The 226,318-nt window shown below is 63.3% G+C and carries 211 protein-coding genes, 2 tRNA genes, 1 other RNA gene, 4 pseudogenes and 1 riboswitch (2 of these 219 cut by a window edge); of the genes and pseudogenes, 89 read left to right on the top strand and 129 right to left on the bottom strand.

The window, feature by feature from the left end:
• From ACO07C_RS19950 to thiB, 4 genes are all read right to left on the bottom strand, one after another.
• Nucleotides 1–429, bottom strand: the 5' portion of a protein-coding gene (locus tag ACO07C_RS19950; protein ID WP_421917572.1) for a M48 family metalloprotease. The gene continues 1,041 nt to the left of window position 1, outside the view; the window shows 429 of its 1,470 coding nt (coding positions 1–429); its start codon is at nucleotides 427–429; the stop codon falls past the left edge of the window.
• A 240-nt stretch (nucleotides 430–669) separates the two neighbouring features.
• Nucleotides 670–1,461, bottom strand: coding sequence for a thiamine ABC transporter ATP-binding protein (gene thiQ, locus ACO07C_RS19945; RefSeq protein ID WP_421915879.1), 792 nt, complete (start codon nucleotides 1,459–1,461; stop codon nucleotides 670–672).
• Nucleotides 1,458–3,077, bottom strand: a complete 1,620-nt coding sequence (thiP, locus tag ACO07C_RS19940; protein WP_421915878.1) for a thiamine/thiamine pyrophosphate ABC transporter permease — start codon at nucleotides 3,075–3,077, stop codon at nucleotides 1,458–1,460. Before thiP ends, thiQ begins: the two co-directional genes overlap by 4 nt.
• A gap of 7 nt (nucleotides 3,078–3,084) precedes the next feature.
• Nucleotides 3,085–4,083: a thiamine ABC transporter substrate binding subunit gene (gene thiB, locus ACO07C_RS19935; protein ID WP_421915877.1), complete on the bottom strand. Its 999-nt coding sequence runs from the start codon at nucleotides 4,081–4,083 to the stop codon at nucleotides 3,085–3,087.
• Between the two features lie 43 nt (nucleotides 4,084–4,126).
• Nucleotides 4,127–4,241: riboswitch (TPP riboswitch) on the bottom strand.
• Between the two features lie 85 nt (nucleotides 4,242–4,326).
• Here thiB and ACO07C_RS19930 point away from each other — a divergent pair.
• The 4 genes and pseudogenes from ACO07C_RS19930 (at nucleotide 4,327) to ACO07C_RS19915 (ending at nucleotide 7,298) form a co-directional block, all read left to right on the top strand.
• Nucleotides 4,327–4,971, top strand: a complete 645-nt coding sequence (locus ACO07C_RS19930; protein WP_421915876.1) for a thiamine diphosphokinase — start codon at nucleotides 4,327–4,329, stop codon at nucleotides 4,969–4,971.
• A 1-nt stretch (nucleotide 4,972) separates the two neighbouring features.
• Nucleotides 4,973–6,793, top strand: coding sequence for an ABC-F family ATP-binding cassette domain-containing protein (locus ACO07C_RS19925; protein WP_421915875.1), 1,821 nt, complete (start codon nucleotides 4,973–4,975; stop codon nucleotides 6,791–6,793).
• Between the two features lie 93 nt (nucleotides 6,794–6,886).
• Nucleotides 6,887–7,000 carry a type II toxin-antitoxin system CcdA family antitoxin gene (locus tag ACO07C_RS19920; RefSeq protein ID WP_421915874.1) on the top strand — a complete coding sequence of 38 codons (114 nt, stop codon included), beginning with the start codon at nucleotides 6,887–6,889 and terminating at the stop codon, nucleotides 6,998–7,000.
• A pseudogene (locus tag ACO07C_RS19915) lies at nucleotides 7,000–7,298 on the top strand (CcdB family protein). Before ACO07C_RS19920 ends, ACO07C_RS19915 begins: the two are co-directional and overlap by 1 nt.
• Nucleotides 7,299–7,329: 31 nt before the next feature.
• Here the strand turns inward: ACO07C_RS19915 and ACO07C_RS19910 are convergent.
• On the bottom strand, nucleotides 7,330–9,141 hold the full coding sequence (locus tag ACO07C_RS19910) for a hypothetical protein (protein ID WP_421915873.1): 1,812 nt from the start codon (nucleotides 9,139–9,141) through the stop codon (nucleotides 7,330–7,332).
• A gap of 75 nt (nucleotides 9,142–9,216) precedes the next feature.
• Nucleotides 9,217–10,515, bottom strand: coding sequence for an adenylosuccinate synthase (locus ACO07C_RS19905; protein WP_421915872.1), 1,299 nt, complete (start codon nucleotides 10,513–10,515; stop codon nucleotides 9,217–9,219).
• Nucleotides 10,516–10,728: 213 nt separating this feature from the next.
• Here ACO07C_RS19905 and ACO07C_RS19900 point away from each other — a divergent pair, with 213 nt between their 5' ends.
• Complete coding sequence (locus tag ACO07C_RS19900; protein WP_421915871.1) at nucleotides 10,729–11,637, top strand: DMT family transporter; 909 nt, start codon at nucleotides 10,729–10,731, stop codon at nucleotides 11,635–11,637.
• Between the two features lie 54 nt (nucleotides 11,638–11,691).
• On the opposite strand, the gene serA is transcribed toward ACO07C_RS19900, so the two are convergent.
• From serA to glmM, 5 genes are all read right to left on the bottom strand, one after another.
• A complete protein-coding gene (serA, locus tag ACO07C_RS19895; protein ID WP_421915870.1) occupies nucleotides 11,692–13,293 on the bottom strand; it encodes a phosphoglycerate dehydrogenase in 1,602 nt (533 codons plus the stop codon).
• Nucleotides 13,294–13,358: 65 nt separating this feature from the next.
• Nucleotides 13,359–14,534: a phosphoserine transaminase gene (locus ACO07C_RS19890; RefSeq protein WP_421915869.1), complete on the bottom strand. Its 1,176-nt coding sequence runs from the start codon at nucleotides 14,532–14,534 to the stop codon at nucleotides 13,359–13,361.
• 218 nt (nucleotides 14,535–14,752) lie between these two features.
• Complete coding sequence (locus tag ACO07C_RS19885) at nucleotides 14,753–15,625, bottom strand: outer membrane protein (protein WP_421915868.1); 873 nt, start codon at nucleotides 15,623–15,625, stop codon at nucleotides 14,753–14,755.
• 197 nt (nucleotides 15,626–15,822) lie between these two features.
• Nucleotides 15,823–16,671 (bottom strand): outer membrane beta-barrel protein, encoded by an 849-nt coding sequence (locus ACO07C_RS19880; RefSeq protein WP_421915867.1) that lies wholly within the window; start codon nucleotides 16,669–16,671, stop codon nucleotides 15,823–15,825.
• A 253-nt stretch (nucleotides 16,672–16,924) separates the two neighbouring features.
• Nucleotides 16,925–18,277: a phosphoglucosamine mutase gene (gene glmM, locus ACO07C_RS19875; RefSeq protein WP_421915866.1), complete on the bottom strand. Its 1,353-nt coding sequence runs from the start codon at nucleotides 18,275–18,277 to the stop codon at nucleotides 16,925–16,927.
• 366 nt (nucleotides 18,278–18,643) lie between these two features.
• On the opposite strand from glmM, the gene ACO07C_RS19870 reads away from it, so the two are divergent.
• Nucleotides 18,644–19,474, top strand: a complete 831-nt coding sequence (locus tag ACO07C_RS19870; RefSeq protein ID WP_421915864.1) for a hypothetical protein — start codon at nucleotides 18,644–18,646, stop codon at nucleotides 19,472–19,474.
• A gap of 554 nt (nucleotides 19,475–20,028) precedes the next feature.
• Here ACO07C_RS19870 and ftsH read toward each other — a convergent pair.
• The 9 genes from ftsH to ybgC all read right to left on the bottom strand — a co-directional run bounded on the left by ftsH (nucleotide 20,029) and on the right by ybgC (nucleotide 30,067).
• A complete protein-coding gene (gene ftsH, locus ACO07C_RS19865; protein WP_421915863.1) occupies nucleotides 20,029–21,957 on the bottom strand; it encodes an ATP-dependent zinc metalloprotease FtsH in 1,929 nt (642 codons plus the stop codon).
• Nucleotides 21,958–22,062: 105 nt separating this feature from the next.
• On the bottom strand, nucleotides 22,063–23,475 hold the full coding sequence (gene tilS, locus ACO07C_RS19860) for a tRNA lysidine(34) synthetase TilS (protein WP_421915862.1): 1,413 nt from the start codon (nucleotides 23,473–23,475) through the stop codon (nucleotides 22,063–22,065).
• A gap of 51 nt (nucleotides 23,476–23,526) precedes the next feature.
• Nucleotides 23,527–24,621: a tol-pal system protein YbgF gene (gene ybgF, locus ACO07C_RS19855; RefSeq protein ID WP_421915861.1), complete on the bottom strand. Its 1,095-nt coding sequence runs from the start codon at nucleotides 24,619–24,621 to the stop codon at nucleotides 23,527–23,529.
• A 224-nt stretch (nucleotides 24,622–24,845) separates the two neighbouring features.
• Entirely contained in the window at nucleotides 24,846–25,352 is a 507-nt protein-coding gene (gene pal / locus ACO07C_RS19850) for a peptidoglycan-associated lipoprotein Pal (protein WP_421915860.1), read from the bottom strand.
• Between the two features lie 233 nt (nucleotides 25,353–25,585).
• Complete coding sequence (tolB, locus tag ACO07C_RS19845) at nucleotides 25,586–26,878, bottom strand: Tol-Pal system beta propeller repeat protein TolB (protein WP_421917571.1); 1,293 nt, start codon at nucleotides 26,876–26,878, stop codon at nucleotides 25,586–25,588.
• A gap of 67 nt (nucleotides 26,879–26,945) precedes the next feature.
• A complete protein-coding gene (locus ACO07C_RS19840) occupies nucleotides 26,946–28,103 on the bottom strand; it encodes a TonB family protein (RefSeq protein ID WP_421915859.1) in 1,158 nt (385 codons plus the stop codon).
• Nucleotides 28,104–28,110: 7 nt separating this feature from the next.
• Nucleotides 28,111–28,566: a protein TolR gene (gene tolR, locus ACO07C_RS19835; protein WP_421915858.1), complete on the bottom strand. Its 456-nt coding sequence runs from the start codon at nucleotides 28,564–28,566 to the stop codon at nucleotides 28,111–28,113.
• Between the two features lie 9 nt (nucleotides 28,567–28,575).
• Entirely contained in the window at nucleotides 28,576–29,286 is a 711-nt protein-coding gene (gene tolQ / locus ACO07C_RS19830) for a protein TolQ (RefSeq protein WP_091578781.1), read from the bottom strand.
• Nucleotides 29,287–29,593: 307 nt separating this feature from the next.
• The gene (gene ybgC, locus ACO07C_RS19825) at nucleotides 29,594–30,067 is read right to left on the bottom strand and encodes a tol-pal system-associated acyl-CoA thioesterase (protein ID WP_421915857.1); all 474 of its coding nucleotides are present in this window, start codon (nucleotides 30,065–30,067) and stop codon (nucleotides 29,594–29,596) included.
• A 133-nt stretch (nucleotides 30,068–30,200) separates the two neighbouring features.
• On the opposite strand from ybgC, the gene ACO07C_RS19820 reads away from it, so the two are divergent.
• Nucleotides 30,201–31,451, top strand: a complete 1,251-nt coding sequence (locus tag ACO07C_RS19820) for a glycoside hydrolase family 5 protein (RefSeq protein WP_421915856.1) — start codon at nucleotides 30,201–30,203, stop codon at nucleotides 31,449–31,451.
• Between the two features lie 21 nt (nucleotides 31,452–31,472).
• Here ACO07C_RS19820 and ACO07C_RS19815 read toward each other — a convergent pair whose 3' ends face one another.
• From ACO07C_RS19815 to ACO07C_RS19780, 8 genes are all read right to left on the bottom strand, one after another.
• Complete coding sequence (locus ACO07C_RS19815) at nucleotides 31,473–32,369, bottom strand: metallophosphoesterase (RefSeq protein ID WP_421915855.1); 897 nt, start codon at nucleotides 32,367–32,369, stop codon at nucleotides 31,473–31,475.
• 156 nt (nucleotides 32,370–32,525) lie between these two features.
• Nucleotides 32,526–33,563: a Holliday junction branch migration DNA helicase RuvB gene (gene ruvB, locus ACO07C_RS19810; RefSeq protein ID WP_421915854.1), complete on the bottom strand. Its 1,038-nt coding sequence runs from the start codon at nucleotides 33,561–33,563 to the stop codon at nucleotides 32,526–32,528.
• On the bottom strand, nucleotides 33,560–33,964 hold the full coding sequence (locus tag ACO07C_RS19805; RefSeq protein ID WP_421915853.1) for a PIN domain-containing protein: 405 nt from the start codon (nucleotides 33,962–33,964) through the stop codon (nucleotides 33,560–33,562). The genes ruvB and ACO07C_RS19805 overlap by 4 nt, the downstream gene beginning before the upstream one ends.
• Entirely contained in the window at nucleotides 33,961–34,245 is a 285-nt protein-coding gene (locus ACO07C_RS19800; RefSeq protein ID WP_421915852.1) for an AbrB/MazE/SpoVT family DNA-binding domain-containing protein, read from the bottom strand. The genes ACO07C_RS19805 and ACO07C_RS19800 overlap by 4 nt, the downstream gene beginning before the upstream one ends.
• A 68-nt stretch (nucleotides 34,246–34,313) precedes the next feature.
• A complete protein-coding gene (gene ruvA, locus ACO07C_RS19795) occupies nucleotides 34,314–34,931 on the bottom strand; it encodes a Holliday junction branch migration protein RuvA (protein ID WP_421915851.1) in 618 nt (205 codons plus the stop codon).
• Between the two features lie 10 nt (nucleotides 34,932–34,941).
• A complete protein-coding gene (gene ruvC / locus ACO07C_RS19790) occupies nucleotides 34,942–35,454 on the bottom strand; it encodes a crossover junction endodeoxyribonuclease RuvC (protein WP_421915850.1) in 513 nt (170 codons plus the stop codon).
• Between the two features lie 74 nt (nucleotides 35,455–35,528).
• Complete coding sequence (locus tag ACO07C_RS19785) at nucleotides 35,529–36,059, bottom strand: DUF1465 family protein (protein WP_421915849.1); 531 nt, start codon at nucleotides 36,057–36,059, stop codon at nucleotides 35,529–35,531.
• A 387-nt stretch (nucleotides 36,060–36,446) separates the two neighbouring features.
• A complete protein-coding gene (locus ACO07C_RS19780; RefSeq protein WP_421915848.1) occupies nucleotides 36,447–36,824 on the bottom strand; it encodes a hypothetical protein in 378 nt (125 codons plus the stop codon).
• A gap of 333 nt (nucleotides 36,825–37,157) precedes the next feature.
• Here ACO07C_RS19780 and ACO07C_RS19775 point away from each other — a divergent pair, with 333 nt between their 5' ends.
• Entirely contained in the window at nucleotides 37,158–37,715 is a 558-nt protein-coding gene (locus ACO07C_RS19775) for a DUF2269 family protein (RefSeq protein WP_421915847.1), read from the top strand.
• A 4-nt stretch (nucleotides 37,716–37,719) separates the two neighbouring features.
• Here ACO07C_RS19775 and ACO07C_RS19770 read toward each other — a convergent pair whose 3' ends face one another.
• Nucleotides 37,720–38,490: a sulfite exporter TauE/SafE family protein gene (locus tag ACO07C_RS19770; RefSeq protein ID WP_421915846.1), complete on the bottom strand. Its 771-nt coding sequence runs from the start codon at nucleotides 38,488–38,490 to the stop codon at nucleotides 37,720–37,722.
• 130 nt (nucleotides 38,491–38,620) lie between these two features.
• On the opposite strand from ACO07C_RS19770, the gene ACO07C_RS19765 reads away from it, so the two are divergent.
• The 9 genes from ACO07C_RS19765 (at nucleotide 38,621) to ACO07C_RS19725 (ending at nucleotide 46,350) form a co-directional block, all read left to right on the top strand.
• Nucleotides 38,621–39,406, top strand: coding sequence for a hypothetical protein (locus ACO07C_RS19765; protein ID WP_421915845.1), 786 nt, complete (start codon nucleotides 38,621–38,623; stop codon nucleotides 39,404–39,406).
• A gap of 23 nt (nucleotides 39,407–39,429) precedes the next feature.
• Nucleotides 39,430–40,077 (top strand): thiamine phosphate synthase, encoded by a 648-nt coding sequence (locus tag ACO07C_RS19760; RefSeq protein WP_421915844.1) that lies wholly within the window; start codon nucleotides 39,430–39,432, stop codon nucleotides 40,075–40,077.
• A 1-nt stretch (nucleotide 40,078) separates the two neighbouring features.
• Nucleotides 40,079–41,122: a tetratricopeptide repeat protein gene (locus ACO07C_RS19755; protein WP_421915843.1), complete on the top strand. Its 1,044-nt coding sequence runs from the start codon at nucleotides 40,079–40,081 to the stop codon at nucleotides 41,120–41,122.
• 104 nt (nucleotides 41,123–41,226) lie between these two features.
• The gene (gene efp, locus ACO07C_RS19750; RefSeq protein ID WP_027031631.1) at nucleotides 41,227–41,793 is read left to right on the top strand and encodes an elongation factor P; all 567 of its coding nucleotides are present in this window, start codon (nucleotides 41,227–41,229) and stop codon (nucleotides 41,791–41,793) included.
• 86 nt (nucleotides 41,794–41,879) lie between these two features.
• Nucleotides 41,880–42,680, top strand: coding sequence for an inositol monophosphatase family protein (locus tag ACO07C_RS19745; protein ID WP_421915842.1), 801 nt, complete (start codon nucleotides 41,880–41,882; stop codon nucleotides 42,678–42,680).
• Nucleotides 42,681–42,765: 85 nt separating this feature from the next.
• Nucleotides 42,766–43,458 (top strand): PAQR family membrane homeostasis protein TrhA, encoded by a 693-nt coding sequence (trhA, locus tag ACO07C_RS19740; protein ID WP_421915841.1) that lies wholly within the window; start codon nucleotides 42,766–42,768, stop codon nucleotides 43,456–43,458.
• A gap of 159 nt (nucleotides 43,459–43,617) precedes the next feature.
• Nucleotides 43,618–44,643, top strand: a complete 1,026-nt coding sequence (locus tag ACO07C_RS19735; protein WP_421915840.1) for a MotA/TolQ/ExbB proton channel family protein — start codon at nucleotides 43,618–43,620, stop codon at nucleotides 44,641–44,643.
• Nucleotide 44,644: 1 nt separating this feature from the next.
• Nucleotides 44,645–45,676, top strand: coding sequence for a peptidoglycan -binding protein (locus ACO07C_RS19730; RefSeq protein WP_421915839.1), 1,032 nt, complete (start codon nucleotides 44,645–44,647; stop codon nucleotides 45,674–45,676).
• Nucleotides 45,677–45,915: 239 nt separating this feature from the next.
• Complete coding sequence (locus tag ACO07C_RS19725) at nucleotides 45,916–46,350, top strand: hypothetical protein (RefSeq protein ID WP_421915838.1); 435 nt, start codon at nucleotides 45,916–45,918, stop codon at nucleotides 46,348–46,350.
• A gap of 168 nt (nucleotides 46,351–46,518) precedes the next feature.
• Here the strand turns inward: ACO07C_RS19725 and ACO07C_RS19720 are convergent, their stop codons facing one another.
• Complete coding sequence (locus ACO07C_RS19720; RefSeq protein ID WP_421915837.1) at nucleotides 46,519–46,872, bottom strand: DUF1304 domain-containing protein; 354 nt, start codon at nucleotides 46,870–46,872, stop codon at nucleotides 46,519–46,521.
• 185 nt (nucleotides 46,873–47,057) lie between these two features.
• On the opposite strand from ACO07C_RS19720, the gene ACO07C_RS19715 reads away from it, so the two are divergent.
• Together ACO07C_RS19715 and ACO07C_RS19710 are read left to right on the top strand one after the other, a co-directional pair.
• Nucleotides 47,058–48,545 (top strand): carboxypeptidase M32, encoded by a 1,488-nt coding sequence (locus ACO07C_RS19715; RefSeq protein WP_421915836.1) that lies wholly within the window; start codon nucleotides 47,058–47,060, stop codon nucleotides 48,543–48,545.
• Between the two features lie 272 nt (nucleotides 48,546–48,817).
• Nucleotides 48,818–51,331 carry a DUF3857 domain-containing transglutaminase family protein gene (locus ACO07C_RS19710; RefSeq protein WP_421915835.1) on the top strand — a complete coding sequence of 838 codons (2,514 nt, stop codon included), beginning with the start codon at nucleotides 48,818–48,820 and terminating at the stop codon, nucleotides 51,329–51,331.
• A 30-nt stretch (nucleotides 51,332–51,361) separates the two neighbouring features.
• Here ACO07C_RS19710 and ACO07C_RS19705 read toward each other — a convergent pair whose 3' ends face one another.
• Nucleotides 51,362–53,161: an ABC transporter transmembrane domain-containing protein gene (locus ACO07C_RS19705; RefSeq protein ID WP_421915834.1), complete on the bottom strand. Its 1,800-nt coding sequence runs from the start codon at nucleotides 53,159–53,161 to the stop codon at nucleotides 51,362–51,364.
• A 204-nt stretch (nucleotides 53,162–53,365) separates the two neighbouring features.
• Here ACO07C_RS19705 and rpmE point away from each other — a divergent pair, with 204 nt between their 5' ends.
• Nucleotides 53,366–53,587 carry a 50S ribosomal protein L31 gene (rpmE, locus tag ACO07C_RS19700; protein WP_421915833.1) on the top strand — a complete coding sequence of 74 codons (222 nt, stop codon included), beginning with the start codon at nucleotides 53,366–53,368 and terminating at the stop codon, nucleotides 53,585–53,587.
• 52 nt (nucleotides 53,588–53,639) lie between these two features.
• Here the strand turns inward: rpmE and ACO07C_RS19695 are convergent, their stop codons facing one another.
• Nucleotides 53,640–54,347, bottom strand: a complete 708-nt coding sequence (locus ACO07C_RS19695) for a hypothetical protein (RefSeq protein WP_421915832.1) — start codon at nucleotides 54,345–54,347, stop codon at nucleotides 53,640–53,642.
• Between the two features lie 51 nt (nucleotides 54,348–54,398).
• On the opposite strand from ACO07C_RS19695, the gene ACO07C_RS19690 reads away from it, so the two are divergent.
• On the top strand, nucleotides 54,399–55,604 hold the full coding sequence (locus ACO07C_RS19690) for a helix-turn-helix domain-containing protein (protein ID WP_421915831.1): 1,206 nt from the start codon (nucleotides 54,399–54,401) through the stop codon (nucleotides 55,602–55,604).
• Here ACO07C_RS19690 and ACO07C_RS19685 read toward each other — a convergent pair.
• The gene (locus ACO07C_RS19685) at nucleotides 55,582–56,223 is read right to left on the bottom strand and encodes a TetR/AcrR family transcriptional regulator (RefSeq protein ID WP_421915830.1); all 642 of its coding nucleotides are present in this window, start codon (nucleotides 56,221–56,223) and stop codon (nucleotides 55,582–55,584) included. The genes ACO07C_RS19690 and ACO07C_RS19685 overlap by 23 nt on opposite strands.
• A 113-nt stretch (nucleotides 56,224–56,336) precedes the next feature.
• Between ACO07C_RS19685 and ACO07C_RS19680 the strand changes: the two genes are divergently transcribed.
• Together ACO07C_RS19680 and ACO07C_RS19675 are read left to right on the top strand one after the other, a co-directional pair.
• Nucleotides 56,337–57,170 carry an NAD(P)H-binding protein gene (locus ACO07C_RS19680; protein ID WP_421915829.1) on the top strand — a complete coding sequence of 278 codons (834 nt, stop codon included), beginning with the start codon at nucleotides 56,337–56,339 and terminating at the stop codon, nucleotides 57,168–57,170.
• A 1-nt stretch (nucleotide 57,171) separates the two neighbouring features.
• Nucleotides 57,172–57,651, top strand: a complete 480-nt coding sequence (locus ACO07C_RS19675) for a DUF1772 domain-containing protein (protein ID WP_421915828.1) — start codon at nucleotides 57,172–57,174, stop codon at nucleotides 57,649–57,651.
• Between the two features lie 8 nt (nucleotides 57,652–57,659).
• Here the strand turns inward: ACO07C_RS19675 and ACO07C_RS19670 are convergent, their stop codons facing one another.
• The 7 genes from ACO07C_RS19670 to ACO07C_RS19640 all read right to left on the bottom strand — a co-directional run bounded on the left by ACO07C_RS19670 (nucleotide 57,660) and on the right by ACO07C_RS19640 (nucleotide 62,196).
• Nucleotides 57,660–57,992, bottom strand: a complete 333-nt coding sequence (locus ACO07C_RS19670; RefSeq protein ID WP_421915827.1) for a SelT/SelW/SelH family protein — start codon at nucleotides 57,990–57,992, stop codon at nucleotides 57,660–57,662.
• Nucleotides 57,989–58,738 carry a YebC/PmpR family DNA-binding transcriptional regulator gene (locus tag ACO07C_RS19665; protein WP_421915826.1) on the bottom strand — a complete coding sequence of 250 codons (750 nt, stop codon included), beginning with the start codon at nucleotides 58,736–58,738 and terminating at the stop codon, nucleotides 57,989–57,991. Before ACO07C_RS19665 ends, ACO07C_RS19670 begins: the two co-directional genes overlap by 4 nt.
• 437 nt (nucleotides 58,739–59,175) lie before the next feature.
• On the bottom strand, nucleotides 59,176–59,937 hold the full coding sequence (locus ACO07C_RS19660) for a TerC family protein (protein ID WP_421915825.1): 762 nt from the start codon (nucleotides 59,935–59,937) through the stop codon (nucleotides 59,176–59,178).
• 78 nt (nucleotides 59,938–60,015) lie between these two features.
• Nucleotides 60,016–60,840, bottom strand: a complete 825-nt coding sequence (locus ACO07C_RS19655; RefSeq protein WP_421915824.1) for a TIGR00282 family metallophosphoesterase — start codon at nucleotides 60,838–60,840, stop codon at nucleotides 60,016–60,018.
• 63 nt (nucleotides 60,841–60,903) lie between these two features.
• A complete protein-coding gene (locus tag ACO07C_RS19650; RefSeq protein ID WP_421915823.1) occupies nucleotides 60,904–61,491 on the bottom strand; it encodes a 5-formyltetrahydrofolate cyclo-ligase in 588 nt (195 codons plus the stop codon).
• A 98-nt stretch (nucleotides 61,492–61,589) separates the two neighbouring features.
• A non-coding RNA gene (ssrS, locus tag ACO07C_RS19645) (6S RNA) lies at nucleotides 61,590–61,745 on the bottom strand.
• A 25-nt stretch (nucleotides 61,746–61,770) separates the two neighbouring features.
• The gene (locus ACO07C_RS19640) at nucleotides 61,771–62,196 is read right to left on the bottom strand and encodes a DUF4345 domain-containing protein (protein WP_421915822.1); all 426 of its coding nucleotides are present in this window, start codon (nucleotides 62,194–62,196) and stop codon (nucleotides 61,771–61,773) included.
• Nucleotides 62,197–62,335: 139 nt separating this feature from the next.
• Between ACO07C_RS19640 and ACO07C_RS19635 the strand changes: the two genes are divergently transcribed.
• On the top strand, nucleotides 62,336–63,175 hold the full coding sequence (locus ACO07C_RS19635; protein WP_421915821.1) for an AAA family ATPase: 840 nt from the start codon (nucleotides 62,336–62,338) through the stop codon (nucleotides 63,173–63,175).
• On the opposite strand, the gene ACO07C_RS19630 is transcribed toward ACO07C_RS19635, so the two are convergent.
• A complete protein-coding gene (locus ACO07C_RS19630; protein WP_421915819.1) occupies nucleotides 63,153–64,685 on the bottom strand; it encodes an MFS transporter in 1,533 nt (510 codons plus the stop codon). The genes ACO07C_RS19635 and ACO07C_RS19630 overlap by 23 nt on opposite strands.
• Before the next feature lie 142 nt (nucleotides 64,686–64,827).
• Between ACO07C_RS19630 and ACO07C_RS19625 the strand changes: the two genes are divergently transcribed.
• The 4 genes from ACO07C_RS19625 (at nucleotide 64,828) to msrB (ending at nucleotide 67,910) form a co-directional block, all read left to right on the top strand.
• A complete protein-coding gene (locus ACO07C_RS19625) occupies nucleotides 64,828–65,691 on the top strand; it encodes a LysR family transcriptional regulator (protein WP_421915818.1) in 864 nt (287 codons plus the stop codon).
• Between the two features lie 66 nt (nucleotides 65,692–65,757).
• Entirely contained in the window at nucleotides 65,758–66,204 is a 447-nt protein-coding gene (locus ACO07C_RS19620; protein ID WP_421915817.1) for a GNAT family N-acetyltransferase, read from the top strand.
• Between the two features lie 7 nt (nucleotides 66,205–66,211).
• Nucleotides 66,212–67,402: a vWA domain-containing protein gene (locus tag ACO07C_RS19615; protein WP_421915816.1), complete on the top strand. Its 1,191-nt coding sequence runs from the start codon at nucleotides 66,212–66,214 to the stop codon at nucleotides 67,400–67,402.
• A gap of 103 nt (nucleotides 67,403–67,505) precedes the next feature.
• The gene (gene msrB, locus ACO07C_RS19610) at nucleotides 67,506–67,910 is read left to right on the top strand and encodes a peptide-methionine (R)-S-oxide reductase MsrB (protein WP_421915815.1); all 405 of its coding nucleotides are present in this window, start codon (nucleotides 67,506–67,508) and stop codon (nucleotides 67,908–67,910) included.
• A gap of 91 nt (nucleotides 67,911–68,001) precedes the next feature.
• Here the strand turns inward: msrB and ACO07C_RS19605 are convergent, their stop codons facing one another.
• From ACO07C_RS19605 to ACO07C_RS19595, 3 genes are read right to left on the bottom strand one after another with little or no spacing between them, the layout of a single operon-like run.
• On the bottom strand, nucleotides 68,002–68,307 hold the full coding sequence (locus ACO07C_RS19605) for a hypothetical protein (RefSeq protein ID WP_421915814.1): 306 nt from the start codon (nucleotides 68,305–68,307) through the stop codon (nucleotides 68,002–68,004).
• Nucleotides 68,308–68,314: 7 nt separating this feature from the next.
• Nucleotides 68,315–68,755 carry a hypothetical protein gene (locus ACO07C_RS19600; protein WP_421915813.1) on the bottom strand — a complete coding sequence of 147 codons (441 nt, stop codon included), beginning with the start codon at nucleotides 68,753–68,755 and terminating at the stop codon, nucleotides 68,315–68,317.
• A gap of 4 nt (nucleotides 68,756–68,759) precedes the next feature.
• Nucleotides 68,760–69,086: a hypothetical protein gene (locus ACO07C_RS19595; protein WP_421915812.1), complete on the bottom strand. Its 327-nt coding sequence runs from the start codon at nucleotides 69,084–69,086 to the stop codon at nucleotides 68,760–68,762.
• Between the two features lie 86 nt (nucleotides 69,087–69,172).
• Between ACO07C_RS19595 and tal the strand changes: the two genes are divergently transcribed.
• A complete protein-coding gene (gene tal / locus ACO07C_RS19590; protein WP_421915811.1) occupies nucleotides 69,173–70,138 on the top strand; it encodes a transaldolase in 966 nt (321 codons plus the stop codon).
• 216 nt (nucleotides 70,139–70,354) lie between these two features.
• On the opposite strand, the gene ACO07C_RS19585 is transcribed toward tal, so the two are convergent.
• The 12 genes and pseudogenes from ACO07C_RS19585 to ACO07C_RS19530 form a co-directional block, all read right to left on the bottom strand.
• Entirely contained in the window at nucleotides 70,355–70,615 is a 261-nt protein-coding gene (locus ACO07C_RS19585; RefSeq protein WP_421915810.1) for a DUF2312 domain-containing protein, read from the bottom strand.
• A 158-nt stretch (nucleotides 70,616–70,773) separates the two neighbouring features.
• Nucleotides 70,774–74,232 (bottom strand): pyruvate carboxylase, encoded by a 3,459-nt coding sequence (gene pyc / locus ACO07C_RS19580; RefSeq protein WP_421915809.1) that lies wholly within the window; start codon nucleotides 74,230–74,232, stop codon nucleotides 70,774–70,776.
• A 341-nt stretch (nucleotides 74,233–74,573) separates the two neighbouring features.
• Complete coding sequence (locus ACO07C_RS19575) at nucleotides 74,574–75,689, bottom strand: branched-chain amino acid ABC transporter substrate-binding protein (RefSeq protein ID WP_421915808.1); 1,116 nt, start codon at nucleotides 75,687–75,689, stop codon at nucleotides 74,574–74,576.
• A gap of 137 nt (nucleotides 75,690–75,826) precedes the next feature.
• Entirely contained in the window at nucleotides 75,827–76,174 is a 348-nt protein-coding gene (locus ACO07C_RS19570) for a DUF6867 family protein (RefSeq protein WP_421915807.1), read from the bottom strand.
• 111 nt (nucleotides 76,175–76,285) lie between these two features.
• Nucleotides 76,286–77,014, bottom strand: a complete 729-nt coding sequence (locus ACO07C_RS19565) for an ABC transporter ATP-binding protein (protein WP_421917570.1) — start codon at nucleotides 77,012–77,014, stop codon at nucleotides 76,286–76,288.
• Nucleotides 77,014–78,489 (bottom strand): ATP-binding cassette domain-containing protein, encoded by a 1,476-nt coding sequence (locus ACO07C_RS19560; protein ID WP_421915806.1) that lies wholly within the window; start codon nucleotides 78,487–78,489, stop codon nucleotides 77,014–77,016. Before ACO07C_RS19560 ends, ACO07C_RS19565 begins: the two co-directional genes overlap by 1 nt.
• Nucleotides 78,489–79,643: a high-affinity branched-chain amino acid ABC transporter permease LivM gene (livM, locus tag ACO07C_RS19555; RefSeq protein WP_421917569.1), complete on the bottom strand. Its 1,155-nt coding sequence runs from the start codon at nucleotides 79,641–79,643 to the stop codon at nucleotides 78,489–78,491. The genes ACO07C_RS19560 and livM overlap by 1 nt, the downstream gene beginning before the upstream one ends.
• A 159-nt stretch (nucleotides 79,644–79,802) precedes the next feature.
• Nucleotides 79,803–80,084 (bottom strand): annotated as a pseudogene (locus ACO07C_RS19550) (DUF3382 domain-containing protein); the annotation flags it as partial.
• A 4-nt stretch (nucleotides 80,085–80,088) separates the two neighbouring features.
• On the bottom strand, nucleotides 80,089–80,991 hold the full coding sequence (locus tag ACO07C_RS19545; RefSeq protein WP_421915804.1) for a branched-chain amino acid ABC transporter permease: 903 nt from the start codon (nucleotides 80,989–80,991) through the stop codon (nucleotides 80,089–80,091).
• A 336-nt stretch (nucleotides 80,992–81,327) separates the two neighbouring features.
• Nucleotides 81,328–82,329, bottom strand: coding sequence for a 4-hydroxyproline epimerase (locus ACO07C_RS19540; RefSeq protein WP_421915803.1), 1,002 nt, complete (start codon nucleotides 82,327–82,329; stop codon nucleotides 81,328–81,330).
• Between the two features lie 14 nt (nucleotides 82,330–82,343).
• Nucleotides 82,344–83,681: an NAD(P)/FAD-dependent oxidoreductase gene (locus tag ACO07C_RS19535; protein ID WP_421915802.1), complete on the bottom strand. Its 1,338-nt coding sequence runs from the start codon at nucleotides 83,679–83,681 to the stop codon at nucleotides 82,344–82,346.
• 45 nt (nucleotides 83,682–83,726) lie between these two features.
• On the bottom strand, nucleotides 83,727–84,620 hold the full coding sequence (locus tag ACO07C_RS19530; protein ID WP_421915801.1) for a dihydrodipicolinate synthase family protein: 894 nt from the start codon (nucleotides 84,618–84,620) through the stop codon (nucleotides 83,727–83,729).
• Between the two features lie 69 nt (nucleotides 84,621–84,689).
• Here ACO07C_RS19530 and ACO07C_RS19525 point away from each other — a divergent pair, with 69 nt between their 5' ends.
• A complete protein-coding gene (locus ACO07C_RS19525; RefSeq protein ID WP_421915800.1) occupies nucleotides 84,690–85,382 on the top strand; it encodes a GntR family transcriptional regulator in 693 nt (230 codons plus the stop codon).
• A gap of 234 nt (nucleotides 85,383–85,616) precedes the next feature.
• Here ACO07C_RS19525 and ACO07C_RS19520 read toward each other — a convergent pair whose 3' ends face one another.
• The gene (locus ACO07C_RS19520; RefSeq protein ID WP_421915799.1) at nucleotides 85,617–87,113 is read right to left on the bottom strand and encodes a CoA-acylating methylmalonate-semialdehyde dehydrogenase; all 1,497 of its coding nucleotides are present in this window, start codon (nucleotides 87,111–87,113) and stop codon (nucleotides 85,617–85,619) included.
• Between the two features lie 171 nt (nucleotides 87,114–87,284).
• Between ACO07C_RS19520 and ACO07C_RS19515 the strand changes: the two genes are divergently transcribed.
• From ACO07C_RS19515 to ACO07C_RS19505, 3 genes are all read left to right on the top strand, one after another.
• Nucleotides 87,285–88,166, top strand: coding sequence for a LysR family transcriptional regulator (locus ACO07C_RS19515; protein WP_421915798.1), 882 nt, complete (start codon nucleotides 87,285–87,287; stop codon nucleotides 88,164–88,166).
• A 231-nt stretch (nucleotides 88,167–88,397) separates the two neighbouring features.
• The gene (locus ACO07C_RS19510; RefSeq protein WP_421915797.1) at nucleotides 88,398–88,889 is read left to right on the top strand and encodes a hypothetical protein; all 492 of its coding nucleotides are present in this window, start codon (nucleotides 88,398–88,400) and stop codon (nucleotides 88,887–88,889) included.
• Entirely contained in the window at nucleotides 88,886–91,051 is a 2,166-nt protein-coding gene (locus ACO07C_RS19505; protein ID WP_421915796.1) for a phospholipase D-like domain-containing protein, read from the top strand. Before ACO07C_RS19510 ends, ACO07C_RS19505 begins: the two co-directional genes overlap by 4 nt.
• Nucleotides 91,052–91,124: 73 nt before the next feature.
• Here the strand turns inward: ACO07C_RS19505 and ACO07C_RS19500 are convergent, their stop codons facing one another.
• The 11 genes from ACO07C_RS19500 to rsfS all read right to left on the bottom strand — a co-directional run bounded on the left by ACO07C_RS19500 (nucleotide 91,125) and on the right by rsfS (nucleotide 101,933).
• Nucleotides 91,125–92,381, bottom strand: a complete 1,257-nt coding sequence (locus ACO07C_RS19500; protein WP_421915795.1) for a D-amino acid dehydrogenase — start codon at nucleotides 92,379–92,381, stop codon at nucleotides 91,125–91,127.
• A 123-nt stretch (nucleotides 92,382–92,504) separates the two neighbouring features.
• Nucleotides 92,505–93,023 (bottom strand): nucleoside-diphosphate kinase, encoded by a 519-nt coding sequence (locus ACO07C_RS19495; protein ID WP_421915794.1) that lies wholly within the window; start codon nucleotides 93,021–93,023, stop codon nucleotides 92,505–92,507.
• Nucleotides 93,024–93,058: 35 nt separating this feature from the next.
• The gene (rnk, locus tag ACO07C_RS19490; RefSeq protein WP_421915793.1) at nucleotides 93,059–93,478 is read right to left on the bottom strand and encodes a nucleoside diphosphate kinase regulator; all 420 of its coding nucleotides are present in this window, start codon (nucleotides 93,476–93,478) and stop codon (nucleotides 93,059–93,061) included.
• 326 nt (nucleotides 93,479–93,804) lie between these two features.
• The gene (gene alr / locus ACO07C_RS19485) at nucleotides 93,805–94,935 is read right to left on the bottom strand and encodes an alanine racemase (RefSeq protein WP_421915792.1); all 1,131 of its coding nucleotides are present in this window, start codon (nucleotides 94,933–94,935) and stop codon (nucleotides 93,805–93,807) included.
• A gap of 150 nt (nucleotides 94,936–95,085) precedes the next feature.
• Nucleotides 95,086–95,958, bottom strand: coding sequence for an alpha/beta hydrolase (locus ACO07C_RS19480; RefSeq protein ID WP_421915791.1), 873 nt, complete (start codon nucleotides 95,956–95,958; stop codon nucleotides 95,086–95,088).
• 124 nt (nucleotides 95,959–96,082) lie between these two features.
• On the bottom strand, nucleotides 96,083–96,598 hold the full coding sequence (locus ACO07C_RS19475; RefSeq protein WP_421915790.1) for an RNA pyrophosphohydrolase: 516 nt from the start codon (nucleotides 96,596–96,598) through the stop codon (nucleotides 96,083–96,085).
• 155 nt (nucleotides 96,599–96,753) lie between these two features.
• On the bottom strand, nucleotides 96,754–97,935 hold the full coding sequence (locus tag ACO07C_RS19470) for a divergent polysaccharide deacetylase family protein (RefSeq protein WP_421915789.1): 1,182 nt from the start codon (nucleotides 97,933–97,935) through the stop codon (nucleotides 96,754–96,756).
• A gap of 234 nt (nucleotides 97,936–98,169) precedes the next feature.
• The gene (locus ACO07C_RS19465; protein WP_421915788.1) at nucleotides 98,170–99,501 is read right to left on the bottom strand and encodes a S41 family peptidase; all 1,332 of its coding nucleotides are present in this window, start codon (nucleotides 99,499–99,501) and stop codon (nucleotides 98,170–98,172) included.
• Nucleotide 99,502: 1 nt separating this feature from the next.
• Entirely contained in the window at nucleotides 99,503–100,870 is a 1,368-nt protein-coding gene (locus ACO07C_RS19460; protein WP_421915787.1) for a murein hydrolase activator EnvC family protein, read from the bottom strand.
• A gap of 183 nt (nucleotides 100,871–101,053) precedes the next feature.
• Complete coding sequence (rlmH, locus tag ACO07C_RS19455) at nucleotides 101,054–101,536, bottom strand: 23S rRNA (pseudouridine(1915)-N(3))-methyltransferase RlmH (protein ID WP_421915786.1); 483 nt, start codon at nucleotides 101,534–101,536, stop codon at nucleotides 101,054–101,056.
• A 19-nt stretch (nucleotides 101,537–101,555) separates the two neighbouring features.
• A complete protein-coding gene (gene rsfS, locus ACO07C_RS19450) occupies nucleotides 101,556–101,933 on the bottom strand; it encodes a ribosome silencing factor (protein ID WP_354464183.1) in 378 nt (125 codons plus the stop codon).
• A gap of 242 nt (nucleotides 101,934–102,175) precedes the next feature.
• Here rsfS and ACO07C_RS19445 point away from each other — a divergent pair, with 242 nt between their 5' ends.
• Nucleotides 102,176–103,027: a mechanosensitive ion channel family protein gene (locus ACO07C_RS19445; RefSeq protein WP_421915785.1), complete on the top strand. Its 852-nt coding sequence runs from the start codon at nucleotides 102,176–102,178 to the stop codon at nucleotides 103,025–103,027.
• 13 nt (nucleotides 103,028–103,040) lie between these two features.
• Here ACO07C_RS19445 and ACO07C_RS19440 read toward each other — a convergent pair whose 3' ends face one another.
• From ACO07C_RS19440 to obgE, 5 genes are all read right to left on the bottom strand, one after another.
• The gene (locus ACO07C_RS19440; RefSeq protein ID WP_421915784.1) at nucleotides 103,041–104,339 is read right to left on the bottom strand and encodes an MFS transporter; all 1,299 of its coding nucleotides are present in this window, start codon (nucleotides 104,337–104,339) and stop codon (nucleotides 103,041–103,043) included.
• Between the two features lie 67 nt (nucleotides 104,340–104,406).
• Nucleotides 104,407–104,994 (bottom strand): nicotinate-nucleotide adenylyltransferase, encoded by a 588-nt coding sequence (locus ACO07C_RS19435; RefSeq protein ID WP_421917568.1) that lies wholly within the window; start codon nucleotides 104,992–104,994, stop codon nucleotides 104,407–104,409.
• Nucleotides 104,995–105,041: 47 nt separating this feature from the next.
• A complete protein-coding gene (locus tag ACO07C_RS19430) occupies nucleotides 105,042–106,328 on the bottom strand; it encodes a glutamate-5-semialdehyde dehydrogenase (RefSeq protein ID WP_421915783.1) in 1,287 nt (428 codons plus the stop codon).
• A 3-nt stretch (nucleotides 106,329–106,331) separates the two neighbouring features.
• Nucleotides 106,332–107,468, bottom strand: coding sequence for a glutamate 5-kinase (gene proB / locus ACO07C_RS19425; protein ID WP_421915782.1), 1,137 nt, complete (start codon nucleotides 107,466–107,468; stop codon nucleotides 106,332–106,334).
• Between the two features lie 4 nt (nucleotides 107,469–107,472).
• Entirely contained in the window at nucleotides 107,473–108,504 is a 1,032-nt protein-coding gene (obgE, locus tag ACO07C_RS19420) for a GTPase ObgE (protein ID WP_421915781.1), read from the bottom strand.
• 101 nt (nucleotides 108,505–108,605) lie between these two features.
• Between obgE and ACO07C_RS19415 the strand changes: the two genes are divergently transcribed.
• A complete protein-coding gene (locus tag ACO07C_RS19415) occupies nucleotides 108,606–109,475 on the top strand; it encodes an endonuclease/exonuclease/phosphatase family protein (RefSeq protein ID WP_421915780.1) in 870 nt (289 codons plus the stop codon).
• Nucleotides 109,476–109,657: 182 nt separating this feature from the next.
• Here the strand turns inward: ACO07C_RS19415 and ACO07C_RS19410 are convergent, their stop codons facing one another.
• The 3 genes from ACO07C_RS19410 to rplU all read right to left on the bottom strand — a co-directional run bounded on the left by ACO07C_RS19410 (nucleotide 109,658) and on the right by rplU (nucleotide 111,349).
• Nucleotides 109,658–110,245 carry a GNAT family N-acetyltransferase gene (locus tag ACO07C_RS19410; RefSeq protein ID WP_421915779.1) on the bottom strand — a complete coding sequence of 196 codons (588 nt, stop codon included), beginning with the start codon at nucleotides 110,243–110,245 and terminating at the stop codon, nucleotides 109,658–109,660.
• Between the two features lie 118 nt (nucleotides 110,246–110,363).
• Nucleotides 110,364–110,633 carry a 50S ribosomal protein L27 gene (gene rpmA / locus ACO07C_RS19405; protein WP_010912120.1) on the bottom strand — a complete coding sequence of 90 codons (270 nt, stop codon included), beginning with the start codon at nucleotides 110,631–110,633 and terminating at the stop codon, nucleotides 110,364–110,366.
• 98 nt (nucleotides 110,634–110,731) lie between these two features.
• A complete protein-coding gene (gene rplU / locus ACO07C_RS19400; protein WP_421915778.1) occupies nucleotides 110,732–111,349 on the bottom strand; it encodes a 50S ribosomal protein L21 in 618 nt (205 codons plus the stop codon).
• Nucleotides 111,350–111,797: 448 nt separating this feature from the next.
• Here rplU and ACO07C_RS19395 point away from each other — a divergent pair.
• The 4 genes from ACO07C_RS19395 (at nucleotide 111,798) to ACO07C_RS19380 (ending at nucleotide 116,233) form a co-directional block, all read left to right on the top strand.
• Nucleotides 111,798–111,887: transfer RNA gene (locus tag ACO07C_RS19395), tRNA-Ser, on the top strand.
• A 227-nt stretch (nucleotides 111,888–112,114) separates the two neighbouring features.
• The gene (locus tag ACO07C_RS19390; RefSeq protein WP_421915777.1) at nucleotides 112,115–112,405 is read left to right on the top strand and encodes an XRE family transcriptional regulator; all 291 of its coding nucleotides are present in this window, start codon (nucleotides 112,115–112,117) and stop codon (nucleotides 112,403–112,405) included.
• A 70-nt stretch (nucleotides 112,406–112,475) separates the two neighbouring features.
• Nucleotides 112,476–115,526, top strand: a complete 3,051-nt coding sequence (locus ACO07C_RS19385) for an HsdM family class I SAM-dependent methyltransferase (protein ID WP_421915776.1) — start codon at nucleotides 112,476–112,478, stop codon at nucleotides 115,524–115,526.
• Entirely contained in the window at nucleotides 115,523–116,233 is a 711-nt protein-coding gene (locus ACO07C_RS19380; RefSeq protein WP_421915775.1) for a hypothetical protein, read from the top strand. The genes ACO07C_RS19385 and ACO07C_RS19380 overlap by 4 nt, the downstream gene beginning before the upstream one ends.
• Nucleotides 116,234–116,383: 150 nt before the next feature.
• Here ACO07C_RS19380 and ACO07C_RS19375 read toward each other — a convergent pair whose 3' ends face one another.
• The 3 genes from ACO07C_RS19375 to recQ all read right to left on the bottom strand — a co-directional run bounded on the left by ACO07C_RS19375 (nucleotide 116,384) and on the right by recQ (nucleotide 119,213).
• On the bottom strand, nucleotides 116,384–116,764 hold the full coding sequence (locus ACO07C_RS19375) for a hypothetical protein (RefSeq protein ID WP_421915774.1): 381 nt from the start codon (nucleotides 116,762–116,764) through the stop codon (nucleotides 116,384–116,386).
• Between the two features lie 100 nt (nucleotides 116,765–116,864).
• A complete protein-coding gene (locus tag ACO07C_RS19370) occupies nucleotides 116,865–117,125 on the bottom strand; it encodes a DUF982 domain-containing protein (RefSeq protein WP_421915773.1) in 261 nt (86 codons plus the stop codon).
• A gap of 255 nt (nucleotides 117,126–117,380) precedes the next feature.
• Nucleotides 117,381–119,213, bottom strand: coding sequence for a DNA helicase RecQ (gene recQ / locus ACO07C_RS19365; RefSeq protein WP_421915772.1), 1,833 nt, complete (start codon nucleotides 119,211–119,213; stop codon nucleotides 117,381–117,383).
• A 549-nt stretch (nucleotides 119,214–119,762) separates the two neighbouring features.
• Between recQ and ACO07C_RS19360 the strand changes: the two genes are divergently transcribed.
• Nucleotides 119,763–121,184: a coniferyl aldehyde dehydrogenase gene (locus ACO07C_RS19360; RefSeq protein WP_421915771.1), complete on the top strand. Its 1,422-nt coding sequence runs from the start codon at nucleotides 119,763–119,765 to the stop codon at nucleotides 121,182–121,184.
• A 42-nt stretch (nucleotides 121,185–121,226) separates the two neighbouring features.
• Here ACO07C_RS19360 and ACO07C_RS19355 read toward each other — a convergent pair whose 3' ends face one another.
• Genes ACO07C_RS19355 through ACO07C_RS19335 form a run of 5 tightly spaced genes read right to left on the bottom strand, consistent with a single transcriptional unit; the run spans nucleotide 121,227 to nucleotide 125,670 of the window.
• Nucleotides 121,227–122,267, bottom strand: a complete 1,041-nt coding sequence (locus ACO07C_RS19355) for a LacI family DNA-binding transcriptional regulator (protein ID WP_421915770.1) — start codon at nucleotides 122,265–122,267, stop codon at nucleotides 121,227–121,229.
• Nucleotides 122,268–122,295: 28 nt separating this feature from the next.
• Nucleotides 122,296–123,114, bottom strand: coding sequence for an ABC transporter permease (locus tag ACO07C_RS19350; RefSeq protein WP_421915769.1), 819 nt, complete (start codon nucleotides 123,112–123,114; stop codon nucleotides 122,296–122,298).
• Nucleotides 123,104–123,907: an ABC transporter ATP-binding protein gene (locus ACO07C_RS19345; protein WP_421915768.1), complete on the bottom strand. Its 804-nt coding sequence runs from the start codon at nucleotides 123,905–123,907 to the stop codon at nucleotides 123,104–123,106. Before ACO07C_RS19345 ends, ACO07C_RS19350 begins: the two co-directional genes overlap by 11 nt.
• Nucleotides 123,908–123,927: 20 nt before the next feature.
• Nucleotides 123,928–124,644: a M24 family metallopeptidase gene (locus ACO07C_RS19340; protein WP_421915767.1), complete on the bottom strand. Its 717-nt coding sequence runs from the start codon at nucleotides 124,642–124,644 to the stop codon at nucleotides 123,928–123,930.
• Between the two features lie 36 nt (nucleotides 124,645–124,680).
• On the bottom strand, nucleotides 124,681–125,670 hold the full coding sequence (locus ACO07C_RS19335) for an ABC transporter substrate-binding protein (RefSeq protein WP_421915766.1): 990 nt from the start codon (nucleotides 125,668–125,670) through the stop codon (nucleotides 124,681–124,683).
• A 209-nt stretch (nucleotides 125,671–125,879) separates the two neighbouring features.
• Here ACO07C_RS19335 and ACO07C_RS19330 point away from each other — a divergent pair, with 209 nt between their 5' ends.
• The 5 genes from ACO07C_RS19330 to ACO07C_RS19310 all read left to right on the top strand — a co-directional run bounded on the left by ACO07C_RS19330 (nucleotide 125,880) and on the right by ACO07C_RS19310 (nucleotide 130,995).
• On the top strand, nucleotides 125,880–126,659 hold the full coding sequence (locus ACO07C_RS19330; protein ID WP_421915765.1) for a glutamine amidotransferase: 780 nt from the start codon (nucleotides 125,880–125,882) through the stop codon (nucleotides 126,657–126,659).
• A 26-nt stretch (nucleotides 126,660–126,685) separates the two neighbouring features.
• A complete protein-coding gene (locus tag ACO07C_RS19325; RefSeq protein WP_421915764.1) occupies nucleotides 126,686–127,564 on the top strand; it encodes a nitrilase family protein in 879 nt (292 codons plus the stop codon).
• Nucleotides 127,565–127,574: 10 nt separating this feature from the next.
• Nucleotides 127,575–128,717: a M20 family metallopeptidase gene (locus tag ACO07C_RS19320; protein WP_421915763.1), complete on the top strand. Its 1,143-nt coding sequence runs from the start codon at nucleotides 127,575–127,577 to the stop codon at nucleotides 128,715–128,717.
• A gap of 224 nt (nucleotides 128,718–128,941) precedes the next feature.
• Complete coding sequence (locus ACO07C_RS19315) at nucleotides 128,942–129,814, top strand: creatininase family protein (protein WP_421915762.1); 873 nt, start codon at nucleotides 128,942–128,944, stop codon at nucleotides 129,812–129,814.
• Nucleotides 129,811–130,995: a hypothetical protein gene (locus ACO07C_RS19310; protein ID WP_421915761.1), complete on the top strand. Its 1,185-nt coding sequence runs from the start codon at nucleotides 129,811–129,813 to the stop codon at nucleotides 130,993–130,995. The genes ACO07C_RS19315 and ACO07C_RS19310 overlap by 4 nt, the downstream gene beginning before the upstream one ends.
• 70 nt (nucleotides 130,996–131,065) lie before the next feature.
• On the opposite strand, the gene ACO07C_RS19305 is transcribed toward ACO07C_RS19310, so the two are convergent.
• Nucleotides 131,066–131,998 carry a dimethylarginine dimethylaminohydrolase family protein gene (locus tag ACO07C_RS19305; RefSeq protein WP_421915760.1) on the bottom strand — a complete coding sequence of 311 codons (933 nt, stop codon included), beginning with the start codon at nucleotides 131,996–131,998 and terminating at the stop codon, nucleotides 131,066–131,068.
• Nucleotides 131,999–132,028: 30 nt separating this feature from the next.
• Complete coding sequence (locus ACO07C_RS19300) at nucleotides 132,029–133,618, bottom strand: amidohydrolase (protein ID WP_421915759.1); 1,590 nt, start codon at nucleotides 133,616–133,618, stop codon at nucleotides 132,029–132,031.
• Nucleotides 133,619–133,702: 84 nt separating this feature from the next.
• Between ACO07C_RS19300 and ACO07C_RS19295 the strand changes: the two genes are divergently transcribed.
• From ACO07C_RS19295 to ACO07C_RS19275, 5 genes are all read left to right on the top strand, one after another.
• Nucleotides 133,703–134,599, top strand: coding sequence for a LysR substrate-binding domain-containing protein (locus ACO07C_RS19295; protein WP_421915758.1), 897 nt, complete (start codon nucleotides 133,703–133,705; stop codon nucleotides 134,597–134,599).
• Between the two features lie 231 nt (nucleotides 134,600–134,830).
• Entirely contained in the window at nucleotides 134,831–135,925 is a 1,095-nt protein-coding gene (locus tag ACO07C_RS19290; protein ID WP_421915757.1) for an ABC transporter ATP-binding protein, read from the top strand.
• Nucleotides 135,926–135,994: 69 nt separating this feature from the next.
• A complete protein-coding gene (locus tag ACO07C_RS19285; protein WP_421915756.1) occupies nucleotides 135,995–137,110 on the top strand; it encodes an ABC transporter substrate-binding protein in 1,116 nt (371 codons plus the stop codon).
• Between the two features lie 11 nt (nucleotides 137,111–137,121).
• On the top strand, nucleotides 137,122–137,955 hold the full coding sequence (locus tag ACO07C_RS19280) for an ABC transporter permease (RefSeq protein ID WP_421915755.1): 834 nt from the start codon (nucleotides 137,122–137,124) through the stop codon (nucleotides 137,953–137,955).
• A gap of 5 nt (nucleotides 137,956–137,960) precedes the next feature.
• Nucleotides 137,961–138,767, top strand: a complete 807-nt coding sequence (locus ACO07C_RS19275; protein WP_421915754.1) for an ABC transporter permease — start codon at nucleotides 137,961–137,963, stop codon at nucleotides 138,765–138,767.
• Nucleotides 138,768–138,856: 89 nt separating this feature from the next.
• Here ACO07C_RS19275 and ACO07C_RS19270 read toward each other — a convergent pair whose 3' ends face one another.
• Complete coding sequence (locus ACO07C_RS19270; RefSeq protein ID WP_421915753.1) at nucleotides 138,857–140,188, bottom strand: dicarboxylate/amino acid:cation symporter; 1,332 nt, start codon at nucleotides 140,186–140,188, stop codon at nucleotides 138,857–138,859.
• Between the two features lie 238 nt (nucleotides 140,189–140,426).
• Here ACO07C_RS19270 and ACO07C_RS19265 point away from each other — a divergent pair, with 238 nt between their 5' ends.
• Both ACO07C_RS19265 and ACO07C_RS19260 read left to right on the top strand, forming a co-directional pair.
• Nucleotides 140,427–142,286: a sensor histidine kinase gene (locus ACO07C_RS19265; RefSeq protein ID WP_421915752.1), complete on the top strand. Its 1,860-nt coding sequence runs from the start codon at nucleotides 140,427–140,429 to the stop codon at nucleotides 142,284–142,286.
• Nucleotides 142,283–143,632 carry a sigma-54-dependent transcriptional regulator gene (locus ACO07C_RS19260; RefSeq protein WP_421915751.1) on the top strand — a complete coding sequence of 450 codons (1,350 nt, stop codon included), beginning with the start codon at nucleotides 142,283–142,285 and terminating at the stop codon, nucleotides 143,630–143,632. Before ACO07C_RS19265 ends, ACO07C_RS19260 begins: the two co-directional genes overlap by 4 nt.
• A 180-nt stretch (nucleotides 143,633–143,812) precedes the next feature.
• Here the strand turns inward: ACO07C_RS19260 and ACO07C_RS19255 are convergent, their stop codons facing one another.
• On the bottom strand, nucleotides 143,813–144,160 hold the full coding sequence (locus ACO07C_RS19255) for a cupin domain-containing protein (RefSeq protein WP_421915750.1): 348 nt from the start codon (nucleotides 144,158–144,160) through the stop codon (nucleotides 143,813–143,815).
• 50 nt (nucleotides 144,161–144,210) lie between these two features.
• Nucleotides 144,211–145,620 carry a glucuronate isomerase gene (gene uxaC / locus ACO07C_RS19250; RefSeq protein ID WP_421915749.1) on the bottom strand — a complete coding sequence of 470 codons (1,410 nt, stop codon included), beginning with the start codon at nucleotides 145,618–145,620 and terminating at the stop codon, nucleotides 144,211–144,213.
• Nucleotides 145,621–145,757: 137 nt separating this feature from the next.
• On the opposite strand from uxaC, the gene ACO07C_RS19245 reads away from it, so the two are divergent.
• Together ACO07C_RS19245 and ACO07C_RS19240 are read left to right on the top strand one after the other, a co-directional pair.
• Nucleotides 145,758–147,242 (top strand): mannitol dehydrogenase family protein, encoded by a 1,485-nt coding sequence (locus ACO07C_RS19245; RefSeq protein WP_421915748.1) that lies wholly within the window; start codon nucleotides 145,758–145,760, stop codon nucleotides 147,240–147,242.
• Nucleotides 147,243–147,405: 163 nt separating this feature from the next.
• The gene (locus tag ACO07C_RS19240; RefSeq protein WP_421915747.1) at nucleotides 147,406–148,092 is read left to right on the top strand and encodes an endonuclease III domain-containing protein; all 687 of its coding nucleotides are present in this window, start codon (nucleotides 147,406–147,408) and stop codon (nucleotides 148,090–148,092) included.
• 15 nt (nucleotides 148,093–148,107) lie between these two features.
• On the opposite strand, the gene lepB is transcribed toward ACO07C_RS19240, so the two are convergent.
• From lepB to ACO07C_RS19200, 8 genes are all read right to left on the bottom strand, one after another.
• Entirely contained in the window at nucleotides 148,108–149,067 is a 960-nt protein-coding gene (gene lepB, locus ACO07C_RS19235) for a signal peptidase I (RefSeq protein ID WP_421915746.1), read from the bottom strand.
• A gap of 111 nt (nucleotides 149,068–149,178) precedes the next feature.
• Nucleotides 149,179–149,586 (bottom strand): F0F1 ATP synthase subunit epsilon, encoded by a 408-nt coding sequence (locus ACO07C_RS19230; protein WP_421915745.1) that lies wholly within the window; start codon nucleotides 149,584–149,586, stop codon nucleotides 149,179–149,181.
• Nucleotides 149,587–149,646: 60 nt separating this feature from the next.
• Nucleotides 149,647–151,218 carry a F0F1 ATP synthase subunit beta gene (gene atpD, locus ACO07C_RS19225; RefSeq protein WP_421915744.1) on the bottom strand — a complete coding sequence of 524 codons (1,572 nt, stop codon included), beginning with the start codon at nucleotides 151,216–151,218 and terminating at the stop codon, nucleotides 149,647–149,649.
• A gap of 72 nt (nucleotides 151,219–151,290) precedes the next feature.
• Nucleotides 151,291–152,175, bottom strand: coding sequence for a F0F1 ATP synthase subunit gamma (locus ACO07C_RS19220; protein WP_421915743.1), 885 nt, complete (start codon nucleotides 152,173–152,175; stop codon nucleotides 151,291–151,293).
• Nucleotides 152,176–152,221: 46 nt separating this feature from the next.
• Nucleotides 152,222–153,751, bottom strand: a complete 1,530-nt coding sequence (gene atpA, locus ACO07C_RS19215) for a F0F1 ATP synthase subunit alpha (RefSeq protein WP_421915742.1) — start codon at nucleotides 153,749–153,751, stop codon at nucleotides 152,222–152,224.
• Nucleotides 153,751–154,311, bottom strand: a complete 561-nt coding sequence (locus ACO07C_RS19210; protein ID WP_421915741.1) for a F0F1 ATP synthase subunit delta — start codon at nucleotides 154,309–154,311, stop codon at nucleotides 153,751–153,753. Before ACO07C_RS19210 ends, atpA begins: the two co-directional genes overlap by 1 nt.
• A 245-nt stretch (nucleotides 154,312–154,556) precedes the next feature.
• A complete protein-coding gene (locus tag ACO07C_RS19205) occupies nucleotides 154,557–154,952 on the bottom strand; it encodes a DUF4345 family protein (RefSeq protein ID WP_421915740.1) in 396 nt (131 codons plus the stop codon).
• A gap of 83 nt (nucleotides 154,953–155,035) precedes the next feature.
• Nucleotides 155,036–157,219 carry a primosomal protein N' gene (locus ACO07C_RS19200; RefSeq protein WP_421915739.1) on the bottom strand — a complete coding sequence of 728 codons (2,184 nt, stop codon included), beginning with the start codon at nucleotides 157,217–157,219 and terminating at the stop codon, nucleotides 155,036–155,038.
• Nucleotides 157,220–157,309: 90 nt separating this feature from the next.
• Here ACO07C_RS19200 and fsa point away from each other — a divergent pair, with 90 nt between their 5' ends.
• Entirely contained in the window at nucleotides 157,310–157,966 is a 657-nt protein-coding gene (gene fsa / locus ACO07C_RS19195) for a fructose-6-phosphate aldolase (protein WP_421915738.1), read from the top strand.
• A gap of 90 nt (nucleotides 157,967–158,056) precedes the next feature.
• On the opposite strand, the gene ACO07C_RS19190 is transcribed toward fsa, so the two are convergent.
• Together ACO07C_RS19190 and leuS are read right to left on the bottom strand one after the other, a co-directional pair.
• Complete coding sequence (locus ACO07C_RS19190) at nucleotides 158,057–158,641, bottom strand: hypothetical protein (protein ID WP_421915737.1); 585 nt, start codon at nucleotides 158,639–158,641, stop codon at nucleotides 158,057–158,059.
• Nucleotides 158,628–161,252, bottom strand: coding sequence for a leucine--tRNA ligase (leuS, locus tag ACO07C_RS19185; protein ID WP_421915736.1), 2,625 nt, complete (start codon nucleotides 161,250–161,252; stop codon nucleotides 158,628–158,630). The genes ACO07C_RS19190 and leuS overlap by 14 nt, the downstream gene beginning before the upstream one ends.
• Nucleotides 161,253–161,408: 156 nt before the next feature.
• Between leuS and ACO07C_RS19180 the strand changes: the two genes are divergently transcribed.
• The 4 genes and pseudogenes from ACO07C_RS19180 to ACO07C_RS19165 all read left to right on the top strand — a co-directional run bounded on the left by ACO07C_RS19180 (nucleotide 161,409) and on the right by ACO07C_RS19165 (nucleotide 164,025).
• The gene (locus ACO07C_RS19180) at nucleotides 161,409–162,071 is read left to right on the top strand and encodes a YggS family pyridoxal phosphate-dependent enzyme (RefSeq protein WP_421915735.1); all 663 of its coding nucleotides are present in this window, start codon (nucleotides 161,409–161,411) and stop codon (nucleotides 162,069–162,071) included.
• A 97-nt stretch (nucleotides 162,072–162,168) separates the two neighbouring features.
• On the top strand, nucleotides 162,169–162,423 hold the full coding sequence (locus tag ACO07C_RS19175; RefSeq protein WP_421915734.1) for a type II toxin-antitoxin system Phd/YefM family antitoxin: 255 nt from the start codon (nucleotides 162,169–162,171) through the stop codon (nucleotides 162,421–162,423).
• Nucleotides 162,423–162,824, top strand: a pseudogene (locus tag ACO07C_RS19170) (type II toxin-antitoxin system VapC family toxin). Before ACO07C_RS19175 ends, ACO07C_RS19170 begins: the two are co-directional and overlap by 1 nt.
• A gap of 151 nt (nucleotides 162,825–162,975) precedes the next feature.
• Nucleotides 162,976–164,025: an aldo/keto reductase gene (locus tag ACO07C_RS19165; RefSeq protein ID WP_421915733.1), complete on the top strand. Its 1,050-nt coding sequence runs from the start codon at nucleotides 162,976–162,978 to the stop codon at nucleotides 164,023–164,025.
• A gap of 53 nt (nucleotides 164,026–164,078) precedes the next feature.
• Here the strand turns inward: ACO07C_RS19165 and ACO07C_RS19160 are convergent, their stop codons facing one another.
• A complete protein-coding gene (locus tag ACO07C_RS19160) occupies nucleotides 164,079–164,984 on the bottom strand; it encodes a LysR substrate-binding domain-containing protein (RefSeq protein WP_421915732.1) in 906 nt (301 codons plus the stop codon).
• A gap of 119 nt (nucleotides 164,985–165,103) precedes the next feature.
• On the opposite strand from ACO07C_RS19160, the gene ACO07C_RS19155 reads away from it, so the two are divergent.
• Together ACO07C_RS19155 and ACO07C_RS19150 are read left to right on the top strand one after the other, a co-directional pair.
• Nucleotides 165,104–166,285 (top strand): MFS transporter, encoded by a 1,182-nt coding sequence (locus ACO07C_RS19155; protein ID WP_421915731.1) that lies wholly within the window; start codon nucleotides 165,104–165,106, stop codon nucleotides 166,283–166,285.
• A gap of 58 nt (nucleotides 166,286–166,343) precedes the next feature.
• Complete coding sequence (locus ACO07C_RS19150) at nucleotides 166,344–167,378, top strand: aldo/keto reductase (protein WP_421915730.1); 1,035 nt, start codon at nucleotides 166,344–166,346, stop codon at nucleotides 167,376–167,378.
• A 181-nt stretch (nucleotides 167,379–167,559) separates the two neighbouring features.
• Here ACO07C_RS19150 and ACO07C_RS19145 read toward each other — a convergent pair whose 3' ends face one another.
• Complete coding sequence (locus ACO07C_RS19145; RefSeq protein ID WP_421915729.1) at nucleotides 167,560–167,832, bottom strand: usg protein; 273 nt, start codon at nucleotides 167,830–167,832, stop codon at nucleotides 167,560–167,562.
• Between the two features lie 304 nt (nucleotides 167,833–168,136).
• On the opposite strand from ACO07C_RS19145, the gene acs reads away from it, so the two are divergent.
• From acs to ACO07C_RS19125, 4 genes are all read left to right on the top strand, one after another.
• Nucleotides 168,137–170,092: an acetate--CoA ligase gene (acs, locus tag ACO07C_RS19140; protein WP_421915728.1), complete on the top strand. Its 1,956-nt coding sequence runs from the start codon at nucleotides 168,137–168,139 to the stop codon at nucleotides 170,090–170,092.
• A gap of 8 nt (nucleotides 170,093–170,100) precedes the next feature.
• A complete protein-coding gene (locus ACO07C_RS19135) occupies nucleotides 170,101–170,841 on the top strand; it encodes an MOSC domain-containing protein (RefSeq protein WP_421915727.1) in 741 nt (246 codons plus the stop codon).
• 159 nt (nucleotides 170,842–171,000) lie between these two features.
• Nucleotides 171,001–171,552, top strand: coding sequence for a YbhB/YbcL family Raf kinase inhibitor-like protein (locus ACO07C_RS19130; protein ID WP_421915726.1), 552 nt, complete (start codon nucleotides 171,001–171,003; stop codon nucleotides 171,550–171,552).
• A gap of 1 nt (nucleotide 171,553) precedes the next feature.
• Nucleotides 171,554–172,408, top strand: a complete 855-nt coding sequence (locus ACO07C_RS19125) for a helix-turn-helix transcriptional regulator (RefSeq protein ID WP_421915725.1) — start codon at nucleotides 171,554–171,556, stop codon at nucleotides 172,406–172,408.
• A 32-nt stretch (nucleotides 172,409–172,440) separates the two neighbouring features.
• On the opposite strand, the gene ACO07C_RS19120 is transcribed toward ACO07C_RS19125, so the two are convergent.
• From ACO07C_RS19120 to ACO07C_RS19105, 4 genes are all read right to left on the bottom strand, one after another.
• Nucleotides 172,441–173,265 carry a glycoside hydrolase family 16 protein gene (locus ACO07C_RS19120; RefSeq protein WP_421915724.1) on the bottom strand — a complete coding sequence of 275 codons (825 nt, stop codon included), beginning with the start codon at nucleotides 173,263–173,265 and terminating at the stop codon, nucleotides 172,441–172,443.
• Nucleotides 173,266–173,408: 143 nt separating this feature from the next.
• On the bottom strand, nucleotides 173,409–174,677 hold the full coding sequence (locus ACO07C_RS19115) for a class I SAM-dependent methyltransferase (RefSeq protein WP_421915723.1): 1,269 nt from the start codon (nucleotides 174,675–174,677) through the stop codon (nucleotides 173,409–173,411).
• Between the two features lie 352 nt (nucleotides 174,678–175,029).
• Nucleotides 175,030–176,391 carry a pilus assembly protein TadG-related protein gene (locus ACO07C_RS19110; protein ID WP_421915722.1) on the bottom strand — a complete coding sequence of 454 codons (1,362 nt, stop codon included), beginning with the start codon at nucleotides 176,389–176,391 and terminating at the stop codon, nucleotides 175,030–175,032.
• A gap of 392 nt (nucleotides 176,392–176,783) precedes the next feature.
• A complete protein-coding gene (locus tag ACO07C_RS19105) occupies nucleotides 176,784–177,653 on the bottom strand; it encodes a transglutaminase-like domain-containing protein (protein ID WP_421915721.1) in 870 nt (289 codons plus the stop codon).
• Between the two features lie 162 nt (nucleotides 177,654–177,815).
• Between ACO07C_RS19105 and ACO07C_RS19100 the strand changes: the two genes are divergently transcribed.
• Nucleotides 177,816–178,487 carry an HAD-IA family hydrolase gene (locus ACO07C_RS19100; RefSeq protein ID WP_421915720.1) on the top strand — a complete coding sequence of 224 codons (672 nt, stop codon included), beginning with the start codon at nucleotides 177,816–177,818 and terminating at the stop codon, nucleotides 178,485–178,487.
• A gap of 47 nt (nucleotides 178,488–178,534) precedes the next feature.
• On the opposite strand, the gene ACO07C_RS19095 is transcribed toward ACO07C_RS19100, so the two are convergent.
• Nucleotides 178,535–178,753, bottom strand: a complete 219-nt coding sequence (locus ACO07C_RS19095) for a DUF1674 domain-containing protein (protein WP_421915719.1) — start codon at nucleotides 178,751–178,753, stop codon at nucleotides 178,535–178,537.
• Between the two features lie 105 nt (nucleotides 178,754–178,858).
• Between ACO07C_RS19095 and htpX the strand changes: the two genes are divergently transcribed.
• From htpX to purH, 4 genes are all read left to right on the top strand, one after another.
• Entirely contained in the window at nucleotides 178,859–179,893 is a 1,035-nt protein-coding gene (gene htpX / locus ACO07C_RS19090) for a zinc metalloprotease HtpX (protein WP_421915718.1), read from the top strand.
• Nucleotides 179,884–181,269, top strand: a complete 1,386-nt coding sequence (locus ACO07C_RS19085; protein ID WP_421915717.1) for an RsmB/NOP family class I SAM-dependent RNA methyltransferase — start codon at nucleotides 179,884–179,886, stop codon at nucleotides 181,267–181,269. Before htpX ends, ACO07C_RS19085 begins: the two co-directional genes overlap by 10 nt.
• A gap of 146 nt (nucleotides 181,270–181,415) precedes the next feature.
• The gene (locus ACO07C_RS19080) at nucleotides 181,416–183,140 is read left to right on the top strand and encodes a heparinase II/III family protein (protein WP_421915716.1); all 1,725 of its coding nucleotides are present in this window, start codon (nucleotides 181,416–181,418) and stop codon (nucleotides 183,138–183,140) included.
• Nucleotides 183,141–183,232: 92 nt separating this feature from the next.
• Nucleotides 183,233–184,849, top strand: a complete 1,617-nt coding sequence (purH, locus tag ACO07C_RS19075) for a bifunctional phosphoribosylaminoimidazolecarboxamide formyltransferase/IMP cyclohydrolase (protein WP_421915715.1) — start codon at nucleotides 183,233–183,235, stop codon at nucleotides 184,847–184,849.
• 33 nt (nucleotides 184,850–184,882) lie between these two features.
• Here purH and ACO07C_RS19070 read toward each other — a convergent pair whose 3' ends face one another.
• Together ACO07C_RS19070 and ACO07C_RS19065 are read right to left on the bottom strand one after the other, a co-directional pair.
• A complete protein-coding gene (locus ACO07C_RS19070) occupies nucleotides 184,883–186,262 on the bottom strand; it encodes an MFS transporter (protein WP_421915714.1) in 1,380 nt (459 codons plus the stop codon).
• A 307-nt stretch (nucleotides 186,263–186,569) separates the two neighbouring features.
• Nucleotides 186,570–191,384, bottom strand: coding sequence for an NAD-glutamate dehydrogenase (locus ACO07C_RS19065; RefSeq protein ID WP_421915713.1), 4,815 nt, complete (start codon nucleotides 191,382–191,384; stop codon nucleotides 186,570–186,572).
• Between the two features lie 137 nt (nucleotides 191,385–191,521).
• On the opposite strand from ACO07C_RS19065, the gene ACO07C_RS19060 reads away from it, so the two are divergent.
• Complete coding sequence (locus ACO07C_RS19060; protein ID WP_421915711.1) at nucleotides 191,522–192,085, top strand: peroxidase-related enzyme; 564 nt, start codon at nucleotides 191,522–191,524, stop codon at nucleotides 192,083–192,085.
• A gap of 145 nt (nucleotides 192,086–192,230) precedes the next feature.
• Here ACO07C_RS19060 and ACO07C_RS19055 read toward each other — a convergent pair whose 3' ends face one another.
• Entirely contained in the window at nucleotides 192,231–192,842 is a 612-nt protein-coding gene (locus ACO07C_RS19055) for a LysE family translocator (protein ID WP_421915710.1), read from the bottom strand.
• Nucleotides 192,843–193,236: 394 nt separating this feature from the next.
• Here ACO07C_RS19055 and ACO07C_RS19050 point away from each other — a divergent pair, with 394 nt between their 5' ends.
• On the top strand, nucleotides 193,237–193,863 hold the full coding sequence (locus tag ACO07C_RS19050; protein ID WP_421915708.1) for a DUF1062 domain-containing protein: 627 nt from the start codon (nucleotides 193,237–193,239) through the stop codon (nucleotides 193,861–193,863).
• Nucleotides 193,864–193,924: 61 nt separating this feature from the next.
• Here the strand turns inward: ACO07C_RS19050 and typA are convergent, their stop codons facing one another.
• The gene (typA, locus tag ACO07C_RS19045; RefSeq protein ID WP_421915707.1) at nucleotides 193,925–195,754 is read right to left on the bottom strand and encodes a translational GTPase TypA; all 1,830 of its coding nucleotides are present in this window, start codon (nucleotides 195,752–195,754) and stop codon (nucleotides 193,925–193,927) included.
• 196 nt (nucleotides 195,755–195,950) lie between these two features.
• On the opposite strand from typA, the gene ACO07C_RS19040 reads away from it, so the two are divergent.
• Complete coding sequence (locus ACO07C_RS19040; protein ID WP_421915706.1) at nucleotides 195,951–196,232, top strand: hypothetical protein; 282 nt, start codon at nucleotides 195,951–195,953, stop codon at nucleotides 196,230–196,232.
• A 49-nt stretch (nucleotides 196,233–196,281) separates the two neighbouring features.
• Here the strand turns inward: ACO07C_RS19040 and ACO07C_RS19035 are convergent, their stop codons facing one another.
• Nucleotides 196,282–197,565, bottom strand: coding sequence for an MFS transporter (locus tag ACO07C_RS19035; protein ID WP_421915705.1), 1,284 nt, complete (start codon nucleotides 197,563–197,565; stop codon nucleotides 196,282–196,284).
• 73 nt (nucleotides 197,566–197,638) lie between these two features.
• On the opposite strand from ACO07C_RS19035, the gene ACO07C_RS19030 reads away from it, so the two are divergent.
• Nucleotides 197,639–198,256 carry a TetR/AcrR family transcriptional regulator gene (locus ACO07C_RS19030; RefSeq protein WP_421915704.1) on the top strand — a complete coding sequence of 206 codons (618 nt, stop codon included), beginning with the start codon at nucleotides 197,639–197,641 and terminating at the stop codon, nucleotides 198,254–198,256.
• 43 nt (nucleotides 198,257–198,299) lie between these two features.
• Complete coding sequence (locus tag ACO07C_RS19025; RefSeq protein WP_421915703.1) at nucleotides 198,300–198,890, top strand: hypothetical protein; 591 nt, start codon at nucleotides 198,300–198,302, stop codon at nucleotides 198,888–198,890.
• A 98-nt stretch (nucleotides 198,891–198,988) separates the two neighbouring features.
• Here ACO07C_RS19025 and ppa read toward each other — a convergent pair whose 3' ends face one another.
• From ppa to ACO07C_RS19000, 5 genes are all read right to left on the bottom strand, one after another.
• Nucleotides 198,989–199,522 carry an inorganic diphosphatase gene (ppa, locus tag ACO07C_RS19020; RefSeq protein ID WP_421915702.1) on the bottom strand — a complete coding sequence of 178 codons (534 nt, stop codon included), beginning with the start codon at nucleotides 199,520–199,522 and terminating at the stop codon, nucleotides 198,989–198,991.
• Between the two features lie 201 nt (nucleotides 199,523–199,723).
• Nucleotides 199,724–200,230 carry a GNAT family N-acetyltransferase gene (locus tag ACO07C_RS19015; RefSeq protein ID WP_421915701.1) on the bottom strand — a complete coding sequence of 169 codons (507 nt, stop codon included), beginning with the start codon at nucleotides 200,228–200,230 and terminating at the stop codon, nucleotides 199,724–199,726.
• A gap of 117 nt (nucleotides 200,231–200,347) precedes the next feature.
• On the bottom strand, nucleotides 200,348–200,986 hold the full coding sequence (locus tag ACO07C_RS19010) for a TPM domain-containing protein (protein WP_421915700.1): 639 nt from the start codon (nucleotides 200,984–200,986) through the stop codon (nucleotides 200,348–200,350).
• Between the two features lie 4 nt (nucleotides 200,987–200,990).
• Entirely contained in the window at nucleotides 200,991–201,818 is an 828-nt protein-coding gene (locus ACO07C_RS19005) for a TPM domain-containing protein (RefSeq protein ID WP_421915699.1), read from the bottom strand.
• An 18-nt stretch (nucleotides 201,819–201,836) separates the two neighbouring features.
• A complete protein-coding gene (locus ACO07C_RS19000) occupies nucleotides 201,837–202,481 on the bottom strand; it encodes a LemA family protein (protein WP_421915698.1) in 645 nt (214 codons plus the stop codon).
• Nucleotides 202,482–202,713: 232 nt separating this feature from the next.
• Here ACO07C_RS19000 and ACO07C_RS18995 point away from each other — a divergent pair, with 232 nt between their 5' ends.
• The 6 genes from ACO07C_RS18995 to ACO07C_RS18970 all read left to right on the top strand — a co-directional run bounded on the left by ACO07C_RS18995 (nucleotide 202,714) and on the right by ACO07C_RS18970 (nucleotide 208,179).
• Nucleotides 202,714–202,965 (top strand): hypothetical protein, encoded by a 252-nt coding sequence (locus ACO07C_RS18995; protein WP_421915697.1) that lies wholly within the window; start codon nucleotides 202,714–202,716, stop codon nucleotides 202,963–202,965.
• A 12-nt stretch (nucleotides 202,966–202,977) separates the two neighbouring features.
• Nucleotides 202,978–203,862, top strand: coding sequence for a pyridoxal kinase PdxY (gene pdxY, locus ACO07C_RS18990; RefSeq protein WP_421915696.1), 885 nt, complete (start codon nucleotides 202,978–202,980; stop codon nucleotides 203,860–203,862).
• On the top strand, nucleotides 203,859–204,689 hold the full coding sequence (locus ACO07C_RS18985; protein WP_421915695.1) for a DUF429 domain-containing protein: 831 nt from the start codon (nucleotides 203,859–203,861) through the stop codon (nucleotides 204,687–204,689). The genes pdxY and ACO07C_RS18985 overlap by 4 nt, the downstream gene beginning before the upstream one ends.
• Before the next feature lie 146 nt (nucleotides 204,690–204,835).
• Nucleotides 204,836–205,480, top strand: a complete 645-nt coding sequence (locus ACO07C_RS18980) for a carbonic anhydrase (protein ID WP_421915694.1) — start codon at nucleotides 204,836–204,838, stop codon at nucleotides 205,478–205,480.
• A gap of 128 nt (nucleotides 205,481–205,608) precedes the next feature.
• On the top strand, nucleotides 205,609–206,025 hold the full coding sequence (locus ACO07C_RS18975; RefSeq protein WP_421915693.1) for a nuclear transport factor 2 family protein: 417 nt from the start codon (nucleotides 205,609–205,611) through the stop codon (nucleotides 206,023–206,025).
• Between the two features lie 99 nt (nucleotides 206,026–206,124).
• Nucleotides 206,125–208,179 (top strand): M3 family metallopeptidase, encoded by a 2,055-nt coding sequence (locus ACO07C_RS18970; protein ID WP_421915692.1) that lies wholly within the window; start codon nucleotides 206,125–206,127, stop codon nucleotides 208,177–208,179.
• A 194-nt stretch (nucleotides 208,180–208,373) separates the two neighbouring features.
• Here the strand turns inward: ACO07C_RS18970 and ACO07C_RS18965 are convergent, their stop codons facing one another.
• From ACO07C_RS18965 to ACO07C_RS18950, 4 genes are all read right to left on the bottom strand, one after another.
• The gene (locus tag ACO07C_RS18965) at nucleotides 208,374–209,849 is read right to left on the bottom strand and encodes a M81 family metallopeptidase (RefSeq protein ID WP_421915691.1); all 1,476 of its coding nucleotides are present in this window, start codon (nucleotides 209,847–209,849) and stop codon (nucleotides 208,374–208,376) included.
• 139 nt (nucleotides 209,850–209,988) lie between these two features.
• Entirely contained in the window at nucleotides 209,989–210,816 is an 828-nt protein-coding gene (locus ACO07C_RS18960) for a carbohydrate ABC transporter permease (RefSeq protein ID WP_421915690.1), read from the bottom strand.
• Nucleotides 210,813–211,682, bottom strand: a complete 870-nt coding sequence (locus ACO07C_RS18955) for a carbohydrate ABC transporter permease (RefSeq protein WP_421915689.1) — start codon at nucleotides 211,680–211,682, stop codon at nucleotides 210,813–210,815. The genes ACO07C_RS18960 and ACO07C_RS18955 overlap by 4 nt, the downstream gene beginning before the upstream one ends.
• Nucleotides 211,683–212,095: 413 nt before the next feature.
• On the bottom strand, nucleotides 212,096–213,328 hold the full coding sequence (locus ACO07C_RS18950; protein ID WP_421915688.1) for an ABC transporter substrate-binding protein: 1,233 nt from the start codon (nucleotides 213,326–213,328) through the stop codon (nucleotides 212,096–212,098).
• Nucleotides 213,329–213,509: 181 nt separating this feature from the next.
• Here ACO07C_RS18950 and ACO07C_RS18945 point away from each other — a divergent pair, with 181 nt between their 5' ends.
• Genes ACO07C_RS18945 through ACO07C_RS18935 form a run of 3 tightly spaced genes read left to right on the top strand, consistent with a single transcriptional unit; the run spans nucleotide 213,510 to nucleotide 216,242 of the window.
• Nucleotides 213,510–214,280 (top strand): SDR family oxidoreductase, encoded by a 771-nt coding sequence (locus tag ACO07C_RS18945; RefSeq protein ID WP_421915686.1) that lies wholly within the window; start codon nucleotides 213,510–213,512, stop codon nucleotides 214,278–214,280.
• Nucleotides 214,281–214,282: 2 nt separating this feature from the next.
• A complete protein-coding gene (locus ACO07C_RS18940; protein WP_421915685.1) occupies nucleotides 214,283–215,350 on the top strand; it encodes an ABC transporter ATP-binding protein in 1,068 nt (355 codons plus the stop codon).
• A gap of 10 nt (nucleotides 215,351–215,360) precedes the next feature.
• The gene (locus ACO07C_RS18935; protein ID WP_421915684.1) at nucleotides 215,361–216,242 is read left to right on the top strand and encodes a MurR/RpiR family transcriptional regulator; all 882 of its coding nucleotides are present in this window, start codon (nucleotides 215,361–215,363) and stop codon (nucleotides 216,240–216,242) included.
• Nucleotides 216,243–216,277: 35 nt separating this feature from the next.
• Here the strand turns inward: ACO07C_RS18935 and ACO07C_RS18930 are convergent.
• Nucleotides 216,278–216,588, bottom strand: a pseudogene (locus ACO07C_RS18930) (DUF167 family protein).
• 12 nt (nucleotides 216,589–216,600) lie between these two features.
• Nucleotides 216,601–216,891: a YggT family protein gene (locus tag ACO07C_RS18925; RefSeq protein WP_421915683.1), complete on the bottom strand. Its 291-nt coding sequence runs from the start codon at nucleotides 216,889–216,891 to the stop codon at nucleotides 216,601–216,603.
• A gap of 160 nt (nucleotides 216,892–217,051) precedes the next feature.
• Here ACO07C_RS18925 and ACO07C_RS18920 point away from each other — a divergent pair.
• Nucleotides 217,052–217,127 (top strand) — tRNA-Ala (locus ACO07C_RS18920).
• A gap of 208 nt (nucleotides 217,128–217,335) precedes the next feature.
• Here ACO07C_RS18920 and ACO07C_RS18915 read toward each other — a convergent pair.
• Nucleotides 217,336–217,662 carry a hypothetical protein gene (locus ACO07C_RS18915; protein ID WP_421915682.1) on the bottom strand — a complete coding sequence of 109 codons (327 nt, stop codon included), beginning with the start codon at nucleotides 217,660–217,662 and terminating at the stop codon, nucleotides 217,336–217,338.
• Nucleotides 217,663–218,693: 1,031 nt separating this feature from the next.
• Here ACO07C_RS18915 and ACO07C_RS18910 point away from each other — a divergent pair.
• From ACO07C_RS18910 to ACO07C_RS18895, 4 genes are all read left to right on the top strand, one after another.
• Entirely contained in the window at nucleotides 218,694–219,443 is a 750-nt protein-coding gene (locus ACO07C_RS18910; RefSeq protein ID WP_421915681.1) for an XRE family transcriptional regulator, read from the top strand.
• A gap of 408 nt (nucleotides 219,444–219,851) precedes the next feature.
• On the top strand, nucleotides 219,852–220,910 hold the full coding sequence (locus tag ACO07C_RS18905) for a SagB/ThcOx family dehydrogenase (protein ID WP_421915680.1): 1,059 nt from the start codon (nucleotides 219,852–219,854) through the stop codon (nucleotides 220,908–220,910).
• 148 nt (nucleotides 220,911–221,058) lie between these two features.
• The gene (locus ACO07C_RS18900) at nucleotides 221,059–221,310 is read left to right on the top strand and encodes a hypothetical protein (protein ID WP_421915679.1); all 252 of its coding nucleotides are present in this window, start codon (nucleotides 221,059–221,061) and stop codon (nucleotides 221,308–221,310) included.
• Between the two features lie 280 nt (nucleotides 221,311–221,590).
• Entirely contained in the window at nucleotides 221,591–221,911 is a 321-nt protein-coding gene (locus ACO07C_RS18895) for a hypothetical protein (protein ID WP_421915678.1), read from the top strand.
• A gap of 106 nt (nucleotides 221,912–222,017) precedes the next feature.
• On the opposite strand, the gene ACO07C_RS18890 is transcribed toward ACO07C_RS18895, so the two are convergent.
• The 6 genes from ACO07C_RS18890 to exbB all read right to left on the bottom strand — a co-directional run.
• Nucleotides 222,018–222,260 carry a DUF1127 domain-containing protein gene (locus ACO07C_RS18890; protein WP_421915677.1) on the bottom strand — a complete coding sequence of 81 codons (243 nt, stop codon included), beginning with the start codon at nucleotides 222,258–222,260 and terminating at the stop codon, nucleotides 222,018–222,020.
• Between the two features lie 157 nt (nucleotides 222,261–222,417).
• Nucleotides 222,418–222,810 (bottom strand): GFA family protein, encoded by a 393-nt coding sequence (locus tag ACO07C_RS18885; protein WP_421915676.1) that lies wholly within the window; start codon nucleotides 222,808–222,810, stop codon nucleotides 222,418–222,420.
• A gap of 210 nt (nucleotides 222,811–223,020) precedes the next feature.
• Nucleotides 223,021–223,704 (bottom strand): Stf0 family sulfotransferase, encoded by a 684-nt coding sequence (locus ACO07C_RS18880; protein WP_421915675.1) that lies wholly within the window; start codon nucleotides 223,702–223,704, stop codon nucleotides 223,021–223,023.
• A 238-nt stretch (nucleotides 223,705–223,942) separates the two neighbouring features.
• Nucleotides 223,943–224,896: a TonB family protein gene (locus tag ACO07C_RS18875; RefSeq protein WP_421915674.1), complete on the bottom strand. Its 954-nt coding sequence runs from the start codon at nucleotides 224,894–224,896 to the stop codon at nucleotides 223,943–223,945.
• Complete coding sequence (exbD, locus tag ACO07C_RS18870; protein ID WP_421915673.1) at nucleotides 224,893–225,360, bottom strand: TonB system transport protein ExbD; 468 nt, start codon at nucleotides 225,358–225,360, stop codon at nucleotides 224,893–224,895. The genes ACO07C_RS18875 and exbD overlap by 4 nt, the downstream gene beginning before the upstream one ends.
• Nucleotides 225,361–225,372: 12 nt before the next feature.
• Nucleotides 225,373–226,318, bottom strand: the 3' portion of a protein-coding gene (gene exbB, locus ACO07C_RS18865; RefSeq protein ID WP_421915672.1) for a tonB-system energizer ExbB. 32 nt of this gene lie beyond the right edge of the window; the window shows 946 of its 978 coding nt (coding positions 33–978); its start codon lies beyond the right edge, outside the window; it ends in the stop codon at nucleotides 225,373–225,375.

Below are 226,318 nucleotides of genomic sequence, written 5' to 3'. Positions count from 1 at the left end.
GTGGCCCATTTCATGCGCGATGACCGCGGCCAGCTCGGACGAATCATTGGCCAGCGCGAGCAGGCCGCGTGTGATGTAGAGATAACCGCCCGGCAATGCGAAGGCGTTGACGTTGGGCGAGTTCAGGATGGTGATGCGATAGGTCTGGGTCGGGTTTGCCGACACGACTGTCAGATTGCCGACGACCTTGGCAACCATGCGTTCGAGCTTGGGATCGGAATATTCGCCGCCATAGGTGGCAAGGATGCGCGGATGCTGCGCCTTGGCCATTTCGGCGAGCTTGCTGTTGGCGGCGACGTTGTCGACCGTGATCGGTTTGTCGGAAGGCTGGAAACCTGATTCCTGGACTTCCGGAGGCGTGAACATCTGGCAGCTCGCCAGCGCCACGGCAAAGCCGGCCAGCGCGAGAAAACGCGCCAGCGGGTTCATCCGTACTCTTTGCATGCGGGTCGACAGAACCGCTTCCTTCCAGGTCTGGCCCATGATCTCGAAAACTCGTGGAGATCACGCGCGAAATCAACATCTTGCAACGTCTTATGGCGTGCGGGATCACGCCCGGCGTTTCCGGCAAATCACGGCCATGCCGCACCAACGCAGGGTGGACCTAGCCATACTACCCTGATCATGGCAAGCAAGCGCCGCGTCGCCCTTGGCCGGTTTGACCGTAAATTATGTCGGCTTCCGGGCAATATCTCGTGATCCGACGCCAACCGGGCCTGACCCGATATAGCGTTGGAAGACTTCCGGACCAGCCCCGGCAAAAAAGTCAGCCGCCGCGCCTGTCGCGGCAACCGCGCCATTGTCCAGGAACACCACATTCTGGCAGATGCGGCGCGCGTCTTCAGGCTGATGCGTGACGAACAGCACCGTCATCGGACGATCGGCATGCACGCCGGCTACAAGGTCGAGCATGTCGTCACGCAAGGCTGGGCCCAGTGAGGCAAAGGGCTCGTCCAGCAGAAGCACCGGGCGGTCGCGCACCAGGACCCGGGCGAGCGCGACGCGCTGACGTTCGCCGCCGGAGAGTTCGCGCGGCAATCGCCTCTCCTTGCCGGCTAGGCCGGTGCGATCGATCGCCATGGCGATCGCAACCCGGTCCGCCTCGCTCAACCGCAATGAAGGCGATCGACCGAGCCCGACATTCTGTTCAACTGAAAGATGGGCAAAGAGATTGTTCTCCTGGAACACCATCGACACCGGCCGCGCCGAAGGTGGCTCCATGCCGACATCGATACCGCCGATCAGCACGCGGCCGGAGCGCGGTGACTCGAACCCCGCGACCAGATTGAGCAGGGTCGATTTCCCCGAACCGCTCGGGCCCATGATGGCGGTGATCTTCGCCGCGGCGAAACTGACATCGAAAACGAGCGTTGCCTCGCCATAGCTGAACGAGACATTCTCGAGCCGCACGGCGGCTCCACCTGCGTTCCCGTCCCCTCCCTGCGCCTTTGCGAGCGTCATGCCTTCCGTCCCCTCCCCAGCTGGTCCGAGGCCAGGACAAGCGCCAGGCAGACAAGGCCAAGCAGCAGCGCCAGTCCGGCCGCGTCCTCGGTGCGATAGCTGCCCATGCGCGCCAGCAGCAGATAGGGCAATGTCTGCACGGAATCACTGCCGAACAGGGCGATGACGCCGAGATCGCCCAGCGACAGCGCCATCGCGAAGGCGAAGGCCGTGGCGAGCGGGCGCCGCAGTGATGGCCAATCGACCAGTATCAGCCGGTTCCAGCCTGAAATACCGAGCTGCGCACAAAGCCGTTCGTGCCGCTCGCTTGCCGCGTCATGGGCGGGACGTACGGCCCGGATAGCGAAGGGCATCGCCATCACCGCGTTGACGGTGACGACCATGATCGGCGCGATGGCGAAGACGTCGCTGACATTGCGCAACAGCAGGAACCAGCCTGCGCCGATGACGATCGGCGGCACGACGAGGACGAAGCCGGCGCCGGTATCCGTGGCGTGTTCGAGCAATGTCCTCGAACCGCGCTTCCGGTTCAGGGACAACGCCCGGCGCGCCATGACCAGGGACAGCGACAGCATCACCGAGAGCAGTGCCGACAGGAAGGCGAGCACGGCACTGGTCAGCGTCGCCTGCCGCACCGCGCTCTCGCCGGCCAGGCGGCCGAGATCGGCTCCAAGCCCGGCCATCACCGTCGCCGCCATCGGGCCCGCGACGAACAGCAGCGCGAGAACGATCAGCGCGGCGTTGAGCCAGGTCTCGGCCCTGCCAGCCGAAAGATAACGGCGCGGCGCCACGGGCAGATTGGCATCGCCGACCACGTTGACGCCAAGCCGCGTCAGGGCCAGCACCACGATGAAGGTCAAGGCGATCTGCAGCGCTGTCAGCGCCACCGCGAGCGCGGGATCGAAATCAAAGCGCAGCGCCTGATAGATCGCGACCTCCAGCGTCGTCGCGCGCGGACCACCGCCCAGCGTCAGCACGATTGTGAAGGACGTGATGCAAAGCATGAACACCAGCCCGGCAACGCCGGGAATGGCGGCGCGCAGCGTGGGCCACTCGATCAACCGAAAGGCCGGCCTGGCGCCCATGCCAAGCTGGCTCGCCAGCCGCCACTGGTCGGCGGGCACCGTCTGCAACGCTTCAAGAAACAACCTGACGCTGAGCGGCAGGTTGAAGAAGACATGCGCAACGAGGATGCCCGACAGGCCGTAGATGCCCGGCCAGCTTCCGTTGCCGAGCGCGGTGAAAACGCCGGCGAAATAACCGGCACGGCCGTAGAGCGCCAGGATGCCGAGCGCGGCGACGATGGCCGGCAGCGCCAGCGGCACGGCGAACAGTTGCAGGATGAAGCTTCGTCCGAAGAAGCGTGGATGCCGAGACAAAGCGCGCGCGACGAACAACGCCGGCACGACCGAGAGCAGCGTTGACAGCGCCGCCTGCCACAAGGTGAAGCGGACGACGCGGAAGAGGTAGGGATTGAAGGCCGCCCACGCACCCGAGGGATCCCTGACGCCTTCGTGGAGGAGGCCGGCGATCGCACCGCCGATCAGCAGCGCGATCGCGGCAAGCGCGACGATGCCGGCGGTGACGCGGGGGTCGGTCGAACGCGCCGGCATCATTGCCCGTCTACTTGCTCATCACAGCCAGCCATTCATCCACCCAGACCTTGCGGTTGGCGGCGACTTCCTCAGGGCTGAACAGCAAGGTCTTGGTCGGCTTGACCAGTTTGTCGAAGGCCGGATTGAGCGGCGCATCGGTCTTGCCGGCGGGGAACATCCAGTTGGTCTCGGGGATGACATCCTGGAACTTCGGCCCGGTCATGAAGGCCAGGAACTTTTCCGCCAGCGGATTCTTGGCTCCGGTGGTGGTGATCCCGGCGACCTCGATCTGCAGGTATTCGCCCTCTTCGAAGGACGCTGCCTGATAGCGATCGGTCTTCTCCGCGACCATGTGATAGGCTGGCGACGTCGTGTAGGACAGCACCATTGGCGCCTCGCCCTTGGTGAACAGGCCGTAGGCCTCGCTCCAGCCTGGCGTCACGGTCAGCACCTTGGTCTTGAGCTTGGCCCAGGCTTCGGGCGCCTTGTCGCCATAGACGGACTTGACCCAGAGCAGCAGGCCGAGGCCGGGTGTGGAGGTGCGCGGGTCCTGGATGACGATCTTGTCGTCGGCGCTGCCCTCGACCAGATCCTTGAGGCTCTTTGGCGGCGTCTTCAGCTTCTGCGTGTCATAGACTACGGCGAAATAGCCATAGTCGAACGGGACAAACGTATCGTCAGTCCAGCCGCCGGGCACTTTGACGTCCGAAACCGGGCCGTGCGGGGCAAACAAGCCAGTGGCCTTGGCCTCGGCGGTGAGATTGGTGTCGAGGCCGAGCACGATATCAGCTTTGGTCGAGGCGCCTTCCAGCTTGACGCGGTTGAGCAGGGCCACACCGTCGGCGACCGAGACGAAGTCGACATCGCAGCCGCATTCGGCCTCGAATTCCTTCTTCACGGCGGGACCGGGACCCCAGTCGGCGGTGAAGCTCTCATAGGTGTAGATGGTGAGCTTGTCCTTGGCGAAGGCCGGACCGGACAGGGCAACAACCATGGCTGAGACAACAGAGTATAAAAGCGTGCGCATCGGCGCCTCCTTCGTTCGAATTGAAAGGAATTGAGGCGTCGGACTGTCCGAAACGTCTAATCCCTCCGCCGGTACAAACCGGATCAGGTTCAGCGGGTTGGCAAGGTTGCCTCTCAGCCGGTCCGCGAAGATCGCGTCCGGCACCCCGTTAGAGCGTTTCGACACATAGGCCCGGTCGACGAACCACGCAAGTGGAGTTTGCCGCCTTCCGTTTCCCGTGCCGGGCTGGTAAGGGCGACGCGCATGAGCACATTCACCATCCTGCTTGGCGGCGAACTCATCCGCACGCCGCGGCTCGACCGCCAGGTCGAGGGCTCCCGGATTATCGCCGCCGATGCCGGCATCGGCCATGCGCGGCTGTTGGGCCTTGTCCCGGAACTGTGGGTCGGCGACTTCGATTCCATACCAGCCAATCTGCCCGATGATCTGGCCACCGTGCCGCGCCGCACTTTCCCCGCGGAGAAGGACAAGACCGATGGGGAACTGGCCATTGGCGCCGCACTCGAGCGTGGCGCGACGCGCCTGATCCTGGTTGGAGCCTTCGGCGGCAGGCGTGCGGACCACGCCTTCCTGCATCTGGCGCTCGGTCTGCGGCTGGCCGAGGCCGGGACGGAAGTGCTGTTGACCAGCGGCGCGCAGGAAGCCATCCCCTTGCTGCCGGGACAAGCCGGCTTCGACTACGCCGACACCACCTTGTTTTCAGTCCTTGGTTTCTCGGACCTCTCCGGCCTCACGGTCAAAGGCGCCAAATGGCCGCTGGATCATGTCGAGGTCGCATTCGGCTCGTCGCTGACCATTTCCAACGAGGTCAGGGGCCGGCTTGAAATCGCTCTGGGCGGCGGTCGCGCGCTGCTGCTGGCTCACCCTTATCCTCTTCCAGAAAGCTGACATGGCCCCGCCGCTTCTCAATCTCGACGGCATAAAACTCACCTTCGGCGGCACGCCGCTGCTCGACGGTGCCGCATTGGCCGCTTCGGCCGGCGACAAGATCGCGCTTGTCGGCCGCAACGGCTCGGGCAAGTCGACGCTGCTGAAGATCGCGGCTGGCCTGATCGAGCCACAGGACGGCGAAGTCTTTCGCCAACCTTCGGCAACTGTGCGCTATCTGCCGCAAATGCCCGATATGGATGGCTTCACCAACATCCGCGCCTATGTCGAGGCAGGGCTTGGACCGGCGGATGATCCCTATCGCGCCACCTATCTGATGGAGCATCTCGGCCTGTCCGGCGACGAGCGGCCGAGCGACCTGTCCGGCGGAGAGGCACGGCGCGCCGCACTTGCCCGCGTCATGGCGCCGGAGCCCGATATTCTGCTGCTTGACGAGCCGACTAACCATCTTGACCTGTCGGTGATCGAGTGGCTGGAAGAGGAACTTGCCCGCACGTCTTCCGCGCTCATCGTGATTTCGCACGACCGCCGCTTTCTCGAGCGCGTCTCGCGCGCAACCGTCTGGCTCGATCGTGGCCAGACCCGCAGGCTGGACAAGGGTTTCGGCCATTTCGAGGAATGGCGCGACCTGGTGCTGGAAGAGGAAGAGCGCGAACAGCACAAGCTCGGCCGGCAGATCGTGCGCGAGGAGCACTGGCTGCGCTATGGCGTGACGGCGCGGCGCAAGCGCAACATGCGCAGGCTCGGCGAATTACAGACCATGCGCCAGCGCTTTCGCGGCCATCGCGGTGCCGAAGGCTCGGCCACCATGGTGGCCAGCGACGCCGCGGAATCCGGCAAGCTCGTGATCGAGGCCAAGAACATCGAGAAGAGCTTTGGCGACCTCACCGTGGTCAAGGAATTCTCCACCCGCATCCAGCGTGGCGACCGTATCGGCCTGGTCGGACCCAACGGTGCTGGCAAGACGACCCTCCTGAAGATGCTGACCGGCGAGATGAAGCCTGACGCCGGCTCGGTGCGGCTCGGCACCAATCTGGAAATCGCCACGCTCGACCAGAAACGCGAGGCGGTCGACCCGGCCGAAACGCTGGCGCAATATCTCACCGACGGACGCGGCGAGAACCTCGTCATCAATGGCGAGCAGCGCCATGTCGTCTCCTACATGAAGGACTTCCTGTTCAAGCCGGAACAGGCGCGCACGCCGGTGCGCGAGCTTTCGGGCGGCGAGCGGGCGCGCCTGCTGCTGGCGCGCGTGCTGGCGCGGCCGGCAAACCTCCTGGTGCTCGACGAGCCGACCAACGATCTCGACATGGAGACGCTGGAACTGCTGCAGGAACTGGTCGCCGGTTTTGCCGGCACGGTGATCCTGGTCAGCCACGACCGCGATTTCCTCGATCGCACCGTCACCAGCATCATCGCGCCGGATGGCGGCGGCCGCTGGATCGAATATGCCGGCGGCTATTCGGACATGCTGGCACAACGTGGCGGCACCCGGCTCGACGACCGCAAATCGCGGGCGAAGGTCGAGAATGGCGAACCGACCGGAGCAAGCAAGGCCGAGGTATCAGCCCCGAAAAGCCCGGCGAAGAAGCTGTCGTTCAAGCAGAAATTCGCGCTTGAATCTCTACCCAAGAAGATAGAGGCGGTTACCGCGTCGATCTCCCGGCTGGAAAACAACATCGCCGACCCCGCCTATTACGAGCGCGATCCGGCTTCGTTCCAGAAGACGATCGCAGCCCTCGACAAGGAGCGCGCGACACTGGCGGCGCTCGAGGAGGAATGGCTGGAGCTTGAGATGCTGCGGGAGGAGATGGAGGGCTGAAGAAGCGTTTCGCCGCGGCCAAATCAATCGACAACACTTTGTCGATTGAAGCGACCAACGGTGAATGCCCGGTTCGCCTTCTGAATCGAGGCGGTGGCTGCCGGAAAAGCCAGGCTTTGGAAACTTGAAAACCGCGCCACCATGGACGCGTGGAATGACTATGTGGAACAACACCGTGTTCCACTGAAAGAGCACCGGCAATTCTGATGGCTCGTTACGATGTCTTCGCTGGAGGCATCGAAGGCAGCTATCTGCTCGACGTTCAATCGGACATGCTCGACCATTTCAAAGCGCGTGTCGTTGTTCCGCTGCTGCCGATCGCCGCGGTACCTCCCCCGATGCGGAGCTCCATCCGGTCGTCGAGATCAACGGCCGAAAACTCGTCATGGCCACTCATCTGATTGCGACGATGCCAATCCATGAACTGGGCGAAAGTCGTCTTAATATCGCAAAGCAGAACGACCACGTCGTCGCCGCGCTCGATATGCTTTTCCAGGGCTTCTGAACGGCGGCCCCACCGAGCGAGACGTCCTTCCTCAGCCCGCCGTCTTCGCTTGCCAGGCCTTGATCGCTTCGTCGAACACCTTCTCGCCCGGAATGCCCTTTTCCATGGTCAGCAGCGCCCGCCGTCCGGTCTTGTAGACGACCGGCACGTCGATCCAGTCCTGGCCCCTGAGCAGGGTCAGATTGGCATCTTCGTCCGCCTTGGTGTCGTTGAGCGCGACCAGGAAGAAGCCGTCGGCGATCTTGGCGGGGATGCCGATCAGCGGGCTGCCGGCGTCCTGTTCCGAACTCTTCATGGCAACGCGCAGGATGTTGTCGACGCCACCGCCCTCAAAACCCTCGGGCGTCAGGAAGATCATCTCGATGATGTGGCTGGCCGGCAGCGTCCGGTCGGTATTGCGGCGAATGGTCATGCGCAGCTGGATATCCTTGCCGGGAATGGTCGCCTCGGCGCGGATCGCCGGTTCCGGCGGAAGGTCACCGCCAGGCGATTCCTGGACCAGGGACCAGACGATGCTGCCGGGCTCGGCCGAACCTTGAGATGTGCTGGTGCGCTCCTCGTAGAAGATCGCCTTCTGGCCCACGGCCACTGTCGGCTCGGCGGATGCCGGTGCCGGCGTGGTGCCTGCTGGTGCGGGTGTTGTCCCTGGCGCCACCGGCGTGGCGACGGCGGCTGGCGCGGCGGGAGCGGTTCCGCCGACCGGAGGTGTTGCCGGTGCCGCGGCGGGCGCCGATGGGGTGGTTGCGGCCGCGGGCGCGTTCGCCGGAGGCGTTGCCGCGGCCTGTGCATCACCCGCAGGCGGCGTGGTGGTCGGATGCGTGGGCGGTGGGGTGGTCAGCGTGGCGACGGATTCACCCTCGCCAATACCGGTTTGCCCGCCGGCCGGGCCGGGATCCGTCTCGCTGCCCTGGGGCGTCAGGCGCTGGGTGAATTTGGTTCCCCCAGCGGCGTCCGTTGTGCTGGTCGCGGCAGCCGGCGGCGATGCGGCGGCGTTGGCCGCTGGGTTGGCCACAGGGTTGGCGGGCGCGGCTTTCAGAGGCTCGGTCTTCACCACCTTGCTGTCACCCGAACCGAACATCTTGCCGAATGCACCCTTGTTCAGCCAGATGCCATAGGCGCCGCCGCCAATGATGGCCAATGCAACCACGGCGGCGATCAGCCCGCCATAACTACGCCTGCGCCGAGCCGGGCGCAGGCGCTCGAACGTGTCGCCGGCCGGCCTCTCGTCATTGGCGAAAATGTCGCCCTTCTCGTCGGACTCGCCCTCGTCCATGCCCGGCAGAACGGAATCGTCGGAATCCTGCCCGGCGCGATCCGGAAAGGACGGAGCCGTTGGGGCCGGCCGCTGCCAGCTAGGCTCCACCCGCGCGGCGGGAGGCGTCGGCTTGGCGACGAATGGCGGCGGTGCCGGCCTGACTGTCTCGGGCCTCGCCGGCTCAGACCTCGCGGTCTCATGCCTTACGGGCTCGGGTCTGGCAGACTCAGGTCTGGCAGACTGGGGCCTGGTGGGCTCGGGCCTGGGCGGCGGCGGAGCGGCAACCGGCTGCCGGACATGACTTGACTGGTTCTTGTTGCGGTCGATGGAAGAAAATATGTTTTCCAGCTCCGCGAGCGGGTCGGTCTCCGGCACGGTCTTGGCATAGTCCCGCTCGACGCTCGCGATGGCGTCTTCCAGCGAGCGCTTCTCCTTGGCTATAGCCTCGCTAGCCAGTGGCGGCGAAATTTCCGCAAGCTTCTTCGCCAGCATGGTGCGGACGCTACCATAGATACGCGTGCGCTTTTCGGGCGTCTCGTCGCCGTGCTTGTCGAGCGCCCTTTTCAGAATAGCAACGAAATCTGCCATGCTTCAGTCGACCTGTATTTTATTTCTGGGCCGGCCTTCGCAAATCAGCCGCGATGCCCGGAAAGCCTTGAGAAACTAGTCTTGAAACGGATCGGTCACAAGTATCGTGTCGTCCCGTTCCGGGCTGGTGGAGAGCAGTGCGACCGGTGCGCCAATCAACTCCTCGATATAGCGGACATATTTGACGGCCTGGGCCGGCAGGTCGTTCCAGCTGCGCGCGCCGGCGGTGGTGCCTTTCCACCCCTCCAGCGTCTCGTAGACCGGCTCGACACGCGCCTGCGCGCCCTGGCTCGCCGGCAGGTAGTCGATCATCTCGCCATCGAGGCGGTAGCCGGTGCAGACCTTGATCTCGTCCAGCCCGTCGAGCACGTCGAGCTTGGTCAGCGCGATGCCCTTGATGCCGTTCACGGCGACGGCCTGCCGCACAAGCACCGCATCGAACCAGCCGCAGCGGCGCTTGCGTCCGGTGACGACGCCGAATTCATGGCCGCGCGTGCCGAGGAACTCGCCGACCTCGTTCTTCTGCTCGGTCGGGAATGGGCCTTCGCCGACGCGGGTCGTGTAAGCCTTGGTGATGCCGAGCACATAGCCGATGGCACCCGGACCGACGCCGGAGCCGGCAGCCGCCTGCCCGGCGACCGTGTTGGACGAGGTGACGAACGGATAGGTGCCGTGGTCGATATCAAGCAACGTGCCTTGCGCGCCCTCGAACAGGATGCGCTCGCCGGCCCGGCGCTTGTCATCGAGGATCTTCCAGACCCGGTCCATGTAGGGCAGTATCTGATCGGCCACCGAAGTCAGCTCCTGCATGATCGCCTCATGCGTGACCTCGGCATGGCCGAGCCCCCGGCGCAGCGCATTGTGGTGCGTCAGCAATCTGTCGACCTTCACGGGCAGCGTGTCCAAATCCGCCAAATCCATCACCCTGACGGCACGCCGGCCCACCTTGTCTTCATAGGCGGGGCCGATGCCGCGGCGGGTCGTGCCAATCTTCGTTCCGGAATTGGAGGCCGCGTCCTCGCGGAAGCCGTCCAGTTCCCGGTGCAGTGACAGGATAAGCGCCGTGTTTTCGGCTATTTTCAGGCGATCCGGCGTCACCTCCACACCTTGCGCCTTGAGCTTCGCCACTTCGGCGACGAAAGCGTGCGGGTCGAAGACGACGCCGTTGCCGATGATGGAGAGCTTGCCCTGGCGCACGACGCCCGACGGCAGCAGCGACAGCTTGTAGACCTTGCCGTCGACAACAAGCGTGTGGCCGGCGTTGTGGCCACCCTGGAAGCGCACCACCACATCGGCGCGCTCCGACAGCCAGTCGACGATCTTGCCCTTGCCTTCGTCACCCCACTGCGAGCCGACGACCACCACATTGGCCATGATTATTTCCCTTGAGACGCCGCACCGCGGCTGGAAGACTGTTCAAAACGACAGGCCTCTATAGCGTCAAGCCCAGCCAAGTGCGACCATTCTTTGCCGCTGAAAACGCCCTGAGGCACAACAATTTTCGGCTTTGACATCATTTACTTGTCCAATTCGCCGCAATAGGCCGGCAAGTATCCGCGGCGCATCTCGCTCCGGCTGGAATTCGCCATGCATCGAAGCGCCTATATATTCCTGCTGCTCACCACCTTGCTATGGGGCGGGAACTCCGTGGCAGGCAAGCTCGCGGTCGGTCACGTCTCGCCGATGACGCTGGTCTTCCTGCGCTGGGTGCTGGCGGTAACGATCCTGCTGCCTATCGGCTGGCGCACGATACGAGAGGACTGGCCGGTGGTGCGCCGGCACTGGTTCGTCCTGGCCGCGCTCGGTGCCAGCGGCTTCACCTTGTTCAACACGATCTTCTACACCGCTCTCAACTACACGACGGCGATCAACGTCTCGATCGAGCAGGCGGCAATGCCGATCCTGATCATGACAGCCAATTTCGTCTTCTTCCGCCTCCGCGTGAACTGGGCGCAGATTGCCGGTGTCGTGCTGACCATCGTCGGCGTTATCCTGACTGCCTGCCACGGCGACCCGCGCCGGCTGATGACACTGGAGCTTAATTTCGGCGACGCGATCATGCTGGTCGCCGTGTTTCTCTACAGCGGCTACTCTGTCGGCTTGCGGCTGAAGCCGGTGTTGCGCTGGCAGAGCCTGATGCTTTCGCTATCGGTCGCCGCGCTGGTCACCTCATTGCCCTTCTTCCTCTGGGAAGTAGCTGCCGGCAAGGTCATAGTGCCCGACGCGCATGGCTGGGCGGTCATTGTCTACACCGCGATCGGCGCGTCAGTCATCTCGCAGATGACCTACATTCGCGGCAACGAGTTGATCGGCGCCAACCGTGCCGGCCTGTTCATCAACCTGGTGCCGATCTTCGGTACACTGCTTTCGGTGCTGATCGTCGGCGAGACGTTCCAGCCCTATCAGGCGCTCGCGCTTGTGCTCGTGCTGGGCGGCATCGGGCTTGCCGAATACAGCGGCCGCAAGGCTTCCAGGCGGCAGGCGCCTGTTGGCTGAAAAACAGAAAGGCGCGGACGAGGCCGCGCCTTTGGAGCCTTTATCGTAACGCGATCACATCGCGCTGACGTCGAACTGCAGCCGCTTGGCCGAGTCGATCGACTTGTGCGACTTGACCTGTTCCAGCACTTTTTCGGGGAACGGCGCGTCGAGATAGAGCAGCGCGATGGCATCGCCACCGGGCCGGTTCCGGCCAAGCTGGAAGTTGGCGATGTTGACGCCATTCTCGCCGCACACCGTGCCAAGCAGGCCGATGATGCCGGGCGCGTCGGCATTGGTCGTGTAGAGCATGTGCTGTCCAACCTCGGCATCGAGATTGATGCCCTTGATCTGGATGAAGCGCGGCTTGCCGTCCGAGAAGCAGGTGCCGGCGATCGAGCGCGTCATGTGCTCGGTCTTAACGGTAAGCTTGATATAGCCGTCGAACACGCCCGACTTGTCGCGCTTGACCTCGGCGACGATGATGCCGCGCTCCTTCACCATGATCGGCGCCGAAACCATGTTGACGTCGGCGACCTGCGGCCGGATTAGCCCGGCAAGGGCCGCGCTGATCAGCGCGCGCGTGTTCATCGTGGCTGTCGAGCCGTCGAACAGGATCTCGACCTCGTTGATCGGATCGTCGGTGACCTGGCCGACAAAGGCGCCGAGCACTTCGGCGAGCTTGACGAACGGCTTCAGCCGCGGCGCTTCTTCCGCCGTGATCGACGGCATGTTGATGGCGTTGGAGACAGCGCCCTTGATCAGGTAATCGGCCATCTGTTCGGCGACCTGCAGCGCGACATTCTCCTGTGCTTCCGCCGTCGAGGCGCCGAGATGCGGTGTGGCCACCACATTTTCCATGCCGAACAACTCGTTCTGTTCCGCCGGCTCGACCTCGAACACGTCGATGCCGGCGCCCGCCACCTTGCCGCTCTTCAGCGCCGCGACCAGGTCGGCCTCGACGACAAGCCCGCCACGTGCGCAGTTGATGATGCGCACGCCCTTCTTCATCTTGGCGATCGCCGCGGCATCGATGATGTTGCGGGTCTTGTCCGTCAGCGGCGTGTGCAACGTGATGAAGTCCGCGCGCGCGAACAGCTCGTCGAGCTCGACCTTGTCGACACCGAGCTCCTCGGCGCGCTTGTCCGACAGGAACGGGTCGAAGGCGATGACATGCATCTTCAGGCCGACGCCACGCGTGGCGACGATCGAACCGATATTGCCGCAGCCGATGACACCCAGCGTCTTGCCGGTGATCTCGACACCCATGAAGCGGTTCTTTTCCCATTTGCCGGCATGGGTCGAGGCGTTGGCCTCGGGGATTTGGCGCGCGAGCGCGAAGATCATCGCCACCGCGTGTTCGGCGGTGGTGATCGAATTGCCGAAGGGCGTGTTCATCACGATGATACCCTTGCGGCTGGCCGCCGGGATATCGACATTGTCGACGCCGATGCCGGCGCGTCCGATGACCTTGAGCTTGGTGGCGGCGTTGATCAGCTTCTCGGTGACCTTGGTCGCCGAGCGTATGGCGAGGCCATCATACTGGCCGATCACTTCGAGCAGCTTTTCCTTGTCCTTGCCGAGATCGGGCAGGTAGTCGACCTCGACGCCGCGATCCTTGAATATCTGCACGGCGGTGGGAGAGAGTTTGTCTGAGACGAGAACGCGGGGCGCCATGGCGGCCTCCTTGAAAAATGGGATTGATCCGGGAGTGGGCGGCCCGAAGGCCGCCACGGGAAGTCTCAGGCGGCCGCCTTGAGCGACGCCTTCTGGCTGGCGAACGCCCAGTCGAGCCAAGGCAACAGGGCCTCGAGATCGGATGTCTCGACCGTGGCGCCACACCAGATGCGCAGGCCGGGGGGCGCATCGCGATAGGCGCCGATGTCATAGGCGACGCCTTCCTTGTCCAGCGCCGTCACCAGCCCCTTGGCAAATGCCGCCTGCCCGTCGGCGTCGAGCGCCGCGACATCCGGATCGGTGAAGGACAGGCAGACAGAGGTATTCGACCGCGTCTCCGGCTCGACGGCCAGATGGCCGAGCCAGGAAGACTTTTCGACAAAACCGTCGAGGACGGCGGCATTGGCATCGGCCCTGGCGACCAGCGCATCGAGGCCGCCGATCGACTTCGCCCAATGTAGCGCGTCGAGATAGTCCTCGACGCACAGCATCGACGGTGTGTTGATGGTCTCGCCCTTGAAGATGCCTTCGATCAGCTTGCCGCCCGATGTCAGGCGAAAGATTTTCGGCAACGGCCAGGCCGGCTTGTACGTCTCGAGCCGTGCGACGGCGCGCGGGCTGAGGATCAGCATGCCATGCGCGCCCTCGCCGCCCAGAACCTTTTGCCAGGAAAAGGTCACGACATCCAGCTTCTGGAAATCGAGCCTTTGCGCGAACGCCGCCGAAGTGGCGTCGCAGATGGTCAGCCCCTTGCGATCGGCAGGGATGAAATCGCTGTTGTGCACACGCACGCCCGACGTGGTGCCGTTCCAGGTGAAGACCACATCGCGGTCGAAGTCGATCTTGGTGAGATCCGGCAGTTCGCCATAACCGGCTTCAAGCTTGCGGACGTCCGCGAGCTTCAGCTGCTTGACCACGTCGGTGACCCAGCCGGAACCAAAGCTCTCCCAGGCCACCATGTCCACACCACGCTCTCCGAGCAGCGACCACAGCGCCATCTCGACGGCACCTGTGTCCGACGCCGGCACGATGCCAATGCGGTAGTCCGCCGGGACCTGGAGAATTTCACGTGTCAGCTCGATCGCCTGTTCGAGCTTGGTCTTGCCGATCTTGGCGCGGTGGGATCGGCCTAGCGCGGCATTTTTCAGCGCCTCGACCGACCAGCCGGGACGTTTCGCGCAGGGACCTGAAGAAAAGTTGGGGTTTGCCGGACGGAGTCCAGGCTTCGTAGGTGTCGTCATCGTGGTCTATCCTTCCAGATAGTGGCCCCTCGTTGGGGAGGGGTGGCCCACGGACGGCGATATTCCCTCACGCTTTCGGCGTCAAGGGAAAAGTTTTTGTCGCTGACAGGATACCAACACTCGATTCCCCTGAAGCTAGCGGCGCCTCGCGTTTGACAAAAGAACAAAAGCAAACAGCGGGCCAGAGACCCGCCGTTTCGATTCATCGGTTCCCGCGTCTACCAAAGGTCGTAGCGCAGACCCAGTTTGACCGACTGGTAATCCAGCCCCTTGTGGATGCCGAAAGCGCCGTTGTCGTAGGCGACATACTGCGCGCCAGGTATCGCGAAGTATTCATAGCCAACATCGACCGAGACGTTCTTGGTCACCTGGTAGGAGAGGCCGGCTGCCAAGGAGTAGGCAAAATCGTAGCTGGCTTGCGATGTCACGGCGCCGGAGTAGCCGGCCGGGCTGTCACAGTTGAACTGCTGGGTCGTGGTATTGCCGTTTATCGTATTTGACGTGGTAGTCGGAACGCAGTTGCTTGCGCCGATCGACTTGTTGAATTTGCTGTAGACGACACCGACGCCACCCCCGACATAGGGCGTGAAGCCGACATAGGTGCCGAGGTCGACATAGCCATTCGCCATCAGGCTGTAGGCCTTGTTTGATGCGGAGTCCGAGCCTTGGCACGGGGTTGAAGCGGGCGCGTTCGTCTGGCTGGTGATGTTGCCCGACGCGACGTTGGTCACGGTTGTCGTCAAGGTTCCGGCGCACGTTGTAACATAGCTATCGCCGAACTTGTTTGTCGGCAGAATTCCGAAATTCAGATCGGCCCGGAAGTAGTCCGTGAAGTGATAACCCATGCCAACGCTGCCATCGAACAGCGTGTTGCTTGACGTGAATCCGGTCGGACCGACCGAATCGTCGAACGGCTTGTTGACCGCATAGCCGACATCACCGCGCAGGTACCAGCCGGATCCTACCTCGACCGGCTTATAGTCCGGCGCCTGATCGACATAGATCGGCGGATCGTAGTCGGCCGCGTGCACTGGCGACAGCGGCAGGAGGACTGCGGCAAGCGCCAGCGCTGTCAGCGATTTGAAGGTCATGTTCCTGGCTCCCGAAGTTGGCGCTGGTCGCAATAGCGAGCACCGTTTCAGGAAGCATTGTTAACCATAGTGGTTAAGTGGCGGTTAAGGATAACAGGGAGTTAGCGAATTGACTTCGGTGGCTTTTGTCGACGCTGCTTAAACGAAAACCGCCCGGCGCTTGCCGGGCGGTTTATCAATCTCGGGCTGTCGAAGCGTTACTTGGTGTAAACCGGCTCCGGCTCGGGAACATACGGCTCCGGCGCAGGTGCGCAATCCGACTTGCCGAACTGGTAGCGCAGGCCGCCGCGCACTTCGTTGACACTGATGCCGTGATCGTAGCCCGGTCCAACATTGCTGTCCGACGCGTAGTCGAACATCTTGCCGCCGTTGATGTGGCTGTAGCGGTAACCGACATCGAGCTTGACCCTATCGGTCAGGCAGTAGGACGCGCCGGCCATGAGGGCGTATGCGAAGCGCCATCCCTTGCCGCCGCCATGCTCGAACGTGCCGTCGCTGTCGGTGTTCGTGAGCGTATCCCACTTGACCCAGGCGCCGCCGATACCGGCACCGACATAAGGCGTCACGCCGTGCCAGGTGCCGATGTCGACATAGGCATTGGCCAGAAGCAGAAGCGCCGAATATGACGACGAGTCGACGGAGGTACAGGGAATCTGCGGAGCGGGACCGCAGAAGCCGCTGGTGGACCCGTTGAAGTCTGAACTGCTCAGCCAGTCGGCGGTCAGGTCTGTACGGAAATGCTGGTTGATCTGGTAACCAACACCGGCGCCAGCGGAGAAAGCGCTTTTGAGAGAACCGGCATCGAAGCTGCCGGGAAGTTGCGGCGAGGTGGGACCGTAGGTCGTGTAGTCGGAACCACCGAACTTCGACCAGTGATAGTCGACGTCACCGCGAATATACCAGCCGCCATACTCCGGAGCCGGCTGCTCATAGACCGGCGGCGGCGCCTGCTCGACCACCGGTTCCGGCATATCGGCTGCGAATACCGGTCCGGCCACGCCCGCGAACAGCGCGGCAAACAAGGCCCTTCTTGCTGTATTGAACATGCTTGTCACCCCTAAAGACCTTCGGAACACGAACGCGTCCGGATTTGATTGGCTTCAGTTGTGGATAATGAATTGCAAAGGTTAAAAGGCGTTTAACCGTGTTGCTTAACCACGAATCACTAAAACTTGAGATATCCGGTTCCAGTCTTCCGAAGGGGAAAAAGGGGGTATTGCGTAATGAAAAAGCCCGCCGGAAGGCGGGCTTTGGTTCAACAAGGCGGCAGACGTGACGGCCTTCGGGGCGCGTCGGAAGTCAGGCGGCGCTGCGCGTCTCCGAAATAACGTCGACAATGTCGTTGACGACGGCCTCGACCAGTTGCGGATCATCGCCTTCCGCCATGACGCGGATAAGTGGCTCCGTGCCCGAAGGGCGGATGACCAGTCGTCCGGCCTTGCCAAGACGATGGCGGGCGTCCTCGATCGCCGCCTTGACCGGAGCTTCCTCGAGCGGCTTGCCGCCGGAAAAACGGACGTTCTTCAGAAGCTGCGGCACAGGCTCGAACTTCTTCGACAACTCGCTGACCGGCCGGTTCTGCCGCTTGATGCAGGCGAGCACCTGAAGCGCCGAGACGAGACCGTCCCCCGTGGTCGAGAAATCGGACAGCACGATGTGGCCCGACTGTTCACCGCCGACATTGAGCCCATGCGCGCGCATGTGCTCGACGACATAGCGGTCGCCGACCTTGGTGCGATGCAGCTGCAGCTTCATGTCGCCGAGGAAGCGTTCGAGACCGAGGTTGGACATCACCGTCGAGACGACGCCGCCGCCGGCCAGACGCCCGCTCTGGTGCCAGGACTCGGCGATCAGCGCCATGATCTGGTCGCCGTCCACGATGGTGCCATTCTCGTCGACGATGACGACGCGGTCGGCGTCGCCGTCGAGCGCGATACCGATGTCGGCGCGGACCTCGTGAACCTTCTTCTGCAAGCCGGCCGGATGGGTCGACCCGCATTCCTTGTTGATGTTGAAGCCATTGGGCTCGACATTGATGGCGACAACCTCGGCGCCAAGCTCCCACAGCGCCTCGGGCGCCACCTTGTAGGCGGCGCCGTTGGCGCAATCGACCACGATCCTCAGGCCCGAAAGCGACATCGAGCGCGGCAACGTGCGCTTGGCGAATTCGATGTAACGGTCGTGCACGCCATCGACGCGCTTGGCGCGGCCAAGCCCATCGGAATCGGCGAGTGCCAGCTCGATGTCCTTGTCGAGCATGCTTTCGATACGCTCCTCGATCTCGTCGGAGAGCTTGTAGCCGTCAGGTCCGAACAGCTTGATGCCGTTGTCGTAATAGGGATTGTGTGAAGCCGAGATCATCACGCCGATATCGGCGCGCAGCGAGCGCACCAGCATGGCGACGGCCGGCGTTGGGATCGGGCCGAGCAGGAACACGTCCATGCCGGCGGCGCAGAGACCCGCCACCATGGCGTTCTCGATCATGTAGCCGGAGAGCCGCGTGTCCTTGCCCAGCACGACCCGGTGGCGATGACTGCCGCGCTGGAAGGAGAGGCCGGCAGCCATGCCAACCCGCATGGCGATTTCGGCCGTCATTGGAAACTTGTTGGCGCGCCCGCGAATGCCGTCGGTGCCGAAGTAATTTCCTGCCATTTGAGCCAGAGTCCCCGATCTTTTTGCGAGGCACGTAATGCCACAATTGGCCAGCGCCCTATCATCACATTGTGTGATTGTATGTTACGAATCCTTAGAAATTCATTGTTGTGCGCCGCACAAAGTAATTTGCCAGCACACCGTAGTGAAACAGCCGCCAAGCAATACACGGGTTTGCGGGTTGTTCGTGACGGGTGCCTGTCCCAGACCTTTTGTCCGGGCCCCTACTTGCAACGATTTCATCCCATTGCCGGGATGAGCATGCATTTCGACGGTATATACGCCACTTCGCATCTAGCGCAACCGACCGTTGAGAGCTATTGATTTGCAGGGACGCATCTTGAGCGGCTGCAATGGAGAAACGCTATGCTCATTCATCGACTTGCTACTTTGACGGGCCTTGCCGTCGTCACTCTGTTCCTGGCGGCGCCAGCCAACGCGCTGACCATGGCCGAGTGCAGCACCAAGTATAACGCGGCCAAGGACGCGGGGACACTCGCCGGGCAGACCTGGAACCAGTTCCGCAAGGCACAGTGCGGCACCGACGCCGCGGCCACGAAAGCCTCCGACACCAAGGCGGCAACGACAACGGCGACAAAGCCCGCCGCGACGACTGCCGCGGCCGACAGCACGGCCAAGGGGCTGACGGCCAAGGAATGCAGCACCAAATATCAGGCTGCCAAGGCCGCCGGTACGCTCAATGGCATGAAATGGGCCGACTTCCGCAAGGCGGAATGCGCCGCCGGCGCGTCCGCCGCGGCTGACACCAAGCCCGCGGCCAAGGCGACCACGACCGCCGCGGCTCCAGCCGCGACCGGCAAGAACCTCACCATGGCGGAATGCAGCACCAAGTACCAGGCCGCCAAGACGGCCAACACGCTGGGTGGCATGAAGTGGAACGACTTCCGCAAGAGCCAGTGCGGCGCCAGCGCGGCCGACGACGACACCGTGCCGGCTCCAAGCGAAGCCAATTACAGCAGCGAACCGGAAAAGCCGACCGCTGTCGCCCCCAAGGGCGTGACGTTCCCGAAGGCGATCTCGCAGAAGTTCGCCACCGAGACCCCGGCCAAGGGCCGTATGCATACATGCCTTGAGCAGTATTATGCCAACAAGGACGCCAACACGCTCGGCGGCCTGAAGTGGATCCAGAAGGGCGGCGGTTTCTACAGCCTCTGCAACGCCAAGCTCAAGAGCTGATCTCTTAGTCAAACCTTCCAGAAAAAGGCCCGCGCATCGCAAGGTGCGCGGGCCTTTTTGCTGGCGACTTGCGAAGCCATGTTCGCGCTGCAAGCAAGCGCCATCGAGGCGCTGCCAATCTCCTCCTGGGGGCTCCGGCAGAACAGAGCGGACGCGAAAGATCGCTGCGCTCATTCCAGCTTGGGTTCACATTCACGAAGGCGCGCGGCCATTTCCCTCAAGGGCAGGACAATCGCATAGGGCGTTCGCCCCGCTGCAACTCGGCCTCACCGAGCCACCCCTCCCGCACACCGGCGGGCGAGAGGAAATGCCAACCGCCGATGTCTCTGCCTTGAACGCTTGGGTTTCCTCTCCCCATGGAATTGGGGGACAGGTGGCCACGCGGGGCGGCCAGAGCGGGGTATGGCGCCGCCACAGGCGATTTGCCTGCCACAAGGGGCCGTCGTACCGGCTTTTGCCGCTCGCCTACGTTTGCAGGTGGTCGGCTCACCGACCTCCAAAACAGAAACGCCGCGGACAAGCCGCGGCGTTTGAAAGCGAGCGAGGTACCTGCCTCAGCCCAGCGGTTGCGGCTCCATGCCGCCTTCTGGTTCCGGCCCCTTCTTGCGGCGGCCACCCGACTTCGGCACGGCGGAGCCACGGCTCGGCGGCGTATCGTCGCCGAGGTCGCGTGCAGGCTTCTGGCCGGCGATCAACTGCTTGATCTCGTCGCCGGAGAGCGTCTCATATTCGAGCAGCCCCTGCGCCAGCGCGATCCATTCCTTCTTCTTCTTGGTCAGGATGGATTTCGCCGTCGAATAGGCTTCGTCGATCAACCGGCGCACTTCGGCGTCGATGATCTGCGCGGTCTCTTCCGAGACATTCTGCGTGCGCGCCACCGAATGGCCGAGGAACACTTCCTCCTGGTTGTCGCCATAGGCAACATGACCAAGCTTGTCGGAGAAGCCCCAGCGCGTCACCATGGCGCGCGCCAGCTTGGTTGCCTGCTCGATATCCGAGGAAGCGCCGGAAGTGATGTTCTCCTTGCCGAACTTGAACTCCTCGGCAACGCGGCCGCCCATCATGATGGCCAGGCGCGAGATCATGTACTTGTAGCTCATCGAATAGCGGTCGCCTTCCGGCAGCTGCATGACCATGCCGAGCGCACGACCGCGCGGAATGATCGTCGCCTTGTGCAGCGGATCGGCCGACGGCACGTTCAGCGCCAGGATGGCGTGGCCCGCCTCGTGATAGGCGGTGAGTTCCTTCTCTGCCTGGGTCATGGCCGACGAGCGACGCTCGGCGCCCATCATGATCTTGTCCTTGGCGTCCTCGAATTCGGCCATCGTGACCAGGCGCTTGTTGCGGCGAGCCGCCATCAGCGCGGATTCATTGACGAGGTTCATCAGGTCGGCGCCCGAGAAGCCCGGCGTGCCGCGCGCGATGACCTTGAGGTCGACGTTCGGCGCCAGCGGCACGTTTCGCACATGCACCTTGAGGATCTTTTCGCGGCCGACGATGTCGGGGTTCGGAACCACCACCTGGCGATCGAAGCGGCCTGGACGCAGCAGCGCCGGATCGAGCACATCGGGCCGGTTGGTGGCCGCGATCAGGATGATGCTCTCATTGGATTCGAAGCCGTCCATCTCGACCAGCAGCTGGTTCAGCGTCTGTTCGCGCTCGTCGTTGCCGCCGCCGAGGCCGGCACCGCGATGGCGGCCGACGGCGTCGATTTCGTCGATGAAGATGATGCAAGGCGCGTTCTTCTTGGCCTGGTCGAACATGTCGCGGACACGGCTGGCGCCGACGCCGACGAACATCTCGACAAAGTCCGAGCCGGAGATGGTGAAGAAGGGCACATTGGCCTCGCCGGCGACCGAGCGGGCGAGCAGCGTCTTGCCGGTTCCCGGAGGGCCGACAAGCAGCACGCCGCGCGGGATCTTGCCGCCAAGCCGCTGGAACTTCTGTGGGTCACGCAGGAACTCGACGATCTCCTCCAAGTCCTCCTTGGCCTCGTCGACACCCGCGACGTCCTGGAAGGTGACACGGCCGTGCGCCTCAGTCAGGAGCTTGGCCTTCGACTTGCCAAAGCCCATGGCGCGTCCGGAGCCGGATTGCATCTGGCGCATGAAGAATATCCACACGCCGAGGATGAGGATCATCGGCAACCACGAGATCAGGTAGCCGAACAGCGAATTGGAGCCGTCCGTCTCGGGCCGCGCAGTAATGGTGACGTTCTTGTCCTGCAGACGCGACACCAGCTGGGGATCGCCGGGCGAATAGGTCTGGAAACCGCTGGAATTGTCGCTGTAGGTGCCGGTGATGCGGGCGCCCGCAATGGTCACCGTCTTGACCCGGCCTGCCGCTACATCCTGAAGGAACTGCGAATAGGGCACATCGCTCGAGGCTCCACGCGTCTGCGGCGTCTGGAACAGATTGAACAAGGCTATGAGCAAGACCGCTATGATCGCCCAGAGCGCGAGGTTGCGATAGTTCGGATTCATCAATTGTCCCGTTGGCGTCCGCGGGCGGACACGTGTCATGAGAGGAAACTTGAGCCTAACATAGGGAGAGCGCCTCCCCTTGCCAAGCATAACAGCACGTCTCGGTTAAGCTTTCGCCCATGATCGGCCGTCACTGTGGCCACGGAAAGGCAAGGGCGGAACGGAGGCCGCACCGATCAGCCCCGCGATGGCGTGCGCCGGAGCCAAGTCGAAGGACGGCAGGAAGCGTGCGAAGGGCGCGACCACCGCCTGCGCCGCGAGCCCCGGCAGGGCCGGCCTGTCTCCCGGCAACCCAAGGCATTCGCCGTCTCGCCAAAGCGCGGGTTCGGCGGCGAGGGCAGCGTGCAGAAGGCGCGGCGGCCCATGATGCTCGGCCACCACGATCTTTCTCGCGGCCGTCATGCCGAGTGGGGCGATCAAGAATGCGCGGCTGGTTTCGTCCAACATGAGCCGCCGGCGCCCATCCCAGGGCGAATTGTCCGAAGCCGTGGCCGGCGGCGGCAGCCCCCTGGTCTCGCGCAGCAACCATGTGCCATCACCCCGCGCATCGATGACCGTCCGCGACAATGTGGCGCGAAAAGATCCCCCCTTCAGCCGGCTTAAAAGCGCCTCGCTGCGTGCCTGGTCAGGAAGGAAGGAAACGCCGCCTACAGTCGCCAGCAGGATGCGCAGCGCATAGACGGCCGCCCGGTCGTCGCCCGAGCTGGCAAAACCGCGATCCAGGCGGACGAGTCCGGGAGCTGGCCGCCCGGCAAGGCCATAGATCAGCGCGGCGGCCCGAAGCCCCAGTTGTGTGCGCTCGGCACCGGCGCGCGCGGCCAACGCCATCGCTTCGTGCAATGCAGCGCCATCGTCGGCAAGGATCGTTCGGATGCGCGGCCGCTCGAAGGTCTCGTCGACATTGGTCGGATCGTCGGCCCAGCCGACATCTTGGCGCCGCAGGACGTCGCGCAGTGTCGCGCGCCGCGTTTCCAGAAGCGGCCTCACGATCCAGCATCGCCAGTCATAAAGGGTTGCTGGCGCCATGCCCGCCAGCCCTCGCCCTGCATCGACAGCCGAGCCGTCTTCGTCCGCCGAAGCCTTCTCTCGTGCCAATCCCTTCTCTCGCGCTTGCCGCATCAACACGGTCTCCGCCTGGTCGTCGGCGGTGTGGCCGGTCAGTATCATGCCGATGCCTTCCGCTTGCGCGGCCTCGGCCAGCAGCCGGTAGCGCGCCTCGCGCGCGGCCGCGGGCAATCCGGTCGACGGCTTGCGGCCGGACCAGGTGAGCGTGCGGTGGGCGATGTTGCGCGCCGCGCAGAGCCTTGCCACGGCTAGCGCCTCCGCCGCCGAGGCTGGCCGCAGATTGTGGTCGATCGTCACCGCCAGCAGCTTTGTTGCCGGTGCGGTACGGTCGAGATGGTCTTTGATCAGGAGAAGGAGGGCGGTTGAATCGCTGCCGCCGGACACGGCAGCAACGGCGCCGCTGGTAAAATCGATCCGCGAAAACTTCGAAAGGTCTGGCTCGGTATCGAGCATCAATGCATGTCGTCCAAAACTGGCCCCGATGTTAGGGCGACGACACGCAGACTAGCACGCCGCGAGCGCCCGTTCCTGCTTCACGCGCTCCTTGAGCGTGGGCGATATGTCCGGATAGCGCTTGCCGATCTCGCTGAAGGTGGCGCAAGCCACATCATGTTGCTTGAGGCCAACCAGTGACACGCCGAGCTTGAGCAGCATGTCGGGTGCCTTCTTGGCCTTCGGATAGTCCTTGCTGGCGGCAAGGAACGTTTCGGCCGCATCGCGGTATTTTTGCTGGCCGAGCAGCGACTCGCCCAGCCAGTAATGCGCGTCCGCCGCTCTCGGATCCTTCGGAAAGCGGGTGATGTGATCGCGGAAGCCCTGCTCGGCGGTGCCGTAGTCGCCCGACAGGATGAACTGGTAGGAGTTGCGGTAAAGCTCCTCCGCGCTGTTGGTGGTGGGCAGCGCAGCAACCACCGTACCGTCCGATTTGCCGCTCTTGGCGCCGGGGGTAGCAGGAGCCCTATCCTGCGCCGGCGCGCTTGCCTGGGTATTGCCCTCGGCGCCGATGACGTTGCCGTTCTTGTCGACGGTGATGGCGCCAAGCGCCTTGGGCGGCGTCCCCTTTCCAGGGATGACGGCGCCGGGATCGCCGCTGGGCGATTCGACGATGACGTCCTCGATGGTCTGTCCGCCGCCCGATGCATTGCCTGCATCGGCCGGCGCCTGCGCCGCGGGAGCGGCCGCGACGTTCTGGTCGCTGTCGGTGGTGGTGGCGTCCGACTTCTTTTGCGGATCCATCTTCTTTCCCGGCGCCGGCTGGCCGCCTTGCGAACCGCCGCCTTCAAGCTGCTGGAAGCGGAACTCGTTGTCTTCCTGCTGCTTGCGGATTTGCTCCTGCATCTGCAGCACCTGGAAGTTGAGTTCCTCGATCTTGCCGTTCATTTGCCGCAACTGGTCTTCCAGTGCCGCGGTGCTGGCTGTCTGCGCGACCTGGACCTGCTCCGGCTGCTTCTTCTCGCCAAGGATGCCGGGCAGCTGGATCGTCGGCAGATGGAAGGAAAAGCCGCTGTCGGCTGGTTGCCCTGTGCCACTGGCCAGGGCGGTGGCGCCTGATAGGAGCAGCAGCGCAAGCGTGCCGCTCAAGACCGATCTGAAATGCATGTGCCTCTCGCCGTAGAATCGTTAGCCTGTTTGCGCCTTCCAACCAGAATAGGACCAGCCAAGCGCCCTCGGCTCATAGCAGGACGTGAGACTTCGGCCAAATTTTGTTTCGCAGGCCCAGGCAAGAAAAAGGCGGCCTCGCGGCCGCCTTTCTCATCGTCGTGTTGCATTTTTGCCGACTTTGGCGCCGCGCGGCCCGATTGACGTGCAAGCGACGCCGAAGCTTAGGAACCGGCGCCGCTGAGCGTGGTGACGGCGCGGCGGTTCTGCGACCAGCAGGAGATGTCGTCGCAGACCGCGACGGGACGTTCCTTGCCGTAGGAAATCGTCTTCAGCCGGTTGGCGCCGACACCCTTTGAAATCAGGAAGTCGCGCGTCGCCGCGGCGCGGCGGGCACCGAGCGCCAGATTGTACTCGCGGGTGCCGCGCTCGTCAGCATGGCCTTCGACGACGATGGCGTACTGCCTGTACTTGTTCAGCCACTGCGCCTGGCGGGCGAGTGTCTGCTGGGCATCGGCGCGGATCGCGGTCGAGTCGGTGTCGAAGAAGATGCGGTCGCCGATGTTGACGGTGAAGTCCTGCGCCGAGCCGGGCGTTGCCGCGCCGGCGCCGTTAAGGCCGAGATCGCCTGGGTTGTTCAGCGTCTTCTTCGATGCGCAACCGGTGATGGCGAGCATCGCCACGAGCGCGATCATGGCCGGGTTTCTGGTAAGTGCTGCGATACGGCCCATGCCGCCTCTCCTTCGCAATTCGAGTGAATTCATTGATCAGCCAGTAACCACGTTTGGGTTAACCGACGTTCAAGGAACGTGGTTAATATTCAGTTTCGGCTGCCGTCCGCAGCCGGTCCAATCTCGGTCACGCTTGGCGCGGACCGTAGGCGCAAATGCGGCCAAAACGCGACCAACACATGAAAAAGAGGCCCAAAAGGCCCCTTTTCCGAGCTCATTCCGTTTCCGTGAACCTATTCCAACAGCGGCGACCATGCCGGATCCGAGGCGTAATTGGCGGTTGGTATTGGTTGTTCATTGCGCCCGGTGAGATCGACCGAGACCAGTTTCGGCCCCCCACCGGCATCACGGAAGAACATCAGCACGCGACCGTTTGGCGCCCATGTCGGCCCTTCCTGCTGGAAGCCGGTGGACAGGATACGCTCGCCTGAACCGTCCGTCTTCATGACGCCAATCTGGAACTGACCGCCTGACTGCTTGGTGAAAGCGATCAGGTCGCCACGCGGTGACCAAACAGGGGTCGAATAGACGCCGTCGCCAAAGGAGATGCGGTGCTGGTTGGAGCCGTCCGCGCCCATGACATAGATCTGGGAGCGGCCGCTGCCGCCGCCACGGTCGGAGGTGAACACGATCTGCGAACCGTCAGGCGAATAAGACGGCGAGGTGTCGATTGCAATCGAATCGGTGAGCCTGGTCGTCGAGCGGCTTCTGAGGTCCATGGCGAAGATGTTGGAATTGCCGTCATCGCGCAGCAGGCTCATGATCACCTTCTGGCCATCGGGCGAGAAGCGCGGCGCGAAGGTCATGCCGGGAAAATTGCCGACCAATTCGCGCTGCCCGGTCTCGATCTGCAGGAGATAGACCCGCGGCTGCCCGCTTTCGTAGGACATATAGGTGATTTCCTGCCGGTTCGGCGAGAAACGCGGCGTCAGCACGATCGATCTGCCGTCCGAGAGGTAACGGACATTGGCGCCGTCCTGGTCCATGATGGCAAGACGCTTCTTGCGCGCGTTCTTGGCGCCGGATTCGTCGATGAAGACGACGCGCGTATCGAAATAGCCCTTCTCGCCGGTCAGCCTCTCATAGATGGCGTCGGCGATGATGTGGGCGACGCGACGCTGATTGGCATCATTGGCGAAGAACTGCTCCCCGGACATCTGCTGGCCGGCAAAGGTGTCCCAGAGCCGGTACTGCGCGCGTATGCGACCGTCGGCCTCCTTGCTGACGCTGCCGGTGACCAGCGCCTGCGCGTTGATGACCTTCCAGTCGTCGAAACGTGGAGCGGCATCGGGGTTGGTGATCTTTTCGATGAAGGCGCTCTTGTCGATCGGCGCGAACAGTCCCGAGCGCTTCAGGTCGGCCGTGACGATCTGGGATATCTGGGCGCCCAGCGTGTCGCCGCCCTTGAAGTCCGTGATGGCGATCGGCAAAGGTTCGACATTGCCCTTGTTGACATTGAGTTCGACGAGCGCGAGCGCCGGCAGACTGCCGGCCACGGTCATGCCCATCGCCATCGCTGCGACCATCAGGAGCGGCTTGAGGATTGATTTCATGTCTTCTCGCTTCTCATACTGATTTTCAGATGACAGGGCCCTAGAGGCCCAGCATCTCCCGTGGATCGAAGGTGACTTGAATGTCGGACCAGATGTCCTGCTTGCCGGCGGGAACCTGCAGGCCTGCCATATCGCACTTCTGCACCGCGCGAACGGCACTTTCGTCAAACGGGCGATTGCCGCTCGACTTCTGGATGGCTGGCCGCCCGGTAAGCTTGCCGGACGTGTCGAGGCTGAAGCGCACGACGACGACGAAATTCTCCGATCCTTCCATTCCGACCGGCAGAGTCCAGCAACCGCCCAACTGGCTTTCCAGGGCGCCCTGCTCCGACTTCGAAAGCTTCTGGCCCTGATCCTTGGCACCGCCGAGCGAAGCCTGCTGGGTCGACCGCTTGGCGCCGCCGCCGGACGGCTTCTGCTTGTCGAGAAGCGCCGAGATCTCATCGGCGTTGAACTGCTTGTCATCCGATTTCGGCTTGGACGACGCTTCCTTGACCGGCTTGTCGGCGTCCTTGCGATCCGGCGCCTTGGCGCTCTCGGCCTGTGCCGGCTGCGGCTTCGGCCGGGCTTCCGGCGCGGGCGCCGAGTCCGGAAGCTTCGTGGTCTCGGTGGGCGGATCCTGTGCTATCGCTTCGGCGACGGCATCGGGCTTGACCTCCGGCGTCGGCTGGATAGCGGCGGTCTTCTCGTCGGGCTGGGCTGGCGCCGGCTGCTTGGCCGGCGTCGGCTTGGGGTCCGTCTGCTTGACCGGCTCGGGCTTGACCTCTTCCTTCGGCTGCGGCGCCGGCGCCACTTCCGTTGCCGGAATGGGCTTGGGCTTTTCCTGCGGCTTCGGCACGTCCTCGGGCTTCGGCTTTTCGATAGGGGTCGGCGCGGGCGCCGGGGCCGATGTCGTGTCGACCGGCTTCGGCTTGGCCTCCGGCGTTATCGGCTTGTCGGTATCGACGCTGTTTTCGCCGACCTTCTGGGCATCGGGTACGATATCAGGACGCTGCGTCGGCAGCGGCGCCGGCTTTTCATGCATGACGGACTTCTTGTCGCCCTGCAGGGTCTGCGCAACGGCTTCCATCGGCACGATGTCGACCGAGACGGACTCGACATCGGCGGACGGAAGCGCAGCCGGCGCCGACAGCGTGAACAGGCCGAAGGCCAGCACCGCCGCATGCAAGATCACCGATGTGGTGAGGCCGGTCCTCATCTTGCGTCTATTGACCCTGTTCCTGCAGTGAAACCAGACCGATGTTCTTGTAGCCAGCCGCCGAAATGCGGGCCATGACCTTCATCACCGTGCCGTAGTCGGCGCTCTTGTCGCCGCGAATGAAAATGCGCTCCTCATAGCCGGTCTTGGAGATCGCCTGCAGTTTCGCCACGATGTCTTCGATCGGTATTTCGGTTTCCTGGAGATAGACCTGCCCGGCCTGATTCACCGAAACCGTGATCGGCTGCGTGTCGGCATTCATCGCCTTGGCCTGCGTATCCGGCAGGTCGATCGGCACGCCGACCGTCAGCATGGGAGCCGCGACCATGAAGATGATGAGCAGCACCAGCATCACGTCGACCATCGGCGTGACGTTGATTTCCGACATCAGCGCGTGGTGACGGCCGCGCCGCCTGTGGCCACGTCCGCCACGTCCACCGCCTGCGCCCAATGACATTCCCATGATCGTCCCTCAGGCCTTCGGCGCCACTTTTTCATCGATTTGGCGCGAGAGTATGGCGGAGAACTCGTCGGAGAACCCTTCCATGCGCACGGCGATCTTGCTCGCGTCCGATGACAGCTTGTTATAGGCGATGACGGCGGGGATGGCGGCGAGCAGGCCGATGGCCGTCGCCAGCAGCGCTTCGGCGATGCCGGGCGCGACCACCGCAAGGCTGGTGTTCTTAGATCCGGCGATCGCCTGGAACGAGGTCATGATGCCGATGACGGTGCCGAACAGCCCGATGAAGGGCGCTGCCGAGCCGGTGGTGGCGAGGAAACCCAGACGCCCCTCCAGCTTTTCCATCTCCCTGGTCAGCGCCAGGTCCATCGCCTTGTCGATGCGGGTCTGCAGGCCGAGCGGCGTTTTGGCGCCTTTCTCGAAGCTCTTCTTCCATTCGCGCATGGCGGCGACAAAGATCGCGCCCATGCCGGTGGTCTTGCGGTCGGCAAGCGTGCGGTAGAGTTCCTCCAGCGACTGCCCCGACCAGAACACCTGTTCGAAACGGTTGAGGGCCAGGCGCATGCGGGCGTAGGAAACCAGTTTGTCGACAATGATCGCCCAGGTCCATACCGAGGCGCAGAGCAGGCCGATCATGACCAGCTTGACCACCCAGCTGGCCTGCATGAACAGCGCCCAAATCGACAATTGCGCGCCCGGTTCGGCGAGTGCGATATTTTCCATGGTAACGTCCTTAAGATTTTCCGGGCCTGGCTGGCGACTGGCCCATGGGCATCCCTTGTGGTCCGTTCGCGTCAAGCTTGCGGAATAACCCCAAATGCACCGTTGGCGGCCTTTTCGGGGCAAATGTTGGTGAAAGGAAGGCGTTTGGATTCCGCCAATCTTCACCAATCTCTTCATGAACCGTTATGGTTAAGGATGGGTTAGTTCATGAGGCGCGGCGCATTGACGCGCCCGGCGACAGGGCTATCGCGGCTGTGACGCGTTCAGCCGACGCCAAACGCACGCCTTAGTGGCAAGACGAAGAGTTCTAGCTTGCCGCCTTGGGCATGAACGCTTTCACCCATTCCTTCGGAAAACGCCGGGGCCGGCCGTTCTCGCCGATGATCGCCGCCTGGACGCGCGCCTCGACCAGCACCTCGTCGCCGCGCTTCAGCTGCTGCGCCATGAGAATGCGGGCGCCGGAAATCTCCTCGGTGCGCGTGTCGATGGTCAGGATGTCGTCGATGACAGCCGATCCGCGGAAATCGATTTCCATGCGCCGCACCACCCAGACGATCTTTTCGCCGTGCTTGCCGTCGGCGAGTTCTGTGTGATGAACCCCGGTCAGCCGCAGATAGTCGGAACGGCCGCGTTCGAAGAATTCGAGATAGCGCGCATGGTAGACGACGCCCGAAAAATCCGTGTCCGCATAATAGACCCGCGCCAGCAGCCGATGGCCGAACTCCGTCAGGACGCCGGAAAGGCCTGCCGACAGCGTCGCCGATTCACCATGATCGCCCATAGCGCTTCCCTTTTTGATCCCGACGGGGCACCTAAGGCGCGGCGCGCTTTAGGCAACTGCTTTATGCGTGTCGTTGTCCCAAAACCGCTTCACACTTTTGGGCGACACGCACTAGTTTGGCGCGGAAACCCCGATGGCATTGTTGACGGCGATGATCAAGACCTTGATGGCCGCACTTCTGGTGCTGGCCGCTTTGGCGCTGCCCGGTCACGCGGCGACTTTTTCGATGAAGCGCGGCCTCAATCTCGACCAGTGGACGACCTGGGTGGGCGAGGAGCAGTGGAGCGATCCCAAGGCAATGCTGCCCTACCCGGAATGGCGCAAGTTCCTCAAGGATGAGGACCTCGAGGCGCTCAGGGATGCCGGCCTGGATTTCCTGCGAATGCCGGTCGACCCCTCGCCATTCCTCTCCGACAAGACGCTGGCGTTGCGCGACGACCTCTACGCCAGCGTGCTGGACTCGGTGCGCATGATCAACCGGGCCGGGCTGAAGGTGATCGTCGACATGCACCTGATCCCCGCGGGCGGCAGCCGCAAGATAGGCATGGGCGAGGTGATGAGCGACCCGCAAATCTTCGATGCCTATGTCGAGATGACCAGGAAGATGGCTCGCACCCTGGCCCAGGAAGATCCCACGCAGGTCGCCTTCGAACCGATGAACGAGCCGATCGTCGATTGCGAGTCCGACGGCACAAACCTCTGGCCGGAACGCCAGCAGAGACTGTTCGCGGCGGCGCGATCATCGGCGACCAGGTTGACCCTGATCCTGACCGGCGCCTGCTACTCCAGTTCGACCGCCCTGGCGAAGATCGATCCGAAGGCGATTCCCGACGACAACGTCATCTGGACCTTCCACTCCTACGATCCGTTCCTGCTCACCCATCAGGGCGCGACCTGGGCCGGTGATTTCATTCCTTACGTGACCGGCCTGCCCTACCCGCTCGGCGCGGTGCCGCGCGCCGAACTCGACGCCACGCTCGACACGATCCGCGCCCGCATCAAGGCCAAGGCGCCGTGGCTGCGGCAAAGCGGCTTGCTCGCCTATCTCGACGAACAGGTTGCCAGCTTGGACACGCCCGACAAGCTGCTGGCCCTGATGGACGCGCCGTTCGAGCGCGTCGAGGCGTGGGCCAAGGCCAACGGCATCAAGCCGGAAAACGTCACGCTCGGCGAATTCGGCATGATCCGCCAGGAATATGGCAACCCCTACGTGATGCCAGCCCAATATCGTGCGGCCTACGTCAAGGATATGATCAAGCGCGCCGAAGCGCACGGTTTCTCATGGTCGGTATGGGGCTATGGCGGCGCATTCGGTGTCGTCGATGCCTTCAACGGCGAGAGGGCCGAGCCAGATGTCATGAACGCGATCAAGGGGCTCCGCTGAGACTGTCCGCTCCCGGCAAGGTCAGCCAAGATCAATCGACAGGATTTCGGGGCGAACGCCGAAACGCACCGGCAATGTGCTGAAGCCCAGTCCGCCGGACACGATCAGGTTTCGACCTGACTCCACGACGTGCCCATACGCATAGCGGTTACCGAAACGGGACGGCACGATCGGCGAATAGCCGAAGATTCGCACTTGCCCTCCGTGGGTATGGCCGCAGAGGGTCAGCGAAACCCGGGACGGCACCTTCGGGAATATGTCCGGCTCATGCGCGAGCAGGATGACCGGCGACATATCGGTCACCTTTGCCATTGTGCCATCAAGGTCGTCCAGTCCCTTGACCCTGGTGCGGTATCTGCCAGGCAGCAGGGCCTTCTGATCGGCAAGTCCAGCGACCCAGAAGCCATGCCCGTCCTTTTCGAGACGCACGACATCATTTTCCAGCACCGGGATGCCAACCAGCTCGAGCGCGGCGCCCGCCACTGTCGGCCCAGTTCCTGTCGCCTGGGCTGTGGGGTCCTCCCACCAGTCGTGATTGCCCAGGACCGACCAGACGCCGAGCGGCGCTTTGAGACCCGCCAGGGCCGAGGCCCATTCAGGTGCCGCCACCGGCTCGGCCGTCAAACGCATGCCGGCGATGTAGTCGCCAAGCAGGACGATCACGTCCGGCTGCAACGCGTTCGCCTGTTCGGCAAGGGAAGCAATCCGCTCCGGCGTCATCCACGGCCGGCAGGCATGGATGTCGGCAAGCGCCACGATTCGCAGCCGCAATCCGGCCGGCCAGTTCGGCGGCTTCAGTGCGTAGCGCTTCACACGGGTCAGCAGCATCGGTTCGATGCCGATAGCATAGGCGCTGAACGAGGCGACGGAAAGAAATGACCCGCCGATAAAGCGCGGGAACCCGCGTCTGGTCATCATGGCTCGGCCCCAGCACTTATCAAATGAACCGTTTAACAACGCCCACGGTTAAAACCCATCAATGCGCCGGCAAACCGGCGGGGATGAGGAGATTTTGCGCAGGCGTTTGACCGATGCGCGGCGTCGGATGGAACCGCGCAACCGTTGCCCGAACAACTACTCTTCCTGGAACAGGTTGATCTGCTGTTGCGCCAGGTCCTTGGGCGCATCGAGACCGAGGTGGCGCCAAGCATTTGCGGTCAGAACGCGGCCTCGCGGCGTGCGCTGGATGAAACCCTGCTGGATCAGATAGGGCTCGATGATGTCCTCGATCGCGTCGCGTGGTTCCGACAGGCCCGCCGCGATCGTCTCGATACCGACCGGGCCGCCGCCGAAATTGCGCGCGATCATCGACAGATACCGGCGGTCGAGCGCATCGAGGCCAAGCGCGTCAACCTCGAGACGGGTCAATGCCTCATCGGCGATCTTGCGGTTGACGTGACCGTCGCCAGCGACCGACGCGAAATCCCGCACGCGGCGCAACAGCCGGCCGGCGATGCGAGGCGTGCCGCGCGCCCGGCGCGCGATCTCCAGCGCCCCGTCGTCGCCCAGCGGCATCTGCAGGATGCGCGCGCCGCGCCGCACGATCTGCTCCAGTTCCTCGACGGTATAGAAGTTGAGCCGTACCGGAATGCCGAAGCGGTCGCGCAGCGGGTTGGTGAGCAGGCCAAGCCGGGTGGTGGCCGCGACCAGGGTAAAGCGGGCGAGATCGATCTTGACCGAGCGTGCCGCCGGCCCCTCGCCGATGATCAGGTCGAGCTGGAAGTCCTCCATGGCCGGATAGAGGATTTCCTCGACCGCCGGGCTCAACCGGTGGATTTCGTCGATGAAAAGCACGTCGCCTTCTTCGAGATTGGTCAGCAAAGCGGCCAGATCCCCTGCCTTGGCGATGACCGGGCCTGAGGTCGAGCGGAAGTTGACGCCGAGCTCGCGCGCCATGATCTGCGCCAGCGTGGTCTTGCCCAGGCCGGGCGGCCCGACGAACAGCACATGGTCGAGCGCCTCGTTGCGGCCCTTGGCCGCCTCGATGAAGACCTTGAGATTGGCCCGCACAGCCGCCTGGCCGACAAAGTCGGCGAGCGTTTGCGGGCGCAGGGTCTGGTCGGCGTCCTCACCGCGTTTTTCGGGAGCAACCAGGCGGGGCGAAAGGCTCATGCGAGCAATTCCATACCGGCAATGGATCTGGCGGCCCGCTGGTCTAACGTGACTGTATGCGAGCAACCCAGATTCCGATTGTGCTCTGCGATCAGCGCATCGGCAAAGTCCACCTGCGGCAAATTCGATCTTTCGAGCGCAATCACGATGGCATCAAAATCCTCGAAGATCAGCGTCCTGATCTTTAGCAGTCGCTGGACTGCGGACAGTACCTGTTCTTTCGGCAACCCGTAGCGCGAACTCAGCGACCAGCTGAATTCGACAAGCACGATCAAGCTGACGAAGCCGGACTTGTCCTCGCTAAGGTCTTTGCCAAACGCGAGGGCCTTGGCGCGTTGCTCCGCATCATCATTCACCACCATTCGAAGCAGAACGTTCGTATCGATGCCTATCGACGTCACGCGTCGCCCTCTTGCCCGTTCTCCGGCTTGTCTTCGACAACATGCCGGCCAACGGCATCTTGCACGGCAGCATCGATTTCCTCCAGTGACGCTGGACCATCGGGCGGATTTCCCAGAAATCCGGCCAGGTCGGCAAAATCGAGATTGCGGGGCGTTCCGACCAAATTGCCGTCAACGACCGTCCAGGCGATCATGTCACCTGTTTTCAGCGACAACGCGTCCCGGACATCCTTTGGTATTGTGAGCTGGCCTTTCGAGGTCAGACTAGCATACGCGCCCATTTTCTTACTTTCCAGGAAATTTCTTACCGATCATATGTTAGTCGGAATTTTCTCTTCCAACAACCACATCATCGCGCCAGTTCCTTCAGCCCGAAACGGATCAGCTTCGACGCATCCGCGTCCTCGCCGGCCGTCCTCAGCGCGGCGGCCACCGCATTGGCGGCGGTGTCTCGCGAATAGCCGAGATTGACCAATGCGGAGACCGCGTCGGTGATCGGCGCCGGCGCGACCCCTTCGCCCAGTTCCTGCTTCAGCCCGATGGTGCCGGAAGCCGCGCCCGCATAGGCCGGCGCCTTGTTCTTCAGCTCGGTCACGATGCGCTCGGCCACTTTCTTGCCGACGCCAGGTGCCCGGCTGACCATGGCGATGTCGCGCAGCGCGATGGCATTGGCGAGGTCGGCAGGCGCCAGCGTCGACAGCACGGCCAAAGCCACCTTGGCGCCGACGCCCTGCACGGTCATCAACAGCCGGAACCACTCGCGCTCCAGCGCCGACTGGAAGCCATAGAGCCGCAGCATGTCCTCGCGAACATAGGTCTCGATGAACAGCACCACCGCCTCGCCTGGGGCCGGCAGCGATGCCAGCATGCGCGCCGAGCAGTAGGCGACATAGCCGACGCCATGCACGTCGACGACGCAATGGTCCTCGTCGATCTCGTCAAGCGTGCCCTTGAGTTTGCCGATCATGCACGGGTCCTCATGATGCCAATGCCGCCATCCTGTAGGCAATGCTCTGCCGATGATGCGCGTGGCAGATGGCGATCGCCAACGCGTCCGCGGCATGTTCGGTATCGAAGGTGGCTTTCGGCAACAGCACCTTCACCATCATGTGGATCTGCTTCTTGTCGCCGTGGCCTACGCCGATCACAGCCTTCTTGACGGCATTGGGGGCATATTCGGCAACGACGAGGCCCGCCCGTGCCGGCACAAGCATCGCGATGCCGCGCGCCTGGCCAAGCTTCAGCGTCGCCACCGCGTCCTTGTTGACGAAGGTCTGTTCGACAGCCGCCTCATGCGGCATGGCGGCATGGAGGACGTCGGCAAGCCCGTCATGCAGCTGGCAAAGGCGCGTCGACAGCGCCGCCTTGTCTTCCGAACGCACCGTGCCCGAGGCCACGAAGCGGAGCGAATTGCCGAGACTTTCAACAATGCCCCAGCCGGTTCGCCGCAGGCCCGGGTCAATGCCAATGATTCGAATCGCGTCCACCATCTGCCAACTTTACCTCCGGTGGGAAGCGATGCCAGCGAAATGTGAACAAACCGGAAACGAAGAAGACGCTGAGTTCAGCCGCGCCCGAAAGCGGTGTTCAAAAGCGTGATCTGGTCGGAGACAGGGTTGATTCGGCGGCCCGAGAAGGGTGCGTCGACCACACCGCCGCCATAGATTTCCTCATCCATGCGGCGCACCAGCGCCTGCAGGCGTAGCGAGCGGGTGACGAGATCGAGAAAGTCATTGGGCAGTTCAGCCCAGCCCGCCGCTTCATCATGGGCGGAAGCGGTATCGAGGCGAACCTTGGATTTTTCCGAAGCAACCTGGTCGCGGGTCATCTCGCCGGAGTTCGCCGCCCGCTGCAGCAGCAGCCAGGATGCAACCTGCATCAGCCTCGTGGTCAGCCGCATCGATTCGGCCGCATAGAGCGTCGCCGCCAACCGGGACAGCTTCTTCGCCTCGGCGCGGCCCTTGCCATCGAGATATTCGGCTGCCTGCTCCACCAGTCCCATACCCTCCTGGTAGAGGGGCTTGAAGGATTGTGAAAACACACGGCGCTCCGCCAATTTGACGGTGTTCGTGCTTGCCTTCGAAGGCTCGTTCATCGATACGCCCCTGCACTTCCAACAGCTGGCCGGTCAGGCTTGATTGCCGTCACGCCCAGCACCCTATACGACTGAAGCATTGAAAATGCGCCTCGTAGTTGGCGAAGGCAAGCACATGTTTAACAAACGGTTAACGGCCACGCATCGGCCCGGAAACAGGACAAAAAAAGAGCCGCGGATAAGGCGGCTCTCAGGAGTTTAACAGGGAGGCGTCAAACAAAGTGGCTCCAACCACTCGGTAAGAATCCAGATCACTGGATGCACATAGTAAACGCCTGTAAAGCTTAATGAACCCTTAAGGGCATCGACATTTTTTGACGGATCGCCGCCTGCCTGTACCGTAACAGCACAGCAAGCGCCGCCGCTGGCGCCCCGTCGGCAACAAGCTCACTTCTTCCAGATTGCCGGCAACGCGATGAAGGCAAACAGCAGCATCCCCGCGTAGAAGGCCATCGACGAGATGCCCAGCAACGGTTCGATCGCCGGATGGCCGGCAAGCATCACGTAAAGTCCGACCATGAGCCCTATGCCGCTGATCGCGGTCAGCCAGAAATGGACAACCGCGAGCGTCTTTTGCGCGACGGCCGGAAACAGGTGATAGAAAAAGGCGAACACCGCCGACATCAGCCACCCCGCCACCATCGTGTGGGCGTGGGTCGGCATCTGGCTATGATCCTCGCTGATCGCCATGTGAAGGCCAAGTGCCATCCCGCAGAGCGAATAGATGATGGCCAGCGTGAAGAAATTTCTTGCTACCCCTTGCATGAATACAGTCCCCCAAATTGCCTTTCCCGTTCTGGGAATGGGTTGAAAAAGCGGTCTTGCCGCCACCGGACAGCCGGCGCCGCGCACTAGCATCGGTCATGTTTCCACACGATGACGCCCGATGCCCCGGCCTCGCCCGCCGCGGTTACATTAGCAGAAAATAACGCCGCGCGCCGACGCGATTACAGAGCCTACGCGGCAAGAAGTCGGAAACAAATCCGGCTTGCGCGCGACATCGTTCCGAAACGGGGGCGCGCCAGAAAGGCCGTTCATCGCAGCGCGGATAAGCAATCCCGCGCCTCGCGATCATGGGCAACCGCCGGGGAGAGTTCCATGGACTGGTATTCCATCGTCAAGTTCCTGCACATCGTGTCGGCCACGATCTGGGTCGGCGGCGGCTTCACGCTTATGGTGCTGGCATTCCTCGCCAATCGCGCCGGCGACGTGCCGGGAACTCTCCAGGCAATGCGGGCCACGGGTGAGCTCGGCGGCAAGCTGTTTGCACCGCTGTCGATACTGACGCTGGCCCTCGGGCTGGTCATGTGCTGGTTCTGGGTCGGCTTTTCCGACCTGTGGATCATCATCGGCCTGGCGGGCTACGCCACCACCTTCTGCGTCGGCATGTTTATCTTCAAGCCGACAGCCGAAAAGATGGCTTCCATGATCGACAGGGACGGCGTGACGCCAGGCGCCCTTGACCTGGGTCACCGCATTCTCGCCGCCGCGTGCTTCGACTATTCGGTGATGCTGGTGATCGTCGCCGACATGGTGCTGAAGCCCGCCTTGCACGATATCGCCATCCTCGCCGGCATGCTGATGATCCTGGCGATCGGCCTCGCTCTGTCTCTCGGCGGGAAGCGGCGGCGGCAACTGACCCCCCACATCGCCTGACCGCCTACATCAGCCCGGCAACCCCATCCCACAGCAGCTTCACCGCCACGATTGCCACGGTCGCATAGGTGAACGGATAGAAGATGTCCGGCCGCATGCGCCGCACCAGCCAGGCGCCGGCGATGGTCGAGAGCGGTGCCAGCGGCATCAGCACGACCGAAGCCGTCAGGTTGGCTGTATCGAACTGGCCGAGCGCGAAATAGGGAACGAGCTTCAACGCATTGGTGGCGGCAAAGAAGATCGCGGCGGTGCCGGACAGCACCTTCGGATCGAGCCGGATCGGCAGTGCGTAGACCTGGAACGGCGGCCCCCCGACATGGGCGACGAAGCTGGTGAAGCCGGCCACAGTGCCCCATAAGGCGGCGGCAGTCCGGTTGGGCTTGGCCGCATGATCGGAGCCGTGGCGGAACTGCAGGTAGAGCCAGCGCAACACGAAGATGATGGCGACCGCGCCGACGATCAGCCGCACCGCCTCTTCCGTGACCAGCGCCGCCGTCAACCAGCCAAGGCCGATGCCGATGACCGCGCCGGGCATCATGTCGATCAGCATCCTGCGGTCGTAGACTCCCCACCATGTCCACACCGACACGATGTCCATCAGGCACAGGATCGGCAGCAGGATGGCGGCTGCCTGCACCGGCGGTATGGTCAGCGCCATCAACGGCACACCGACAAAGCCAACCGCGCCGCCGAAGCCACCCTTCGACAGGCCCACGAGAATGACCGCCGGAATGGCGGCGGCATAAAACCACGGATCGACGAGCAGTCCTGTCATGGGAAGGGAGTGTCTGGAGGGGAGCGTATCAACGCTTGAATAGCCCATAAACCGCGATGCCGCGACCGCAAATATGCACGATCCGCATCAGCCACATATGCAGCGTACAAGTGAGGAGCGGCATGCAGTCATGAATGCACTGCGCCTTTTCACCCGGCCCCAGCAAAAATCAAAAAGGTCTGAGCGGAGCGTTGAAGCCGTCAGGTATAAAGCAAGCTGGATTTTCATCGTAATCATGACTTGTGCAACGAAAGCACGGCGCTTGCGAGGGATGGCGGCAATGGACGTCGGAATATTTCAAAGGCGATTGTTGCCGCGTGAGCGCATATTGTGGAGCGATGTTCCCGCGCAGGGTTTGCTGTTAACCGGCCGCGATATGATTCTCATTCCGTTCAGCCTTGTCTGGTGCGGTTTTGCGATTTTCTGGACGTATTCGGCGACACGGCAAGGTGCGCCGCTCTTCTTCAAAGCATGGGGAGGGATGTTCATCTGCATTGGACTGTTCCTGGTCCTTGGCCGCTTTGCAGTCGACGCATGGTTGAGACGGCGCATCTCGTACGCGGTCACGGACAAGCGCATCCTCATCATGAGGAGCGCCCCCTTCTCCAATTTCACTTCGATCGATCTCGAGCGTCTGCCTGATATCCAACTCACCGGCGAGGGAGCAAAGCGCGGCAATTTGCGCTTCGGCGCGGCCGCCTCGTACTTCGGAAATCAGAGGATGGCGGCTGGTCCCCCGCTCTTGACCCGGTTCCGCAATTCCTTGGCATCGAGGAACCGTCAAAGGTGTTTGACCTCATTACGAAGGCCGGCAATGCTCTGCGCTCCGACCGCCGGTCGTCGTCTGACAGCTAGCGCCTGTTCAATCCCCGCGCTTTGCTCTATGCCGCAATCCAACCATCTTCGCCCGGCATAGGCGAAAACCGGGATCGAAAAACAATGAATGACGCAACGCCCCCCAACCGCTGCCGCATCGTACTGATCGTGCCACAGGGCGCATCCGCCGCTCGCATAGGCGCGGCGTTCGACGGCGGCGACATCGCATCGCTCATCCTGCCCGAGAACGGCATGGACGAGGCGTCCTTCCAGGCCTTCGCCGAAAAGATCGTGCCCATTGCGCAGGCGGCCGGCATCGCCGTCATCATTGCCGACGACACGCGCATTGCCGGTCGCGTCCAGGCCGACGGCATCCATGTCGAGGTCGGCAAGGATGAGCTTGCCGAGACGATCGAGCACTTCCAGCCAAGGCTGATGGTCGGCGCCGGCGGCGCCAAGACCAGGGATGACGCGCTGGAGCTCGGCGAGACCCGGCCGGACTACATCTTCTTCGGCCGCTTCGGCTATGACAACAAGCCGGAGCCGCACCCGCGCAACCTGTCGCTTGGCCAGTGGTGGGCCGACATGATCCAGATCCCCTGCATTGTCATGGCTGGATCCGAGATCGCCTCCGTTGAAGCGGTGGCCGCCACCGGCTGCGAATTCGTGGCGCTGTCAAGCGCCGTCTTCGCCGACGGCGTCGATCCGAAGGCCGCGATCGCCAGCGCCAATGCGCTGCTCGACGAAACCGCGCCGCGTTTCGAGGACTGACGTGGCCTCGGCGACGCTCCCGCTCCAGGCCCTGCTGGCACTGTTGATGGTGCAGGCCGCCACTGCCACGGAACCTGTGCCTTTGCCGCAGGCAAGACCCGAATCCGGCGTGCGCACCGACAAGCCGATCGACACGCCGCTGCCACAGCCCGCCACCACCACCCAGCCGCCGCCGCTGCCGTCGATCGACGCGATCAACCCCGACCGCTTTGGCGCGAAACCGGCGGACCAGGCGTACGGGGCTTTTCAGCGCGGGCTTTACAAGACGGCCTATGACCTGGCGCTGCCCCGGGCGCGGAATGGCGATCCGGCGGCCCAGACGTTGCTGGCCGAAATACTGTCGCGCGGCTTGGGCGTGCCGCGGAACGCGGCGGAGGCAGCGAAATGGTACGCGCTTGCCGCCGAACAAGGGGTGCCGGAGTCGCAATTCCAGTATGCGTTGCTGCTGCTGGATGGCCGTTACGTCAAGAAGGACGAGAAGGGCGCCTACGCCCTGATGCAGGCCGCCGCCGAGGCCGGCAACCCGCTGGCGCAGTTCAATTTCGCGCAGCTGCTTGTCCAGCAGGACCCGGGCGATGTCGGCATCGGCAAGGCCGTGCCTTACTACGAACGTGCCGCCGCGACCGGCCTTGCCGATGCGCAATACGCGATGGCCCAGATCTACGCCAACGGCGTCGGCGGCAAACAGCGTGACGATGCCCAGGCCCGCCGCCTGCTGGCGCAGGCCGCGCGCCAGAACTACGATACGGCGCAGATCGACCTCGGCGCCTGGATGATCGAGGGACGCGGCGGTCCCCGCGACCTGAAATCAGGCTTTGGCTGGATGAAGCAGGCAGCTGAAGGCGGCAATGTCGCCGCCCGCAATCGCCTCGCCAAGCTTTACATGAATGGCATTGGCACCGATCCCGACCTCATCCTTGCCGGTGCCTGGTATATCGTCGCCCGGCGCGCCGGGCTCATCGATCCCGACATGGACAGCTTCCTGCAAGGGCTGTCGGACGATCAGACAAAGCAGGCACTCGAGAAGGCGAACCGCCTACCCTGACGGCCCATGGCTTGTCTCGCTCCCTTGCCTCTTCCAGCGATTTGTGGTCTTGGAGGCCGAAAATCGCCTTCCCCGGCGACCATCTCACTCCGGATCCAATTACAATGGCCAAGATCAACGGCAACGAAATCCGTCCCGGTTACGTCATCGAGCATGATGGCGGCCTGTGGGTCGCGGTCAGGACCAACACCGTCAAGCCCGGCAAGGGCGGCGCCTACAACCAGGTCGAGCTCAAGAACCTCATCAACGGCACCAAGCTCAACGAGCGTTTCCGCTCGGCCGAGACCGTCGAGCAGATCCGCCTCGACCTCAAGGATTTTTCCTTTCTCTACGCGCAGGAAGACGCGCTGGTGTTCATGGACACCCAGAGCTACGAGCAGCTCGAACTGAACAAGGACTTCGTCGGCGACCGCGCCGCCTTCCTGCAGGACGGCATGATGGTGACGGTCCAGCTTTATGAAGAGAGGCCGATCGGCATCTCGCTGCCCGACTACGTGACGCTGACCATCACCGAGGCGGACCCGGTGGTGAAGGGCCAGACCGCGGCCTCGTCCTACAAGCCCGCGGTGCTGGAGAACGGCATCCGCGTTCTGGTGCCGCCATTCATCGGGGCCGGCGAACGCATCATCGTCGACACCAACGAAATCACCTACGTGCGCCGCGCCGACTGATGCATGTCGCTCGGAAGTGACTCCCGTTTTGGGTCACCGACATGCAACACGACAAAGCTTAAAGCGCAGCAGCAGGAAGAAGCACTATGGCACGCTCCGCACTCCTCAACGTCATGGTTCAGGCCGCCATGAAGGCCGGCCGCTCGCTGTCGCGCGACTTCGGCGAAGTGCAGAACCTGCAGGTTTCGCTGAAAGGCCCCGGCGATTATGTCAGCCAGGCCGACCGCAAGGCCGAGGACATCCTTTTCACCGAGCTGTCGAAGGCGCGCCCAGGCTATTCCTTCCTGATGGAAGAGCGCGGCGTCGTCGAAGGCGATGACAGCCAGCACCGCTGGATCGTCGACCCGCTGGACGGCACCACCAACTTCCTGCACGGCATTCCGCTCTTCGCCATCTCGATTGCCCTGGAACGCCAGGGGCAGATCGTTGCCGGCGTCATCTACAATCCGGCCATGGACGAGCTCTATACGGTCGAACGCGGCGGCGGCGCCTTCATGAATGATCGCCGCCTGCGCGTCGCCGGCCGCGCCAAGCTGGTCGATGCCGTGATCGGCTGCGGCGTGCCGCATCTCGGACGCGGGCAGCACGGCAATTTCCTCATCGAGCTGCGCAATGTCATGGCCGAGGTCTCTGGTATCCGCCGCCTTGGCGCCGCCTCGCTCGACCTCGCCTATGTCGCTGCCGGCCGCATGGACGGTTTCTGGGAAACCGGCCTGTCGGCCTGGGACATCGCGGCCGGCCTTCTGCTGATCCGCGAAGCTGGCGGCTTCACCTCCGACATGGCCGGCGGTCAGGACATGCTGGACAACGGCTCGGTGGTTGCCGGCAACGAGATCATTCACCGTGCGCTGCTGAAAACCGTGAAGAAGCCGCTCGCGCCGCGCTGAGACGCCGCAGTCGCAAAACCGCCACCAAAGCTTGAAATACTGCCCTGCGAGCGCCCAGATGAGGGTGGCGCAGGAAAGACCGGCCGTGAGCGACAGCCCGCAAGATCTCGACATCTCCATCCCGTTCGTCGGACGCTGGCATTACTCGCGCGCCGAACTGATCGCCGACGGCATCGTGCATGCGGTCGGCATCGTGCTGGCGATCTCGGCGGGCTCGGCCCTGCTGGCGCTTGCCGCCTTTCATGCGGGCCCGGGCGAATACATCGCCGCCGCCTTCTACGTCGTGTCGCTGCTGACCGTGCTGTCGATTTCGCTGACCTACAATCTCTGGCCGGTGTCGTCCCCGGCCAAGTGGATATTGCGGCGCTTCGACCATGCCGCGATCTACCTGCTGATCGCCGCGACCTATACGCCCTTTCTGGCCCAGCTCGACGGCTCGCCGCTGGCAAGATGGATGATCGCCCTCGTCTGGATCGCGGCGGTGATCGGCATCGCCATCAAGGTGCTTCTTCCCGGACGTTTCGACCGGCTGGCGATCGTCTTCTATCTGGCCATCGGCTGGAGCGGTGTCGTGCTGGCCAAGCCGCTGGTGCGGACGCTGCCGACCACATCGCTGACCCTCATCGTCGCGGGCGGCGTCGTCTATTCCTGCGGCGTCATCTTCTTCGCCTGGAAGGGGCTGCGCTTCCACAATGCGCTTTGGCATGGCTTTGTCGTCACCGGCGCCGGCCTGCATCTCGCGGCCATGGTCGATTGCCTGGTGGTAAACCGGTTCTGACCCGGCCACGGCATCCTTGAAGCCGCGCGCTGCCTTGGATGAGGCACGGTTCGTATTCGCCATACGGACAGGCAATATTGCCAAGCGCCATTCAATTTGGTCACAATTGCGTTTAGAGTCACGAACAACGTGATCGGCGGAATCGTAAACGGGGCACGGATGGCTTTACTAAAATCGTTCGGCATCGGCAGGCGTTCCGACGTTCTGGTCTACGATCCGCATAAACTGTCGAGCCCTCAGGTCTTTATCCTGACGATGGTCATCTTCCTGGTGATTGTCGCCTTCATCGCCGCGATCCTCACCCGGCAGGTCTCGACCGCCTTCGTCACAAATCCCGGCCTCAACGGCCTGATCGTGGGCGTGCTGGTCATCGGCATCCTGCTTGCGTTCGTCCAGGTTGGACGGCTGTTTCGGGAAGTCCGCTGGGTCAATTCATTCCGGGCCGGTTCCGAAACCACCGAGCCTGTCCTACTGGCGCCGATGAAAGCCATGATAGGCCGGTCGTCGGCGACGGCCTTCTCGACGAGTTCGATGCGGACAATGCTGGATTCGATCGCCACCCGCCTCGATGAAAGCCGCGACACGTCGCGCTATCTGGTCGGCCTGCTGGTGTTCCTCGGCCTGTTGGGGACGTTCTGGGGCTTGTTGAACACGATCGGCTCGATCCGTGAAACCATCGAGTCGCTCGACCCCGGCACCGGCGACGCCGCCGCCGTTCTCGATTCCCTCAAGCAAGGGCTGTCCGCTCCGCTGGCGGGCATGGGCACGGCGTTCTCGTCGTCACTGTTTGGCCTGTCCGGCTCGCTCGTCCTTGGCTTCCTCGACCTGCAGGCGGGCCGTGCGCAGACGCGATTCTACACCGAGCTCGAGAACTGGCTGTCCTCGGTCACCGACCTGTCGTCCGACATTGTGGTCGCCGATACGGCCAAGACCGAATCCTCCGACGAGATTCGTGTCCTGTCGGAAAAATTGCGCAGCATGCAGGAGAATGGCGGCGCTTCGAATCCGCGCGTCGCCACCGCCATGGCCAATCTTGCCGACGGCATTTCGGGCCTGGTCAAGAACATGCGCTCCGAACAACAGATCATGCGTGACTGGGTCGAAGCCCAGTCCGACGAGCAGAAGGCGATGCGCAACACGCTGGAAAAGATCGCCGACGCCCTGAAGAAGCCTGGAGTGCACTGACGTGGCATTGGCACGCGGCCGGCGTACCGATCGCCGCATCGACTACTGGCCGGGCTTCGTCGACGCGCTGTCGACGCTGCTTCTGGCGATCATGTTCCTGCTCACCGTCTTCGTGCTGGCGCAGTTCCTGCTCGGCCGCGAACTCTCCGGCAAGGATACGGTGCTCAACCGCCTCAACTCGCAAATCAACGAGTTGACCCAGCTCCTGGCGCTTGAGCGCTCGGCGTCGCAGGACAAGGAAGATTCGCTCGCCAACATGCAGGCGTCGCTGTCGGCGGCCGAGGCGGAAAAGAGCCGGCTTGAACAGCTGTTGTCGCAGGGAGCCGGCGCCGGCGACGCGGCCAACCAGCGCGCCGCCGCACTGACCGGCGAACTCGACACACAGCGCCAGATCAGCCAGCAGGCACTAAGTCAGGTCGAAATCCTCAACCAGCAGATCTCGGCTCTGCGCAAGCAGATCGGCGCGCTTGAGGATGCGCTCAACGTGTCCGAAACGCGCGACCGCGACTCCAACACCAAGATCGCCGATCTCGGCCGCCGCCTCAATGTCGCGCTGGCGCAGCGCGTGCAGGAACTGAACCGCTACCGCTCCGATTTCTTCGGCCGCCTGCGTGAGATCCTCGCTGACCGCGAGAACATCCGCATTGTCGGCGACCGTTTCGTCTTCCAGTCGGAAGTGCTGTTCCCGACCGGTTCCGAAGTGATCAACGATGCCGGCAAGGTCGAGATGAAGAAGCTCGCCGACGCCATCATCGAACTGCAGAAGGAGATCCCGCCGGAGATCAACTGGGTGCTGCGCGTCGACGGCCATACCGATAACAAGCCGCTTTCGGGCACCGGCCGCTATCGCGACAATTGGGAGCTGTCGACGGCGCGATCGACGTCAGTGGTGAAGTTCCTGATCGAGAACGGCGTGCCGGCCAATCGCCTGGTCGCCGCTGGCTTCGGCGAGTTTCAGCCGCTCGATCCAGCCGACACCGACGAGGCGCGCAACAAGAACCGCCGGATTGAACTGAAGCTCACCGAACGTTGATCCAACTTCACGCGAATGTGTCGGCCGGCGCAACCCTAGAGCGCAGACCGACACAGGCAAGGCCTGAAAAGATTATCTTTTTTTAATTACACATCATTGCGGACCGGTCCTAGCCTGCTCCGTGGGCCGAGAACCGCCGGCGATGACTCCCATCATCGCGACGCGACGGAACCGGACGGCCCACGGCCGGGAGGCAACGGGAGCAACCGCCGCCTTCCACAACTAAAGGAGACGCAGCCATGCGCTCTTTCAATTCGAAGACCTCGCTCAAGACCGCAACTGTCGCTGCGTTCCTCGTTGCCATTCCGTTTGCCGGCGCCTATGCCGCCGGACATCACAAGGGCGCGCTCGACGAGACCGCACCGATCGTGTTCGAAGGCCCTCGCGTCAACGGAATTGTCGATCAATTGCAGGGCATCAGCAGCGGCATCAAGGACGCCGAGCAGCAGAAGCTGATCACGCCAGCCGAGGCGCACAGCCTGCGGATGCGCGCCGCCGACATCGGCAGGGTCGCCGAGAAGACCGCGGCCTCGGACAATGGCCGGATACCCTCGGCGCAATATCACCAGCTCCTGCGCCGCGTCGACCATCTCGACCAGCAGCTCATGATCGACACCGGCAGCGGCTTCAACATCGGCGATGGCTCCGACGGCGGCAACTACCCGAACGGCTGATCGCGGACAGGGCGATTTCAGGAACACCGCGAAGCGGTTTTCCGTCCGCAATTGCCTATTGCAAGGAGATAGAGCGGTTCGGTGTTTCCATGAGACGATGAACCGCTCTTCTGGTACAGGAAGGGACCAACTGGCGCCTTCGGGACATTCGTCGCGCGGGCGCCTTTTTCACCGTCCGAGCCAGACCGCGACCAAGCCAAGGACCGCGGGCACCGTCTGGACGTAGGGGATTTTCCGCCCGACAGTCGCAGCGCCGTAGAGGCCGGCAATGGCAACGCAAACCAGGAAGAACATCTTGACCTGGAAACCGGCCGTGCCGAGATACAGGCCCCAGATCAGGCCGGCGGCCAGGAACCCATTGTAGAGCCCCTGATTGGCGGCCAGCACCTTCGAGGCGCTGGCGAATTCCGGTGTCAGCCTGAACGTCTTGTGTCCGCGCGGCGTGTCCCACAACACCATCTCCAGATAGACGATGTAGAGATGGATCAGGGCGACCAGCCCGACCAGAATGTTGCCGATCATATTGCTTGCCCTCCAGGGCGTGCTCGCGCCGCCGGCCCAGCATTCCACGCCGGTCCTCGTCCGCGCAAGGCGCATTGCGCAGGACGGACGATCGGCGATCAAGATGCCGGCGCGGGTGGGCCGCAGGCTTGCCATTGACCTCGCATTGGTATCTTTTCCCGCCGTCCAATTCAGCGGAACCAGTCATGTCATTTCAAAAACTCGATGATCTCGGCCACAAGCTCGAAGCGCTGGAGCATGCGCTCTGCATACTTGGCGCGGACGAGGCCACGCACATGGCCGTCGGCGGAGGCGAGAAACGTGCCGAGGCCATGTCGGCCCTTGCCGGCATGCAGCATGCCCGCGCGACCGCGCCTGATATCGCGGACTGGCTCGCCACGGCGGAAGAAGAGGCATTGAACGACGAGCAGCGGGCGGCGGTCGCTGAGCTGCGCCGCCAGTACACCAACCTGACCTGCCTGCCGGTCGAATTCGTCGAGCGCTTGACCACGGCGCGCATGCGCTGCGAGCAGCTGTGGCGCGACCTGCGCGCGAAGAACGACTGGGCGGGTTTTCGCCCCGCGCTCGAAGGCATCGTGGCGCTGGTGCGCGAAGAGGCCGCGATGCGCGCCGACGTGCTCGGCCTCGATCCCTATGACGCCTTGATGGAACAGTACGATCCCGGCAATCGCGCCACCGACATCACTCCGGTCTTCGCCGACCTGAAGGCCTTTCTGAAGGACTTCGTGCCGGAGGCCTTGGCCGTGCAGGAAGAGCGCCTGGCCAAGCGGCCGCTGAAGCCGCTTTCAGGCACCTATGCGATCGACAGGCAGCGCGAGCTTGGCCTGGCGATGATGGCGGCAGTCGGCTTCGATCTCACGCATGGCTCGCTGTCGGTTTCGCACCATCCCTTCTGCGGCGGTGTGCCGACCGACGTGCGCATCACCACCCGTTACAAGACGACCGACTTTCTCTCGGCGCTGATGGGCGTGCTGCACGAGACCGGCCATGCGCTCTACGAGCAGAACCTTCCGAAGGCCTGGGCCCACTGGCCTCTCGGCAAGGCGCGCGGCATGGCCATGCATGAGAGCCAGAGCCTGTTCGTCGAAAAGCAGCTCGGCCGCAACCCGGCCTTCTGGCATTGGGCGTTGCCGGTGGTCGAAAAGCAGCTCGGCGAGACCTGGTCCATCGACGACATCCTGCCGCACGTGCATCGGGTCGAGCGCGGCCTGATCCGCGTCGATGCCGACGAGGTGACCTATCCGCTTCACGTCATCTTGCGCTACGAACTGGAACGGGAGCTTGTCTCCGGCAGGCTGGACGTCGTCGACCTGCCCGAGGCCTGGGACGCCAAGATGCGTGAGTATCTCGGCCTCTCCACCATCGACAACCCCGCCGACGGTCCGATGCAGGACGTGCATTGGCCGGGTGCCGCCTTCGGCTATTTCCCGTCCTATACGCTGGGCGCGATGATGGCGGCACAGCAATGGGCAGCGCTGACCAAGGAGAACCCGGCCGCCGACCAAGACCTTGCGAAGGGCGATTTCACGGCGATCAACGACTGGCGCCGCGAGAAAATCTGGTCACAAGGCTCTCGCTGGTCGACGCCGGACCTGCTCGAACGCGCTACCGGCGAGAAGCTCAACGCCACCCATTTCACAAGCCATCTGAAGCAGCGATACGGCCGCACCTGAGCTTCGGCACGGTTGCCTGTCGATGGGCGATCGCGGTGCGTGCCTGCATTAGTTGTTTCGATTCCGTTTGTACCAGCGTCCCGAAGACGGCATAAATCTATGCGGCAGACTTTACTTTCGCGAAAAGCCTCTGAATAAGAGGGTTTCGAATTTGGCGAGCATAGATGTCGGCCTGCAGCGGTTTTCCAGAGGTCAGGTCTTTCTGGCGCCTCTTCATCCTCTTGCTCTTACTGAGTGGCCTGAGTTCTCCTGCCAGATCCGATGACACGGTTTTGAAGGGGCCAGCTGAAAGCTGGGTCAAACTGGTCGACATCCCCGCGGCCGATGCCGGGCAATCCAATCAGATCAAGAACGGCGTTTCGTGGCTGCTCTCCGACGATCAGTTCATCCATCGCGCCGCCGGCTATGCCGAGTTCTCCCGCTACGTCTACAAGATTGTCGACCGTCCTGGACTTGAGCAGGGAGCGGCGCTGAGCCTGCAATTCGATCCGTCGCGTCACAGAGTGACGCTGAACCATTTGCGCATCATTCGCGACGGCGTTGTTCTGGACCGGCTGGCTGATACCAAATTCGATGTTTTCAGGCAGGAGAAGGACGCCGAGAAGGGTGTCTTTGACGGCTGGCTGACGGCCCACGCCAATATCGACGATGTCCGCGTCGGCGATATCATTGACTACGGCACGACTTATGAAATCACGCCGCTCGTCGGCAAGGATCTGTTCTTCACCAGCTTCGCCACGGTCTGGGACGAACCGGTGGCGCTTCTTCGCACGAGCATTACCTGGCCAGCCGGACAGCCGCTTGAGATCAAGCCAAGGGGGACCGAGCTGAAGCCTTCAATCTCTTCATCAGGATCCGACACCGTCTACGTATGGGAAATCCAAAATCCAAAACCGGTAAAGGTCGAAGACAACCTTCCCGTCGAGTATCCAGCCTGGGGCTCGGTCGATGTGTCTTCGACCGCAGACTGGCAACGGGTGGTCGATGCGGTGGCGCCTTACTACAAACCGGCGACCACCTTTCCACCGGCATTCTCGGCAAAGCTCGACGACATCGCGCTCAAGCATCCTGTCCCCGCTGACCGCATGATCCAGGCAATGAGGCTGGTGCAGGACCAAATACGCTATGTCAGCCTTTCGATCGGTGCCGGATCCTATATTCCGCGTGACCCGGCGACCGTGATCGCCAGTGGCTTCGGGGATTGCAAGGACAAGGCCTTGCTGCTTGCTTCAGCCCTCACACGCCTTGGCATCGACGCCGAGGTTGCGCTGGCTGATCTCGACAAGGGAAATGCGGTCGACCAGCATTTGCCGGCACTGCGCCATTTCGACCATGCTATCGTCAAGGCGAAGATCGGCACCAAGACATACTGGCTTGACGGCACCGACTATCTGCAAGGCGGCAGGGCCGAGAATTTCGCCCAGCCCGATTATGGATTTGTCCTGCCGCTTTCGGGCAATGGCGGGCTTGAGAAAATGCCGGTTCGCAAGCTTGCCAACCCTTCAACCGACGTAGCCGAACGCTTCGATTTTCCAGAGCGCCCCGGCGACCCGCTGCTGCTTGAAGTGATTTCGACCTACCAGGGCGGCGAGGCCGACTGGATGCGCCAGAAACTGGCCGGACAATCCCTATCGGAAATCTCGAACACCTACCTGCAATATTACAGCAAGCAGTATCCGGGGATGCGAAGCACGGCTGAACTGAAAATCATCGACCGTCGCGACGACAACACGGTAAGCGTAAAAGAGAGCTACGAACTGCCCGCGGATGCGCTCGCCGCCAATGATCTTGCCAAGCATTTCCCTATAAAGGCCGATCTCGGTAGCAGCCTGCCCACCCCGACCATGGTCGGCAGGATCGGCCCGGTCTCCCTTGGCACGCCTTTTTACAAACACTACAGCATCGTGGTGCGCAATCTGAAGGCCAGGTTCTCGGGAGAACAGCTGAAGGATGTCGTCACGCCCTACGCTTCCCTGAAGACGTCATGGAGCAACACCCAGACCGAGTTTCGCGCCGACTGGGACTTCCAGACCTTCGGAACAGCCGTGCCAGCCAACCAAATCGTCGATTATCTGAAATCCGTCGATCAGATCACGGACAGTTTTTATTGGACCTACGATTTCACCTACGCCGAACCAGCTCCCAAAGCGGCGCCGCCGAAAGAGGACCGGCATATGCAGCCCAAGGAGATCGCCTCGATATTGCTGGTATGTCTTCTGCTCATTCTGGTTCCAGTCGTGATCATCTACGAATGGCAAACCTTCAATATGATCCCGGGCCAACTGTATTGGCCGGTTTCGCTGGGAAAATTCCTGATCCTGTCGCTGCTGACATCCGGCGCCTATCCCGCGCTGTGGATGTGGCGGTCCTTCCGGCAGCAGAAGAAGGCTTACGGAACACGTTGCCTGCCATTCGTGAGAGGAGTGCTCCTGGCGGTCTTCTTCCTGCCCGCCTTCCTCAAGATCAACAGGGATCTGGGGATCAGAAAGATTTCGACCTTGCTAGGCATCGGCGCGGCCGTCGTCCTCCTGGCCGCGCAGATCTACTCATTCGTCCCGGACATGCCGCCATCCGGAGCGTACAAACTCGCGGCCGAATTCGCACAAATCCTGGCCTGGTGCGTTGCGCCACTCCCCCTCGTGGTCGCCGTCAACCGCCTGAATGAGCCCAGCGCGGAATTCCAGGCCGCAAACTCGAGATTTTCGGTAGCCGACGGCGTCGCCATGTTCTTCGGCGCCATCTGTACTGGCCTGATTCTTTACATCGTGGCTGATGGCTTGATCTGAAATGGACGACCTGAATAGCCGGCGAATCGTCTACTCCGCAGCGCCCCTGAAGGCACTCGCCCCGGTTTCGAACTGCAGTTTCGCCAGCCGCGCATAGATGCCGCCCTTGGCGACCAGGCTCTGGTGCGTGCCTTCCTCGACGATGCGCCCGCCGTCCATGACCAGGATGCGATCGGCCTTGAGCACCGTGGCCAGCCGGTGGGCGATGACGATGGTCGTGCGGCCTTGCATCAGCCGTTCCAGCGCCACCTGCACCAGCGTCTCGCTTTCAGCGTCGAGGGCCGAAGTCGCTTCGTCGAGCAGCAGGATCGGCGCATCGCGCAGGATGGCGCGTGCAATCGCCACGCGCTGGCGCTGGCCGCCCGACAGCGTCACGCCGCGTTCGCCGACCTGACTGTCATAACCCTTTTCGAGCCTCAGGATGAATTCGTCGGCGAGCGCGTCCTTCGCCGCCGCCTCGATCTCGGCTTCGCTGGCTCCCGGCCGGCCGAAGCCGATATTGTCGCGGGCGCTCGCCGCGAAGATGGTGACATCCTGCGGCACGATGGCGATCCGCTCCCGGACCGAAGCCGGATCGGCGTCGCGCACGTCCACGCCGTCGATCATGATCCTTCCTGTCTCCGGATCGTAAAAACGCAGGATCAGCGAAAAGACCGTGCTCTTGCCGGCGCCTGACGGGCCGACGATCGCCACCGTCTCGCCGGGCTTCACCGAGAAGCTCAGGCCGTGCACGGCCGCGCGGTCCGGCCTTGCCGGGTAGGAGAAGGAGACGCCTTCAAAGCTGATCGCGCCCTTGGCCACGGCTGGCAGCGGCTTCGGATCGTCTGGCGACCGGATCGCCGGTTGTTCCGCCAGGATCTCGGTCAGCCGCTCGGCGGCGCCCGCCGCCTGCGCCAGTTCGCCCCAGACTTCCGAAAGTGCGCCAAGCGCACCGGCCGCAAACACCGAATAGAGCAGGAACTGGCCGAGCGTGCCTGGCGACAGCGTGCCTTCGAGCACGTCGCGCGAGCCGAACCACAGCACCGCCACCACCGAGGAGAAGATGGTGAAGATGGCGAAGAAGGTGAGGAAGGAGCGTGCGAAGATCGAGGAACGCGCCGCCTGGAAGGCGGCTTCCACCGCGCCCGCGAACTTGCCCGTCACCAGCTTCTCGTTGGTGAAGGCCTGCAGCGTGCGCACCGCGCCGATCTGCTCGCTGGCATAGGCCGTCGCATCGGCCAGCGTGTCCTGCGCCTGCCGGGACTTGCGCCGCACGGAGCGGCCGAAGGCGACCAGCGGCAGCACGATCACCGGGATTGCCGCAATGACCAACGCGGACAGTTTCGGGCTGGTCACGACCATCATCGCCAATGCACCGAGGCCAAGGATGACGTTGCGCAGCGCAACCGAGGCCGTCGCCCCGACCGCCGACTTGACCTGCGTCGTGTCGGCGGCAAGCCGCGACACGATTTCGCCCGACTGGGCGGTGTCGAAGAACGACGGCGACAGCGTCGTCACATGGGCGAAGACATCGCGCCGGATATCGGCGACGACGCGCTCGCCGAGCGTGATGACGAAGTAATAGCGGCAGGCGGATGCGGCTGCCAACACAGCAGCCATAGCCACCAAGGCCGCGAAATATTCGGCGATGAAGGTGGTGCTGGACGACGAGAAACCATGATCGATCATGCGCCGCACCGCCAGGGGCAGCGTCAGCGTCGTTGCCGCGGCAATGGCCAGCGAAACAAGCGCGCCGACGACCAGCGTGCGATAACGCGTGATATAGGGGAACAGGCGCCTGAGCGGCTTGAGCGAGCGCCGCCGCTCGTCTGCGCTACTGGGTTGCGCCATTCTAATGTTTCCTCTGGCCGCCATCAGGTATGCGCTTCAATATGCGCTTGCCGCGGCCTTGTGATTCAATTCCGGCTGATGTATAGGCTCGCCGACCGTTTTAGAAGCCGTGGCTCCTCAATAGCTGCGGCTTCGAATTTTAAAAAGGGGCGCATCGACGCAGGCTTATGCCCGTCAGCCGCGCCGAAAGCCAGGAACCGAACCATGAAGACCGCTATCCATCCCGACTACCACACCATCAAGGTCGTCATGACCGACGGCACCGAATACATGACCCGTTCGACCTGGGGCAAGGAAGGCGATACGATGAACCTCGATATCGACCCGACCACCCATCCGGCCTGGACCGGCGGCCAGCAGACGCTGCTCGACCGCGGTGGCCGTCTGTCGAAGTTCAAGAAGCGCTTCGAAGGCTTCGGCATCTAAGCCGTCCAAGATTTCAAGAATCAAAAACCCGCCCTTGTGGCGGGTTTTTTGTTCAGCGAATGGTGGCACGGACAAAGTCACCCTTGATGATGACCGAGGGCTTGGCCCCGGGAGTGTCGGGAAGCGAGCTGTCGACGGAGGATGCCGACGCCGCCACCGAGTAGCTGATCGCAACTCCCTGCCCGAAGGACAGCGTGGCATCCAGCGCCCTGCCGGTGATGGCGATGCTTTCGTCCTGCCTGATGCTGCCAAAGGCGAGATTGGCTTTCAGCGCATCGCCTTTGAGGTCGACAGCCGAGGCATGCCCGTTCAGCGAAACATCGGCCGCCTTGCTGGTTATGGCGATGGTGGAGAAATTCCCCGCCATGTTGGCCTGCAGCGCCGCTTGGTCGATGGACACCGAACTTTCGGGCTGGATATTGGCGTTTATCTCGACCCTGCAGTCGGACGGATCCAGCCATGAGGACGGGGCAACGTCGATACGCAATGTCGAGCCCTCCAGCTTCATATCGCTGGCAAGGCTGCACTCATTGGCGAACCAGCTCGAATACCAGCGCGCGAACCAGCCATCGCGGCGGCTGCCGATCGTCGCCCGGTAAGGTGCCGAGGCCGACGTTGTGAGGCTGACGGAACTGGCTTCGCCTGATATGACGACGGCGCTCACGCCGGCGAGATCGAGTGTCTTGGCGGCGGTCCCGCTTGCCGGGGACGCAAGCGCTACGCTGCCGAATGACAGCACGGCGAGAATTGCGGATTTCATCATTATCTCCGATCATGTATGGCGGTCCCGCTGGACCGTTGCGTTGCAGGAATGATCCGGGACGTCGATTTCCGCGACCTCGATCGCGATCCGGGACGACCGTCAACGCAATCCAGGTCATTGTCGGTCGCTGCCAGCCTTGGAACCACGCTTGCGATCATGATCTTCATTCCCCTGCCGTTCGTCGTTGCCCTCCTGCTCGTCATCCTGCTCGTGGGGATGATCCGCCGGAACGAGGCCGATCTGCGCGAGAACATCGCCTTCATGCTGCTGATGGCGGCCTATGCCTTGCAATCGGTGCTGATCGGCATCCGCTGGGGTTATGATGTCAGGGCAATGATGCCCGTGCAGTCGGTGCTGGCGACCTTGATCGCGCCGCTTGCCTGGATCGCCTTCAGCGGCCTTACGAAGGAACCGTCGGAGCATCGCCTGGCACGGCTGTGGCCGCATCTGCTGCCGGCCTGCCTGGTTGCCTTGCTGCTGATCTTCTGGCGCGATCCGGTCGGGCCTGTGATCATCCTCGTGTATCTGTCTTATGGGCTTACGCTTCTTTGGCTTGCCCTGGCCGGTCCGAACGTCCTTGTCGAATCACGCCTCGATGGCGTCTTGCGATCCTATCGGTCGCTATGGGTGACGGCGCTGGCGATCCTGGCGTCGCCGGTCACCGACATCATCATCGGTTTTGACATGCAATGGACCGGCAGCGTTCATTCCGGCGCGGTGATCGCCGGCGGCAACGTGCTGGCGCTGCTGCTGCTCGGCGGAGCTGCCGCCGTTGCCAGCGAAACCGCGGCTTCGGACGAAGAGGAAGTGGATGGGTCGCAGACCACGCCACGGGCAACCAGTGAAGATTTCGCGATCGCAGCGGCCGTCGACGCACTGATGCGATCGAAAGAGCTCTACAAGGACGTCGATCTCAACCTCGGGCGCATCGCCAGGCGGCTCGGCCTGCCGGCAAGGCAAGTGTCGTCGGCGATCAATCGCATCCACGGATCAAGCGTGTCGCAATATGTAAACAACCAGCGGATCGACGAGGCACGCCGGCTGCTGGCGACGACGGACGAACCCATCACCCGGATCATGTTCGAAGCCGGCTTCCTCAGCAAATCGAACTTCAATCGTGAGTTCCTGCGCATCACCGGTCTCAGTCCGAAGGCCTGGCGGCTTGAGCGCCGGCCGCCCGGCGCCGCGATGTCGGCCTTTTCGGACGGGAGACAGAACCGTGCGGCGCCGGTCAGGCGCCGGCGAGTTCCCTGAGCGCCATGCGCTTGTAGGCGGCGACCAGCCTGTCTCCCTCTTGCCGCTCCACCGAGATCGCGAGCCTTATGGCGGCCTCGCCCATCTGCCACACGAGAAACGCGGTTGTCTCGAGCGCGATGGGATCGGCGTCGGGACGCAAGCGCTTCAGCACCGCGACAAGGAATTCAGCATTCGCCCGGCTATCAGCCAATTCAAGCTCGCGCAGCGCCTTGTCGGCCTGCGTGCCCGACCAGATGTCGCGCATCACCGGCTCCGCCAGGAACAGGCCGTAATAGATATCCACCAGCTCTGAAAACGCCTTCCGCAGACCTTCGGCATCGGTGACGTCCTTCAGCGCGGCGGCAATGCAGGCCTGACTTTCGGCCGTATAACGTTCGGCGAGCGCCCAGACGATCGCCCTTTTGTCCGGGAAGAACTGGTAGAGCGAGCCGATCGATACGCCGGCCCTTTCCGCCACCTCGCCCATGCGCATGGCGTCGCTGCCCTGCTCGGCTATCAGCGTTGACGCCGCCGCCAGCATGCGTTCGACCCGTTCGCGGCTGCGTTGCTGGCTGGGCGTCCGTCGTGGCGATGCGACCTGTCCGTCCTGCGCGCCCGAGGAGGAACTGCCTTCCATGATCGTCTCCCGACACATTTGCCGGCGATCCGGCTTGACTCCAGAAATACGAGGGTTTATCACGTTTTGCAAATGTGAGCATTGCTCATGTTTTTAGACAGAGGAAAATCAGCATGAACGACACGGCATCGAAACCGATTCTGATCCTGGGCGGCACCGGCAAGACCGGCCGCCGCCTTGCCGAGCGCCTGACCGCACGCGACCTGCCGGTCCGGATAGGCTCGCGTTCCACCAATCCCGCCTTCGACTGGGGTGACGCCACGACCTGGGCGCCGGCCCTTGATGGCGTGGGCGCCGTCTACATCAGCTACTATCCCGACCTGGCCGTGCCGGGTGCCGCCGAAGCCATCGGCGCCTTTGCCAGTCTCGCGGTGGCCAATGGAATCACCAGGCTGGTGCTGCTGTCGGGCCGCGGCGAACCGGAAGCGCAACGCGCCGAAGAGATGCTGAAGGCCTCGGGCGCCGACTGGACCATCCTGCGTTGCGCCTGGTTCTCGCAGAATTTCAGCGAGGGCTTTCTCGTCGAATCCTTGCTGGAAGGCGCGGTCGCACTCCCCGTCGGCGGTGTCGGCGAGCCGTTTGTCGACGCCGACGACATCGCCGACGCCGCCTTCGCCGTGCTGACCGAGCAAGGCCATGCCGGCCAGCTCTATGAGCTGACGGGACCGCGCTTGATGAGCTTCGCCGACGCGGTCGCCGAGATCGGCAAGGCGGCCGGGCGCGACATCCGTTTTGTCACGATTTCGCATGATGAGTTCACCGCCGCCGTGGCGGCGCATGACCTGCCGCCCGAATTCACCTGGCTGCTCAAAGAGTTGTTCACCGAAGTGCTCGACGGCCGCAATGAGTCCATCACGGACGGCGTCCAGCGCGTTCTTGGCCGTCCGCCAAAGGATTTCAACGCCTACGCCAACGAGACCGCCGCGACCGGCGTCTGGAGCAATTGAGATGATCTCGAAGCTTCTTCCCGCCCTCACCTTCGTCGCCGCGCTCGGCTCGGGCGTCGTTGCCGGCGTCTTCTTCGCCTTCTCCAGCTTCGTCATGCCGGGCCTTGCCCGCATGCCGGCCGCTGGCGGCATCACGGCGATGAACTCCATCAATGTCGCCGCCGTGACGCCACTGTTCATGACGGCTTTGTTCGGCACGGCACTTGTGTGCCTTGCTGTTGGCATCGGCGCCGTGATGGGTTGGGGTCAATCCGGTTCGCTCTGGCTGGTTGCCGGCGGGCTGATCTATCTGGTTGGCATCGTGCTGGTGACGATCGTCTTCAACGTGCCGCTCAACGATGCTTTGGCCACCGTCGATCCGGCAAGCGCCAACGGCGCCAGCCTGTGGTCGCGATATCTCGACGAATGGGTGATGTGGAACCACGTCCGCACTATCGCCGGGATAGCCTCGCTGGCCTGCTTCATCGCTGCCCGGCGGTAACGAAAGTTTCAAAGACCAGGGATGCCGCCTCGGGCAGGGTCCTTGGCTTTATGTCCCTTGCGATCGGAATGACCGAGGTCCCGGTCTGGATCGATCACATCGCGGACCAGTTGCTTGAGCTTGGCGGCTTCCGGAAAACCGCCGTCGCGCTTGCGGTCCCAGATCAAGGTGTCGTTGCAGCTGATGGTGAAGATGCCGCCGGTGCCAGGCACCAGCGTAACCTCGCCCAGATCGGTGCCGAAGGTCGACAGCAGTTCCTGCGCCATCCAGCCGGCACGCAACAGCCACTGGCACTGCGTGCAATAGGTGATGCGGATGGCAGGCAGGGGCTTTTCGATCATGCGGCGCTGAGCTTCGCCAAGGTCTCTTCGTCAACTTCGAAATTGGCGTAGACGCTCTGGACGTCGTCGTCATCCTCGAGCGTGGCGACCAGCTTCATCAGCGACTGCGCACGCTCCTCATCGACAGCGATATTGGTCTGCGGCTTCCAGATCAGCTTCACCGACTCAGCTTCACCGAGCGCCCCTTCCAGTGCCTTCGACACCTCGCCGAGATTCTCGAAGGCGCAATAGATCGTGTGGCCTTCCTCGTCGGACTCCACGTCGTCGGCGCCGGCTTCGATCGCCGCCTCCATGACCTTGTCGGCGCTGCCGGCGGAGGCAGGATAGTAGATCTCGCCGACACGGTCCCACATGAAGGACACCGAGCCGGTTTCGCCCATCGCCCCGCCGGCCTTGGTGAAGGCCGCGCGCACATTCGACGCCGAGCGGTTGCGGTTGTCGGTCAACGCCTCGACGATGACGGCGACGCCGCCCGGACCATAGCCCTCATAGCGAACAGCTTCATAGTTCTCGGCATCGCCCATCGAGGCCTTGTTGATGGCGCGCTGGATGTTGTCCTTCGGCATCGACACGGCCTTGGCGTTCTGCACGGCAAGGCGCAGGCGCGGGTTCATCGACGGGTCCGGCGTCCCGCTCTTGGCGGCGACGGTGATTTCGCGCGCCAGCTTGGAAAACATTTTCGACCGCACCGCGTCCTGGCGGCCCTTGCGGTGCATGATGTTCTTGAACTGTGAATGGCCAGCCATGGCACCCCTGTCGTGTTCGGCTAGAGCATCCTGCGGCCGAGCGCCATCGCCCGGCATATGCAGAAAGGCTCGAATTAAAACGCAAGAACGTCCCTGGTGCGTCCTGATGAACGTACGGCGTTCTGTTTCGGAATGGCCGGCTTATAGATAAATCGGCTCAATTCGTCCAGCCGCGCCGTATACCTGACGCACGATACGTGCTGTCGGGGCCGCTCACGCCGCGCCGATATTATCGATGCGACCGTTCGCCCGCCCGGCCTGTCACCCGAAGGATTACTACAGTGAACTGGAGCGGCTCAGCGGCGCCGCTTTTCCTGTTCGACCACATGATGGCGAAGCACGCGATTGATTTCTGTCTGGTAACCGCCGCCTCCGACATGGTGCTTGAACCAGGACAATTCAATCACAAGCCCGCGCCTCGCTTCGCAGGCCAGGGATCAATGCCCGCCGCCGGACCTCTTTCGCCGCCGCGCCAGCATATTGAGGCCTTCGACCAGCGCCGAGAATCCCATCGCCGCGTAGATGTAGCCCTTGGGCACATGGTAACCCATGCCGTCGGCGATCAGCGTCATACCGATCATCAAAAGGAAGCCGAGCGCCAGCATGACGATGCTGGGGTTCTTGGCGATGAACTCGGCAAGCGGTCCGGCCGCCAGCATCATCACCGTGACGGCCACGATCACCGCGATGTACATGATGGCAATCTCATCGGTCATGCCGACGGCGGTGATGATCGAATCGATCGAGAAGACGAGATCGAGCAGCAGGATCTGGAAGATCGCGCCGGCGAGGCTGATCTTGAGGGTCCCGCCCAGCATCGTGTCCTGGTGATCCTGCGGATCGACGGTGTGATGTATTTCCTTGGTCGCCTTCCAGACCAGGAACAGGCCGCCGGCGATCAGGATCAGATCACGCCACGAAAAGCCGTGGCCGAACGCATTGAACACCGGCGTGGTCAGTTGCACGATGATCGAGATGGTGGCCAGCAGCACAAGCCGCATGATCAACGCCGCCGAAATGCCGAGGCGTCTGGCACGGGCCCTTTGCGCTTCAGGCAACTTGTTGGTCAGTATCGAGATGAAGATCAGATTGTCGATGCCGAGCACAATCTCCAGCACCACCAGGGTCAGCAGTGCAATCCACGCGGTCGGGTCATGGACAAAGGCAAAGTAAGGCGCCAGAAATTCGATAGGCTGCATGGAGGTCGTCGTCCCCTCTTGTAACGATCTGAAGCAGATGTCGCCGGCAATTAGGTACTACGCACGCCTATATCAATGTCATGACCAGAAGGAAGGCGCGGTTTCTTCCAGCCGCGGGCCGCGACGAAACGGCGCGATCCTCTCGGTCAGTCCCGTGCGGTCGGAAATATCGACACCGACACCGCACAATGTCGCCGGTCCGGTCGCCGCCTCGAAACGCCCTTTCGGCACTTTCGACAGGAAACGGTTGAGCGGCTCCTCCTTGTCCATGCCGAGCGAAGAATCGTAATCGCCGCACATGCCGGCGTCCGACATGTAGCCGGTGCCGCCGTTGAGGATCTGGTGATCGCCGGTCGGCTGATGGGTATGGGTGCCGACGACGAGACTGGCGCGGCCATCGACGAAATGCGCGAAGCACATCTTCTCCGAGGTGGCCTCGGCGTGGAAATCGATGACCACCGCATCCGCCTGCTCGCCGAGCGGACAGGCCGCGAGATCACGCTCACCGGCCTGGAATGGATCGTCGAGTTCGGGATGCATGAACACCCGGCCCATGATGTTGGCGACCAGCACGCGCGCGCCGTTCTTGGCGATATAGACGCCGGACCCGCGCCCGGGGGTGCCCTTCGGAAAATTGGAGGGACGCAGGAACCGTTCCTCGCGCGGCGCGAACGCCAGTGCGTCGCGCTGGTCCCAGACATGGTTGCCGGTGGTCACGACATCGGCGCCGGCCGCGATCGTTTCGCGAAAGATCTCTTCGGTAATGCCGAAACCGCCGGCGGCGTTCTCGCCGTTGACGATGACGAAGTCGAGTTTGAAGTCGGAGATCAGGCCAGGCAGCTGTTCCCAAACCGCTGTCCGTCCCGTCTTGCCGACCATATCGCCGAGGAAGAGAAGTCTCATCTACGCCTGATCCCGAAAAGTTGCATGACTTTTCGGCAAAGATCATGCGTTTCAAAGAACTATCTACAGTTCCGGCGTGAACCGGCGCAACCCGCTCTCTGTCAGTATTTCCGGAATGACCACGTCATGCGGTTCGTCCGGAACCAACGGAACTTCCTGGCAGTCGAATGCGATGCCGATCAGCCGGGGGGCATGCCCCTTGTCCACAAGCTTGGCGATCGCGCGGTCATAATAGCCGGCGCCATAGCCGATGCGGTGGCCACGGGCGTCGAAGGCGGCCAGCGGCACCAGCATGACCGAAGGATCAAGAACCTCGGCTTCAGCATGGGGTCCGACAGTGCCAAAGCCCATATCGACCATGGGTGCGCCGCGAACCAGTTCGCGAAAGACGATGGTGGTCTTGTCGAGGATCGCCGGCAGGCAGAGCCGCGCGCCTTGCTCGCGAAGGGCGAACATCAGCGGCCTGACATCGACTTCCGAGCGCATCGGCCAGAAACCGGAGACGATCTGGCCCGGCTCGATCGCCAGCCGGTCGCGCGCCGTGTCGGCCATTTCGAGCGCCGCCTCCACCCGCCAGAATTCATCGAGCGCGTCGCGGCGGCCGAGTGCTTCCTTGCGCAGGTACTTTTTTAGGTCTCGGGGAGAAGTCATGCGGCTACGGTAGGAAAGCTCGGATGGCGATGGCGTTGCAGAAGCGACGTCTTCCACCGCATCGTCCACCAAAGTGTATGTAGATCCTTGGCGTTGAGTGACGATCCACACGACCGGTGGAGAGAGCGATCCCGGGAACCTACAAAGTAGGTGGGCGCCGTGTGAGAAAACCCACGGGTCTTCCCAGGGACAGCTCCCTAAGGATCGTTAAGGCCCCGGGGAAAATGTTCTCCTGCCGGGAAGCGCAGACCGTCACAGCCAATATAGGCGTGTTGCCAGCTATAGACCAGATGCACGCGCATTCTCCGCGGCTTTATTCGCGACACGCCCTTGCCACCAGACCAGAGCCGGGACCGCCAGCAACTCGACGCAAAGCCCGGCCATGTGTCCAACCGACGGTCGACCGGCGGTGAGCAGAGAAAGCAGCCGCGCCAGCCCGCCGGTGAAGGTACAGGCCGCCAACAGACGAAACCGCTCGGTCCTGGTCTCGATGCCGGGAATACAGGTGTACCAGGCAATGCCGACGGCGAGGAAGAAGCCCGACAGGAAGCGGAAATGGCTGTCCAGGTCGACCGGCCAAGGTGCCGTTACATTCAGGAAATCTGGCCCCGAAAGGATGCCTTCGAGCCCGACCAGCACCGGAGTCGCGGCCAGTATCCCGACGACCACCTGCAACTCCATCTTGCCGAATGTTGTTTGCTTCACCGCCACCGCCCTGGGTCCGGCATTGGACCTGACATAGAAACGGAGATTGCACCGTGAGGTTTCATCGCCGCATCACGACGGTGCCTTGCGCGGGCCAACTCGTCTCCGTACGGTCGTTGCAACGAACCGAGGAGCAACTATGCGTTTCGAAGGCACGGCGGCCTACGTCGCCGACAAGGATCTGATGGTGGCCGTCAACGCGGCGATCGCGCTGGAGCGGCCGTTGCTGGTCAAGGGCGAGCCCGGCACCGGCAAGACGGAACTCGCCAGGCAAGTGGCGGCGGCACTTGGCCTCGACCTGATCGAATGGCACGTGAAATCAACCACCAGGGCGCAGCAGGGCCTCTACGAATATGACGCGGTCTCGCGGCTGCGCGACAGCCAACTCGGCGACGACCGCTTCAACGACATCCGGAACTATATCAAGCGCGGCAAATTGTGGGAAGCATTCGCGGCCGGCAGGAAGGTCGTGCTCCTGATCGACGAGATCGACAAGGCCGACATCGAGTTCCCCAACGACCTGCTCCAGGAACTCGATCGGATGGAGTTCTTCGTCTACGAGACCGGCGAGACGATCCGTGCGACAGTGCGGCCGATCGTCATCATCACCTCCAACAACGAGAAGGAACTTCCGGACGCCTTCCTGCGCCGCTGCTTCTTCCACTACATCCGCTTTCCCGATGTCGACACGCTGCACAAGATCGTCGACGTCCACTATCCCGGCATCAAGCAGAACCTGGTGCGGGCGGCACTCACCCAGTTCTATGAGATCCGCGATGTTCCAGGGCTGAAGAAGAAGCCGTCGACCTCCGAGGCGCTCGACTGGATACGCCTTCTGGTCGCCGACGACATCGCTCCGGAGGATTTGCGCGCAGACCCCAAGAACGCGCTGCCCAAACTGCACGGCGCACTGCTGAAGAACGAACAGGATGTCCATCTGTTCGAGCGCCTGGCGTTCATGGCGCGAAGGCCGGGGTGACCCGGCCTCTGACGCCGAAGATCATGAAGCTGATGGCGGCAAGCGCGAGAACGCCGACACCGCAATAGAGCATGACCCAGCCAAAGCCGTTGACCAGGGCGGCGTGAACGACGGCGCCGGAGGGGTCGAGGGTCGCGAGCTTGGGGGAGGCTTGCGAAAGGCCATCGAGATTTCCGGCGGCGATCCTTTCCGCCAGCGCACGAAGTTCATTCGCGTCGAGGGCTGTGCCAAGAGCGGTCCGTAGATAAGAAACAATTCCCTGCGTCAACAGCAGGCCCAGGACCGCGATGTTGATGGCCAGCGTGATCAGGCGTGCGCTGATATCGATGCCCGAGGCCATGCCGGCGCGATCAGCCGACACTGAACCTGTCGTTGTGTTGGTGGTCGGTGAGTTGGTCAGGCCGATGCCGACCCCGGCGATCAGCGTGCCCGGCAGCATGGTCAACCAGTTGGCCCCCTCGAGCCCGGAGCCTATCCTCATGGCGATGAAGCCGATCCCCAATGTCAGCAACCCCAGCGGGATCGCGACACGTGCCTGGTAGCGCGCACGGATGCGCTCGGCGATCGCCGGCATCAGCATGAAGGGCAGCGTATAGGCGAGCAGCAACAGGCCCGTCATGGTGCTGTCGTAGCCGAGGACGCCCGAGAAATAGATCGGCAGATAGATGATGAACGGCCAGTAGCTGAAATTCATGCCGATGCCGCCCATGATCGCTCCCGAAAACTGGCGGATGCGGAACACGGAGAAATCGAACATCGGATAGGCGCTGGTCTTCTCCGCAACGAGAAACGCGATGAAAGCCAGCACGGCCGCGATGGTTACGCCGATGCGGGCGCCCGAGCCGAGCTCAGCTCCTTGCGTGATCAGGTAGGAGAAGCCGAACACCGCGAAGGAGAGTGTCAGGATGCCGACCCGATCGAGCAGCTGGGCGTTGGCGTCGCGCGATTCGGTGACGCCCGCGCATATGAAGACGAGCGCCAGGATCGCCAGCGGCACATGGATGAGGAAGACCCACTGCCAGCTGGACAGCGCGACGATCATCCCACCGATGGCGGGACCGAAGCCAAGCCCGATGCCCGAGACGACGCTCCAGGCAACGAATGCCCTGCCTCGCGCGTTGCCGTCCTGAAACTGGTGGGACAGCACGGCGATACTGCAGGTGAACATCGCCCCGCCCGCAAGGCCTTGCAGGAAACGCGCGACGATCAACAGCGGGGCGTCCGGTGCCAGGCCGCACAACAGGGACGCAACTCCAAAGGCGATCGTGGTGATCACCATCACCCGTTTGCGGCCGAAACGATCGGCCAGTGTCCCAGTCGCCATCAGCACCGTGGTACAGGCAATGGTATAGGCGTTCATGATCCATTGCAGGTCCTTGAAGTCGGCCGCGAACACGCTTTCCAGCTTCGGAAGGATGACCGGCACGCTGGAGATTTCGAGGCCGAACAACAGAGAGGCAAGGCAGACGCCCACAAGCGCAACGGTGTTCCGGTCGACTTGAAAAATCATATCCATCACTTTCTATCGGCGTAATCGGAAAGAGGCTGGGGCGGCGCTCTTCAAACCGCGGTCGAGATGAGATAGACGAGGCTTGACCATGAAAAAAGACGATGCATCTCTATTTCAGAGATGACAAAACGGAATAATCGAGATGACGAGCCTTGATGTCGACGCCGTACGCATCTTCGTGATGGTGGCCGATCTGCAGAGCTTCACCCGTGCGGCTGCCGCGCTGGGAAGCACCCAGGCGACGATCAGCGTCAAGCTGCGCCGCCTGGAGGAGAAGCTCGGCGCGCGCCTGATCGAACGAACCCCACGCCGCGTGGCCCTGTCGGCGAGGGGAGCCGTTTTCCTTCCCGCGGCACGCGAATTCCTGGCCTCCCACGAACGCGCCATGACGGAATTCTCGGCGGCGTCGTGTCGGCTCGCCCTCGGTTTTGTCGACCATGTCGCGGGACCGGAACTGTCCACACTGATAGCCCAGCTTCATGCCCATGATCCCTCGCTGGCGCTCAATGTCAGGATCGACACCAGTTCGTTGCTGGAGGAAGCTTTCGATCGCGGCGAACTCGATGCGGTTATCGTGCACCGGGAAGACGGCAGCCGCCGCGGCAAGACCTTGTCGCGCACCCATTATGGTTGGTTCGCCGCCCCCGCCTTCGAATGGCGACCCGAAACGCCTCTGCGGCTGGCGCTTCTCAGCACCGTATGCAACTGCCCGGACCGCCTGCGCGCGGTCGATGCGTTGGACAAAGCGGGCATCGCCTGGAATGAGGCCTTCGTCGGCGGCGGCGGCGCGGCCGTCAACATCGCCGTGTCGGCCGGCTTCGCCGTTTCCGCCCTCGCCCGTCGTGTCGTTCCTCCCGGCCTCGTCGAAGTCGGTCGCAAACTCGGCCTGCCGCCCATTCCCCCCTCCGAGATCATCCTGCATTCGCATGCCTTGGCGCCCCGCGCCAGCGAGGCCCTGCACATGCTGACGACCGCTTTTCGCGAGTATGATTTGCCGGCAGGATAGGGTGAGATGCCGCCGATCCCTGATTCTGCCGGATGGATCGGGCCTTAGACTTCAGAGGGAAATGAAATGACTGAAATTACCGTCCGCCCGCTTGCACAGTCCGACCACGCCGACTGGCGGCGGCTATGGACAGACTACCTCACCTTCTACGAGACCAAGCTGCCGGAAGAGGTCTACAAGACCACCTGGAAGCGGCTGTTTTCGGAAGGCGAATTCGAGCCCAAGGGTTTCATCGCCACGCTCGACGGCAAGGCTGTCGGCCTGACCCATTATCTCTACCATCGCTCCGGCTGGTCCGAGAAGAACAACTGCTATCTGCAAGACCTGTTCGCCGACCCGGAAGTACGCGGCAAGGGCATTGGTGCGGCGCTGATCAAGGCGGTGAAGGAAGTGGCCGCCACGATCGGCGTCAACAACGTCTATTGGATGACGCACGAGACCAATGCGACCGCGCGCAAGCTCTACGACCGTGTGGCGCGGCGCACGGGCTTCATCGAGTATGATCTGCTATAGATAGATCATGTTCATCCCGTTCTTCCTCGAACTGAAAGCCGCGCGCGTTCCCGTCTCGCTGCGGGAATATCTGTCGCTGCTGGAGGGGTTGGAAGCGGGGCTGGTCGATTACGACGTCGAGGGTTTCTACTATCTCGCTCGTGCCGCGCTGGTAAAGGACGAGCGCCATATCGACCGTTTCGACCAGGTGTTCGCGCATGTCTTCAAGGGCATCGAGGCCTTGAACGGGCTCGATGCGGTTGATGTCGCCGATATTCCCGAGGAGTGGCTGCGCCGTCTCGCCGAAAAGCACCTGACCGATGAAGAGAAAAAGCTGGTAGAGGCGCTCGGCGGTTTCGAAAAGCTGATGGAAACCCTGAAGCAGCGGCTCGAAGAGCAGAAGGGCCGCCATCAGGGCGGCTCGAAATGGATCGGCACCGGCGGCACCTCGTCCTTTGGCGCCTATGGCTACAATCCCGAAGGCGTGCGCATCGGCCAGCACGAGAGCCGCAACCGCCGTGCGGTGAAAGTCTGGGACAAGCGCGAGTTCAGGAATTTCGACGACGCCGTCGAACTCGGCTCCCGCAACATCAAGATCGCGCTGAAGCGCCTGCGCCGCTGGGTGCGAGAGGGTGCGGAGGAAGAGTTCGACCTGCCCGGCACCATCCACGCCACCGCCGAGCATGGCTATCTCGACGTGCGGACGCGGCCCGAACGGCGCAACGCGGTGAAGCTCTTGATGTTCTTCGATGTCGGCGGTTCGATGGACGACCACATAAAAAGCGTCGAGGAATTGTTCTCGGCGGCTCGCGCCGAATTCCGCCAGCTCGAATATTTCTACTTCCATAACTGCCTCTACGAAGGCGTGTGGAAGGACAATCGCCGCCGCCATGCCGAGGTCATCCCGACCTTCGACCTCCTCCACAAGTATGGACCGGACTACAAGGTCATCGTCGTCGGCGACGCTTCGATGAGCCCTTACGAGATCGCCCTTCCCGGCGGCTCCGTGGAACATTGGAATCCTGAAGCCGGCGCAGTCTGGCTCGGCCGCCTGCTGCGGCAATGGCCGAACGCGGTGTGGCTGAACCCTGAAAACCAGAAAAATTGGGGCTACACCCATTCGATCGCCATGATCCGCGACATCTTCGGCGGCCGCATGTTCCCGCTGACGCTCGCCGGGATGGAAGGCGCGACGAAGCAGCTTTCGAGGAAACATTGAGCTTGTCGAAGACCCGCCGCTGGGCGAACCTGTAACAAATGCCTATGTTGATGCGAATATGAGGCTGCAACCAATAACGAGCCGGCAAGGCCGAGGAGATCAAATGGACACCCACACCTATCCCGTCACCCGCACCGACGCCGAATGGCGCGCCAAGCTGACGCCGGAACAATACGCTGTCATGCGCGGCCATGGCACCGAGCGTCCGGGAAGCTGCGCATTGCTCTACGAGAAGCGCGCCGGCACATTTTCCTGCGTCGGCTGCGACCAGCCGCTGTTTGAATCCAAGCTGAAATTCGAGAGCGGCACCGGCTGGCCGAGTTTCAACGACCCCGTGCCCGGTTCGGTCGAGAACACGATCGACCGCAGCTACGGCATGGTCCGCACCGAGTGCCACTGCGCGCGCTGCGGCAGCCATCTCGGTCATGTCTTCGAGGATGGTCCGCCGCCGACCGGCCTGCGCTACTGCATCAACGGCGTGGCGCTCAAATTCGAGCCGGCGGCTTGAACAGCGATGTGATTGTTTGACGTGGAGGGCGGCTTCGGCCGCCCTTTCATGTTTGGAGCCGGCACACTCCCGCAATGCCGCCAGAACGGCCTTAGACCACGATCGTCAGCAGCAGCCACAACGAGGCGCCCAGCGTCATCATCCAGGCCCTGGCGCCGGGGAATCTTTCGGCGGTTCGCCAGACCGCCAGGGTCAGGAACAGATTATAGGGCACCGGCGCGAAATGCACCGCCAGCACGGCGGCGAGCGGCATCTTGAGACCAAGCAGGACAAGCGCCACCGCCGACGACGTGAAGCTTATCGCGGTACCGACAAGGACAAGGTCACGCCAGAACAGCCGGTCGAGCGGCACGCCGCCTTGCCAGCGCAGGCTGAAGAAGGATTTGATGGGCAACACCGACGATCTATCCCTGCCCCAGAACCTCTGTCACCGCGCGCTCGACCCTTGAGGCTTCGGTGACCAGCCAGTCGGCCATCGCCGGCCAGTTGTCCTCGGCAAAGCAGTTCACCCGCCATAGCGAATTGATGCCGAGCCCCCCCGCACTTTGTCCGGGACCGAGCTTCAGCCTGTCCTCGATCGCCGGCTGGAAGGGTTTCAATCGCGTCCAGCTTTCCGTGGCGCCGAACTTTTCGTTGCGTCCGAAGAAGACGCCGACATGGTTCTGCGCCGGCGCGACATACATGGAAATGACCAGCGACAAGTCTGACAGCCCGCGCTGCCAGAACCAGGGTCCACGCCGCGCCAGCCGGGCTTTTTCTTCAGGATGCCGATCGACGAACAGCGACCAGAAGCCGCGATGGCGGAATTCAGAGGCGCGGCGGGCACCGAAGTCGAACTCGCTCATGACCTCAATCATTTGGCAGAGAGCCCTTTGCCCGCGGCATTCCGACAGCACCGCGCATTGACTTGTTGGATACGAAAATAACGCGATAGCGTGAAGCCAGCGCCCGCGCCGCACGGAAGAGAATTCCGGTAGGTATGTCGAGAAAGCCGACGGGCCGTTCAAGGCGCGGAAAGCTCTTTTGTTCTTTGAGTTGCTCCGATGAGACGCGCGCAAGGGCATTCATGCCAGCCATCATGATCGGCCGCGAGCGTCTTCGGATCGTGAGAAAAACGGGTGCATCGGCCGATGCCGAGGAAATCCGGTGGTGGTCGGCCTGATCGGGAGATATCATATTCCCATCCACAAGTTCGACGAGAACGGCTTGGCCATATAAACAGGATCGGCCCGTGTGAGGCCCAGGAAAGGGATTTCGTGACGATGACATCCAAACTTGATCAACTGCGCAAGATTACCACGGTCGTGGCCGATACCGGTGATATCGAAGCCGTCGCCCGCCTCAAACCGGTCGATTGCACCACCAATCCGACCATCGTGCTCAAGGCGCTGGGCACGCCGATGTTTGCCGATGATGTGAAAGAGGCCGTCGCCTGGGGCAGGAAACAGGCGGGCAACAATCAGGCCGTGGCGGCGGCGGTGGCCGACCGGCTGGCTATTTCAGTAGGGGCAGCGCTGGTCAAGCTTGTTCCCGGCAGGGTTTCCACGGAGGTGGACGCCGATCTCTCCTTCGACACGCAGGCATCGATCGCCAAGGCGCACGGCATCATCGCCGCCTACAAGCAACGCGGCATCGAGCACGACCGCATCCTCATCAAGCTTGCGTCCACCTGGGAAGGCATCCGAGCCGCGGAAGTGCTGCAGAAGGAAGGCATCGACTGCAATCTGACGCTGCTGTTCTCGAAGGCACAGGCCGTTGCCTGCGCCGATGCCGGCGCCTTTCTGATTTCGCCCTTCGTTGGCCGTATCCTCGACTGGTACAAGAAGTCGACGGGCAAGGAGTTCGGCGCAGAGGAGGATCCGGGTGTCCTGTCGGTCCGCGAGATCTACAACTACTACAAGGTCAACGGCATCAAGACGGTGGTCATGGGCGCCTCGTTCCGCAATGTCGGAGAGATCGAGGCCCTTGCCGGCTGCGACCGGCTGACGATTGCACCGGCACTGCTCGACGAACTCTCGAAAGACGAGGGCACGCTGGTACCAAAACTCTCGCCGGATTCCAGGAAACCCGATCCGAAGATCGCCATGGACGAGAAGACATTCCGCTGGATGATGAACGAGGACGCCATGGCGACCGAGAAACTGGCCGAAGGCATCCGGGCATTCGCCAAGGATCTGCAGGCCCTGCGCGGCATGGTTCAAAAGCAGCTCGAACTCGCGGCCGCTTGAGATCAATTCCGGGATAAATGTGAGGCGGCTCCACCCGGAATTGCCTCAAGACAGAGAAAGGGAGCGGTTCGTCGTTTCACGGAAACGCCGGACCGCTCCGAGTTTCCGCCCGGGATTGCGTGGCGGCGGACGCCCCCGGTGCCCTTGTGGCTGGGGCGCGAATAGAAATGGCCGCCCGGTACGGGGCGGCCATGAAATCCAGTGTTTCGGATTCGATCAGGTCATGCCGAGCGCGGCCATGTAGAGGTCGAGAATGGCATCCTCTTCCTGCCGCTCGGCCTGGTCCTTCTTGCGCAGCCGGATGATGGTGCGCATCGCCTTGGTGTCGAAACCGGTGCCCTTGGCCTCGGCGAACACTTCCTTGATGTCCTCGGAGATGGTTTTCTTCTCTTCCTCGAGCCGCTCTATGCGCTCGATGAAAGCGCGCAACTGGCCGGCGGCAACAGTCTGGCTGGTCTCTGTAATGTCATCGGCCATGTTTTTCTCCACATCTGTCTGTCGCGACTCGGGGGTATCCGGCGCCTTTTTCAGCGGGTTCGAATGCCCGACCGGGGGCGGTGGGTCAAGCTGTTATCGATACGATATGAGGGGCTGCCGCCAAACACCGACAGCCCAACCCGGACAAGGGCCTTCCCTCACCCGAAGGCGATCAGCAGATCCTTGGCGTCGATCTGGTCGCCAGCCTTGACCAGCACCTCGGCGATCGTGCCGTCGCGCTCGGCATGCAACGCCGTTTCCATCTTCATCGCCTCAATGGAAAGCAGCACGTCGCCTGCCTTCACCGCCTGGCCGGCGGCAACGGAGAGTGCCGAGACGACACCGGGCATCGGCGCGCCGACATGGGCCTCGTTGCCCGGTTCCGCCTTGCGGCGTGCCTTGGACGCGGCGGCGCCATGCGTGCGATCCGGAACCTTGATGCGGCGGGGCTGGCCGTTGAGCTCGAAGAACACGGTGACCATGCCCTTGTCGTCGACATCGCCGATGGCGAGGCACCGCACGACCAGCGTCTTGCCCTTTTCGATGTCGACGAAGATTTCGTCCTCGGGCTTCATGCCGTAGAAATAGGTCGGGGTCGGCAGCACGCTGACCGGCCCGTAATTTTCCTGCGCGCCGGCGAAGTCCGAAAATACCTTCGGATACATCAGCCACGAAGCGAATTCGAACTCGCTGAGCTTGCGCTCGAGCTTTTCCTCGATCTCCTTGCGGCTCGCCTCCAGATCGGCCGGCTTCAGCAGCGAGCCGGGTCGGACGATGATCGGCTTTTCGCCCTTGAGCGCCTTCTGCTGCAGCGCCTTCGGCCAGCCGCCCGGCGACTGGCCGAGATCGCCGCGCAGCATCGACACGACCGAGTCCGGGAAGGCGATATCCTTGTCGGGGTTCTCGACATCCGCGACCGTCAGGTCCTGGCTCACCATCATCAGGGCCATGTCGCCGACAACCTTGGACGACGGCGTCACCTTGACTATGTCGCCAAACATCAGGTTGACGTCATGATAGGTCTGCGCCACCTCGTGCCAGCGCGTCTCGAGCCCGAGCGAACGCGCCTGTTCCTTGAGATTTGTGAACTGGCCGCCCGGCATTTCGTGCAGGTAGACTTCCGAGGCCGGCCCCTTGAGGTCGCTTTCGAAGGCCGCGTACTGGTTGCGCACCGCCTCCCAGTAGAAGGAGATGTTGCGGATCCATTGCGGGTCGAGGCCGGGGTCGCGATCCGTGCCCCTGAGCGCCTCGACGATCGAGCCCAGGCAAGGCTGCGAGGTATTGCCGGAGAAGGAATCCATCGCCGCATCGATGGCGTCGACGCCGGTCTCCACGGCCGCCAGAACGGTCGCGGCCGACAGGCCGGAGGTGTCGTGGGTATGGAAATGGATCGGCAGGTCGGTCGCCTCGCGCAGTGCCTTGAACAGCACGCGTGCCGCGGAGGGCTTCAGCAGCCCGGCCATGTCCTTGACCGCGATGATATGAGCGCCGGCGGCCTGCAATTCGCTGGCAAGGCCAACATAATATTTGAGATCGTATTTGGCGCGCGCCGGGTCGAGTATGTCGCCGGTGTAGCAGATCGCCGCTTCGATCAGCTTGCCCTCGGCGCCCACCGCATCCATGGCGACACGCATGTTCTCGACCCAGTTCAGGCAGTCGAAGACCCGGAACAGGTCGATGCCGCCGGCAGCCGCCTGGCGGACGAAATGCTGCACCACATTGTCGGGATAGTTGGTGTAGCCGACGCCATTGGCGCCGCGCAGCAGCATCTGCAGCAGCAGGTTGGGCGCCGCCTCGCGCACCAGCGACAGCCGCTCCCATGGATCCTCTGTCAGGAAGCGCATGGCGACATCGAAAGTGGCGCCGCCCCAGCACTCGAGGGACAGAAGCTGCGGCAGTGCACGCGCATAGGTGCCGGCAATGCCGGCTATGTCATGCGTGCGCACGCGCGTCGCCAGCAGCGACTGGTGTCCGTCGCGCATGGTCGTGTCGGTGACAAGGACCTCTTTCTGCTCGCGCATCCACGCGGCGAATTTCTCCGGGCCGAGCACGTCGAACTTCTGCTTGGAGCCGCCCGGCACATTGCCGTTGAGGTAGGGCACGACGGGTGCAGCCGCGTCGGCCTTGGGTCGCGGCCGGCCGCGCGTCTCGGGATGACCATTGACCGACACGTCGGCAAGGTAGTTGAGCAGCTTGGTGGCGCGGTCCTGACGCTTGACCTGCTGGAACAGTTCCGGCGTCGTGTCGATGAACTTGGTCGTGTAGGAATTGTCCGCGAAGCTCGGATGGTTGATGATCGCTTCGAGGAAGGTCAGGTTGGTGGCCACGCCGCGGATACGGAATTCGCGCAGCGCCCGGTTCATGCGCGCGATGGTCTCGGCCGGCGTCGGCGCCCAGGCCGTGACCTTCTCCAGCAACGGATCGTAGAAGCGGGTGATGACGGCGCCGGAATAGGCGGTACCGCCATCCAGCCGGATGCCGAAGCCGGTGGCGCCGCGATAGGCGGTGATGCGGCCATAGTCAGGGATGAAGTTGTGCTCGGGGTCTTCGGTGGTGATGCGGCACTGCAGGGCATGGCCGTTCAGCCTGATGTCCTTCTGCGCCGGTACGCCCGATTCCGGCGTGCCGATGGCGAAGCCGTCGAGGATATGGATCTGAGCTTTGACGATGTCGATGCCCGTCACCTGCTCGGTGACCGTGTGCTCGACCTGGATGCGCGGATTGACTTCGATGAAGTAGAACTTGCCGGTGTAGGCATCCTGCAGGAACTCGACCGTTCCGGCGCCGATATAGGCGGTCTCGCGCGCGATCTTCAGCGCGTAGCCGCAAAGCTCCTCGCGCTGCGTCATTTCGAGATAGGGCGCCGGCGCGCGCTCGACGACCTTCTGGTTGCGGCGCTGGATCGAGCAGTCGCGTTCGAACAGGTGTACGGCATTGCCATGTGTATCGCCGAGAACCTGGACCTCGACATGGCGGGCGCGTTCGATCAGCTTTTCGAGATAGACCTCGTCCTTGCCGAAGGCGGCCTTCGCCTCGCGCTTGCCTTCCGTCACTTCCCGGGCGAGGTCGGCCTCGGAGCGGATGGCGCGCATGCCGCGTCCGCCGCCGCCCCACGATGCCTTCAGCATCACCGGATAGCCGATCTCCTTGGCCAGCGTCTTGACCGCCTCCATGTCGTCGGGCAGCGGATCGGTGGCGGGAATGACAGGCACGCCGACCTCAATGGCCAAGTTGCGCGCCGCGACCTTGTTGCCGAGCCGGCGCATCGTGTCGGGCTTGGGCCCGATGAAGGTGATGCCGGCCTCGGCGCAGGCATCGGCGAATTCGGGGCTTTCCGACAGAAGCCCATACCCAGGGTGGATCGCATCGGCGCCCGAAAGCCGCGCGACGCGGATCACCTCCTCGATCGACAGATAGCTTTCGATCGGGCCCATGTCCTTGGTCAGATGCGGCCCGCGCCCGACTTGGTAGCTCTCGTCGGCCTTGAAGCGATGCAGCGAGTACTTGTCTTCCTCCGCCCAGATCGCCACGGTTTTGAGCCCCAGCTCATTGGCCGCGCGAAAGACGCGGATAGCGATTTCTGACCGGTTGGCGACGAGAATCTTCGTGATGGCCAAGGGTAGGGCTCCAGTAGCGGAAGGGACGGGAAATCGGGGCAATGATTAGCGTGAAAATGCTGCAGTGCAAACAAAATCGACGCAGGGTTAAATCGATTTAAATAGATTCTTCGCACGGAACCCCGTCGTGCCTGTCCGAAAGTTGGGCATCGAGGCTGTATTTGGCATTCCCAGCCTCGCTATTTTGCCGGCCAAGGACTGTCGAAAAACGCCACGCGCCGGCCCTCCGGCGACGCAGTTGCCGGCGGGCCACGGCAACTGCCAGTGGCAGCGTGAGCCAACAAAGAAAATGCCCGGCGCAACGCGCCGGGCATCATCGATATCAGACCTGTCGGAGAAGCTTATTTCGGGAACCAGGAATACTTCCCGTCGTCCTTCTTCTTCCACTCGTACATGATGTAGCCCGGCAGCTTCGGATCGCCCTTGGCATCATAGGCAAGATCGCCCAGGACGGTCGGGAACGGGCCGTTTTCATGCATCGCCTTGGCAACGGCCTGCGGATCGTTCGTCTTGGCGGCAGCTGCCGCCTCGGCGACCACCTGCACGGCGGCATAGGCGTAGAGCGTATAGGCTTCCGGCTCAAAGCCCTGCGCGCGGAACTTCTCGACGAGTTCCTTATTGGCCGGGATCAGGCGCGGGTCGGGACCGAACGTGTTGAGCGTGCCGGCGACCGCGTCGCCCGCGATCGCTGCAAGTTCGTCGGTCACGATGCCGTCACCCGACATCAGCTTGGCCTTGAGGCCCTGGTCCGCCGACTGGCGGATGATCAGGCCGGCTTCGGTGTGCAGGCCGCCCCAGTAGATCAGGGTGACGCCGGCTTCCTTCATCTTGGCGATCAGTGCCGAGAAGTCCTTGTCGCCGACATTGACGCCTTCATACATGACTTCGGTGACGCCGGCGGCATTCATTGCCTTCTTGGTTTCGTCAGCGAGGCCCTGGCCATAAGGCGTCTTGTCGTGGATCACGGCAACCTTGGCATCCTTGAAGTTCGCGGCGATGTAGGCGCCGGCGATGCCGCCCTGCTGGTCGTCGCGTCCGCAGGTGCGGAACACGTTCCACAGGCCACGCTCGGTGAACTTCGGATTGGTCGCGGCCGGCGTGATTTCGACGATGTTGTTTTCGGCGTAGACTTCCGAGGCCGGGATCGACACGCCCGAGTTGAAGTGGCCGATCACGAACTTGACGCCGTCGCCGACGAACTTGTTGGCAACCGAGATGCCCTGCTTCGGATCGGACACGTCGTCGCCGACTTCGAGCTTGATCTGCTCGCCATTGATGCCGCCCTTGGCATTGATCGCGGCGACAGCCGCCTCGGCGCCCTTCTGCAGCTGTGCGCCGAAGGCCGCGTTCGGACCAGTGATCGGACCGGCAACGCCGAACATTACGTCAGCCCACGCATTGCCACCGAACGCGACAAGCGCGGTCAGTGCAACGGCGGACAAAAGTGACTTTTTCATTTAAACGCTCCCATTAACGGAGTGGGCGTGGATGAAGCTTTCATGCGATGCCCACTCTTATCGCAGAAAGCATAGTGTGCCCATTTTCAGGCTCTTGTCACGCCGATTCATCCCCGAAACGGCGTTAATGATGAACGTCAACCTTTCGGCTTCCAGCTCAAAAGCGAAGCTCTTTCATAGAGCCAGTTATACTGTGTGACCATTTGGTTGGTACGCGTGTATTGGTAGCCGACGAAGCCCAGGATCATCAGTACAATAGTGTCCACTATATAATAGTGGAGCGAGAACATCGTGCCGCCGAACAGCGCATGATGGATGAACCTGATGCCGATGCCGAGGCCGAGCATATAGACGAACAGCTGTATGAAGTTGCGCCAGGTCTGGGCGCTGGCCTTGCCGGCCATCCATGCCGCCCAGCCGCCGAGCAGGCAGGTGACGAAGAAGAACTGCCAGATCGAGGGTTCCTCGTAGAGAATGCCCTGCATGATTGATGTCTCCTTAGCATGATCCCGAAAAGTCGCGGACTTTTCGGACGATGGTCATGCGACAAACAAACAAATTGGAGCGGAATACCGGATGCAAATCCCGCTCCAGACTCAGTGATGGCCGCCTTCGAGATAGGCGGCGCGCACTTCTGGATTGGCGAGCAGTTCCCTGCCGGTACCGCTCATCGTCACATTGCCGTTGACCATGACATAGCCGCGCGTCGCGAGCTTCAGCGCGCCGAAGGCGTTCTGCTCGACAAGGAACACGGTCAGCCCCTGGGTGCGGTTCAGTTCGCGGATGGCATCGAAGATCTGCTTCACGATCAGCGGCGCGAGGCCAAGCGACGGCTCGTCGAGCAGAAGCAGCTTAGGCCGCGCCATCAGCGCGCGGCCGATCGACAGCATCTGCTGTTCCCCGCCCGACAGCGTGCCGCCGCGCTGGGTGATGCGCTCCTTCAGACGCGGAAACAGGGTGAACACCTTCTCGACGTCCTCGTCATAGTGCTTGAGGTTGTCGAGGCTGGCGCCCATCTGCAGGTTTTCCATCACCGTCATGCGCGGGAAGATGCGCCGTCCCTCCGGCGACTGGGCGATGCGCATGCGCGCGATCTCATGCGTCGGCATCTGGGTGATGTCGGTGCCCGCGAATGTGATGGTGCCGGCACGGGCGCGCGGAGCGCCGAAGATGGTCATCATCAAGGTCGACTTGCCGGCGCCGTTGGCGCCGATCAGCGCCACGATCTCACCCTGGTCGACGTGGACATCGACGCCGTTCAGCGCCCTGATGTTGCCGTAGTAGGTCTGGACGCCTTTGACGTCGAGCAGCGTTGTGCCGGCCATCATTTACGCCCTCCGCGCTTGCCTGCCGACGGCGGGGCCGCCGCCTTTCCGGACGCATGACTTGTCGACACTTTCCCCGCATCGACCCGGCGCGAGAACTCCGTGTCCTTGCCGCTTGCCAGAAGCTTGGCTTGCTTGACCCATTCCTCGCGCGCGATGCGCCCATCGAAGGCGAGATAGGCTTCGGCGGCCTCGACGTCGGACTTCTTCCAGGCGCCGATCTGGTCGAAATGGAAGATGCCATGATCGTTGAGCTTCTTCTCGTTGACCGTCCCGATTCCCTTGATGCGGGTGAGATTGTCGGCCTTGCCATCGCGGGGGGCCTTGAGCCGATTGGAGACGCCGGCGACTTTCGCCGGTGCCTTGGCCGCATCTGGTTTTGCTGCCGCCTTGGCCGGCGAAGCGGGCTTCGCGGCGACAGGCTTGCTTGCCACGGTCGCCGTGCGCGCATCGACCTGCGCCGCCTTCGAGGCGCCTTTGGACACCGTAACGCGCTCGCCCGAACTGTGGCCGACGGTGTCGGTCACCGGCCCGGCGAGATAGGAGGACGACGTCCCGGGACCGTGCGCGGCGTCGGGGCCGGCGTCGAGTTGCTCGATGACGTCCTCGTCGCCGACTTCGGTCAGCACGGTCTCGACCTCTTCGTCGTCGACGCCGAGATAGGCTGCGATGACGCGCGGATCCGTACGCACCGATTGCGGATTCCCGTCGGATATCTTGCGACCGTATTCGAGCACCACGACGTGGTCGGAGATCTGCATGACCACCGACATGTCATGCTCGATCAACAGGATCGATGTGCCGGAAGTCTTCTTGATGTCCATCAACAGCGTGTTGAGCGCCAGGGATTCCTTCGGATTGAGGCCGGCCGCGGGTTCGTCGAGGCAAAGGAGCTCCGGCCCGGTGCACATGGCGCGAGCGATTTCGAGGCGCCGCTGCGCGCCATAGGGAAGGTCGCCGGCTGGATCGTCGGCGCGGTCGACGAGATCGGCCTTCTCCAGCCAGTGCTTGGCAAGATCGATCGACTCGGCCGAGGCCTTCCGGTAGCCGCTGAAGCCGAACAGGCCAAGGATCGTGTAGCCCGATGCCTTCATCAGCTTGTTGTGCTGGGCAACCAGCAGGTTCTCCAGCAGCGTCATGCCCGAGAACAGGCGGATGTTCTGGAAGGTGCGCGCCACCTTGGCGCGCGCCGGGATCTCATGGTTGGGCAGCCGCTCCAGCAGATAGGTCGAGCCGTCGCTGCGGTTGAGCGTGATCATGCCTTCCGACGGCTTGTAGAAGCCGGTGATGCAGTTGAACACGGTGGTCTTGCCGGCGCCATTGGGGCCGATCAGCGCGGTTATCTCGCCGCGCTTTGCGGTGAAGGAGAGGTCGCCGATGGCGACCAGGCCGCCGAACTTCATCGACAGATGATCGACCTGCAGGATGGCGTCATTCATGCCGGGATTGGTTCCCTGAATCGAGCTCGCGTTCATCAGCCGTGGCCCTCCTTGGTGAAGGAACTGGAGACAGCCCTTCGCTCCTTGAGGAAGGCGGTTGGTTCACGACTGCCGACGAAGCCGCGCGGCTTCCACAGCATGACGATCACCATGGCCATGCCGAACAGCAGCATGCGGTAGAGCTCCGGGGTGAAGTCCGGCCCGAATATCTGCTTGAGGAAGTCGAGTTCGCGCAGCGCTTCCGTACCGCCGATCATCACCATGGCGGCGACGGCGATGCCGACCAGCGAGCCCATGCCGCCGAGCACGACGATGGCCAGGATGATCGCCGATTCGAGGAAGACGAAGGATTCGGGGCTGACGAAGCCTTGGCGCGCGGCGAAGAACGAGCCGGCGAAGCCGCCGAACATGGCGCCGGTGGCAAAGGCCGTCAGCTTGGTGGTGGTGGTGTTGATGCCGAGCGAGCGGCAGGCGATCTCATCCTCGCGCAGCGCTTCCCAGGCACGGCCGACCGGCATGCGCCGCAGCCTGATGGTGACGAAGGCGGTGAGCAGGCAGAGCCCGAGGATCAGGTAGTAGAGGAAGATCTTGTAGTAGGCGCTGGACGTCGCGATGTTCAGCACCTTGGCGATGTAATTCGGATCCGAGACATTGAACGACATCAGGCCGAAGAAGGAAACTTTCGGGATACCGGAGATGCCGGCCGACCCGTTGGTCACTTCACGCCAGTTGATGATCACCAGCCGGATGATCTCGCCGAAGGCCAGCGTCACGATGGCAAGATAGTCCCCGCGCAGGCGCAGCACGGGAAAGCCCAGCAGCACGCCCCAGAAAGCCGCCATCGCGCCGGCGGCCGGCAGCAGTATCCAGAACGACAGGCCGTAATGCGTGCCGAGCAATGCGTAGGCATAGGCGCCAACGGCGTAGAACGCGACATAGCCGAGGTCCAGCAGACCGGCGAGGCCGACGACGATGTTCAACCCCCACGCAAGCATCACATAGATCAGGATCTGGATGCCGAAATTGTCCACCCACTTCAACGATCCCTGGAAGCCGCCCGCCATCGACCCGCTGTAGAGGGCAAGCACCAGAACCACGATGATCGGATAGGCCGCCAACATGGCAATGCCCAGCGCCGAGAAATGGGTATGGATGAATACGCGGAAATAGAAGATCACCGAGGCGATCACGTAGATGGTCGCCAGCGCTCGCAGGAAGCGCGCATAGCCGGCAAGACCAGGTCCCAGCAATCCATCAAGGGAGCCGGCGAACACGGTCAGCACGACCAGCACGACCAGTGCCGCGATGAAATACGGGAACCGGAAGAACCGCGTCGCCACGCTGTCCGGCAACAGGCCCGTGGCCACGTTGGTGATCTTCTGGTTGGCCATGAAGGGCTGGCCGTAGGCGACATAGAGGAAACGCCCGACGGCCGTGGCGATCACCACGATGGCCAGCAGGCCCCAGCGTTGCACGAGGACCAGTTCGTTGGAGATGTTCTGGTCGGTCTTCAGGCCGATGAACAGCACGAACAGGCCAAGCGAGATGGCGCCGGCATAGAACGCTTCCCGAAGGGCGCGTTGGACAGGGGTGGCGACGACGTCGCGCTCCGGAGATACGGTAACGGCCATGACCTCAGACCTTTTCGACTTCTGGCCGGCCCAGAATGCCGGAAGGCAGGAAGATCAGGACGATCGCCAGGATGGAGAAGGCGGCGACGTCCTTGTAGTCGATCGAGAAATAGGCCGACCACATGCTCTCGATGAAGCCGATCAGGAGCCCGCCGAGCACAGCGCCCGGCAACGAGCCGATGCCACCGAGCACAGCGGCGGTGAACGCCTTCACGCCCGGGACAAAACCGTCGGAGAAGGCCACCACGCCATAGTACATGAGGAACAGCGTGCCGGCGACGGCGGCAAGCGAGGCACCCATGATGAAGGTGATCGAGATGGTGCGGTCGACATCGATACCGAGCAATGCCGCCATCTTGCGGTCCTGCTCGCAGGCGCGCTGGGCGCGGCCTAGCGAGGTGCGGTTGACCAGGTACCAGAACAGCGCCAGCAGCAGCGCGGTGACGATGACGATGATGATCTGCTTCAGCGAAACGCTGACGCCGTCGATGTTGTAGACCTGGCTGACCATCGGCGGGATCGGCTTGTTGCGCGGCCCCTGCGTCACCTGGACGAAGTTGGACAGCGCGATCGACATGCCGATGGCGGTGATCAGCGGCGCCAGACGGAACGAGCCGCGCAGAGGTCGGTAGGCGACCTTCTCGATCGTCCAGTTGTACAGGCTGGTCAGCAGCATCGCCACGATCATCATGATCAAAAGCGCGACGACCACGGGCAACGAACCGAACAACGCACCGAGGATGAGGAAAACGATCAGCGCCGTGAAGGCGCCCACCATGAAGATATCGCCATGGGCGAAATTGATCATGCCGATGATGCCGTAGACCATCGTATAGCCGATCGCGATCAGGCCATAGATCGATCCCAGCGTCAGCCCATTGATAAGCTGCTGGACGAAGTACTGCATGTGTACATGGCTCCCCTGGAATGTCGCCCATGCAGACGCATTCCTTTTCGTATTTCCCCTAGTCGTAAAGTTTCGAGCCCGGATTGCAACGTGATTTTTCAATCGTCATGCGTGCCGTAACGGCACGCCTTCGAATTGCCCGTTTTTTCATATCCGGCCTCTGGACTATCGCGGACCCTATCATTGGCATAACGCAATGTCTTTGATTAATCGACCGCATCATGCGCGCCATTTCGAAGAAATCGCTGTCAAAAGAATTTGATGAGACGGATCGTTGCGCGTTGGTCCATGGTTCGGTTTTTGAGCCGCTTTGGATTGTGACGGCTTCGTACTCCTCTACTTGACGACAAAACCATGCGCGAACGGGTCGCGATCGTCGATGAAGATGGTGTTCAATCCCGTCATGCGCGCCCAGCCGCCGATCGATGGAATGATGGCCGGCTTGCCCGCCACCGTGACCTCTCTTTCGACCCTGCCCTTGAACAGCGAGCCGATGATGGACTCATGGATGAAGTCGTCGCCGGCCTTGAGTTTGCCCTTGGCATGCAGCTGCGCCATCCTTGCCGAGGTGCCGGTGCCGCAGGGCGAACGGTCGATCGCCTTGTCGCCGTAGAACACCGCATTGCGGGCGTCGGCCCCCTCCACCGTCGGCTTGCCGGTCCATAGCATGTGCGACAGCCGGTTGATGCCGGCGTTTTCCGGATGAACGAACGAATACTTCTCGTTGAGCCGCTGCCGCACCACCGGGCTCCAGGCGATCAGGTCGCCCGCCGAATGGTCGGCCATGTCGCGATAATTCTCCTGCGGCTCGACGATGGCGTAGAAATTGCCGCCATAGGCGACATCGACACTGATCTCGCCAAGCTGCGGGCATTCGACCGTCAGGCCTTCGGCGTAGAGGAAGGACGGCACATTGGTGATGCGCACCTCCTCGACATAGTCGCCGATTTGTTTGTACTCGGCGATCACCAGGCCGGCCGGTGTATCGAGCCTCAGCACGCCCGGCGTCTTCGGCTTGATCAGCCCGTGCTCGATGGCCATCGTCACCGTGCCGATCGTGCCATGTCCGCACATCGGCAGGCAGCCCGACGTTTCTATGAACAGGATGGCGATGTCGCAATCCTCGCGCGTCGGCGGGTAGAGGATCGAGCCCGACATCACATCGTGGCCGCGCGGCTCGAACATCAGCCCGGTCCGGATCCAGTCATACTCCGCCAGGAAATGCGCGCGTCGCTCCATCATGGTCGAGCCCTGCAGCAAGGGGCCGCCGCCCGCGACCAGCCGCACCGGATTGCCGCAGGTGTGGCCGTCTATGCAGAAGAAGGATTTCTTGGCCATGACGGCTCCCGGATTCAAAAGCGTTGCGGACTGAAGGGCATGAGATCGATCGGCGGAGCCTGCTCCAGAACGAGGTCGCGGATCAAGCGTCCGGTGGCGGCCGACTGGGTCAGGCCGAGATGGCCATGACCGAAGGCGTAGATCACCGACGGGTTCGCTCGCGCCCGTCCGATGACGGGAAGCGAATCGGGCAGAGACGGCCGGAACCCCATCCATTCGCGACCGCCCGCCGGATCGAGCCCCGGCAGGAAATTCTGCGCCTTCCGCAGCAGGGCCTTGGACCGCGCAAAATTTGGCGGACGCTCGATCCCGCCGAGTTCAACGGCGCCGCCCACACGCAAGCCGGTTTCGAGCGGCGTGATGACGAAGCCATGGCCGGAGAAGATCAGCTGCCGCTTCACGTCGAAGGCGTCCTTCGGCAGCGTCGTGTTGTAGCCACGCTCGGTTTCAAGCGGGATGCTGTCGTCGAGGTCTTTCGCCAGCAGGTGCGACCACGCTCCGGCGGCGATGACGAGATGCCTTGCCTGCCGCGTGGTGCCGTCGGCGAGATGCAGCGCGACGCCGGCCGGTCCTGTTTCGACACGCTGGATCCGGGCCTGCTCGAAGCGGGCGCCCATGTCTTGCGCATGGGCCCAGATGGCCTTGCCCAGCAGCTTGGGGTCGGCCACGGTCTTCCATGCGGGCACGAAGGTGCCCTTGACGAAACGTGGTGACAGGCCGGGCTGAAGGGCCGCAAGCTCGCTGCCTTCGACATGACGGAAGCCGATGTCGAAACGCTGCCTGGCCGCCCAGCCCGGAAGCGAGGCGCGGAACTCCGCCTCGTTTTCATAGAGCTCGAGCGAGCCGTCCTCGCGCAGCATCCCCCGCGTGCCGGAACGCTGCATCAGTCCCGACCATTCGCTTTCGGCAAGCCGCATCATCGCCACTTGCGCGGCGAGGCTTGCCTCGTAGCGATCCTTGCGCCCGGCACGCCAGAAGCGGATGAGCCATGGCAGGAGTTTCGGCAGGTAGGCGGGAGGAATGCTGAGCGGTCCCAGCGGGTCTGCAAGCCAGCGCGGCAGATTCTTGATCATGCCCTTTTGCGCCAGCGGCAGCACGTCGGAAAAGGCAAAGGCGGCGGCGTTGCCTGAACTCGTCTCCTCGCAGATGCCGGTGCGGTCGAAGACGGTGACACTTCGACCCGCCTCGGCCAGATTGGCCGCGACGCAGATGCCGATGATGCCGCCGCCGATGATGGCGATGTCTTCCCCTTCTCCCCGTTCACGGGGGGAAGGGGCCCGAAGGGCGGATGAGGGGCGGTGCCCCGCATTTGTCAACTTGGAATTCCCTGTCACGTGGGCGCTGCCCCTCATCTGGCTGCCGCCATCGTCTCCCCGCAAACGGGGCGAAGAAAGCTCTCAGAACTGCGGCAGCTTCGGCCTAACCGCCAGAGCATCCTTGATGATCTTTTCGACTGCCTTGCGGCGCTCGCCCGACAGCGGCTGGCGCGGCATGCGGACACGGTCGTTGGTTTGAATAGCAAAGACTTCCGCGAGCTTGATGTTCTGCACCAGGTAGGTCGACACATCGAGATCGAGCAGCGGCCGGAACCAGCGGTAGATGGCGAGCGCCTCGTCGCGGCGGCCCTGCTTCATCAGCTGGTAGATGGCGACGGTCTCACGCGGAAAGGCTGTGACCAGGCCAGCCACCCAGCCGATCGCGCCGACCGACAACGCCTCGAAGGCCAGATTGTCGACGCCGGTGAACAGGTCGTAGCGGCTGCCCAGGCGGTTGATGATCTCGGTCGAGCGGCGGATGTCGTCGGAGGATTCCTTGATGGCGACGAAGCGCTTGTCCGATGCCAGCTCCTCCATCTGGTCGACAGTGACATCGACGCGGTAGGCGAGACGGTTCGAATAGATCATCACCGGCAGGTCGCCGGCCTCCGCGACGGCGCGAAGTGCCGCGACCGTCTCTTCCGCGTTGGTATGGTAGATCGGGCTCGGCACGACCATCAGGCCGTTGGCGCCCTCCTTGGCGGCACGGCGCGCGATCGCCGCCGCCTCGCGTGTGCCGGCTTCGTTCACCGTCAACAGGACCGGCTTCTTGCCGGCGACTTTCTGTGCGGTCTTCAGCACTGCGATCTTCTCGTCGGCCGACAGCATCGGCCCCTCGCCGAGCGACCCGCAGACGATGATGCCGTCACAGCCGGCCTCCATCTGCAGCGCGAAGCAGCGCTCCATCTCGGCATGGTCGAGACGGTCATCCTCGGTGAATTTGGTCGTGACGGCGGGGAAAACTCCGGTCCACATGGTCATTGCTCCATCTGATATATCAGCTGTATATCTGTTAACAAACGCGCTGTCAATGCTGAATCTCTTATGATATACCCTAGATATATCAGGAGAGTGCCTTTGATATCCATGGAACCAGGTATGATATCCGAGCCGGCCGCGGCCAGGGCATATCGCGTGCTCGAGCACATGATCGTCACACTGGAGCTGGCGCCGGCGAGCTTTGTCACGGAAGGCGCGCTCATCGAAAAGCTGGCGCTGGGCCGGACCCCAGTGCGCGAGGCGATCCAGCGGCTGGCCTGGGAAGGACTGCTCGACGTGCGCCCGCGCGCCGGCATCGCGATCGCCCCGCTCCATCCCGGCGACTGGCTGCGCGTGCTCGACGCGCGGCGCGGCGTCGAGGTTGTGCTCGCCAGGTCGGCCGCGCGCTTCGTCACCCGTGAGGCCGCCGATCTGTTTCACGAGGCGGCACTCGCCATGCAGAAGGCGGTCATTTCCGGCAATGTGCTTGGCTTCATCCACGCCGACAAGGCGCTCGACGAAGCCCTGGCGCTGGCCGCGGACAACCCCTTCGCGGCGCGGTTGGCAGCCCCGCTGCAGACCCACAGCCGCCGCTTCTGGTTCCGCTACAAGGCCGACACCGGTCTCGCCGAGTCGGCCGAGCACCATGTGGCGCTGATCCGCTCGATCCTCGACGGCGATGAGGAGGCAGCCGCCAAGGATGCCAAGCGGCTGATGGCGCTGCTGCGCGGTCATGCGGAAGTGGCCGCGACGCGCTAAGCGGACAGGTCATGTCCCGCCAGCGCCGTTGGTTGACTTGCTGTCCCACTTTCGCGGAGGGATGCAAGCCAAGACCTCTGCTGCCTGCCTTGTTCATCACATTAGCGTTTACGCAGACAGATGTAGCGGCCGCACGCAAAAAAGGCCCGGTTGGACCGGGCCTTTTGCTACCTGAATTCGCGACCTGTTCAGCCGGTCGGTTCATCGCCGATCGATGAGTTCATCGTCGGCCAATCAGTTCATCGTCGGGATGACGAACTCCGCGCCATCCTTCACGCCGGACGGCCAGCGCGAGGTCACCGTCTTGGTCTTGGTGTAGAAGCGGAACGCGTCCGGGCCATGCTGGTTGAGATCGCCAAAGGACGACGCCTTCCAGCCGCCAAAGGTGTAGTAGGCGATCGGAACCGGGATCGGCACGTTGATGCCGACCATCCCGACCTGGACACGGCTTGCGAAATCGCGCGCGGCGTCGCCGTCGCGGGTGAAGATGGCGACGCCATTGCCCATCTCGTGATCGTTGGCGAGCTTGATCGCGGCCTCGTAGTTTGGCGCGCGCACCACGGAGAGCACCGGCCCAAAGATCTCTTCCTTGTAGATGCGCATGTCGGCGGTCACGTTGTCGAACAGGCAGCCACCCATATAGTAGCCGTCCTCGTAGCCCTGCATGGAGAACCCACGGCCGTCGACGACCAGCTTGGCGCCTTCCTTGACGCCGGTGTCGACATAACCCTTGATACGCTCCAGCGCCTGCGCCGTGACGACAGGCCCGAAATCGGCGGAAGAATCCGTCGATGGGCCGACCTTCAGGCTTTCGACGCGAGGGATCAGCTTTTCCATCAGCCGGTTGGCTGTGTCGTTACCGACCGGAACGGCAACCGAGATTGCCATGCAGCGCTCGCCGGCCGAGCCGTAGCCGGCGCCGATCAGCGCATCGACCGTCTGGTCCATGTCGGCGTCAGGCATGATGATCATGTGGTTCTTGGCGCCGCCGAAGCACTGCACGCGCTTGCCCGAAGCCGTGCCGCGCGAATAGATGTAATGGGCGATCGGCGTCGAGCCGACGAAGCCGATGGCCTTGATGTCGGGATCGTCGAGAATGGCGTCCACCACATCCTTGTCGCCGTTGACGACATTGAGGATGCCCGCCGGCAGGCCGGCCTCGATGAACAGTTCGGCGATGCGCATCGGCACGCCCGGGTCACGCTCGGACGGCTTCAGGATGAAGGCATTGCCGCAGGCGATGGCGGGGGCGATCTTCCAAAGCGGGATCATGGCCGGGAAGTTGAACGGGGTGATGCCGGCGACGACGCCGAGCGGCTGGCGCATCGAATAAACGTCGATGCCGGGGCCGGCGCCATCGGTGAATTCGCCTTTCATCATATGCGGCGCGCCGATGCAGACTTCGACCACTTCGAGGCCGCGCTGGATATCGCCCTTGGCGTCGGCGATGGTCTTGCCGTGCTCGCGCGCCAGTATATCGGCCAGTTCGTCGTATTCCTTGGCAACCAGCTCGAGGAACTTCATCAGCACGCGAACGCGCCGCTGCGGGTTGGTCGCCGCCCACTTTGGCTGCGCTTCCCTGGCGTTCTCGACGGCCGCGCGAAGTTCCGCCTGCGAGGCCAGCGCCACCGTGCCGCGCACCGTGCCATCCATGGGCTGCATGACATCCTGCTTGCGGCCGCTGGTGCCGGCGACACGCTTGCCGCCGATGAAATGACCGTATTCGATCATGATTTCTCTCCCTGGGTTTGTGATGCTGCATTGTCCGCCTTTGCCGGGGCGATGGCAACGCGAGCGAAAACGCAACCGTTGTGCAAATAATAAACAACACTTGCATGTCGGGCATGAAATCCCGCAAATGACAGCCTCTCTAAAGCTCCAACGGGAGGAGATGGAGTTGCCATGAACTGGGATGACGTCCGCATCTTTCTGGCCGTGGCCCGGGCTGGCCAGATCCTTGGCGCGGCCAAGCGGCTGGAGCTCAACCACGCCACCGTTTCGCGCCGTATCGCGGCACTCGAGGATGCGCTACGCACGAAACTCTTTCGCCGCCTCACCACCGGCAGCGAACTGACGCCGGCTGGAGAGCGTTTTCTCGACATAGCCGAACGCATGGAAGCCGACATGATCGCGGCGCGCTCGACCGTGGCCGGCGAAGGCGATGACATATCGGGTACGGTGCGCATCGGTGCGCCCGACGGTTTTGGCGTCGCCTTCCTGGCCAAGCGGCTGGGCGAGCTCACCGCGTTGCATCGCGAGCTGACCATCCAGCTGGTGCCGGTGCCGCGCTCCTTCTCGCTGTCCAGGCGCGAGGCCGACATCGCGATCACCGTCGAGCGGCCGACCGAGGGGCGGCTGGTGGCGGGAAAGCTGGTCGATTACACGCTTGGCCTGTTCGCATCGCGCGCCTATGTCGAGGCCAACGGCCTGCCCCGGACAGCCACCGACCTCGCCCGCCATACGCTGATCGGCTACGTCCCCGACCTGATCGTCAGCCCTTCGCTCGATTATGCGACCGAGTTCAGCCCCGACTGGCGCACCGCCTTTGCCATCTCCTCCGCACTCGGCCAGGCGGAAGCCGTGCGCGCCGGTGCAGGCATCGGCATCCTCCATACATTCATCGCCCGCTCGATGCCCGAACTGGTGCCCGTCAACATCGTGGCGCCCATCCGCCGCGCCTACTGGCTGGTCTATCATGAATCGGTCAGGCCGCTGCGGCGCGTTCAGATCGTCGCCGGTTTCATCACCAAGGCGGTGGAGCGCGAGCGCGGCCTGTTCGCCTGATGCGAATGCCCAGGATCAGGGTCCATAGAGGACAACAACAGGAAACCAACCGCCGTAAGCAGAAAGCCGATACGCATCGCCGCTACTCGAAAATGCTTGGCAGGGATGACGCCTCTCAGGCAGATTGCGACAGCACGACAATAACACAGCCAGCTACGCGCGCCGCCTTTTCCTTGCCACAAAACCGGCCAGTGTTGCATCAGGCGCGCAATCATGCCGATCACACGTAGGATGGCCGCTTCGGGTGGGACATTTTTCGGAAAGCTGGCACGGATAGAAATGCGAGTCGTTCGTGCCATCCTTCCGCTGGTCGTCGTTTCCGCCTGCGCCAATCCCTGGACGAAGGTGCCCGAGGCAAACCTGCCCAAGCCGATCCGCTATGCCATGGCGCGCCCTTCGCCCTTCGTTTTCGACAATTATTGCGGACCCGGCACCCGCACCGGCGATTTGTCGGCGCCGCCCGTTGACCGGCTAGACAGAGCTTGCCAAACCCACGACGCCTGCTACATCGCGCGGCACAATCACTGCGACTGCGATGGTGCCCTGGTCGCATCCGCAAGAGCGATTCGCGACGACAAGACGGCACCTAGAAAAATGCGCGGCGAAGCAGAACTGTTGCTCGTTACTTTCGCACTGCCCGTCTGCAAGGTGTTTCCCCAAGGCTTCATGCCGCCGCGCGATCCGGCCCTGTTGAAGACACTTAACACCGGGACGACCGGATGATCCGGCGCGTGCCCTTTGCCGCGGCGGTGTTCGTGCTGGCCGTGACGATGCTTGCCGGTTGCGCCGGCCCGCTCGGCCACAGCTGCGATGTCTTCCCCGGTGAGGACAGCTGCGAACGCCCTTCTCTCTCGGCAAGCGCGGCCGGCCCGGAAATCGCCGCCGCGCAGTTCTTCGGCGATGCCGGCAAGGGCGAGTATGAAAAGCGTTTTCTGGCCGTTCTCGCCCATAACCAGATCGACGCGATGGACCGCGCCAACGGCACCGGCCAGTTCGGCCGTGACCGCCACGACATCCGCAACGCCGATTTCCAGGCGACCTACCGGACGCTGGAGCGGCTGGCGAAGCCTGTCGCCACCCCGCATGTCCCCGCGGCCGGGAGCGGCAAGGGCGAGGGTCATTTCGACGGGCGCTGGCGGGTGTCGCGGCAGACGCTCTATGTCGACGCCTCGGCACGGCCCGCCTCGCCCAAGACGTTCAGCTTCTCCGGGCTCCAGGCGCGCTCGGTCGAGATCGTGCTGCGTCAGGCGGGCTCACGGCCCCTCGACATTGACGGCACATGCGACGGCGCGCTGGCAATCCGCCGCTTCGGCGGCACGCGCAGCTTTCCAGCGGGCATGACGCTGCGCATCCGCCTGGCGGGCGGCGAAGGAACGTCGTGGAGCCTGTTTCCGGGCCAAACCCTGAACCGCTGTGATCTGCGCATCCGCTCCAGCATCGCGCCGGCCGGCGCTCCGCTCACCATCCTTCGCGAAGAGGTCGCCGACCCCGGCCTCGCGTTGCTGGACAGCCGCTATGACCGCTGCCCGGTCCCCGACCTTGCTGGCCTCGATCCGCTGCAAAAGGCCTTCTACGCGGGTCGCTGGCTGTCGCAGACCTGCGTGCTCACGCCGGGTGAACCGCGCCTGCTGCGCAAGTCGCGCGACGGCTTCAACGCCAAGGTCGAAGCTCTGATGGGCGCGCCGCTGTCCGACAGCGCCATCGACAAGGCTGATCCCGAACTGCCGCTCGATTTCTCCCGTGCCCCGAAACTCAGGCTGATCTATCTGTCGTCGCTGGAGTTCAAGGCGGATTTTACCGGCCGTGTCATCGAACGCCTGATCCGCCATCACGCCGCGCTCGGCACCAAGGTACGCATCATGGTCACCGATGTCCTGGAGCGCGACAAGGACGATGACATGCTGCATAGGCTGGCGGCCGAATTTCCCAATGTTTCGCTGCAGGAATATCGTTGGCGCGCGGATCGCGGCGCGCCTCTCGACGAGCAGATTTCACAGCTGCACAAGACACTGCACGTCAAGATGCTGGCGACGCTGGCCGAGGATCCCCGCCGCTCGCGCGTCATCATCGGCGGCCGCAACATCCATGACGGTTTTCTGTTTCACAGCCCGGTCGACCTGTCGCGCTACCCGAACCTGCAGCAATACGGCAAGACCGACGGGCTTTCGCTGAACTACTATTCGAACTGGAGCGACTTCGACATCGAGATCGCCGACCACGCGACGGTCGAAACCCTCGCCGCGCATCTCTCCACATTGTGGTTGCGCGATGCCGACACCAACATTACGCGCCCGTTCTCGATCCCGGTCGCATCGGACGGCGGGCGGCCGCCCGGAACCGCGCGTCATTTCATCTCCGTGCCTTATGAGGATGATCACGCGCTCGAGGATTACTTCGTCGAGCTGGTCGATGCCGCGCGTCACCATATCGAGATCGTCAACCCGTACCTCAACCTGACGCCGAAGATCGCGCAAGCCGTCGACCGGGCTCTCGCGCGCGGCGTCAGGATCGACATTGTCGGCCGCATCGACCTCAAGGGCGATATTGGCGGCAGGTTCCTCACCGCGCTGAACAAGTTGTTCGTCGAGAAATATGGCGACCGCATCAACATCCGCGAGTTCAAGGCGCCCGACGTCGTGCTGCACTCCAAGATCGTGATGATCGACGAAAGGCTGGTCGCGATCTCGTCGGTTAACTTGAACAACCGCAGCTTCTTCCACGATTCGGAGAACGGCATGATCGTGCTGGACCCCGCCTTCTACCGCCGCATGAAACCGATATACGACGACTATGTCGCCCACTCCAACCCGGTTCCCAACAACGTGACGATCGCGCTGCCTTACAGGCTGCTGTTCGACGAGGACTGGGTCAGGGAGGCGTTCTAGGGCATCGCCCCTCATTCGCCCTCTGACAACAGGACGAAACAGCGTGCATTCCGTCCTGTGTCGCGCGACCGCCTTACTTCAGATAGCGTTCCGGGCCGAGATCGCGGACGTTGATGTCCGGCACCCGGCTGGAGATGATGTCGGCCAGCACCTTCGCCGAGCCGCAGGCCATGGTCCAGCCAAGCGTGCCGTGGCCAGTGTTGAGGTACAGGTTGGAGAATTCGGTGCGGCCGATCAGTGGCGGCCCGTCCGGCGTCATCGGCCGCAGGCCGCACCAGAAGGTCGCGTCCCGCATCGAACCGCCGCCCGGGAAGAGATCGCCAACGGAGTGTTCGAGCGTGGCGCGGCGCGATTCGTGCAGCCTGAGGTCGAAGCCTGAGATCTCCGCCGTGCCGCCGACCCGGATACGGTCGCCGAGCCGGGTGATCGCAACCTTGTAGGTCTCGTCCATCACGGTCGACACCGGAGCGGCGTCGGCGTCCTTGATCGGCACCGTGATCGAGTAGCCCTTGACCGGATAGACCGGGATAGGCCGCTTCAGGAAGCGCATCAACCGCGCCGAATAGCTCCCCAGCGCCATCACATAGGCGTCGGCCGATTTCCAGCCCTTGTCGGTCGTGACGTTGGTGATGCGGTTGCGGTTCTTGACGACGCGCCGGATCGTGGTTTCGTATTCGAATTTGACACCGCGCGCCACGCACATCTCAGCCAGCCTGTCGGTGAACATCTTGCAATCGCCGGTCTCGTCACCCGGCAGCCGCAGGCCGCCGACGAACTTCTCGCGAACAGCCGCCAGTGCCGGTTCGGCCGCGATGCAGCCCGCCGGATCGAGCGTCTCGTAGGGAACCCCATAAGTCTTCAGGACCTCGATATCGCCAGCGGTGCCGTCGAGCTGCTTTTGCGTGCGGAACAGCTGCAGCGTTCCCTTGGCGCGCTCGTCATAGGCAATGCCGGTGGTCTCTCGCAGCGCCTTCAGCGTGTCGCGGCTGTATTCGGCCAGCGGCACCATGCGCGCCTTGTTCACCGCGTAGCGCTCGGCGGTGCAGTTGCGCAGCATCTTGGCAAGCCACACCCACATGTGCACGTCGAAGGCCGGCCGCACCACCAGCGGACCATGCTTCATCAGCAGCCATTTGATCGCCTTGACGGGAACGCCTGGCCCTGCCCATGGCGAGGCGTATCCGGGCGAAACCTCGCCGGCATTGGCGAAGCTGGTTTCCAGCGCCGGGCCTTTCTGGCGATCGATCACCGTCACTTCGTGGCCGGCCTCGGCGAGAAAATAGGCTGTGGTGACCCCAATGACACCGCCGCCCAGCACCATGACTTTCATCGTTCGCTCCTTGCGGCGCCGCACGCCCTTGGGGCGTGCAAAAAGCGCTGCGGCATTTTGAGTTTGCGCATGATCCCTAGCGAAAATCGATGCTGATTTTCAAGGTCGCACGCCGTGGGCCAGTTACGCCGCCGAGGGACCGGGGTCGTCATCCCTTGTCTGCCGCATTCCAGCCATTTCGCCAAGGGGCCGCGTGCCGGCTGCGGCACTGTAGACGAGGGTGAGCCCGTGCGGGCGCCGCCCGCTCGCCGACTTCTCCCTGACGGCGCGCCGAGCGGCTTCCGGCTGATAGAGTACGGCCTTGATCCGGATCGACTCGCGCCTGCCGTCGGACTGCTCGATCACCGCCGTCTGTCCTTCCGCCATGCCAAGCATGCACAGGCCGCGCCGCGTTGCCAGCGACAGGCTGGAGCCGACCGGACCGCGCCCCTCGTTCTGCACCAGGGTTCGCGTCTCCACCGGGCCGGCATCGATGCTAAACACCACCCTGCTGTTCAGCGTCACGACATCGGGCTCGACCGCGTCGATCGAAACAACCCCGGCATTTGCAAGCTTGTGTTCGAGCATGCGCACGATCGGGTCCGCGAATGCCCGCCGGCGTTCCAGCATGACTTCGAGGACGGCAAGGTCCTTGGTCGTCAAGCGGCAATTCCTGCTCATCATCACGGCTTCCATGATCAGGATCGCTGGCAGGATGCTGGCGTATCGACGGCCTCGATGACCGCCGACAGTTGGCGGCCGCCGCGGCTGCTCCAGCACACGACCTGCCCGATGGTCGCGCCGATCAGGGCCGTTCCCATCGGCGTCAGCACCGAGATCCTGTTTTCGGCGATGTCGGCCTCGCCCGGATAGACCAGGGTGATGCGCTGGCTGTCCCCGCCAACGGCGCGGATCGTGACCCCAGAGCCCATCCGCACGACGCCGGCGGGCATTGCCGCCGCCGTCGTGATGATCGCCCTGTCCATTTCCGAAAGCAGCTCCTCGGCCGTGTCGGGAGCACGGTCGAGAAACGCTCTCGCCAGACCCGTCAACCTGTCATGATCGGCGTCGCTGACCAGAAGCCGGTTCGACGGGGGTAATCCTGCTGCATGTCGCATGGCAAACCTCTTGAATGGCGCGTCGAATGACGCGCGCTGCCACCGTGCGGACGGCGGCCTGATGGAAAGCTCACAGCCGAAACGACCATGGCTCGATGACGATGTTGAATATGCAGATGCCCCGGTTCAGACGAGCGCCCAAAAGGGCGGTCGCGCCGGGGCTACGCTCCCGCGATGGGGCAAACCCTGAAACAGGTCTTGATATGGGCGAGGTTGCTCATGCGCGGAACCTCGCCGAGAAGCCCCGGCTTGTCAAGCGTGGCGAAACCGCTCGCCTGCCCGCTTCAACCGCCCCTTATCAACCGCCCCATATCAACCGCCCCATATCAACCGCCAATGTAGCGACGGTGGAATCGGTGTCCGAAGCTGGTGAGAATCTCATAGCCGATCGTACCGGCATGGCCGGCGGCATCATCGACGCTCTGCGAGGGACCGAGCAGTTCGACGAGATCGCCTTCCTTGAGCGTGCCCGGCGGCAGGGCGGAGATGTCGAGAATGATTGAATCCATCGACACGCGTCCAAGGAAAGGCAATCGCACGCCCTCGGACCATGCAGCGGACGCCGCGCGGCGATGCCAGCCATCGGCATAGCCGAGCGAGATGGTCGCCGCCGTGAGTGGCACGGTCGCATGAAACGTATGGCCATAGCCGACGCCGGCTCCGCTGGCGACATAGCGTGTCTGGATGACCTTGGCCTCAAGCCGCACGGCGGGCAGCATCGGGTTCGGCTTGGCCGGTGTCGGATTGATGCCGTAGAGCGCCGCACCCGGCCGTGCGAGGTCGAAGTGATAGCACGGCCCGAGAAAGATGCCGGATGAATTGGCCAGCGATGCCGGCGCTGGCGGCAAGAGCTTGCGCAACCGTTCGAATTCCAGCCGCTGGCGCTCGTTGGCCGGATGCTCCGGCTCGTCGGCGCAGGCGAGATGGCTCATCACGAAGTTGACGTCGATACCGTCGAACGCGAATGGGTCAGCGACGGTTCGCTCAACCTCCTGGGGCGACATGCCCAGCCGGGACATGCCGCTGTCGACCTGAATCGCGGCCGGAAGTTTCCGCCCGCCGCGGTTGGCCGCCTCGCGCCACGCGGCAAGCTGGTCGATGCTGTTGATGACGGCGGACAGTTCCGCCGCGACCGCCTCGGGCTCGGAGCCGGGCGGCATTCCATTGAGAACGTAGATCGCCGGTTTCGCATCGAGCGCCTCGCGCAGCGCAATGCCCTCGGCCAGATGGGCCACGAAAAACACGTCGCAGCCTTCGGCCAGGAGCGCCGCCGCGACACGGTTGGCGCCAAGCCCGTAGCCGTCCGCCTTGACCACGCCGGCGCAACGAACATCGCCCAGTCGCGCCTTGAGCCGCCGATAGTTTTCACGGATAGCGCCGAGATCAATGGTCAGGATCGCACCAGCGGCGGCGGTGCTGACAGATGTGATTTCGGTTTTTTCGGGTGACTGGTGCACACCGTTCTCCGGAAAGCGGCGGTTGCCTGACCTTTAGGACGGCGGCCGGCAAGCCGCAACAGCGGTTCGTGCCTCGCGGCATTACGAAACGTTACCATGCCTACGGGTCGCCGAAGCCACGGGTTGGCTTCACCCCGAACATCAGGCTACTCAATGCGCGTCGAAGAAGGCGATAATGTCTTCGAGCACCGGCGCCTGGCCGCGCAGCGGCCGGCTGATCGACAGCAACGTGCCCTTGTGGTCGACGCCGGGATAGTGGCGTTCCTCGACCTGATGGCCGGTGCTTCGCAGGCGGGAGGCAAGCGCCACTGTGTTGCGTGGATAGACAAGGTCGTCGGCATCGCCGGTCGCAAGCAGCACCGGTGGCGCGAAGCGGCCCTTCGCCACCTGGTTCAGCGGCTGCGTGCTTTTCAGGTCCGAGACGCCGCCGAAGGCTTGCCGGGTCGCATCCACATCGAGCGGCAGGAAGTCGTAGGGGCCAGACAGACCCGCCGCCGCCTTGACAACACTGTTGGAAAGCCCCTGCTCCGCCAGGAACCGTGGCGCCAGGGCCACCATCATGGCATTGTAAGCGCCGGCCGAATGACCGACCAGATAGAGGCGTCCCGGGTCACCGCCATAGGCGCGGGCGTGGCGATAGATGAAGGCGACCGCCGCCGCGCTGTCTTCGACGAAGGCCGGATAGCGAACTTGCGGCACGAGCCGGTAGTCGAACACGGCGGTGACGAAACCGCGGCTGGCGAATGCCCTGGCCGCGAAAGAATAATCCTCCTTGCTGCCGCTGTTCCACGAGCCGCCGTAGACGAAGACGACGATCCTCGCGTCCCTGGCGCCGCCAGACGGCGCATAGATGTCCAACGTCTGTCTTGGATCCGGGCCGTAGGCGACATCATGAGCGACGAGCCGCACCCCGCCATCATGCGGAACAACGGCGTTGAACGCGCCCAGCGCCGAGCAGCCCGCCAAGGCAAGCAGCAGGAACGCAGCTATCGCCAGCGTTTTCAGGAGTGGATGCTCAGTCACCAATGGTCCGCCCTTCGCGATGCTATACGTATGCATCGGACGATTGGTTGCAGGGGGGCCTTCAATTGCTCGTATGCGTTCGACAGGCCCAGCGATCACACCGGCGCCGGACAAGCCGCGCCTGTCAGCCCGCGAGGTGGCTGAAAGCCGCGACGACCTCTTCATAGACCTTGCGCTTGAACGGTACGATCAGGTCGGGCAGGTCCTGCATCGGCCGCCATGCCCATTCGTCGAATTCGGCGGTGTGGCCGCCGGGCGGCGGATTGATCTGAATCTCGCTGGCATCGCCGTGAAAGCGGAAGGCGAACCATCGCTGCGTCTGGCCGCGATACCTGCCCTTGAAGGCGACTCCGACAAGGTCGTCCGGCAGGTCATAATTGATCCAGTCCGGCGCTTCTGCCAGCAGCGAAACATTGCGCATGCCGGTTTCTTCGTACAGTTCGCGCTCGGCCGCCTGCAGCGGCTCCTCACCCTTGTCGATGCCGCCCTGCGGCATCTGCCAGAGCTGCGTCGTGCCGGCGAATTCGCTGTCGGGCTCGGCAATGCGATGCCCAACCCAGACCAGGCCCTCGGCGTTGAGGATCATCAACCCGACGCAGGGGCGATAGGGCAGTGTTTCGCGATCGATCTTTTTGGCCATGAGCGAGATTTCCAGCCGTTTTGAGAATTCGCTCCGGTGAGGTAGGTGGCGAGTGGTTTCGAGAACCGGAGCGGAGCGTACCTAAAGTACGTGAGCACCGGAAGCGCGGAAAACGCCGCCAGATGCCCACCGGAGTAGAACTATCAAGACGGCTGTTAGCCTTTTTGCGGGTCTATGGCCACCGCCGAAATCGGCACGATCTCGATGCCGCGTTTCTTGGCCTCCGCCACCCAGGACGAAACCGTGTCGACCGTCAGGTCGAAAGCCGAGCCGATGCCGACCGCGAAGCCCTTCGCCCGCGCGGTCGCTTCCAGCCCGTCGAGCTTCTTCAGGATGGCGCCACGATCCTGCACCGCGTCGATCGCGGTATCACCGGACACGAACGGCACGCCGTCCTTCAGGGCGAGGTCCGGCGCAACGCTACGCGCCGACGAGCCGTCGTCGATATAGGCGAGGCCGCGTTTGCCGAGCTCGGCCATGAACGGCCCCATCGCCGCGGCGTCGCCGGAAAAGCGCGCGCCCATATAGTTCATGACGGCGGTGTAGTTTGTCGTGCGCGACAGCGCCCAGTGCAGGTTCTTCAGGTTCTCTTCCGCCGTCCCCGCCACCGTCAGCGTGTTGCGGCCGGGATTGACGTTCGGATAATCGAACGGCTCCAGCGGCACCTGCATGACGATCTCGTGGCCGCTCTGTCGCGCGGCCTGCATCCAGCGGCCGATGCTGTTGCCTTGCGGCGCGAAGGCAAGGGTCACTTCCGGCGGCAACTTGGCGATCGCGGCCTGCGTGCCGGTCTGCGACACGGCGAGCCCGCCTATGACGATCGCCACGCGCGCGCCGCGCGCGCCCGACCAGGGCCGTGCATAAACATCGAATGGCCGCCGGCCATCGGCGGATCGGATTGGCAAGGGCCCGGTGTCGCTGGGTTCGATCAGCGCCTTGTCGGGGATATGCGCGATCTTGAGGTTCTGGCCGATCGTCGAAGGATCGTGGATGACGATGGCTGTCTTGGGCGGGCCATCGCCCTCCTCGGTCTGCACATGGATGATCTGCGGTCCACCGGTCTTGCCCGGGGTTTGTGGCTTGGGCGTTGCCGGGGCCAACTGGCTGACGGGAGCAGCAGCGGGTTCGGCGGCGGCTGTCACCTTTGGTGTGGAAACGACTGCCTCTTGCGGCTTTCGAAACGGCTTTTCCCTGAGCGCGATCGCACCGGACACGCCAACCATGGCGAGCACGACGACGGTGGCCGCAACCGCCCGGGTGCTGATTCCCGACGACGCCGCGCGTGGCCGGACGGTCTGTCCGAGCGGGCGTTCGATGTCCTTGCCGAAATCAGCCAAGCCTTGTCCCCGGACGCATGGCTTCGAAAAGTGCGATCACTTGCCGAAATGGGCCATACGCAAATTCTATCGCCGGCGCATCCGCGTGCGCTCTGCGCCGACGCATGACGCGCGAGTCACGCCCCCACCCGAATCAAACTGCCGGAACCTCGCGGCCCCGGCAGCATTGCATCGCTTGGATCAGGCGGCCAGAGCTGTTTGTCCGGCCGCTTGATCACCAATCGTGATCGGAGACTACTGGTTGAGAACAGCCTTCTCCGGATTCGGCGGGAAGGACGGATCCGTCTTCTGGCCACGCAGCAGCTGCTCGGCATAGATCAGCTGCAGATCGTCCTTGGGATCCGGCGGCACATAGGCTGCCGAGCCCGAGCCGGTCGAGCTCTCGTCGGCGCCCTTGATATGGCCCTTGAGATCCGATTCGCCGCGGGTCAGGTCCCTGCCCTGCAACTCAGGCGGCAGCGGCTGGTCGACCTTGATGTCGGGCGTGATGCCCTTGCCCTGGATCGACTTGCCGGACGGCGTGTAATAGAGCGCCGTCGTCAGGCGCAGGGCGCCGTTCTCGCCAAGCGGGATGATGGTCTGCACCGAGCCCTTGCCGAAGGACTGCGTGCCGACCACCGTGACGCGGCGCAGATCCTGTAACGCACCGGCGACGATCTCGGACGCGCTGGCCGAGCCGCCATTGACGAGCACGATCATCGGCTTGCCGTTGATGTCGTCGACCTGCTTCGGCTTCGCGTCGAAACGGGTGACGTCCTTCGGATCACGGCCACGCGTCGAGACGATCTCGCCGCGCTTGAGGAAGGCGTCGGACACGCTCACCGCCTGGTCGAGCAGGCCACCCGGATTGAGGCGCAGATCGAGCACATAGCCCTTCAGCTTGTCGTCAGGCACCTGCTTCTTGATGGTCGCGATCGCGTTCTCGAGATCGTCATATGTCTTTTCGGTGAAGGAGGTGATCTTCATGTAGCCGATGTCGTTCTCGACCCGGAACTTGACCGCCTTGACCTTGATGATGTCGCGCACAACCGTCAGCTCGATCGGCTTGTCGGCGCCCTGGCGAAGAATGGTGAGCTTGATCGGCGTGTTGACCAGGCCGCGCATCTTCTCGACCGCGTCGTTGAGGGTCAGGCCGCGAACCTCCTCGCCATCGATCTTGGCGATATAGTCGCCCGCCAGCACGCCCGCCTTGGCAGCCGGCGTGTCGTCGATCGGCGTGATGACCTTGACCAGGTCGTTTTCCATGGTCACCTCGATGCCGAGGCCGCCGAACTCACCCTTGGTCTGCACGCGCATGTCCTGCGCCTGCTCGGCGTTCATGTAGGACGAATGCGGGTCGAGCGAGGCAAGCATGCCATTGATGGCGTTCTCGACCAGGGACTTGTCGTCGGGCGGCGTCACATACTGCGCCCGCACGCGCTCGAAGATGTCGCCGAAGATCGCCAGTTGCTTGTAGGTCTCGGAGCCTGCAGCATTCGCCGTCGAGCCGGGCGCGCCATAGACAAGGCTCATGGCGGACGCGCCCATCAGCGCACCGGCAAACAGAAGCGACAGTTTCCGCATCATTTCACGTCCTTCCAGAAAAACGGTCCGCCCACCATGGGGTCGGATCGACGGGTTTTCCATCCTTGCGGAACTCTACATAGAGTTCCGGCGTGGCATCCAAATTCTTCGTCGCCGAGGTGCTTGCCACCCTGGCCTCTGCCATCGCGCCGACCGGCTCTCCTGCGAGCACTGACTGGCCAGTCGCGACACTGATTCTGCTCATCCCCGCCAGAACGACATGATAGCCGTCACCTGCGTTCAGGATCAAGAGTTGACCATAAGAGCGAAACGGCCCCGCATAAAGCACATTCCCATCCGCAGGCGCGGTGACGATGGCTCCCGATTGTGTCGCAACCATGTCGCCCTGCATCACCGCGCCGTTACCGTCGTCGGTGCCGAACTTCCGCTTGATCTTGCCTGTAACCGGCAGCCCGACCTGCCCTTGCAGCGCCGCAAACGGGGTTGCGGCGGCCAGGCGATTGGCCTCCGGCACCGGCAGCGACGCCAGCTCTGGCGCGCCCGCGCTGTCACCGCCAGCCTTGTCACCGCCTGCCTTGTCACCTGTAACCTTGGCGTCGGCCGCCGCCTGGCGCGCCGCCTCCGCCGCCTTCCGGTTCTTGTCGGCCTCGGTCTCCAGCGAGGCGATCAGATCCTTCAGGCTGGTGGCCTTGGCCGCCAGGTCCTGGGACCGCTGCTTCTCGGCCGCCAGTTCCGTTTCCGTGTCCGATTCGAGCTTCTGCTTGGCCTCGAGCAGCATGCTCAATCGCTTCTTCTCGGCCACCTGCTCGCCGACCGCTGCCGTAAGCCGCGCCCGCTCCGCTTCGATCGAAGCGGTCACTCGCGCCTGCTCCTTGAGATCGGCCATCAAGATGTCTGTCTGCTGGCGCAGTTCCGGCACCACGGCGCCGAGCAGGATGGCGCTGCGCACCGAAGACAGCGCATCCTCCGGCTTCACCAGGATCGCCGGCGGCGGGTTGAGCCCCATGCGCTGCAGGGCGCCCAGCACTTCGGCCAGCACGTCGCGACGCGCCAGCAGCGAGGCATGCAGCTTCTGTTCCTGAGCCTTCAGCCCATCCAGCTTGCCGCCGATGTCCTCGATGTCCTGGCCGAGCTTCTGCTCGGTCATCGCCGACTGGATCAGCGCCGCCGTGATCGAGGCGTGATCCTTCTTGACCGCCGCAATGTCGGCGGCGAGCTTGGCCAGCCGCGCGGACGACAGCGTGATTTCCTTCGATACACGCTCGTATTCGGCGCGGCTCTGGTCCGGATCGGGTGCCGTGTCGAGCGTGCTCTCGGCCCGCGCCGCGCCCAGCGACAGAATGATCATCGCTGCCGCGACGCCGCAGCGCGTGCGCCAGAGACCCGCTCTCGATTTCCAGTGTTCAGACATCAAGGTCGGACTCTATCCGCGGCTTCGTTAACGAACCATCAACCATGTTTCCCGTCGCCCCGGAGTACACAGCGGTCTGGCGACAGCGACAGGCAGGAAGACCCCATCCATCGATGCGCTCTGGCGCAGCATTGGGGCGAAAATCCGGGCAGGCAAGCCGCTATGAACAGGTTTCGCCCCGGATCACGAACGATGATAGGGATGGCCCGAAAGAATGGTGGCGGCCCGGTAGAGTTGCTCGCCGAGCATCACGCGGACCAGTTGGTGCGGCCAGGTCATCAGGCCGAACGACAGCACGAGGTCGGCCTGGTCGCGCAAGGATTGATCGTGGCCGTCGGCGCCGCCAATAGCGATGACCATCGCCTTGCGGCCGCCGTCGCGCAGCAGGCCGACGCGCCCGGCGAAGTCTTCGGAGGAAAATCCCTTGCCGCGCTCGTCGAGCAATATCAGCGCGGTCCCCTGCTGCAGCAGCGTCTGCAGCTTCTGGCCTTCCTCGCGCCGCCGCTCATTGGCGGTCTGGGCGCGACCTTCGGCGATCTCGGCGATGCCGGCAAATTCAAGCCCCACCGATGGGCCGCTCTTGGCGAAGCGCTCGAAATAGCGGTCGGCGAGCTGCTTCTCGGGGCCGGCTTTCATCCGGCCCACGGCATGAACGGTAATCTTCATCCCTACCTCGAAGAGACGCTCAGTGGAGGGTCTCTTCCTCCAGGTCAGGCGACTGCCACATCTTTTCCAGATTGTAGAAGTCGCGAACTTCAGGGCGGAAGACATGGACGATAATGTCGCCGGAATCGATCAGGACCCAGTCGGCGCCTGCCAGTCCTTCGACGCGCGCGGTGCCGAGGCCGGCATCCTTGAGCGCCTTGAGGAGATGATCGGCGACAGCCGCGACATGACGGTGCGACCGGCCCGACGCGACAACCATGTAGTCGCCGAGGCTCGATTTTCCCTGAATGTCGATTGAGACGATATTTTCGGCCTTGGAGTCTTCCAGACTGGCAAGGACTGTCTTGATGGCGCGGGACACGGCGTCGTTTACGCTGATCCCGGCCGGCGAAGGCACGATGTCGGCCCTCTTCCGCAGTGCTGTTCTCAGTGTATTTCCTTTCGCAGCAAGAACAACCAAATCACCCTTCAAAGCAGGCGACACCGCTTAGATAGGCAGAGTTCCGTTGCAGTTTCAAGACGGGCGCCCGTCACGCCTGAACGTATCGCCGTGACTGTGGTTCCGCTGCAATCCAGGAAATATCGGAACCCGGGCGGGCGGGAATGGTTATCGGCGCATCGACCAACCGGAATCTCGCAATGCCGATAGACCCGCAAAACGCCCTCCTCACCGTCCAGGCCGGCCTCGCACAACTCTCGACGCTGATCGTTTCCTACGCCTTCTCGGCCATCGGGGCCGTCATCCTGCTGGTTGTCGGCTACATTGTCGCCGGCCTCGCCGAACGCTCGATCTTCGCTGGCCTCGGCCACATCCACGGCTTCGACGCGACGTTGCGGCATTTCTTCTCGAAGATCGCGCGCTATGCCATCCTCATCCTCGTCACCATAATGGTGCTCGGCCAGTTCGGCGTGCAGACGGCCTCGATCATCGCGGCGATCGGTGCCATCGGCCTGGCCATCGGCCTGGCGCTGCAGGGCACGCTGCAGAACATCGCCGCGGGCATCATGTTGCTGGCGCTGAGGCCATTCCGTATCGGCGAATCCGTCGAGGTCGGCTCCATCGCCGGCACCATCGAGGAGATCGGGCTTTTCGCGACGAGCCTGCGCACCGCGGACGGCATCTACATTCTCGCGCCCAATTCGACGCTTTGGAACCAGCCCGTGCGCAACTTCACCCGCAATGGCGTGCGCCGAGGGGACGTCACGATCAACATCGGCTCCTGGAACGATATCGACCGGGCGCAAAAGACGCTGCTGGCGATCGCCACGGCCGAGCGGCGGGTCAAGCGAAATCCCGCGCCGATCGCTTTCGTATCGACCCTTGGCGACAGCACCGTCTCGATCGCTTTGCGCTACTGGACCTCTTCGGCGGATTTCTTCTCCACGCAGGCCGATCTGACCAAGCGCGCCAAGCAGGAATTCGACAGCGAGCGCATTTCGATTCCTCTGCCGCCTCCCGAGACACCGTCCCCGGAAGCACGCCGCCAGTGACAGCGCTGTTCGATCAGGTGTGGCCGTGTCGCGCCGGCTCGTCCGGTGCGAAGGCCAGTTCCAGGGGCAGTGGCGCCTGCGCGGTCATCGGCGCGAAAGTGCCTGTCTCCGTTGCTGGAACCGCGGGCGATTTCAGCACTCGCCACAGGACAAACACGCAGTAGATGGCGGCGATGCCGATCGACACGTGGATGAACGCTTGCGTCCCGTAGAGAGCCGACAGCCCGGTCACGATACCCGGCACGACAAACCCCGCCAACGACCAGGCAAACAGCATGGAACTGGACAGCGCCACCATGTCGTCCTTGCCGGCCCGGTCGGCGGCGTGCGCGCTGGAGAGCGAATAGAGCGATTCCGAGGCGCCGTCCCAGATGATGTATATCACCACCAGCACCCCCACGCCGGCGCCGTCGAACCCGAGCGCCAGCATGCCGGTGACCATGGCGAGGGCAGACGCGCCCATCAGCACGTAGCGGCGGTCGGTGCGGTCGGAAACCCAGCCGAGCGGGATTTGCAGGATCAGCGTGCCGAGCGGCATGCACGATAGAAGCAGCGCCACATCGGCCTGGCTGTAGCCCTTGGCGGTGGCATGAATGGGAGCGAAACCGGCGATCGCCATCGACAGGCCGCCGACGGCGAGCATGCCGGCAACCCCTACGGGGGAAATCCGCCAGGCGCGCCGCAAAGCCACCGACGCCGCCTGCGGCGCCGGGGGCTGTCGAAGCCTGGTCAGCCCGACGGGAAGGATCGAAAGCGCCGTGAAGACGATCCCGACCAAGGGGCCTTCCGCCGTCTTGATGTCGATGAGCGCGGACGCCGCGTAGCCAACGCCCAGCCCCGCGACATAGGCGACGTAGAAGAACGCCATGACCCTCCCGCGTATGGCATTGGCCACGACATCGTTCAGCCAGCTCTGCGCGACGATGAACAGCCCGCAGATCGCAAAACCGTAGAGCGCGCGCGCGGCGATCCACAAGAGCGGGTGCGGCCCGGCGCCGACCGCCGCGTTCGAGAGCGCGATCAGCGCCGACAGCACCATGAAGGCGCGGGCATGCCCCACCCTGCGCACCAGGGGACCGGTGAGCATGCAGCCGGCAAGGCCGCCGGCCGACAGGCCGGTGACGATCAGCCCGGCCCAGACTGGGTCGAAACCCTCCACGCCAAGACGCACGGGAATATAGGCGAACATCAACCCATTGCCGACGGCGATCAGTGCCATCGACACGATGATGCTGGCCATCGCGATCAGCGGCGTGGGTTCGCTGCCCTCTCCCGCGTCTATCCTGGCCGGGTTTTTCTCGGTGGCTGTCATGCCAAGCGAGGATTGCTCAGGAAACAGGCAAATGCAGCCGCAAAAGCGACATGTGTTGGACGGCCGCTCACCCCTTCGCCATCTTGCGGATCGCGCTCGATGAAAGCGATGATCGCGGACCGTGGATGAACGTCCAGGCCGGCGCCTTCATCCGGGCAAGACGCGGCGCGTCGCCCTCGTCGATCCGCGCGTAGTCGAAGGTCTTGGCAACGACCGACGAAAGGAACGACAATGTCGCGCCGGGGCGGTCGATGACCGCGATCGGAAAGGTCATGACGATCTGGCGCCAGCGCTGCCAGCGATGGAAGTCGCGCAGGGAATCGGCACCCATGATCCAGACGAAATCGACACCGGGATTGCGCGCCTTGACCAGCGCCAGCGTGTCGGCGGTGTAGCGGACATTGTAGCTCGCCTCGAAGGCCGTGACCTTGATCTTGGGGTTCTTGGCGATCTGTTCCGAAAGTTGCAGGCGCTGCTCCAGCGGCGCCAGTTCCCGCGTGCTCTTCAGCGGATTGCCTGGCGTCACCATCCACCACAACTGATCGAGCGCCAGACGCCTGAGCGCGATCTCGGCGACCAGCGCGTGCCCGGCATGCGGCGGATTGAACGAGCCGCCGAACAGTCCGACGGCCAGGCCTTTCTCGGCATGCGGCATCTTCAGATATCGATGCCCAATATCCGGCAAGGACAGGGAATTGTCGCTCAAGGCCGTATCTGGCCGGACCCGCGCACGCGGTATTTGAACGAGGTCAGCTGCTCGACGCCGACCGGACCGCGCGCATGCATCTTGCCGGTGGCGATGCCGATCTCGGCGCCCATGCCGAACTCGCCGCCGTCGGCGAATTGCGTCGAGGCATTGTGCAGCAGGATCGCCGAATCGATCTCGTTGAAGAAACGTTCGACGGCCGTGGCATCCTCGGCGACGATCGCCTCGGTATGATGCGAGGAGAAAGTCTCGATGTGCTCGATCGCGCCTGCGATACCGTCGACCAGCTTCACGGCGATGATGGCGTCGAGATATTCGGTCACCCAGTCGGTGTCGGTTGCCGGCTTGGCATCGAAAAACACCTTCAGCACCTCGGCGTCGGCATGGATCTCGCAGCCCGCTGCGCGCAAGGCATCGAGGACAGGCACCAGATGGGTGGAGGCGATGGCGCGATCGACTAGCAGCGTCTCGGCGGCGCCGCAGACGCCGGTGCGCCGCATCTTGGCATTGACGGCGATCTCGATGGCCATGTCGAGATTGGCCGAGCGGTCGACATAGAGATGACAGATGCCTTCGAGATGCGCGAAGACCGGCACGCGCGCCTCCCTCTGCACACGCTCGACGAGGCTTTTTCCACCACGCGGAATGATGACGTCCAGCGTTCCGCCAAGCCCTTTGAGCATCTCGCCGACCGCGACGCGATCGGTGGTCGGCACCAGCTGGATGGCGTCTTCAGGCAGGCCGGCGGCCTTCAGCCCCTCGACCAGGCAGGCATGGATGGCGGCGGATGAATTCAGCGAATCCGAACCGCCGCGCAGGATGACGGGATTGCCGGCCTTGAGGCACAGCGCCCCGGCATCCGCCGTGACGTTCGGCCGGCTCTCGTAGATGACGCCGATGACGCCGAGCGGCGTGCGCACGCGCTCGATATGCAGGCCGTTCGGCCGGTCCCATTCGGCGATCACGTCACCAACCGGATCGCGCAGCGCGGCGATCTCGCGGATCCCGTCCGCCATGGCAAGGACACGCGCCGGCGTCAGCTTCAGCCGGTCCATGGAGGCGGCCGAGAGGCCCGATTCCTCGCCATTCGAAATGTCGATGGCGTTGGCGTCGAGAATATCCTGCTGCCGGGCGACGATCGCCTCGGCCATGGCGACAAGCGCCGCGTTCTTTTGTTCTGTCGAAGCGATGGCCAGCGGTCGGGCGGCGGCGCGGGCGCGACGGCCGATATCGGCCATCACGGCTGCGGTATCATCCCCGGATTTTTCATGCAGCTTCAGCATGGCTTATCCTCCGCTTATGTCGCCCCCAGCGTGACTCACCACGAGGTCGTCGCGGTGGATCATCGCCGAACGCGCCTCGTAGCCAAGCACGGTTTCGATTTCGGCTGTCTTCAGGCCAGCGATCCTTACGGCATCGGCGGCGTCGTAGGCAACCAGCCCGCGCGCGATCTCGCGGCCCTCGGGCGACAGGATCGCCACCGTATCGCCGCGCGCGAAATTGCCGCTGACCAGCTTGACCCCGGCTGGCAGCAAGGACTTGCCCGATTTAAGCGCACCGATGGCCCCGGCATCGACGGTCAACCGCCCGGCCGGTTCGAGCTGGCCGGCGATCCAGGTCTTGTAGCCTTTCACCGGATTGCTGCTCGGCCGGAAGAAGGTGGCGCGCTCGCCGCGCTCGATCGCCATCAGCGGCGACAGGCGCGTACCGGCGGTGATGATCATCGCGGTGCCGGCCGCCGTGGCGATCTTGCCGGCATCGAGTTTTGTCCGCATGCCACCGCGCGACAGTTCGGATGCGGCCGCGCCCGCCATGGCCTCGATATCCGGCGTGATGCGGTCGACCACCGGAATGAACTTGGCGTTGGGGTCGCGCGCCGGCGGCGCCGTGTAGAGGCCGTCAATGTCGGAAAGCAGCACCAGAAGATCGGCGCCCATCATGGTGGCGACGCGCGCCGCCAGCCGGTCATTGTCGCCATAACGGATTTCGGAAGTGGCGACCGTATCGTTCTCGTTGATGACCGGCACCGCCTTCATCTTCAACAACGTCGAGATCGTCGCTCGTGCATTGAGGTAGCGGCGGCGCTCCTCGGTGTCGCCGAGGGTCAGGAGAATCTGGCCGGATTTGAGATCGCCCTTGCCGAGCGCGTCAGACCAGGCGCCAGCCAATGCGATCTGGCCGACAGCCGCCGCCGCCTGGCTTTCCTCCAGTTTCAGCGCCCGCTTGCCCAGTCCCAGAATGGTGCGGCCGAGCGCGATGGCCCCGGACGACACGACGAGAATTTCGGCGCCGCCCTGGGCCAGCACCGCGATGTCATCCGCCAGCGAAGCCAGCCAGTCGCGCTTCAGGCCCGTCGCACGGTCGACGAGCAACGCCGAGCCGATCTTGACGGTGATGCGCCGGTATTTCTTCAGCGACTGCATGGCACTACTTGTCCCAGCGCGTCTCGACCGGCGCCGCGATCTTGTCGCGCGCTTCGGCCACCACCGACATCAGCGCCCGCAGCACCGCCTCGACGCCTTCGCCGGTGACGGCGGACAACAGCATCGGCGCGCGGCCGGCGGCGCGCTTCAGCGACGCGACCTTCTTCTTGCGCGCATCGGCATCAAGCGTGTCGACCTGGGAAAGCGCCACGATCTCCACCTTGTCGGTCAGGCCGTTGCCATAGGCTTCGAGCTCGGCGCGCACGGTCTTGTAGGCCTTGCCCGGGTTTTCCTCCTGCGCCGAGACCAGGTGCAGCAGCACGCGCGTGCGCTCGACATGGCCCAGAAAGCGATCGCCGATGCCGACGCCCTCATGCGCGCCCTCGATGAGCCCGGGAATATCGGCGATGACGAATTCGCGCGCATCGATGCGGGCGACGCCAAGGCCGGGATGCAGCGTCGTGAACGGATAGTCGGCGATTTTCGGCTTGGCCGCGGTGACGGCCGCGAGAAAGGTCGACTTGCCGGCATTGGGCAATCCCACCAGCCCGGCATCGGCGATCAGCTTCAGCCGCAGCCAGATGTTGAGCTCTTCGCCGGGCAGGCCGGGGTTGGCGCGGCGCGGCGCCTGGTTTGTCGAGGTCTTGAAATGCTGGTTGCCGAAGCCGCCATTGCCGCCCTTTGCCAGCAGGAAGCGCTGGCCGACCACGGTGAGGTCGCAGATCAGCGTCTCGTTGTCTTCCTCGAACACCTGCGTTCCCGCCGGCACCTTCAGCGTCACGTCGGCACCCTTGGCGCCGGTCATGTTGCGGCCCATGCCGTGAATACCGGTCTTGGCCTTGAAATGCTGCTGGTAGCGATAGTCGATCAGCGTGTTCAACCCGTCGACCGCCTCCAGCCAAACGTCGCCGCCGCGACCGCCATCGCCGCCGTCCGGCCCGCCGAACTCGATGAATTTTTCACGCCGGAACGACACCGAACCGGCACCGCCGTCGCCGGAGCGTATGTAAACCTTGGCTTGATCGAGAAATTTCATTGGATTTTGCAGTTTCTGCTAGTGGCTTTGCGCCATTGCTCTAAACCAAGGCGGGGCGAAGGGCGAGGCCGTTTTGATAGAGCGGCCGGAGAGAGTGCGGAATGAAGCTTGTAACCTACAACATCCAGTACGGCATCGGCCTCGACGGACAATACGATGTCGGGCGCATTGCGGATGCCGTGCGCGACGCCGACGTGATCGCGCTGCAGGAAGTGACCCGCAACAACCCCCGGAACGGCGGACGCGACATGGTCGCCGAACTCGGCGAAGCGTTGCCTGACTATTTTGCCGTCTATGGCAGCAATTTCGAGGCCAATATCGGCTCGCGCGTCGAGAACGGCCGTGCCGTGACCACGACCTTCCAGCTCGGCAACATGGTGCTGTCGAAGACGCCCATTCATCTGTCGCGCAACCTGCTTCTGCCGCGCAGCCGCAGCTTCGAGGTCATGAATTTCCAGCGCGGCGCGCTGGAGGCACTGATCGAGACGCCGCTTGGTTTCATCCGCTTCTATTCCATTCATCTCGATCACCGCAGCCCCGTCGAACGCGCCAACCAGATCCAGTTCCTGCGCCAGCGCTTGTTGAACTATGCGCTCGAAGGGGGCGCGCTGTCCGGCGTCGCGGAGATCGGCCTGCCGGAACTGCCCCATCCCGAGGCCTTTGTCGCCATGGGCGATTTCAACATGCTGGCTGGATCACCCGAATATGTCGAACTCGCCGGCCGCCCGGACCACGAATTCGGCATGCCGCTGACCGCCGACTTCGCCGTAGATAGCGCGCTGCGCCTCAACGTGGCCGGCGACGATGCCGTAAGCTGGGTCGATCCCAAACGGCCCGAAGATGCCAGCCGCCACAAGCGCATCGACTACATCTTCACCAGCGCTTCGCTTGCCCGGTCGCTGAAGCGCCTTTGGGTCGACCGGCAAGCCGTCGGTTCTGACCATCTGCCGGTTTGGGTCGAGCTGGGCTGAGCCCAAATTCGCCCGGACCTCTGTTTCGGCACCCAGGCGCCCGGGCGTGTTGAGATTCAGGTCAGGCCGAGCCGAAAACGGTGGCTTTCGAGAACCGGAGCGGAGCGTACTTAAAGTACGTGAGCACCGGAAGCTCGGAAAGCCAGCGTTTGCAGGCCGGCCTCACCTGAATATCGACATGCCTAGAAATGGACCCAGTTCCGCAGGCTCGTCCACGTCTTCCTGTCGAGCCTGTAGCGCTCGACAGGCACCTGGCCGGCGACGATCGAATTCAGCATCCCCTGCCCCGCATACTGGAAACCGCACTTGTGGATGACCCGGCGCGAGGCGGGATTGATGACCCGCGTCGAGGCATGCAGCACCTGGATCGTCGTCTTCTGGAAGGCGAGGTCGACAAGCGCGTGAGCGGCCTCCGTCGCATAGCCACGCTTCCAGTGGGGCTCGCCGATCCAGTAGCCGAGTTCCAGCCCGCGATCGGTGGTGTTGAGACCGGCGCAGCCGACGAATGTGTCGGTGCCTGCCAGCGTCAACGCATAGGCGATGCCGGCGCGGCGCGACCTGGTCATGGCGAGGAAGGCGCGCGCCTCGGGCTCGCCATAGGGGTGCGGCATGCGGGCCAGCATTTCGGCGACATGGCGGTTGTCCGCAAGCTCGACCAGTTGCGCGATGTCCTCTTCGCGCGGCGCACGCATGACCAGCCGCTCGGTGACCAGCACCGGACAGTCTATCGCGTAACTTTCGTCGTCTGTGTCTTCAGCTTCGGCAACCATTTGAGTTCTCCAGGCGCAAGAAAAAGGGGAGATGGAAACCCATCTCCCCTGATCCTTTTCCTGGCTTTGCCAGACACCGGTTCCCGAGATGGGCGCCGGTGTTCTAGTGCGGAACCGGCTACTCCGCGGCTTTGGTAATCGGGTTCACCGATACGTAGGTTCGGCCATTGGCTTTTTTGTTGAACGTCACGGCGCCGGATTCGAGCGCAAAAAGGGTGTGGTCCGTGCCCATGCCGACATTGACGCCGGGATGCCACGTGGTGCCGCGTTGACGAATGATGATGTTGCCCGGGATGACGGCTTCGCCGCCGAACTTCTTCACGCCCAGACGCTTGGAATGCGAGTCGCGACCGTTGCGCGACGAGCCGCCAGCTTTCTTGTGTGCCATCTAACTAACTCCGTTGCGCCGCAAGGCGCCTAAAAGGCCTTATGAACGCGTTCGCGTTCCGTTTCAAGTCCGATCCGGCTGATGTTTCGCCGGAAAAGTTACTTCTTCGCCAGTTCCTTGGCCTGCTCGCGCCAGTCCTTGATCTGGTCGGCGCTGAAGGGCATGTGCTCGTCGATCTTGGCGACATCCTTGTCGGACAGCTTGGCAAGCTGGGCGAAGGTGATGATGCCCTGCTCGTTCAGGTCCTTGGCCGCGACCGGGCCGATGCCCTTGATCACGGTCAGGTCGTCCGGTTCGCCCTTCGGCGCCTTGAACAGCGGTGCCGCTGCCTCGGCGGTTTCCGCTGCCTTGGCTTCCTTTTTCGGAGCAGCCTTTGCCTCGGCCTTCTTCGACGGCTTGGCGCCATCGAGCAGGATCTCGGAGATACGAACGGTGGTCAGCAACTGGCGGTGGCCGATCTTGCGGCGCGAATTCTGCCGGCGACGCTTCTTGAAAGCGATGACGGTGCGGTTCTTGCCCTGCTCGACGACTTCGGCGGTAACCAAGGCGCCGGCGACGAACGGGGCGCCGAACGTGACATTCTCGCCCTCGCCATGGGCGAGCACGTGGCCGATCTCGACGATATCGCCGACATTGGCTTCGACTTTTTCGATCTTCAGGAGATCGTTGGCGGCGACGCGATACTGCTTGCCGCCCGTTTTAATGACTGCGAACATTTTTTGCCTTTCGCTGTTCGGTCGGCCTCGATGAACCGCTTCAGGCGGTTCGGCCGTCTTTTTGTCAGTCTGCGGGTTCAAAAAACAAGCGGCGCGGAAGAACCATCCACGCCGATTGCGCGCTGTCCCTAACCGAAGGCTGGGTTGGAGTCAAGGCAAGTGGCCGGAGATCGCCAACCCGACCAGCCGTTTGCCGACCTGGGCCATCCGCATCAACATCGCCGCGCCGCCTCTGCTCCCGCTGGCAGGAAGCTGGACAGCACCCAGCGATAACCGCGCGCCTGTCGGGTTCCCGCGGCCCGCCTTCGTCCGGAGCCGATCGCGGCTCCCTTCAACGCAGAACCAGCGCTGATCCAAGAAGCGGAAAAAGCGTCGGATTTGGCCTTGTAACCTGTCCGTTCAGCCGTTATCTAGTGCGCCGCGCCGGCAAACGGCCGACCATGACCGCGGAGAGGTGGCAGAGTGGTCGAATGCACCGCACTCGAAATGCGGCATGGGTGCAAGCCCATCGGGGGTTCGAATCCCTCCCTCTCCGCCAGCCCCGCCGATTCTACGCCATGGCGCGATATTCTTCGCTACGCCTACGCAAACGCCGTCGATTACCGCACGGATTTGCCGCGCGGGCTGAGGCCCCGGCCAGCAACTCAATCGCATGGCGCGCGCCCGCAGAAGGCCTTAGTCGCGCAGCCATCCACATTTGTGGATTGCCACACATGATTCTATGTGAGACTATACATAGAATTATGTGATCAAGGCTCTGGTGCGATGGGTTATGAGGGGTTTCTCCGCGATCTCGCGCGAGCGGGCCTGAGCATCAGGGCGTTTGCCGAATTGATTGGAATGAACCCTAACTCTGTTTCAAATTACGCCCGTTCAGGAGGAGTTCCCGACCATTTGGCGATCATTGCCGCACTGGTCGCTGAGATGGGCACCCAAGGGCTCGATTTCCGGGGCGTGATATCGAAGGTGGAACTGACCGCGAAAAAGCCTCGCGGCCGGGCGAGGCCCGGCCAGTTTGGCGGCGACCGGCAGGTGCCATTGGACCTCGATCAATGACAGCGTTCCGTTCTCTCTTGGAATTTGATGCTGCCCGTCCGGGCTGGCTCCCCTGGTTGGGGGCAGGCTTATGATCGGCATGTTCAACGCCCTGGATGAACTGGGGGCCGATCGCGGCGGCATTCGTCTTTTCGATCATCCGGCGCCAGAGTTGCTCGCCTACTCGACTATTCTCATGGCTCGCGACCATGATGAGGATTTGCGCCTGGTTGAAGGTGTCTATGAGTGGCAGGAAGCCCCGCTCGTATTCCTTGTAGATGGCGACCGGCTGAACGGAGATCTTGATCAGCTTAAGCGGGTTCGACGGATTCTCGCCATGCGAGGCGACGCGCCCTACCTCGGAGTGGTCTACCCCGGAAGGCTGGATGTTTATCGGATCGCTCTCGATCGTCTTTCACTTTCTAAGGTTCGCGTTGACGCTGGCGTCGCCGATGATGAGAGTTGGCTCACCTTTGCACGCTTGGCGAATCTGCGCCCGGCTGCGGAAATCAACGATAGGACGTGGATAACCGGCGTCATTCTGAAATTGCTCGACCAAGCCATATCGTCTCTCAAAGATGATGGCGACCTCTCGGGCGAGGACGCGATATCATTGGTCGGTAGAGCGCTCTTCATGCGTTTTCTTGCTGATCGCGGTCTGCTGCCCTCAACTAAGGACATTATTGGCAGTGATGTTTCGGTCGATGAAGCTGGTCCTGAAGATCATGAACTGTTTGACCGGCCGGATTTAGTTCGCCTTTCCTGCGCATGGCTCGACAAGACGTTCAATGGCGACCTGCTACCACTGTCGGATGCAGTGTTTCCGAAGCTCACGTTGGAAGCATGTCATGTGCTTGGCAATATTCTGCGGCGAGCAGAGGGTGGCCAACTATCCCTGGGTTGGAAAGAGCAGTGGGATAATCTCGATTTCTCACACATCCCGGTTGGAGTGTTGAGCCAAGCCTATGAGTATTACCTGCGCAAACATGCCCCGAAGCAGCAACAGCAGGAGGGTGGCTTCTATACGCCGCATCCGATTGCGAATCTGATGGTGTCAGCGGCGTTTCGTGGACTGAATGCTCAGGGTATTTCCGCCACCGCGCGCATATTGGACCCCGCCGCAGGTGCAGGCGTTTTTCTGCTTGCGGCGTTTCGTGAACTGGTCGCTGCGCGTTGGAGATCCGAAGGGCAGAGACCCGACACGGCGGCGCTCCGGGAAATCCTTTATGAGCAGATCCGGGGGTTTGACATCAACGAGGCAGCGCTGCGCTTTTGCGCTCTTGGCCTCTACTTGCTGTCGATCGAACTCGACCCCAATCCTCGGCCCGTGGACAAGCTTCACTTCGACGATTTGCGCGGTGTCGTCTTGCATCGACCAGTCGACACCACCGATGTTGATCGTCCCGAAGCAAAGCAGTTGGGAAGCCTCGGCTCGCTCATCGGTGAGGAGCATGACGGCCAGTACGATCTCGTGATTGGCAATCCTCCTTGGGCCAGCGCGACCGGACTGGAAGACTGGAGTCTCCTGCTTGCGGAAGTTCATAAGATCGCTCGGAGCAGAATCGGAGACGATATAGCCGCTCCTCCTTTGCCCAACGCAGTTCTCGATTTACCGTTTGTCTGGCGGGCAATGCGATGGGCAAAACCTGACGCTCAAATCATATTTGCGCTGCATGCGCGCTTTCTATTCCAGCAAGGGGATGGCATGCCGCTTGCGCGGCAGAGCCTCCTAGAGGCGATTGATGTAACCTCGATCATCAACGGCTCTGAGCTACGTCAGACAAAGGTCTGGCCCAGCATTTCGGCGCCGTTTTGCCTCCTCTTTGCCGTCAACCGGCCTGCGCATACAGCATCCGGATTCCGGATGCTCACGCCTCGCTATGAAAAGGGTTTCAATAACGCCGGCGTAATGAGGGTCGATGCGACTAACGCATATGTGGTCCGTCCGCAGGACCTGTGGGAACGCCCGGAGACCCTGAAAATCCTATTTCGCGGCAGTGAGGCTGATCTTTCGCTAATTGACAGGGTTCGTCGAGGCAATTTCACGACGCTGGGACGCTATTGGCGCGAGTTGTGCGATGGAGGTCTCGCCAATGGAAATGGCTACCAGAAGCTCCGAGATAGTAGCAAGAAGCATGATGATGGCACTATCGGCGACGACGCCACTCACATGCATGGGCTTCCTCATCTTGATGACGTGTCGTCCGCGACATTAGTCATTGATCCTTCACAGCTTCCGGTTTTCGGTGCTGATCGCCTTCATCGCGCGCGAGATAGAGCCATCTATAACGGGCCGATCTTGCTCGTTCATAAATCACCGCCTGCCAAGCTACAGCGGATACAGATGTCAGTCTGCGATCAAGACATTGTATTCAATGAGAGCTGGTATGGATTTAGTGCCAAGGGAGCTACTGAGGCTTCATTGTTGACGCGCTATCTTGCACTTGTGCTTGGTAGTCGCGTCGCGCTTTGGATATCGCTGATAACCAGCGGCGAATTCGGCTTTGAGCGTGAGGTCGTTGAGAAATCTATCCTTGAGGAGGTGGCGATTCCGCCGTTTGAATCACTCTCGCAGGATCGGGTGCGGGAGGTAGCCAATCTTTTTGCGCGGTTGGAGAAAGAAGGCGGTGACGTTTGGCCAGATGTCGATGCTTGGGTAGCGAAACTCTATGGCCTCGGCGAACGGGACCTGACCGTTATCGATGATACACTGCGGTTTAATCTCCCTTACGCCTCAAATCGGGAATTAGCGCAGAGCGAGCCGTCGATCGACCAGATCGAAACCTATTGCCGAACGCTGGAGGCCGAACTCGCTAGGTTTGCTCAACGCTTCGAATGCACCGTTCGTGTAGACTACGTTCCCGATCGACAATCATCGCCATGGCAAGCGCTTCGCATTTTTGCGTCACGGAACGCTGAAGCCGATGACCAGACGGTGGATTCAATTGCGGATATTCGTGCTCTTACCGCGGTGGCTGATCGCACCAGTGCGACTGAAATCATCCTGGATGAGGGCGAGCATCGCTTGGTTATCATGCTCCTCGCCCAATCTCGATATTGGAGCGAGACACAGGCTCGCCTTGCCGCTCAGCGTATAATCTGGACGCGACCGGAGTTGTTTAGGGAGCGTCCTGCGGCATGAGCGGACTGATCTCCGGGTTGCAAGATCATCTATCTGAGTTGATCCGCGCGCAGGAATTGCCGCTGCCGGCACTCGATCACTCGCATGTCGAACTCATTCTGGAACTGCTTCAGCAGGCCTATACAGGAATAAAAACTGACTATCCTGCCGCAGTTTCTAGCGGCGACGAGAAGCATCTCAACAGTTTGATGGTTGATCGCTTGAACCATCTGGTAGGCGATGATCCTTTGGCGAGTTTGCTGGTTCGGGCGGTTTCTCGTGGTACGGAAACGAAGAATTACGACGCAACCCGTTTTGAGATGCGGCCTGATATCCAGATTTCCCTAACGAGCCGGCAGCACCTGTTCCCATTGATAGTTGAGTGCAAGCTCATCGACATAGCAAAGGGAAAGACAGTTGATCTTTATTGCCGCGATGGGCTGGCTCGGTTCACGACCGGCGACTATGCTTGGACAAATCGAGAGGCCATGATGCTGGCCTACGTCAGGGGCGGCGCCTCCACGACAAGCCACCTCGGCCCGTTCCTTGCGGCGGCAATGGGACTTTCACCACCAGAGTATGCAGTGGTGTCACTACCGCAAAAGTGCGCGGTTTCATTGCCGGACGCCGCTCGATCCGATCATGGGCGCTATTTCACATATGTGCATGGTGCCCAAAGCGGCAAGCTCCCAGGCGATATTGCTGTTTGGCATTTATGGGTTAACTGAAATAGCAAGCCACACTGATCGCGTGCGGCGTTAGAGGGCTATAGCGTAGACGTAGTGCTCATCTTCGTCGGGCGTGGCCCGCCATTTCTTCCCGCAAGATATTGAAATTACTTCATAATCTCTGACTTGCGACTGCGGTAGACCTGGCTGTCAATACCGGGGCCTTTTGTCGGAGACCACGACGAGCCTTCCTCCAACATTGTGGCACCGCTTGCATGCCAGCTTTGATGCCAGCCGCCTTTCGGTGGTGAAATCATAGTGTGTGCCGTAGATCTCGATCAGGCCATCGAGATCCAGCGAGCGCAGATGGCCACAACGGGGATTGCCGCAATAGGCGCTAAGGCCCATCCCATGATCGCGAAGCTCGCCAAGTTTCATGGGTTGAACGATCGGCAGGACAATGGCCGCCGGCTCCGCCGGATTTGCGATCGCCACAAGCACGGGGCTTCGAATTTCCGCGCGGTCAATGGCGCCGATCGCATGGACTGCCTTGTCCTCGGCCACGCCTATGAGGGAATCGATTTCCTTCATGGCTTCGATATGTCCGCAGGCAAACAGAGCCCTTCGCAGCACGTGCAACGCATCTCTTGTTTCACAAAGTGTTGTCCGGAGGGTCAGAGGCATTTCGCGCTCAATTCTTCATATAGCTGTCGGGCAGACAATCTGCTTCGAGCGCCGCCGCAATGAAGGCTCGGTGCACGTCCCTCGTGCTGCAACGTCCCACCCTCGCTTCAACCAGGGCGGCAAGCGCCGCTAAAAACATCGGGCCATCGGATGGCCAGTCGTTCGCCAAGGCATCGGCCATTTGAGCAAGTGAGCAAATGATCGATATGGTGCCGTCACTGTTCTCGACGGGGATCCCGGAAAACATATCAGGGTGCCTGGATGTCATTGCATAGCTCCCGCTCGGGCGGGAGAATGTTAAGCGCTCTCAACCACCAGCGCCCATACAGTGGCTGATGACAAATCTATTCGAGCACTTAAACAAAGCGCTGTCTATTAACTATGACGTACGGAGTACTTAAAACACTCTTTTTCAGAATGAGTCCGATTTACATGGATGCGTGGCCGAAATGAGTGTAGCCTCAAGTTGACGGACAACGCTTCCTGGTCAACCGGCGTTTCAGACGCCGCTGTGCGGCGGCCTTCAGACTGAAGCGGATCGGTGCGCGGCGATTGCGCCCAGAAAAACCTGACCGAACTCCTTGAGCTTGGCCGCGCCCACGCCATTCACCTCGGCGAATTCGTCGAGGTCGCGCGGGCGTCGATCGGCCATGTCGATCAGGGTGCGGTCGGAGAACACGACATAGGCCGGTACCTGGCGCTCCTTGGCGAGACGCAGCCGCAAGGCCTTGAGCGCGGCCAGCAGCGAGGCATCCAGGCCCTCCGTGCTTGCGATAGCTTCCTGGCCGCGCAACTTGCGCGAGGCGCGGCTGCGCACCTCGACACGGTAGTGGAACGGCACCTCGTCGCGGCCAAGCGCATGGCCTTTTTCCGCGATGGCGAGGCCACCATGGCCGCCGGGATCAGGCTCCATGAAGCCGTTGGCGACAAGCTGCCGGATCAGGGACAGCCAGAAATCCTTTTTGTGCCCAACGCCGCTACCGAAGCTGGCGAGCCTCTGGTGGCCCCGGGCCAGCACTTTCTCGGTCTCATGGCCAAGAAGGATATCGATGACATGCCCGGCCCCGAAGCGTTCGCCGCTCTGCGCCACTGCCGCCAGGATGATGCGCGCCTCCGCCCCGCCATCGGCGCGCGGCGCCTGGTCGAGGCAGTTGTCGCAATTGCCGCAAGGCCCGGCCTGTTCGCCGAAATAGCCAAGCAGCACCTGGCGGCGGCACTGCGCCGTCTCGCAATAGCCGATCAGAGTGTCGAGCCGGCGATGCGAGCGTCTTTTGTGCTCTTCCGACGCGTTCTCGTCGTCGATGAACAGCCGGCGCATGCGGATATCGCCGAGCCCGAACAGCATATGCGCCTCGGCCTCCCGCCCGTCGCGGCCGGCACGGCCGATTTCCTGGTAGTAGGCTTCCAGACTGCCCGGCATGTCGGTGTGGAAGACGTAAGCGACATCAGGCTTGTCGATGCCCATGCCGAAGGCGATGGTCGCCACCATGACGACGCCGGAGAGCGTCATGAAAGCGTTCTGATTGGCGTCGCGCGCCTCCTTGCTCATCCCGGCGTGATAGGCGAGCGCGGTGACGCCGTTCTTTTCGAGGAATGCCGCCATTTCCTCCGTCTTCTTGCGCGACAGGCAGTAGACGATGCCGCTGCGGCCTTGATGGCGCTGGATGAAGTTGAGCAGCTGGCGCTTGCCGTCCTGCTTTGCCTCGATGGCAAGCTTGATGTTCGGCCGGTCGAAACCCAGAACCAGCGTCTCGACGCGCTCGGCGAACAGCCGTGCCTCGATGTCGCTGCGGGTGCTCTCATCCGCCGTCGCCGTCACCGCGATGATCGGCACGTTCGGGAAAATGCCGCGCAGCCGCGACAGATCCTCGTATTCGGGCCGGAACGCCGGGCCCCATTGCGAGATGCAATGCGCCTCGTCGATGGCGATCAGGCTGACATCGAGCCTGGCCAGCGCGTCGAGCATGCGCTCGGTCATCAGCCGCTCGGGCGCCAGATAGAGCAGGCGCGTCTGGCCCGAAGCCACGCGGCGCCAGGCAGCGATGTTGGCCTCACGGTCGATCGAGGAATTGATCGTATCCGCCGCCACGCCGGCAAGGCGCAGGGCCGCGACCTGATCCTGCATCAACGCCACCAGCGGCGAAACGACGATGGTGAGCCCGCCCAGAACCAGCGCCGGAACCTGGTAGCAGAGCGACTTGCCCGCGCCCGTCGGCATGACGGCCAGAACATGGCGCCCGCTAAGCAGCGCCTCCATGACATCAGCCTGGCCGGGACGGAAATCATCGAAGCCGAACACATCCTTCAGGACGCGCCGCTTGGGATCCTCGGGGGTGGTCTTTTTCAATCCCAGCATCACGAAAAGTCTACCGGCGCCGCGGTCAGGCAAGCTTGGTCAGGACCAATTCCGCGCGGTCCGTCGATGACGTGGAAACAGATCAAGGATGCTCTCCGCATGGCATACCGCAGTAGCCCAGCCGCCATCGAACCACAACCTTGGCGAAGCGGATGAACCACATCCGCGACGGACCATAACATCCAACCATGACCCGGAACCGGTGAGGAGAAGACGCCAGGCCGCCATGAACCGGCAATTGATACGCCCTTGGAGATCGTTCCCGGCCGCTGCTTTGTTCCAGTTCGTCGTAATGGCGCCGCGCCGCCGTGTCTTTCGTCAGCCGGCATGTCTCGAAACGACGACCGAACTCTGACTTGAGACTTGCCGAGAATTGCAATGGGTACAGACAGCAAGCTGACATCGCGGCAAACAGCGGAATAACACGCAGTGGTTTTGGTCGTGCGAACAGGCCAGCGGTGATGCATCCCTTTCAGGGCACCGCGAACCTTGCTGGATTATCCCCGGCACAGCGATGTAAGCTGGTCTGGAAACCGAGCGGGAGGCGGAATGCTGCAGACCAGACAGGATGCCTTGCGCGAACGGTTCGACTTGCAGCGCGCCGCCTTCGAGGCGCAGCCCTTTCCGACGCTGGATGTCAGAAGGGATCGTCTCAATCGCCTGTTGGCCCTCACCGAGCAGCATGAGGCCGATATCTGTTCGGCGATAGACGCCGACTTTGGCGGCCGCTCGGCGCATGAGACGCGTCTTGCCGAACTGTTTGTCGTGCGCGCCGGCATCCGCCACACGCTGTCTCATATGAAACACTGGATGCGGGAGCGCCGTGTCGCCACCACCTTGCCGTTCCTGCCGGGGAAGAATCGCCTCATCCCGCAGCCGCTCGGCGTCGTCGGCATCGTCTCGCCCTGGAACTATCCCTTCCAACTGGCCGTCGCGCCGGCCACGGCGGCGCTTGCCGCTGGCAACCGCGTGCTGATCAAACCCTCCGAACTGACCCCTGCCTTCTCCGCACTGCTCGCCCGACTGGCCGGCGAGCATTTCGCCCCGGACGAGTTGAGCGTCATCAATGGCGATGCCGATACGGGAAAGGCGTTTGTGTCCTTGCCCTTCAACCATCTGCTGTTCACCGGCTCGACCGCCGTCGGCCGCCATGTGGCGATGGCCGCTGCCGGCAACCTGACCCCGGTGACGCTCGAACTCGGCGGCAAGTCGCCGGCGATCTTCGATCCGTCATGCGACCTCGATGCGGCGGCATCCAGCATCGCCTATGGCAAGCTGCTCAACGCCGGGCAGACCTGCATCGCACCGGACTATCTGCTGGTGCCGAAAGGCCAGGCCGAAGCGGTCGCCGCCAAGCTCGCAACCGCCGTGGCACGTCTCTACCCAAGCCTGCGCGACAATCCCGACTATACGGCAATCATCAGCGACCGCCATTATCAGCGCCTGCGCGACATGATCACCGAGGCCCGGGAGGCCGGCGCCGATGTCACCGAGATCAATCCAGCCGGCGAGGAACTCGGCGCCACGAATCGGAAGCACCCGCCAACACTGGTCCGGAACATCGGCTCGGACCTGCGGCTGATGCGCGAGGAGATTTTCGGACCGGTGCTGCCTATCATCGAGTATGCCACTGTCGACGAAGCGATCGACCATGTGAACCGGGCCGACCGGCCGCTGGCGCTCTACTGGTTCGGTAGCGATGCTGGCAACCGCCAACGCATCCTGCACGAGACCACCGCCGGCGGCGTGACCATCAACGATTGCATGCTGCATCTGGTGCAGGAGAACCAGCCCTTCGGCGGCGTCGGCGCCAGCGGCATGGGTTCCTATCATGGCGAATGGGGGTTCCGCACCTTCAGCAAGGAGAAACCGGTTTTCCTGCAATCACGGCTGAGTGCGGGCGGCCTTCTGCGTCCGCCCTACGGCAAGACTTTCGAGCGGCTCTATCGTTTGCTCAAGCTGATCACCTGACGCCTTAATCGCTGCGAAAAATCGGCTTTCAGCAATCGCCCTTCATCTTAGCGACCCGACAGAGTTGCGTATCCGCACGGAGGTCGGAAACTGTGTCGTCACCGGCGGCGTCGGCCTCACACCCTTGCGGTGAAGCAGAAGCTCCGCCGCCGCCCGCCCCATCTCCTGCGCCGGCTGCGCGACTGTCGTCAGCGACGGCAGCAGGAATTCGGCATTGGCGATGTCGTCGAAGCCGGTGATGCTGAGCTGTCCGGGGATGCTGATGCCGCTTTCGCGGCAAAACCGCATGACGCCGATGGCCATCAGGTCGTTGGCGCACAGGATGGCGGTGGGGCGCGCGGCGACATCGCCGGCCAGGAGACGGGCCGCCGCGAGATAGCCGGACCGCTCGGTGTAGTCGCCGGCGACATAGGGCGCGGCGTCGGGATCGAGGCCTACCGACGCCAGTGATTCCCGAAACCCGGCAAGGCGTTGCTCGCTGGTCCAGAGGCGCGGCGGGCCGCCGATGATGGCGACCTTGCGATGTCCATAGTCGAGCACATGGCGGGCGATCGAGCGCGCGCCGGCCAGATTGTTGCTGCCGACGAACGGCACGTCCAGGCCTGGCAGCACTTCATCGACGAAGACGACCGAACCGACCTTCGCCAGTTCGAGCAGCGAGGAACTCGGCAGGCCCGTGCCGCTCAGATAGATCACGCCGTCGAGCCGCTGGGTTCGCAGGATGCTGGCGAAATACTCTTCGCGTTCCGTCTTCGACCAGGTGATGCACAGCATCAGCAATATGTCGTTGTCGGCGATGCCGCGCTGTATGCCTTCAGCGATGCTGGCGAAGAACGGATTGCCGAGATCCGGGACGACAAAGCCGATCGAGGAGATGCGGCTTCGCTTGAGGTTGCGCGCCGCGTTGTTCGGTTCGAAGCCGAGTTCGGCGATGAAGCGCAGCACATGCCGCTTGGTGTCCTCGGCGACGAGGCCGCGCTGATTGATGACGGCGCTGACCGTGCCGATGGAAACACCCGCCTCGCGCGCCACGTCGCGGATCGTCGGGCGCTTGCTTCCGATGGCCTCGGTGCCGTCACTCATCTCGGGAAAATATCCCTCGTTCCTGATCCTATGACGGGTCCCGCCAGTAGGTGCGAGACCAGGTCCGCGCCTTGGACGACGATTTCCAAGGCGTTAGCAAATATTCCGCCAGCACCACAAGCAGGAAACTGACGACGCCAAGCAAAGCCAGGAAACTGATCGCCGAGAATGTGCCGGCCGTGTTCAGGCGGGAATTGGCCTGCAGAAGATACGCGCCCAATCCACCGCTGGTCGAGGCCGTCCATTCGGCGATCACCGCCCCTGTCACGCTGAATGTCGCCGACAGTTTCAGCGCCGAGAACAGCGGCGAATAGGTCGCCGGCAGCTTCACATGCCGGAAGATGTTGAACCTGGACGCACCCATCGACCGCACGAGGTTGAGCACGTCGCGGTCGACCGACGCGAGACCGTCAAGCACATTAACCACGACGGGGAAGAAGACCACAAGCGCGACGATCACCAGCTTGGGAGCGAGGCCGAAACCGAGCCAGATGGTGAGCGCGGCCGAGATCGCGACGACCGGGATCGCCTGGCTGGCGATCAGCACCGGATAGAGCACGCCGCGCGTGGTGCTGGACGCATCCATCAGCACGGCGAAGACGAAGCCGGCGCTGGCGCCGAAGATGAAGCCGAGCAGGAACTCGTAGAAGGTGATGCCGAAACCGTTGAGCAGCGCCTGCCAGTCGGACTGGATATGGTTCCACACCTGCAGCGGCGATGGCATGACATAGCGGGGTATCTGGAACAGTTCGACCGACGCCGCCCAGACGACAATGACCAGCACCAGCGCCAGGAGCGGATAGGCGACCTGCAGGACCGTGCTGCGGGACATCCGGCTAGTGGCCATGGGCCGCCTCCACTTCGAGTGTTTTCGCAACGACATCCTCGGAGTAGATCAGGTCGAGAATGCGTGCCTTCAGCGCGCTGAATTCGGGGCTGGTGAGGCTGGACATCGGCCTGGGCCTCTCGATCGGAACGGGCAGGATTTCCCTCACCCGTCCCGGCCGCGGCGTCATCACGACGACCCGGTCCGCGAGCAGGATGGCCTCGTCAATGTCGTGGGTGACGAAGACGATGGTGCGCTTCTCCTGCCCCCAGACGCTCAGCAGCCATTGCTGCATGGCGAGGCGCGTCTGCGAATCCAGCGCGCCGAACGGCTCGTCAAGCAGCATCACGTCGTGATGCATGGCAAGCGTGCGCATCAGCGCCACGCGCTGGCGCATGCCGCCCGAAAGAGCCGCGGGATAGTGGTTGATGAAGTCGCCGAGACCATAGCGGCGGGCGAGCGCCACGCCCTCGGCCCGTTGCGCATGGCTTGCGCCCCCCTTGAGGATCGCACCGAGCACGATGTTGTCGATGACGGTGCGCCAGGGCAGCAGAAGATCCTTCTGCAGCATGTAGCCGACATGGCCGCTGCGTCCCGTCACATCGTTGCCGTCGATCAGGACCTGGCCATTGGTCGGCTTCAGCACACCGGCGATGATGTTGAACATCGTGCTCTTGCCGCAGCCCGACGGGCCGACCACCGAAACGAATTCTCCGGCCTGCACGTTGAGATCGGTGGGCGCGAGCGCCTGTGTCTCGCCGAAGATCTGCGAGACATCCTTCAGCGACAGTTTCGGGGTCGAGTTTTCGGGCATCTGGTCTCTTTTCCGGACGCTCAGAGCGTGACGCAGTTTTCGCGGCCGAACCAGACGAGGTCCTCGACCTTGACGGCGATGTCGCCGCGTGCGGCAAAGGGCTCGATGGCCCAGGCGCCCCACATCGGCGTGGTGTTTCCCGCGTCGATGAACTGGTGGAGATAGGCGGCTCCGGCGGTCAGCGAATGGCCGATATTGGCAAGCTGGTCGAGCAGGATGTAGCCCTCGGCCATCAGCCGTTCATGCGTCATGCCGAAGAGTTCGTTCGCCGCCATGCCAGGGCGGCACTTCGCCAGGATTTCGTAGTGGAGCGTTTCGAGATCGCGCAACGCCTGGGTGGCTTCCGGCCAGTCGCCGATGACCTTGCAGCGCGTGCAGTCGCCCCACGATCCATCGGCCGTAATCGGATGGACGTCGACCATCAGCACGTCGCGATCACGTGCCGCGAGATCTGTCGGCGGGTTGGTCGGGAAGCAGGTGCGCGTGTTTTCGCCCAGGCCGACATTGGTGATCGTCCAGACGTTTTCGACGCCCTGCTCGAGCAGACAGGCACTTACCGCCAGGTCGACCGCCTGCTCCGTTGTTCCCGGCCGCGCCGCCGCCAGACCCGCGGCGGCCGCCTCCTTCGCGATCGCCTGCGCCCTGGCCAGACCGGCGGGGGGCGCATTGGCGACATCGGGTCCCGGCCGGTAGGTCCAGGCCGGGACGACACGTCGTGAAGAGGCGGCGACACTCATACTGTCAACTCCTGTCGGGCTTGCTTGGGAGAGCGCTTACTGGGCGAGGTACTGGTTTGTATAGTAAGCCGACGGCTCGAGGACGTCCGACACGACCTTGAACTTCTTCAACGCGTCGAGCAGCGCCACCCAGTCGGCATTGTTGTGAACCATCAGGTCCGGCCCCATCTCGCCGAAAAGCGGAACCGTGTCCTTCCACTGCTGGGTGATGAATTTCTCGTCATAGGCCTTGGAATAAAGCTCGAAGAAGGCCGCGACGGCTTCATCCTGATGGGCGGCGGCATATTCGATGCTCTTCTGCGTCGCGCGCAGGAACGCCTTGGCCACATCCGGATTGGCCTTCAGCCAATCGTCGTTGCCGGCGAGCATGAAGATCGGCGAATTGGGCACGCCGTGCTTGGTGGCCGCGAGGAATTCGGCGTGCTGCCCGCCGGTGGTCGCCATGCCGGTACCCTCGGCATTGGTGATGCCGGTGATCGCGTCGACCTTCTTCTGCAGCAGCAGCGGCACGGTATCGTCGCTCGCCGCGACGGTGTTCACGTCGTCGAGCGTCAGGCTGGCATCGGCCAGCATCATGGTTAGCTGCGCCTTGGTCCAGGCATCATTGTAGATGCCGATCGTCTTGCCCTTGAGGTCGGCCACGGTGAGAGGCGATCCCTCCGCGCTCAATATGCCCCAGTTGTTGCCACGGCCATAACGCGCGATCGCCGTCACCGGCGCCTGCTGTTCCCTGGCGAAGATCACGTCCATCACGGTGGTGAAGGCGACCTGCGCGCGGCCGGTACCCAGGAACTTCATCGTATCGGCGACGGTCGGCGGCGTGACGATCTCAAGCTCGATACCCTCGGCCGCGTAGAAGCCCTTCTTGTTTCCAAGGATCCACGGGACCCAGAAGCCGTCGGGCGTCGGCCATTCCTGGATGAAGGTAAGCTTGGTGAGGCTTTGTGCCGATGAAGGCGATGGGGCCAACGCGAAAGCTGCCATGGCAGCCAATGCATAGCCGAAACTGCGGCGGGTGAGGTTCATGTCGCGATCCTTTGCGCTTGTCCGGTTGGCAATCTCAATCGATCGATACTGAACCGGTTCAATCTGGATTGTCAACGGCGACGCGCGGAATTATTTCTCCATTGCATTTGCGCTAAAACTCGGCCAGAACATGCTCATTGAACCGGTTCATTGAATTTGGCGCTCTGATACGATCAGACGGCGCGACGGCACGTTAAGGAGTATTCGTCTTGGCAAAATCCAACAAGAAAGTCTTGCTTGTCGGCGAGACATGGATGAGCTCTTCGACCCATTTCAAGGGTTTCGACCAGTTCGGCAGCGTCACCTTCCACTCGGGCGCCGAGCCCTTGATGAAGGCGCTCGATGGCAGCGCCTTCGAACTGACCCACCTCCCCGCGCATGAGGCGGTGGAAAAGATGCCCTTCGACATGGAGGGGCTAAACGCCTACGACGCGATCCTGCTTTCCGACATCGGAGCGAATTCGCTGCTGCTGCACCCCGATGTCTGGCTGCGCGGAACCACCGTCCCCAACCGGCTGCGGCTTCTCAAGCAGTGGACCGAGGCTGGCGGCGGCCTTGCCATGATTGGCGGCTATTTCAGCTTCCAGGGCATTGACGGCAAGGCGCGCTGGCACCGCACCCCGGTCGAGGACGTCCTGCCGGTGGAGTGTCTCCCCTATGACGACCGGCTGGAGATCCCCGAAGGTTTCAGCGCGGCTGTCGACGCCAACAGCAAGCACCCCGTGCTGCAGGGGCTCGAGGGCGAATGGCCGGTGCTGCTTGGCGCGAACGAGGTGCGCGTGAGACAGCGCCCGGATGTCGAGGTGCTGGCCCGGCTTCCCGAGGCGCAGGGTGGTCATCCGCTGCTGGTTACCGGCGAATATGGAAAGGGCCGGACGCTTGTCTGGACCTCCGATGTCAGCCCGCACTGGTTGCCGGCGTCGTTCTCCGACTGGCCGGGCTACGCCACGCTGTGGCGCAACGCCCTTGGCTGGCTGACCAGAAGCTGACGTCACAAGCAACAGGACCACGCGCGATGCCGAAGCAGATCGAGGAAGCCTCCGTCACCGTCGCCATCATTCAGATGGAGCCGCGCTTCGGCGAGACCGCTGAAAATGTCGCGCGGTCCATTGCCTTCATGGAAGAGGCAGCCGGCAAGGGCGCGCAGCTCGCCGTCCTGCCGGAGCTGTGCAACACCGGTTATGTGTTTCAGAACCGTGCCGAGGCCCGAGCGCTTGCCGAGGAGATCCCCGGCGGGCCGACGACACGGGCCTGGATGGAGGCCGCCGCGCGGCTGAACCTTCACATAGTCGCCGGCATCACCGAGCGGGCCGGTGAAATCCTTTTCAATTCGGCCGTCATCATCGGCCCCAACGGCTTGATCGGCCGCTATCGCAAGATGCATCTGTGGGGCGACGAGGCGCTCTATTTCTCGCCGGGCGACCTCGGCTTTCCCGTCTTTGATACGCCGCTCGGCCGCATCGGCTGCCACATCTGCTACGATTGCTGGTTTCCCGAGAGCTTCCGCCTTGCCGCCCTGCAAGGGGCGGAGATCGTCTGCGTGCCGACCAACTGGGTGCCGATACCCGGCCAGGACCCCAGCCGCGAAGCGATGGCGAACATCATCGTCATGGGGGCGGCTCACTCCAATTCCGTCTTCGTCGCCGCCGCCGATCGGGTCGGGACCGAGCGCGGCCAGCCTTTCATCGGCCAGAGCCTTCTCGTCAGCCATACCGGATGGCCGGTCGCGGGGCCGGCCTCCCCGGACAAGGAAGAGGTGCTGATCGCCAGGGTCAACCTCGCCGACGCACGACGCAAGCGCAACTGGAACGCCTTCAACCAGGTCTTGCGCGATCGCCGCACCGACGCCTATGACGAAATGCTCGGCAGCGGCCAGCGGCCGGGATGGTACTGAGGAGGCCAGGGTGAGCGCGATTGACGCGGTGCGGCTGACGCAGGAGCTTGTCCGCTTCGACACGCGCAATCCGCCAGGCAACGAAGCGCAATGCGCCGTCATGATCGCCGACCTGCTCGGCAGCCACGGCCTTTCGGTGACCGTCCACACCTTTGGCCCAGGGCGGACCAACCTCATCGCGCGGTTCCCCGTTCGCGCATCGAAGGCAACACAACGCCCGGTCGTCTTCACCGGTCACATCGACACGGTGCCGCTTGGCGCCGCGGAGTGGTCACATGATCCTTTCGGCGCCGAGATCGTCGACGGGCGTCTCTATGGCCGTGGCGCCACCGACATGAAAGCCGGCGTCGCGGCGATGATCGCGGCGGTCATCGAAGAGGCCGAGCGCTTGCGGGAGCGCTCCGACGTGATGCTGGTGATCACCGGCGGCGAGGAAACCGGATGCGAGGGCGCCACCGCGCTCGTGAAGGACAGGATGCTCGACGCGGCAAGCCTGCTTGTGGTGGGTGAACCCACCGCCAATGCATTCGTCGCCGGCCACAAGGGCGCGCTGTGGCTGAAAGCCTGCTGCGGCGGTCGCACGGCGCATGGCGCGATGCCGCACCTGGGCGACAACGCCATCTACAAGGCGGCCCGCGCCGTCACCAGGCTCGAGAGCTTCGGCTTCAACGCCGCGCAACATCCGATCCTTGGGTCCGCGACGCTCAATGTCGGGACCATCACGGGCGGGTTGAACATCAACTCCGTTCCCGACCGTGCCGAAATGACGATCGACGTGCGGATGTTGCCCGGCATGGACAGCACCGTGATCACCGACCAGCTGTCGTTCACGCTCGGCGGCGACTGTTCGGTATCGACGATCCTCGATTTGCCGGCGGTGTGGAGCGACCCTCGGCATCCGGCGATGAAACTTTTCTCCGAATGCCGGGAAGCGGCCACCGGTTCGGTCTCCACCGTGGGCGGCGCGAACTTCTTCACCGATGCCTCCATCTTCACGCCCGCCTTTGACGGTGTCGATACGATCATTTGCGGACCCGGCAGCCCGGAGATGGCCCACAAGACCGATGAGTATTGCGAGGTGGCCGGGATCGACCAGGCGGTGAAAATCTATCGCGCGATCATCGCGCGCGCCGGGCTGTTGGCCGCGCATTGAGCGCCCGCGAAAAGCCGCCATATTGGCCTGCTAGCTGTCGTCTCGGGCATCCATGTTCCGCAAGGTGTTTCGGCCGAGCCGCCGTGCATCGCGTTTTCAGGCATCAAATTTTCCTGATTGCACCCCAACGGCCTTGCCGAGCGGATGATTTTACTTGCCAGATCGGTCAGACAGGCAGCACCGCCAAGGCTTTTACGATTATGTAAAGCGACCGGTGTAGAGGGATGGGTACGGTCGAAACCGACCTGTGGACCGAGGTTGGAATGATCGCGCCGCGCAGCTTACCTTTCATTCGCACCGCTCTCACCCTCTGGTCCGTCTTGATTTTCCTGTCTGCGGCTAATCCCGCCAGCGCGTCGGTGTTCCTTGAGGACCTGACCTGGACCGAACTGCGCGACCTCATCGCCGGCGGCACGACGACCATCATCATCCCGATCGGCGGCACCGAGCAGAGCGGACCCGCCATGGCGCTGGGCAAGCACAATGTACGGGTGAAGTTCCTCGCCGAAAAGATCGCCGAAAAGCTGGGCAATGCGGTGGTGGCACCGGTGATCGCCTACGTGCCGGAAGGCGGCATCGATCCGCCGACCGCGCATATGAAATTTCCCGGCACGATCACCATCAGCGACAAGGTGTTCGAGGCGCTGCTTGAATCGGCGGCGCGCAGCTTCAAGCTGCACGGCTTCAAGACCATCGTGCTGATCGGCGACCATGGCGGCTACCAGGCCGATGAAAGCCTCGTGGCCGATCGCCTCAACGCCGAATGGAAGAAAACGCCGGTCCGGATCTTCGCGGATCTCGACTATTACCGGATGACGCAAGGCCCTTATGTCGACAAACTCCTGTCCGCCGGCGCCAAGCATTCGGAGATCGGCAGCCATGCCGGTCTCGCCGACACGTCGCTGATGCTTGCGGTCGATCCATCCATGGTGCGCAAGGATCGTCTTGCGGACGGCGCCAGATTCACCTCGGCCGATGGGGTCTATGGCGGCGACCCGACGCGGTCCTCGGCCGCGTTCGGCCAGCTCGGCGTCGACCTGATCGTCAACGGAACAACCGACGCCATTCGCGGCTTCATCGCAAAGCAGCCCAAATGACCAGAACATATCAGCGATTCGCAAGCTTCCTCGCACCGCTCCTGCTGCTGACCTGCCTGTCGTCGGCGGCGTCCGCCGGCTCCTGCCCCGAGGATTGCAGCGAGCCGCCCGCCAAGGCCCCGGCCAAGGCCGAGACTCCCGTCAACATCTACAGCGAAACGACGGCCGGTCACCTCAGCCCCGCCACGGCAGGCGCCCTCTCGCGCGTCTATGTTCCCAACCGGTCATCCAACAGCGTCTCGGTGATCGATACGGTGACGCTCAAGGAGGTGGCGAGGTTCCCTGTCGGGCGCAAGCCCCAGCACGTCGTTCCGTCCTGGGACCTGCAGACGCTCTGGGTTGCCAACAATGCCAGCGGCACCAAGCTTGGCAGCGTGACGCCGATCGACCCGAAGACCAGCAAGCCGGGCCAGCAGATCGCGGTCGATGACCCCTACAACATGTATTTCATGCCGGACGGCAGTTCGGCCATCATCGTCGACGAAGCCTATGAGCGGCTCGACCTGCGCGATCCGCACACGATGGCGCTGAAATCGACGATACCCACGCCGACCTGCAAGGGCATCAACCATGCCGATTTCGCCGCCGACAATTCATACGCCATCTTCACCTGCGAGTATGGCGATGGCGGCCTGCTGAAGGTGGACCTCCAGAACAAGAAGGTGCTCGGCCATCTCTCCTTGTCGAGGATGGGCATGCCACAGGACATCCGGCTCTCGCCCGACGGCAAGGTCTTCTACGTCGCGGACATGATGAACGACGGCGTCTTCCTCATCGACGGCGACAGTTTTGCCGAAATCGGCTTCATCCCCACCGGCATTGGCACGCATGGTTTCGTCGTCAGTCGCGACGGGACCAAGCTCTATGTGTCTAACCGGGGTTCGCACAAGATGGAACAGGGCCGCGCCGGTGGGCCGGGCAGCGTCACCGTCATCGATTTCGCCAGCCGCGCCATAGCAGCGCAATGGCCGATCCCCGGCGGCGGCAGCCCGGACATGGGCAATGTGAGCGCCGACGGAAAGCAATTGTGGCTGTCCGGCCGCTTCGACAGCGAAGTCTACATGTTCGACACCAGCTCGGGCGCCGTGACCAAGATCCGCGTCGGTGTCGAGCCGCACGGCCTGACGGTCTGGCCGCAGCCCGGCCGCTATTCGCAAGGCCACACCGGCAATATGCGCTGAGCCTTGGCCGAAAAGGTAACGGCGGCCCCATACCCGGCGCCGCCGTTTTGATGTCAGTCGTCCTTGCGGCTCATTCCGGCACGCGCTTCAAGGCCTGCGCCATGCAGTGGATGCCGCCGCCGGTCTTGGAAATCTCGCTCATGTCGACGGCGGCGACTTCGAAGCCCCGCGCCTTGAGCTGGCCGATCAGCGACTTCGAGGAGGTCGGCGCGATCACCCTGTCCTTGCCCAGGGACATGAAGTTGCAGCCGAGCGCCATCGTGTCCTGGAACGGCACGTCGATGATCTCGTGGCCCTTGCCCTTCAGCCAGTCGACGATGCCAGGCTCCGTGCAGGCGAGGCAGACGGCGGTCAGCTTCTCGGCGATCGGCACCACCATCAGGTCGATATGGACGTAGTACTCGTCGATGAAGGCGAGGCGCGTTTCCCAGCCTTCCTTGTCGAACCAGGCCTGCACCTGGCGCGCGCCTTCTTCCTGCGTGCGGGCGCCGCCGCATCCGATCAGCACCACGCCTTCCTCGATGACGTTGAAGTCGCCGCCTTCGAACGTGCCGGCGGTGACCATGTCGTAGATCGGAATGCCCAGCTTCTCGTAGGTGCGGATCGCCGCGTAGTTCTCGCCGCGCCGCCACCAGTTGGCCATGGCGGTGATGAAGGCGCCGTAGGGCGTCATGACGCTGGAATCGCGCGAATAGACCTGCATCGGCAGTTCCGGCGTCGGCTCATGCCAGTGGATGTTGACGCCGAAATTCTCATAGGCCGCGACCAGGTCCTTGTGCTGCGCCTGCGCGATCTGGACGTTGCAGGGCGCCTCGCGCAAATGCTTGCGCGACAGCGAGCTGGTCGACAGATGGCGCAGGAAATTGGGCGAACCGAGCAGAACGTCGGTCAGCACATCGGTCTCGTTGGCGAAACCCCAGGCGGTCAGCGGCTTGGTGCCGCCAGCGGGGTTGCGGCGCTGGAGCGAAAACGGTTCTGCAACAATGCGGTCATGCACGGTCATTGGCTTCTCTCCTCGTGATCAAATCGGCGGTCATGCGGTTTGGTTGGGGATCCACCAGTCGCGTCCGCGCGCGGTGGTGACATATTCGGGCCAGCGGAAGTGGATCGGCGGATCGTAGTCGCACAGCGGCGCGATCCAGTTGGAGCCGCCAATGCCACCGCCGGTACGCTTGACGAATTCGTCCATCGCCGCGTCGCGCGCGGCCTTGTCCTCGAGCAGGCGAAGCGCCGCGAGCGCCACCGTCTTGGAGGCACAGGTGACCATCGGATCGATGGTGGCGGGAATGCCGCCCAGCGCATTCATCACCCAGGACGGATAGGCGTGTCCGCCGGCCGAGCGCAACGCCGGACGCGCGACGTAGAAACGTGCCGTCGGCGCGTGCCAGCTCATGTCAGTGTAATCGTCGGAGGTGGAATTCACCTGCGAAGGCGGCAGATCGCGGCGCAGGACCGCTTCGGCCTCCCGTGGCGTGATCAGCCGCTCCAACTCATCGATGAAAGGATTGTCCGTGGCAATGCCACCGGCATTGACCTGGACCTCTCGCGCAACGGCTTTCGCGGCTTCGTCCCAATGCGGCGGGCCGACCGTCGACAACGCCTCGTAGGCAATGTCGGCCATTGCATGGTTTGCGAGGCCCGGTCGCGACTTCGACACCCAGTGCCGCTCGTACCGACAGCCGCTCATCGCCGCAGCGGCCTCGGCATTGCGGTCGAGCACGGCGGTGACCTGCTCGGCCATCGCCAGCGTCGGCACGCGCATCATGTACTGGATCTCCGCCAGTCCCGCCGGCAGATTGTCGGCGGTGGCCTGCCCCGCCGTCAGGATCGCCTCGCTGATCGACCAGCCGCCCTGATGCGGCAGCATCGAATCGCGCAGCGCTTTCGAAGCCATGTACATCATCATCAGCGCATCATTGGCGCCGGGCGCCCTGATCGCGGAATGCGACTGCGGGATGGGCGCGCCGTCGCTTGCGCGAACCCATTTTTCGGGTTCGTCGCACACGAAGCGGTAGATCATCGCGTAAGCCGCGCCGCAATGCGTGTCCCAGCGCGCCGTGTTGCAGAGCGGCAGCATGTAGAAAGGGTGGAAGGAGAGCATGCCGGCAAGGCCGTCATAATAGCCCTTGGCCGCATGGATCGGCTTGGAACCCCGCACCTTCTCGGCCGGCTCGCCGGTGAAGCGCAGCGTGCCCTTGATGCCATGCCGCTGCATCGCCGCCTTGGTGGCCAGCAATCCGCCGAGACTGGAGACGCCCAGGCCGGAATGGGGATCGGTATGGCCGCCCGCATGTTCGCCAAGGCCCGGACGCGGGCGCTTGACCGTCGCCGCATCCTGGCAATTGCCGGGCACCGCATCATATTCGGCGTACATGCCGATGGTCGGTCCGTCGCCATTCGTCCAGTGGGCGCAGAAGGCGGTGGGCATGCCGCCGGAGCCATCCTCGACCGAAAAGCCTTCGCGCTTCAACAGTTCCACATACCAGGCCGCCGACTGGTATTCGCGCCAGGCGGTCTCACCGAAATCGAAGATGGTCCGCGTCCAGGCAGACAGCGACGGCTGGATGTCGTCGAGATAGGCAAGCGCGGTTGTCTGGGCCGAAGTGGTCACTGGTTTTTCCATGGGACAAGAAGAAAGCAGTGAAGCGCGTTTTCAAAAAGTGATATGTTTTTCAGGTTCGTGCAAATTCGGTTCACCTGAGGCATCTTGAGAATACCATCGACCCAGGCGCTGCGTGCGCTCGACAGCTTCGCCCGTCATGGCAGCGTGTGGCGCGCCGCCGACGAACTGCACCTGACCCGCAGCGCCGTCAGCCATCAGTTGCGCCTGCTCGAACGCGATCTCGGCTTCGACTTGCTCGAACGCATCGGCAAGGGCGTGGCGCTGACCCCGCGCGGCCAGCGCTATGCCAGCGACGTGCGCAAGGCGTTGACGGTGCTGGGCGATGCCGTGGCCCGCAACGCCGGCACCGGCGTCGGTGGCTCCTTTGCCGTTTCCTGCACGCCGGGCTTCGCGTCTCTGTTCCTGTGCACGCATATCGCGGAATTCCGCCAGATGTATCCGGACGTGGCCCTCCACATACTGACGCCGCGGCGGCTGGATGATGTCAGCAATCCGGAAGCCGATGCGTTCATCGCCTTCGGTGTCGGCAACTGGCCGAACCGCGCGGTGGAGCTGCTTTGCGAAATTTCCTTCACGCCGCTCTGCAGCCCGACGCTGCTCAACAAGGTCGGCGGCCTTTCCAAGCCCTCGGACGTGCTGCGCGCCAATCTGCTTCATCTCGATGACACCGAGGACTGGGCGCGCTGGCTGGCGCTGTCCAAGGTGGAAAATCCCGACACCGAAGGCGGCATCTTCTTTTCGGACATGAACCTCGTCTTTTCGGCTGCGATCGCCGGCCAGGGCATTGCCATGGGCGACGAGTTGACCAGCCGCCGGGCACTGAACGAAGGCCGGCTGGTCAGGCCGTTCGACATCGCGATCAAATCGCCCCGCTCCTATTTCCTCGTCTCGGAGCACGCCAAGGCGTCGCATCCCGTGCTGGAAGCGTTCGCGGCATGGCTGAGGTCGAAACTCTCGGAGAATCCGGTCAGGCCCTATTGAGCGAGGCGATGGATCCTGCCGCGAGGGGAGATGGCCGCGCGACGGCCATAGAGGTTCGGCACGACCGTGCTTGAGCCAGTCTGTCTCCTCCAAATAGAAGTCGCGCGCGACACAACGCGTCCCCTCCCGGCGCCATAGATGAATCAAATTTGCCGATCCGGCGAAAACTATTCGGTTGCGGTGAGCCGGAACCGTGCCTACGATTTCGACAAGTGTTAGGGAAAGGGCAGTATGCAGCAACCCGGCCGTGCCGCAGAGATCAAGGCAATCGGGATCGGTAAGAGCTTCGGCTCCTTCCGTGCGCTGGACAATCTGTCCCTCGATATCGGCCGGGGCGAGTTCCTGACCCTGCTCGGGCCGTCGGGTTCGGGCAAGACCACCTTCCTGATGATCCTCGCCGGTTTCGTCCAGCCGAGCGAAGGCAAGCTTCTCAGTGACGGCATCGACATCACCGACCGGCCGGCCGAGCAGCGTGCCGCCGGCATGGTGTTCCAGGGCTATGCCCTGTTCCCGCATATGAGTGTCGAGGCCAACATCGCCTTCCCGCTCAAGGTGCGCAAGAAATCGGCGGCCGAAATCAAGCGCCGCGTCGGCGAGATGATCGAACGCGTCGGGCTGAAGGGCCACGAGAAGAAATTGCCGGCGCAGCTTTCGGGCGGCCAGCAGCAGCGCGTGGCACTTGCCCGCGCCCTGGTGTTCGAGCCGGGCGTGCTGTTGCTCGACGAGCCGTTTTCCGCCTTGGACAAGAGCCTGCGCGGCCAGATGCAGGCCGAGATGAAACGGCTGCACCAGGAGACCGGCACCACCTTCGTCTTCGTCACCCACGACCAGAGCGAGGCGCTGGCGCTGTCGTCGCGCGTTGCGATTTTCAACCACGGCAAACTGCTGCAGGTCGGCGCGCCCGACGAGGTCTACGACCGGCCGGACAACCGCTTCGTCGCCGAGTTCCTCGGCGAGATCAACATGCTGCCCCTGAAAGGGGTCCGCCCCGCCGACAATGGCTCGACAGGTCTCTGCGAGGACCGCACGATCAGCATGCGCTGCAAGGCCGAGGCGGTGCGCGGCGATGCGCTCCTGGCGATCCGGCCGGAATACATGTCGATCGCGGGCGAAGCCGTGGCCGGCGAGAACGGGATCGCCGCGACAGCCACCAACTCGACCTATCTGGGCGCAGCGACGCGGCTGGACCTGACGACGCGGCAGGGCGCCAAGGTCACGGTGTCGGTACCAAACGAGGTTGCCGCCGCCGCGCTCAGCAAGGGTAATTCCGTCTGGCTGACCTGGCCGGCGGAAAAAGGCTTCCTCCTTCCGGACGGAGGACAATGACCAACGGTGTGGCGATAGATTTCGCACCATCGCTTTCCGGTACCATCAACAACAATAAGGGGAACTGACATGACACACGATACCAGGAAACAAGCCATCGAGACCCTGTCCGCCAGGGCAGGTCGCGGCGAGATCTCACGCCGGCAATTCGCGCAATTGGCGGCGATCGTCTTGGCCGGCACGCCGATGCTGCTGCGCTCGACCGGCGCCTTTGCCGCAGCCAAGGAACTGGTGCTGGTGAACTGGGGCGGCGACGCCATCACCGCTTATGACGCCGCCTATGGCCAGGCCTTCACCAAGGACACCGGCATTGTCGTCAAGATGGACGGCTCGGGTCCGACCGAAGGCGCCATCGCCGCGCAGTTCAAGAGCGGCGCTCCGACCTGGGACCTCGTCGACGTCGATCCGTTCTCGGCCATCACGCTCGGCGGCCAGGGCATGCTCGAGCCGATCGACTACAACATCGTCGACAAGAAGAAGATGCGCCCGGGCTTCGGCTGGGATTACGCCGCCTCGACCTATTTCTTCTCCTACATCATCGCCTACGATTCCGAGAAATATGGCAAGGACGCCCCGACCGGCATGGCCGATTTCTTCGACGTGAAGAAATTCCCCGGCAAGCGCTCGCTCTACAAATGGGGCGTGTCGAGCTGGGAAGCGGCCCTTCTGGCCGACGGCGTCGCGCCGGCGTCGCTCTACCCGCTGGACCTCAAGCGCGCGCATGACAAGATCGCCGCCTTCAAGGAAAACGTCGTTGCCTATTGGGGTGGCGGCGCCGAAAGCCAGAGCGTGCTGCTCAACGGCGAGGCCTCGATGGCCATCGTCTGGTCGACCCGCGCCTCGCTGATCGAGCAGGATTCCGGCGGCAAGATCAAGTTCATCTGGGACCAGGGCCTGATCTCGCCCGGCGCGCTTGCCGTCCTCAAGGGCAATCCCGGCGGCAAGGACGCGGCCATGAAGTTCATCGCCAGCGCTCAGGATCCCCAGAAGCAGCTGGTCATGTTCGACAAGCTCGGCCAGGGCCCGGCCAATCCGGCCGCCGACGCGCTGATCCCCGCCGACAAGAAGCGCATCAACCCTGTCGACCCCGAAAACATGAAGAAGCAGATCGCGCTCGACATGGACTGGTACGCCAAGAACTACGGGGCGGCGCTCGACGAGTACACCAAGATCATCTCCGCCTGATCAGGGTCGGGATGCGGTCCTATCTCTCCGACAGGATGGGCGCGGCGCTGTTGATGGTGCCGCTGCTCCTGTTCCTCGTGCTGGCCTATGCCTGGCCTTTCCTCGGCGTCGTCAAATGGAGCTTCACGCTGCCGACGCCGGGGGTCGGCCAGTATGAGGCGGTCCTCACTGACGGTCTGGTGCAGTCCGTTTTCATCCGGACACTGCGCATCGCCGCGATCGTCACCATCGTCTCCGTCGCCGCCGCCTATGCCATCACCGTCGTCTGGATACGCGGCACCCCGGCGCAGCGCCTGGTCGCCGAGTTCTGCATTCTCGTTCCCTTCTGGATTTCCGTGCTGACCCGCGCCTTCGGCTGGGTGGCCCTGCTGTCCAATCGCGGCCTGATCAACACCTGGCTGCAGGCGATCGGCTTCATCTCCGAGCCGCTGGCGCTGGTGCGCAACGAGTTCGGCGTCATCGTCGGCATGACGCATTTCCTCATTCCTTTCGCGGTCTTTCCGCTGGCATCCGCCATGCGCAGCCTCGACGACCGCGTGCTGCTGGCGGCGCGAGGCCTCGGCTCCAGCCGCATGCGCACTTTCTGGTCGGTCTTCGTGCCCATGACGCGTTCCGGCATCATCGGTGCCGCGCTCATCGTGTTCGTCTTTTCGCTGGGCTTCTTCGTCACCCCGGCCATTCTCGGCGGCGGCCGCAGTGTGATGGTGGCGGAGCTGATCTATCTGCGCATCTTCCAGAGCCCGGACTGGGGACTGGGTGCGGCCATCAGCGTCGTGCTGGTGCTGTTTGTCGGCGCGCTGATGGCGCTGCTGTTCCGTTACGTGCAACCGAAGCAGATGGTGTAGCAGGGATGCCGACCTATCGCCCCGGCCCCGTCTCGCTGGTCATCGCCGCCTTCGTGGCGCTATTCCTGTTGATGCCGCTGCTCGCCGTCATCCCGGTGTCGCTGACGCCAAGCCGCATGCTGGCGATGCCCACGGGCGAACTGTCACTGCGCCACTACAGGTCGCTGATCGAGGACCCGCGCTGGATCGACTCGATCCTGCTCTCGATTCGCATCGGCATCGTCAGCAGCGCTTTCTCCACCGTACTGGCCCTGTGCTTCAGCCTGGGCGTCTGGATGTTCCAGCCGCGCTTCACCGCGGCCCTGGTCGGTTTCGTGCTGTTGCCGATGGTGGTGCCGCCGGTGGTCTCGGCGATCACGCTCTACTTCCTGCTGACGTCGATCTCCGGCTTCAGCTCGTTCTTCGGCTACGACACCTGGCTCGGCGTCGCCATGGCCCATTCGGTCATGACGGTGCCCTTCGCCACGGTGCTCATGCTGGTGTCGCTCAGCCAGCTCGACCGGCGCATCGATCTTGCCGCGCGCGGCCTTGGCGCCACCGTATGGGAGCGCGCCACCCGCATCATCATGCCCAACATCAAGTTCGGCATCATAACCGCCGCGCTGCTGTCCTTCGTCCTGTCGTGGGAAGAAATCGGCGTCACGCTGTTCATCACCTCGGTCAACGCCATAACCCTGCCGCGCCTGATGTGGATGGGCCTGCGCGACAACATCGACCCCGCGATCGCGGCTTTGTCGGTGATCCTGATCATCATCACCGTGCTGGTGCTGGCGGCGCGCAGCGTCGTGGTCCGGCTGCGCGCCACGCAGTAAAGCTCCACCCCGATCGGGATGGAGCTCCGTTTTCTTGCCTTGATGACCGATGCGATGGAGCCGAACGGAATCGACTTCCGTTCAAATAGTCACGCCGGCTGCAGTCCTGGCGCCGACAGCTCAGGCTCTTCCGGCAAGGCGCCCGAGAGCGCCGCGGCGAACTTCGACTGGTCGAGTTCGCCTTCCCAGCGCGCAACCACCACCGTCGCGACTGCGTTGCCGATAAGGTTGGTCAGCGCGCGGCATTCCGACATGAAGCGGTCGATGCCCAGGATCAGCGCCAGGCCGGCAACAGGCACGGTGGGAACGACGGACAGCGTCGCCGCCAGCGTGATGAAGCCGGCGCCGGTGATGCCGGCCGCACCCTTGGAGCTTAGCATCGCCACCAGCAGCAGCAGTATCTGGTCGCCATAGGTGAGCGGCGTGTCGGTCGCCTGCGCGATGAACAGCGCGGCCAGCGTCATGTAGATGTTGGTGCCGTCGAGGTTGAAGGAATAGCCGGTGGGAATGACCAGGCCGACCACCGAACGGTTGCAGCCGGCGCGCTCCATCTTGGCCATCAGGCCGGGAAGTGCTGCTTCCGAGGACGAGGTGCCGAGCACCAGCAGCAGTTCTTCCTTGATGTAGCGCAGCAGCGCCAGGATCGAGAAGCCGTTGTAGCGGGCGACCGATCCGAGCACCACCAACACAAAAAGCAAGGCCGTGAGGTAGAACGTGCCGATCAGCATGGCGAGGTTGGCGACGGAGCCGATACCATATTTGCCGATGGTGAAGGCCATGGCGCCGAAGGCCCCGATGGGGGCGGCCTTCATAAGGATGGCGACGAGGCGGAAGATCGGCGCGGTCAGCGCCTGCAGGAAGTCGACGACGGGTTTGCCGCGATCGCCGACCAGGGCCAGCGCGATGCCGAAAAGCACCGAGAAGAACAGCACCTGCAATATGTCGCCCTGCGCGAAGGCGCTGGTGATGGTGTCGGGGATGATGTTCATCAGGAAGCCGACGATGGTCGAGTCATGCGCTTTCTGGGCATAGGCCGCCACCGACTTGCCATCGAGCGTGGCCGGATCGATGTGCATGCCCGCGCCCGGCTGCACGATGTTCGACACGACCAGGCCGACGACGAGGGCCAGCGTCGAGAAAACCAGGAAGTAGATCATCGCCTTGCCGGCGACACGGCCGACCTTCTGAAGGTCGGAAACGCCTGCAATGCCGGTCGCCACGGTCAGGAAGATGACCGGAGCGATGACCATCTTCACCAGCTTGATGAAGGCATCTCCCAGCGGCTTCATCGACGCGCCGACGTCGGGATAGTAGTGGCCGAGCAGGATGCCGGCGGCGATCGCCGCAAGGACCTGCACATAGAGATGCCGGTAAAAGGGTACCTTGCCGCGCGCTTCGGCGGCAGCGAATGCTGTCTGCATGATGTCCTCCATCGCGCCCCGATCGAGAAGCTCGACCTCCCGGGGCAATTGCATTGACCTCCAACAGCCGGAGCTGCTGGATTGGCGTTTGCAACTGCCGTGCCAGACGCGCACGATCAGCCTATCCATCTGATTTCATTGGAGACAGGCAAGACGGAAGGCTACTTTCATCCGCCATCGGTGCGGATATCCGCATGGCTATATTTGTGTTTTGTGCGAAATCATGCACAAATGGGCGATGTTGCAGCGTCCAGCCTCAGCCCCGTTGTCAACGCCCGAGCAACTCGGTGCGCGAGCGCATCGGACATGGCTTCTGTTTGCCGCGATCGCCTTGCTGGTGGTGGCCGCGGCGCTCTACGGTGCCGGACGCTATGCCCGCACCGCCGCGATTGAAGCGCTGGCGGCGCAGGGCCGCACCGATGCCAATCTGAAAGTCGCGCTGCTGCGTGCGGTGCTGGAAAACCCGCGCGCGCTGCCCTTGCTGCTGTCCGAGGACCAGCAGGTGCGCGATGCGCTGACCCAGAAAAGCAGCGCTTCGATCGATACGCTGAACCGCAAGCTGGAGGGGCTGGTGTCCGGCACCAAGGCGTCGGTGCTCTATGTCATCGGCACCGACGGACTGGCCATCGCCTCCAGCAATTGGCGCGAGCCGATCAGCTTCGTCGGCACCGACTACACGTTCCGCGACTATTTCACCCGGGCGATGCAGGCTGGCACGGCCGAGTATTTCGCGCTCGGCAATGTCAGCAAGCGTCCCGGCCTCTACATTTCCCGCCGCGTCGGTGGTGCCGATGCATCCCTCGGCGTCGTCGTCGTCAAAGCTGAGTTCGACCAGCTCGAGGCCGACTGGCACGAGGCCAACCGGCCCGCCTATGTCAGCGATGAGCATGGTGTCGTGCTGATCACCAGCATCCCGTCCTGGCGCTTCATGACGGTGGCGCCGCTCACCGGCCAGGACCTCGCGGCCGTCCGCAACAGCCAGCAATTCGGCGATGCACCGCTGATGCCCCTGCCGATCAGCCGTCCACAGGCGTTGAGCCCGGACGTGACCGTGGTCCATGCCATCACGCCCGGCGGCAGCGATGGCGAGTACTTGCGCCTTTCCACAGCGGTTCCCACGACCGCTTGGCGTCTCGACTATCTCGTTCCAACCGAGGGACCAGTTGCCGCCGCGCTCCGCGAAATGCGGCTTCTGGCGCTGGGCGTCATCATCCCGCTGATCGGCCTTGCCGCGTATCTGCTGTGGCGCCGCCAGTCGGCGCTGATGCGGATCGCCGCCGAGCAGGCCGCTCGCACCGAGCTTGAGCGCCGCGTCACTGAACGGACCTTGGATCTGAGCCGCGCCCGCGACCGGCTGCAGGCCGAGATAACCGGCCACCGTGGCACCGAGGCGAAGCTTCAGGGTGTGCAGCAGGAGCTGGTGCAGGCCAACCGGCTGGCCATTCTCGGCCAGGTCGCCGCCGGTGTCGCGCATGAGATCAACCAGCCGGTCGCCACCATTCGCGCCTATGCCGACAATGCGCGGGTCTTCCTCGATCGCCAGCAGACCGCGCCCGTCGAGGAAAACCTCGGCGCCATCGCCGCGTTGACGGAGCGTATCGGCGCTATCACCGAAGAGTTGAAGGCCTTTGCCCGCAAGGGACGGACCGCTGCCGAGCCGGTGGAATTGCGCGCCGTCATCGAGGGCGCCCTGGTGCTGTTGCGAAGCCGCTTTGCCGGCCAGCTCGACGCGCTCGCCATCGACCTGCCGCCACCGGCGTTGATGGTGATGGGAAACCGCGTGCGGCTCGAGCAGGTACTGATCAATCTGTTCCAGAACGCAGTGGAAGCGCTTGAGGGCCGCAAGGACGCCAGCGTGCGGGTTTCCGTTGCGGAAACCGGAAACGAGGTGACCGTCAGCGTGTCCGACAACGGTCCGGGCATTCCCCTCGAAATCCTGCGCTCGCTCTTCACACCCTTCAACACATCGAAGGAGAAAGGACTCGGTCTCGGTCTCGTCATCTCGAAGGACATCGTCGCCGACTATGGCGGCCGCATCGAGGTTGCGAGTGGCGACAGCGGCACAAGCTTCACGATCTTTCTCTGCAAGGCGGCATGATGAACCAGGACGCAGCACCCGTCATCCTGATCGACGACGACCGCGATCTGCTGAAGGCGACCGCACAGACGCTGGAGCTTGCAGGCTTTGCCGTGTCGGCCTTCTCGGCGCCTGTCGAGGCGCTGGCCCGGCTCGACGCCGGGTTCCCAGGCGTCGTGGTGTCAGACATCCGCATGCCCCAGATCGATGGCCTGCAGCTTTTCGACCGCATCCTGAAGGTGGATCCGGACATTCCGGTCATCCTTGTCACCGGGCATGGCGACATCGCGATGGCGGTGAAAGCGATCAAGGACGGTGTCTACGACTTCATCACCAAGCCTTTCGCCGCCGACCGGCTGGCGCAGAGCGTGCGGCGCGCCGCCGAAAAGCGCCGTCTGGTGATGGAGAACCGGGCGCTGCGCGACGCGGCCGAGCAGGCGCGGGACGGCCTGCCGCTGATCGGCCAGACGCCGGCGATGGAACGGTTGCGCCGCACGCTGCAACAGATCGCCGACACCGATGTCGACGTGCTGGTGACCGGCGAGACCGGCTCGGGAAAGGAGGTGGTGGCGAGCCTGCTGCATCGCTGGAGCCGCCGCGCAAAGGGCAATTTCGTCGCGCTGAACTGCGGCACGCTGCCGGACACCGTCATCGAGAGCGAACTGTTCGGCCACGAGGCCGGTGCCTTCACCGGCGCGCAGAAGAAGCGCATCGGGCGCATCGAGCATGCCAGCGGCGGCACGCTGTTCCTCGACGAGATCGAGAGCATGCCGCCCGCCACGCAGGTGCAGATGCTGCGGGTGCTGGAAATGCGCGAGGTCACCCCGCTCGGCACCAATGAGATACGCCCCGTGGACCTGCGCGTCGTCGCCGCCGCCAAGGTCGATCTCGGCGACCCCAGCCAGCGTGGCAATTTTCGAGAAGACCTCTACTACCGGCTCAATGTGGTGACGATCTCCATTCCGCCGCTGCGCGAACGGCGCGACGATGTCGCCCTGCTGTTCGGCTATTTCACCCAGCGTGCGGCAAGCCGCTTCCGGCGCGCCGTGCCCGTCGTGCCGGCTTCCGTCGGTCGCCATCTGCGGGAACATGACTGGCCGGGCAATGTGCGCGAGCTCGCGCATTTCGCCGAGCGTTTCGTGCTGGGCCTGGAGGACGCGGCGCAAACCACCAGGGCCGAGCCGGCATCATCGGACACGCCGCTGCCCGAGCGCATGGAGCGCTACGAGGCCGACATCATCCGCGAGACGCTGGACCGCCACGACGGCGATGTCCGGCGCACGATCGAGGCGCTGGGCATTCCGCGCAAGACCTTCTACGACAAGCTCCAGCGCCACGGCATCGTGCGCAGCGATTTCTCCAGATAATTCGGCGTGCCGGTGGATAGCGGCTCATGGTGGCAGACGGTCGTTAAACCTATCTTCACCATGCCGCGGCACCTTTCCCATCCTGCGGCAATGTTCGAGTACCGCGGCGCCAAAGCGCCCAGGCAACAGGCCCGCGCCTCTTCGGAGGCGCGGGTTTTTCGTTCCAGCGCGGTTTCCTTGTCAGCCACCGTCCGCCAGGAAATCGGCGCGGTGCGGCGTGAAACTGTCGACGAGGCGCCCCGCCTCGATGGCCTTGACGCCATGAACGAGATTGGACGGGACGATGAAGCTGCCGCCGGCTACCAAGGTCTCGGTGCGACCGTCGATGGTCACCTCGAAGCGACCTTCGGCGACATAGCTCGCCTGCACATGCGGATGCGAATGAGGGGCGCCGATTCCACCCTTGTCGAAGGCGAATTCAACCATCATCAGCTCATCGGTATGCAGGATGACGCGCCGTCTGTTGCCGTCCGGCGTCGGCGTCCACACACCCTCGCCGGCATGCGCGAAAATCCTGGCCTTCGTCATCGTCCTCTCCTCATCGCGCATGGTGGCAAAGATAGCTCGCGGATCGGACGTCAGAGCCGATATGCCTTCTTCGCCAGCGAATAGGCCAATTCCCCGGCCAGTTCATGCGCCTCGTCCAGGCCAAGCCTATGCTCGGCGACGAGCCGCGCCAGGAAGGCGCAATCGACGCGCCGCGCCACATCGTGACGGGCCGGGATCGAAGGAAAGGCGCGGGTGTCGTCGTTGAAGCCGACGGTGTTGTAGAAGCCGGCCGTCTCCGTCGTCATCTCGCGGAACCGGCGCATGCCTTCCGGGCTGTCATGGAACCACCAGGCCGGCCCGAGCTTCAAAGCCGGATAGACGCCGGCAAGCGGCGCCAGTTCGCGCGCATAGCTGCTCTCGTCCAGCGTGAAGAGCACGACCGTCAGGTCGCGCTCCAGTCCGACGCAATCGAGCAACGGCCTCAGCGCCGTCACATAGTCGGTGCGGGTCGGTATATCAAATCCCTTGTCCCGGCCGAATGCCTCGAACACCGCATGCGAATGGTTGCGCAGCGAACCGGGATGGATTTGCAGCACCAGCCCGTCATCCAGGCTCATCTTGGCCATCTCGGTCAGCATCTGGGCGCGAAACAAACGCCGTTCGCGTTCATCGTCCGAGCCAAGGCGGATCCGGCTGAACAACTCCTCGGAAGCGGCCGCGGACAGGTTGGCTGTCTCGGCCGTCGGATGGCCATGGTCGGACGAAGTCGCGCCGAAGCTCTTGAAGAAAGCGCGGCGCTGGCGATGCGCGTCGAGATAGCCGGCCCAACTGCCTGTGTCGCAGCCGGTGATTTCGCCGAGACGGTCGAGATTTCCCGAAAAACCTTCGAAATCCGGATCGACGACCGCATCGGGCCTGTAGGCTGTGACGACCCGCCCCTGCCACCCGCTGTCACGGATCATCTTGTGCCATCTGAGATCGTCGAGCGCGCCTTCCGTCGTCGCGATAACCTCGATGTTGAACCGCTCGAACAGCGCGCGCGGACGATAATTGTCCCACTGCAGCAAAGTCGCGATCGTGTCGTAGTGCCGGTCGGCGGTGGTGGCGTTCAGCGGCTCTTCGATGCCGAACAGATCGGAGAGGACATGATCGAACCACAGCCGGGTGGGCGTACCACGAAACAGGTAATAGTGCTCGGCGAAGCGTCGCCAGATCGCCCTGCCGTCGGTCTCGACGGCCGCGCCAGAGAGGGTTGGAACGCCGAGATCCTCGAGACGAACGCCCTGGCTGAACAGCATGCGGAAAATATAATGGTCGGGAACGATGAGCAGTTGCGCGGGGTCGGGAAACGGCTCGTTGAGCGCATACCAGCGCGGATCGGTATGGCCGTGCGGGCTGACGATCGGCAGGTTTTTCACGCCCGCATAGAGATCGCGCGCGATGGAGCGCGACTGCGCCTCGGGTGGAAAAAGCAGGTCCGGATCGATTGGCGCGATCATGGGAAAAGCGGCTCCTTCCAGGTTGCATATCGGTACGGTCGGGCATGGATGATGTCAACTTAGGCGCCGAAACAGGCATCCTTGCGGCAATCCAAAACAGGTGTTACGCAACCCTTGATCCGTTCGGGGACGACGCCATGACCAGCAACCATTTGTCGGACAACATGCTGGGATCTCTGCCCAACGGCGTCACCCTTCCCGGATATGATCGCGGCAAGCTTGCGCCGGGCATTGTCCATCTCGGCGTCGGCGCTTTCCATCGCGCCCACCAGGCCGCCTACATCGACGATTGCCTTTCAAGCGGCGAAACCGGCTGGGGCATTGTCGGCGTCTCGCTGCGCAGCGCCGAAACGCGCGACGCGCTGTCGCCGCAGGATGGGCTGTATACGCTGGCGATCCGCGGCAGCGGCGGCGAACAGCTGCGCGTCATCGGCTCCATCGGCTCGATGCTGGTGGCGCCGGAGGATCCCGGCGCCGTGCTAGCCGCGCTTGCGGATGCGCACACGCGCATCGTGACGCTGACGATCACCGAGAAAGCCTATCTCAGGGCAGCCGGCGGCGGTCTTGATACTGCTCATCCCGACATCGTCAGTGACCTGGCACGGCCTGAATTGCCGAAGACGGCGCATGGGTTCCTGGCTGAAGCGCTACGCCGGCGACGCGCCGCCGGCGTCGCGCCCTTCACCGTATTGTGCTGCGACAATCTCCCGGCGAACGGCGCCACGCTGCACCGGCTGATGATCGAATTTGCCGCGCTACGCGATCCCGATCTTGCCCGCCACATCGCCGACGAGGTGGCCTTTCCATCGAGCATGGTCGACCGCATCGTCCCGGCGACCACCGACGCGGACCGCGCGCGCGTGACCCGCCAGCTGGGCGTCTCGGACGCTTGGCCGGTGATGACCGAGCCATTCTGCCAATGGGTAATCGAGGATCGCTTCCCGTCCGGGCGGCCGGCGTGGGAACAGTTTGGCGTCACCATGGTCGAGGACGTGCGGCCGTTCGAGGATATGAAGCTACGGCTGCTCAACGGCTCGCACTCGGCGATTGCCTATCTTGGCCTGATGAGCGGCCATGACACGGTCGACAAAAGCTTCGCCGATCCAGCCATAAAGAGTTTTGTCGAAGCGCTCTGGGCCGAGGCCATCCCGACGCTGCCTGGGAATGCCGGGCTGGATACAGCAAGTTACACCGCGCAACTGGCCGAGCGCTATTCCAACACCGCCCTTGCCCACCGTACCGCGCAGATCGCCAATGACGGCAGTCAGAAACTGCCGCAGCGCATTGTCGCTTCGGCGCTGGACCGGCTGGAGGCTGGCGCACTGCCTCGGCATCTTACGATGGTGGTAGCCGCTTGGATCGCAGCCTGCGAGGCGCGCGGCAAGGCCTTGCCGGAGAAGCATTTCACCGATCCGCTTGACGCCGGCCTCGCCGCTCTTGATGAACGCAAGCTGCCGGCCTTGGAAACGGTCGTAGCGGTATTCGACCTGGCTGGCTTCGCGCGGGGGCGCACGGAGCGCCAGGCGCTGGTTGACTTGGTCGCTGAGCATCTCGCCCGCTTGCGGGAGGGCGGCGTGGCTGCCGGACTTGGGGCGCTCACCACTCGGAGCCGCGATGCCTGAGACGGACATAGCTGGTAAGCCGGTAGCGTTTGCCGCCTGAAAACCCTGCTCGATCGACAGGTGTGACGCGCGCCTCGAAGCCATTGGCGCCTTTTCCGGATACTTGTCGGCCCGGTGCCCTCTGGGATTGCATTCGTTCTCTTTTTGTTCGAGATTGTCGGTCATGCAACTGACCCTGCATATCGGCATAAGCGGCGATCTCGTCGACATTCTGTCGCGGCTCAGGCCGGCATTTCCGCACCTGCCGCCGTATCCCTCGCTCGACCCGATCTCGCAACTGGTGAAGTCGCTGATCAGCACCCGCACAAGAGATGAGGTGTCCTGGCCGGCATTCGTCGAACTGATCTCGCTCTATCCGCAATGGAATCTGATGGCGCGGGCATCCGTCAAGGCGCTGGAGACCGCACTTGCCCAGGTGACCTTTCCAGAGGTGAAAGCCGCGACCCTGTCGCGCGCACTGCACGACCTGGCAAAGTGGCAGCCCGACTTCGATCTCGGCTTTCTCGGGGGAATGCCGGTTGACCGGGCGCTTGAATGGCTTCAGCGTCTCGACGGTGTCGGCATGGAGATCGCCGCCGCCACGCTCAACCTCAGCACGCTGCGGCGCCCGGCCTTCGTCATCGACACGCATGTGCTGCGGATATTGCAGCGCTATGGCCTCGTTTCGCCGACGGCCGACAGCCGCAAGGCCTATCGCGTGGTAATGGGCTCGACGGCCGAGTGGAACGCGGACGAGCTTTTTGAACTTCATCGGCTGATGAAGGCGCTGGGCCAGCGCCGGTGCGGCAAGCTGGACATTGGGTGTGATGGCTGTCCACTGGCCGGCAGCTGCGCAAAGCGAATTCAATAGCGCGGGGGCCCCGCCTCAGCGCACGATCTGCCTGCGACTATAGTCGAAGCCTCGGGAGTTCCAATACAGGCGCTCTGCCCTGCCAACCAGGTTCTCTGACGGGACAAAGCCGACCTTGAAGCGGCTGTCGGAGGAATTGTCGCGATTGTCCCCCAGCACGAAGTAGTGGCCCTCCGGCACGAGCCAGGCACGCGTGTTGTCGCCCGTCGAACCATCCATCAGGTCGACGACGAAATGCGACACGCCGTTGGGCAGGGTTTCGCGCTGCAGCCTGGCGGTCTTCTCCGAAAACTCGTCCGAGGCAAAGGGCCCGACATCCTGAAGCTCGACGGCCGTGCCATTGATATGGAGGATGCCGTTGATCATCTGGATCGTATCGCCGGGCATGCCGACGATCCTCTGGATGAAGTCGATGTGCGGATCGGATGGAAACCGGAACACGACCACATCCCCTCGCTGTGGCTCCGCCGCCAACACGCGGCCTGTGACCGGCAGCAAAGAGAAAGGCACGCTGTAGCGGCTGTAGCCATAGGCAAACTTGGATACGAGCAGATAGTCGCCCCGTTCGAGCGTCGGCAGCATGCTGGTCGATGAAATGGAGAAAGGCTGGAACAGGAACGACCTGATCACGAATGCCGCCATGTAGCCGGTGAGGAAGACCAGGACGAGGACCGACAATCCGTGCGCATACCATTTCACCGGCCTGAACCTGCCCGCGAAAGGCACGACGAGCGCCACCGAGAGCACAGCGACCGCGAGGCCCGCGAAATTGGCCGGTGCAAGCCCGCCGGAGCCGAGATCGCCGAATACCGGAAACCCGATATAGCAGCCCAGCAGGCCGGCCAAGCCAAGCACAATCAGGCTTGCAACCGCCAGCTTGCCACTACCGATCCAGAGAAACCCGCCAAATGGCCCGCCAAAGAAGGACACCAGGGCCGTGGACCACCTCGATCGTGATGCTGGTTCTTCTGCCATCGGCTCCCAATTGGATTGCAACCGTGGCAGGACTTTCCATCAAACAAAAAAGCGAGGCAAGCCTCGCTTTTCAATTATCCGATGATCCGGGCGTGGTGAAGGGCGTCGGCATCAGGCCGGGATGATGGCGCCTTCCAGCGTCGTAAGCTGGCTAAGGAACTGTTCCGCCTTGCTGCGGCTGTGGTCATCCTTGGCGTCGGCGGCGTCTTCCTTGGCTTCCTGGATGCGACGGGCAAGATCGGCGCGGTCGACATTCTTCACGGCCACGGCGGACTCCGCCAGCAGCGTGCAGCCCGAAGGAACGATGTCGGCGAAGCCGCCGAACACCACATAGCGCTCTTCCTGGCCCGACACAGACTTCACCGTGACGACGCCCGGCTTGATCGTGGTCATGACCGGCGCGTGGTGCGCCATCACGGTCATCTCGCCTTCGGCGCCCGGAATGACGACCGATTCGACCTGCTCGGAAACCAGCAGGCGCTCCGGCGAGACCAATTCGAACTTGAAAGCTTCAGCCATGGTGTCTCACAACGCTTTTATAAGAGGCAGCGCGGCTGAACCGCGCTGCCGAGTGGAACATTAAGCCGCTTCGGCAGCCAGGCGCTGGGCCTTCTCGACCGCTTCCTCGATGCCGCCAACCATGTAGAAGGCAGCCTCGGGCAGGTGATCGTAGTCGCCGTTGCAAAGGCCCTTGAAGCCCTTGATGGTGTCGGCGAGATCGACCAGCTTGCCCGGCGCGCCGGTGAACACTTCGGCGACGAAGAACGGCTGCGAAAGGAAGCGCTCGATCTTGCGGGCGCGGGCAACCGTCTGCTTGTCCTCTTCCGACAGCTCGTCCATGCCCAGGATGGCGATGATGTCCTGCAGCGACTTGTAGCGCTGGAGGATCGACTGCACCTGACGCGCGACAGCGTAGTGCTCGTCGCCGACGACCAGCGGGTCGAGCATGCGCGAGGTCGAGTCCAGCGGATCGACCGCTGGGTAGATACCCTTTTCGGCGATCGAACGGTTGAGCGTCGTGGTCGCGTCCAAATGTGCGAACGAAGTCGCCGGCGCCGGGTCGGTCAAGTCGTCGGCGGGCACGTAGATCGCCTGCACGGACGTGATCGAGCCCTTGGTGGTGGTGGTGATGCGTTCCTGCAGCGCGCCCATGTCGGTGGCGAGCGTCGGCTGATAGCCCACGGCCGACGGGATACGGCCCAGAAGCGCGGACACTTCCGAACCGGCCTGCGTGAAGCGGAAAATGTTGTCGACGAAGAACAGCACGTCCTGTCCCTGGTCGCGGAAATATTCCGCAACCGTCAATCCGGTCAGGCCGACGCGCGCGCGCGCGCCCGGCGGTTCGTTCATCTGGCCGTAGACCAGAGCCGCCTTTGAGCCTTCGCCGCCGCCCTTCTTGTTGACGCCGGACTCGATGAACTCGTGATAGAGATCGTTGCCTTCGCGGGTGCGCTCGCCGACGCCGGCGAACACCGAATAGCCGCCATGCGCCTTGGCGATGTTGTTGATCAGTTCCTGGATCAGCACCGTCTTGCCCACGCCGGCGCCGCCGAACAGGCCGATCTTGCCGCCCTTGGCGTAAGGCGCGAGCAGGTCGAGCACCTTGATGCCGGTGATCAGGATCTGGGCTTCCGTCGACTGTTCGACATAGGTCGGAGCCGGCTGATGGATGGAGCGCATTTCAGTCGCGTCGACCGGGCCTTCTTCGTCGACCGGCTCGCCGATGACGTTGATGATGCGGCCGAGCATGCCCGGGCCGACCGGCACGGTGATCGGCGCGCCGGTGTCGCGCACTTCCTGGCCGCGGACCAGACCTTCGGTCGAGTCCATGGCGATGCAGCGAACGGTGTTTTCGCCGAGATGCTGGGCGACTTCGAGCACGAGACGGCTACCGACATTGGTCGTCTCGAGCGCGTTCAGGATCGCCGGCAGGTGATCGCCGAACTGCACGTCGACAACGGCGCCGATGACCTGGCGTACCTTGCCGACGACGCCTGTCGCCGTGGCTGCCACAGCCGATGTCTTGGCAGCGGCTGCCTTTGCCGGCGCTGCCGCCTTCTTGGCCGGAGCGGCCTTCGCTGCTGCTGGAGCCTTTGCCGGCGCCGCTGCCTTTGCGGGCGCTGCCGCCTTGGGAGTCGCTGCTTTCGCCATCGTCTTTACCCTTTTTCGTCCTTTGTTTCTCACACGGTCCGGTCGAAGGTCGATGACCTCCTGGGACCGCGCCTAGAGCGCCTCGGCGCCCGAAATGATTTCGATCAGTTCCTTGGTAATCTGCGCCTGCCGCTGGCGGTTGTAGGTGATCGACAGCTTGTTGATCATCTCGCCGGCGTTGCGCGTCGCATTGTCCATCGCGCTCATCTTGGCGCCCATTTCGCCGGCCGCGTTTTCAAGCAGCGCCCGGAAAATCTGCACGGAAATGTTGCGCGGGATAAGGTCGGAGAGGATTTCGCCCGGCTCCGGTTCATATTCATAAACAGCATTGCCGCCATCCGTCGCCGCAGCGGGCGCGGACGCCAAGCCGGCCGGAATGATCTGCTGGGCGGTCGGGATCTGGCTGATCACGGACCTGAACTGCGAATAGAACAGCGTGCAGACGTCGAAGGCGCCCTCGTTGAAGAGATGGATGATCTTCTTGGCAATCGCGTCGGCATTGACGAAGCCGAGCGTCTTGACTTCGCGCAGATCGACGCGGTCGAGGATCATCGATGCGTAATCGCGGCGAAGGATGTCGAAGCCCTTCTTGCCGACGCAGATGATCTTGACCTGCTTGCCGTCCGCCAGCAGCCTGCGGATATGGTCGCGGGCATGACGGGCGATCTGCGAATTGAAACCGCCGCACAGACCGCGCTCGGCAGTGCAGACGACGAGCAGATGCACGTCGTCCTTGCCGGTGCCGGTCATCAGCGCCGGGGCATCGCCGCCACCGCCGATCGCCTGGGTGATGTTGGCCAGCACGGAACCCATGCGCTCCGAATACGGGCGCGCGGCTTCCGCGGCTTCCTGCGCGCGGCGCAGCTTCGCCGCGGCGACCATCTGCATCGCCTTGGTGATCTTCTGCGTCGCCTTGACCGAGGCGATACGGTTACGAAGGTCTTTTAATGAAGGCATGCTTCAAACCTGATCCCGTCTTGTCCCATCCGCACTGGCACTTCGCTCAGGCGAAGGTCTTGGCGAAAGCGTCGATCTCTGCCTTCAGCTTGGCGCGAAGGTCGTCCGACAGCGCCTTTTCCTTGCGAATGGCGTCAAGCACATCCTTGCCGGCCGCACGCATGTGGCTGAGCAGGCCGTGCTCGAACTTGCCGACCTGGTTGACCGGCAGCTTGTCGAGGTAGCCGTTGACGCCGGCGAAGATCACCGCGACCTGTTCTTCGGTCTTGAGCGGCGAGAACTGCGGCTGCTTCAGCAATTCCGTCAGTCGCGAACCGCGATTGAGCAGACGCTGCGTGGCGGCGTCGAGATCGGAACCGAACTGCGCGAAGGCAGCCATTTCACGATACTGCGCAAGCTCGCCCTTGATCGAGCCGGCAACCTGCTTCATCGCCTTGATCTGCGCGGCCGAACCGACGCGGCTGACCGAAAGGCCGACGTTCACGGCCGGACGGATACCCTGGAAGAACAGGTTGGTTTCGAGGAAGATCTGGCCGTCGGTGATCGAGATCACGTTGGTCGGAATATACGCCGACACGTCGTTGGCCTGCGTCTCGATGATCGGCAGGGCGGTCAGCGATCCACCGCCCAAATCGTCGTTGAGCTTGGCGGCGCGCTCGAGCAGGCGCGAATGCAGGTAGAAGACGTCGCCAGGATAGGCTTCGCGGCCCGGCGGGCGGCGCAGCAGCAGCGACATCTGGCGATAGGCGACGGCCTGCTTCGACAGATCGTCGTAGCTGATCAGCGCGTGCATGCCGTTGTCGCGGAAATATTCGCCCATGGTGCAGCCTGCGAACGGTGCCAGGAACTGCATTGGCGCCGGATCGGAAGCGGTCGCGGCGACGATGATGGAATATTCGAGCGCGCCGCGCTCTTCGAGAACCTTGACGAACTGCGCGACGGTCGAACGCTTCTGGCCGACGGCGACATAGACGCAGTAGAGCTTTTCCTTGTCAGGGCCGTTGTCGTGCACCGACTTCTGGTTGAGCATCGTGTCGAGGATGATGGCGGTCTTGCCGGTCTGGCGATCGCCGATGACCAGTTCGCGCTGGCCGCGGCCGACCGGGATCAGCGCATCAATGGCCTTGAGGCCGGTCGACATCGGCTCGTTCACCGACTTGCGCGGAATGATGCCGGGCGCCTTGACGTCGACGCGCTTGCGTTCGGTCGCCTTGATCGGGCCCTTGCCGTCGATCGGGTTGCCGAGCGCGTCGACGACGCGGCCAAGCAGGCCCGGGCCGACGGGAACGTCGACGATGGCGCCGGTGCGCTTGACGATGTCGCCTTCCTTGATGTCGCGGTCGGCGCCGAAGATGACGACGCCGACATTGTCGGCTTCGAGGTTGAGCGCCATGCCGCGGATGCCGCCGGGGAATTCGACCATTTCGCCGGCCTGGACATTGTCGAGGCCGTAGACGCGGGCGATACCGTCACCGACGGACAGCACCTGACCGACTTCGGAGACTTCAGCCTCCTTGCCGAAGTTCTTGATCTGGTCTTTCAGAATTGCGGAAATTTCCGCGGCGCGGATGTCCATCAGCCGACCTCTTTCAGTGCAAGCTTGAGCGAATTGAGTTTGGTTTTGAGTGACGTGTCGATCTGGCGCGAGCCCATCTTGACCACCAGCCCGCCGAGCAGCGACGGATCGACGGTGACTGTGATCGCCACGTCCTTGCCGGCAACGCTTTTCAACGCCGCCTTCAGTTCTGTTTGCTGGGCGACGGTCAGCGCATGCGCCGACGTGACATCTGCGGTGGTCTCGCCACGAGCTTCGGCGGCGATCTGGCGGAAAGCCCTGATCATGCCGGGGATAGCGAACAGCCGGCGGTTCTGGGCGACGACACGCAGGAAATTGCCGGCGAGGCCGGTAATGCCAGCCTTGTCCGCGATCGCGGCGATGGCCTTGGCCTGGTCCTCGCTGGAGAATACCGGGCTGTTGATCAGCCGGGTAAGGTCCGCGCTGCCTTCCAGCATCGCTTCGAAACTGTTGAGGTCGGCCTCGACCTTGGCGATTGAATTCGACTGCCGGGCGAGTTCGAACAGCGAACCCGCATAGCGTTCTGCAACACCTGAGATTGGCGATGACGTTTGAGCCACGGACCGTCTTTTCTCTTGTCTGACAGGCCGCAGATTGTTGGCGCGAGCAAAAACTCTGGCTAAATCTTTGACCTTACTGCATTTTTTCGAGCACGGAGGCGCGGCTTCCGCTATCCCCGGCCGAAAGTCGATTGCCGTCTAGCACAGGCATTTTAAGACCGCAATGCGTCGTTCCGCATGGTTTTAGGCACTATTGTCGCATCCGACGGCCCAGTTCAGCCGGAAGCCCCTGATTAGTCGATGATTCAGGGCAGAAAGCCGAAGGCAAAGGCCAGCGGCGGCACGGCCAATGCGAGTTCAATTACCACCGAAACCCAGTTGTAGGGCGTGTTGGCCCCATCCGACATCATCCCCAGCAAGCGGCCAAAGGCCGAGAACAGCCAGCAGAATCCCAGTGTCATGTAGATCAGCGGCTGGGCCAGCACGATCGCGCAGATGCCGACGCCGAGATAAAAACCCGCCATGGCCGCGCGGCCCTCGGCGATCGCCTCCGGTTTTGCGGGAATGGGCTGGATCCGCATGATCCTGAATCCAATTCGGGGCGCCAGGAACATCAGCAGGCCGAAGACAAGCGTGATGGCGGCACTCGACCATGCAGCCCACTCGCCCTGGCTCATCGGCCATGGAAACGTAAAGTCCATCTTGTCCCCTCGAAAAGCGCCTGCTTCGATATTTTCGATATTCTAGCGAAGGTCTTGCCGGGCGCCAGACCGAACGGCGAATCTCAGAGAAAACTCTGCGGATCGATGTCGACCTGCACCCTGATCGAGCCGCGCGGCTTTGGCCCGTTGGCCAGCATCGTCCGTATGAAGCCTTGCATGTCGGCGCGACGCTCGCCCTGGATCAGCAGACGAAAGCGATGGCGTCCGCCGAGTAGCGCCAACGGCGCCTCGGCAGGGCCCAGCACGAACAGGTCGGCGGCTTCGGGCGCGGTGCGCCGCAACGCGCGCGCATGGCCTTCCGCCTCGGCGCGGGTCACGGCGCTCACGATCACCCCGGCCAGCCTGCCGAAAGGCGGCAGCACCGCCCGCTCGCGCTCGGCGATCTCGCGCTCGTAGAAGGCCTCGGCATCGCCGGACACGATCGCCCGCATCACCGGATGGTCGGGCTGGAAGGTCTGCAGCAGGCCGAGGCTCTTCTTGCCCGTGCGTCCGGCGCGGCCGGTGACCTGGCTGAGCAACTGGAAGGTGCGCTCCGCGGCGCGTGGATCGCCATTGGCAAGGCCAAGGTCGGCATCGACGACGCCGACCAGCGTCATGTTGGGGAAGTTGTGGCCCTTGGCGACAAGCTGCGTGCCGATGACGATGTCCGCCTCGCCATTGGCGATGGCTTCGAGTTCCAGCCGCAGACGCCGCACGCCACCCATGATGTCGGACGACAGGACGATGGTGCGCGCATCCGGGAAATGCGTGACGACCTCTTCGGCGATACGCTCGACGCCGGGCCCGCATGCCACCAGATGATCGAGCGTGCCGCATTCCGGGCAGGCTTCGGGACGGCGCTCATTGTGGCCGCAGTGATGGCAGACCAGCTGGCCGCGAAAGCGGTGCTCGACCAGCCACGCCGAGCAGACCGGACAGCCGAAGCGATGGCCGCAGACACGGCAAAGCGTCAGCGGCGCATAGCCTCGCCGGTTGAGGAACAGCAGCGACTGCTCCTTCTTGTCCAGGGTCCGGCTGATATGGTCGAGCAGCACCGGCGACAGGAACCCGCCACGAGCCGGTGGCGCACGGCGCATGTCGATCGCCTTCAGGTGAGGCAGGGCCGCTTCTGCGAAGCGCGAGGAGAGAACGGCTCTGTCGTACCGGCCCTGGCTGGCATTGACCCGGCTCTCGACCGACGGCGTCGCCGACGCCAGCACCACCGGGAAGCCGCCTATATGACCGCGCACGACCGCCATGTCCCGGGCATTGTAGAAGACACGGTCTTCCTGCTTGTAGGCGGGGTCGTGCTCCTCATCGACGACAATGAGGCCAAGCTCCTTGAACGGCAGGAACAGGGCCGAGCGGGCGCCAGCGACAACACGCACGCTTCCCTCCGCGACTTGCCGCCAGACCCGTTCACGCATCCTCGGCGGCAGGTCCGAATGCCATTCGCCTGGCTTGGCGCCGAAGCGCTGCTGGAAGCGTTCGAGGAAAGCGTGCGTCAGAGCGATTTCCGGCAGCAGGATGAGGACCTGCTTGCCCCGGTCGAGCGCGGCCGCCACCGCCTCGAAATAGACTTCCGTCTTGCCGGACCCGGTCACGCCGTCGAGCAGAGCGACGTTGAAGATTTCGGCCGCGACATTGGCGCGCAGCATCTCGGCCGCGGCGCTCTGGTCAGGCATCAGTTCCGGCACGGCGTAACCTGGGTCGGGCTCTGCCACCACCGGTCGCGGCGGTATCATCACCGTCTCGAACACACCTTGCGCCCGCAGGCCATCGATCACCGTCGACGAGACACCCGCGGCATGGGCAAGACCAGATCGGGTCCAGGCCAGACCGCCCTCGGCCGTCTCCAAGACACGCTGCCTGGCCGCCGTCATCCGGTCGGGATCGGCGAGCGTGCGCTGCAGCCCCTCGATCCAGGGCTCGGGATCAAAGGCTTCGGGCGCCCTGAGCAGCATGCGCGCCACCATGCCGGGCGGCGACAGCGTGTATTGCGCGACCCAGTCGACGAAACGGCGCATGGCTCGGTCGATCGGCGGACAGTCGAAGACCTGCTCGATCGGACGCAGTTTCCTCGCATCGACGGTCTCGACCGCGCCGTCCCAGACGATCCCCGCAACCTGGCGCGGACCAAGCGGCACGCGCACGATCGAGCCCGGCACCACGCGCATGCCGGCGGGCACGGCATAGGTGTAGGGGCGTTCGGCCGGCATGGGAACGAGCACGGGAGCGGCCGTGGCAAAGGGCGAATCTTCGATCATGATGCGTGACCTTGCCCTGACTCCGCCCTAGATCAAAGCGCAACGCTGAACGTGCCATTCCGGCGCGAGGAAATCGTCAGGAGACCCGCCATGAAATTTTTTGTCGACACGGCCGATGTCAAGGACATCCGCGAACTCAACGACCTGGGACTGCTCGACGGTGTTACCACCAATCCGTCGCTGATCCTGAAATCCGGCGGCAAGATCGCCGAGGTCACCAAGCAGATCTGCGACATCGTCAAGGGCCCGGTTTCGGCCGAGGTCACCGCCACCGAATATGCGCAGATGATGCAGCAGGCCAAGGTCCTGGCTGAGATCGCCGACAATGTCTGCATCAAGGTGCCGCTGACGCTGGACGGTTTGAAGGCCTGCAAGACGATCCGCACCGAGATGAAGCGCATGGTCAACGTCACGCTGTGCTTCTCGGCCAACCAGGCGCTGCTGGCGGCCAAGGCGGGGGCGTCCTTCATATCGCCCTTCGTCGGCCGCATCGACGATACCGGCATCGACGGCATGGAGCTGATCCAGGAGATCCGGCAGATCTACGACAACTACGATTTCCAGACCGAGATCCTCGTCGCTTCGGTTCGCACCGTGAACCATGTCAAGCAGGCCGCACTCATCGGCGCCGATGTCGCGACCGTGCCGCCGGCGACGCTGAAGGCGCTGGTCAAGCACCCGCTGACCGACAAGGGCCTGGAGCAGTTTCTCGCCGACTGGGCCAAGACCGGCCAGACGATCGGCTGAGCCGACCACAGGCTGAGATCAAGACCGCGCAATCCCAAAAGAAAAGGCCGAGCAATCGGCCTTTTCGTGCGGCATGTCGGGCCGGCTTCTCTATCCGGCCTTCTTGCCGTGCCTGACCAGATCCTGGGCAATGGCGAGATGCAGCACTTCGGCCAGTTCAAGCGCGGCGCGATTCTCGGCGTCGAGCTGCGCCCGGTACGAAGCGTATTCCTGGCGTGGGCGGTCGAAGGACGATGAGATCGAACGCCTGCCCGAGGAGATCGTCGCGCCGGTCTTGGCGTCGGTCAATGTGTAGGCGGCCGTCAGGGTAACGGAACCCGCCGTCGGTTCGTCCTCATCCGTCGCCACCTGCACGATCGCCGCCGATTCGACGGCCTCGGTGACGCCGAGATCGAGCGAATAGGCAGGCGAAGCCGGCTCGCCCTTGCCACCGCCAAGCCCGAAGACCAGATTGTTGCGGACCTGCTGTGCATAGCGGGTCTTGACCGGCTTGATACCGATCGAGGCAAGCTCGGCGGTGGGGCTGACTTGCGAACCGGGGCTCAGCGGCGCGCTCGAATAGAGCGGGCGCACCGTGCAAGCGGAAACCAGCGCCATGCAGGCGATCAGGCCGAAAAGCGCCATGCGGCGCAGAGAACGGGTCACTTCCGTCTTCTCCGGATCAGGCAACGACATTGACGATCCTCTGCGGGACGATGATCACCTTGCGTGGTGCCTTGCCTTCGAGCGCTTTCTGCACGAAGTCGAGAGCGAGCACCGCTTTTTCGACCGCACCTTGGTCTGCGTCGCGGGCAATTGTCAAATCCCCGCGCTTCTTGCCGTTGACCTGCACCGGCAGCACGATCTCGCTGTCGACAATCAGCGACGGATCGTAGACCGGCCACGGACGTTCGGCGACCAGATCGGTGCCGCCCAGCGTGTGCCAGCATTCCTCGGCCAGATGCGGCATGACCGGCGCGATCAGGTGCACGAGAATGTCCACCGCCTCGCGGCAGGCGGCTTTCAGCGCCGCATCGGCCTTGCCTTCCGCCACCTCGTTCAGCGGCGTGTTCAGCGCGTTGGCCAGTTCATAGACGCGGGCGATGGCGCGGTTGAAGGCGAGTTTCTCGATATCCTCGCCGACAGCCTTCAACATCTTGTGCGCGGCCTTGGAAACCACCCCGGCCTCGCCGTCCCTGGCCGCGGCCGGCTGGATTCCGGCGAGTGATTCGGCCGCGGTCGACACCAGGCGCCAGATGCGCTGCATGAAGCGATGCGCGCCCGCGGCGCCGTCATCGGTCCATTCCACATCGCGCTCGGGCGGCGAATCCGACAGCATGAACCAGCGCGCCGTGTCGGCGCCGTAGCCGTCGGTGATCTCTTCCGGGCTCACCGTGTTCTTCTTCGATTTCGACATCTTCTCGAGCGGACCGATCGCCACCTCGTCGCCGGTGGCGATCTCGACGGCGCGGCGCTTGCCCTCCACGTCCTCGAGCCGCACCTCGCTCGGCGCCAGCCAGCGGCCATTCGATGCGCCGCCGACCCGGTAGGTCTCGTGCACGACCATGCCTTGCGTGAACAGGCCCTTGAACGGCTCCGCCAGATCGACATGGCCGGTCTCGCGCATGGCGCGGGTGAAGAAGCGCGAATAGAGCAGATGCAGGATCGCGTGTTCGATGCCGCCAATATACTGGTCGACCGGCAGCCATTCGTTGGCGGCCTTGGGATCGGTCGGCTCATGCGCCCAGGGGGCGGTGAAGCGGGCGAAATACCAGGACGAATCGACGAATGTGTCCATCGTGTCGGTTTCACGCCGCGCATCCTTGCCGCAGCGCGGGCACTTCACATGCCGCCACGTCGGATGGCGGTCGAGCGGATTGCCCGGCCGGTCGAACTCGACGTCCTCCGGCAATTTGACCGGCAGGTCGGCCTTGGGCACCGGCACCACGCCGCAATCCTCGCAATGGATCATCGGGATCGGGCAGCCCCAGTAGCGCTGGCGCGAAATGCCCCAGTCGCGCAGGCGGAAATTCACCTTGCGCTCGGCCATCGGGCGGTTGCCGATCGTCTTCCGCTCCAGGAGCTTGGCCACTTCGTCGAAGGCCTGGCTTGGCTTCATGCCGTCGAGGAAGCGCGAATTGATCATCGCGCCGTCATCGACGAAGGCCTCGTCGATGACCTGGAACGTCGACGCGTCCCCGCCTTCCGGCATTACCACCGGCACAACCGGCAGGCCGTATTTGTTGGCGAAATCGAGGTCGCGCTGGTCATGCGCCGGGCAGCCGAAGATGGCGCCGGTACCGTACTCCATCAGCACGAAATTGGCGACGTAGACGGGCAGCGTCCAGCTGTCGTCGAACGGATGCACGACGCGGATGCCGGTATCGAACCCCTTCTTCTCGGCGGTTTCCAGCGCCGCCACCGACGTGCCCATGTGGCGGACCTCGTCGATGAACTTCGCCAGGGCCGGATTGTTCTCGGCCGCCTTCCTGGCCAGCGGATGGTCGGCGGCGATCGCCATGAACGAGGCGCCGAAAATGGTGTCGGGCCTTGTCGTGTAGACTTCCAGCTCGTGCTCGCCGGCCACGTCCGAGGCCAGCGGCCAGCGGATCAGCAAGCCCTCGGAACGGCCGATCCAGTTCTGCTGCATCAGCTTCACTTTCTCGGGCCATTCGTCGAGACCGTCGAGCGAGTCCAGCAGATCCTGCGCGAAATCGGTGATCTTGAAGAACCACTGCGTCAGCTCGCGCTGTTCGACCAGGGCGCCGGAACGCCAGCCGCGGCCGTCGATGACCTGCTCGTTGGCGAGCACGGTCATGTCCTCCGGGTCCCAGTTGACCTTGGAGGATTTGCGCGTCACCAGCCCCTTCTTGACGAAGTCGAGGAAAAGCATCTGCTGGCGGTGGTAGTACTCGACATCGCAGGTGGCGAATTCACGCGCCCAGTCCAGCGACAGGCCCATGACCTTGAGCTGCTCGCGCATGGCGGCGATGTTGCGGTATGTCCATTCCTTCGGATGGACCTTGTTCTGCATGGCCGCGTTTTCAGCCGGCATGCCAAAGGCGTCCCAACCCATCGGATGCAGCACGTTGAAACCCTTGGCCCGCTTGTAGCGCGCCACCACGTCGCCCATCGTGTAGTTGCGGGTGTGGCCGATGTGGATATTCCCCGACGGATAGGGGAACATCTCCAGCACGTAGTATTTCGGGCGCGGATCGTTGTTGTCCGCTTCGAACAGCTTCCTGGCGTCCCAGGCCTTCTGCCATTTGGGCTCGGATGTGCGCGGATTGTATCGTTCGGTTGCCATGGGATGTTTTTCACTTAAAAGCATGCGCGGACTGCGGGCGACAAGCTCGGCAGTTCAGGGAATGTGGTTGGGGTGTTCACCATGGTTTGGCAAACCCGTCAACCATATGGGTATCGCGTCGGTTAAAAACGCGGGTCAAAACAGCAGGATTTGCATATGGGCGACGCCGTTCAGCAGTTTTTCGCGGTCAAGGCGAGGATCGCCGCCGCCGAGCAGGAGGCCGGCCGCGAAACCGGTGCCGTGACGCTGGTCGCGGTGTCAAAGACCTTCGACGCCCCGGACATCCAGCCGGTGATCGAGGCCGGCCAGCGCGTCTTCGGCGAGAACCGCGTGCAGGAAGCGCAGGGCAAATGGCCGGCGCTGAAGCAAGCATTCCCGGATATCGAGCTGCATCTCATCGGACCGCTGCAGTCGAACAAGGCCAAGGAAGCGGTGGCACTGTTCGATGTCATCGAGACCGTCGACCGCGAGAAGATCGCAGCCGAACTCGCCAGGGAGATGGCAAGGCAAGATCGCGCACCAAGGCTCTATGTCCAGGTCAACACCGGTTCCGAGCCGCAGAAAGCCGGCATCGAGCCGCGAGAAGCCGTGTCGTTCGTCGCCCGCTGCCGCGATGTCCATGGCCTCGCGATCGAAGGCTTGATGTGCATCCCGCCGGCCGACGAAAACCCCGGCCCGCATTTCGCCCTGCTGGAAAAGCTCGGCACGGAGGCCGGTGTCGCCAGATTGTCGATGGGCATGTCCGGCGACTATGAGACGGCCATCGCGTTCGGCGCCACCAGCGTCAGGGTCGGTTCGGCGATTTTTGGCAGCCGGTAGGGTCGACTGATCTGTCCCGGACGCGATCGAGTGCGGCAATCCTTGTTGTCCAACCGTGCCAATGCTGTATCTAGCCAAGCTAGCTAGGAGCATTTTAATGAACTGGCACCTTCAGGATGCGAAGAATAATTTTTCTAAAGTGGTCCGGCGCGCCCGTAGTGAGGGTCCGCAGACGGTGACCCTGCGCGGCGAGCGTGCGGCAGTGGTGCTCTCTGCCGAAGCCTACGATCGCTTGGCTGGAAAGAAGAAAAGTCTGGCCCAGTACCTCTTGACTGGCCCCGTCTGGGACGATGATTTCGCCGAGGAGATCAACCGTCGCTCGGATACAATGATCAGGAATGTCGATCTCTGATGTATCTGCTCGACACGAACATCGTTTCGGATGTGCTGAGGCGGCTACCAAAGCCGACAGCATGGCTGGCTTCCATCGATCCGGAGTCCCTCAATCTCAGCGTCATCACGGTTGGCCAGATCGAACGTTCAATCGTCAAGCTGAACAAGGTCGATGCACAGAAGGCTACGCGTCTTGATCTTTGGCTGCGAGAACTTCGCCGTGACAATGCCGATCGTATCCTTGCAGTTACGGAAGATGTGGCCCTTGCGTAGGGGCGTATCTCAGCCGGGCGGACGCGCGGCGGCGCGGATACGCTCATTGCAGCCACCGCGCTTGTCCATGATCTCATTCTTGTGACGCGCAACGTCACCGACTTCGATGATACAGGCTTGACGGTATTCAACCCCCGGGACGTTTAACCTACCCGCTCCCGCCGCCCCGAGAAATCTCTCATACGGCTGCTCGAGCATCTTTGGGCCAAACGCGACACGTTCGTCACCTCAAGACTAGAAACGAAACGTACCGTTCCTATCTGCCTTACGTCATCACATTCTCCGGGAGCCTCCACCCATGCGTTACAATCAGCTTGGAAATACGGGGATGTTCGTCTCCGAACTGTGCCTTGGCACCATGACCTTCGGCGCCGCCGGCGAAAATGCCCAATGGGGGCTGATCGCCAGCCTCGACCAGAAGGGTGTGAACGAGATCGTGGCCCGCTCCATTGCCTCTGGCGTCAACTTCTTCGACACGGCCGATGTCTACTCCTTCGGTGAGTCCGAGCGCCTGCTTGGCCAGTCGCTCCGGGATCTCGGCGTTGCCAGGTCGAGCGTGGTCATCGCCACCAAGGTCCACGGCGCGATGGGCGAAGGCCCGAACCAGCGCGGCTCTTCGCGCGGCCACATCATGGATTCGGTCGACGCCAGCCTCGAACGCTTGCAGCTCGACCATATCGATCTCTACCAGCTGCACGGCACCGACACGGTGACGCCGATCGACGAGACGTTGCGGGCGCTGGACGACCTCGTTGCCAGCGGCAAGGTTCGCTATGTCGGTGTCTCGAACTGGGCGGCGTGGCGCATCGCCAAGGCGCTGGGCATTGCCGATCGCAAGGGCCTTGCCCGCTTCGAGACGGTCCAGTCCTACTACTCGATCGCCGGCCGCGACCTCGAGCGCGAGATCGTGCCGCTCATCAACGAGGAGAAGCTCGGCCTGATGGTCTGGTCGCCGATGGCCGGCGGCTTGCTGTCCGGCAAATACGGACCCGGCGCGCCAGGCAATGGCGAAGGCCGCCGCGCCTCGTTCAACTTCCCACCGGTCAATCAGGATCGTGCCTGGGCCGCCGTCGCCGTCATGCGCGAGATCGCCAGGAAGCATGACGTCAGCGTCGCCACGGTGGCGCTCGGCTATGTGCTGTCAAAACCCTTCGTCATGAGCGTGATCATCGGCGCCAGCCGCATGGAGCAGTTGGAACAGAACCTTGCTGCCACGCAACTGAAGCTCGACACCGACGATCTCGTGCGTCTCGACGAGGTCAGCGCCTTGCCGTCCGAATATCCCGGCTGGATGCTCGAACGTCAGGCGGCGGGCCGGCGCCCCGCTCCGTTCGCACCGAAAGCGTAGCATCCGCCAAACCCGGTTCTCGGGAGTCCTATGCGCCCCCGACAACTTGCCTCTCAGGTCAACCGCACCGTCTCGACCAGAAAATCGAGGAAGGCACGCACGCGCGCCGGCAAATGCCGGCCTTGCCCTACATAGACGGCGTGGGTGGCCTCTCCATCGCCGGGATTGAAGTCCTCCAGCAACGGGACCAGCCGGCCGGCTGCGATATCGTCAGCGACATGCCAGCGTGCCAATCGGGAGATGCCGACCCCGGCCACGGTCATCAGCCGCATCGACTCGCCGTCGCTGACCAGCGTGTTGCCCGTTATGGGAACCGTGACGCTGCCGCCCTCATCCAGAAACGGCCAGCCGTCGACATGCCGGACAAAGCCGAAGCCCATGCGATTGTGCCTGTCGAGATCGGCAGGAGTCAGGGGCGTGCCATGCGCCTTCAGATAGGAAGGTGACGCAACGACCACGACGGCACTTTGCCCGAGCTTGCGCGCCACCAGCCGCGATTCACCAAGTGGTCCCGCCCGGATGGCGACATCCGCACGCTCCGCCATCAGGTCGATGACACTGTCGGTCAGAACCAGATCGACCGAAATCTCCGGATAGCGTTCGAGGAAACCGGGCAGAAGCGGGATCAGCCGGTGCACCCCGAAGGGTACATAGGTGTTGACGCGCAAGCGCCCGCGCGGCGCTGCTCCCGCCGCCGCCTCCCGCTCGGCCGCCGCCATGTCGGCCAGTATGCGAACGCCATTGTCGTGGAACGCGGTCCCCTCGGGCGTCAGCAGCAGCTTGCGCGTCGAGCGGCTGACCAGCCGCGCGCCAAGCCGGGCTTCCAGCCGGGCAATCAGCTTGCTCACCGCTGACGGCGTCATGCGCAACTTGCGCGCCGCCGCCGAAAAGCTACCCGCTTCCACGACACTGACGAAGACTTCGATCTCGCCGGAACGGTTGACGTCGGATCTGGCCATTTGTGAATCTATTTCACAGAAAATGTGCCCAAGGCAAGTCTGGTTCACAGTTTTCGGCAACACGATCTTCCGGGTCGGGGCGCGGGACGGCGCTCCTCGCCATCGAAGTGGAAATCGCCATGCCTCTTGCTCTCTACGCCCTCGCCGCCGGCGCCTTTGGTATCGGCGTCACCGAATTCGTCATCATGGGTTTGCTGCTCGATGTCAGCAAGGACCTCGGCGTCTCGATCTCGGCCGCCGGCCAGCTCATTTCCGGCTATGCGCTCGGCGTCGTCATCGGCGCGCCGCTGCTGACCATCGCCACCGGCAACTGGCCTCGAAAGACCGTGCTTCTGGCGCTGATGGCGATCTTCACGCTTGGCAATCTCGCCTGTGCGTTGGCCCCCGATTATTGGACGCTGATGGGCGCCCGGGTCGTCACCGCATTTGCCCACGGCACCTTCTTCGGCGTCGGCTCGGTCGTCGCCACCGGGCTGGTCGCGCCCAACAAGAAGGCGTCGGCGATCGCGCTGATGTTCACCGGCCTGACCATCGCCAACATCCTGGGCGTTCCCTTCGGCACCTGGCTCGGCCAGGCCTTCGGCTGGCGGGCAACATTCTGGGCAGTGACCGTGGTCGGTATGGCGGCCTTCGCCGTCATCCTCGCCCTCGTGCCACGCAGCCAGACGGTCCCCGAAAAGAGCGACCTGCGCGCCGATCTCGCCGTGCTGCGCCGCACGCCGGTCCTGCTCGGCCTCGCAACCACCGTGCTCGGCTACGCCGGGGTCTTCGCCGTCTTCACCTATATCGCGCCATTGCTGACCGAGATCAGCGGCTTCAAGGAAGCGGCCGTATCGCCGATCCTGCTCGTCTTCGGCGGCGGCCTCATCGCCGGCAATCTGCTTGGCGGCAAGGTCGCCGATCGCTGGCTGGTGCCGGCCGTACTGGGCAGCCTCGTGGTGCTGGCACTGGTGCTCGCAACCATGAGCTTCGCCATCCACAACCAGATCATGGCAGTGGTCTATGTCGGCCTGTTGGGGGCCGCGGCCTTCGCCACCGTGGCGCCACTGCAGATGTGGGTGCTGGAGAAGGCTCAAGGCGCCGGCCAAAGCCTCGCCTCGTCCTTCAACATCGCCGCCTTCAATCTCGGCAATGCGGTGGGTGCCTGGCTGGGGGGCGCGGTCATCGCGCATGGCCTCGGCCTGGGTTCGCTGACCTGGGTCGCCGCCCTGCTGCCGGTCGCGGCACTCGCCGTGGCGGGACTGGCGCTGCGGCTCGATCGTACCGCCACGCTCGGCGTGCCTGCCTCCGTCCAGTCGTGACATCAGCCGACAAACGGATTGTTTCGACATCCCTTTCAGCATCATCAGGAGTAGCAAAATGGATTATCGACGTCTCGGCGCATCGGGCCTGAAAGTGCCCGCGCTCTCCTTCGGCGCGGGAACCTTTGGCGGCTCCGGCCCGCTGTTCGGGGCCTGGGGCAACAGCGACGCCAGGGAAGCGCGGCGGCTGATCGACATCTGCCTCGAGGCGGGCGTCAACCTGTTCGACACCGCCGACGTCTATTCGAATGGCGCGTCGGAACAGGTGCTCGGCGAAGCCATCAAGGGCCGTCGCGACGCGGTTCTGATCTCCACGAAAACATCTTTGCCGATGGGCGATGGCCCCGCCGACTATGGTTCTTCGCGCTCGCGCCTGATCAAGTCCGTGGACCATGCACTGAAGCGCCTTGGCACTGATTACATCGACCTGTTGCAACTGCACGCCTTCGACGCCGGCACGCCGATGGAGGAAGTGCTGTCGACGCTCGACGAACTCGTCCGCTCCGGCAAGCTGCGCTATGTCGGCGTCTCCAACTTCTCCGGCTGGCAAGTGATGAAGTCGCTGGCGGAGGCCGAGAAGCATGGTTATCCGCGCTACGCGGCGCATCAGGTCTACTATTCGCTGGTCGGTCGCGACTATGAGTGGGAACTGATGCCGGTCGGCCTCGACCAGGGCGTTGGCGCGCTGGTGTGGAGCCCGCTGGGCTGGGGCCGCCTGACCGGCAAGATCCGTCGCGGCCAGCCGCTACCGGAAAAGAGCCGGCTGCACGACACCGCTGATTTCGGGCCGCCGGTCGAGGACGAGCATCTCTACCGGGTCATGGACGCCCTCGACACGGTGGCCGAGGAAACCGGCAAGAGCGTGCCGCAGATCGCCATCAACTGGCTGTTGCAGCGCCCGACCGTGTCGTCGGTGATCATCGGCGCCCGCAACGAGGAGCAACTGCGCCAGAACCTCGGCGCCATCGGCTGGACGCTGACGCCGGAGCAGATCAAGAAGCTCGACGCAGCAAGCGAAATCACAGCGCCTTACCCGTATTTCCCCTATCGCCGCCAGGAAGGCTTTGCCCGGCTGAACCCTCCAGCGGTTTGATGAGTTGGCGCGGCCTGATCTCCCCCCTCGAGGGGGAGATGGCCGCAAAGCGGCCAGAGGGGGTAGGTTCGACCGGACGCGACTTCCTGCGGCAGATGGAGGCTAGCGCTCCACGTGCAACGACCCCCTCTGTCGCCTTCGGCGACATCTCCCCCTCGAGGGGGGAGATTAGGCACGCCGCTCAGTGCAGCACGAACTCGCCGTCGACCTTGCGCCATTCATTCGGCGCGATCAGCTTCTGGTGCGTGTAGACGACCGAATGCAAGGGTCCGTCGAGCTTGGTCTTCCAGAACTCGATGAACTTGACCAGCACCGGAAATTTCGGAGCGAGATCGTAATCCTGCCAGACGAAGCTCTGCAGCAGATGCGGATGGTCGGGATAGTGATAAAGAATCTTGGCCGTGGTCAAGCCATAGCCCTTGAGCATCAGGTCCATTTCGGCATGGTCGCGCATTGCGGTCCCCAGGTTGATTCTCCGTTCCTCCCAACGCCAGAGTGTGCGCGGCGTTGCTTAACTGTCTATTGATTTTTCCTGATCCAAAACAGGTTTTCCGCGCAAAAACATGCAGTTAGCAGCCAAGCCGGTCGAGTGCTGACAGCGGCATGACAAACGCGTGCGGCATCCCGCCGCGCAAACCCAATGTCTAATATTGCCGTCAACGCGGAACTGTTAATAATGCGCGCGAATTCGCGGCCGCGTCGCCGCGAAGCCGCTGGCCGCCAAGCCAGCGGTTTGGTTTCGGGAGGAAGGCGAAGACATGTCCGAGGCAAAGATCCATCGCGTCCAGCCGGCGTGGAAGAAGAACGCGCTGATCGACAACGACACCTACCTGAAATGGTACGCCGACAGCATCAAGAGCCCGGACAAGTTCTGGGGCAAGCATGGCAAGCGCATCGACTGGTTCAAGCCCTTTACCAAGGTCAAGAACACGTCCTTCGACGGCAAGGTCTCGATCAAATGGTTCGAGGATGGGCTGACCAACGTCTCGTACAACTGCATCGACCGCCACCTGAAGAAGCGCGGCGACCAGACCGCCATCATCTGGGAAGGCGACAATCCCTACGACGACAAGAAGATCACCTACAACGAACTTTACGAGCATGTCTGCCGGCTCGCCAATGTGATGAAGAAGCACGGCGTCAAGAAGGGCGACCGCGTTACCATCTACATGCCGATGATCCCGGAAGCCGCCTATGCGATGCTGGCCTGCACGCGCATCGGCGCCATCCATTCGATCGTCTTCGGCGGCTTCTCGCCGGACGCCTTGGCCGGCCGCATCGTCGACTGCGAATCGACCTTCGTCATCACCGCCGACGAAGGCCTGCGCGGCGGCAAGCCGATCCCGCTCAAGGAGAACACCGACAAGGCGATCGACATCGCCGCAAAACACCATGTGCTGGTGAAGAACGTCATCGTCGTGCGCCGCACCGGTGGCAAGATCGGCTGGGCGCCTGGCCGCGACGTCTGGTACCACGAGGAAACAGCGACGGTTAAGCCCGAGTGCAAGCCCGAGAAGATGAAGGCCGAGGACCCGCTGTTCATCCTCTACACCTCGGGCTCGACCGGCAAGCCGAAGGGCGTGCTGCACACCACCGCCGGCTATCTCGTCTACGCCTCGATGACGCACCAATATGTCTTCGACTACCATGACGGCGACATCTACTGGTGCACCGCCGATGTCGGTTGGGTCACCGGCCACAGCTACATCGTCTATGGGCCGCTCGCCAACGGCGCCACCACGCTGATGTTCGAAGGCGTGCCGAACTATCCGTCGCAGTCGCGCTTCTGGGAAGTCATCGACAAGCACAAGGTCAACATCTTCTACACCGCGCCGACGGCGCTGCGCGCGCTGATGGGCGCGGGCGACGAGCCCGTGAAGAAGACATCGCGCAAAACGCTGCGCGTGCTGGGCTCGGTCGGCGAGCCGATCAATCCGGAAGCCTGGGAGTGGTATTTCAACGTCGTCGGCAACGGCAAGGTGCCGATCGTCGACACATGGTGGCAGACCGAGACCGGCGGCATCCTGATCACGCCGCTGCCGGGCGCCACCGATCTCAAGGCAGGCTCGGCGACGCGGCCGTTCTTCGGTGTCAAGCCGCAACTGGTCGACGGCGAAGGCAAGGTGCTGGAAGGCGCCGCCGACGGCAATCTCTGCATAACCGATTCCTGGCCGGGCCAGATGCGCACCGTCTATGGCGACCACGACCGCTTCGTGCAGACCTATTTCTCCACCTACAAGGGCAAGTACTTCACTGGCGATGGCTGCCGCCGCGACGCCGACGGCTACTACTGGATCACCGGTCGCGTCGACGACGTCATCAACGTCTCCGGCCACCGCATGGGTACCGCCGAGGTCGAGTCGGCGCTGGTCAGCCATGACAAGGTTTCCGAGGCAGCCGTCGTCGGCTACCCGCATGACATCAAGGGCCAGGGCATCTACAGCTATGTCACCTTGATGAAGGGCGTCGAGCCGACCGAGGATCTGCGCAAGGACCTCGTCGCCCATGTCCGCAAGGAGATCGGCGCCATTGCCTCGCCCGACAAGATCCAGTTCGCGCCCGGCCTGCCCAAGACACGCTCGGGCAAGATCATGCGGCGCATCCTGCGCAAGATCGCCGAGGATGATTTCGCCGCCCTTGGCGACACCTCGACGCTCGCCGACCCGGCTGTTGTCGACGACCTGATCGCCAACCGGCAGAACAAGAAGGGCTGACGCATATCGTGGCCACACTGGGTATCGTGAGCGAGCTTTGGCGTTATCCGGCGAGTTCGCTCGCCGGGGAACGCCTGGACACAATCTCGGTTGGCCATGAGACCATCGACGGCGACCGGCTGTTCGGCCTCGTCGACGTGTCGGACAATGAGATCGCCCGGCCGGATCGCGCCGAAAAATGGCATAAAGTGCCGCGCATCCGGACGCGGCTGTCGCAAGACCGGCAACTGGAGATCGCGACGCCGGACAGCGGCTGGCTGGTCGCTCCCGGCGCCGCAAGCGACCGCGCCGTATCAGCCTATCTTGGCTTCGAGGCTTCGATTCGGCCGTTTCGTCCTGAAAACACTGCTCCCGGCTATTCGGGCCCCCTGACGGCGGAACGATACCGGAAAGCCCCCATCCATCTTCTGACCACGGCGTCGCTGGCGCGGCTGAAGGCGCTGCATCCCGAGGGTGTGGCCGACACACGCAGGTTCCGGCCCAACATCGTGGTCGACATGGCCGCCATCGAGGGGTCGTTTCCGGAGACCGAATGGATCGGCCGCAAGCTGGCGATCGGCGACCTTTTTCTGACGATCTCCGAACCTTGCCGCCGTTGCGGCTTCACCATCATCGGCCAGGACGGTTTCGACAACGATCCGGCGATCCTGCGCAACCTCGTTCGCCACAACGCCCACAACATGGGTGTCTACTGCACGGTCGACCAGCCCGCGCCCGTGGCCATCGGCGCGGCGATGCGTTTCGTCTAGCCGGCTCATTTTACGGTTCCGGCCGCAAAGGGCCAAGCCGGATGCCTCAAATGGCATTCTGATTGAATCGGCACCATAATCGAGCGAAGTGGCACAAACCGCGCCGGCCTTCCGCGCTAGTGAGATCGCGTCAAACGCAATCACGAAAGGAACCGCCAGATGACGCAAACCTTGCGCGCGCTCGCCTTCGCCGGAACGCTTCTCACCCTTGGGGCCGCGCAGGCAGCGGAATTCTCACTCAAGAGCGCCGACGCCGGCGCTGATGGAAGCCTGGCGGGAACGCTATACTCCAACGCCTTCGGCTGTACCGGCGGCAACCTGTCGCCAGAGATTTCCTGGGAAAACGCTCCAGCTGGCGCGAAGAGCTTCGTCGTCACCATGTATGATCCGGATGCGCCGACCGGCTCGGGCTGGTGGCACTGGGTCGCCGTCAACATACCCGCCTCGGTGTCCGGCCTGCCCCGCGGGTCCGGTTCCGAGAGCGGCAAGATGCCGGCGGGGGCGATGATGACCAACAACGATGCCGGCCAGCCAGCCTATCTTGGGGCCTGCCCACCGGAAGGCCAGACCCATCGCTATGTCATCACGGTCAAGGCCCTGAAGGTCGAAAAACTCGACCTCCCGGCCAATGCCTCGGGGGCAATGGTAGGCCTCATGTCCAACATGAACAGCCTGGGTGAGGCCACCCTCACTCTGAAAGCAGGACGCTGACATGAAACACGACGACGCCGGCCGGATCCGCGTGATCCACACTCGCGCCGGCGTCGGCGCGACGGCGGGCGTGATCCAGCGCGAAGCTCTCCGTTTCAGCCATATCACCATCGAACGGCCCACACTGATCATGGTTCGCCATGGCGTGAAGCTTATCACATCCTCTGACAAGGAATGGGTCATCCACTCCGGCGAGGCCATCGCCATCGCTGGAGGGCATCGCTTTGATGTCGTCAACCGCCCGGACGCCAGGGGCGCCTATGCGGCGAGCTGGCTGGTCTTCGAGCCGTCCATGCTCGCCTCCTTGCCTTCGGTCGCGGCCCCGATGACGCAGTCGGCCTGCGCGCTCGGCCGCATCGAGGCGGACTTCATGGAGGCATTCATCCGGGCCCGGGACGCTATTTGCGAGCCCGGACGCATTCCCGATCCCATTGCCCGGCACAGGATGCGGGAGATTCTCCTTTGGCTCGAAGGGCACGGAGTAAGCCTCATCGCATCGCCGCCACGCACTTTCGCCGAGCGCGTACGCGCTATCCTGATGTCGACGCTCGACGGGACATGGACGGCTGCGATGGTCGCCCGTCACCTTCATATGAGCGAGGCGTCTCTGCGGCGACATCTCGCTGGCGAAGGCACCAGCTTCACCGACCTTCTCGCCGACATGCGCATGTCCCATGCGCTGACGCTCCTGCAATCGACCGATTATCCCGTTGGGCATATTGCCAGGGATGTCGGCTATGACTTCGCGTCCCGCTTCGCCATCCGCTTCCGCAAACGGTTCGGCTTTGCACCCACCGCCATTCGCGGCCACCGGCGCGCCGACAGCGGGGCAGAGGCCCGCGCCGCGACCGTCTAAGGCGGGCGCGGCAGGGGCTTTGGTTGACAAGCTTACAGCGGGTAGACACGCAGGGACCTGACAACCATCGCGTGGCCGACGGGCTTGTCGGGAATTTTGCCGGCAAAGAAGGCCAGGGCGGTCGAAAAGCGGATGTCCGCCGGCTTCTTGATCGCGCCATGGGTCGCGATCGCCGCGACCGGTTCGCCATCGACCTCGAAGACGATGTCGGTCGGCGTCCAAAGGACGCCATAGTCGTGAAACCCCTTCGACAGGTCGCCGCTGAACTTGCTGTCGAACCCGACCCCGGTGCCGGCGCTGGTGACCCAGTTGTGAAGGGTCATGTGCAGATCGTTGGGGAAGTGGACCTCGGCGATGTCGATCTCGAAAGCGTCGTCGCTCACAAGCCAGAAGGCATTGTTGAGTCCATCGATGTCGGCCACCTTGATACTGGCCTCGAAAAATCCGTACGACTGCTTCGATTTGCTGGTCGCGAAGCCGGTCGACCATTTGGCATGGCATTTCACGGCGTCGAGCGTCCTGAGCTCGAGGCCGGTTGGCGTGGCCGCCACGTTGCGCGGCTGACGGCACGACTGCAGGTCCCCACGGTCGTCCGATTGCAGCGACCATTGCGATTGGAGTTCCGCCGGATTTGTGAAGTTCGTATCGATGACCGGCTTTTTCCGTCCCGAGCGATAGCTTGCGATCAACGCACGGTCAGCAGTGGTGACAGGGCGGCGCTCTCCCCAGGATTGATTGGGATTGAACCATGTCGCGGGGCCCATCTGCGGCGTCGCGGCGACGAGCGGCGAGGCTGACCACAGGCCGATCACCAGATAAATCAGCAGGCTAAACAACCGCTTGGTTATCGCACGCATGTTCGATCTCCAAATCGTGACGCCGCCAAATGCCTCTGCCCGATACAAGGCCTGAAAGCCTCCACGGTCGCTGCATCGAGACGCTACGCCTTCGCCGGAAGCGAAAGCCAAGCAGCCGAAAAAGGCTTATTTTAAGCGGACTGCTACCGATAAAGATCCGCCCGTGTCGGCGGCAGACCGCTTGGGCCACGCGCGCGCCTGGTGACGACGGTCTGGAAAATCTGCGCCGAGGCGCGCTCGAAGGTGATCGAACAGCCGGTGAGATAGAGCAGCCAGAGCCGCGCCCTGGCTTCTCCAACCTCGGCGATCGCTTCGTCGAACCTGGCATGGAGACGCTCGGCCCAGAGCCTGCAGGTGCGGGCGTAATGCTCGCGCAGGTTCTCGACGTCGTAGACGAGGAAGCCATGCGCTTCTAAATTGCCGAGCGTCATGCCGATCGTGTCGAGTTCGCCGCCAGGGAAGATGTATTTGATCAGCGCCTTGTATTCCGGGCCCTTGCGCAGGGTCTTCTTCATGTCGCCCTTGCTGCGCCTGGTGATGGCGTGATGCAGATAGATCCCGCCCGGCTTCAGCAGCCGATGGACGGTGGAAAAGTAGGTGGCATGGTTGGCGAGTCCCAGATGCTCGAACATGCCGATCGACGATATCTTGTCGAAAGTGTCGGTGAGTTCGGCGTAGGACCTTATCTCGATGGTGATCTTGTCCTCCAGCCCCTCGGCGCGGATGCGCTCGCGGGCCAGTGCCGTCTGGGCCTCCGACAGCGAGACGCCATGGCCGGTGACGCCGTAATTCTTCGCGGCATGGATCAGCATCGCCCCCCAGCCGCAGCCGATGTCGAGCAGCCGTTCACCCGGTTTCAGCCGCAGCTTGCGGCAGATGTGGTCGAGCTTGTCGGCTTGCGCCTGATCGATGTCGTTGGCGAAGTCCTTGAAGTAGCCGCAGCTGTAGACCATGCGCTGGTCGAGGAAGAGCTGGTAGAAGGCGTTTGAAATATCATAGTGGTGCTGGATTGCCTGCTTGCTCGATCCGCTGACGAACGGGTTTTGTCCGGCAAGGTCGATGGCAGCGGTCATCTGCTTTCTGGAAAACAGGACGGCGGGAAGATCACGAAGGATCGCCAGCTTGGGCAATGCCTTGAGCCTCGACCTCAGCTTGCCCGACGAAGGCAAGGCGTAGAAGTCGAACAGAGTTCCGTCCTCCACGTCCACCGCCCTGGAAATCCACATCTCGATCAGGGTCGAGAGCGAAGGCCGGCGAACGATCTGCCAGACGATGTCCTGGTCGTTAATGGTGAGAACCGGGCCAGTTGCGGGACCGATCCGCTCGCCCGTCCAGAGCCTGACCGCAAAGCCTGGCTTCAGCGTTTCAATGACCGTTCGAACGATCCGGGCGGCCTTGTCGGTGGCGTCCATGCTTCCTCCTCGAGGCTGATGAAACAATGTTGTCCGTTTGGCGCGTGGCCGCAAGCCACCCTGTCCAAAAGGACACACCAAGGGCTTTTTAAGAGTGATCCCTTGCCATTTGCCGGATCAGACCCCATCATCATTGTGTGTTCAACAAATCGAAAGGAGGTGATCCGATGTCGAGTGATTTCGTTTTCCGGAACGTGGCCTCAGCGGATTGCACTTTCGGGAAGCAGTCTTCCCGTTAAGGCGCGAGATGCGCGGCGGGTGACGGTGTCATCGCCAGGGCCGCGCCACGGACGGAAACACGGAAGGCCGCCGGCTTCGCAAGAAGCGGCGGCCTTTTCCGTTTTTGGCAATGCTACTTGCTCAGTGCCAGGCGCTCGATGTTGCGGGCAATCGTCTGGAAGGCCGTATCGAGTTCGGCGCCATTGGCCGCCTGATAGAAATGCTTGATGCTGCCGCTATCCGGACTTGCGCAGTCCTGGAGGGTCGCCTTGGCGTTCTTCTCGTTCAGATCGAAGCCAATGGTGAATATCTCGATGCCCTGGTCTCGCATCGCGGAACAGAGCTTCTTCGCAGCCGTGCGCGGCGGCTCCTTGCCCGCGTCGTTATACACCTGGTTCACCGTGCTGGCATCGAAATAGGACAGGTTGAATTCGCCGTCGGTCATCAGGATCGCAAACTTGCCGACCTTCTTGGGATCCATCTTGGCCGGCCGTTCGGAAGCCTTCATCACGCTGCCCCAGTTTTCCGAAAGCATGTACCAGGCCCACTGCACGCCAACGTGACCGGCAGTGCCGCCCGATGCGACAAAGGTCTTGATGACATTCTTGAGCGCGTTGGCATCGGCGGTCAGCGGAACCAGCGTTGCGTCCGGGCAGGCTTTCGTGCCGGTCTCCCTCGCAAACTGGGGCAGCAGAAAATCGCTGTTGACCATGCTGGATTGGGGGCCGGCATCCGTATATTGATCGACCCCCTTGCGCTCGGTTGCGCAAATGCCGGTGCTTTTCGGCGCCGAGACATATTGCGGGTCGCCGTTGCCCGGCGCCTGTTTGCGCTGGCTGGTATCGGTTTCGAAATAGACGCTGCTGGCGGCCAGCGTGCCGGCATTCACCGAATTGGCGTAGGGTACGATGGCAACGCGCACCCTGGGCCTGGCCGGATCCTGATTGAGCAGAAAACTGTCCACCGCATTGCTCGCCGCCGCCTTCAGATCCTTGATCTTCTGGCCGGCCATCGACCCGGTAACGTCGAGCATCATGGCGACCTCGATCGTCCTGTCCGAATAGACGGCCGTGGTCGAGACAGGCACACGCTGCATGTTGCTGGTGCTGAACAGCGGGAAATAGAACGCGACGTTGACATGGACATCCGCGCGAACCGTGTTCGCGGTCCTGTCGACGATCAGCTGGTCGAGGACGATCTGGTTTGGCCGCAGGATGCCCGCAGAGCTGTTGGCATCGAGAAAGGCCTGCACCGACGCATTCGCATCGGCTTCCTTGATGACGCCGGTCGTCAGGTCGCGCGCCGTCGACGTAACGGCAGCGTCGACGACGCCCTGCAGGCTCGACCTGGTGTTGTACAACTGGGACAGGTTGACCGAGAAGCCAACGGCCAGCGCCAAGACCGAGGCGGTAAGGCCAAACAGGATTGCGAAATTTCCACCGCGATCCCTGGCGAAACCGCCAATCGCGTGAACAAGACCCCCGTAATTCCGCATCCTGCTGCCTCTGCTCGCCTCGGCCTCGTCGCCGGGAAGGTTCGATGCAGGATTCCAGCCGGATCGCGCCGCCAACCGCCCGAAAGCAAGCCGTCTGGCGAGAACTAATTGTTTTTATTTGGTTTCTTCAGGGCAGCAAGGTCAACAATCGGTAAACGCGACCAACAACTCTTGGCGCTGTTTACCGGGCGGTTACCACGATCTGGTGCGCTCCAGGGAGACAGTCTTGAACGCGTCCCGCAGCGGGACAGCCAGACTGTCCCACTGCGGATCAACTTCATCGCCGTTGCGGCTGGCGACTGGACAACTATCCCGCAAAGGGGACCCTGTCTTCGGAAAGGACGATACAAGGATGAGTGTTGCACCCCGATCCCATCGGGATGCAACAGGCGCTAGGCCAGCATGTGCGCGCTGACCGTCTTGTCGACGGCATGATAGGGCGGGTTGAACAGGTTGCCTTCCTGTTCGTAGGTCCAGACCTTGAACAGGCTGAGCCGGTGCGGGCCGAAACTGTGCAGCAGGGGTACGTCGGTGGCGTCGCGCCCGCGCGCGATGACGACACGGCCGATCCTCGGCGTGTTGTGACGGGCGTCGAACGTATACCATTTGCCGTCGAGGAACACCTCCAGCCAGGCCGAGAAGTCCATCGGCGCCGGATCGGCCGGCACGCCGATATCGCCGAGATAGCCATTCACATAGCGGGCCGGAATGTTCATGCAGCGGCAAAGGGTGATCGCCAGATGGGCGAAGTCGCGGCAGACGCCGACCCGTTCCTCATGCGCCTGGGCCGCGGTTCGGGTCGGCCGCGCATAGCCATAGCCGAAGGATAGCCGATTGTGGACATAGTCGACGATCGCCTGGACGCGCGCCCAACCGGCCGGGACATGGCCGAAAAGCTGCCATGCCAGTCCGCTGAGATGGTCGGTCTCGCAATAGCGGCTGCCAAGCAGATAGCCCAGCACTTCGTCCGGCAGTTCCGCGACCGGCACTTCCCGGGCCAGCGTGTTGACCTCGTCCGTCTGGCCGCTGTCCTCGACGACCGCGTCGTAAAGGATACGAAAGCCGCCCGCGGGCGCCGTGAAGCGCCGGCAGGCATTGCCGTGAAGGTCATAATACAGGCGCGTGTGGACGGAAGGCGACGTCAAGACGCGCGTTTGCCGCTTGATATCGGGCTGGCGATCCTTGTGGATCTCCAGCAGGGAAATCACTGGGGTAGCCTCAGTGCATTCAATGGCGATTTCGTAGCCGAGCCTAATCAGCATTGCAGGTCCCCTTCGATCATCATGAAAAACAGCTTTGCTCAACGCCGTGGGACGCATCATGGTTCCCGTGTGCCGGCCAAAAAGGCGATGGCGCGCCTTCCCATGCAAAAGGGCCGACGCTACGGTGCCCGGCGTTCCAGACAATGACCGACAAGGATGCCCATGTTCTCCGGCAGAAAATTCGCCGCCTTCCTGTTCGATATGGACGGCACGCTGCTCAATTCGACCGCCGCCGCGGAGCGGGTGTGGAGCGCATGGGCCGCACGGCACGGCCTCGACGTCGCGGCTTTCCTGCCCACGATGCACGGCAGGAGGGCGATCGAAACCGTTCGCAGGCTCGCTCTACCTGGCGTCGACCCCCAGCGCGAGGCAGACCAGATTACCCGCGATGAAATCGCCGATGTTGCGGGAATCCAGGCCATTGCCGGCGCGGCCGACTTCCTGCGCTCGCTGCCGCCGAAGCGATGGGCCATAGTTACGTCATCACCACTCGTGCTTGCACAGAGACGGATCGAGGCCGCGGGCATCCCCTTTCCGGCCACCCTGGTCACGGCCGAGGAGGTCGCGCATGGCAAGCCGGCTCCCGATTGTTTCCTGTTGGGAGCCAAACGTCTCGGCGCCGATCCCCGCGACTGCCTTGTTTTCGAGGATGCGACGCCCGGCATCCAGTCGGGCGAAGCCGCCGGAGCCGAGGTGGTGGTGGTCACCACGACACATCAGCACCCGATGCAAACGCCGCACGCCACCATCCTCGACTATCGCGGCCTGAGCGTGGTGACGGACGCGCAGGGCCGCATCGGCATGGAGCGGTCGCAAGCCGCGACAGCCTCCTAGATCCCGAGCTTCACGCGCTGGATCTGGCCGGAAGTCGCTCGAGCGTCCTAGAAATCGCTGGTCAGACCTTTGATTTCCCAATCGCCATAGCGGCCGGGTTCCTTGCCGCCGCGACCGCCGATCTCACGGGGCAAGGCGGCTTCCTTTTGGCGATAGTCCTGTCGCCGCGCCTCGGCTTCCGCCAATGCGCGGCGGGCGGCGGCCGTCAGCTCTTTCGGCGGCGCGTCATCCGTGCCGGCGGGCGTTTTACTGGTTTCGTCGTTCATGCGATATTTCCAGCGGATTGAAACAGGGAAAGGCCTTTCCCATCATATAGCGATGACCCCACGAGGATCGACCCCCTTTCATCACCATCCGCGCAGGAGCAGACGATGAACACAATTCGCACCGCCATGCTTCTTGCCGCCATGACCGCGCTGTTCATGGGCGTCGGCTTCCTGATCGGCGGAACAAGCGGCATGATGATCGCGCTGGTCGTAGCCGCCGGCACCAATCTGTTCAGTTACTGGAACGCCGACAAGATGGTGCTTTCGATGAACCACGCCATCGAGGTCGACGAGAAGAACGCACCCGAATACCACGCGATCGTGAAGGGCCTTGCGCAGCGCGCCGGCCTGCCGATGCCAAGGACCTATCTGATCGATAACCCGCAGCCCAATGCATTCGCCACGGGCCGCAATCCGCAGAACGCCGCTGTCGCCGCCTCCACCGGCCTTTTGCAGGCGCTGACCCATGAAGAGGTCGCGGCTGTCATGGCGCATGAACTCGCCCATGTGCAGCATCGTGACACGCTGACCATGACCATCGTCGCGACCTTTGCCGGCGCGATCTCGATGCTCGGCAATTTCGCGTTCTTTTTCGGCGGCAACCGCGACAACAACAACCCGTTCGGCTTCGTCGGGGTGCTGGTGGCGATGATCGTGGCGCCCTTCGCGGCGATGGTCGTGCAGATGGCGGTCAGCCGCACCCGCGAATACGAGGCCGACCGGCGCGGCGCCGAAATCTGTGGACACCCGCTGTGGCTGGCATCGGCACTTGACAAGATCGCCCGCGGCGCCGAACGCATCCGCAACCCCGATGCGGAGCGCAACCCGGCGACCGCTCACCTCTTCATCATCAATCCCCTTTCCGGCGAGCGCATGGACAATCTGTTTTCGACCCACCCCAGCACCGAAAACCGCATCGCCGCCTTGCAGGCGATGGCGCGGGAGATGGGAGGCTCAGGCGCCGCGTCCGAAACGGCCGGAGCGCCGGGACGGGCATCGGCGCCTCGCCAGGCGGAAGAGCGGCAGCCATCCGGCCCCTGGGACAGGGCGGCAAGGCCGCAGGCGCCGGCCGAGCCGGCCAGGCCGAAACCCAATCCGTGGGGACGCAACCCGACCGGACCCAAGGGTCCGTGGTCGTGAGCCAGGCAAGGCCCCGCCCGGCAATTTCAGGCAATCGTGAAGACAGTACGGGTAGCGATGTTGCAGGCCTCGCCGCCCGCAAGGCGGCAGCACGGCTGCTTGCCGCCGTCATCGACGCCAGGACGCCGCTGGACGGGCTGACCGACCATGAGAACGGCCACCCGCAATACAAGGCGCTCGACCTGCGCGATCGTGGCCTGGTGCGCGCTATCCTGGTCACCGCCCTGCGCTATCGCATGACCATCACCGGGCTGCTGGCCCGAAGGTTGGAAAAGCCGCTGCCGCCCAACGCCACCGCCCTTTCTCACATCCTGCATGTCGCGGCCGCGCAGATCCTGTTCCTCGACATTCCCGACAGCGCCGCCGTCGACCTGGCCGTGACCCACGCCAAGTCCGATCCGCGCACACAACGCTTTTCGGGCCTCGTCAACGGGGTGTTGCGCACGCTGGCGCGCGCCAAGGAGACCGAACTGCCTGCCGCGCTCGCCACCACGGACGAGGCGCCAAAATGGTTCTCCGACCGGTTGAAGGCCGCCTATGGCGCGGCCAGGGCCAAGGATATCCTTGCCGCCCATCGCCACGAGGCGCCGGTCGATTTTTCGGTAAAGGCCGATCCTGCTGTCTGGGCCGAACGGCTCGGCGGCATCGTCCTGCCGACCGGCACCGTTCGAGTCGAAAAACTCGGCGCCTCCGTTCCAGAGCTGCCCGGCTTTGCTGACGGAGCCTGGTGGGTTCAGGATGCGGCCGCCAGTTTTCCCGCGAGGTTGTTCGGGGATGTCAGCGGGCTTCGCGTCGCCGATCTCTGCGCGGCGCCCGGCGGCAAGACCGCCCAGCTGATTCTTGCCGGCGCCAGCGTCACCGCCGTCGACACGTCGAAGAACCGGCTGGCGCGTCTGTCGCAGAATCTCGAGCGCCTCGGCCTGTCGGCGCAAACCGTGCAGGCCGACCTTCTCAAATACGAGCCGAAGGAGCTGTTCGACGCGGTGCTTCTCGATGCGCCATGTTCCTCGACCGGCACGGTGCGGCGGCATCCCGACGTGCCATGGACGAAGACCGCAGCCGATGTCGAAAAACTGGCCGACCTGCAGCGCAGGCTGCTCGCCCGCGCCGTCACGCTGGTCAGGCCTGGCGGCAGGATCGTGTTTTCCAATTGTTCGCTCGACCCATCGGAAGGCGAAGATTTGCATCGCGCCTTTCTCGCCGAGACCCCCGGCGTCATCGACGATCCGATTCGTCCGGGAGAGATTCCCGCCATCGATGCTTTCCTGACGGCGCAGGGCACATTGCGCACCACGCCCGCCGACCTGGACCTGGGGTCGCCGGAACGCTCCGGACTGGATGGCTTCTTCGCCGCCCGCATGCGCAGGGTCTCCTAGCGACAGCGCCTGTGGATTTTGCGGACTTTTTTGGGGTGGATTTGGTTCAAACCAAGTGAACCGGCATAGCTCCATGGAATTCGCCTTCGCATAAGTTCTTGAATCATATAAACTTGCGCTGGGGCAGTGGACGACCAGGAGGGGCTTTGGCACTCGTTGCCGGCAACACGACGCGTCTGTGGACGCTTGTCGCGAAGGAGTTCTGGCGCAAAACGCGCCGGCGCCTTCGTGCCGGGCCTGCCTATCGCTGGCGATATTCCGGCCGCACGCCGGAACGTGTCCTGATCGCGCCGCCGGACCTGCGCCTGGCCGATCCGCAGATTGCGCTTGAGATCTACTACGGCCGTTACCCGCTGTCGGGGCATCTGGTCGAAACCGGCGGCAAATCGCCATTCCAGATCAACGTGCCCAATTACGGCTGGCAAAAGACGCTGCATGGCTTCCGCTGGCTGCGGCACATGCGGGCCGCCGGCACGGAGCTCGCCGCCGCGAACGCCCGCGCCCTGGTTTCCGACTGGATCGCCATGCATGGCAACCACATCACCGGCATCGCCTGGGAGCCCGGCACGACGGCCAAGCGTGTCATCGCCTGGCTGCAGCATTCCTCGGTCGTGCTGCAAGGCGCCGAGTTTCCCTTCTACCGGGCCTTCCTGAAATCGCTTGCCGTCCAGATCCGCTATCTGCGCTCGATGGCGCGCGAAATGCCGGATGGCAAGGACAGGCTGCGCGCCCGCATCGCGCTGGCCTTTGCCGCTTTGTCGCTGCCCGCGCCGGCATCGGCGCTGCGCGGCGCCACGCGCAACCTCGCGGAGGAACTCGACCACCAGATCCTCCCCGACGGCGGTCACATCTCGCGCAACCCGATGGCTGTCCTGGAAATCCTGGCCGACCTTCTGCCGCTGCGCCAGACCTATGCCAATCAGGCCGAGACGCCGCCACAGGCGCTGATGGGTGCCATTGACCGCATGCTGCCGGCGCTGCGTTTCTTTCGCCACCAGGACGGCAGCCTGGCCCGTTTCAACGGCATGGGCGCGACCATCCACGATCGCATCGCCACCATCCTGCGTCACGACGACACCGCCGGCGCGCCGCTGCTGCATGCGCCGCATTCCGGCTATGAGCGCTTGTCGATGGGCGGTGTCACGGTGATCGCCGACACCGGCCTGCCGCCGCCGATCGACGTGTCCAACGCGGCCCACGCCGGATGCCTCGCCTTCGAGATGTCCTCGGGACGCCAGCACTATATCGTCAATGCCGGCATCGACACCTATGGCGCCGCCGAGTTCCGGCCGCTGGCCCGGGCCACGGCCGCCCATTCGACCGCCACCATCAACGACACATCGTCGGCGCGTTTCAGCCACTCCCTGCGGCTCAACGACCTCCTCGGCTCACCGCTGATCGGGGGTCCGCGGCATGTTCCCTGCAAGCGGATCGACCAGAAGGGCGTCCACGGCTTCGTTGCCCGCCATGACGGCTATGTCCAGCGCTTCGGTTTTCTACACGAGCGCGAGATGAAACTGTCGACGAACGGCAATGTGCTGACCGGCAGGGACCGGTTCCAGAGGCCGGGCGGCGCGCCGGTCCGCAACAATGGCCGCGACTTCATCACCGTTCGTTTCCACATCCATCCCGACATCAACCTGTTCCAGGACGAGCATGACCGGCTGGTGCTGGCTGCCGAGGCCGCCGACAGCTGGGTGTTCACCTGCACCGAAGTGGCGCCTGAGGTCGAAGAATCGATCTATTTCGCCGGCCTTGGCGGCCCCCGCCGCAGCCGCCAGATCGTGCTTGCCTTCAAGGCATCGGATGTTTCCGAGGTCCATTGGCAACTGACGCGCACCAGCATCGCCGGCTATCCCGAAAACAACTGAGGCACTGGTGAGGCGAGCTTCCGGTTTGATTTCCGGGCGTCATGTGCTACGGCGCGCGGACCCTTCAAATCAGCCTTGAAAGGCCGCCAGCCATGGCCGTCGCCGCCAAGAACATTCCCGCGCCGGACCTCGTTCCGGTCCGCCGCGCCCTGCTTTCCGTTTTCGACAAGACCGGCCTCATCGATTTCGCCAGGGCGCTGGCCTCGGCCGGCGTCGAACTGGTTTCGACCGGCGGCACGGCCAGGGCGATCGCCGAGGCCGGCATGGCGGTGCGCGACGTCTCCGAACTGACCGCATTTCCGGAGATCATGGATGGCCGCGTCAAGACGCTGCACCCTTCGGTGCACGGCGCGCTGCTTGGCGTGCGCGACGACCCGGAGCATGCCGAGGCGATGCGCAAATACGGCATCGCGCCGATCGATCTCGTGGTCTGCAATCTCTACCCTTTCGAGGAAGTCCGCCGCTCCGGCGCCGACTACGCATCGATCGTCGAGAACATCGACATTGGCGGCCCGGCGATGATCCGTGCCTCGGCCAAGAACCACGCCTATGTCGCTGTCGTCACCGACCCCGCCGACTACGCCTCCGTGCTCAACGCGCTGGAGATGAACATCGGCTCGCTGTCGCTGGATTTCCGCAAGAAGCTGGCCGCCAAGGCCTTTGCCCGCACCGCCAGCTATGATGCCGCTATTTCCGGCTGGTTCGCCGAGGCGCTGGAGATCGAGCATCCGACATGGCGCGCCTTTGGCGGCCGGCTGGAATCCGTCATGCGCTATGGCGAGAACCCGCATCAGAACGCCGGCTTCTACGTCAATGGCGACAAGCGGCCAGGTGTCGCCACGGCGCGCCAGCTGCAAGGCAAGCAGCTTTCCTACAACAACATCAACGACACCGATGCCGCCTTCGAACTGGTTGGCGAATTCGATCCGGCCCGCTCGGCCGCCGTCGCCATCATCAAGCATGCCAACCCGTGCGGCGTCGCCGAGGACGCATCGCTGAAGGACGCCTACGCCAAGGCGCTGGCCTGCGACCCGGTTTCGGCCTTCGGCGGCATCGTCGCGGTCAACCGAATCCTCGACGCTGAGGCAGCCGAGGAGATCGTGAAGACCTTCACCGAAGTGATCATCGCGCCCGAGGCGACCGACGAGGCAGCGGCGATCATCGCGGCCAGGAAGAACCTGCGCCTCTTGGTCACTGGCGGCCTGCCGGATCCGCGCACGCCGGGCACGTCGGTCAAATCCGTTGCCGGCGGCCTGCTTGTGCAGGGCCGCGACAATGCGGTCGTCGACGATCTCGAATTGAAGGTGGTGACCAGGCGTTCGCCGACGCCAGCCGAAATGGCCGACCTGAAGTTCGCCTTCCGCATCGCCAAGCATGTCAAGTCCAACGCCATCGTCTACGTGAAGGATGGCGCGACGGTCGGCATCGGCGCCGGCCAGATGAGCCGTGTCGATTCCTCGCGCATCGCCGCGCGCAAGGCGCTCGACGCAGCGGAAGCGGCCGGACTTGCGGAATCCTTGACAAAGGGCTCGGTGGTCGCGTCCGACGCCTTCTTCCCCTTTGCCGACGGTCTCCTCTCGGCGATCGAAGCCGGCGCCACAGCCGTCATCCAGCCAGGCGGTTCGATGCGCGACGACGAGGTCATCGCGGCCGCCGACGCGCACGGCATCGCCATGGTGTTCACCGGCGTGAGACACTTCCGGCATTGAGCACTGCTTCTTCTCCCCTGGGGAGAAGAAGCACTACTGTTCCGCCGGCTTGTCTGCCGGATACGGCGTTCCCACCAATATGGCCATGCCGGCGGCGAGGAACAGGATGATGACCGCCATGCCAAGCCGGGGCGAGCCGCTGACGGCGGTGATCGTCGCCACCATGAACGGCGCCAGGAAACTGGTCGCCCTTCCAGCCAGCGCGTAGATGCCGAAGTAGCGGCCGGATTCAGCGGCGGTGACGCTGCGCGCCATGTAGGAGCGCGACGACGCCTGCACCGGCCCGAAGGCCACCCCGATCAGCAGGCCATAGAGGATGTAGGCTTTCTCGGCAGCGGTGGCGAACAGCCCGCCTGAATCGGTAGTCGGAAGCGGCAGGGCGCCGAACAGCGTGTAGCCCGGTCCGGTCGAGACGATGCCGACCGTGGCGATGCTCAGCAGCACCAGCGCGATCATCACCACCACTTTCGAACCGAAGGCGGTGTCGAGCCGGCTTGCGGCCAGGCAGCCGAAAATCGCAATGACGTTGAGGATGATGCCGAACAGACCGATCTCGGTGATCGACCAATGGAACATTCCCGCCGCGAAAGTGCCGCCTAGCGCAAGCAGCGCGTTGACGCCGTCCTGGTAGATCATGCGGGCGACGAGGAAGCGGAAGATGCCGACGCGGCGACGCACTTCGCCAAGCGTGGATTTCAGTTCCGACAAGCCCTCGCGTATCGCAGGCCGCATGGGAATGCCTTTTATGGCATCCGGCGTGAAGAAGAACATCGGCAGGATGAACAGGAAATACCAGGCAGCCGAGAGCGGTCCGGTGGCGCGCGCGTCCTCGCCCAGCTTCGGATCGAGCCCGAAGAGCGGGGTAATGCCGATGATCGTCTTGCCGGTTTCGGGCGAGCCGGCCAGGCAGGTGACGACGAAAATCAGCGCGATCATGCCGCCGAGATAGCCCAGGCCCCAGGCGGTGTTGGAGATGCGGCCGATCTCGCTCTTCGGCACCAGGCGCGGCATCATCGAATCGTTGAACACGGTCGAGAATTCGGCGGCGACCGAGGCCAGGGAAAACAACAGCACGACCATGAACAGGTTCGAGCCCGGCGCGGCAAGCCAGAGCAGGCAGAGGCAGGTGATCTTGATCGTGGCGAAGAACGCGATCCAGGGCTTGCGAGGCCCGGTCTGGTCGGCGACCGAACCGAGGATTGGCGACAGTACGGCGATGACAAGGCCTGCCAAGGCGATGCCGTAGCCCCATGCTGCCTGACCGGTCACCGGATCGCCCGCCATGCGCGAGACGAAATAGGGCCCGAAGATGAAAGTGGTGACGACCGTGAAGAACGGCTGTGCCGCCCAGTCGAAGAACATCCAGCCCCAGATGCCGCGTCCCGACGCCCGCTGCACTGTCTCTACCGCCATGATGATTCCCCTGGCACCCGCCCGTGTCGGCGCCATGTCTGCATGTTTCGAATGCTCATGCAAATGACAAGCGTCGCGCCGCCCTTCATTGTCCTGCCGGACCTTCGTCGCTCGAAAAGCCAAGCAATTGGCTTTTCGTCCGCCGCGCGGATCACTCCTCAACTCCACGTCTGGTGATGGGGAGAAAGACGCTGTCGCGGAGCATTTCGCCGATTGTCGACGTCACGGACTCGGCGTCGGCCTAACGATACGGGGAGAGGGTGGCGGCAGCCGGATGAGGGGCGGCGCCAACCTCCGCAAGAACGCCTCACATCCCCGTCAGATCACTCATCAACCCGGATGCGACCGACAGCCGAGACACGGTGATGTCGCCGCCCTCGGTCAGCGCCTGCAGCCGCTCGCGAATGCGTGCGACCCGCTCGCCCCCGGCTTCCAGCCAGGCTGCCACCGGGTCCGCGGCATCGGAATGCCCGGTGAGCGCGGCCACCGCAATGCCGCGCCGGGCCGCTCCGATCGTGTCCGTGGCGCGGGACAGCGCAAGCTGGTCGTAATAATCCGACGGCGTGATGGAGCGCGCTGCATCCTCGACGCGGGGAATGCGGAAGGCGTCGCTGACCGCGAAGAACGCCTTGGCAGCCGCGACGATGTCGGCGCCTGCCGTGCGCGCTGTCAGTGCGATGTCGGGTATGAGTTCCGCCACCTCGCTCAGCGCCAGCTGCTCGGCCAGCCTGTCGGGAGCACCGCCCTTGAACAGGCCGTGCCGCTTCTCCTCGATCCGCTCGCGCGAGAACACCGGCAGCAGCGACACGAGCTTGGGCTCCAGCGCCTTGCGCGCATCCTGCAACTCGGCGATGCGCTGGGCCAATGGCGCCGTGCCGGCGTCGTTCTTCAGATACCAGCCGCTGGTCACATAGATCAGCCGGCTTACCATCTGGTAGAGGTCGAGTTGCACCTGGCCGTCGATCTGATTGTCGAGCGCATCGATTTCACGATAGAGCGCCGGCAAGCCAAAACCGTCGCGCACCACCGCGAAGGTGCGCACCACGTCGGCGGCGGTCCGGCCGGTCGCTTCCTGCAGCCTGTTGACGAAGGAAGGGCCTCCTCGATTGACGAGATCGTTGGCGACGACACGGGCGATGATCTCGCGGCGCAGCCGGTGGCCGTGGATTTCGGCGGCGTATTTCTTCGCCATGCGGTCGGGGAAATAGGCCATCAGGTCGCGGTCGAAATGTGGCTCGTCCGGCACGTCGCTGGCGACGATGTCGGAAAACAGCACGATCTTGGCATAGGCCAGAAGCACGCCGAGTTCGGCCCGGGTTAGCGGCTCGCCGCGCGCCTCGCGCTCGGCAAGGGCTGCCGGCGACGGCAGCGTCTCCACGGCGCGGTCGAGCAGGCCGCGCGCCTCCAGCGCCGTCATGAACCGGCTCTGGTGCGCAATGTCGGCAAGGCCGCGCTTGCGGGCGATGGAGAGCGCCAGCGTCTGCTCGTAGTTGTTGGACAGCACCAGGGCACCGACCTCGCCGGTCATCTCCGCAAGCAGCTTGTTGCGTGCCGGCCGCGTCAGCGCTCCCTTGCGCATGGCGGACGCCAGCGCGATCTTGATGTTGACCTCGACGTCCGAGCAGTTGACGCCGCCCGAATTGTCGATGGCGTCGGAATTGCAGCGGCCGCCATTCATGCCGAATTCGATACGCGCCCGCTGCGTGACGCCGAGATTGGCGCCCTCCCCGATCACCTTGGCGCGGACGTCGAGCGCCGTGATGCGGATGGCATCGTTGGCGCGGTCACCGACCTCGGCGTTGGTTTCGCTCGAAGCCCGCAGATACGTGCCGATGCCGCCGAACCACAGGAGGTCGACCGGTGCCTTGAGGATGGCGGTCATGATCTCGACCGGCGTGGCGGTCGTCTTGCCAAGGCCGATCGCCGCCGCCGCCGCCGCCGGCAAGGTGATCGATTTCTGGTTGCGCGAAACGATGATGCCGCCTTGCGACAGCTTGGTCTTGTCGTAGTCCTGCCAACTCGAGCGCGGCAGGGCGAACATGCGCTCGCGTTCTGCCATCGACGCCGCCATGTCCGGATCGGGATCGATGAAGATGTCGCGATGGTCGAAGGCCGCGATCAGCCTTGTCTTGGGCGACAACAGCATGCCATTGCCGAACACGTCGCCCGACATGTCGCCCACGCCGACGACTGTGAAGGGCGAGGTCTGGATATCGCGGTTGATCTCGCGGAAATGCCGCTTGACCGCCTCCCATGCCCCCTTGGCGGTGATGCCCATCTTCTTGTGGTCGTAACCGGCCGAGCCGCCGCTGGCGAAGGCATCGTCGAGCCAGAAGCCATGCTGCTCGGAAATGGCGTTGGCGGTGTCGGAGAAGGTCGCCGTGCCCTTGTCGGCGGCGACGACGAAATAGGGATCGTCGGGGTCGCGCCTGACCACCCCGGCAGGCGGGATGACGCCGTCGATGCCGATATTGTCGGTGATAGACAACAGGCTGGAGACAAAGTTCTTGTAAGCCGATGTGCCGGCCTCGAAGATCGCGTCGCGACCGGCGCTCATCGGCAGTTTCTTCGGATAGAAGCCGCCCTTGGCGCCGACCGGCACGATGACCGCGTTCTTGACCTGCTGCGCCTTGACTAGGCCCAGCACCTCGGTGCGATAGTCCTGCGCGCGGTCCGACCAGCGCAGGCCGCCACGCGCCACCGGGCCGAAGCGCAGATGCAGGCCCTCGACTTCGGAACCATAGACGAAGATCTCCCGCCACGGCCGCGGCGCCGGCAAACCCTCGACCGCGTGCGACTCGAGCTTGATCGCCAGCGACTGCCCCTTTTGCTTTGTATCGGCGACGAAATGATTGGTGCGCAGCGAGGCTTCGATCAGGTTGAGGTACCGCCGGATGATCGTGTCGTCATCGATGTTCGGCACCTCCTCCAGCGCGTCCTTGATCTTGGCCTTGAGATGCTTCGCCGCCACCACGCCTTCGCCCTCGGCCGTGGGGCCAAGCCTCGCGATGAACAGGGCATGCAGGCCGCGCGCGATGTCGGGATAGCGGTTGAGCGCGGCCGCTATGAAGTCCTGGCTTTGCGGGATGCCGACCTGCTGCAAATAGCGGCCATAGGCGCGCAGGATGGTGATCTCGCCCGACCACAGGCCGGCTGTCTGGGCAAGGCCATTATAGCCGTCATTGTCGACGTCGCCGCGCCAGACGGACAGGAATGCGTCCTCGAACAGCGCGCCGCCATCGGCAAGGTCGATCGGCTTGCCGTAGCTGTTCTCCAGCTCCATGTCATGGATGAAGACCATGCCGGACTGCTCGTCGCCGACCTCGAAAGTGCGTTCGCTGATGACGCGGAAACCGATGTTTTCCAGCACCGGCACGCGCCGCGACAACGCCACCGGCGCGCCGTGATGATAGATTTTCAACGCCGCCTGCTGCGGCTTCTGATGGGCATGACGATAATAGTCGATGGCGATCGGATTGCTGGCGCTGATCCTGGCGATGCGCCCGGCATCGACCAGCGCCACGGTGGGCGAGAAACTGTCGCGATAACTTTCCGAAAAGCGTGAGGCGATGGCGGTGAGCGCGGCATCGGCGCCGGCCTCGGCCGCGGTCTCGCGCAGCGCGTCATCCCAGGTCCGCACGATGTCGCGGATCGCCGCCTCGATCGTCGCTTGCTCGACCTTGGGCGTCTTGCCGCCGGAGCGACCGATGATGAAATGGACGCGCGCCAGCCCGCCTTCTGGGAAGGCCGGATAATAGGCCGACAGCCTGCCCTGGAACACGGTCTTGAGGTAGGTGCCGACCTTCTCGCGCACCTCGCTGTCGTAGCGATCGCGCGGGACGAAGACGAGGATCGAGACGAAACGGTCGAATTGGTCGACGCGCACCAGCGCGCGCACGCGCGGCCGTTCGACCAGTCCCAGGATGGCTTCGGCGTGTTTGCGCAGGACCGGCACCGGCACCTGGAACAGTTCGTCGCGCGGATAGCTTTCCAGCACGTTGATCAGCGCCTTGCCGGAATGGTCGCCCGGATTGAAACCGGATTTGGCGATGATGGTTTCGGCCTTCGAGCGCAGGTAGGGGATTTTCATCACCGAGCGCGTGTACGCGGTCGAGGTGAACAGGCCGACGATGCGCAGTTCGCCCGAAAGCGCGCCCTTGGCGGTGTAGGTCTTGACGCCGACATAGTCGAGATAGATGCGGCGATGCACCGCCGACTTGGCATTGGCCTTGGTGACGATCAGCGGCTCGGGCCCGTGCAGGAAGGCGCGGATTTCGGGCGTCGTCGTCACCGCTTCCGTGCCGCGCCTGAGCACCAGCACATCGGGATCGCTCAGGATGCCGAGGCCGGCCTTGTCGGCGCGTTCCAGCGTGCCGCTCTTCTCGCCGCCGGTGTATTTGAACTCGCGCATTCCGAGGAAGGTGAAATTGTCATCGCGCAGCCATTCGAGGAAGGCGATCGCCTCGGTGACATGGGCCTTGTCGAGCGGCACTGGCGAATAGCGGAATTCCGAGATCGCCTGGTCAAGGCGGGCCAGCATCGGCTTCCAGTCGGTGACGGCGGCACGCACCTGCGACAGAATCTTCTTCAGCCGCGCGGCCAACCCCTCCGCCTGCTCGGCGGAGAGCCGGCTGATGTGGACGTGGACGACGCTCAGCCGGTCGTGGTTGTGATCGTCCTTGGCAAAGCCGCCATCGCCGAGAATTTCGTCGACGCCGGCCTTGCCGTGCTTCACGACGACGACCGGGTGGGTGACCAGCAGCGGCTCACCGGCGCTCTCGGTGATTTCGCCGAGGATGGAATCGAAAAGGAACGGCATGTTGTCGTTGACGACGGTGATGATGGTCATCGGCCGACCCTGCCGGACGACACCCGAATCGACATCTATGGCAACGACGCAATCGCCCTTCTTGTGCCGGGCGACGGCGCGGCCGGCGAGGTCGGCGGCACGTTCGAGATCGGCGACATCATAGGCGGCGACATCCTCCGCGGGGGCTCGGGCAAGCAGGTAATCGGCGAGCCTGCCGGGTTTTTCGCCCGCCTTTGCAACAGACCCGTTTGTCGAGCTTGCCTTTGCCGCGCTCGTCTTTTTTGGGCCAGTTGCCGATTTCAGGCTTGCCATGATGCCAATTTCCTCCCGTCACATGCTTTTACGACTATCGTAGCAGATGACCGGTATTTGGCGACAAAGGTTTGACGGCTTGCCAACAAATATCGAATTTCATCGGAAAATCGCAAGAGAATGAGGAAAAAAGCTCCATGTCCGGCAAAATCACCGCGCTCGACCTCGCCGCCGCCGAGCTCGGCGAGGCGACAAAAACCTACTTCTCCAAATGCGAGGAGAAACTCGGCCTCGTTCCCAATGTGCTCAGGGCCTATGCCTTCGACGAGAAGAAACTGCGCGCCTTCACCGACATGTACAACGACCTGATGCTGGGCGAATCCGGCCTGTCGAAACTGGAGCGCGAGATGATCGCGGTCGCCGTCTCCTCGATCAATCATTGCTATTATTGCCTGACCGCGCATGGCGCGGCCGTACGTCAGCTGTCCGGGGACCCGGCGCTCGGCGAGATGATGGTGATGAATTTCCGAGCCGCCGATCTTTCGCCCAGGCAGACCGCAATGCTCGAATTCGCGGTCAAGCTGACCGAAGAGCCGGCTAAGATCATTGAAGCCGACCGGGCGGCTTTGCGCGAAGCCGGCTTTTCCGACCGTGACATCTGGGACATCGCCTCGACCGCGGCCTTCTTCAACATGTCGAACCGGGTGGCCGCGGCCATCGACATGCGGCCGAACGACGAATACCACGCCATGGCGCGATAGCAGCTCTCTTCTCCCCGTTTATGGGGAAGATGCCGGCAGGCGGATGTGGGGCGGCGCCAACGTTTGCGGATCAAAGACCAGCCTCGACGCGGCCCCTCACCCGGCCCTTCGGGCTACCCTCTCCCCGTAAACGGGGCGAGGGGAATCAGCGCGCCGCGATCGCCGCCGCCGCACCTGCCATGGTCGAGGCGCTGACACGGTTTGCGATCTTCATGGCGCGCTTGCTCTTCAACAGCCTGCGCGCCTGCGAGGCGGCAAGCACCCAGGCGAGATCGATGGCGATGAGGACCACGGCCATGGTCAGGGTCAGCTCGACCCAGCCGACCACGGTCACCGAGGCGAGGTCGATGATCGTCGGCAGCAGTGCCAGGTAGAACATCATGATCTTGGGATTGCCGAGCGTGACGGTCATGCCGGCGAAGAAAAGCTTCACGGCCGAATCCTCACGCGGCATCTCGCCTTCTTTCGCGTCGACGGGCGCGGTCCACATCTTCCAGGCCAGATAGGCGAGATAGGCGACGCCAACCCATTTCAAGACGACGAAGGCGAAGTGGAATGTCTGCGCCACGACAGCGAGGCCGAACACAGCCAACGACAGCCAGATGCCCTCGCCGATCCACATGGCGAGCAGGAACGGAAACACGTCGCGAAACCCCTTCGAGATGACACGCGCGACAAGTGCGGCGATCGACGGGCCGGGGGAGCCGGCGGCGACGAACAGCGCCGCGGCGAAGATCAGGAGGGAGGTGAGGTGCATGGCGAGGATCTCTGTTTGAAAACCTTCGATATCAGACATTAGCGCAAGTGACTGAGCGACGGTAGCGCCGACGAGGAGCCACTTGCCCACCCAGCATCACCCGGCTAGAGAAGCCGTCCCGACATCCATTTCGAGCGTCACTTTGCCTCAGTAACCGCCGGTCTCGTCAACTCCACTGACACACCGCGAGGCGTCGCATTGGCGGCGTCTGCTTATTTCATGTGTTCCTCAGGCGGCGGTTCGTGACCGGTTTGGCACTGCTGAACCGCTGTCGCGCGCTTTGCGCCGTGACGCCTGATCTTTCCATTGCCGCAGCCTCTCGCCACGCCGTGCCCGCATGGGCATCTCGACATCGCCGGCCTGAAGAACTTCCCGACGGGAAGGACTTTTCGGCATGTCTGGTTACTTGCGTATCCGCTGGACGATCACCCCCGGCACCGCGCCTCAACCGCTCATCAACTGCAATCGCTGCGGCACTCTCAAGGCCTATCGCTGCAGCGGCAAATTCCGCGTCAACGCCAACGGCAAACGCATCGACGTGTGGTTGATCTATTGCTGCATGGACTGCGACAACTCCTGGAATTTCGGCATTATGGAGCGTTGCAACCGGCGCGACATCGACCCGGCGCGGCTGGCGGCGCTCGAACGCAACGATCCGGGGCTGGCACGGCGCCATGCTTTCGATGTGGTCGCGCTGCGGCGCCAGGCCGGGCGCGTCGAGGAGTTTCCCGATGTCGCCGTGCGCAAGGAAGTGCTTGAAGGCAACCGGGAAAGCGCGGCGGTCCTGGAACTCCGGCTTGGGCTGGAAATGTCGACATCGCTCCGGCTCGACCGCCTGATTTCCAGCGAACTCGCCATGCCGCGCTCGCGGCTCCAGGGGCTGGAGGAGAGGCGGTTGCTGATCGTCGATCCGCAGGGAGCCAAAGCCATGCGCAAACCGGTTCGTCAGGGAACCGCGGTGCGCATCGATCTCGCGGGCGAGGACGATCGGCAAGCCATCATTTGGGCGGCCGGCGGTTGAACGAAAAGAGGGGCGGAGCCACCGGTGCTCCGCCCCTCCTGAACTCTCGGAAACTGAAGAATCAGGCCGCGCCGACCACTTTCGACGACTTCTCGAAGCGCTTGCGCTCGTTCGGGTCGAGATAGAGTTTGCGCAGGCGGATGGTCTTTGGCGTCACCTCGACCAGTTCGTCGTCCTGGATCCAGGCCAAGGCCTTCTCCAGCGTCATGCGGATCGGCGGGGTCAGCTTCACTGCTTCGTCCTTGCCGGCGGCGCGGATGTTGGTGAGCTTCTTGCCCTTTAGCACGTTCACTTCGAGGTCGTTGTCGCGGCTGTGGATGCCAATGATCATGCCCTGATAGACCTTGACGCCGGGGTCGATCACCATCGGGCCGCGGTCTTCCAGGTTCCACATGGCGTAAGCGACGGCCTCGCCCTGCTCGTTGGAGATAAGCACGCCATTGGTGCGGCCCGGCAACTCGCCCTTGTAGGGCTCATAGGCATGGAAAAGCCGGTTCATCACGGCGGTGCCGCGCGTGTCGGTCAAGAGCTCCGACTGGTAGCCGATCAGGCCGCGTGTCGGCGCATGGAAGACGATGCGCTGGCGGTTGCCGCCGGATGGGCGCAGCTCGACCATCTCGGCCTTGCGCTCCGACATCTTCTGCACGACGACGCCGGCATGTTCCTCGTCGACGTCGATGACGACTTCCTCGACCGGCTCCAGCAATTCGCCGTTCTCGCCCTTCTGCATGACGACGCGTGGCCGCGAAACGGCGATTTCAAAGCCTTCGCGGCGCATCGTCTCGATCAGCACGGCCAGCTGCAATTCGCCACGGCCGGAGACGAAGAACGAATCCTTGTCCGGCGATTCCTCGATCTTGAGCGCGACATTGCCTTCGGCCTCGCGCAGCAGGCGATCGCGGATGACGCGGCTGGTCACCTTGTCGCCTTCGGTGCCGGCGAGCGGGCTGTCATTGACGAGGAAGGACATGGTCACGGTCGGCGGATCGATCGGCTGCGCATGCAGCGGCTCGGTCACCGAAGGGTCGCAGAACGTGTCGGCGACGGTGCCCTTTGACAGGCCGGCAATGGCGACGATGTCGCCAGCCTGCGCTTCGTCGATCGGCTGGCGTTCAAGCCCCCGGAAGGCGAGGATCTTGGAGATGCGGCCGGTTTCCACCAGCGTGCCGTCATGGTGCAGCACCTTGACCGGCTGGTTGGACTTCAGCGTGCCCGATTCGATGCGGCCGGTGATGATGCGGCCGAGGAAGGGGTTGGCTTCCAGGATGGTGCCGATCATGCGGAACGGGCCGGGATGAACGGTCGGCGCCGGCACATGCTTGATGACGAGATCGAACAGCGGCGCAAGGCCCTGGTCCTTCGGACCTTCGGGGTTCTCCGAGACCCAGCCGTCGCGGCCCGAACCGTAGAGGATCGGGAAGTCGAGCTGGTCGTCGGTAGCGTCGAGTGCCGCGAACAGATCGAACACCTCGTTGACCACTTCGACGTGACGAGCGTCCGGACGGTCGATCTTGTTGATGACGACGATCGGCTTCAGGCCGACCTTCAGCGCCTTGCCGACGACGAACTTGGTCTGCGGCATCGGGCCCTCGGCGGCGTCGACCAGCACGATGGCCGAATCCACCATCGACAGGATGCGCTCGACCTCGCCGCCGAAATCGGCGTGGCCGGGCGTGTCGACGATGTTGATGCGCGTGTCCTTCCAGTCGACCGAAGTCGCCTTGGCCAGGATGGTGATGCCGCGTTCCTTTTCGAGGTCGTTGGAATCCATGGCGCGTTCGGCGACGCGCTGGTTGTCGCGGAAGGAGCCGGACTGCTTCAAAAGCTGGTCGACCAGGGTGGTCTTTCCATGGTCGACGTGCGCGATGATCGCGATATTACGAATTTTCATGTTCTGGTCTCGGAAGCGTTGCAGGCAGCAGGCCGAAGGCGCTGCCTCTTTCGGTTGCGCGGCTCATACAGGGTTTTTCGCAGTTGCGAAAGAGGAAGCGCGACACCAAATACTCATCAAATCTTAAGCATCTGCGTGTGAGATGATTTTGTTAACCAAGGCGGGAACCTTCGCGGCCCCGGACAGTTCGAACCTCATGACCGACAAACTCACACGTTTCTGGCCACTTATCGCGTCCGCGGCATTTGCCGTCCTGCTGGCGGTCAACGCCGCGCAGTCAGCCGCGACGCGCAACGATGCGCGCACGGTTCTGCCGCCGGATACAACGTCGGCCGAGCAGGTCTATGCCAACGCCCCCGACGGCGTCGACCCCATCGTGACGGGACCCGTCAGCACCGCCTTCAGGCAAAGGCAGGATGCCGCCAACTGCGAAACCGCTGTGTGGCCAAACATTCCTATGGTTTGCTACCCGAACTAATCTATATCGCCATCAAACCATGTCAGGGCCGGCAACGCCGGCCCTCGGCTCAGGCCGCCTGAGGTTCAGGATCGAAGGCCGGGCGGCTGGTGTTGATGAGCAGCGAGATGCAGGCGGCGGCTATTGCCGTCATGCCGGCGATGAGGAAGGCTAGCTGGTAATTGCCTTGCAACTCCCGCATCGTGCCGCCGAAGGCCGCGGCAGACGCCGCACCGATCTGGTGGCCAGCCACGATCCAGCCGAAGACGATGGGACCGCTGCGGTCGCCGAATGCCTCGTTGGCCAGCCTCAGTGTCGGCGGCACGGTGGCGATCCAGTCAAGTCCATAGAGCACGGCGAAGATGATCAGGCTGACCGCGGAGAAACCGGAATAGGGCAGGTAGATCAGCGACAGGCCCCGGATCGCATAATAGAATCCAAGCAGCTTGCGCGGGTCGAAGCGGTCGGTGAGCCAGCCCGACAGCGTGGTGCCGATCAGGTCGAAAATACCCATCATGGACAGCAGGCCGGCGGCCTGGACCTCACCGATACCCATGTCGCCGCAGAAGGCGATCAGATGCGTGCCGACCAGTCCGTTGGTGGTGAAACCGCAGACGAAGAAGGTCGCGAAAAGATACCAGAACACCCGCGTGCCGGCGGCACGGCGCAGCGTGTTTAACGTATGAGCGAGGAAATTGCCTTGCGAGGCCGGCGGTGTCGGCGGCACGTCGTCGGGCTCCGCGCCAAAGCGCACCATGCCGATGGACGCCGGCCTCTCCGGCACCAGCAGCCAGACCAGTGGGATAAGGCAGGCGGTGGCGACAGCCACGGCGACGGCCACCGGCTTCCAGCCGCCCGACTGTGCCAGTGCCGCCAGCAGCGGCAGGAAAACCAGCAGGCCTGTGGCGCTGGAGGCCGACATCAACCCCATGACCAGGCCGCGATTGGTCTTGAACCAGCGATTGACGATGGTGGCGCCGAGCACGCTGGCGACCGCGCCGGAACCGATGCCCGAAAACACGCCCCAAGTGATGAACAGATGCCAGGGCTTGGTCATCAGCAGGCTAAGAGCGGTCGAGGCCGACATCACCACGAGCGACGCCAGCAGCGTGCGACGCAGCCCGATACGTTCCATCAGGGCCGCGGCGAATGGTCCGGTCAGGCCATAGAGCAGGATGCCGATGCCGGCGGCAAGGGAGACGACATCGCGCCGCCAGCCAAAACTGTCCTCAAGCGGCAGCATCATCACAGCGGGTGCGGAACGAAGCCCGGCCGCGATCAGCAGGCAAAGGAAGATGACGGCGACCACAACGAACGCGTAGCGCTGGCCAAAGGGACGGGACTGAGCTATCATGTTACTGACCGGTACGTTGCAGTTGGGCCTATTTGTACGTACCGATCGGTAACATTGTCAAGCGAGTCACCGGATGCCATCGGACAATAATATTGAACCAACCATCAAGGATGGAAACGCATCGGCCCCGCTGAAGGCTGGCGAAAAGATCCTCGACGTGGCGCGTGACCTGTTCTACCGGGAGGGCATCAGGGCGGTCGGCGTCGACGAAATCGTCAAGCGCGCCGGCGTCACCAAGCCCAGCCTCTACCGCAGCTTCCCGTCGAAGGACGAGCTCGCCGCCTCCTATCTCAGGCAATACGATCTCGAATTCTGGGCCCGTTTCGACGAAGCCGTCGACGCCCATCCGGGTCATCCTCGCGCGCAGATCATCGCCTTCCTGACCCGCGTCGGCAAGCGCACGCAGATGCCGCAATATCGCGGCTGCGGCATGACCAACGCGGCGGTCGAATATCCTGAACATGGCCATCCCGCCCGCGTCGTCAGCGAGGCCAACAAGCAGGAACTGCGCCGCCGCCTGCGCGCCATGGCCACGGCAATGGGTGCCGACGATGCCGATACGCTGGGCGACGGTCTGCTGCTGTTGATCGAGGGGGCCTATATCAGCGGCCAGTTGTTCGGCCTCGGCGGCCCCGCCCAATCGGTCGCCCGCAACGCCGACCTGCTGATCGAGGCGAGCTTGAAGAAATAGCGTTTGGCGGTACGCTGCGGCGGCTCGAAACGGAGTTGTCGCCATGCGCGCGCTGCTGATCCCCATCGTCCTCGCTGGCCTTTGCCATGCGGCGCGGGCCGGCGAGATCTCCAGTGTCTACACCGATCTCGACTGGAAGAAGGACTGCGTGACCTATGCGCGGTCCGGGCAAGGCGACGGCGACTGGGCCGACCTCACCTGCCCCGGCTATCGCGGCTATGCCGTGCTCATCGCCTATGACGACAACAGGGAATCGCTGTTCTACGGCTTCCCGCCCAGCGACATGACCTCGGTGTGGGAAAGCTTTTCCGGCTTCAATTCGGCTGGCCCCAAGGTCGAGTGGCGCATCGAGACCAGCGGCGGCACCGCGGTGCCCTTCGCGGCCATCCATCGCCGCTCGGTCAGCGGTGCCGAGGATGCCGACAAGAAAACCGACGTCCTGGTTGTCGCCAAGGTCGGCCAGATGGAGGCGCGCGACGGCTGCACCATCGGCCTGGTGCTGGCCACCGGCAATCCCGACGCCAACGACCAGGCGCGCAAGCTTGCCGACGACAAGGCCCGCGCATTCGCCTGCGGCAAGGACCGCCACAGCGTCATCGGCAACGTGCCGGCTTTCGGCCGTGTCGATAACTGAGAGACTCGTCGTTGCATGCAACGCATTGACCAAGAAGCGTCGGCAGGCGGATGAGGGGCAGCGCTGCGTTCGAAACTGTTCGCAGCTCCAGGTGTCGCCTACTTGCTCTTCTTCGCCCGCTCGATCGCCTCGACGATCATCTTCTTGGCGTAGGCGGAATCGTGCCAGCCTTCGATCTTGACCCATTTGCCGGGTTCGAGGTCCTTGTAGTGCTCGAAGAAGTGCTGCACCTGGTCGCGCGTGATCTCCGGCAGCTGCGTGTATTCGGTGACGTTCTGGTAGCGCAGCGTCAGCTTGGGTGAAGGCACCGCGATGACTTTCTCGTCCTGGCCGGCATTGTCTTCCATCACCAGCACGCCGATCGGCCGCACATTGATGACGCAGCCCGGCACCAGCGCGCGCGTGTTGCAGACCAGCACGTCGATCGGATCGCCGTCGCCCGACAGCGTATGCGGCACGAAGCCGTAGTTGCCGGGATATCGCATGGACGTGTGCAGGAAGCGGTCGACGAACAGCGTGCCGGCTTCCTTGTCCATCTCGTACTTTATCGGCTCGCCGCCGATCGGCACCTCGATGATGACGTTCACATCCTCGGGTGGATTCTTTCCAGTGGCTATGGCTTCGATGCGCATGGCATTTATCCCTCTCTCGATGGGAGACCGATAGCGGGCAGCGCGGACTGGTGCAATGCGGCGAATGGTTCTCGCCGACATCAGGCGGGCGGCAAAGTCACCTTGCGCGTTCAATCATCAGCACAAGATGTTTCAGCATCGTGATTTGCCGCAAGACCTGAGACACCGGCCGGCTCGGCTGTAGCGATCGCCCGCTGGCGGTCACTCCCAGACGAAGGCGACTTTCTTGAGGGCTCTCTGTTCGAAGATCTCGACGCCCTCGGCGACATCCCGGCCACCCGCGCCCGCATAGAAGGCGAGTGCGTTCTGGTTGTCTTCCAGAGCCCACACCACCATGCCCTTGAGCCCATGGTCGGCAAGCCGCGCCCTGGCGGCGGCGAACAGCCGGCTGCCGAGCCCTATGCCCTGGTATTCCGGGCGCATGTAGAGCTCGTAGATTTCGCCCTGCTGCCTCAGTTCCCGCGCGCGGTTCTTGCCGATCGTGGCGTAGCCGGCGATCTTGCCGCCGATCTCGACGACCAGCACCGTGGCCGCGCGGCGAATCGCGTTCGCCCACCAGTCCGCACCGCGCCGATTGATCATAGAGGTCAGCGTCTTGTGAGGGATGATGCCGGAATAGGCGCCTTGCCAGGCTTGCTGGTGCACGTCGGCGATGTCTTGCGCATCGCGCGGTTCGGCTTTCCGGATGTCGATCGTCAGCGTGTTCATGATTGGTTAACCATAAACCCGCATCGGCCGATTGCAAGAGTCCGCGTCGGCCGTCGCCGCGCTTTCGCACAGGCGATCTTTCGCACGCCGGGCCGCGTCCTGACTTGTTCGAGCGGCCTAGATTTCGACCAGATGGTCGTCGAGTTCGTTGACGTCTCCGGGGGTCACCGGGAAATGCTCGGCCAGCACCGCCCCCACCGATTCGATGGTCTTGATGAAGCCGTCGGCTAGACGGTCGTCGCCGGCATGCGCGGTCAGGTCGCGGACGGCGCCGTCCCAGACATGCTGGCCGACGCGGCCGTCGATGCCGCTGTCGGCAACCACTTCCGCATAGCGTTCGGCGATCGAGACGAACACCAGCACACCGGTGCGCGCGGCGGTACGGTGGACATTGCGTGCGAGGAATTGCTTGACCGCGTTGGCATGCGCGGCCTTGTAGCGCAGCCGCCTCGGCACGAGGTGGATGCGCAACACCGGCGCCAGCCACAGCAGCACCACCACGCAGGCCAGCGCCAGAAGCTGCGCGAGCACGAAATGCGGCAGGCGCAGCGACAACCACCAGGCTTCCAGCCCATAGGCCACGGCGAGGCTGACGATCAGCGTGCCGAGCGTCGCCATGAAGGCGGCCGGATAGAAATAGTCGTCGCTGGCATGCGCCACGACGCAATAGATCTCGCCGTCGGTTCTCGCCTCGGCGGCACGGATCGCGGCGGCGATGCGTTCATGATCCTGCGGGCTGATCGGTCGTGTCGCCATGATTTCACCAGCTCCCCGAGGAACCGCCGCCGCCGGACGAGCCGCCGCCGCCGGAGAAGCCGCCACCGCCGCCGCCGGACGACCATCCGCCACCGGAACTTCCCGACGACCAGCCGCCGGATGAACGTTGCCCGGGTTCGAACGTCATGCCGAGCCAGCGATAGCGGCCGGGGCCGAGTTTCTGGCCGAAGATCGGCGGCAGCACGGAAGCGGCGAGGCCGCCGAAAAAGATGATCGCCCAGATGCCGATGAAGACGGCGAAGAACAGATTGTCCGTGTTGACCGGCGCATGTTCATTGCGCTTGCCTCGCGCCTCGAGCTCTTCGGGATTGCCGTTCAGCACATTGATCATGTCGTCGACGGCCTTGGTGATGCCGCCGGAGAAGTCGCCGGCCCGAAACGCCGGCACCATGTCGTTCTCGATGATCAGCTTGGTGTGCAGGTCGGTCAGCGTGCCTTCGAGGCCATAGCCGACCTCGATGCGCATCTTGTGGTCGTTCGGCGCGACCAGAAGCAGGACGCCATTGTTTTCCTTGGCCTGGCCGAGCTTCCAGAAGCGGAACAGGCGGTTGGCGTAAGGCTCGATCTCCTCGCCGTCGAGGCTCGGAATCGTGGCAACCACGATCTGGTCCGAACCCTTGGTTTCGAAATCCGCCAGCTTCTGCGTCAGCGCCGCCCTGGTGCCGGCATCGATGATGTTGGCATTGTCGACCACCCGCCCTGTCAGCGCCGGCAACTCGGCGGCGAAGAGCTTGAGCGGAAGCAGCGCGACCAGAAGCGCTGCCGCGAGAATGAGAACGCGGCGCCAGCTCTTGTCAGCCCAGGAGGTCACGGTGATCGGCCCTCGATATCAGCCGCCCTGCTTTGTCGTCGTTCCGAAGTCGACCTTTGGCGCCTGCAGCTTGTCTTCGTCGATGGTGAAGTTGGCGAAGGGCTGGTTGCTGCGGAACCACAGCGTTGCCCACAGCACGGACGGGAACGTCCTCAGCGTCAGATTGTAGTCCTTCACCGCCTGGATGTAGTCGCGGCGGGCGACGGCGATACGGTTCTCGGTGCCTTCGAGCTGCGCCTGCAACGCCAGGAAGTTCTGGTTGGCCTTGAGATCCGGATAAGCCTCCGACACCGCGATCAGCCGCGACAACGCGCTGGTCAGCCCCGCCTGGGCATCCTGGAACTTCTTGAGCGCATCGGGATCCTTCAGCGTTTCCGGCGTGACCGTTATCTGCGTCGCCTTGGCGCGGGCCTCGACCACGGCGTCGAGCGTGTCCTTTTCGTGCGTGGCGTAGCCCTTCACCGTCTCGACCAGGTTGGGGATCAGGTCGGCGCGGCGCTGATACTGGTTCAGCACCTCGCTCCACGCCGCCTTGGCGTTTTCCTCGGCGGTGGGAATGGTGTTGAAGCCGCAGCCTGCGAGCAATGGCAGCACGATGGCCAGCATCACGAAGGCGGGCAAGGCGCGGAGCCTGGACGGTGAGGAAAGGCGCTGGGCAAACATGGTCGGATCCCTCGGCAGGAGTTGCAGGCGAAGCATTACCACAATCCGTGCGTAAGAAAATGACCCCGGCCGGAAAGCATTCTGGCCCCGGCCGGAAAGCATTACCTCGCCCTGCCGGAAAGCATTTCCTGGCTCTGAAGGGCAATCACCCCCTGGCATGGCGCCATCCGCCGCACAGCCCCTGTGATTGACCGGGCGAACACGCTAAGGTCATGGCAAACGGGACATAACCATGGCGGGACGCCAGGACAGCGAAGACGAATCGCGCCGGATCCTCGAGCGCATCGCGCGCGAGACCGATCCGGCGGGCGCGTCGTTCGTGGCGCGCGCCGTGAAGGACGCGCATGATCACGTCACCGCCGCGGATGCCGACCGCTCCGACCCGATCGAATATTGGGGTACGCGCGTTGGCCGGACACTCGGCCTTGTACTGGCCGTTGGACTGATGATCTGGCTTGTGCTTTTCATCACCCGGGGCAGCTAGGAATCAAAAACAATGAGCGCCGAACACACCGACGCGCCGCGCGCGGTCATCGTCATCTCCAGCCATGTCGTGCGTGGTTCGGTCGGCAACCGTGCCGCCGTCTTCGCGCTGGAAACGCTGGGCTTCCCCGTATGGGCGGTGCCGACGGTCATCCTGCCCTGGCACCCGGGCCATGGCCGGGCCACGCGCATCGTGCCGCCGCTCGACCAGTTCAAGGCGATGATGGCCGATCTCGAGCGCGCGCCGTGGCTGGGAGAGGTCGGCGCCGTGCTGTCGGGCTATCTTGGCGAGGCTGGCCAGGCCGAGGCGGTCGCCTCGCTGGTTGGGGCGATCAAGGCGAAGACGCCGGACGCCATCTACATCTGCGACCCGGTGATGGGCGACAAGGGCGGCCTCTACGTGCCGGAACCGGTAGCCGCCGCCATGCGCGACCGGCTGATGCCGATCGCCGACATCGCCACGCCCAATCGTTATGAGCTGGAGTGGATGGCGGGGGCGCCGCTGACGGATATGAAGTCAACGATCGCGGCCGCGCTCCATGCCGGGCCCGCGACCATGCTGGTCACCTCGGCGCCGTCGATGATGACGGGGGGCACCGGCAATCTGCTGCTCAACGGCAGCCAGGCGCTTTTGGCCGAACACCGGCTGATCGACAAGCCGCCGAATGGACTGGGTGACCTGACCGCGGCGGTCTACCTGGCCCGTACCCTGTCCGGCCAGCCGGCGGTCAAGGCCCTGCAGTCGACCACGGCCGCGGTCTACGAGATCCTGGCGCGCACGGCCAAGCGCGGCGGTGACGAATTGCAGCTTGAAACCGACGCACAGAGCCTGTCGCATCCGATGGCCATGGTGCAGCTTCGCCATCTCACGCATCCGGGGCGGGACCGCCGGGCGTGATGTCAGCCAACGGCGTGCCTGCCAACACCGTGCTTGCCAAGACCGAGCTTGCCAAGACCGAGCTTGCCAAGACCGTGCTTGTCGGCGTCGACGGCTGCAAGGCGGGCTGGATCGCCGTCATCCGCGGCCCCGATGCCGCACCCTCGGCCGCGGTCTTTGCATCCTTCGCCGGATTGCTTGCGGCACTGCCCGACGACGCGTTCATCGCCGTCGACATGCCGATCGGCCTGCCGGACGTGTCGCAACGAGGCGGACGCGGACCGGAAGCGCTGGTGCGGCCGCTTCTTGGGCAGCGCCAGTCCAGTGTCTTCTCCATCCCTTCCCGCGCTGCCGTCTATGCCCACACGGACGACTTCACCACGATCGACGCGTGGTACTCGGCCCATCGCAAGGCAAGCGACGTGGCCAAGGCCACGTCCGATCCGCCACGCGGCGTTTCGATCCAGGCCTTCGGCATCTTCTCGAAGATCCGCGAGATCGACGCCCTGCTGATAGCACAGCCCGACTTGCGCGGCCGCGTCTTCGAATCCCATCCGGAGCTCGCTTTCCGCCGGCTGAACGGCGACCAGGCCATGCAACTGCCCAAGAAGATCAAGGGCAGCATCAACCCGGCCGGCATGGAGGAGCGCAAGGCGCTGCTTTGCCGGCACGGCTATGACCGTGGCTTTCTCGACCGCGCGCCGCCGCGTGGGGCGGCCGCGGATGATTTCCTCGACGCGTCGGTCATGATGCTGATCGCCGGCTGTATCGCCAACGGCAAGGCCAGGCCCTTTCCCGACCCGCCGCTCACGGACCGATTTGGCATAGCTGTCGCCATCTGGGCGTGAGGCTATCGGCGCCTGCCATGCTTTGGCGCATGGGATTTGTGTTCAGCCCCCATAATTCTGCATTGCTCGGAACAGGCATTTACCGTTAGAGCCTTTTCCACCGCGAAGAGCTTCCGCCTCCAACCCAGGAAAGGCCTTAGCCGCCCATGCCCCATCTTCCCGAACATCTTATCACCGGCTACCGCAACTTCATGAACGGCCGCTATCTCACCGAGAGCGGGCGCTACCGCGAACTTGCCCGCGAGGGTCAGTCTCCCGAGACGATGATCGTCGCCTGCTGCGACTCCCGCGCGGCCCCCGAGGCGATCTTCGACGCCGGTCCGGGCGAACTCTTCGTGGTTCGCAACGTCGCCAACCTCGTGCCGCCCTATGCGCCCGACGGTGAGTTCCATGCGACCTCGGCGGCGCTCGAATTCGCCGTGCAGAGCCTGAAGGTCAAGAACATCGTCGTCATGGGCCACGGCCGCTGCGGCGGCATCCGCGCCGCGCTCGACACGACCTCCGCCCCCCTTTCGCCCGGCGATTTCATCGGTAAATGGATGAGCCTGATAGCACCAGCGGCCGAAACGGTCTCGTCCAGCACGCTCATGACGGCGAGCGAGCGCCAGACCGCGTTGGAGCGCATCTCGATCCGCTACTCGATCGCCAATCTCAGGACTTTCCCCTGCGTCTCGATCCTCGAAGGCAAGGGGCGGCTGTCGCTGCACGGCGCCTGGTTCGACATCTCGACCGGCGAGCTTTGGGTGATGAACAAGGACACCGGCGATTTCGAACGCCCGGAGATAGCATAGAGGCGGCTTGCGCTGCGGTCTGGCACGCGAGAAAACGAGGGGCGATTCCCGGCCAGATTGTGCTAGGATACGCAACAAGGAGCTCCATTCTGGCTCCGTGGGTGAAGGACAGACTCCAGGGGTGAGTCATGGTGCGAAATTGCCATCCATTTATTTTGGCTGTGGCGGTATTGCTGTTTTCGCTGACATGCGCCCGCGCCGACGACAGCGACGTCATCAGCCGCTGGTACGCGGCCCTGCTGGTTGCCGACCGCACCGAAATCTCCGATTTGCTTGCCGACGACGTGCGCATAAAGCTCGATGATCTCGGCGTCGTGCAAAGCAAGCAGGAGTTCATCGCTTCGATGGACGATTGGCAAGGCGCCGTCGCGGGCGCCGCGATCCGGCATAGGATCGCCAAAAGCGAGGGTGGCGTCACCACGGTCATCGCCTGCTACGACTTTCCCAACAACGACATGCTGATGCAGGAGACCTTCGCGGTGACCGACAATCGCATCACCGCAAGCTCGCAGGCGGCGATCTCGGAAACCTGCGACGGCTACTGACAAAGTCCTGATCGGCCGCGATGTTGCGCGCCGCAAGCCAGCGCCCTACATCGGTGGCGACACCACCTCCCATCGCCGCCATCAAGCGAAAGTCTGTTCATGCCCTCCACGAAGACCGTCGACCTTGCCACCCATCCCTTGACCGCATGGCAGGGGCCACTCGGCCTGCCTAATTTCAACAGCATCGGCGACGCCGATTTTGCCGATGTCTTCGACGCGGCGCTCAAGACGCATGATGCCGAGATCGAGGCGATCGCCGGCAATGCCGAGGCGCCTACCATCGGGAACACGCTTGCCGCGCTTGAGCTTTGCGGCGAGGCACTCGACCATGTCTCGTCGATCTTCTGGTGCCGCGCCGGCGCCCACACCAACGAGGCGATCCAGGCGCTGGAGCGCGACATTTCGCCTAGGATGTCCCGCCATTTCTCCGCGATCTCGATGAACGAAAAGCTCTTCGCCCGCATCGACGACCTCTATCAGCGCCGCGAGAGCCTCAAGCTCGACGCCGAGACGCTGCGGGTGCTGGAGAAGACCTGGAAAGGCTTTGTCCGGTCCGGCGCCAAGCTAGACGCCGAAGGCAAGAAGCGGCTGGCTGGCATCAGCGAGGAACTGTCGTCGCTCGGCACCACTTTCGGCCAGAACGTGCTTGCCGACGAGCGCGACTGGGCGCTGTTCCTTGACGAGGCCGACCTTGTCGGCCTGCCGGATTTCCTGAAAAGCTCGATGGCCGAAGCCGCCGAGATGCGCGGCCAGAAGGGTCGCTACGCCGTCACCCTGTCGCGCTCGATCTACGAGCCGTTCTCCACCTTCTCCGAGCGCCGCGACCTGCGCGAGATTGCCTTCCGCGCCTTCACCATGCGCGGTCAGAATGGCGGCACCACCGACAACACCGCCGTTGTCAGGGACATGCTGCGCCTGCGCGCCGAGAAGGCAAAGCTGCTTGGCTACGAATCCTACGCCGCGCTGAAGCTCGACGACACCATGGCCAAGACGCCGAAGGCAGTGCACGCACTGCTCGATCCGGTCTGGGAAAAGGCGCTGGAGAAGGCGGCAGCCGACCAGACGCAGCTGGAGAGGCTCGCGACCGAAGCCGGCAGCAACGAAAAATTCGCCGCCTGGGACTGGCGCTTCTACCAGGAGAAGCTGCGCGCGGAAAAATTCGCCTTCGACGAGGCGGAGCTGAAACCCTACCTGCAGCTCGACCGCGTCATCGATGCCTGCTTCGACGTGGCGACAAGATTGTTCGGCATCACCTTCGAGGAGAAAAAGGGGATTGCCGCCTGGCATCCGGACGCGCGCGTCTTCGTCGTGACGAATGCCGACGGCAGCGAGCGCGGCCTCTTCCTGGCCGACTATTTCGCGCGACCTTCCAAGCGCTCCGGCGCCTGGATGAGCGCGCTGAAGTCCGGCTACAAGCTGGGTGGCGGTTCGACGCCGGTCATCTACAACATCATGAACTTCGCCAAGCCGCCGGCGGGCGAACCGGCCCTGCTGTCGGTCGATGAGGCACGGACGCTGTTCCATGAATTCGGCCATGCGCTGCACGGCATGCTGACCGACGTCACCTGGCCGTCGGTGTCGGGCACCTCGGTCAGCCGCGATTTCGTCGAATTGCCCTCGCAACTTTACGAACATTGGTTGACGGTGCCGGCGGTGCTGGAAAAGCATGCGCTGCATGTCAAGACCGGCAAGCCGATGCCGAAGGCGCTGCTCGACAAGATGCTGGCGACCCGCACCTTCGGCGCCGGCTTCGCCACGGTCGAATTCACCGCCTCCGCCTTGATGGACATGGCCTATCACGCCCGGCCGAACGGCCCCGAAGAGCCGCTTCGTTTCGAAGCCGAGACGCTGGAATCGCTGCATATGCCGGACACCATCGCCATGCGCCACCGCACCCCGCATTTCGGCCACGTCTTTGCCGGCGATGGTTACTCGGCGGGCTATTATTCCTACATGTGGTCGGAAGTGCTCGACGCCGATGCCTTCGCCGCCTTCGAGGAAACCGGCGATCCCTTCAACCCGGCGCTGGCCGAACGTCTGCGCAAGAACATCTACGCGGCCGGCGGCTCGAAGGATCCCGAAGAGCTGTACACGGCGTTTCGCGGCAAGATGCCCTCGCCCGAAGCGATGATGGCCAAGCGGGGATTGGTGTGATTGGCTAATCTCCCCCCTCGAGGGGGAGATGGCCGGCAGGCCAGAGGGGGTCGGTTCGACTGGGCTCGGTTTCCTCTAAATCGGCCCTGCTCGGCGCGACCTCCTTGCGGCACATGGACGTCGGCGCCTCACGCGCGGCGCCCCCCTCTGTGGCCTTCGGCGACATCTCCCCTTCAAGGGGGAGATGTCCGGCGTCACAACTTCCAAGGATCAGCCACCCTCGGCCAGATCGGCCGCGTCAGCTTGGTATAATTCGTCACCGCCGGATTGCTCGGATACGAACTCGGCGCCGTGACATAGATGATCTCGGCGGCGATCGGCTCGAAGCCGGCATAGAAATGGTTGGTCGACTTGATCAGCAGGATATCCTTGCTCATCGGATCGACGCCGATGTTGGAAAAGATATCCGGTTCGAAGGTCTGGGTGCGGTTGGTGTTGAGGATGATGTCGACCTCGGTGCCCTCGATGCGAACCAGCGCCGTCGGTCCGAGCGTCACGCGGCTTGGCCCGAAACTCTGCCATCCCTCCGCAACCGCCTTCAGCACGTGCACCCGCGCGTCGATCGGCTCGCCCGCCTGCGGCCCGGCCTTGCCGCCGAAGCGCAAATCGATGACGGCGCCCTCGCCCGCGGCCAGGCAGAAGGTCACCGCGATCGGATCCCAGATCGTCGCCACGCCGATGTTGTTCAGGCCGCGCGCCAGCATCTGGCGAAGCACGACAGTGCCGTCGCCAGGCACGCCGCCGCCGGGATTGTCCCAGATGTCGGCGATCACCACCGGCTTGCCGGGATTTTCGGCACGCACGGCCAGTGCCCGGTCGATGCCGTCGGCGGCGCTCAGCATCGTCATCGCCGTCTTTTCGCGAAGCGCGTAAAGCTCCCGTCCAAGCCGTTCCGCCAGCGCGTCGCCCTTGGCCTTGTCATTGTCCGTCACGACCAGGATGCGCGTGCCCATTTCCGCGACGTCGGCGGCCATGAAACCGTGGATGACCGAGACGGACAGCACGCCGTCCTTGCCGTGCAGCGCCTTGATGCGGTCGACGAAGGAGCGCATCGGCTCGCGGCTGGTCGGCAGCACCTGGATCATGCGGCAATCGAAGGTAGAGATGACCGGCTTGATCTCGCCGCGCGCCGCCGCAAGGCCGAGTTCGACCACATGCTCACCGCGTTCGTAGAAATCCGTGTGCGGAAATTCGAGGAAGAAGGCGAGTATGTCTGAGGCGGCTACCCGCTTCGGCGTCAGATGGCTGTGCGGGTCGAGTTCCACCGCGATCACCACATCCGGCCCGACCATCGTGCGAACCCGCTCGAGCAGATCGCCTTCGCAATCGTCATAGCCCTGCGCCACCATGGCGCCATGCAGGCCGAGGATCACCGCGTCGACGGGGAGTGCGGCCTGCAACTGGCCGAGGATCTCGTCGCGCAACGCCTCATATGTCTGTCGCTGCACGAGGCCTCCCGGCTCCGCCCAGGTGGCGGTGCCCTCGATGACGGTCAGGCCTTCGGCCGCCGCGCGTCGCCGCAAGGCGACGATCGGCGAGGAGCACAGTGTAGGCGTCTCCGGATGCTTGCCGGGCCCGGCATAAAAAGCCATCTCGAAGGAAGCCCGGTCGGTCGGCACCGGCGAGAAGGTGTTGGTTTCCGTCGCCAGCGAGGCGGTGAAGATACGCATTTTGGGAATTCCGCTTCGCTCTGTCAGTTCGTGTTCGTTGCGGCTGGGCATGTAGACGAGATCGCTGGCCGTGGCGACAGCGGCGCGCGCGATGGCCCGGACACATGTTTGTGTGACATCAAAACCCCATTCGGCCCGGCTACTTGACGGCCCCGAGCGCCAGGCCCCGGACAAGATAACGCTGAAGCCAGATGAACAGGATCGCCACCGGCAAGGTCGCCAGCAGCGTCGCCGCCATCACGTGGTGCCATTCGATCGTGTAGCGGCCGGCGACCAGCGAAAACACCTGTATCGGCAAGGTGTAGCTCTCCTGGCTGCGCAGCATGGTCAGCGCCACGACGAATTCGTTCCAGGCGTTGATGAAGGTGAAGATCGCGGTCACCGCGATCGCCGGCAGGCAGAGCGGCAGGAACACCTTGCGCAGGGTCAGCCAGCGGCCGGCGCCTTCCATCCAGGCGGCTTCCTCGAGATCGCGCGGAATGGTGTCGAAATAGCTCTGCAGCATCCACACCGTGAAGGCGACGTTGAACGCCATGTAGATGACGCCAAGCGCGGTCGTGCTTTCGACCAGGCCCCAGGCGGCCATCAGGCGGAACAGGCCGAGCACCAGCACGATCGGCGAGATCATCTGCGAGATCAGCAGAAACTGACGGAAGGCGCCGTAGCCGGCGAAGCGAAAGCGCGACATGGCATAGGCGGCGGGCACGGAGATGACGATGGCGCCGACCGTGGCGATGATCGACACATAGAGCGAGTTGGCGAGCGCCTGGCCAAAGCCGGTCGCCACCCACATGTCTGAAAAGTTCGACCAGCGGAACTCGCTCGGCCACCATGTCGGCGACAGCACTTCCTGTCGCGGCTTGACGGCGGTGAGGAACATCACGGCGAAAGGAAAGATCGTCACCACGATCAGCGGCGCCAGCAGCAGCCAGGCGATGATCGACCGCTTCAGCTTGCCCGTCATCATGCGCGTTGCTCCCGCATCGCCAACCGCACATAGATCATGGTGAAGATGAGCAATATGGCCAGCATCACCAGCGACACCGCCGACGCTTCACCCAGTTTGCCTATGCGGAACGCCAGCTTGTAGAGATGGGTGACCAGGATATCGGTAGAGTTTGCAGGCCCGCCCTGCGTCATCACCCAGATGATCGGGAAGGAATTGAAGACATAGATCGTGTTGAGCACGATGGCGATGTTGATGAACGGCTTCAGCAGCGGGAAGGTGATCTCGCGGAACTGCTGCACGGGCGTCGCCCCCTCGAGTGCCGCCGCCTCATAGAGATCCTCGGGGATCGATGACAGGCCGCCCAGGAAAATGGTGGTCGTGAACGGCACCGTCACCAGGATGCCGATCAGCACCTGCATCGGGAATGCCGTCTCGGCCCGCGCCAGCCACTGGATGTTCTCGTGGATCAGGCCCAGCCCCATCAGCGCCGAATTCAACATGCCGCTTTCGCCGTTCAGCGCCCAGCGCCAGACCACCGCCGTCATGGTCAGCGAGACCGCCCAGGGCAGCATGATGATGACGCGGGCAAGGCCGCGGCCGTAGAAGTCGGTGTTGAGGATCATCGCCACCGGAACCGAGACCAGCAGGGCGCCGCCGACCACCAGGACCGTCCACAGGCCGGTGCGCCAGAGCGCGGAGAGGAAGTCGGGATCGGCGAGGAAGGCCTGGTAATTGCCGAAGTCGTTGAACTCGCGCAGCTGGCCGAAGCGGTTCACATCGTGAAGCGAAATCTGGATCAGGTCCCAGACCGGCCAGAAGATGACCACCGCCGCCAGGAACAGGCTGGGCAAGGTCAGGAGGTAGGGCAGGAAACGGTTCTGCATCGGCTGGCTTCTACCATGTTGCAACGGAGATCAGTGACGCCCTGCTCATCTTCCTCGGGCACCGTCTCAGGGTTTTGATTCCTTGCAGGCGTTAGCGCCGCCCCTCACCTGCCTGCCGGCATCCTCTCCCCGTATAGAGACGGGGAGAGGGCCGCTTTCATCACCGCTTTCGCCAATCACCAGCGTCTCAAAAAGGGCACCGAGATCGCGGCCAGCCATTTCTCACGCACTATACGGGGAGAAATGCCCGGCAGGGCAATGAGGGCCGGCGCCAAAGTTGGACACTATCCTTTTGTCCGGAGTGATTGCCTTGGCAGCCTTCGCCATTCTCGCAGGGAGCCGCTTCATACTTCTTCCGAAGATGTGGCGCGCCCCAATGGCCGGGGCGCGCCACGGGCGCAGGGAGTACGCCCTTATTTCTTGAGGACCGCGTTGGCCTTGGCCGCCGCGTCCTTCAGGCCGGCCTCGGGGTCGCCGCCGAGATAGATCTTCTGCATGGCGTCGGACGTGATCTGGGCGACCTCTTCCCAGCCTGGAATGACCGGCGCGAAGCGGGCATCGGGCAGCAGCGCGGTGAACGCGGCCAGATCGGCGTTGTTCACGTAGTAGTCCATCTTGGCCTCTTCCTTGTTCACCGGCAGGAAGCCTTCGCCCTGCGTGAACTTGGCGCGCTGCTCCTTGGTGAAGAGGAAGTCGAGCAGCTTCCAGGCCTCATCCTTGTTCTTGGAATTCTTGAACATGATGATGGAATCGGTGACGCCATAGGTGCCGCGCGCGCCGGTCGGCCCGGCCGGGATTGCCGCCACGCCATATTTCAGGCTGGGCGCCTCGTCCTTGATCTGGTTGGACAGGAAGGGTGCCGTGATCATCATGCCGACCTTGCCCTGCTTGAACAGGTTCTGCACGTCCTCGCGGTTGTTGGAAGTGACGCCGGGCTCGGTCAGGCCTTCGTCGATCATCGACTTGTAGAGCTTCGCGGCTTCAAGCGCGCCCGGCGTGCTCAGCCCGGACGTGCCGTCCTTGTTGAGGATCTCGGTGCCCTGTGACCACATCGCGTAATAGTAGTAGACGTCGGTCTCGATCTCCTTGCCCTGCAGGCCGAAACCGAAAGTGCCGGATCCCAGCGCCTTGATCTTGCGGGCGTCTTCCTGCAGCTCGGTCCAGGTTGCCGGCGGCTTGGCGATGCCGGCTTTCTCGAAAATATCCTTGTTGTAGTACATGGCTCGCGCCGAAGCCGCGATGGGCAGGCCGTAGGTCTTGCCTTCCATGATCGAGGGCGACAGGAAGGTGTCGATGAAGCGGCCCTTGAACTCAGGCGTTACGTAGCTGTCCAGCGGTTCGGCGACGCCCTGCTGGACGAAATCGATCAGCCAGCGCGTGCCGATGATCGACAGGTCCGCATTGGTGCCGGCGGTGATGTCGGTGGTCAGCTTCTGCAGGAGAACGTCCCACGGCACCACCTCGAACTTGACGGTGATGCCTGGGTTCGCCGCCTCGAATTCCTTCTTGACGCCCTCGAAATAAGGACCGGTCTTGGCGCTGTACTCGGCGACGGTGACCCGCACTTCGCCGGCATCGGCCTGCGCGGCAAACGCCATCAAGCTCATTCCGGCCATCAGGCCGACAGTCCATTTTGCAAGGCTCATTCGAAGTCTCCCATTTGATTTGCGCTTCTGCGCCCTCTCGCCATTGGACGACGAAAGATTGTGTGACTTTCCTACATTATCGATGATTTGATGGCTTGCAAGCAGATTATTCTGTTGCTTAATTACATTCTCTGCACTACGCCTGACGGCAATTGTCGGGGATCCCAAGGGGTGTCGCACGGTGGGTTCGAAAGCCGAGTTCGAAGGCAAGACTGTCGTGGTGACCGGCGCGGGCGGCGGGCTCGGCTCGGCGATCGTGGAGCTTATGGCGCAACGAGGCGCACGGGTCATCGGCTGCGACCAGTCGAGCGAGGCGCTCGGCAGCCCGCATCTGGCCTCTCGGCATGTCTTCAACCTTCTCGACCGGGCTTCGATCGAGGCCTCGCTTGGCGCGATCCTCGACGGGGATGGTGTGCCGGACATCCTGATCAACAATGCCGGCTGGACGCGCGCCGAGACACTGCCCGCCCTGACGCCGGACAAGATCGAGCAGGAGATCGACCTCAACCTGACCGGCGTGATGCATTTCGCCGATCCGCTGGTCAAGGCGATGGCCGGCCGTGGCTCCGGCAGCGTCGTCTTCATCTCCTCGGTCAATGCTATCAAGCATTTCGGCAACCCCGCCTATGCGGCGGCCAAGGCCGGCATCAACGCCTATGCCAAGGCGATCGCCGTCGAACTCGGCCGCGGCGGCCTGCGCGCCAATGTCGTCTGTCCCGGCTCGATCCGCACCGCCGCCTGGGACCACCGCCTCGCCAAGGATCCCGAAATCCTCGGCAAGCTGCAGCGGCTCTATCCGCTTGGCCGCATCGTCAACGCTTTGGAAGTGGCCGAGGCCGTCGCCTTCCTTGCATCCGAGCGCGCATCGGGCATAACCGGCGTGGTGATGCCGGTGGATGCCGGGCTGACGGCCGGCTGCCTGCCTTTCATCGACGACATATTGGGAGCGTGACCATGACCGACGTCGAGTTCCGCGACCTCTCGAAATCGTTCGGACAGCACAAGATCCTCGAGAACATCAGCCTCGACATCAAGAGCGGCGAGTTCGTCGTGCTGGTCGGTCCGTCCGGCTGCGGCAAGTCGACCTTGCTGCGCATGCTGGCAGGCCTGGAGACGATCAGCTCCGGCGATCTGCTGATCGGCGGCGCGCGCGCCAACGAACTGCCGCCGCAGAAACGCAACATCGCGATGGTCTTCCAGTCCTATGCGCTGTTTCCGCATCTGAAGGCGTCGGACAATATCGGCTTTGGCCCCAAGATCCGCGGCGAGACCCGCACCGCCATCGACGACAAGGTCAAGAAGGCGTCGGGCGTCCTCAACCTCTTCTCCTATCTCGACCGCTACCCAAGGCAATTGTCGGGCGGCCAGCGCCAGCGCGTCGCCATGGGCCGCGCCATCGTGCGCGAGCCGTCGGTCTTCCTGTTCGACGAGCCGCTGTCCAATCTGGACGCGCAACTGCGCGTCCAGATGCGCACCGAGATCAAGGCGCTGCACCAGCGGCTGAAGTCGACAATCGTCTATGTCACCCATGACCAGATCGAGGCCATGACCATGGCCGACCGCATCGTGGTGATGGACCGCGGCAAGATCCAGCAGGTCGGGCCGCCGCTGGAGCTCTATGACAAGCCGGCCAACAAGTTCGTCGCCAGTTTCCTCGGCTCTCCGTCGATGAGTTTCGTGTCCGGTGTTCTCAAGGCGGCGCCCGAGAAAAACTGGTTCGAGTCGGCCGGCGGCGGCCGCCTGGCGCTCGCCGGCAAGACGGCGCCCGCCGCTGGTGCGGTGGAAGCCGGCATCCGGCCCGAGCACTTCGTCATCGGCGAGGCAGCCGACGCGATGGCTATCAAGGTCGACGTGGTCGAGCCCACAGGCTCCGAGACGCATATCTACGGCACTATCGGCGCCGACACGGTGCGCGCCGTGTTCCGCGACAGGGTGCATGCGCGGCCCGGCGACCTGCTGCCGGTGACAGTCGACCCCGGCAATGTCCACCTGTTCGACAAGGCGACGGGCTTGCCGCTGTGAAAACACGACGATGAAAACGCCGGCCGATATCATCACGCGCCTGCAACTGATGTCGCAGGACGGTACCAAGTCGGATCGCCGTCTGGCCGGGCTTGTGCTGTCCGATCTCGACTTTGCCTCCAAGGCGGCGATCTCGGAAATTGCCGCGCGCGTCGGCGTCAGCGAGCCTACGGTGACCCGCTTCTGCCGGAACCTCGGCTGTGAGGGCCTGCGCGATTTCAAGTTCTACCTGGCACAGGCCATCGCCATTGGCGGCCAGTATCTGTCGCCTGAACCGCTGAACCGCGATGCCCGTGAGCAGCGCATCGCATCCGCCATCACCGAAGCCGCGATCGCCTCGATCCAGCGCGCCAGCGAAAACCTCGACATGACGGCGCTGGTCGACGTCGCGGCGCGCATCGCGACCTCCGGCAATGTGCTTTGCATCGGCTCCGGCGGCATTTCGTCGATGATGGCGACGGAAATGCAGAACCGCCTGTTCAGGCTGGGCGTGTCGGTGCTGGCGCAGGTCGATGGCCAGTTGCAGCGCATGTACGCCGCCGTTGCCACGCCGGAGACAACGGTGGTCGCCTTCTCGGTGTCCGGCTATGCGCGATCGGTCATCGAGGCGGTGCAGGTCGCCCAGCAATATGGCGCCACCACGGTCGCCATCACCGCGCCGGACTCCACACTCGCCAAGACCGCCGACACGGTCATCCAGTGGCAACCGCTGGAGGATGGCAATATCTACAAGCCCACCTCGTCGCGCTATGCGCTGCTGGCGATCGTCGACATGATCGTGACCTCGGTCGCGGAGACACGCGGGCCGAAGGTGCTGGAGAACCTGCGCCGCATCAAGCAGAGCGTGAACACGCTGAAGGTCGACGATCCCCGATTGCCGATCGGCGACTGATCCTAAGGAGTTATGCGAATATCGGGGGATGGGAGCTAGGCGCCGACCGTCTCGACGCTTTTCGCCAGTGTCACCGGATCGCCGACAACACGCAGCGTCTTCAGCCGGGTCGTGCCGCCGGCGACAACCGATACAGCCGATGTCGGTACCCCCAGCGCCTTGGCGACCAGCCTTTCCAGCGCGGCGTTGGCTGCGACGTTTCCAGGCACGGCGCGAACCCGCGCCTCCAATGGCTTCGTCCGTCCGCCGATGTCTCGAAGCGTTCAAGCCTGTCGATGGCAGACTTCGGTGTCAGTCGGACGAACAGGTCGATGCCGTTTTCGCGGGTGCGGAACGGCGCGCTCATGCGATCCCCAGGTCAAAGGACCAGCGGCGCCACCGTGGTGAGAATGAACTGCCTGACGAAGAACAGGATCAGCAGCAGGATGATCGGCGAGATGTCGACGCCACCCAGATCCGGCATGAAGCGGCGGATCGGCCGCAAGGCGGGCTCGGTCAGCCGGTACAGCATGTTGCCGATGCTGCCGACGAACTGGTTTTTCGAATTGACGACGTTGAAGGCGTAGAGCCACGAAAAGATCGCCGAGGCGATGATGATCCACCAGTAGAGGTCAAGCGCCATGACGATTGTTTGAATAAGGGCGAGCATGCCGGTCTCCGATTGTTGCCGACATGTAGCCACTGCACACCAAGCCGGCAAGGGCCGCCTTGCACAGCAAGGCAAGGCGGCGATTGGCGGGGGTAAATTTCGGCGGGGCGCCGCCTTGACAGCAAACCGCGTCACCCCATAAATGCGCCATCCGCTGGACGGGGCTGTAGCTCAGCTGGGAGAGCGCGTCGTTCGCAATGACGAGGTCAGGAGTTCGATCCTCCTCAGCTCCACCAGCGGATCATCCCAAGATATTGAACCGCGGTAGTGATCGCTCGTAGTGGTGGTCTATCCCACTTTAATTCCCATTCCCGCTGAGATGGTCGCTGTCCTTCGCCGGGACCAGCTGGAGATAGACGGGAATTGGCGGCTGTTCGAGATGACTCCAGGCAAGCTCGAGCCGGCAACCGACGAGCGATCCTCCATCGCGCCCAGGTCACCGGATCATTGGCTGCGTTGCCGAGCCGCCAGAACAAAATGGCGCAGACTCCAACCCAGCAAGAACACAGAGACCATCTGAATGAACCACATGGTGCCGAACAAGGCCACCAGATCGAAGCGGACTTCCATGCCCAGCGTTTGACGGTAGGCGACACCCGACCATGCGCGAAGCGCGGTGAAGACAGCCGCATAGAAGGGTGCCCACCAGAGCCTCCCGCCAATCGCGCCAAGAATGAAGGCCACGAGAGCCCCGACAACGAAGATCGGATCCTGCAGGGAACCCGCAAAGCTGCCGCCAAACATGGCCGAGTAGTAATGAAAGCCTGTCACGACGCCGCCCCCTCAACGCAATGCATCTGCCGCATCGAGGGAAAAACCGCAACCCGGCGGCCTGTGAAGAGTGTCTCGAGCGCGCAACCCTCAGCGCGGCGTGGCGCTCCATCACCGCTCGCACGGGCGGTCTCGAAACACAATTGGCGGGGATGGCGGCCTTCTCTTGCGGCTCTTGAAGCGCCAAGGCGGCATTTGAAATGCGCGACTGCTATTCGAATCGCGCATCGCGATGGCAGTGTGGCCTGAGCGGGTTATCCACAGGCTTGCCGCGATCGATAAACTTGTCCCGATCCGGTTAAGGTCCCGATCACACACCAGGGTCATGATCAGCGTGCGAGGTGTGTAGCGTTTTACCTCGGTCCCGAAAGATAAAGCCCGTTGCCTCAAAGCCCCCCGCCCAGGCAACGGGCTTTTCTCGTGGCCGGTCGCGCCGGAGGCCGCACAGTCGCTTGGATACGCCGGTTAAGCGGACCGGATCACCAGCGGATCACTCCGTGCGATATCGAACCGCAAGAGTGATGTTCGGCGGCGCCACTGCTGTCCTCGCCCCATCCCACGTCCGTCGGCGGTGTCCTTCAGCCATCAGGCGGGTATCGGCCGCGAATTGCGCGGAGGGCGGATCCGGGTGGCTGGCGTCCGTTCAGATCGGAGCAACTGAAGAACGCCAGCCAGGCGGATCGACAGGTCCGCCGCACGACAGATATGGCCGAGTCGTGGGAGTACTGACATGGTGCGATCGCGGAAGGCGGGGCGCAGCCCGCCCGTCACGATGCGACGCCAACCGACGTGACCGGTGCCTTTGCTTCCAGCTGACCGTCGCGATGGTAACGTGGCCCACGAGTTGTCAATTGGACTTATGGCGATGATCGCCGCCTGACCCGTGCTATTTGCTTTGACGCTCAGCCGGTTAGAGTGTCGGGCATTGGATCAGCTTTTTTCTGTGTGTTTGTGTTACGGCGTTCGGTGGGGCGGCCGAAAACGCTATATGGGTTTCAGCAGATTATGAATCCGCCTGCGGAAGCAATGAAGTGCCCATTCGCGAGAATATCGCTGCGAACCTTAGACGGCTATGCAAAGACCATGCCTCGGTAAGCGCGGTATGCCGGGAACTGCGCATCAACCGCACGCAGTTCGAGCGCTACCTGCAAGGGCAGACCGTTCCGAACAAGGCGACGGCCAAGCTCATATGCGACTACTTCCGGATCGACGAAGCTGAACTGTATCAGGATCCTGGCGGTCCGGAAGCCGGTGTTCCGGGCTTGCCCCCGGCTTCCGAAAGCCTGTTCGCGCAATTGATACGGCCGCCGAGCCCATCGATCGCGGGAGGTACCTACTTCACCTACTTCTCGATCCCGGATCGCCCCGATCTCCTCGTTCGGGCCGTCACCTTTGTCCGGCGCGACGCGGAACTAGTTACATTCAGGAGAGTGACCGGTTGGTCCGAACGTCGCGGATCGACATGGGCACGGGCACGCGGCAATCATTACGGCGTAGCGATCGCACGCCTGAACTGGATCTATTTCAGCGGGGTCAATCGCCGGCAGACCGGTGAGCCGTCGCTGATCTCGGTGCAGTGGGCTCCCATCTCCGAACCGGTCCTGATCGGAAAGGCGATGCTGTTGACGGAGTCCGGGCCGGCCTTTGTCTCTGTCATCATGAGGCAGGAAGTTGCCAATATTGGCGCAAGAGAAGCAATTCGAATGGCTCACGTCGTCAGGCTTGATGACCCCGGTGTCGATCAACTGGTCGTCAGCCTTACCAGGGATGGCGTTAAATAGAAAAGCTCAACCCAAGCTTGTTATGCTAAATTCGAATAAGATATTCCAAAAAAGCATATACTTCCGATGCCATACTCCACCTCAGAGTAAAATAAGTTTATAAAGTTTGTACGAAAGCAACAAAAGTCAGCCTAGACGCCCTCGTCTGAAACTCTACTGTAATTTTAATAAACCATTAACTTCTTCAACACTACGTTTCCTTTCGTAGATCCCATTTGGGGGGTCAAGGAAAGGGATGAAAATGGCGAAGAAAGTGAACACCGCTCCGAAGCTGACGATTGCCGCCGGCACGCAAACCGTCTTCTTCTCCCAGGGCATGCACTACAACAAGCGCTGAAATCATGGGGCGTCGACAGCCATCCGCTCGTCGGCGCCCCTTTCTCTTGCAACGGCGTCGAACCAATGAAAATGCGTGCTTCAAAAACGCTGGTTTTCTACCCCGGGCAGGACAAGGTTACTGCTTGCAATTTCCTCACCAAAAACGTGTTTGAATGCAGCTCCGAGGTTGTCGGCCTCCTCGCGTCCTGGGACGAATGGGCATCTCCGGCCGATATCGCCCGCGCCAATGGATGGTCGCGATCCGAGTTGAAGGCTGTCGTTCCGCAATTGGTCGATTTCTCGGCGCTGGTGACAGCCGGCTCGCAACTCGCCGAGCAGGAAGCCCAGTTTTCGGGACAGTGGAGCTGGGGCATCCCGACCGCATTGATGCACTTCTGCGTCCAGGACAGTGAATTCATCACCATCGAGCAATCGGAAGAACGGCAGGTCAAACGCGCCGGCCATACCCCGCAGCCCGAGCTTCTACTCAGGAATCCGCCTGGCGCCATTCGATTGCCGAACGCGTTGGAGGACAACGATCTTCTTGCCCTCATGGCCCAGCGCCGCACCAATCGTACAGCGGGCGCGCCCACCATCACGGCCAAACAGCTCTCGGACTGCCTGTTCGCCGGCCTGGGCATAACCGGGGAGACGACCAACTGCGTCGGTTCGCTGCCGCTCGGCATGACCCCTTCCGGCGGCGCCAGGAACCCATACGAAGCCTATGTTGTCGCGCTGGCGGTGGAGGGGCTGGACCCCGGCGTCTACCACTACTCCGCCGCCGACCACGATCTTGGCCGGATCTCGGCGAACCATCTGCCGAAAATCTCCGAATTGATCGGCGGCCAGGAATGGGCGGATGCGATGCCCTGCCTGATCCTGCTCTGCGCGAAGCTTGATCGCACGATGTGGAAATACGAGGACGCCAATGCCTACCGCGTCGTGCTGATCGAAGCCGGCCATATCGGTCAGAACATCATGCTGGCGGCCACGCGGCATGGCCTGTCGGCGTGTCCCACGGCGGCGTTGTGCCATTCGGCCATCAAGCGCCTGCTCGGCCTGGATCGCCTCACCGACGCGCCAATCTATGCCCTGACCATCGCCGTCCCGGAGAAAGAAGCGCACGCCGCGGGCGGCGCGATCAACTAGCGTATCAGGCCAAGGGTCTTGGCCTGGAAGTAAAGCAAAGAGGCAAGTCAAAGACGCAGTCAAACTGACAGTTCTTGGCATTATACACCGCAAGTACCAGTTGCCAGTAAGCGTTCCTAGAGTTTCACCTAATTGACAGGAGCCACACGTGGCAAATCAATCGTTACGTCAGTCGGAAATCGACAGCCTCCAATACATTGCTACCATGACCAATGAGCTCGTCCAGATGGCGGAGGCGGGCCGTTTCCCAATGATTTCCTATCTGTTGGGCATGGCTTATGCGGAGGCCTTCGACGTTCTTCGCGGCGCGCGGCCGCCTAGGCACTCCAAGTTCGGCAGCGACCCGCTGCATCCGAAGGTGCATTCGAGAGACACTCACGCTCAGCCAAGGAGAGCGTAGCAAAAAATGCGGAGGCCAGTTTCGAACGCGGGGACCGGCTCCATGCCCGGGATGAGCCGCTGGGAGATATTATGCGCGCTGCAAGGCTTGCTGCCGTCACTGAAAACGGCCGTGGCGCGCCTCGACCTTACCCAGATGGCCTATTGGCTTGAGCAGGCGGACGCCGAGTGGCCAAGATTATCAAGGGGCGGCCGAGCGACACCACGGCAATTCCGGCATTGATCGAAACCGGCCCGGACAAGCAGGAAGCGGGTTGCAAAGGCATAGGGGGATACCGCGCATGAACATGATGGCGCCCATCACGGGCATTGATACAGGCGATGTTTTTAGCCGGCTCAGGGACATGATCGGCGGGCGGCCGCAGTCGCCCGACGGCGCACGCGCCGAGGCCCGCCTGCTCGTTTCACGGGCCGTTGCCGATACATGCCATACCGATAACCTGTGGGGCGCGGTGGATGCATTTCACGCCCACTTCGATTTCCTGATGCAGACGATCGACCTCAACGGGGCGGGCGATCCGGGCCTCCGGAGCCTCCGCGCGAAGTGCCGCTTCTACCTGGAGCAGGTCGAAGCGTTGTGCCAGTCGCAGGCCTATCGCTAGACATGCTCTGAACGCGGCAGACGGCCCACCCGTCAAGGCCGTGTTACGCCGCGGGGTGGCGTGCGCGGCTGACGCGCAGCGATCCGGCGCCTCCGCCGTAGGAGCGCTATCGTTGCCAGAACGGCAGCTTGGCGATCTCTTCCTCGGCCTGCCGTCTCGTCAGGCCGATATCGTCGATCAAACGCGGGTTGTCCCTTGCGATCCGCTTGAGGTCCCACCGATGGCGTGTCCGCTCGCGCCAGTGTGCGATCATGCTTCGCAGGGCTGCCAGGGGCCGACGAGTCGATCGCCTTGCAAGCGCTTCCTTACGCGCGGCCTGGCGCGGCGTTGAAGCCAGGATGTTGGTCATGGTAACCTCCATGTGTTCCATGGCCATCGACCTTGGCGATGACGGAGCCGTTTCGCGACGCCGCCATGCTCGCGCATTTCGTCGACGGCTACCGCAAGGCCGGTCTTCCGGAGTGACTTCATGATCTCCCGAACGGCCAGAAGCTTCCGCGCCCGACCTACTCCTCCGAGCGACCAGTGGCGTCACGACCGCGCTCGTATCTGCTGGTGAGCGGAAACGCCGGCAGCCAGGATTCGCGGCGGACGGTCCAGCTTTCGTAGCTTGGCATCAACTGGTCAGGTTCATCCAGCGATCCCAGATGCACTTCGATCTCGTCCCCGGTGCGTGCGAAAACGGACGAGCCGCAGCGGGGACAGAAAAACCGGCCGGCATAGTCGCGCGTTTCACCCTCGATCGTCACCGCATCCTGAGGGAACACGGCGGCAGCGTAAAAAAGCGCGCCATGATGCTTGCGGCAGTCGAGACAGTGACAGATGCCGACCCTGTATGGACGTCCCGACGCCACGATGCGGACGTCGCCACACAGGCAACCACCGGTAAATCGCTCCATGCTGCGTCTCCTCTGAAATCAAGCGACCGGAATGGCTACGACGGATGGCACCGTCATGGCAAACGCCGGATGCACGTCGAGAGCGCGCTACCTGGATATGCGGCCAGACCTAGAATTTTTGTCTTGCTTGGAGGAGACCGACTACGAAGTCTGTTGCGGACGACAAGGGCCCGCACCCGTTGCGCGAAGACCTGTTGTCGGCGGTCTAGTCTAGAAATGCTTTCTGGCGAGGGGCCGCTTCAACGCAAAGCGGGCGAGATTGCCGAGTGTCCTCGCAACCGGCATCTCTTGCAGTCCCGCCGCCGCACCTTTGGCCGTGGCATCCTTTCGAAAGCGGGCCGACCAATCTTCCGTCAGGCTGTCTCGCTGAATCCGCAGTTCCGACACCGGCGTAGCTCCCGCGGCCGGAACATCCATGAAACCCGCCACTGCTTCGATATAAGGCTGCGGGTCGTGCAGCAGATCTTCATAATAGAACTGCCTGAAATCCAGTTCCGAAAGTTTCAGATAGGCCTTCCAGAAGGCGTAGCTCTGTTCAATCTGAAAGTACGCCTGGCAAATCTCGGCAAAGTCGTATGGAAGGGGTTGTTCACGACCTTGGTCGCGAGAGGTCCACAGCCCTGACATCCTGGCCCGATAAAACGAAATCGCCTGCCGGACCCGGTCTCTTCGCTCCAGCACGATGATACCCAGCTCATGCTTCTTTCGAATTTCGAACAGGAAATCCTTTCCGAATTTCTCCTTCGACCAGTGCAGATGTCTTGGGAACAGCTTGACCGCGAAGCGCCCGTTTTCAGTCGATGCTTTCTGAATGAATGTTCTTTCCAGTGCGTCGTATTCGACGGGATCGAACCCCAGGTAAACCGGATCGAGCCATTCTTCCGATATGCCCATCAGGCCTGTCGAGGTCGTCAGGCTTCCCAGCCAATTCGACCCGCTTCTTCCTTCGCTTAGAATCGCAACGCCCCGCAAAAGGTCCTTCGCCTCCCCACGCCCCTAGCCCAATTTCGCGATAATGCGGCCATCGGCGGATTGTTCCGCATTTTTGGAAATGTCTGGGCGAGGGAAATCACGGACCGCGAAATGGCCAATGTCGCAATCGGACGCGGAGCACACCGAGCCCCGATGCCACCTAGTTGCGAAGATTGAACACGAAAGGTGCGAGGATGCTCGTGCCCACTTTCTCGGGTGGCGGCGCCGGCACCGTGGCGCCCTGAAGAGCCGACAGCGCGGCGCGATCGAGGTCGTCACTGCCAGATGAGCGGGAGAGCCTGGCGGTGAGGACCCGGCCAGATCCGTCGACCGTAAATGTCACATATGGGTTGCCCTCCACGCGCCGCGCGCTCGCCGCTCTCGGATAGCGCGTATGCCGCTTGATCCAGGCTCCCAGACGGGAGTTCCATCTGCTGTCGTCACCGGATCTCGTTGCCGCCTCGGCCGACTTCGGCGCGGCTGTCTTGGCTGAGGACTTCACATCCACGCTCGCGGTGACGACGGTTTTCGACGGCGCTGCCTTTTCCTTTTTCTGCCGGGGCTTGGGCTTGTCGACGGGCTTCTTCGCCTTGGCTTCAACCGGCTTCTTTTTCTCGACGGGCGTCTCGACCGGTCTTTGCCGCGGTAAGGGAACGACAACGTCAGGCGCCAGGGCCGGGACGATGTCGGGGACGACCTCGTCCAGCGGCTTCTGATCGGTCGGCTCGGTCATGGCCGGCTGGGCCGGCTCCACCGGCTCGGACGGAGCGGCCTCCGCCTCCTCGGGCACCGGCTCCGGCGAGGGGTCCGTGACAGGCTCCGCCTTGGTGACCGTCTCCAGCGTTTCCGTCGACTCCGTCTGGTCTGGCGGGGTCGGATCCAGCATCGCCGCCTGTTCCTCGGTGGCTGGCGCAACCATCATGGGGGCCATGTCGATCACCATCGCCGGCGGAGGACCTCCGTCCGACGCGTTGGCGTCACTCCATCCCTGGACCCCATAGGCGATCGCTACATGCGCACCGAGAACAAGCGCGGCGGCAGCCGTCCACAAGCCCAGGTCGCGCCAACCAAAGCACGACAGCTGAACCGAAGGGGCCGCCGACTGCTTGGTCATGGCACGACCGCTCCCCTTGGCGTCGGCGCCCCGGCACCGGTGGATGGCATGGTCTCCAGGCCGACCAGCGCGATTTTCAGATAGCCGGCGCCGCGCAGGAGGTTCATCGCCTCCATCAGGTCGCCATAAGCGACCGCCTTGTCGGCGCGCAGGAAGATGCGCGTCTGCTTGTCGCCCTTGGTTCTGCCGTCGAGGGTGGCGGCAAAGCCCGCGCGCGGCACGGTGTCGTTGCCGATCGCCAGGGTGAGATCGTCCTTCAGCGTCAGGAACAACGGCGTCTCGGGGCGGGGCGCCGGCGTCGCGGTGGAGCCCGGCAGGTCGACATTGATGTCGACCGTCGCCAGGGGTGCGGCGACCATGAAGATGATGAGCAGCACCAGGATGACGTCGATGAACGGAGTGACGTTGATCTCGTGATTTTCCTCGAGGTCGCCGTCCAGGTTCTCGCGTATTCTACTTGCCATCGCGCCGCTCCGTCATTCCGCCGCCATGGCGCTCAACGGGGGAACCGTGCGGAAATCCAGGTCCCGGCTGACCAGCCGTTCGACACCGGCCGAAGCATCGGCCAGGATCTGCCGGTAGCCGGCTATGGAGCGCGCGAAGACGTTGTAGATCACCACCGCCGGGATGGCGGCGACCAGCCCCATGGCGGTGGCGAGCAGCGCCTCGGCGATGCCGGGCGCGACGACGGCGAGGTTCGTGGTCTGCGCCTGTGAAATACCGATGAAGGCGTTCATGATGCCCCACACGGTGCCGAACAGGCCGACGAAAGGCGCGGTCGACCCGATCGTCGCCAGCACGCCGGTGCCTCGCGACATGCGCCGCGACGCCGCCGCCTCGATGCGCGACAACCGCGACGCGACCCGCTCCTTCAGCCCGTCTCCGGAGACATGGTCGAGCGCGCCGGCCGAAAGCGCTGCCTCTTCCTCGGCCGCCCGCACCAGCAAGGCGCCCGGTCCGCGGTTGTGGCCAAGCGCACGTCCGGCCTGCGTCAGCGTCGCGGCGTCGCCGATGGCCCGCGCGGCGCGCCGGGCGCGCAGCTTGCCACCAAGAATCTCCAGCGACTTGGCCACCCATATCGTCCAGGTGACGAGGGAGGCAAACGCCAGGCCAAGCATCACCCCTTTCACCACGATGTCGGCGGCCATGAACATGCCCCATGGCGACAGATCGTGCGGCAAGGCCAGTGACGTCGCCGGGTGGCCGGTCATGGGAGTGTCGATGGCGGTGGCATTCGCGGGCATCTGGACCGGCGCGGCCGTGGCTGGCGCTCCATTCGCGGGAGCGACGGAGGCCGGGTTGGATGTTGCTGGGGCGGCCGGGGCGGCCGGTGCGACAGGGGCCGGCGTCTCGACGACAGGAGGGTTGCTCACCGGCTGTTCTTGGGCCGAAACACCACCGGCCGACAGGAACGCGGATGCC

The organism is Mesorhizobium sp., from assembly GCF_965229135.1.
In the GTDB taxonomy this organism is placed as follows: Bacteria; Pseudomonadota; Alphaproteobacteria; order Rhizobiales; family Rhizobiaceae; genus Mesorhizobium.
The sequence above is the reverse complement of the archived record's forward strand: the minus strand, read 5'-3'. Positions and strand labels throughout refer to the sequence as shown.

Coding starts and splice junctions, on each gene's coding strand:
- tolQ (WP_091578781.1), bottom strand. CDS start 29,286: ATGGAAAATATCGCACTCGCCGAACCGGGCGCGCAATTGTCGATTTGG.
- ACO07C_RS19725 (WP_421915838.1), top strand. CDS start 45,916: ATGCGCTCTTTCAATTCGAAGACCTCGCTCAAGACCGCAACTGTCGCT.
- ACO07C_RS19125 (WP_421915725.1), top strand. CDS start 171,554: ATGAAACACGACGACGCCGGCCGGATCCGCGTGATCCACACTCGCGCC.
- ACO07C_RS19515 (WP_421915798.1), top strand. CDS start 87,285: ATGAACTGGGATGACGTCCGCATCTTTCTGGCCGTGGCCCGGGCTGGC.
- ACO07C_RS19685 (WP_421915830.1), bottom strand. CDS start 56,223: ATGGAAGGCAGTTCCTCCTCGGGCGCGCAGGACGGACAGGTCGCATCG.
- ybgC (WP_421915857.1), bottom strand. CDS start 30,067: ATGGGCGATCATGGTGAATCGGCGACGCTGTCGGCAGGCCTTTCCGGC.
- ACO07C_RS19880 (WP_421915867.1), bottom strand. CDS start 16,671: ATGTTCAATACAGCAAGAAGGGCCTTGTTTGCCGCGCTGTTCGCGGGC.
- rplU (WP_421915778.1), bottom strand. CDS start 111,349: ATGTTCGCAGTCATTAAAACGGGCGGCAAGCAGTATCGCGTCGCCGCC.
- ACO07C_RS19095 (WP_421915719.1), bottom strand. CDS start 178,753: ATGAACGACGAAACCAGTAAAACGCCCGCCGGCACGGATGACGCGCCG.
- purH (WP_421915715.1), top strand. CDS start 183,233: ATGGCCGTCGCCGCCAAGAACATTCCCGCGCCGGACCTCGTTCCGGTC.
- ACO07C_RS19500 (WP_421915795.1), bottom strand. CDS start 92,381: ATGAAAGTCATGGTGCTGGGCGGCGGTGTCATTGGGGTCACCACAGCC.
- ACO07C_RS19475 (WP_421915790.1), bottom strand. CDS start 96,598: ATGGCCAAAAAGATCGATCGCGAAACACTGCCCTATCGCCCCTGCGTC.
- ACO07C_RS19635 (WP_421915821.1), top strand. CDS start 62,336: ATGCGTTTCGAAGGCACGGCGGCCTACGTCGCCGACAAGGATCTGATG.
- ACO07C_RS19100 (WP_421915720.1), top strand. CDS start 177,816: ATGTTCTCCGGCAGAAAATTCGCCGCCTTCCTGTTCGATATGGACGGC.
- ACO07C_RS19910 (WP_421915873.1), bottom strand. CDS start 9,141: ATGGCAGATTTCGTTGCTATTCTGAAAAGGGCGCTCGACAAGCACGGC.
- ACO07C_RS19925 (WP_421915875.1), top strand. CDS start 4,973: ATGGCCCCGCCGCTTCTCAATCTCGACGGCATAAAACTCACCTTCGGC.
- ACO07C_RS19600 (WP_421915813.1), bottom strand. CDS start 68,755: ATGAGCGAGTTCGACTTCGGTGCCCGCCGCGCCTCTGAATTCCGCCAT.
- exbD (WP_421915673.1), bottom strand. CDS start 225,360: ATGGCAAGTAGAATACGCGAGAACCTGGACGGCGACCTCGAGGAAAAT.
- ACO07C_RS18955 (WP_421915689.1), bottom strand. CDS start 211,682: ATGCAGAACCGTTTCCTGCCCTACCTCCTGACCTTGCCCAGCCTGTTC.
- ACO07C_RS19885 (WP_421915868.1), bottom strand. CDS start 15,625: ATGACCTTCAAATCGCTGACAGCGCTGGCGCTTGCCGCAGTCCTCCTG.
- ACO07C_RS19660 (WP_421915825.1), bottom strand. CDS start 59,937: ATGCAGCCTATCGAATTTCTGGCGCCTTACTTTGCCTTTGTCCATGAC.
- tal (WP_421915811.1), top strand. CDS start 69,173: ATGACATCCAAACTTGATCAACTGCGCAAGATTACCACGGTCGTGGCC.
- ACO07C_RS19505 (WP_421915796.1), top strand. CDS start 88,886: ATGATCCGGCGCGTGCCCTTTGCCGCGGCGGTGTTCGTGCTGGCCGTG.
- ACO07C_RS19325 (WP_421915764.1), top strand. CDS start 126,686: ATGCCGAAGCAGATCGAGGAAGCCTCCGTCACCGTCGCCATCATTCAG.
- ACO07C_RS19780 (WP_421915848.1), bottom strand. CDS start 36,824: ATGCAAGGGGTAGCAAGAAATTTCTTCACGCTGGCCATCATCTATTCG.
- thiP (WP_421915878.1), bottom strand. CDS start 3,077: ATGATGCCGGCGCGTTCGACCGACCCCCGCGTCACCGCCGGCATCGTC.
- ACO07C_RS19630 (WP_421915819.1), bottom strand. CDS start 64,685: ATGATTTTTCAAGTCGACCGGAACACCGTTGCGCTTGTGGGCGTCTGC.
- tilS (WP_421915862.1), bottom strand. CDS start 23,475: ATGCTCGATACCGAGCCAGACCTTTCGAAGTTTTCGCGGATCGATTTT.
- ACO07C_RS18970 (WP_421915692.1), top strand. CDS start 206,125: ATGCCCTCCACGAAGACCGTCGACCTTGCCACCCATCCCTTGACCGCA.
- rpmE (WP_421915833.1), top strand. CDS start 53,366: ATGAAGACCGCTATCCATCCCGACTACCACACCATCAAGGTCGTCATG.
- ACO07C_RS19200 (WP_421915739.1), bottom strand. CDS start 157,219: ATGATCGAAGATTCGCCCTTTGCCACGGCCGCTCCCGTGCTCGTTCCC.
- msrB (WP_421915815.1), top strand. CDS start 67,506: ATGGACACCCACACCTATCCCGTCACCCGCACCGACGCCGAATGGCGC.
- efp (WP_027031631.1), top strand. CDS start 41,227: ATGGCCAAGATCAACGGCAACGAAATCCGTCCCGGTTACGTCATCGAG.
- ACO07C_RS19155 (WP_421915731.1), top strand. CDS start 165,104: ATGCCTCTTGCTCTCTACGCCCTCGCCGCCGGCGCCTTTGGTATCGGC.
- ACO07C_RS19190 (WP_421915737.1), bottom strand. CDS start 158,641: ATGTCGTTGCCTGATCCGGAGAAGACGGAAGTGACCCGTTCTCTGCGC.
- ACO07C_RS19735 (WP_421915840.1), top strand. CDS start 43,618: ATGGCTTTACTAAAATCGTTCGGCATCGGCAGGCGTTCCGACGTTCTG.
- ACO07C_RS19335 (WP_421915766.1), bottom strand. CDS start 125,670: ATGAACCTCACCCGCCGCAGTTTCGGCTATGCATTGGCTGCCATGGCA.
- ACO07C_RS19520 (WP_421915799.1), bottom strand. CDS start 87,113: ATGATCGAATACGGTCATTTCATCGGCGGCAAGCGTGTCGCCGGCACC.
- ACO07C_RS19015 (WP_421915701.1), bottom strand. CDS start 200,230: ATGAACACGCTGACGATCGACATCCGGAAAGCCGAACCGCGCGATGCG.
- ACO07C_RS19390 (WP_421915777.1), top strand. CDS start 112,115: ATGGGTTATGAGGGGTTTCTCCGCGATCTCGCGCGAGCGGGCCTGAGC.
- ACO07C_RS18940 (WP_421915685.1), top strand. CDS start 214,283: ATGACCGACGTCGAGTTCCGCGACCTCTCGAAATCGTTCGGACAGCAC.
- ACO07C_RS18975 (WP_421915693.1), top strand. CDS start 205,609: ATGGTGCGAAATTGCCATCCATTTATTTTGGCTGTGGCGGTATTGCTG.
- ACO07C_RS19800 (WP_421915852.1), bottom strand. CDS start 34,245: ATGGGCGCGTATGCTAGTCTGACCTCGAAAGGCCAGCTCACAATACCA.
- ACO07C_RS19620 (WP_421915817.1), top strand. CDS start 65,758: ATGACTGAAATTACCGTCCGCCCGCTTGCACAGTCCGACCACGCCGAC.
- ACO07C_RS19570 (WP_421915807.1), bottom strand. CDS start 76,174: ATGCAGGGCATTCTCTACGAGGAACCCTCGATCTGGCAGTTCTTCTTC.
- ACO07C_RS19120 (WP_421915724.1), bottom strand. CDS start 173,265: ATGCGTGCGATAACCAAGCGGTTGTTTAGCCTGCTGATTTATCTGGTG.
- ACO07C_RS19435 (WP_421917568.1), bottom strand. CDS start 104,994: ATGCCGCATGCCGAGAAAGGCCTGGCCGTCGGACTGTTCGGCGGCTCG.
- ACO07C_RS18890 (WP_421915677.1), bottom strand. CDS start 222,260: ATGACCAACATCCTGGCTTCAACGCCGCGCCAGGCCGCGCGTAAGGAA.
- ACO07C_RS19180 (WP_421915735.1), top strand. CDS start 161,409: ATGGGCGACGCCGTTCAGCAGTTTTTCGCGGTCAAGGCGAGGATCGCC.
- ACO07C_RS19545 (WP_421915804.1), bottom strand. CDS start 80,991: ATGCAGTACTTCGTCCAGCAGCTTATCAATGGGCTGACGCTGGGATCG.
- ACO07C_RS19510 (WP_421915797.1), top strand. CDS start 88,398: ATGGCCGCTTCGGGTGGGACATTTTTCGGAAAGCTGGCACGGATAGAA.
- ACO07C_RS19655 (WP_421915824.1), bottom strand. CDS start 60,840: ATGAGACTTCTCTTCCTCGGCGATATGGTCGGCAAGACGGGACGGACA.
- ACO07C_RS19265 (WP_421915752.1), top strand. CDS start 140,427: ATGTTGCAGCGTCCAGCCTCAGCCCCGTTGTCAACGCCCGAGCAACTC.
- ACO07C_RS19070 (WP_421915714.1), bottom strand. CDS start 186,262: ATGGCGGTAGAGACAGTGCAGCGGGCGTCGGGACGCGGCATCTGGGGC.
- ACO07C_RS19275 (WP_421915754.1), top strand. CDS start 137,961: ATGCCGACCTATCGCCCCGGCCCCGTCTCGCTGGTCATCGCCGCCTTC.
- ACO07C_RS19565 (WP_421917570.1), bottom strand. CDS start 77,014: ATGGCCGGCACAACGCTGCTCGACGTCAAAGGCGTCCAGACCTACTAC.
- ACO07C_RS19105 (WP_421915721.1), bottom strand. CDS start 177,653: ATGCTGATTAGGCTCGGCTACGAAATCGCCATTGAATGCACTGAGGCT.
- proB (WP_421915782.1), bottom strand. CDS start 107,468: ATGCAGTCGCTGAAGAAATACCGGCGCATCACCGTCAAGATCGGCTCG.
- ACO07C_RS19385 (WP_421915776.1), top strand. CDS start 112,476: ATGATCGGCATGTTCAACGCCCTGGATGAACTGGGGGCCGATCGCGGC.
- ACO07C_RS19650 (WP_421915823.1), bottom strand. CDS start 61,491: ATGACTTCTCCCCGAGACCTAAAAAAGTACCTGCGCAAGGAAGCACTC.
- ybgF (WP_421915861.1), bottom strand. CDS start 24,621: ATGCATTTCAGATCGGTCTTGAGCGGCACGCTTGCGCTGCTGCTCCTA.
- ACO07C_RS19280 (WP_421915755.1), top strand. CDS start 137,122: ATGCGGTCCTATCTCTCCGACAGGATGGGCGCGGCGCTGTTGATGGTG.
- glmM (WP_421915866.1), bottom strand. CDS start 18,277: ATGGCAGGAAATTACTTCGGCACCGACGGCATTCGCGGGCGCGCCAAC.
- ACO07C_RS19110 (WP_421915722.1), bottom strand. CDS start 176,391: ATGCGGAATTACGGGGGTCTTGTTCACGCGATTGGCGGTTTCGCCAGG.
- ACO07C_RS18935 (WP_421915684.1), top strand. CDS start 215,361: ATGAAAACGCCGGCCGATATCATCACGCGCCTGCAACTGATGTCGCAG.
- ACO07C_RS18925 (WP_421915683.1), bottom strand. CDS start 216,891: ATGCTCGCCCTTATTCAAACAATCGTCATGGCGCTTGACCTCTACTGG.
- rpmA (WP_010912120.1), bottom strand. CDS start 110,633: ATGGCACACAAGAAAGCTGGCGGCTCGTCGCGCAACGGTCGCGACTCG.
- ACO07C_RS19690 (WP_421915831.1), top strand. CDS start 54,399: ATGATCCGGGACGTCGATTTCCGCGACCTCGATCGCGATCCGGGACGA.
- thiB (WP_421915877.1), bottom strand. CDS start 4,083: ATGCGCACGCTTTTATACTCTGTTGTCTCAGCCATGGTTGTTGCCCTG.
- ACO07C_RS19270 (WP_421915753.1), bottom strand. CDS start 140,188: ATGCAGACAGCATTCGCTGCCGCCGAAGCGCGCGGCAAGGTACCCTTT.
- ACO07C_RS19665 (WP_421915826.1), bottom strand. CDS start 58,738: ATGGCTGGCCATTCACAGTTCAAGAACATCATGCACCGCAAGGGCCGC.
- ACO07C_RS19345 (WP_421915768.1), bottom strand. CDS start 123,907: ATGCCCGAAAACTCGACCCCGAAACTGTCGCTGAAGGATGTCTCGCAG.
- ACO07C_RS19145 (WP_421915729.1), bottom strand. CDS start 167,832: ATGCGCGACCATGCCGAAATGGACCTGATGCTCAAGGGCTATGGCTTG.
- rnk (WP_421915793.1), bottom strand. CDS start 93,478: ATGCGACATGCAGCAGGATTACCCCCGTCGAACCGGCTTCTGGTCAGC.
- htpX (WP_421915718.1), top strand. CDS start 178,859: ATGAACACAATTCGCACCGCCATGCTTCTTGCCGCCATGACCGCGCTG.
- rlmH (WP_421915786.1), bottom strand. CDS start 101,536: ATGAAGATTACCGTTCATGCCGTGGGCCGGATGAAAGCCGGCCCCGAG.
- ACO07C_RS19360 (WP_421915771.1), top strand. CDS start 119,763: ATGCTGCAGACCAGACAGGATGCCTTGCGCGAACGGTTCGACTTGCAG.
- ACO07C_RS19820 (WP_421915856.1), top strand. CDS start 30,201: ATGGCATTGTTGACGGCGATGATCAAGACCTTGATGGCCGCACTTCTG.
- ACO07C_RS18885 (WP_421915676.1), bottom strand. CDS start 222,810: ATGGAGCGATTTACCGGTGGTTGCCTGTGTGGCGACGTCCGCATCGTG.
- ACO07C_RS19160 (WP_421915732.1), bottom strand. CDS start 164,984: ATGGCCAGATCCGACGTCAACCGTTCCGGCGAGATCGAAGTCTTCGTC.
- ACO07C_RS19315 (WP_421915762.1), top strand. CDS start 128,942: ATGGGTACGGTCGAAACCGACCTGTGGACCGAGGTTGGAATGATCGCG.
- ACO07C_RS19205 (WP_421915740.1), bottom strand. CDS start 154,952: ATGGACTTTACGTTTCCATGGCCGATGAGCCAGGGCGAGTGGGCTGCA.
- obgE (WP_421915781.1), bottom strand. CDS start 108,504: ATGAAATTTCTCGATCAAGCCAAGGTTTACATACGCTCCGGCGACGGC.
- ACO07C_RS19905 (WP_421915872.1), bottom strand. CDS start 10,515: ATGGCCAATGTGGTGGTCGTCGGCTCGCAGTGGGGTGACGAAGGCAAG.
- ruvB (WP_421915854.1), bottom strand. CDS start 33,563: ATGAGCCTTTCGCCCCGCCTGGTTGCTCCCGAAAAACGCGGTGAGGAC.
- pal (WP_421915860.1), bottom strand. CDS start 25,352: ATGGGCCGTATCGCAGCACTTACCAGAAACCCGGCCATGATCGCGCTC.
- ACO07C_RS19415 (WP_421915780.1), top strand. CDS start 108,606: ATGAAGCTTGTAACCTACAACATCCAGTACGGCATCGGCCTCGACGGA.
- ACO07C_RS19055 (WP_421915710.1), bottom strand. CDS start 192,842: ATGCACCTCACCTCCCTCCTGATCTTCGCCGCGGCGCTGTTCGTCGCC.
- acs (WP_421915728.1), top strand. CDS start 168,137: ATGTCCGAGGCAAAGATCCATCGCGTCCAGCCGGCGTGGAAGAAGAAC.
- ruvC (WP_421915850.1), bottom strand. CDS start 35,454: ATGGTGGACGCGATTCGAATCATTGGCATTGACCCGGGCCTGCGGCGA.
- lepB (WP_421915746.1), bottom strand. CDS start 149,067: ATGGCAGAAGAACCAGCATCACGATCGAGGTGGTCCACGGCCCTGGTG.
- ACO07C_RS19370 (WP_421915773.1), bottom strand. CDS start 117,125: ATGACATCCAGGCACCCTGATATGTTTTCCGGGATCCCCGTCGAGAAC.
- ACO07C_RS19410 (WP_421915779.1), bottom strand. CDS start 110,245: ATGGTTGCCGAAGCTGAAGACACAGACGACGAAAGTTACGCGATAGAC.
- ACO07C_RS19680 (WP_421915829.1), top strand. CDS start 56,337: ATGAACGACACGGCATCGAAACCGATTCTGATCCTGGGCGGCACCGGC.
- ACO07C_RS19175 (WP_421915734.1), top strand. CDS start 162,169: ATGAACTGGCACCTTCAGGATGCGAAGAATAATTTTTCTAAAGTGGTC.
- ppa (WP_421915702.1), bottom strand. CDS start 199,522: ATGCGCATCGAAGCCATAGCCACTGGAAAGAATCCACCCGAGGATGTG.
- ACO07C_RS19525 (WP_421915800.1), top strand. CDS start 84,690: ATGATATACCCTAGATATATCAGGAGAGTGCCTTTGATATCCATGGAA.
- atpA (WP_421915742.1), bottom strand. CDS start 153,751: ATGGACATCCGCGCCGCGGAAATTTCCGCAATTCTGAAAGACCAGATC.
- ACO07C_RS19255 (WP_421915750.1), bottom strand. CDS start 144,160: ATGACGAAGGCCAGGATTTTCGCGCATGCCGGCGAGGGTGTGTGGACG.
- ACO07C_RS19440 (WP_421915784.1), bottom strand. CDS start 104,339: ATGACAGCCACCGAGAAAAACCCGGCCAGGATAGACGCGGGAGAGGGC.
- ACO07C_RS19060 (WP_421915711.1), top strand. CDS start 191,522: ATGTCCGGCAAAATCACCGCGCTCGACCTCGCCGCCGCCGAGCTCGGC.
- ACO07C_RS19770 (WP_421915846.1), bottom strand. CDS start 38,490: ATGACAGGACTGCTCGTCGATCCGTGGTTTTATGCCGCCGCCATTCCG.
- ACO07C_RS19745 (WP_421915842.1), top strand. CDS start 41,880: ATGGCACGCTCCGCACTCCTCAACGTCATGGTTCAGGCCGCCATGAAG.
- ACO07C_RS19040 (WP_421915706.1), top strand. CDS start 195,951: ATGACCGACAAACTCACACGTTTCTGGCCACTTATCGCGTCCGCGGCA.
- ACO07C_RS19000 (WP_421915698.1), bottom strand. CDS start 202,481: ATGTTTGCCCAGCGCCTTTCCTCACCGTCCAGGCTCCGCGCCTTGCCC.
- ACO07C_RS19840 (WP_421915859.1), bottom strand. CDS start 28,103: ATGAGGACCGGCCTCACCACATCGGTGATCTTGCATGCGGCGGTGCTG.
- ACO07C_RS19375 (WP_421915774.1), bottom strand. CDS start 116,764: ATGAAGGAAATCGATTCCCTCATAGGCGTGGCCGAGGACAAGGCAGTC.
- ACO07C_RS19575 (WP_421915808.1), bottom strand. CDS start 75,689: ATGAAAAAGTCACTTTTGTCCGCCGTTGCACTGACCGCGCTTGTCGCG.
- ACO07C_RS19585 (WP_421915810.1), bottom strand. CDS start 70,615: ATGGCCGATGACATTACAGAGACCAGCCAGACTGTTGCCGCCGGCCAG.
- ACO07C_RS18950 (WP_421915688.1), bottom strand. CDS start 213,328: ATGAGCCTTGCAAAATGGACTGTCGGCCTGATGGCCGGAATGAGCTTG.
- ACO07C_RS19625 (WP_421915818.1), top strand. CDS start 64,828: ATGACGAGCCTTGATGTCGACGCCGTACGCATCTTCGTGATGGTGGCC.
- serA (WP_421915870.1), bottom strand. CDS start 13,293: ATGGCGCCCCGCGTTCTCGTCTCAGACAAACTCTCTCCCACCGCCGTG.
- ACO07C_RS19760 (WP_421915844.1), top strand. CDS start 39,430: ATGAATGACGCAACGCCCCCCAACCGCTGCCGCATCGTACTGATCGTG.
- pdxY (WP_421915696.1), top strand. CDS start 202,978: ATGAGCGCCGAACACACCGACGCGCCGCGCGCGGTCATCGTCATCTCC.
- ACO07C_RS19300 (WP_421915759.1), bottom strand. CDS start 133,618: ATGGAAAAACCAGTGACCACTTCGGCCCAGACAACCGCGCTTGCCTAT.
- ACO07C_RS18960 (WP_421915690.1), bottom strand. CDS start 210,816: ATGATGACGGGCAAGCTGAAGCGGTCGATCATCGCCTGGCTGCTGCTG.
- ACO07C_RS19815 (WP_421915855.1), bottom strand. CDS start 32,369: ATGATGACCAGACGCGGGTTCCCGCGCTTTATCGGCGGGTCATTTCTT.
- recQ (WP_421915772.1), bottom strand. CDS start 119,213: ATGCTGGGATTGAAAAAGACCACCCCCGAGGATCCCAAGCGGCGCGTC.
- ACO07C_RS19900 (WP_421915871.1), top strand. CDS start 10,729: ATGCATCGAAGCGCCTATATATTCCTGCTGCTCACCACCTTGCTATGG.
- ACO07C_RS19350 (WP_421915769.1), bottom strand. CDS start 123,114: ATGGCCACTAGCCGGATGTCCCGCAGCACGGTCCTGCAGGTCGCCTAT.
- ACO07C_RS19285 (WP_421915756.1), top strand. CDS start 135,995: ATGACACACGATACCAGGAAACAAGCCATCGAGACCCTGTCCGCCAGG.
- atpD (WP_421915744.1), bottom strand. CDS start 151,218: ATGGCGAAAGCAGCGACTCCCAAGGCGGCAGCGCCCGCAAAGGCAGCG.
- ACO07C_RS19430 (WP_421915783.1), bottom strand. CDS start 106,328: ATGCTGAAGCTGCATGAAAAATCCGGGGATGATACCGCAGCCGTGATG.
- ACO07C_RS19150 (WP_421915730.1), top strand. CDS start 166,344: ATGGATTATCGACGTCTCGGCGCATCGGGCCTGAAAGTGCCCGCGCTC.
- ACO07C_RS19530 (WP_421915801.1), bottom strand. CDS start 84,620: ATGTGGACCGGAGTTTTCCCCGCCGTCACGACCAAATTCACCGAGGAT.
- ruvA (WP_421915851.1), bottom strand. CDS start 34,931: ATGATCGGCAAACTCAAGGGCACGCTTGACGAGATCGACGAGGACCAT.
- ACO07C_RS18905 (WP_421915680.1), top strand. CDS start 219,852: ATGCGTGCTTCAAAAACGCTGGTTTTCTACCCCGGGCAGGACAAGGTT.
- ACO07C_RS19340 (WP_421915767.1), bottom strand. CDS start 124,644: ATGAGTGTCGCCGCCTCTTCACGACGTGTCGTCCCGGCCTGGACCTAC.
- ACO07C_RS19035 (WP_421915705.1), bottom strand. CDS start 197,565: ATGATAGCTCAGTCCCGTCCCTTTGGCCAGCGCTACGCGTTCGTTGTG.
- ACO07C_RS19715 (WP_421915836.1), top strand. CDS start 47,058: ATGTCATTTCAAAAACTCGATGATCTCGGCCACAAGCTCGAAGCGCTG.
- ACO07C_RS18995 (WP_421915697.1), top strand. CDS start 202,714: ATGGCGGGACGCCAGGACAGCGAAGACGAATCGCGCCGGATCCTCGAG.
- ACO07C_RS19165 (WP_421915733.1), top strand. CDS start 162,976: ATGCGTTACAATCAGCTTGGAAATACGGGGATGTTCGTCTCCGAACTG.
- ACO07C_RS19675 (WP_421915828.1), top strand. CDS start 57,172: ATGATCTCGAAGCTTCTTCCCGCCCTCACCTTCGTCGCCGCGCTCGGC.
- ACO07C_RS18895 (WP_421915678.1), top strand. CDS start 221,591: ATGAACATGATGGCGCCCATCACGGGCATTGATACAGGCGATGTTTTT.
- ACO07C_RS19240 (WP_421915747.1), top strand. CDS start 147,406: ATGCAACTGACCCTGCATATCGGCATAAGCGGCGATCTCGTCGACATT.
- ACO07C_RS19310 (WP_421915761.1), top strand. CDS start 129,811: ATGACCAGAACATATCAGCGATTCGCAAGCTTCCTCGCACCGCTCCTG.
- ACO07C_RS19560 (WP_421915806.1), bottom strand. CDS start 78,489: ATGAACGCGAGCTCGATTCAGGGAACCAATCCCGGCATGAATGACGCC.
- ftsH (WP_421915863.1), bottom strand. CDS start 21,957: ATGAATCCGAACTATCGCAACCTCGCGCTCTGGGCGATCATAGCGGTC.
- ACO07C_RS19260 (WP_421915751.1), top strand. CDS start 142,283: ATGATGAACCAGGACGCAGCACCCGTCATCCTGATCGACGACGACCGC.
- ACO07C_RS19010 (WP_421915700.1), bottom strand. CDS start 200,986: ATGGCGACACGACCGATCAGCCCGCAGGATCATGAACGCATCGCCGCC.
- ACO07C_RS19535 (WP_421915802.1), bottom strand. CDS start 83,681: ATGAGGGGCAGCGCCCACGTGACAGGGAATTCCAAGTTGACAAATGCG.
- tolR (WP_421915858.1), bottom strand. CDS start 28,566: ATGGGAATGTCATTGGGCGCAGGCGGTGGACGTGGCGGACGTGGCCAC.
- ACO07C_RS19050 (WP_421915708.1), top strand. CDS start 193,237: ATGTCTGGTTACTTGCGTATCCGCTGGACGATCACCCCCGGCACCGCG.
- ACO07C_RS19230 (WP_421915745.1), bottom strand. CDS start 149,586: ATGGCTGAAGCTTTCAAGTTCGAATTGGTCTCGCCGGAGCGCCTGCTG.
- ACO07C_RS19025 (WP_421915703.1), top strand. CDS start 198,300: ATGCGCGCGCTGCTGATCCCCATCGTCCTCGCTGGCCTTTGCCATGCG.
- ACO07C_RS19220 (WP_421915743.1), bottom strand. CDS start 152,175: ATGCCTTCATTAAAAGACCTTCGTAACCGTATCGCCTCGGTCAAGGCG.
- ACO07C_RS19765 (WP_421915845.1), top strand. CDS start 38,621: ATGAATGCACTGCGCCTTTTCACCCGGCCCCAGCAAAAATCAAAAAGG.
- leuS (WP_421915736.1), bottom strand. CDS start 161,252: ATGGCAACCGAACGATACAATCCGCGCACATCCGAGCCCAAATGGCAG.
- ACO07C_RS18875 (WP_421915674.1), bottom strand. CDS start 224,896: ATGACCAAGCAGTCGGCGGCCCCTTCGGTTCAGCTGTCGTGCTTTGGT.
- ACO07C_RS19540 (WP_421915803.1), bottom strand. CDS start 82,329: ATGGCCAAGAAATCCTTCTTCTGCATAGACGGCCACACCTGCGGCAAT.
- thiQ (WP_421915879.1), bottom strand. CDS start 1,461: ATGACGCTCGCAAAGGCGCAGGGAGGGGACGGGAACGCAGGTGGAGCC.
- ACO07C_RS19380 (WP_421915775.1), top strand. CDS start 115,523: ATGAGCGGACTGATCTCCGGGTTGCAAGATCATCTATCTGAGTTGATC.
- ACO07C_RS19670 (WP_421915827.1), bottom strand. CDS start 57,992: ATGATCGAAAAGCCCCTGCCTGCCATCCGCATCACCTATTGCACGCAG.
- ACO07C_RS19305 (WP_421915760.1), bottom strand. CDS start 131,998: ATGACCGTGCATGACCGCATTGTTGCAGAACCGTTTTCGCTCCAGCGC.
- ACO07C_RS19115 (WP_421915723.1), bottom strand. CDS start 174,677: ATGGACGCCACCGACAAGGCCGCCCGGATCGTTCGAACGGTCATTGAA.
- ACO07C_RS19355 (WP_421915770.1), bottom strand. CDS start 122,267: ATGAGTGACGGCACCGAGGCCATCGGAAGCAAGCGCCCGACGATCCGC.
- uxaC (WP_421915749.1), bottom strand. CDS start 145,620: ATGATCGCGCCAATCGATCCGGACCTGCTTTTTCCACCCGAGGCGCAG.
- ACO07C_RS19890 (WP_421915869.1), bottom strand. CDS start 14,534: ATGACGACACCTACGAAGCCTGGACTCCGTCCGGCAAACCCCAACTTT.
- fsa (WP_421915738.1), top strand. CDS start 157,310: ATGAAATTTTTTGTCGACACGGCCGATGTCAAGGACATCCGCGAACTC.
- ACO07C_RS19245 (WP_421915748.1), top strand. CDS start 145,758: ATGACCAGCAACCATTTGTCGGACAACATGCTGGGATCTCTGCCCAAC.
- ACO07C_RS19465 (WP_421915788.1), bottom strand. CDS start 99,501: ATGATGCGGAAACTGTCGCTTCTGTTTGCCGGTGCGCTGATGGGCGCG.
- ACO07C_RS19775 (WP_421915847.1), top strand. CDS start 37,158: ATGGACTGGTATTCCATCGTCAAGTTCCTGCACATCGTGTCGGCCACG.
- ACO07C_RS19460 (WP_421915787.1), bottom strand. CDS start 100,870: ATGTCTGAACACTGGAAATCGAGAGCGGGTCTCTGGCGCACGCGCTGC.
- ACO07C_RS19595 (WP_421915812.1), bottom strand. CDS start 69,086: ATGATATCTCCCGATCAGGCCGACCACCACCGGATTTCCTCGGCATCG.
- ACO07C_RS19065 (WP_421915713.1), bottom strand. CDS start 191,384: ATGGCAAGCCTGAAATCGGCAACTGGCCCAAAAAAGACGAGCGCGGCA.
- ACO07C_RS19615 (WP_421915816.1), top strand. CDS start 66,212: ATGTTCATCCCGTTCTTCCTCGAACTGAAAGCCGCGCGCGTTCCCGTC.
- ACO07C_RS19930 (WP_421915876.1), top strand. CDS start 4,327: ATGAGCACATTCACCATCCTGCTTGGCGGCGAACTCATCCGCACGCCG.
- ACO07C_RS18980 (WP_421915694.1), top strand. CDS start 204,836: ATGCCCCATCTTCCCGAACATCTTATCACCGGCTACCGCAACTTCATG.
- ACO07C_RS19290 (WP_421915757.1), top strand. CDS start 134,831: ATGCAGCAACCCGGCCGTGCCGCAGAGATCAAGGCAATCGGGATCGGT.
- ACO07C_RS19785 (WP_421915849.1), bottom strand. CDS start 36,059: ATGAACGAGCCTTCGAAGGCAAGCACGAACACCGTCAAATTGGCGGAG.
- ACO07C_RS19705 (WP_421915834.1), bottom strand. CDS start 53,161: ATGGCGCAACCCAGTAGCGCAGACGAGCGGCGGCGCTCGCTCAAGCCG.
- tolB (WP_421917571.1), bottom strand. CDS start 26,878: ATGGTCGCAGCGATGGCGATGGGCATGACCGTGGCCGGCAGTCTGCCG.
- typA (WP_421915707.1), bottom strand. CDS start 195,754: ATGAAAATTCGTAATATCGCGATCATCGCGCACGTCGACCATGGAAAG.
- ACO07C_RS18880 (WP_421915675.1), bottom strand. CDS start 223,704: ATGGGCATATCGGAAGAATGGCTCGATCCGGTTTACCTGGGGTTCGAT.
- ACO07C_RS19720 (WP_421915837.1), bottom strand. CDS start 46,872: ATGATCGGCAACATTCTGGTCGGGCTGGTCGCCCTGATCCATCTCTAC.
- ACO07C_RS19445 (WP_421915785.1), top strand. CDS start 102,176: ATGCCGATAGACCCGCAAAACGCCCTCCTCACCGTCCAGGCCGGCCTC.
- ACO07C_RS19130 (WP_421915726.1), top strand. CDS start 171,001: ATGACGCAAACCTTGCGCGCGCTCGCCTTCGCCGGAACGCTTCTCACC.
- ACO07C_RS19870 (WP_421915864.1), top strand. CDS start 18,644: ATGCTCATTCATCGACTTGCTACTTTGACGGGCCTTGCCGTCGTCACT.
- ACO07C_RS19030 (WP_421915704.1), top strand. CDS start 197,639: ATGCCATCGGACAATAATATTGAACCAACCATCAAGGATGGAAACGCA.
- ACO07C_RS19695 (WP_421915832.1), bottom strand. CDS start 54,347: ATGAAATCCGCAATTCTCGCCGTGCTGTCATTCGGCAGCGTAGCGCTT.
- ACO07C_RS18965 (WP_421915691.1), bottom strand. CDS start 209,849: ATGCGTATCTTCACCGCCTCGCTGGCGACGGAAACCAACACCTTCTCG.